Origin of the sequence: Brucella rhizosphaerae (assembly GCF_002252475.1) — a bacterium.
Classification (GTDB): Bacteria; Pseudomonadota; Alphaproteobacteria; order Rhizobiales; family Rhizobiaceae; genus Brucella; species Brucella rhizosphaerae.
In genome coordinates, this window is sequence record NZ_NNRK01000026.1 from 226,742 (window position 1) to 457,427 (window position 230,686).

The following is a 230,686-nucleotide window of genomic DNA, read 5'->3' on the forward strand; positions in this document are numbered from 1 at the left end:
AAGTTGGATCGTATCTATTCGGTTTATTATGCAGATCCAGCATGGAAATTCCGGGTTCACTCGGAGGTGACGGGCGGCGAGAAGAGCGCCGATAATCATTATCCGACCATGACTACGGACGACATCGTGACGGAAATGGTCGAGCTGATAGGCGGCAAAAATCCTGCTGTATTGTTTCTATGGGCTACTAATCCGATGCTTCCTGATGCCCTGCACGTGATGGAAGCATGCGGCTTCAAATACGTTCATCACTGGATTTGGGACAAAGTTGACATTGGCAATGGTTACTGGGGGCGCGATCAGCACGAATTGTTGTTGATTGGTCGCCGGGGCGATATTGCGTGCCCGTTGCCGGAAATGTTGCCCCCGACCGTTCATCGCGAGAAAAAGGGCAAGCACTCTGCAAAGCCTGCTTATTTCGCGGAACAGATCGAGAAATTTTATCCCGAAGTTGCGAAACTCGAGCTTAACGCTCGCGGCCCGCGAAAGGGCTGGGATGTATGGGGGCATGAGGCGAATGGGCGGGTTGTGCCATGACCGACACGATGCTCCCCATTCTTCGCGCAATGAACGATGCCGGGACCGACGCAGAGCGCGCCGTTGTGCTGCTGACGTGTCCGATTTCAATCATGTTGAAGTATCGGCAGGTGCTGGAAAGCGCCTGCGCTCGACACAAGTTCGATGCTGGTAGCGAGTATCTCGTTTGCTTTTATGCTGCCATGCATCAGACGCGTTTTCGTGGAAACGTTCGCGGTGCTGCATTGAAGCATGCCGAAGGACGACTGCTGCTATTATCCGAGCAGGTGCCGTCATGAGTGCTGACGCTTCTGATCTGCGCCGCATACGCGCGAAACTGGCGGCGCTGGAAGGCGCTGACTGGCAGCTGTGCTGCGAGGGTGATGTTTCGTTCGTTGAGGCGAAGACGCGACATGGCGAGCTTAATAAGGTCGCCACGTTCCATCCCGGCGCGACATTTGACGAGATTGATTTCATCGTAAGTGCGCCGCGCATGGTGACAACTATGCTCGAATTGGTTGATCGGGCAATTGTTGCGATGCGACAGCGTGGGCCAAAGCAAGGCGGACAGCGCCAGTTGCAGAACTATGCAGCTGAGGCTGCAATGAAGTGCGACGACGACGCGTTCAAGGCTTTTCTTGAGCAACGGCACGGCCTTGAGTGGCCTTTAACAAAGGAACGGGCAGCGGAAAAGCTGCGCACGATCCTGAAAATACAATCCAGAAAAGAACTGAACGAAAACAGCGCTGCGGCTGATCGCTGGCGGGATCTGCGCGCTGCTTTCGAAGCATGGCTAAGGGTGGGACAATGAGTATTGCCGTCATGTCACGGATATTCAAAAAACAGTTAGGCTCATCAAGCCGGAAGATGCTTGCGGTTCGTCTGGCTGACTTTGCGGACGACAACGGGCGCGGCATTTGGCCGTCTGTAGGCAAATTGGCGCGTGAAACCGACATGTCGGAACGCACAGTGCAGCGTTTGTTGCGCGATTTTGTGGATGAAAATCTGCTTATTGTTGTCTCTACAGCAAGCGGGCGTCCGGGTGAAACGACCCGATACAACTTCAACATGAAGGTGCTTTACGGTCTGCCGGACACTGATATTGCTGTCGACGGGTGTCATGGTGTCACCGGTGACACGGTGTCACCCGTGACAACGGCGGCTGAGACGGGTGACATTGACGACGCCGACGGGTGTCATGGTGTCACCCGAACCGTCATAGAACCATCAGATAAACCATCATCTGAGAGAGAGCGCGAGAGCGATCAGGAAAGCAGGGAAAACCGGAAGGCCATCGAGCGTGCATTCAAAAAGGCTTTCCACGTTTGGCCGACTGCGGTCACGGACAGCGAGCCTGACGCGTTACGGGTCTGGAATACGCTCTCGCCGGAAGATCGCTTGGCGGCTTCGGATGGTGCGGCTCGTTACGTCGAGGCCGCAAAGGCCATTGGCCGCAAGGTTGTATGCTCCTATGCGGTCTATCTTCGAGAAAAGCGTTGGGAAAAGCTGCCAGCGAAAGCGCCGGTCGAACAATCGGGTTCGGTGCCAGCGCCGCAACTTGGCAAGATTTGGGGCGCACGCGTCTATGAGCTTTTGCTGAATGGTCCAACGCAGGCTGTCTCACTGAATGCATTCGAGCGGGACCTCGCAGATAGCGGACGCTTTACGGCTGAGGCCCTTCTTCGCGAAAAGCAGGCACGGCAAGGTTTCCCGGCTGTGAATGAATTGTTCGAACGAGCTGCAAACCGTCGCGGTGCGCTTGTTCCTGCACGATTGCAGGCAATCAAGGACTTGCTTGTTCAGGTTCGTATTGGTGGTGACGAATGGACCTCTTGGGAAGCTTTTCACCTTGAGCGCGGTTGGCCTTGGTTGCCTGATACGGGCAATGCCGAATGGGCTTATTTCCCGGCAGGTGGGCCGGAAGGTTTGAACGGGTTCGAGATTGCTTTGAGGGGATTGGGTGAAAATGATGGCAATTGATCAACGTCATATTGATATCGCATTAGCATCTGCTCTCAGTGAGGCACATTGCCGGGCGATTGATAAGGTGATCACAGAGCGTCGTCGTATCGCTCGTTTGAGGCTGCATGCAGCGAATCGCATGAGTGATGATTCTCCTTGGATGGTGTTGCAGGTGGTATCGAGCAGAGAATTAGCCGTGCGTGATGCTCTTCTTAGTGAGAATATTGAGGTGCTTGTCCCCATGAAAATGGGGCCGAAAATTCGCAGGCAGCACCGTGAACTGCCTCCGAGAATGCAGCCTGTAATGAACGGGTATGTACTGGTTCGCTGTGCAGTTACCAATGAATGCATTGCCGGCTTGTTGAGTTTTGATGGGGTGGTTTCGGTTCTCGGTGGCTATGAAACTCCGTTTCTGGTGAGCGCGGAAAAGGTTATTCTTTTCAAGGTGAAAGCCGAAGGCGGTGAGTATGATTATGAACATTTTCACCGCAAATTCATTGGCGTTAAATGGGCGCGTGTGTCCGATGGTCCGTTCGCTGGATGCCGTGCTGAATTGGTTTCAGGCGGCTCTAAGGGCAATGGTCTGGTCGTGGTAGAGGTGTCCATCATGGGCAGGTCAGTTGCTATGACAGTACCTATTGCAATTCTCGAACCGTTGTGAGCTTAATCCGCTCACGGGATGATCCGGTATGAATAGTGAGCCTCGATACACGGTAAAACGTGGGGACTAGTTCCTGAGGTGGTCGCGCTCGGACCCCGCCTTGACCGTCTCAAACAAGAGACACCGATTCAGGGCCAGTGCGTAAGCTATGTCTGAAATTCACCAATCACTTTGAGCGCCCTTCGAGGCGCTCTTTCTATGTGAGGTTAGTTTGGCTTCAAAGCCCAGAACCTTCAGGCCTGCTCACCTCGGCACAGTCAAGCAAGAGCGAGCAGCTTATGAGGTTAGACGCGGCAGCGCTCGTGATCGTGGCTATACGTCCCGATGGGACAAGGCGGCGGTCACATATAAGCGCGACAATCCGCTCTGCATTGGATGCGAGGCTGTTGATCGCGTCGAGGTTGCCAAGGTCGTTGATCACATCATCCCACATAAGGGCGACCAGTCGCTGTTCTGGGATAAGGCCAATTGGCAGGCATGCTGCGCCATGCACCACGATATCGTCAAACAGTACCTTGAACGTCAGTTCGAACAAGGCCTCTTGAGTGCAGGCGACCTCAGGTTGACCAGCTCCATCGCGAAGGCTGCGACCCTGAGGTTGATGCCAAGGTAGGGGGGCGGTCGAAAGTTCGGGGGCCGGAGGGCCGGGACCGGTGGGTGATAGCTAAAAACCCGGCGCGATATTTTCGGCGATAACTTTTTTTTCTGCACCTTCGGGGTGCCAAACAGGCGGTTCGAAGTATGGGACGGCGTAAAGACGATCCACAATTGCAACAGGCCAAGGGTTTTCCCGGTCGGCGCAAGCGTAAAGTAGAGCAGGAGCTGGAAGCCATCGCGGTTGCAGCGGAGAAATCCGGCACCGATGTTGATCCGTTTCCGGTTCCTGCTGAGTTCGCCAAAGCGCCTGCATACTGGTCTTATGCAATACGGCTCTGGAAAGAGCTTTCCGACATCATGTTCAAACAAGGGCGCAGGCGTCCAGCTTATCGTGGTGCGCTCGCTCGTTACTGCTGGTGGATGCAGCAATTCTTTAGCTGCGCAGAGCAGCTGCGCAAGGATCTGCCGAAGGGCGGCGTAACCATCATGGTTAAAAAGGGTGACGGGGAATACGTACCTCGCACCCATCCCAATATCGATTTTATAGCCAAGGCGGAAACAGCACTTCGCCTTTTAGATGCCGAGTTCGGTTTCACGCCAATGCGCGATCAGGATCTTATCCGGACCGAGTCCTTCAATGCTGGTCAGGGTCGATTGCCGCTTGGCGGCACGCATCCGCAATCGGGCGTGCAGCGTCCGGCATCTGATGACGATTCTGACGCCGATCCGATGGGGTTGATGAATGGGGCAGACAGCCCACCACCGGGAGCGAGACCAAACTGACGGCTGGGCCGCTTACAATCTGCCATCGTGGTTGGCAGATGTTGCGACAGATCCAGCTTATGAATGGGCGCTTTCAGGTTGGAAACGGGCTGCCAGCGTTCCGGGTGCTTGGTTCGATCACGGCAAAGCCGACAAAGTTGTCGCTGCATGGCCGAAGATCTTCCGCCTCACCAATGACCGTTTCAAAGGCGTATCGTTTCGTCTGGTCAAGTGGCAGGAAATTACGGTTCGCTTGCTGGTCGGCTGGAAAAAGCCGATTGAAGTCATCGACCCGGCAACGCACAAACCCTGCATTGAGCATATCCGGATCCTCAAGCGGCTGGATCTCTGGATTCCGCGTAAGAACGGTAAATCGGAATTTCTGGCAGCGCTCGGCGTCCTTTTCTTCGTATTGGAGAAGGTCAACGGTGCCGAGGCCTATGTTTTCGGGCGCAATGAAGATCAGGGCCGCGTACCGTTCGGCAAGATGCAGGATATTATCCGGGAGGCCAACGGCCTTCTGGAAGATGCGCAGGGCAATGAGCGCATTTCGCTGCATGATAAATCGTTCTTCCTGCGCGAGACATCATCGCTCTGTCAGCTGCTCACTGGTTCGCCGGACGGTAAACACGGACGTTCTCCAACCGTCATCGTTGGCGACGAGATCCACGAATGGAAAACCCGCGAACTTGCCGACACGCTCCGACAGGGAACGGGTGCTAGACTTCAGCCTATCGAGCTTTATGCGTCTACGGCTGGCCGGAAGCAAAACCGCACCGGCTTTGAGTGGTTCGAAGAGTCTCTCGCCATCATGCGCGGCGAGATGGACGATCAAACGACACTCGTTGTCTATTTCGGCATAGGCGAAGATGACGATTGGACAGACGAGGAAGTCTGGCGCAAGGCTAATCCCAGCCTTGGTTTGACACCAACGCTTGATTATCTGCGGACTGAGTTCAAGAAAGCGAAGGGCAGACCGGCTCTCGAAGCTGTATTCCAGTGTTACCACCTTAATCGCTGGGTTGATCAGCTTTCCGGCTGGATCCCTCGAGCGAAGTGGAATGCCTGCACGGTTGATGCCAAATCTTGGTCGCAGCTTTGGGAGCGGAATAAGGGCCGCAAGGCCTATTTGGCCTGCGACGTATCATCGACCCGCGATATCACGGCACTTGTCGTGGTTTTCCCACCTGACGATGACAATGACAAGTGGGTGATAATCCCGCTCTTCTGGGTGCCGGAAGCCACGCTCGACGAACGTGCAGAGCAGGATCGGCGTGTTGATTGGCAGAAGTGGGTGCGGGATGGCGCATTGCTGACAACACCGGGCGATTTTGTTGATCAGTCCTTTGTCCAGCAAGCCATTCTCGATGCATTTGCCCAGTTCGATATTCTGGCCTTTGGCTACGATCCTTGGAATGCCAGCAAGCTTGCGGGTGATTTGCAGCATGAAGGGATGGACCCTGAGTTGCAGATCCAAATGCGGCAAGGTCATCAGACACTGTCTGAGCCAACCAAGGAAATCGAACGGCTCATCTTTGCGCGAAAGATCGAACATGGTGGCCATCCGGTCCTTGCGTGGATGTTCGGACACTCAACTGTGCGGTTTGACGCAAACCTTAATTACGTGCCGGACAAGAAAAACTCGCTCGATAAGATTGATGGCGTCGTCGCTACCGTCATGGCCGTTGGATTAGCCGCTGGCGAAGTTGATGACGGAACGTCTGTCTATGAAGAGCGCGGCATCGTGGAGATTGAAATCTGATGACATTGTTAGGTCGTTTCAGAGCTGCGGCTGCCGCCTTTGGTGCAACGCAAAGTGTCAGCGATTCAGGCGGATGGCTTGTCCGGCATATGCAAGGAAAAACTAAGGCAGGCGTGGCAGTGAATGAACACGGCGCGATGTATCTGCCAGTTGTTTATGCTTGCGTGAACCGCATCTGCAATCCTATGGCGATGTTTCCGCTTCGTATGTATCGACCCGGCAAGGGCGGTAACAATGAATTGGTGCCAGCGGATGCGCACCCGCTGGCTGGCCTGATCAATGTACGGCCTAATCCGGGCATGTCGTCGCGCACTTTGCGCAAAACAGTCCAGGCGCATGCGCTGCTGTGGGGCAACGGGTACTTGGAGATTGAGCGCAACCGGCGCGGTCAATCAACCGGGCTTTATCCGCTGTTGCCGTATCGCACCCAGCCTGTACGTCAGGACGGTCGGCATTTCTTTCGCACTACGATTGACGGCAGGCAGTTTGAGATCGAGCAAGACGATGTGATCCACATCATGGATCAATCGCATGACGGATATGTCGGTCTTTCTCAGGTCGCGCATGCCCGGCAGACCCTTGGTTGGGGTCTCGCAATGGAAGAGTTCGGCTCCAAATTCTTTGCCAATGATGCGAAGTCGGGTGGCTTCCTGATGCATCCCGGCAAACTATCATCTGGCGCGAAAGACAATCTTCGTGGTGGAAAGAAGCCGGGTGAAGCATCGCCAGCAAATCCGGCTGCTGATCTTGAGAAGCAAGGCGGCTTAGATAATGCCCACCGGGTAAAGGTTCTCGAAGAGGGAATGAAGTGGATCACAACCACGATCCCTCCGGAAGATGCGCAGTTCCTCGGCAGTCGAGAATTTCAGATAGCTGATATTTGCCGGATCTACGATGTGCCGCTGATTTTGGTGCAGAGCCACGAAAAGAGCACGGCATGGGGAACCGGCATCGAACAGCTGATGATCGGATTTGTTCGCCAGACGATCGCGCCATGGTGTGGCGGATGGGAACAGGAATTGAACTGGAAGCTCTTCACCCCGCAGGAACGTGAGCAGGGCTATTACGTCAAATTCAACATGAATGCTTTCCTTCGCGGCGATTCCGCAGCCCGTGCTGCATTCTACAAGAACATGTTTGAAGTGGGCGCATTCTCGCCAAACATGATCCTTGAGCTGGAAGAGGAAGACAGCATCGGGACGGTTGGCGATCATCACTTTGTCCCGGCCAATTTCACGACATTGCAGAACGCAGTTAGCGCGCCTCCGAAAGAGAGCGGCGTGGTTGTCGATCAGACAGGCGGAGAAGACGAATGAAATATGCAATGATCATGCAGGCCCTTATGGAAGAGCGCTGGGCCATGGCCGAAGGCAAGCTGCAAGCGATCCTAGATCTAATGGCCGATCAGTCTTCTGGTATCAAATATTCTGCTGATGAGATTGAGGCTCGTATTGGTAGACAGACTGAACAGGATGTCGCCCGGCAAGATGGTGACGTACAGATCCTGCCGTTGCGCGGGGTTATCGCCAATCGTATGAACATGATGTCGAGCATTTCGGGCGGTACCAGCAATGAAGGTTTCGCGCAGCTCTTTCAGCGTGCGGTGCGGAACGATGCGACCAAGGCCATTATCATTGATACAGATTCGCCGGGTGGCGCAGTCAGTGGCACCCCGGAACTGTCGTCTATGATCTTCAATGCTCGCGGCATCAAGCCGATCATTGCTCACGTCAACTCTACCGCTGCCAGTGCTGCTTATTGGATTGCGACTGCAGCCGATGAAATCGTCGTTACACCTTCGGGATCTGTCGGTTCTATCGGAGTATTCGGTATTCACGATGATCTGAGTGGGGCGCTCGAAAAGGCTGGCGTCAAGAAAACGATCATTAAGGCTGGGCGCTACAAGGCTTCTGGCCATCCCTTCGGCCCGCTTGATGACGAAACAATGGCACGTAAGCAAAAGCAGATTGATGCTGCCTACGATATGTTTGTCACCGACATCGCCCGCAATCGTGGCGTTGATGTCGATAAGGTGCGCGGCAGCTTTGGCGAAGGTGACATGGTTGACGCGTCCGAAGCGGTTTCGCTCGGTATGGCCGATAAGGTCGCAACGCTTGAAGATACTTTGAAGCGCTTCGGTGTTTCTCAATATGGCGGCGTACAGCGCCGTAAGTCTTTCGCACCTGCACGTGAGCGGCGCGCTCTCGAAATCTAATCATCCAGCCCAGCGCGGTTGAGTGTGACGTTCGCGAACCGGCGCGAGCGGACGAATAGCTATTGTCCGGTATCTCCATGGAGAATGAAAATGAAGCGTTTTACGCCAACTGCGCTGTTCTGCGGCGCATTACTTGTTGCCGCCATTGCGACGGTTGCGTTCTTTGGCATTTATTCGCCTGCCGACACAGTTGCGGCGCTGCATATTCCGCACGGTGACCATGGCGTCATGGTTGCACAGGGGCTGGTCGCCTTACGTGCCTCGCGTGTGGATCTGATCGGCAAGATGCAGGCCCTCATCAATGCGGCTGAAACTGAGGATCGGGATCTATCAGCTGAAGAGCAGACTGAGTTTGATGGCCTAAAGTCACAGAAAACGTCACTTGATACCCGCATTGCACGGCTGGAAGATATGGAAGCCAGCACAGCAGCACTCAACACTGTTGTTCCCGCCCGTTCTAGCACGGCGAGCATCCAGCGTCCGGGAGGCCCTGAAGCCCGCAAAGAATTCGACAATATGGGCGAGTTCATGCATGCAGTCCGGTTCAACCCGAACGATCAGCGCCTCAACTATGTCGAAAACGCCGCTGCAAGTGGCGATCTCAACGCTGAGCAACGCATGGATGACGGTGCTTCGGGTGGCTTCATGGTGCCAACTCAGCTGCGTCAAACGCTGCTCACGGTGCCTGTGCAGGGTGCAATTATCCGCCCGCGCGCAACCGTCATTGAGGCCGGTTCACCTCCTGATGCTGCCGTGACCATGCCTGCGCTCGATCAGACAGGTGAAGCCCCTGCAAACATGTTTGGCGGTGTGCAAGTCGAATGGATCGGTGAGGGAGCTGAGAAGCCGGAAACGGAACTCAAGCTGCGTGAAATCACTCTGACGCCACATGAAGTTGCAGGCGTTCTCACAGTCACTGACAAGTTGCTTCGCAACTGGCAGGCTGCGGGTTCACTGCTTGAAACGCAGCTTCGTGGCGCTGTCTGGCAGGCGGAAGATTATAAGTTCCTGCACGGCAATGGCATTAAATCGCCGCTTGGTATTCTGAAGGCTGGCGCCACATACCGCGTTAAGCGCGCAACCGCCAATCGCATCACCTATGACGATATCGCTGAAATGGTCGGTCGCGGTTACGGCAACGGTGTCTTTGTTTATTCCCGATCTGCGATGGTTGATCTTATCAAACTCAAGGATCTGGAAGGGCGTCCGATCTGGATTCCGTCGCTCCGTGAAGGTGAGCCGGGTATTCTTCTGGGTCGCCCGGCGATCCTCAACGATCGCAATCCCGGTCTCGGACGCCTTGGCGATATCTGGTACGGCGATCTTAGCCAGTATCTCATCAAGGATGGCTCCGGTCCGTTTGTGGCGACTTCTGAGCATGTCCACTTCACCAAGAACAAGACAGTCATCAAGATCTTCTGGAACGTTGATGGCTCGCCTTGGTGGACCGCTCCAATGAAGATTGAAGATGGCTACGAAGTGTCTCCGTTCGTCGCACTCGATGTGCCTGGCGTCTGATCTCCCTCGCAACTGAAACAATGATGGGCCGCAGTTGCGGCTCACTTTGATCTGTCGAAAACCAGAAAGGTACACACAAATGGTATCGACCCTTTTGCAGCGAAACCGCGTTAAGCCGGGTGTCGCTCCGCAGGATATCGCAGCTGGTGTTACCGGCCCTTATGTCAACGTTGCTGGCTCTGGCCGTGTTCTTGCCGCTGTTTCAACGGCAAACCTCGCAGCGGGCAAGAAAGTAACCGTCCAGTTCAAACAGGCCACGAGTGCAGCCGGTGCCGGTTCAAAGAATCTTGGCGTACCTGTCGAGGCTGTTGCTCCAGCGGGCGGTGCTCCATTGGCGTTCGGCGCGGAATTGGCCGTGGAAACAATCGATGACAACTTTGAGTTCGTCGCGATCACGCTCACGACTGATGCAGGTGCCGCACTCGTTGCCTCCGCCACGCTGTTGCTGAGCGACAATCGTTTCAACCCTTAACCAGTGTCGGCCTGCCTGAGTGCAGGCCGCTTCCTCAAGGAAAAATTCAATGAGCAAGAAAGTCATTGAGCGTGTGGCGCTGGCATCGTTCACGCTGGCTGATACGCCGGTAGTGCAGGGGCAGGTTGTCCAGCTGGATGATAACCAGTTTGGCCGCGCTGTTGCTGCGGGTTGTGTCTACAAGGATGAAACTGCTGATCAGGCGGCACGCAATTCATTCGCGACCGGCGTAAGTGCTGTGGCCGTCACTGCTGCTATCAGTGAAACACCGCAGGCTGTCCGGATCTCGGAAGCTCAAGCTTCTGCTGATGCACAGATCAGCCGCTTTGATCAACTGGTCGCAGAAAAGCGAGATGAGGCGAGCGCTGCAATTGCTGAAATCGATAAGCAGCTCGCAGACAAGCGCCAACAGGCTGATCTGGATCTGGAAGCAATTGCCAAGGAAGTTCAGACGGCTCGCACTGATGCTGATTCTGAGCGCACGGTGATTGCAAAAGAGATCTCCGATGCACGCGAACTGGCCAATGAGGCTCTGGAAGCGATTGCGGATGAGGTCGAAAAGGCCAAGAAATCCGGCAAGGACAAGTAATCATGGCGACCGTCGTTATCGAGCGGCCACAGGCTATTGTCACACCGGCTGATGTGGCAGGCGATCATCTATCTGATGATGCATCCGTTGCGGCAGTGATTGAGGCTGTGACCGAAGAAATCGACGGTCCCTCCGGTTGGTTGGGCCGTTGCCTCGGCCCGCAGGTTCTTGAACAGCAACAGTGTGATTTTCGCGATCTGCGCCTTCGCTATGTGCCGGTTGTAGAGGTTGTCTCGGTTGAGTTCACCGATCGGAAGGGTGTGGTCTGGTTTATTCCGCCTGAAAACTATCGTGTCATTCGAACCGATATGTTTGCTGAGTTGCGCGGGGTGAGAGATTTCAACTGGCCGACTGATCTAGCGCCAGAACCTGACGCTGTCCGCATTCAGTACAAGGCTGGTTATGACGGCAGTGATCGCATTGGGCCAGTTCCTCAGCGTGCTCGACAAGCAATCATACTTGCGGCGCAACAGATGCTCGCCGTTTCCGGCCCAGCTGGACACGTGCGATCAGAAGATGTCGAGGGTGTTGGATCCACACAGTATCTTGACGGCGACAAAGTCTCGGAAATCGTCAGGTCAGCAACCGACCGGCTGCTTTCAACGCTGAGGATCTATGCATGACACCTGAGCACGCCATTGCGAAACTGCAACGTCAGCTCGCCCGCCACGGTCAGAACGTGGATTTGCGCAAGATCGTCAATGGTCAGATTCAATCTGAAGCATTGGCGCAGCGGGCTTTCGTTCGTGGCTATAAGCCTGACGAGCTGGTCGGGCCGATCCAGCAAGGCGACCGCATTGTTGTCTTACTGCCTGACGCGCTCGCTATCAGCTTCAAAAAGGGTGATGCGGTCGTTATCGCGGGTGCCAAGACGAACGTGGAGGCGGCTGAAATCGTACGCATGGACGATGTGCCTGTGCGGGTAAACGTGAGGGTTCGAGGATAATGGCAACTGCTACCAAGTTCGAATTCTTTGACCGGGCGATTGCGGTTGCGACAGAAGGCTTGTCGCAGGAATCCATATCGGCGGCACTTGCCAAGTTTGCCAAGGAAGAGCTGGCAAAGGCTATTCAGTCGGGTGAGGGCAGTCGCTTTTATGAGCGCTACGTCAACCGGGTGAAAGATGCGCCTGAAGAAAGCGTATCGGCTCCCGGTCCGATTGTCTATGAGTTCGTCTGGTGGCAGGCCGTTATCAATGAAGCTTTATCGGGGTTGCGGGAATATAGCCCGCGCAAGTCTGGCCTCTATCAAGATTCCTTCATTGTGTTGGCCGATCAGCGTCCGGTGATGAACTTTGATGAGATCTCGGCTGACGCTGAGATTATCATCACCAACGTGCAGCCCTATACGCGCAAGATCCAAGTGGGTGCCATGAAAATGTCAGTCCCGCCACGCCTGTTCGAACGTGCGCGACAGCGCATGTTCCGCCGTTTCGGTCAATCCTTCATCAGCGTGCAGGTCAAGTTCCTCAATCTGCCGTCAGGTTTGCATCGCTTGGTTCCGTATGTCCTGACCGGACATCAGCGATCGATTGCTACAAAGGCCGTTGCCAGATCAAGCGCGCATCGGGCCGGACGCACCACGCTTGCGCGCCGTAAGGACACTGAGGCTGGAAAGCCTCTCACCTATCCATCACTGGTTATCAATCTGGTCCGCTGATCATGGCAACACCACAAACATTTGAGCCGATTGAGGATTTCCTCAAATCGCAATGGACCGACACGCCTCTGGTTTTCGAGAATGAAGACTGGCCGACGCCCGACGAGCCTGAACCGTTCGTCTTTGTCGAGATCTTCGGTGATCTTATGGACCAAGCCTCAATCGGTGCCGAAACACAGGCGGCAAACCGCTGGCGTGAAAATGGTCAGCTGAGTCTGCACGTGCTGGTTCCGCGAGGTGGCGGAACGCGCAAAGCACGCCAATTATCCCGCCAGCTGTATGATCTGTTTCGCGGGCAGGAAATCGGAGCAATCCGGTTCGGAATGGCTTCTATCGGGGCAGGTGAACCCGGTGAAATGGACGGCAATTACTACCGCATGACCGTGACCATCGATGTGGAACGGGATGAAGGCTAAGGCCTCATAGCATCGCCAGCGCCGTTCGGCGTTGGGCATTTCTCAACAATCAAACATTATGGAGATGAGGCCATGGACAGCAATCGGCTGCGCATGACTTGGACTGACGAACTCACGCCCGGTGTAGTTCCGGCAAACCCGCGCATGCGTGTTGTTCGTCTGACTGGTGAATCTTTGCAATATAAGCCGGTCTTCATCAACTCGGAAGAAATCCGCTCCGATCGCATGAACTCTGATCCGATCATGGTCAATGTGCAGTCGCAGGGGGCGGTCAATGGCGAGTTGTCCTATCCGCCTGAAGGCAGCCCGTTCTCCAGCTGGCTTCGTTCGCTCATGTCTGCGCCGTGGTCGCTTCGACCTTTCCGCGACAATGATGGTGCTGCCGCAAGCGTCATAACCGGCGTAGCAGCTGCGACCGGCGTTGTAACAGTGACTGCAGGTGCAGTCTTTGGCGTCGGCCACCTTGTTCGCCTGACTGGCTTTGGCGAAGCCGATAACAACGGCTTGTTTCGCGTCACCACTGGATCCGGCACGGTTCCTGCGGTTGGGGCTGACAAGCTGGAAGATGAGGCGGCACCACCTGCGACCGCTCGCATTGCTGTAGTCGGCTTTGAAGGTGCGGCGGCGGATCTGAAAACGGTTGCAGATGGCCTGACCTCGGCAGCGCTCAATTTCACATCACTCGGCTTGAAGGTCGGGCAGTGGATCAAGATTGGTGGCACGGGTGCTGCTTATCGGTTCGACGCTGAAGCCCTCAACACCTTTGTTCGCGTTACGGCTATTGCTGCCAATAAGCTCACGCTTGATAATCTGCCGGTTGCATGGGTTGTCAACGCTGGCGCAGGCAAGACAGTCCGCGTGTTCTTTGGCGATACAATCCGCAACGGGGTGGATCTCTTCACCGGTACGCTCGAACGTGGCTTCATGAGCCAATCCCAGCCAACCTACATCGCGCAAAACTCCATGGCGGTAGCACAAGGTGAGTTCACCTTTGAGGCTGAACAGATCGCCAAGTGGGTGATGACATTTAACGGAACGACTGGTTCTGAATCCATCGTGTCGCTCGATGACACGCCGGATCCCGAAACCAGTAATCCTGTCATGGCGGCGGCGGTCAATGTTGGTCGCATTGCCGAAAATGGCGTGGCGGTAGGTGGTCCGAACTTCGTCCGCAGCTTCAAAGTGTCAGTGAACAACAATCTGCGCATGATCAATGCGATCCGCAGCGATGACAAGGTCGGGCCAGTCGCCATCGGGCAGGGCAGCTTTGACGTGCAGGTTGAGGTGGAAACCTATTTCGGCTCCGATGCGCTGTTGTCGAAGCTCTTTGCAGGAGCACCTACGAACATCAGTACCCGCATTGAGAAAAACCAGCAGGCGCTGATTTTTGCGGTGCCTCGCTACGTTTACACCGATGGCGCGGTGTCAGCGGGTGGTAAAAATCAGGATCTGATGCTGCCGCTCACCGGGCAGGCCAGCAAGGATACGCTGACTTCGGCGCATCTGATCATTGATCGTCTCGAATATTACGAAAAGTAATCAAAGTTCCCGCCGATACGGGTTTCGCGCGAAAACAGCGCGGGTTGCGGTGTCGGACGCTTCCCGCGCTACCTTCCGACAAAGGTCATTAAATGAAAAAAGTTATCAAACTTGCCAGCCTGAAGGCTGACGTAACTCTCGAAGCGGATGGCGAATGGATCCCAGTCAAAAACTGGCCAGGCATTGGCGATCTTCCGGGGTTGGGCTTTAAGGTGCGCTCGACCAATTATCCAGAATATCTGACGGCGAAGAATAACCTTCAGATACAGATTGCCCAGAAGCACGGCAATGATCATGCTCCCCATGATGAGCTGAACGCCGCAGATGGTGAACTCGCCACGGATCACCTGCTTTTGGATTGGCGCGGACTCGATGAGAAATACTCTCGCGAAACTGCACTCGCTTTACTGACCTCGCCTGAAGGCCGCATATTCCGCAATATGGTCTATTGGTGTGCGGGGCAAGTAGGCAAGCGACAGGTCGAGTTTCTGGAAACCGCAGAAAAAAACTAAGAAGCGCCTTCCGCTATCAGCTCACGCGGAAGGGGCACGACGACTGGTTGACCAAACTGCGCGCAGTTGAGCCGGAAGCTTTTGCGGCTGTTCCGGCTCCTGCGCCGCCATCTGAAGCTGATGGGCCGGAATGGTATGCCTATTATATTCGGGCGTGGCAGTTCCTGCGGTATGATCGGCAGTATGGAGCGTTCGGTGGCGAAAGCCCGATCAGTTTTCAGGCAATCGACATATATGCACGGCGTTATTCAATTGAAGGCATCGCGTTTGATGTTTTCAGAGCGCTCGTATCAGCGGTCGATGCGGAATGGCTCAATCATGTAGCTGAAATTCAGAACTCGAAATCCTGATCATCACGGGAAATCCGGCCAGTACTGTGGGTTGTAAGGCTTGCGTATAGGGGAGTCTGGCGACCTCTCGTCGTACAAATCTTTGAATGCGCGAAATTCTGGAAGTTTTTCTGCGCATTCAAGTCCTGTCTTGACGCTTTTGTTGGTGAGTACGAGAGAGCTGCCTCGCACATTTTTCATTACTTGCGAGCAGATCGCGAACTCTATCTCGCGATTGGCTTTGGCCCTCGATGCTTCTCTCTCCATTTTTTCAACATAGAGAAAACTGCCTAATCCTAACGCAACCATGCCTATCAGGCAAAAGGCGACCGTTACCCTTTGAGTGTCATCCATCGAAATTCCCCCGCTGACTTAGCGCTTCTAAAGCCGATCGGCAGAAGCTTAGGCGATTCTCAAATCGAGGGCTAAATCTCATGACAATTCAATTGAGTTCGCTTCGTGTTGCGGCTGACTTTGATCCTACCAGCTATACGCGTGGTATGGATCAGAAGATCGCGGCAGATAAGGCTGGTGCGGAATCCAGTAAGTCCGTTGGTGCTGCTCTGGCGCAAGCAGATGCCGCGATGGAAAAGACTTCGAATGGGTCTGTAAGACTGAGCCGTGCTCTGGTCGATGGTTATGCAAATGCAGCCAAATTCGAAAGCACGATGCGTTCCCTTGGTCGTAGCGTTGATCGTGGGATGGGGCTAGATCGGGCGAGTATTCTGCTTGATGCCGCTTACAAGAAATATGGGCTAGTAGCCGATTCAATGAGCCTTGTTAAACAAGGTCATGTGCAGTTGGTGCCATTGGTTTCATCGCTCAATCAGCGTTTGGAAATTCAGGCGGCTGTAGCGCAACGTGCAAGTGAAGCTGCAAAAAAGTTAGCTTCTGCTCAGGCATCCCAGCTATCCATAAATAGCCGACTTGGTGTTGTTGATATTGGAGCATCAAGCGGACGTGGTGACGACGTTGCCGCATATGGTCGCGAACTGGACGGCTTGCGAGCAAAGTTCAACCCGCTGTTCGCAGCAAGTCAACAGTATAATCAGGTCGTTGAAGAGATACAGCGAGCCCATGCTGTCGGTGCGATATCTGCGGATGAAATGGCTGCGGCCCTTCAGCGGGAAACATTGGCAGCCCAGAACAGTGTAACTGCAATTCGCCAGCGTAATGCATCTATGGCTCAGGCATCCCAGATGGCTTTTAACAAGCAGCTTGGGGTCATGGATCGGGGTGATAATGGCGCCCGTGAAAGCGATATTGTAGCTTATGGCCGTCAACTCGACGACTTGAGAGCAAAATATAATCCGCTCTATGCTGCCATCCAGCAGTATAAGATCGCGCAAGCTGACATCCGCGAAGCTCATGCAGTTGGTGCGATATCCGTTGATGAGATGACGTCTGCGCTTAACCGGGAACGCAAGGCGGCTTTGGAAAGTGTCGCGGCGCTCAAGCAGCGCGGAAATGCTTCATCTGGCGGACCGCGAAGCTATCAGACATCGAACATTGCTGCTCAGTTTCAGGATATTGCCGTCACATCGGCGATGGGAATGTCGCCTATCCAGATTGCATTGCAGCAAGGAACGCAGCTCTCAGCAGTATTTAATGAAATGGGACGTGGCAGAGATGTAATTACCGGCATTGGTCAGGCGTTTTTGTCGATCATTAGTCCTGTATCATTGGTGACCATTGGAACGATCGCTGCCGGTGCTGCACTGCTGCAATATGTATCTTCATCGATCCAAGTGAAGTCCGTTGACGAAATATTGGAGAAGCACGAACAGAATATCAAACGACTTGGTCCGGCATATGAAGAGGCCCTTGAAAAGCAGAAGAAATACACTGTTGAAAGCCCGCTTGTTGTAAATATCGACCTGAAGGAAGATCAGCGGCAGGCCATCGAGCGGCGAGCTAAAGAGGCTCGTGTTGCCATGGACAGAATCATCGCTGGAACATGGCAGGATGTGGGTGGCGACCAGAATGTTCTTTCCAGAGCATTCCAGCCTGCGGAACAGGCAATAAATGAATTCATTCGTAGCGTTCGAGCTGGCGAGCCACAAGTTGCCCGCTTCCGGGAAGAAATAGGTCGGCTTGCTCAAAGCAGTCAGCTTACAAGCTCGGGTGCTAAATCTCTGATTGAGTACTCCCAGAGTGCTTATGAGGCGGAAAGCAAGCTTGCGGACGTAGCGGGTACGGTTGATAAATATGCAGCATCTATTCAGAATGTGGAAACTGCACTCCATCGACTGCAACCTAATCGCGCAAATGGCGAAATTCAGGCTTTGTGGGAGAAGTTTAAAGGCGGTGAGATCAGCGCGAAAGCACTTTTCACTGCAATCAATAATCTATCCTTTGCCAGCCCAGATTTACGCGTAGCACGCGGAGAAATCCTCTCGCTTGTCGAGGCAATGCAGCTTGCCAAGGAAACGGCAACCGGCTTTGCAAACAGCACACCAAAAAGCGATCTTGGTTACGATCCTTCTGGATCTGAACGCCCTCTGTCATCAGGGGCATTTAACCGTCGCTTCGGTGCGGAAAACGATGCTCTTAGCAAGCTCCAAAGCCAAAAGAGGGAATTGGAAAAACAGCCTAAGAAATCCGCTTCCGAACGTCAGACCGAACGTGATGCCAATGCTTATCGAGATTTGGTGAAATCCGCACAGGATCGCATTGATCAGATGGGTCTGGAAGAACAGCTCGTTGGCAAGACCGGCGTGGCTGCTGATGCGTATCGTATGAAACTTGAGCTGATCCAGAAAGCAACTGACAAAGGCAGGACGCTATCGGAGGATCATCGCATAGAGCTGGAAAACCTTGCATCCTCGTATGGGAAGGTTGCCGAACGTGTTGCGGCGCTATCTCTCGCGGAAGAACTTCGGTTCGAACGCGAGCAGCTTTTCCGCAGTCCCACTGAACAGCGGGTGTCTTCAACGCTTCGCAGCTCTGGCATAGATCCGCTTTCCAGTCAGGGGCAATTGCTCGCTGGACAGATCCGATTGAACGAGCAGCTCGCAGAAAACAGGGATATGGCGCTGAGCTTCGGCCAATCTCTGGTTAGTGCGTTCGATGATGGCAAGATCACTCTGGAAGAACTTGGAAAAGCCGGTTTAGGCGTTCTCGACCGCCTGATTGATAAGATGCTGAATGACTTAATCAACGCCATTATGCAGGTCGGACAAGCTGGAGCGGGTCTCGGCGGTGGCGGTGGTGGCATTCTTGGCGGCTTGCTGGGTGGCCTGTTCGGTGGTGGCGGCAGCGGTTCCGGACTTGGATATTTCCCGCCTGCACCATCGATGGGCGTCGGCCTTTATGCCAAGGGCGGTGTTTTTCCGGGTGGTTTGAAGTCATTCAGCGGCAATTTCACCAATCAGGTTGTTTCCAAGCCTACCACTTTTGCGTTTGCGAAAGGGGTTGGCCTGATGGGTGAGGCTGGCGCTGAAGCAATTATGCCATTGACCCGTGGCAGCGATGGCAGCCTTGGGGTTCGAAACTTTGGCAGATCCTCCGGATCTGGAACGTCAGGCGAGGCTGGTGAAAGCCGAACCGTCATTTTGGTGGAAATGGCCCCGGATCTGGTCGCCAGCATCCTTGAAAAGAGTGGCAAGCAGACCGTGACCATCATGCAGTCAAACGAAGATGCTCGGCAGAACCGGCAACAAAACGGTGATTCATGGTAGATGTTGTCAATCTTCCGTTGGTGCCTTTTGCGCAGTGCGAATTTGATCCAATCCGTCCTTCCAATACTGAGCGTATGGAGGGGCGGCGGGTCGAAAGCCAGTCAACAGGAACGCCATACTGGACTGCGAAATACCGGACTGGCTTTCTCACACGAGAGCAGTCTGGGCTTATGTCGGCGTTTCGGACGCTCTGTGCAGACAATGGCGGGGTATTCCTCGCTTATGACATTGATCGACAGAAGCCGCTGAGGTATCTCGGAGGCTTTCCAGCCGGGTTTAACGGGCAGGGCAATGTCCGATCCTTCATAAACTCGCGTTCTGTTGATGTTGACGGCCTGCCTGCTAACTTTGAGTTGGTTCCGGGCGATTATCTTGAGATCTGGCGCACATTGCTTGTGCGTTCTCTCCATCTGGTGACGCAACCTGTTATCGCCAGTGCAGCCGGACGGGCCACGGTGAACTTCAACTATCCGATTGATTTGCAGCACTTCAAGGTGCCGTGTTCGGTTCATTTCGAGCGGGCGTCTTGCCTGATGCAGATTGATCCCGGCAGCTGGTCTGCATCGAAATCTATGCAGGATCGGCCTGTCAGCTTCTCTGCAACGGAGATGTTCTTCTATGAGTAACAGTGTCGATCCGCAGGTGAAGACGCTAGTCGACAGGGGTGACTTGGTCCGTTTGGATCTGATCCGCTTCGATTTACCGGGACGTTCGGTCGGATATCACCGGGGCGGGCGTCCTTACACCTATAATGGTCTCAAGTACTTGCCGAACCGCTTTCTGGAATCGGGAGGTGCCACAAGTGCGGTAGGCGTAGGCGTCACCACGCGTACGATTAAGTTCTCTAATATCCCCACGCAGGATCCTGACGATCTGATCGCAAAGATTGAGCAATTTGATTACCTCAATGCGCCTGTCATCATCAGTCATGTTGCGGGGATCCGTGGAACGGATGAGGTCGTCGGAATTCTGATCTCCAACATCTATGAAATCGACAAGGTCACTTATCCGAAGGGTGCGCAGCAAAGTGACGGCACGCGCAGCCTCACCATCAAGATTGACTTGCAGCCTCCGGGGCGCTCTGCGCGCGGGGCAACTCTTGCCAAGCGCTCTCAGGCCGAACAGCAGTTCGATAATGATGCGAACGATACTTGCCTTGAATATGCATCGGTCACCGCGACTGATGTGGAAGAGTGGGGGCAGCGATGAGCCGCTTTGAAACCATGATGCCGGTTTTGCAGGCTGAACTCGAAAAGCCGTATGTGTTCGGTGAATCGGATTGTTTCTTTTTGGGTTGCCAGATGGCTGATGCCTTCGAGCCGTCACGCGAGATGACATTCTCTTATTGGCAATCATACAAGACGCTGCCTGGTGCGCAGCGCGCTTTGCGCAAGCGGGGCCACAAAAGCCTCACATCTTTCTTTGAGCAGCATCTGGAGCGCGTTTCACCTGCTCAAGCGCAAGTTGGCGATATCGTCGTCATTCTTATTGAGAATGGCGAGCATGTTGGCATTTGTCTTGGCGCATCAGGCCGCTTCGTTACCAAGACTGCTGACGGCCCCAGCTATCACCGCATGGCGGATTGCATCGCAGCCTTTCGGACCTGATCTGAACAACAGGTAAAATCCTATGATTTTCACGGCTATAGGCACGCTTGTCGCGGGCGCGCTTTTTGGCGGCTCGCTTCTGGCTGCATCTTTGATTGCTGGCGGTTTGGCGATGGCTGCCAAGCTCGGCATCAACGCGTACATGAACCGTCGTAAGTCGCGGAAATATTCAGCGGTCCAAGGCGAGATCCAGTATGGCGGTGATGTTCCGGTTCAAACGCTGTTTGGCATCGGCAAGACACGTGGTCACCGGGTTTTCTACGGCAAGTGGGGATCTGGCAATAAGGTCAACGGTGACGTGTTTCTGCTTGCGAACGGCTGGTGCGACGGCTTGGAGCCGTATGTCTATTTTTACGGCAGCAAACAGACACTCGTCGAGCGTCCAAAGATCGGCAACGAAATCGCGCATTATGGCGTGGCGGGTTACGACGATCTGATTTCCATCCGCTTTTATGACGGTAGACCGGGGCAGGGCATTGATCAGAAGTTGGTCAACGATACGCGCGGTCTGGGTCGCAGGTGGAAAGAGAGTAGCGTTGGTGCTGGTTACACATATGTCGTCTTCGAACGTGAATTTAATGTCGACAAGTTCGACAAGGGCCGTCTCGAAGTTGAATGGGTGTTGCGTGGCCTGCGCTGCTATGATGTGCGCAAGGACAGTTCGGTTGCTGGCGGATCCGGTCCGCACCGGCTCGGCAATGCTGCGACGTATGAATTCAGCAAAAACCCGGCTATCCAGCGTTTCAATTATCAGATCGGCTTGCGCGGCCTGATCTCTGACCGCTCGCTGATTGGCGAGGGCAAATCAATCGGGCAGCTCGATCTCTCAACCTATGTCGCATCGATGAACGTTTGCGACGAGCTGCGGGCCGGAAAGCCCAGATACACCTGCAATTTATGGGTGACTGGCGACGACGATCATACGGAAGTCCTGAGAGAGTTCGAAGACGCCATGGCTGGCTTTGCGCTTAACAGGCGCGGACTGTCAGGCGTGCTTGCGGGCGCGCCGCAGGTTCCTGTGATGAACATCGGCCCGGACGATATTCCAGCTGGCCGCGAAGGTGAAATCTCTCGGCGCAAATCTGCCTTTGATCTCTTCAATATGATGTCGGGGCAGTTTACATCGCCCGATAGCAACTGGGGTGCGGAAAGCCTCAAGCCAATTGTCGTGAATGCGGATGTTTCCGCTGACGGCAGGCGGCGACAAACTTCTTACGACTTCCTACAAGTCACCGATGCCGACACGGCGCAATATCTGCTCAACATCCGCTATCGTCAGCAGCGCAAAGGCGGCAAAGCAAAGATCCCTGTCAGTTGGCGTGTCGGTACATTTGTCCAGGAGGGTGACTGGATCACATATGACGGCCTCACATGGTCAGTCGATGAATGGCAAGTGAGCGAAGATTTCCGCTTTTCTCTTGTTTTGACCGAAACCGGCGCTGATATTTATTCGGAAGCCGGGATTGAGCCGGGACCGATTGTTATCCCGCCAACCGATCCGTTCAATCCGTCGCTTCTTGCGACCGTGCAAAACTTCAACATTGAAGTTGGCATGATCAAGGGGGCCGAAGGGTTTGAGCAGCCGGTTGTGCGTTTCAGCTGGGATCCTCCTGACGATCCGACAATCAAGGAAGTTCGGTTTCAGTATCGCATTGCAGATGAGTTCGAAATCTTCGAGGATCTGTGCACCGAACCTGAAGCTGGTGAATACGTTACCGGAAAGAACGTGCTTTCAGGCCGCTTCTATCAAGGGCGGGCGACGATCACAACTGTTCCGGATCGCTTCAAGTCTTGGACGCCTTGGAAAACCACTGTTGCTCCAACTGGCATGCAGAGTGTCATCGTGCAGCTGGAACAGATGAAGGGCGCTGTCAAAGACGTGCTCAAAAACCTGACCAGCACTTATGATCGAATGGATGACTTGGTTGAACAGCTCGCCGCTGCGACTGCAGTCGGTACCGGGCAGAATATTCTGACCAGTGCTGCTGTTGTAAAAACCACAAATGCTTTGGCAGCTTCGTTTCTTGAGCAATCAGCCAAGATCGAGGAAGTCGAGGGGCAGATCGTGGCAACGGCTGGACTTCTGGCTGGTGTGCAGGCGCAGGTTGATGATGTGTCCGCGAGTGGGCTTCTGTCTATGACCGGCATCACGAACCCTGCCAACGGTGTTTTCTCCGAAGTCAGTATTTCAGCAAAAGCGTCAAAGGGCGGGCAAACGGCAAGAGCCGCGCAGGTTTATCGCGTTATTCAACAAGGCGGGCAGCTTGTGGCTGAAAACTACCTGTTTGCCAACCGCACATACTTCGTCAGTGAAACAGGGGATGTGGTCGAGATCCCGCTCGCAATCGTCAATGGCGAAGTGCTGTTGAAGGTTGGACGTATCGCAACCGCCTATTTCGACCAGCTCATGTCCACCAACGGCAAATGGGTGCAACGCGGCTACGGCAACTTTGCAGATTTGAGGATATTCGTCTGATGGTCAGCTTGTTTATGGGTTGGAAACCGGGCTTCGGCCCGGTTGTCAAAGTCTTGCGCTATGATCAGGATGATCCGCTCACGCTGGCAAATGATGCCTATGATCGGTATTTCTTCAATTCGGAAACTCAGGACTTGTCGTATATATTCGACAAGTTCCATTTCTCGAATGGATTTAATCCAAGCATCTATCCCGCCACAGCTCCGAATACGTCAAACTATGTTCTGGATGGTGCAACGCTGCCAGCTGCGAGACGCGCGCTGAGTTCGAGATGGGCATCGAGCACGTCTTACTATTTCAAGTATTACGAGATATTCAATCGCTTCCCTGACATGGCAGGGATGGTGCCGATCTTCGAAGCCAAGCTCATCGATCCAAATGACCGGGTAAAGCTTTTTGATTTCAACGGTGCGGATGGAAACAAGCAACTGTTCTCGATTGGTACGCTCTACAATGCCATGAGCGTCTATGCTGACGTACCTGTGAGCAACCAAGATGCGACAATCGTCCAGTATGATCGGATTGCTACGGATCTGAATTTCACCGGCTGGTGTGGCCAGATCAGCAATTATACAGGCCCCACCTATACCTACATGATTATTGGCGGAAATGTTCCGGTTATGCGGGCTTTGACCTGTCAGTGGGATCTGCCAGCGAATAATGCTCCATTGCCATTTCCTGACAGTGCTCCATTACCGGGGCAAGAAGTCGTCAGGTTATCGGGCTCAGAATTCAAGATTGCCAGACGCGGGCAAACGGTCGATTCCTTAAATCCGCGTGGCTTCCTGATTAATTCGAACAAGGCTCCCAATATGTGCGTCATGATGGGGGAGACGCCTATCATCCCGGCAGGCGGTTCCTATTATTTCTGGAAAACTACACCGATTGATTTGCATCCGTTGATGTTTCTCGACGGTATCATGCGTTTTGACGGCATGGCTTATTCAATTCCGCCAGTGGATCCGACTGTAAGCAGATCGGGCCGTGAGGCTCGGTTCTATTACAAGATCGACCCGAACGGCATCATGTTCACCAATGAGGGCAACTATGCCATCGGCTGCAAGTTTATGGTTTATGCAACCAGCATCGAGCAGCTGACCAATGGTGGCTCACTGGTGATGCGGACGCTGCCGGATGGCAATATCCAGATAAAGCGTCCGGGTTCCAGCGACATCGCACCGAATAGCAATGATATCCTGCTCGATACGCGGTTTCCGTCCGTTCGCATCATCAAGCAAGGCTGGCTGCCTATCAGCCAGTTCTCAACGGCAAGCTCGCTAAATCCGCTGTTTGGTACGCATGCAGCGGTAGTTCCGTTCCAAAGCTCCGGCTTGTTCATTTTTCCAAAGGTCATAGGCAATTGGCCGAAGATGATGGCGCAAGGGTATTATCGTTCGTTGCGTCCGCCGAATGTGGTGAGCTGGTTCACGTCGAATTACTGCATGACCACCGTCGTGCGCGACAATGACATGGTTGTCCATCTAAGCCCCGGACGGCCTACGGATATGCGTGCAGATACAGGCGAAGATTATTCGATGCCGGATCCGACTGGCGCTCGATACTACGTTCTGGGGGCTGCGCGCCTCTACTAACCTCATTGAAAATTTATGTTCTGCAATCTGCCTGTGACAGGCGGAGGGGAAATTCTATGGCCTATCAGGACCGATTTTACACCATTGGCGATGTGACCGTTCAAAACGGCTCTGCTGTTGTGACTGGCACTGGCACCGGCTGGGAAACGGCATTGATCGATGGCGGGGTGATTTTCGTCGGCGGCGGATGCTATCCGGTCTATTCCGTCGAAAGCGAAACCTCTTTGACGCTAGCGTACCCATTTACTGATGCGAGTGGCGCGGATCTGCCTTATGCGATTGATCGCCAACGTGCAGCCGCAACATCCAATATTCAGATGAATGATCGTCTTGCGCAAATCATTCGCGAAATCAGCATCGGTAATATTGAGCAGTTCAATGCGCTGACACTGGCCCCTGACAAGTTGCTCCATACAAATAGCAATAAAGCGCTGACACAGTCAGATATTACAGCGGCAGCTATCGCACTGCTCAATCTCAGCGGGGCAGCGGCAGCGGACCGGCTGCCTTACTTTAACAGCGCTGCGGGAGCTGCACTTACACCTCTGACGCCATTGGCTAGAAACCTTCTAGACGATACGACAACCGCTTCAATGAGAGCCACTATTTCTCCGGGAAAGCCAGCATTCAAAGCTCACCTTGCTGCTAATCAGTTAGTCTATAATGGAACAACAAATCTCTCATACACAGCATCGCCTATAAATATAGGTAATGCGTGGAATGGATCGATTTTCACAGCGCCGGAAGCGGGAAATTATTTCTTCTCGATGGGAAACACGCTTATCGACGGGAATAACGGGCAGTTTATATTGCAAGTATTTGTGAACGGAACCGTTTCTACTGAAATTGTGTGGGGTTGGAACTCTTCCGGAGTCCAATATTACCGAGCTGGAACTCTATCGCACGTTGTTAACTTGGCAGTTGGTTCAACGGTGCAGTTTAAACTTGTTCTCGATGGATTAAGTGGAAACCCGGCAATGCAGGCGTTTAGAAATTTTGCTATGGGCTTTATGATTTAAGGATTTATTCAGATGCAATATAAACTCATAAAATTCGGCCCCGAAGGCTATCCGCTTTTCTATTACTGCGAGATGACTTATCCGCCTGTTACAAATGAAGAAGGCGAGGCGATTACTGTAAATCCAGATATCCCAGCTGACGCGCACGCTGTGACCGATCAGCAATGGCAGGATGCGCAGTCGATGAAGCTCTGGTTGTCGCCAGACGGAGAGATCACTGTCCCGCCAGAACCGGAACCCATCGAGATGCCTGATCCCGTGGTCATTTTGCCTGCGGTCACTCTGTGGGAACGTACTTCTAAGAAAGAGGCTGCTGATATTGAAGCGGCTATGGAAACTCAGGACGCGCGTTCTCGCAATATCTTCCGAACGGCGACGACTTTCCGATCAGATCACGAGCTTTGGCCGCTTCTTGAGCAGATGGCGACTGAATTGTTTGGTGAAGCGAGAGCTGCGGAGCTACTGGCAGCTTAGCTCCAAAACCCTTTGTACCACCAACCTGATGGTAAGACGTGAGACGCCATCGAGAATAGTACCAACAATATTAACAGCAATATCCATCGAATAAAGCGTAACTCACCGAGAAGCGCTTCGGTATTCCTGCTTTGCACGTATCCTATGTATACGTGGGGTTCGGCATTATCCAACAGCCTGTCTTTTGCTGCTTGCTTATCGAGGTCCCGAATCTCTCGGTTCTCCATCCACTTTCCCAATCCCATAATTTCATCCCTCTCGCGATTCTAAACAAATATCGCTGATCCGCTGCCATCCAGCAATCGAGGCAGTTTTTTATTCCGGTTGAAATCATGAAACTTGTCACCGATTGGAGGCGGGTGCTTCGTTATGCATGGAGCATCCGCCTGTTGCTGGCCGCTGCAATTCTGTCCGGCCTTGAAGTTGTGTTGCCCTATCTGGGTGACGCTTTCCCCATCCCAACAGGCGCATTTGCAGCTCTCACCTTCTTCGTGACGGTGCTGGCCTTTGTCATGCGCATCAAATCACAGAAGGATTTCCGCGATGAGTAAACGTGCAAAGGCGGCTTTGGCGTCCACACTTGGTCTGGTTGTATTGACCGCAACGTATCTGACTGCGCCGTGGGAGGGCATGGAAAACCATGCCTATTACGACAAGCTCGGCAAGGTATGGACAGTGTGCCTGGGGGAAACCAAAGGCGTCAAAAAAGGCGACAGCTACACCGATAAACAGTGTCAGGATATGTTGATCAAGCGGCTGGAAACAGATTTCCGACAGCCGCTCCGTAAATGCATCCGGACCTTTGATCAGGCTCCTATCAGCGTGCAAGCGTCGATGCTCGATCTCTCATACAATATCGGCACCGGCGCTGCCTGCAAATCGACTGCCGCTAGGCGCATGACGGAAAAGCAATGGCGCATGGCCTGCAACGCCATGACGGCATTCAATCGTGCTGGCGGCAAGGTCGTAGAAGGTTTGCGTAAGCGGCGCGAGCTGGGCGATGCGCAACGCATCGGTGAGCTTGAACTTTGTCTGGCTGGTCTGAAATGAGCCAGATCCTCGACGCCATTAAGGTGACTGCAGGTGTTGCCATCGGGATCGTGCTTGCATCCATCTATTACAACGGCGTCCCGGTGCTCAAGGATATTCCTTATATCGGGGCAGCGTTCGAGGGGCAGGCGAAAAAAGGGCTGGTGCCTGAGTTTCAGGCGCTGGCATTAAAGGCTGAACTCGATCAGCTCAAATCGATCAAGCGCGCAAATGCTCTCGTTATCGAGGCCTATCAAGTGCAGCTGCGCAACGCCCGCGCAGCTGAGGCCGCCCGCATTGAACAAACGGAACAGGAGATTGCCGACTATGAACAGCGGCTTGCTGATGCGGGGCGGGTTTGCCTGCTTGATCGCGATGACATTGAGTTCCTGCGCAAGTAACAGGCTTTGGCAGGAAGCTGCGATACAGGCGGGGCGGGCGCAGGCAGAACGGCAACTGCCTGCCTATCCCGATGACTGCCGCAAAAAAGAAGATCACGCCCCGTTGATGGATGGGGCGGAAGCTCGATCCGTGCTGAAGCGCGAACGGCAGGCGCTTGACCGACAGAATGCGCGCACAGATCGATGTGCTGATTTTTATGATGGCTTGGCGGGGGAATGAGGTGATGCCAATGGATACTGAGGCTCCGGTTGTAGACCGAATGATTGAGTTGAAGGAAGAAACCCGCGAGTTTCTCTCCCAGCTTCGCGAGGAAGATATCGATCTGATGAAGCATGGTCTTGATCTGATACGCTCGCTACGAACCATTGGCCGCTTTATGCGGTGGGTGATTTTAGGTGTGCTGGCGATCCTGATCGGCGTTGTGTCGCTTTATGAAAACACAGTGAAGCTGATTGCCTATTTCCAGAAATGAGAAAAGCCCCGCTTCGGCGGGGCTTTTGCATTCGTCATTCGTCTGGATCCGTGCCGGTGAACCCGCGATACATTCCAGCGGAAACAATTTTGATCGCATTGGCCGCTTCTTCTTCCGACCATCCTGCCGCCACTGCATCGTCAATTAGATTCCGTATACCGGGGATGCCAGTGTCAGCAATGGCTGCGGCAGCTTCTTGCTCTGAGCTACCCGATAGGGTTGCTTGCTCGATTAGGTCCGCTATGCCCTGTGCAACGGATTCCTGACAATCAATGTCACGGTCTGGATAATCGCCCGGTTGTTTCGGTCCCAGCATGTCGTCCTCCTGTTTTCAAAGGAGGTAGAGCGGAATTTACCGGCGTCCAGCCAGTGCGTCTTCGCCTTCTTGTTTATGGGCACGGCAAAACCAGAGCTGTCCATACTTGGTTTTATATCCAAAGGATCCCCATGCCTTGCAGCCTTCGGCATCGCACCAATGCTCAAACAGCTTTCCCGGCTTGGAAACGCGACCGTTATCACCGCCGTATCCGCTCATGCTAAACCACCGACAAAACCGCTCATCTCTTTCAGGCGCACCATAGACAGACGCATGGGGCCATTGCAGCCGCGTCCCTTGCATCGTGCCTTCTTCTCAATTTCATCGAGATAGAGTTGCGAGCGGTCTTTTCCTTGGCAGAGCATGGTTCGATCCGTATAGGCGAGGCGGTTACACTTGCGGCATATCAATTCGAGCTTCTGATCGTCTGCCAGATCGCCAACTTTGACCGTTGTTTTCCAGTTGCCCATTACCAGAAATCCTCGGCGCTAGGGATGCGGGTGTAACTGATCTTGCCACCGACATGCCCGCCTGCCGGTGGTTTCCATTCGCCCATGCTGACAATCGTGCCGGAATATTTGGAATTGAGCTTATCGACTGCGCCGTTTGCGCGTTCCCATTTCTGTCGCAGCTCGTCGTCATTATCGAGCAAATCGATCTGCCGTTCGTCGGCAGGTGACAGGTCGTAAAGCGTGACGCCAACCCTGAATATCTCAACGCCTTTCGGAAAGTCCTTCCTCACGTTCTGCCAGAGCGCGTGTAGGCCGTTTAAAATAGCCTGATCATCATTGACGACAGAAAGGTGATGTTTGCCGAACCATGAACCATCACGGATCGACAGCCACAACCATAAACCTCCGGCATAGTAGTTCTCTCTGCGCAGGCGACGGGCAGCTTTCGTGAGCAATAGGCGCGATATCTCGTATGCGCCGTCAATCTTGCGAGCTTCGGGCGGTAACACTCGACCGTGGCCGAACATGCCGCGCTGCTGCTCTGGCGCTTGGATGTCATATCCGTGCAACGCATACCAAAGCCGCTCGCCATTCACGCTGTTCCAGATTTTGCGCATGTGTTTCGGTTGAAGCGCATAGAGCTGCTCGGTGCTGTAAACCCGATTCCGATAAAGCCGCTTTGCCATGCTCGACCCGATGCCGGGAATATCCTCCAGCTCGACCTTAAGCAGCGGCGCAGGCATCGAGGCGGGCCACCATATCGCAAGGCCGTTGCCATAGCTTCCATGTCGCTTGCTTTCCTCTTTGCCAGCCTTGCAGGCGATCTTCGCCAGCTGGCGGTTGGCGGCAAAGCCGATTGAACTGGTGATGTATGGGCCGATGTTGTCAGCAATCGCAGCCTTGATCCTTGCTGCGAGCAATTCAGGATCTCGCTTTCCGCTGTCATCGAGAACGCATGTCAGTTCATCGATGCTCTTTGCGGTGTCGATGGCGATCACCGTTTCGATCTCACAGAGCAGGGCGTTATGTGCTCGACGGTAGAGGTCTGGCTTCTGAGGAACGAGTACAAGATCCGGACAGACCCGCAATGCGTCCTTGATCGGCATCACGTTCTTGACGCCCTGCGCCTTGGCCTCTTTCGAGCATGCGATGACTGCCGTTCGGTTTGTGCCTTCAAATGGCACCACACCTATCGGTCTGCCGCGCAGGCGCTTGTCGCACTGCTGTTCGACTGAAGCGAAAAAGCCGTCGAAGTCGAGGTATAGCCGTTCAATCGTCTCCGGCAGACGCATTACAAACTCCAGAAAACAGGTCGAACGAAACCTGCCCCGCGCACAGTGGTGCACAGGAACATATTCCGCTCAATGTGGATATGTTCCTAAAATGTTCTCATTTTGAAGAAGAGTCAATCTGCATTCTCCGAAGCTGTGCAAAACGTCAATTGTTGATAGAATTGTCTATCTTAAACAATGCGTTGAGCCATTGTTATGGCCGCGCTATAGGATTGGGGAATGCAAGTGTCGCATAAAAGAATATTGTTAAATGCTGCATTTTGTAAGCATCTAAAGAATAAACCGGTATCCGACAATGGCTCCGAAAAAAATTATAATTTTGTATTAAGAAGAGATACTTTGCCAGAGCCATTTACATCTGGTTCTGGGCCAATGATTAGTAATTTAATATTAGATGGTGGAGGGAGGGCCACGGGCGGTATAAGAATTAATAAAGATATTGTTTGTCCAGTTGTTGATATAGATACTTATAAGGGGCTTAGCTGTATTAATATAGATACGGTTACCAAGCATCTGGATCGTCAGGGTTACGAAGGTTCTTTAAATGGAAGTTTTCTTTTCAAGTGCCTGTCAATATTCCGAAGTGCTGAGGAAAAATCGACTGTTATCGACAGATTTTCAGACGAGCAGGAGGGAAGAAACAAAAAAACTATAAACTCTAAGACTAATGTATTCGAGAATATCGATATAGGAGGATTAAATGTAAACGGCGTCAAAATGATTGGTTTAAACGAGCAAATATCACAGTACCTTTATGCAGATGCTTATTGCGCATGTCTTTCACGGAATGAGTTTAAGCAGCATCGCTTGGACACTTTTCGTCAAAACGGAAACAAAGATCTGGAATACTTTGTGACTTATGATCTGCACAAGCTCCTCATTGCTCTCGACGCCGTAGTTCAGGAAAGTGGGTTATGGCAATCACATTTGGCGTTGTCTCGCCCCGTAGTGTATTCGGTCAAAGACAGCATACAAATGGTCGAAAGTAGTGCAAAATACTTCGATAGCGAGAATGCCATTTCTGCGTTTCTAAAAATTGCCTTTGTTAAGGATACAAAATTTTCCCACGAGGATGAGTATCGGATACTCATGGCGTCGCCTTCGTCTCTAGGTAAATTAGCGGGGCAAACCCAAAGCCACATTTTTCGAGATCAAAGGATCGCTGATGCCATTGTAAGTCATGGTAGGGGGGCGACATCGGATCAGTTTTCTTTCTAATCGGTCGCGATAGTGGGGCAGACGAATGAAAAAACATAACGTTTATAATGCATGTTTTTCTGTCCACTTTATTGCAAGCCCCTGAAAATGCCCGAAATCCGTAGAACCTCCGAGCCTTCTGCTCAATGAGCTAAATAAGGCCCGTCAAATTACACTGCTTTGTTAGGGCGAACCATTAGTAGATTTCGGCATCCAAGATTATAGTTTTAATGAAAGGTCGTAAATCTAGATCCTTAACGAACCCGTTAGACGTAAGGATTTTGAACTTCAGTTTGTGTGGCTTGCTGTTGTCGACAATGCGCACCTCGTGCTTCTGATTTGCTAAAGCTATTTCGATTCTTGGCGCGCATCGCATTTCTACAGCAAAATAGAGTGTATAGACTCCCTCTCCGTTAGGGCCATGTACTATCATTTCGTGGATGCTGCCTTCTCCTTGAATGTAGGCGAGTTCGGCCGCAAATCTTCCGATCAACTGCCCGTCGTGCATGCTACGGGGCTTCACATAGACGAAATGATCCGCAGTTGGCGCTACTGGGTTTTGTGATGGAAAAAGGCGAATATCGTAGCTTATATTTCCTTTGAAGTTCAGAATGACTACGTTAGTTTCGGGCATTGAGTTACTTGGCGCTATTGAGATGCCCAATGTAAAACGATCAAAATCTTCATCTTTAAGAGATATTATTGTCGTTTCTTCGAAGTCGCCCTGATATTTATCAAACCTAATTATGTTGGGTATGGATATTGCTGATATAAAATTTTCTTTGGTGATATCAACAAGAGGCTCAAAAAAACTTGGGCGATCATCAGTAAAAAGACCGTGGTAGTTTACTCGTCCTGTTGTGTGATAAGAAATTTTTCTGGGCTTACCGGAGCTATCGACGTCTTTCCATATATCGTTATCAAATGATTTCATGCTTTTATTATCGATTATTTTTCGGTCAACTGAAATATAAAGAGATCCATCATCACTGAAAACGATGTTCAAAAATTTATAGATTTTGTTTTTGTATTCTAACAATATTTTCATGCTGCATAGCCTTTGGAAATTTGGATGAATTGTTGTAGCTTATTTATACTGAAGATGTGTAATCGTAGAGGGCCCAAGTGCTAAGATCTTTTATTCTGTTCTCCAGACCTCTCGAAAAGACCGGAAATCCGTAGAACCTCCCGGACTCGAAAGTGCAATCAAAGATTTGAGTCCGGAGTTTGATTGCTGTTTCGCACTACAATGAAAATTTCGCTATTTTACGAGATACAATCCACGTTTGCCCTCAGCCTCAGCAAGCGCGCCGGGGTCTGCAGGAACGAACCTGATGATACTAGGAACATGCGTTGAATACGAAAGGAAAGTTACTACCTTCTAAGCCGGTGCTGCGAATATTTCTTGAACGAAAATTGATGTCTACGCATTAAAATCAGGTCGGGTTAGACTAAATAACGCATAAAAAGCGTCACATATCGGGTTACTGTATGTGATACAAAGCTTCGATAAAGCCTGCCTATCTAATTGAAATATATAGCTTGGTTTTTGGTGCGGTTGCACGCCGACCGCATCCGCTGATTTAAATGGAGTTTATTGCGTTTACCGACATGCGCGAGTTTGTCCCTGCGGTCTGCGCAGACTATCGGCTGCATTTGATAGGATGAGTGTTGAGGCCAAGCCTTGTTTATTGGACGAACAATAGTGATCCAGCATCGATATGAAGACTCAATAATTGCACTGTACAAGGGGCTGAGTTTTCATGCTATTGCTCGATTCAATATTTTGTCGGGGGCATTATGGTAACAGTAGTTAGAATTAAAACTGAGGATGATGCTTGGCGGGTTCTTAGCCAATTACTCAATGATAAAATCAATGCCGACGAAGTGTCGCTTGATTTCGGTGAAGCCGCGTGGGCAAAGGTTCACCTCAATTTCAAAGGAAAGATTTTCCACCAGACAGTTACCGCCTCAATGATGCGCGGAATGGTGGAGTATCAGTCTGCCTTCTATCGTACAGCTGCTCTGCTCATTAAGAATGATGCGAGAACCAATCGACTGACAGACCAAGAGAAGGACGATTTTGAGCTTGTCTTCAAGGTCGAAGAAGGTAGTTCAGAACTTAATGCCGATGCCGCCAACCAATTGATAGGTGTTTTGGGAAAGTGCGTTGACAAAATGAACGGGAAAGAAGTCCTCACTGCCGTAATAGTCGTTGCCCTGCTGTTTTTCGGTAGCCCACTGGTGGCGAACTACCTGAACAACGATGTTGAGAAAACGCGAATCGAGTCAGCCCTTAAAGAAGAAACTGCCCGGATAGAAGCGGAGACAAAGCGTCAGGAAACGGCTAGCACAGAGCGACGTGATACTCTCAAAGTCATCCAGGATTTAGTCAATGAGAACAAGCGAAAAACGGATATTCTTGAGAAGGCATACCGTGAATCGGAGGCTGCTAAACGAGTTGGCGAATTGAGTCGTGACGCAGTAGACGAGATTTTGCGGAATAGTTCCAAAGCGGATGAAGTCACAATACAAGGCGTAACACTTAAGCAAAATCTTATTCGTGAAATTACGCGCTCTCAACGATCTAGTTCGAAGGATGTGACTATCAAAGACCAGTTTTTAGTGGTCGGCGTAGAATCAGAGGATGATTACAGCTTTGTAGTGCGTCTGGAGCGTGTGACCACTGGGGAAGTCATCGTAGCTACGCTTGAAGACCCTTTGTTGAGTGCAAAGCATCATAAAGCTATCCAACAGGCGGAGTGGAAGCGTCATGCAGTCATGGTCCATATCTCTGCACGTAAGGTTGGCGACAGCTATAAAGACGCAAAAATCCTGCGAGCGTTCAAGCCACGCCCCCGGTCATAATTTGACTTAACCAAACTCATCTAACCGTTAATGGGATTGGAATTTGATAAAGGGGAATCTAAGTGGCTATTGGGCCTTCAATTAAGCGCCTGATGTGTAAACTGGTAATGCCCAACTCGGCGGGTCATATGTTTTTGATCGTTTTATTGCACCTTTGAAGCCGGTCGCGGATTGAATCTCCGCCTTGTCCGCCATCCAATGGGACGGGTCTCTATTCGGATCGCCCATAATCTGCGTAACCATAGCGTGTGGGTCGACTGCATAGCGATAGAGACCCTTTTCGTCGCAATCTTTCGCGTTTCCAAAGTACAACAGCCGCACTTCGCTCTCGTGCTTAAAGGCGCTTCGCTTCAGGAGAAGATTGCGTGCAAATCCTACGGCCGATATCGATAATCGTCCTCGTGCACTTACGTATGCTTTGAGTTCCGCCTCTGTGTGGTATGCCACCTTACCGAGAAAGCACGTGTCCTGCGGCATTACTGCGTGAGCATCAGCCAACGCCGCAAGAAGCTTGCGTGGGGTGGATCGGATACGGAGGAATCGCTGATTGCGATCATTGGCGTATATACCCCACATGGCTTCAGATAGATAATCCCGTGTCCAGCATTGACCTACGAAGTCGTTTTTGAAGCTGAACTCAAACCTCTTACCATCCAGAACGCCGCCTAACGCCAATTGAAAATTCTCAAACTTATCTTTCCAGTTGTGCACTTGGCTGAGCACGTTTTTTTTATCTTTAAACAGGCTAATTACATGCTCCTGCTTCATTATGCGATATATCGGCCTGTCTAGTTCACTGTCGGTCAAATTCAGAAAGTTTAATTTTGTCACATCGGCCCCCATGCCTGGTGAACTATTTGTTTTCAGAATTTGAATAATTGTCAATGCTAGGTAGGTTAGGAATTCAAACCTGTGCGGTCATACTTCTGTCGTTGCTGCCGTCCCTGACCTAAGACCTATGATCCATTTCCACCCCTCGTATTTATCACCTGTTTGGCGGATATGAGTGTATCGCTTAAGTGAATTCCACGAACGGTGGCCTGAAACCATCGCTACGTGCGGTATATTCCAGCCCATTTCAAACAGGCGTGAAATTCCTTCATGTCTGAGATCATGAAAATGAAGGTCTTCAATTTCGAGAAACTGACACGCTTTGGTAAACCGCGCGCTTACCGTCTTCGAATTGAAGGGAAAAATGGTGTCTTTCTTCTTTGGCATCGCTTCAATGACGGCTACAGCCTCATCAGTCAGATCGCACCAAACGTCATTCCCTAGCTTCTCGCCGGGGTTTTTCATGTCTCTTACAAGCACCCGCTTGTGGTCTCTCTCATAATCTTCCCATTTGATTCGGCATATTTCTTCCTGTCGTCGGGTCGAGAAGAGGGCGAATAGGATTGTTTTGCACATCGGCATGTGTTGCCGCACGCGGGTCTCGCGGTCTGTGAAATAGGTCAGGATCTTATCAAGTTCCGCCAGTGTAGGGCGGCGGCTGCGTTGTTTTGATCGTGTAATCAAGCCTAAGCGCTTCATTACAAGCTGAGCGTCCACCATTGCCTGTTGATCCAGTGGCAAACCCCATGCGGGGCGTGCCAACGCAAAGACGGATGCAAGGTGTGAAATCCAGTTGCCTACCGTTTGTGGTTCACGACCGTCATTCAAATCTTCTGCAAATTTTACGATGTCTTGGCTGGATATGGATGAGCATTCTTTGTCAGCGATAGGAAATGCTTTGATAGCATTCAGGACTTGGCCCTTGGTGCGACCTATCTCTTTAATGCTCGTCTCAACGTACTTATCTATAGCGTCAGATAGCTTGCTCGAAGGGCGGCGAGGTCGCCCCATCTGGGTGGCATCCTTTTTCAGTTCCGCCTCTCGCTTTTTGATCCAAGCAGTGGCGGAAGCTTTTCTGTCGAACGTACGCGATTCTCGATGCACAACTTTGCCATCACTTTTCAGGAGGATTTGTGCTAGGTACGCAATTGATCCGTTCGCTCGCGGGCGTTCAATAATGGTCCCCATCGGTACAACATCCTCCATAAGTACAACAACCGTGTTGTACTCTACGTCAAAACGGGCGTAAAGAGGCTTAAATGAGATGAAATAAGCAGGCAAGAAATGGCGCTAAGTTACGGAAAAGAAACGAACTCATTGATTTCTAATAATCCGAAATTTGCCGTGGCGCCTATGCTCGACTGGTCGGATCGCCATTGTCGCTATTTTCACCGCCTGTTTTCAAAGCGTGCTTTGCTCTACACAGAGATGGTTGTCGCAGACGCCGCGATCCACGGTACACGTGACCGTCTCATGGGGTTTGATGCGATGGAACATCCCATTGCCCTTCAGCTTGGTGGCTCTGATCCGGTTAAATTACGGGAAGCGGCACGAATTGGCGCTGGCTTTGGCTATGATGAAATTAATCTCAATGTCGGCTGCCCGTCTGACCGTGTTCAGTCCGGCACATTCGGCGCTTGTCTGATGCAGACGCCGGAAGTTGTTGCGCGTTGCGTCGCTGCCATGAAGGAAGTTGTTTCGGTGCCTGTTACGGTCAAATGCCGGATCGGCGTTGATGATCAGGACCCGGAAGTGGCACTGGATGCGGTTGCAGATCAGGTGCTGGAAGCAGGAGCAGATGCGCTTTGGGTTCATGCCCGCAAAGCATGGCTGAAAGGTCTGTCTCCAAAGGAAAATCGCGATATTCCGCCGCTTGATTATGATCGTGTTTATCGTCTCAAACAGCGTCTTGATGCGCCATTTGTTGGTATCAATGGCGGTATAAGCACTCTGGAAGATGCGGTATCGCATCTTGATCATCTGGATGGCATCATGCTGGGGCGTGCTGCCTATCATAACCCGGCATTGCTCTCGGGCGTCGATCATCTCATTTATGGAGATGATGAAAAGCCAACGGATATGGCCGAGATCATTGAAGCAATGTGCGAATATGTTGAACGGCACATTGCCGATGGCGGCAGGCTTTCACATATAAGCCGCCATATGGTCGGCTTGTTCATGGGGCAACCCGGTGCGCGCCGCTGGCGTCAAATTCTATCGACGGATGCTGCCAAGCCCGGCGCGAATAGCGATGTGCTGCGTCAAGCCTATGCGTCTATCATGGAAGCTAGCGCAGAGGCTGCTTAGAGCGATTTGAGTTAAGACTGAATCGTTGAAATCGCTCTAACTATTTGTTTTTGCACACTATCCTACGCGAACCGTTTTGCACTTTTGGCTCAACAGCTTTAATCCATCATAATGAGCTGATCACCGCGAACGCTGAACCCACCCAGCGTTTGCAGGAAGTTCATACCGAGCAGGCTGCCGGTCATCAATCCCTCTTGGGTGACCATAGCGCGAATATTGTGCCGCTGAATATCGCCGATCTGCAATGTCGCAATGGTTATGCTGGCGGCAGTTGCTCTGCCGTTTGCCGTGTTGATCGGCACGGAATAGCTGAGCGATGACGTGTCGATGCCTGCGCGCTCGGCGTCTTCCTTTGAAAGCACGACAGAAGAAGCGCCTGTATCGACAAGGAAATGCACGCGCGCATCATTGACGCGGCCATTGACCTCGAAATGTCCGTTCGCAGATTTAGCGAGTGTCACGGTAAGTGAACCATCGGCGGCACGGCCTGAAATAGGGCTGCCAGGAATGAGCCCGGCTGTAATGCGGCTGCCCACGTCCTGAAGCTCATAGCGGTACTGATAGGCTGCGACGAGGCCGAGGATAATGACCGCCCACACGGCCATATTACGGGCAAAGTCGCTCAGTTTGATACCGGAGCCGAGTAAACCTGCTGCAAGAACGACACCCCATATGCCCATATAGGCAGCCTGACCAAACGCATCATTGGCAATGCCAAGCGTGGTTCCGCTGTCATCGTTCGCCATCAGCAACAATATGACAACTGCAATTGCGGCAATCACGATCCAGAACAAACGCCCCATCAGCCTTCTTTCTTTTCCAATCTTTCATGACGCGCTGGTAGAAGCGCCATGATTGCTCGCCGCTGATCATTTTCCATAGAGGACCATGCGGCAATTTCATCGAGTGTGCGGGCGCAGCCGAGACATAGTCCGGTTTGAATGTCCATCACGCATACCAGAATGCATGGCGATTCGATTATTGCCGCGTTCATAAGGTCAATGTGGTCACATCAAAGCGTTGTGACAAGGCTGAGCAACACTGTTACGGCACAGATCTGTTGCGCAGCACCGAGGGTATCACCGGTTTGTCCGCCAATTTTGGCCATGCAGAGTTTCGCAAAGCCAAATAACAGCACAGCGCTGAAAATGAGCACTTTGATGAAAGCCATTAATCCGCCAGCCGGGATGATGGTTACAACCAGTATCGCCAGTGCGATTGCAAATGCGCAAACGAGCGTCTCCCATTTGGGTGCGCCCAGATTATCAGCAAGTCCACCGGGACGAGCGGACGGCAATCCATGCCAGAGGGCGAGGATTGCTGCGCGACTTGCTGCTTCTGCTCCAACCAGTGCAAGAGCCGCATAACATGCGCCAGCACGATCAATAATGGCGGCAAGTAGCGAAACCTTGATGCCGGTCCAGATGATGAGTGTGAGCGCCGCAAAAGTGCCTATGCGGGAATCTTTCATGATCTCGAGACGACGATCCGGCGTAGAGGCACCAAAAAAGCCATCCGCCGTGTCTCCAAGGCCATCTTCATGCAAAGCGCCGGTCATGGCTGCCAACATGCCAACGGCGATCAAACTCGAAACAATCGCAGGAAGGTTCAGATAATCCGAAATCAGAAGAGCGAGACCAGCCAGAAGCCCGAGGACAGCACCTGCCAAAGGGAACGCGCGCATACTTGTTTTCAGCGAATCGCCCAAATCTTCTTCCGCCTCTGCCAGCCAGCTGTGGGGCAAAGGAAGACGGCTCAGAAAGCCCAGAGAACGAATTGTATCTCCTATGAAGCTGTTTCGCTGCAACTGCTTGCTCCGCTTTAAGAACTATAATGCTGCCGACCGTAATATTTGCCGCCAATATGGTGTGGCGCAAAGAGGTGATTTGAAAATTTGACTAAGTGCTTATAGGACGAGCACAACAGTTTTGTATCCTCCATTGATTGATTGGACTAGACGATATGAGCGCCAGTGGCCTTCCATTTGACGATTTCCGTGAACTCATCCGTAATCTGCCAGGACCTGATCTTGATGCGGAAGCGGCTGTACGTGCGCGAGAAGTGACACTGACCAAGCCAGCAGGCTCGCTCGGACAGCTTGAAGAGATTGTTGCATGGCTGGCTGCATGGACTGGCAAGCCGGTTCCGCAGATCAATCGCCCGCTGGTCGCGGTCTTTGCAGGCAATCATGGCGTTACCGCCAAGAACATCACACCCTTCCCACCAAGTGTGACCGCACAGATGGTCGAGAATTTTGCGGCAGGCGGAGCGGCAATCAACCAGATATGCATTGCACACGATCTTGGCCTCAAGGTCTTTGATCTTGCACTGGAGCACCCGACTGCCGACATCACCGAAGAAGCAGCAATGGACGAGCGTACGTGTGCGGCGACCATGGCATTTGGTATGGAAGGCATTGCGGGCGGCACTGATCTTCTTTGCATCGGTGAAATGGGCATCGGTAACACGACAATAGCGGCAGCTATTGCATTGGCACTCTTCGGAGGTGCTGCAGAAGATTGGGTCGGACCCGGTACTGGTTCGACAGGTGATCTTTTGGAGCGCAAGCTCGCTGCCGTTCGTGCAGCTATCGCGCTTCATCAGGCGCATCTTAAAGATCCGCTGGAAGTTTTGCGTCGCCTTGGCGGGCGTGAGATTGCTGCCATGGCAGGTGCTATTCTTGCTGCGCGTATGGAGAAAATTCCGGTTATCATTGATGGCTTTGTGGCCAGCGCAGCTGCAGCCGTACTTTATGCAGCAAATCCAGCCGCGCTGGACCACTGCCTGTTTGGCCATGTTTCCGCTGAGCCTGGTCATCGTTTGCTCCTCGAGAAAATGGGCAAGAAGCCGCTTCTCGATCTCGGTATGCGGTTGGGTGAGGGCACAGGTGCTGCACTTGCCGCCGGCATCGTCAAAGCTGCCGCCCTTTGCCATAGCGGCATGGCAACATTCGAACAGGCAGGCGTTACATCTACCAAGTAAAACAAAAAAGCCCGGAGAACTCTCCGGGCTTTTTCGTAAGCGGCTTAAACGCTTAGTTGTTTTCTTTGTCGAGCAACATGTAATCGAGCGGTAATTCGGTCGTGTATTTGATCTGCTCCATGGCAAAGGAGGACGACACGTCACGAATTTCGATCTTGCTGATGAGGCGCTTATAGAATGCGTCATAAGCCGCAATATCTGGCACTGCTATACGCAGCAGATAATCGACATCGCCGCTCATGCGGTAGAATTCGATGACCTCAGGGAACTCCTGCACCACTTCCGAGAAGCGCTTCAGCCATTCATTGCTGTGCGAGCTGGTACGTACTGATACGAATACGGTCACGCGTGTATTGACGCGGACCGGATCGAGGATTGCAACGCGACGCTTGATGACGCCGTCTTCCTCGAGTTTCTGGATGCGGCGCCAGCAAGGTGTCGTGGAGAGGCCAACCTTCTTGGCGACATCTGCTACCGCCAGCGTTGCGTCTTCCTGCAGTAAGCGCAGTATTTTTCTGTCGAGCCTGTCCATACGTTTTTTATCCCGGTATTAGAAATCGTTTCCCGAACTTTCCGGATCAATGAAACTTCATACCTTATGGTTCGCATTCATCCTAAATTACAGGAAATTTATTCTAATGAGAATAAAGGAACTAAAATTTATTTTCTATCGCCCAGCAGGTGGCGGACTTTTTGATGAAGGAGAGGAACAACTTCTGCATCAAACCAGGGATTTCGCTTCAGCCAGCCACTGTTCCGCCAGGATGGGTGCGGCAGGGGTAAAACTGTGCGTCCCGCAGAGTTTGGCGTTTCCATAAAGCTGCGCCAGTTCTGAACCGTTTCTGTGAGGCTGGTTTTGCGCCATTCCGGCAAATGATAGGCGAGTGCATATTGCCCGACGACGAGAATGAACTCGAGCTGCGGCATGGCCGCAAAGACGCGGTCATGCCAGGTCTGACGACATTCGCGACGTGGGGGGAGATCGCCGCCATGTTTGTCGTAGCCCGGGAAACAAAATCCCATCGGGACAATCGCAAAATGTGCTGGATCGTAGAATTCCTCGCGGGTCGTCCCAAGCCATTGCCGGAGACGATCACCTGAAGGGTCATTAAAGGGCAGGGAGCTGTTATGGACGCGAATGCCCGGAGCCTGCCCACAGATTGCGATGCGCGCAGTATCCGAGATTATGCAAACCGGATTGGGTTCGTGTGGCAGAGGCGGTAGAAATTGAGGCGTGTCGCGACAGATGCGGCAGGCCCGGATCGAGTGCCTGAGCTCGTCCATATTTTCCATCGTTCTATCAGGCTCCAGATCAGAGAGAGTTTAGCAGGGTTGAGACATAGCCTCTGATATAGTTGATCGCATTGCTGATTACATCGGATGACGGTGCCTCATGGCCTGTTTCCGGCTCTACATTCGGCTTCAGGTGTTCTTTGCGCCATTGATAGGGCACATCAAAGCTACCGGCCCATATCCCTCGCTTTTCGCGGCGGGCGATTGCTTCATCGCTGCGATAGTCGCCGTAGGAAACAGCCCAGCCTTGCTGGATCATCCATTGATTGAGGTCGATCTCGCCGAGGTAGCATCTGCCAAGATCACGACGGTATTTATCGACACCCTCTTTCTCGCAGCGAATCGCCGATCCGTTAATTCTGCCGCGTAGCGCATTGCGCGCTTCCCTACCGCAGAGGTAAGTACGGCCACCGGTCTGACAGCTTTGCTCCATCTCCGGCGCGTCGATACCCAGAAGTCGAATGTGGACCTTGTTGAGAATGACGGTGTCGCCATCAATTACATAAACCGTACCAGCCAATGATTCTTTAGGCTGACGGTTGATCGGCAGGGACACGATAATTGCAATAAGAGCGAAAAAGATGAGCAAAGTGAAGAGGATGCTGCGTAAAGCTCCACCGTTTCTTCGTTGTCCCGGCTGATATGGGCGCCTGTAATAGCGCCGTCTGTTGGTCATTGTCTGATGCCCCCGACCTTTGTCAGATCATACTCCATCCGGGAGTTTTGCGAAATTCTGCCGCTTTTGCACCGATGTACCACCACAATTTAGTGGGGCTCACAACATTTGATTTTGTGTTGATTCAGCAACAGTCTTTACCATTGCTTTAGGCTAGAAAGATGGGAGACACATTTTGCCCATTTCCCGCCACAAAGACGCGTCACCGGATAGGAAAGGCAGAGGCTATTAACAACTCCGGGAAACTTAGGTTCCCTTAGGACAGGAAGAAATGAAGAAAGACGCATTGTTTCACAACGATCCGTTTTCGAGCAGCGAAAAGACTGCTCTGTTTTCATTTGACGTGTCTGGCAATAGCCGAGCTTTATTCCGTCAAAATCGGGTCGCAGTGTTGACGAAAAGACAATGTAGTCTGTCACTTATGTCATCGACTTCTACCCAGTGTGAAAGACCAGCGTTGTGATGCGTATTCGCAGTTTTTCATATCCCCTTATCGCTGCGGCACTTGGCTTGGCCATTGTATGCAACAGCGCTTCGGCTTTTGATCTGAACGACGACTCCGAAAAATCGCGGAGCCCGTTCGAGCTCTTCAAGTTTGGCTTCTCTGCCTATAAGAGCGGCCACAAGGATGAAGCCATCAAGGCGCTGCGCTATGCTGCGGAACGTGGTCATCAGGGTGCCAAGTGGAAGCTCGCTCGCATGTATGCCGATGGCGACGGTGTGGCTGAGAATGACTATGAAGCCTACCAGATTTTTGAAAAAATCGTCCGTGACGGTGCAGAGCCGGGTTCTGAAAATGAACCCTATGTCGCTGATGCGCTGGTTGCACTCGCGGGTTATGTAAAGCGCGGTATTCCGGGGTCGCCGGTTAACTCCGATCCTAAGTTCGCACGCAACCTTTATGTGCAGGCTGCATCCAATTTTGGTGATCCTGCTGCACAGTACGAACTCGGCAAGATGCTGCTGGACGGTGAGGGCGGTGAACGCAATTCAATGCAAGCCGCTCGTTGGTTCCAGCTGGCCGCCAAGAAGGGTAATGCAAGTGCGCAGGCCATGCTTGGCAATATGCTGTTTCAGGCAGGCAAGACCGTCCGCGGCCTTGCTATGCTCACAGCAGCGTTCGAGCGTTGTCCGACAGAAGATTGCATCTGGATCCGCGACATGCAGGAGCAGGCTTTCTCAATCGCCGGTGAAGCTGATCGCCGCAATGCCATAGCGCTTTCCAGCAACTACGTTGCCAAAGGCGACTTCTGATAGTGAACAGATGAGCTTTGCATTTGCCAAAGCTCTCAATAGTCCGATCAGACGGCCAATGTGACCGTTACAGGTACGTGATCTGACGGCTTTTCCCATGCTCTGACATGCTTTTCGATGTCTGTCGAAACGAAATGGTTCGCCGCTTCCGGTGACAGCATCAGATGATCGATGCGAATACCATTGTTCTTCTGCCAGGCTCCCGCCTGATAATCCCAGAATGTATAGACACCGTCTTCATCGGTCGCCGCACGAACGGCTTCGGTAAAGCCCAGATTTTCCAGTCGGCGGAATGCCTGACGTGATTGCGGCTGAAACAACGCATCGCCGAGCCATTGCTGCGGGTTCTTCGCGTCGTCAGGCTCAGGGATTACGTTATAGTCGCCAGCGAGAACGAGAGGCTCTTCCAGTTCAAGTCTGCCCTTCGCCCAGCTCTCCAGACGCTGCATCCAGGAAAGCTTGTACGGGAATTTCTCTGTGTCGATCGGATTGCCGTTGGGCAAATACAGTGACACGACGCGGAGAACGCCCTTATCCGTCGAGAAAACAGCTTCAATGAAGCGCGCTTGTTCATCGCTGTCATCGCCGGGCAAACCGCGATTGACCTCGTCAGGTGTTTTTTTGGACAAAATCGCGACGCCGTTAAAACCTTTCTGACCATGCGTTTCGACATGATAGCCGAGCGCTTCGATCTCCAGTCGTGGGAACAGATCATCCACCGACTTGATTTCCTGAAGGCAGGCAATGTCAGGCGACGATTCCTTCAGCCAGTGCTGTAGGTTTTCGATACGCGCCTTGACGCCATTAATGTTCCATGTCGCGATTTTCATGATGAAATGATTAGGCGGAAGACGAGGCGAGGGCAAGCACTGCCCTCTGTCCATCACAGAATTTCCGCGAAAGCAGCGCATCCCGAAAAGTGTGAAGCGGTTTTCGGACAAGATGTGCGTCAGGAGGAATATTTGTTCAATTCAGTTGTTCAAATCATTTGTATTGGTGCTTTTGCATTCCTATCTCCCAACAACAGTAGCCAAACAGGAGATTTGAATGTTCGATGCCAAAAAGCTTCTCGACCAGTTTCTGGGATCACAAATTCCCGGCATGTCCGGAAGCGTTCGCGATAAGGCAGGGCAGGCCACAGATATGGCCAAGAAAAATCCTTTGGCTACTGGTGCAATCGCAGCCGCGATTCTCGGCACAAAGACCGGTCGCAAACTCGCAGGCAATGTTGCAACCGCAGGCGGTATAGCAGCGATCGCGGGTCTGGGTTATCTCGCTTACAAGAATTATAAATCTGGCCAGTCGCCGCAGGCCGCAGAAACGTCGCCGCAGGCCAACGAGCAGCCCGCGGCTAATGAGCCGGTATTGCTTCCTCCGCCACCGGTTGATTCCCCGTTTCATCCGCAGTCGCCGACAATGAGCAACAGTTTTGCATTGACGCTTGTGCAGGCAATGATTGCCGCCGCTAAGGCAGACGGTCATATTGATGGTGCGGAACGCGCGCGCATTATGGAAAAGGTTCAGATTTCAGGTCTCGATGATGAAGCGGAAGCTTTTTTCGAGAAGGAACTCGCTGATCCGATCGATATTGATGCGCTGGTGGCTGCTGCTCAGACTGAAGAGCAGAAAGTCGAACTTTATACCGCATCGCGCCTTACAATTGATCCTGACAGCCGCGCTGAACGCGGATATCTCGATATGCTGGCCGGACGCCTTGGTTTGCCGGATGCGCTGGTCGATCATATCGATGCAACGGTTTCATCGGTTAAAGCTCAATAAAACAAAACCGGCTGCACAATGCAGCCGGTTTCTTTTTTTCACATTGGAATCGATCAGATCGCGAAGCTTGTGCCGCAGCCACATGACGCCGTGGCGTTCGGGTTACGGATCTGGAACGACTGTCCCATCAAATCATCAACGAAATCGATCTGGGAGCCGTCCATATAGGGCACTGAGATCGAGTCGATCAGCACTTTGGCACCAAGCTTTTCGATAACAATATCATCATCGGACTGATCATCGACCAGATCATACTTGTAAGAGAATCCAGAGCAGCCGCCACCTTCGACAGAAACGCGAAGTGCCGTTTTGCCGGGTTCAGAACTGATTATTTTTGCAATCCGCTTGGCTGCGGATTCAGAAACGGTAATGTCTGTCATCTGCCTTGTTCCGCTTGCAATGGCGTGTGCAGGATTGGACTAAACGAGAATTGTCCGGAATTTCCAACAAACGCGTACTTGCCTTCATGTTTACCTGATAGCTATGAACGCAACGTGTGGAAGTCAATGTCCACCTGAGTTTGGCGTAATCATATTACAGTGAGGAATGCATCGCAATGTCCCGGGAAGCAATTGGGTCGCTGGAAGGAATTGGCTTCGGTTATCGCGAACGCGCGCCCTATGCCTGCAATCCGGCCTTGACCCGCGGACGGCTGGTGCCTGAGCCTGAAAGTGCAACGCGAACGCCTTTCCAGCGCGATCGCGACCGAATCATTCATTCGACGGCCTTTCGTCGCCTCAAGCATAAGACACAGGTTTTCATTGCCCATGAAGGCGATCACTATCGAACTCGCCTGACCCATACCATCGAAGTGGCCCAGATTGCCCGTGCCTTGGCACGCGCTTTGCGACTGGATGAAGATCTCGCGGAAGCCGTGGCCCTTGTGCATGATTTTGGTCATACGCCGTTCGGTCATACGGGCGAAGAAGCGCTCAATGAACGGATGAATCATTATGGAGGCTTTGATCACAACGCGCAGTCCCTGCGCATCGTGACGAAGCTGGAGCACCGCTATGCGGATTTTGACGGCTTGAACCTTTCGTGGGAAACCCTCGAAGGACTGGTGAAACATAATGGTCCGCTGATCGGTCCCTTTGCTGCACATTCAGATGAGCCGGTTCCACTGCCGATCCTCGATTTTAACGAACGCTATGATCTTGAATTGTCGCGCTTTGCGAGCCTTGAAGCGCAATGCGCGGCCATTGCAGATGACATTGCTTATAACGCCCATGATATCGACGATGGCCTCCGGTCCGGCCTGCTGAAGCTGGAAGGTCTCAATGAGGTGCCGCTGACAAAGCGCCTGCTCGATCTTGTAAGTGCGCGCTATCCGTCGCTCGATCCCGTGCGTACTGGTCATGAGCTTGTCCGCCGGCAGATTACCATCATGGTTGAGGATGTGATTGCTGAATCACAACGCCGCATTGCCTCCGCTAATCCTCAGACCATTGAGGATGTGCACGCACAGCCCCGCGCGCTTGTGGGCTTCTCAGATACAATGCGAGATGAAGAAAAAGTCCTGAAGCGGTTTTTGTTCAAGAACCTCTATTTTCATGACAGCGTAGTGGTTCGCAGGCATGCGGCCGACAAAATCGTGCAGGACCTTTTCGATATTTGTTTTGATGATCCAACCATCATGCCAGCGGAATGGCAATCCGGCTGCGAAACGCTTGATAAGGCGGGTCGTGCTCGCCGCGTTGCCGACTATCTGGCCGGTATGACTGACAATTATGCGGTGCGAGAACACCGACGATTGTTTGACCATACACCCGATTTAGCTTAATCGGGTCGGGACGAAGCGGGTCCTGGAGCTTAAATGCATCGGGATCTTAGCTATTTTTATGACGAGCCCACGCCGGAAATCACTATTAAAACCGGACGGAAGCCTGACAGGACGAACCATGAATATCTTTGCAGATTTCGACGCGCGTATCAAAAAAACGTTGCAAGATATTGATCTAAAAGCGCAAGATGGCTGCGAACTTGATTTGTCGCGTATCAGTGTGGAACCACCGCGCGACGCCTCTCACGGTGATATCGCCACCAATGCCGCCATGGTGCTTTCCAAAGCTGTGGGCCAGAACCCGCGTGAGCTTGCCGCTGCAATAGCCGATGCGCTGAAGTCCGATGTGGATGTCGCGACCGTCGATGTTGCAGGGCCAGGCTTTATCAACCTGCGCTTGAAAGACACTTATTGGCAGCGCGAGCTGGCCGCCATGCTGAACGAAGGCACCGATTTCGGACGTTCAAAGCTTGGTGCAGGCACGAAGGTCAATGTTGAATATGTTTCGGCCAACCCGACAGGTCCTATGCATGTCGGCCATTGCCGCGGCGCGGTCGTTGGTGACGTATTGGCAAATCTTTTGAAATTTGCCGGTTTCGACGTGATCAAAGAATATTATATCAACGATGCTGGTGCACAGATCAATGTGCTGGCACGATCGGTCATTCTGCGTTATCGCGAAGCACTCGGCGAAGAGATTGGCGAGATTCCAGCAGGCCTTTATCCTGGCGATTATCTTGTTCCTGTCGGACAAGAGCTTGCAAAGGAATTTGGCAACAGTCTTCTCGAAATGCCGGAAGACGAAGCACTGTCGATCGTAAAGGAACGCACGATCGTCGCCATGATGGCTATGATCCGCGCTGATTTGGAGGCGCTCAATGTTCATCATGACGTCTTCTATTCCGAGCGCACGCTTCACGCCGATCATGCACGTGTTATTCGCGCTGCGATCAATGATCTGACGCTCAAGGGTCATGTCTACAAGGGTAAGCTGCCCCCCCCGAAGGGCCAGCTGCCTGACGAATGGGAAGATCGTGAACAGACGCTGTTCCGTTCGACCGAAGTGGGTGATGATATCGATCGTCCGCTGATGAAATCTGACGGTACATTCACTTATTTTGCTGCGGACGTCGCTTACTTCAAAGATAAGTATGATCGCGGTTTCAACGAGATGATCTATGTGCTGGGCGCCGACCACGGCGGCTATGTCAAGCGCCTCGAAGCTGTTGCGCGTGCTGTATCTGACGGCAAAGCCAAGCTTACCGTATTGCTTTGCCAGCTGGTGAGGCTGTTCCGCGACGGCGAACCGGTCCGTATGTCGAAGCGTTCGGGCGAATTCATCACATTGCGTGAAGTGGTGGACGAAGTTGGCCGCGATCCTGTTCGTTTCATGATGCTTTATCGGAAGAACGATGCACCGCTCGACTTTGATTTTGCGAAAGTGACTGAGCAGTCCAAGGACAACCCGATCTTTTACGTGCAATATGCTTCTGCACGTTGTCATTCGGTATTCCGTCAGGCAGTCGATCAGCTTGGGTTGAGCGATCTTGACCGCGTATCGATGGCCGGACAGTTCGATAAGCTGACCGATGAGAGCGAAATCGCACTCGTTCGCAAGCTCGCAGAATACCCGCGCCTGATCGAAGCTGCGGCCACGCATCAGGAGCCGCATCGCCTTGCGTTTTACCTTTATGACCTAGCCAGCGCCTTCCATTCTCAGTGGAATAAAGGCACCGAGAACACAGACTTACGTTTTATTAAGGTTAACGATCCAGAATTGTCTCTAGCAAGGCTAGGGCTAGTACAGGTCGTTTCCGATGTGCTGACGTCCGGTTTAACAATAATCGGTGCGGATGCTCCAACGGAAATGCGCTAGGACGGTTTCGTCACCCGCAAGTTCAACCAAGGTGTTGTGCGGGTGTCGGCAAGTCAAAACGATGGAAGATCAACGAGGGTGCAAGTCGTCGATCTTCCTTCAGGCGCAGGAAACTTCCGTCAACTTTTGCCCACATTGCCTCGCTACAACGTAATGTATCGAGACGTCTTGCGGCGTCCAGGGTTTGAGTTAGGAACACACCATGACGGACAGCAGTGCTAACCCCCGTAATTACGGCGAGCGCCCGCTGCATGAAGACGATCCGCTGATGGAACTTTCGCGGATCATGGACTTCGGCGCGTCTGCTGATAATAACGTTGCGCGAACTGAGTTTCGGCCAGAGCCGAATTTTGATTCTGGTGACGACGCGCTCTCTTTTGATCTTGAACGTGAGCTTCTTGGTGATTTTGGCGATTTTGCAGAGCCGGAACAACAGTCCGCTCCATTCGCGCCAACGCCTTATCAAGATGCACATTCCTATCAAAATGCAGAACCTCAGCTTCAGGAAGACGATCTCGCGTCTGCGCTGGAAGAGGAGTTTGATCTTCATCTGGATGTGAATGAGCCGGTTGCCCCAACCGAATCGTTTGAGTTCGTCGAAACAGATCGTTCCGAACCTGTGCCGCAGTTCGACTACAATGATTATTCCGAAGCGCGTACGGCTTATGAAGAAAGTCATGCCGAACCTGGTTATTCAGAGCCTCACGCTGTCAGTACGGCGTCTGAGCCTTTGGATCAGGGCTATGTCAATTACAGCCCAGTCGCTGCCTATCAGCCATCGGAAGAGCCGTATGTTGATCCATATACGAGCGAACCAGCAGTGAACGCAGCTGCAGGCAATGATTGGGAAGTCCAGTCTGCCGAGCCGTTCGAAACCAGCTATGCCGCAGCACCTGCTCATCAGGCGCTCTCGCTGGAAGACGAGCTGGAAAGCCTGCTTTTTGGAGATGAGCCTCAGGCAACGTCTGCGCCCGAGCCTATCTATGAGGATGAACCCTCGCAGTTTGCAGCATATACGCCTCGTTACGAGGAGCCTGTTGAAGAAGCGCCATTTTATGCTGAGCCGGCTCAACATGTCGAAGCCGATCCGGTTTTCGACGACTTCCAGCTCGATGACCCGCAAGCCTACGAGCCAGTAGAAACCGCTGCGAGCTTTACGCCTGAGCCATATGATGCGCTTGAAGCTGTTCCGCAGACACAGGCACCAATTTATCCTCATTATACGCTGAGCAATTTTGCGGCAGGTGCAGCACCGACGGGCGTTCTTGCATCTGAGCCCGTTCTGGCAGAACCCGCCGGTTACGAAACGGAACAGGCTGTACTGGACGACGACTTCTCGTTCGATGATGATTTTTCGATTGAGAATGAACCGTCTTTCGCCCCTGTAGCTGCTGAGGCAACAGAAGATGATTTGTCCGGCATCGATGAAATTTCGTTGAGTGAAGATGATTTCGGATTTGAACCATCAGGCGATGTTCCTTCGTCTGTGGCTGCAAGTGATTCGAACTTCTTTAGCGAAGAAGATTTCTTCAATGCAGATGATCTCGATCTGACATCAGAAGCTGAAGACGAACAGGTCGATGAACCTGCCTATGCGCATGCGACCTACCATGAAGAAGAGCAGCATCCAGCAGCGCCATCTTTCACCAATTACGCGGACCCACGTTCGGCCTTCGTTGCGCCTGCACCGGAGATCGAAACACTGAGCGTTGCTGACAGCAAGGTTGAGCAAACGTATTCGCTGGATTTGCCGGAAGTTAGTTACGGTGAAGAAGAAGCCAATGCCGGACTGACCGATCTGGAAACCGAATTTGCGGAAGTGTTCAATACAATCGGTGTTGATGAAACAGCCACGAAGACGGATGCACAGAGTGAAGCCGACAAGGCTTTTGAAGATATCTTCCGTGAAAGCGCTTCATCCTACATGCCAAACGCTGGCATGGCAGCAGGCGCAGCTCTCGGTCTCGGTGCGGCAACGGCTGCTGCAGCGACTTCTTATGGACGTGCAAATCCAACAGCGCAGCCTGCGGCCCCTCAGGCCAATGCAACTGACGCGGGCGGCAATAGCGATGATTTCTACAATCATTGGGCCGCACAGGGTGCACAGACTATCGAGAGCGGCGAGTTTGGCACACGTGCAGCCATGCAGCCTGAAGATGATCTGGGCAGCGCCGCTGAGGCTTATCGCAATCGTCCGGTTCGTGGTCGTCGCGGTCTGATTCTTGCAAGTGTTGCAGGCATTGCAGTGCTTATTGGTGGCATCGGCTACCATTTCCTCGGTGGAAGCGGTTCAGGCGAACCGGTTGTGATTCGCGCTGATAATCAGCCAATCAAAGTTCAGCCGGAAAATCCGGGTGGGGCCACTGTCCCGAACCAGGACAAGGCGGTTTATGATCGCGTTGCCGGAACACTGCCTAACAATCCGGAACAGAAAGCATTGATCTCTTCCGGTGAAGAACCGGTTGATCTCGGTGCACAGGATAATGATGCGGGTGCGAATGATTTCCCTGAGCCAAACCAGACGGCTGAGGCACCTTCGAACTCCGGTCAGGATGCTCCACTGATCCAGCCGCGTGAAGTTGAAACGATGATCGTTCGTCCGGATGGTACAATCGTTCAGGCACAGCAACCGGCACCAGCTCCGCAACCGACAGTGCCAGCAAATCCAACAAATCTGGCAAATAATGACGCGCCAATTGCGCCGCCTGCTGACACCGATGAAATTGCAGCACTCGCGGCTGGCAATGCACCACAGGAACCAGCAGTAAATACGCCAGCTGTACCGCCTGTCGCTGCTGCTCAGACGCCAGCAGCGCCAGTTCGCGCGCCAGTCGTACCGTCACGTCCGGCTGAGCAGCCAACCAACATTGTTGGCAACGTGCCGCAACGTACACAAGCTCAGGCTCCTGCCACAGCGCCTGTGGCTCCTCAGGTTGCCTCTGCTGCGGGTGGTGGCTATTTCATCCAGATCGCTTCGCAGCCATCTGCTGAACTGGCACAGAAATCCTATGCCAATATGGCGCAGCGTTATGGCAGCGTGATTGGTGGCCGTGCGGTTGATATCAAGCGTGCGGATATTCCGAACAAGGGCACTTATTATCGTGTTCGTGTTCAGGCGGGTTCAAAGGATGATGCAAACGCACTCTGCGGTCGTTTCAAAACTGCAGGCGGCAGCTGCTTTGTAACGCAATAAAATTTATCATACGAAAAATGAGAAGGGCGGCATTGGCCGCCCTTTTTCGTATGGCTACCATGACGGTGATTTTTCGGCTAAACCGCTATCACTGGTTTGAGCATAAACAGATCAAAGGAATGCTGCATGAAAGAGTGCAAGGCGTGGATTGCTGGCGTAGCAGGAACAAAGCTGACGCCGGATGAGGTGGCCTTTTTCCGGGATGAAAAGCCTTGGGGCTTTATTCTCTTTGCACGCAATGTGGAAAGTCTGGAGCAGGTTGCAGACCTGACCGCGCAGCTTCACGATGTGACCGACCGACCACAGGCTCCTGTTTTCATCGATCAGGAAGGTGGCCGGGTTCAGCGCCTTCGTCCGCCACTTGTTCCGAATTATCCTGCTGCGGCCGAAATTGGTGCGATTTATGATCGCGACAATGAAGCTGGTCTTCGTGCCGCGTGGCTTCATACACGTCTTCACGCTTTTGATCTTCTGAAGGTTGGCGTCAATGCCGATTGTCTGCCGGTTCTCGATGTTCCGATTGAAGGCGCGCATGATGTGATCGGAGCGCGCGCTTATTCCAAGAATCCCTACAATGTTGCTGCGATGGGGCGCGCTGCTGCTGAAGGCCTTCTTGCCGGTGGTGTACTGCCCGTCGTTAAGCATATGCCGGGCCATGGTCGCGCTTTCAGTGACACACACAAAGAATTAGCTCGTGTTGGTGTGCCGCTTAGCGAGTTGGTCGCGCATGATTTTGTACCGTTCAAGGCGTTGAATGATCTTCCAATGGCCATGACGGCGCATGTGATCTTTGATTGCATTGATCCTGCACGGCCATCAACTTTGTCACCAACCGTAATCGATACGATCATTCGCGATGTAATCCAGTTCGACGGTCTGGTCATCAGTGATGATATTTCTATGAAAGCACTGTCGGGTGATCTCGGCGATATTGCAGAAGGCATTACGAATGCAGGCTGCGATATTGTTCTGTATTGCGCGGGCGTGATGGAAGAACTGGTGAAGGTTGCCGCACGGGTTCCAGTTCTTGAAGGTAAGGCGCGCAAGCGCGCCGATCTGGCGGAAGTCTACGCCGGTGAACCGGATCTTTCCGATGAAACGGAATTGCGCGAAGAGTTTGGACAAATGTTCGAATTGATGGCGTAACCGACAAAACTTGGTACACTAAAATGGATCGGTGGGATTTTCTCACCGATCAAAAAGTAAGCAGGACAAGCGGTTGGCTGGATCGGAAACGAACACAAATGGCAAAGACGGCACCAACGTGCCGATGGATGCATTGTGGGAGAGCGAGGCTGATCGCACTGAAAGCGAACCGTCACTGCTGATCGACGTTCAGGGGTTTGAAGGCCCACTCGATCTTTTGTTGCATCTTGCGCGAAACCAGCGTGTTGATTTATCCCGAATTTCGGTTCTGGCGCTTGCTGAACAATATCTGGGTTTTGTGGAGCAGGCGCAGGCCGTCCGTCTTGAACTGGCGGCTGATTATCTGGTCATGGCCGCATGGCTTGCTTACCTCAAATCAAAACTGCTTATCCCAAAGCAACAGGATGAAGACGGCGCTACGGGCGAAGATCTGATCGCTTCGCTGCAGTTCCGGTTGAAGCGGCTCGAAGCTATGCGCGATGCAGCAGCAAAGCTTGTAAACCGTAACCGGCTGGGCCGTGATGTTTTTGCGCGCGGTATGCCAGAACTGGTGGTGGTCGATCGTTCCAGCCAGTTTTCGGCTTCGCTTTATGAATTGCTGACAGCCTATGCGTCGCAGCGTCAGCGACAGGCCGTATCCCATGTGCAGATTGAAAAACGTGCCGTCTGGTCGTTGAAAGAGGCGCGGGTGGCACTGGTAAGGCTCATGGGATCGAGCGGGGACTGGATCGCACTGGACCGCTTTCTGATTAATTATGCACTGACTCCGCAAGAGAGAGCCTCCGCTTTGGCCAGTTCATTTGCTGCAAGTCTTGAACTGGTGCGAGAAGGTAAGCTGGAAGTAAGGCAGAATGCACCTTTCGAGCCGATCTATATGCGTGTTGCTGGCGGATTGAACGAACTTGATGAGGACGAAAATGTCTGAAGCGGAAGTGGCAATGGATGATTTTGACGATGATGCTCAGCATCCGGCTCCGCCCGTGGCTCTGGCGGAACCTGCTCGGATGGTTGAAGCGATAATCTTTGCATCGTCGGAACCGGTTTCTGAGCGCGCTCTGGTCGAACGCTTGCCGGTGAATACTGATCTTGCGGCTATATTGCGTCATCTGCAAAAGGTTTATGAAGGGCGTGGTGTCCATCTGGTCCAGGTTGGTACAGCCTGGGCTTTTCGTACGGCACCCGATCTTGGCTTTCTCCTGAGCCGGGAAACAGTTCAGCAGCGCAAACTGTCACGCGCAGCAATGGAAGTCCTTGCAATCATTGCATATCATCAACCGGTCACACGAGCTGAGCTTGAAGATATTCGGGGTGTGGAAACCTCCAAAGGTACGCTTGATGTGCTGATGGAGACAGGCTGGATCAAACTTCGCGGGCGTCGTCGCACACCTGGTCGTCCCGTGACTTATGGAACGACAGATACGTTTCTGGACCATTTTGGTTTGCCGGAAATCCGTGATCTGCCGGGTCTGGAAGAACTGCGCGGGGCAGGGCTTTTGTCTGCGCGCATACCGTCCAGTTTTTCGGTTCCGGTTCCGAACGTCGATCCGGATGAGCTCACAGACGATGAAGAGCCGCTTGAAGATATCGATCTTGAAGGTTTGGGACTGCTGGCGCCACGCGGAGATTGACGGAAAAAGAGAACCACAACAAATAAAATCGCTGTAACTTGGTTCACTGTCACACTTCTGTTTGAAAGATTTGGTGAAAGCGCTTAAATCGTATTCAGCATTATAGGAATAAGCCGTGTCGCAACGGCGATGAGAGGAATGAAATGGGTAGCTTTTCTATCTGGCACTGGCTGATCGTTCTCGCAGTTGTGCTGCTTCTGTTTGGCCGTGGCAAAATTCCTGAACTGATGGGCGACGTTGCCAAGGGCATCAAGAACTTCAAGCAAGGCATGTCTGAAGAAGATGCTGCTAAGGAAGACGCCAAGGCGGATGCACGTACAATTGATGCCAAGGCGGATGAAACCGTCAATGACGTCAAGAAGACGACAAAATCCTGATCTGATGTAACAGATGCTGCGTGCAACATGGTGCGCAGCATGTTTTGTCATGAAGGCATGAGCTTGAAAATTGGGAACGATTTCCCGGCAGGATCATGTGAAATAACAACAGGTTGATTGCGACCACACCTTGTTTGAAGGTGTATTTGCAATCTGGATTGCGGTTTTCCGCCGAAAGACGGGACGCGCGCGTCATAAGCGCGGAGTATCAAATTATGCTCGATATCGGTTGGTCTGAACTGCTGATAATCGCGATTGTGATGATCGTGGTGGTTGGCCCCAAGGATTTGCCGAAGATGCTCAGAGCTTTTGGCAAGGCGACCGCGCGTATGCGTAGCACTGCTAATGAGTTCCGGCATCAGTTCAACGAAGCCTTGAAGGAAGCTGAACTCGAAGACGTCAAGAATATCGTCGACGAGGCTCGCAAGCTTGATCCGCGCTCGAAGCTGACACAGGTCTTTGATCCGATTCGCAGCGTTGGTGATGACATTCGTTCCGGTCTTCAGTCCTCGACATCGATGTCGCCTGCTGAACCTGCGAAAGGGGCTGAGGTCACAACGCCTGTTGAGGCGAGCGGTGCGACAGTTCCGATTGAAGCGCCAGCTGAAAAGCCAGTTACCAAGCCAAAGGCGACGCGCAAGAAGGCTGCACCTGCTGTCGCAGTAGAGCCGCCGGTTGCGTCTAAGCCCGTTAAGCCAAAAGCTGCAACTGCCAAGCCAAAAGCAAGCGTCAAAGTCGAACCTGTTGCAAAGCCTGTTGCGCCAAAGAAGGCAGCTCCAGCAAAGTCTGCAACGGTGAAGGCGGATGCTCCCGCCAGGAAAACCACGAAAAAGACGACTGAAAAGACAGGAAGCAAAGCGTGAAACGGGACGAGGACGAAATTGAACAGAGCGCTGCTCCTCTGCTCGAACACCTTATCGAATTGCGCCGCCGCCTGATCTGGGCGATTGTGGCGTTCTTCCTTGCTTTCATTCTTTGCTTTGCCTTTGCAAAGCATCTCTTCAATTTGCTTGTCGTTCCCTATCAGTGGGCTCTGGACTGGGCAGGGATGGATCGCTCGAAAGCCGAGCTGATTTATACTGCACCACAGGAATTCTTCTTCACGCAGGTTAAGGTCGCTATGTTCGGCGGCGTTGTGCTGGCCTTCCCGGTCATTGCAGCACAGATTTACAAATTTGTGGCACCCGGTTTGTACAAGCATGAACGTATGGCGTTTTTGCCGTTCCTCATCGCTTCACCGATATTGTTCCTCACCGGCGGTGCACTCGTATACTTCTTCTTCACGCCGATGGTGATGTGGTTCTTCCTTGCTATGCAGCAGACGGGCGGCAATGGCGAAGTGCAGATTTCACTTCTGCCGAAGGTTTCTGAGTATCTGAGCCTCATCATGACGCTCATTTTTGCCTTCGGTCTCGTTTTCCAGTTGCCCGTTGTCACTAGCCTTATGGCCCGCGTTGGGTTGGTTACGTCTGCGGGTCTGAAAGACAAGCGCAAATATGCGATTGTTATTGCCTTTGTGGTGGCTGCCGTTCTGACGCCACCCGATCCGGCGAGCCAGATCGGTCTTGCCTTGCCGACGATCCTTCTCTACGAGATTTCCATCATATTGGCCCGGATGATCGAGAAGAAGAGGGACGAGGCTAAGGATGAAGCCGAGGGTGATACCGAGGCAGATACTGGGGCTGAAGACAACGCTCCCACTTCCTGATCCGGACATATGTTAAACAGAGGCTGCATCATCGCAGCCTCTCTTTCTGTTAAATTTCATGAAACGGCTTTTCCCATGCTCGACATCAAATGGATTCGCGAAAACCCTGAAGCTCTCGACAATGCGCTTGCTAAGCGCGGGGCAGGGCCGTTGTCGTCCGAACTCATCGCGCTTGATGAACGGCGCCGCGAGCACGTCGGTAAGGTTCAGGCGGCGCAGGAGCGTCGCAATGCGGCTTCCAAGGAAATCGGCAAAGCAATGGCCGAAAAGGATGCAGCTACCGCTGACAAGCTCAAGGCTGAAGTGGGTGAGTTGAAGGCTTTCCTTGCTGATGCTGAGGGAGAAGAACGCCGTCTGGTCAAGGAATTGAATGACGCGCTTTCGAGCCTTCCAAATGTTCCCGCTGACGATGTACCGCTCGGCAAGGATGAGGCGGACAATGTTGAAATTCGCCGTGTTGGCAATCGGCGTAATTTCTCGTTCAAGCCCAAAGAGCATTATGAACTCGGCGAGGCGCTTGGTTACATGGACTTTGAGCGCGCCGCGAAGATCGCCGGTGCCCGTTTCACCGTTCTGAAGGGCCCGCTGGCACGACTTGAACGTGCGCTTGGCCAGTTTATGCTTGATCTGCACACCACCGAGCACGGTTATATGGAAACCATGCCGCCGCTGATGGTTCGTGACGAAGCCGTTTATGGTACAGGTCAGCTTCCGAAATTCTCTGAAGATCTGTTCCGCACGACTGATGGTCGTTGGCTTATTCCAACTGCCGAAGTGCCTTTGACCAATCTTGTTGCTGACGAAATTGTCGATCTGAAGTCCCTGCCGCAGCGTTATACCGCGCTCACGCCTTGCTTCCGTTCAGAAGCTGGTTCTGCTGGTCGCGATACGCGCGGCATGCTGCGCCAGCATCAGTTCCTCAAGGTCGAGATGGTAACGATATCTGATGCGGATAGCTCGACTGCCGAACATGAGCGCATGACGGCCTGTGCCGAAGAAGTGTTAACGCGTCTCGGTCTGCCGTTCCGCACTGTGGTTCTGTGTACTGGTGACATGGGCTTTGGCGCGCAGAAGACATACGACATCGAAGTATGGATGCCTGGCCAGAACTCTTATCGCGAAATCTCAAGCTGCTCGGTTTGTGGTGATTTCCAGGGTCGTCGTATGAATGCGCGCTATCGTCCGGAAGGCGAAAAATCTACGCGTTTTGTTCATACACTCAATGGTTCAGGCGTCGCTGTGGGGCGCGCTTTGATTGCTGTCATGGAAAATTATCAGCAGGAAGATGGTAGCATTCATATTCCTGAAGCATTGCAGCCATACATGGGCGGCCTCACGCGCATTGAGAAAGTCGCGTAAAGCATAACATTTAATGACCTGAATGAAGGAGTGACGACGTGCGAATTCTGCTAACGAACGATGACGGTATCCATGCTGAAGGCCTCGCAGTTCTGGAGCGCATCGCACGCCAAATCTCGGATGATGTTTGGGTTGTCGCCCCTGAAACAGATCAGAGTGGCCTTGCGCATTCACTGACGCTGTCCGAGCCGCTTCGTTTACGCCAGATCGATGCACGTCATTTTGCACTGCGCGGTACGCCGACCGATTGCGTAATCATGGGCGTCCGTCATGTTCTGCCGGGGGCACCTGACCTTGTCTTGTCTGGCGTTAATTCCGGTGCGAACATGGCCGATGATGTGACCTATTCGGGTACAGTTGCCGGCGCGATGGAAGGTACACTTCTCGGCGTCAAGGCAATCGCTTTGTCGCAGGAATATGAGTATGAAGGCGACCGCCGCATTGTTCCATGGGAGACTGTTGAAGCACATGCGCCTGAGCTGATCAGGAAACTGATCGAAGCCGGTTGGCCCGAAGGCATTCTGCTTAACCTGAACTTCCCGAACTGCGCTCCAGATGAAGTCGAGGGCACACGCGTAACGGCACAAGGCAAACTCAGCCATGATGCACGTCTCGATGAGCGTCGTGATGGTCGCGGTTTCCCATATTTCTGGCTACAGTTTGGCCGCACGAAAGCAGAAGTTGCAAGCGATAGCGATATCGCTGCCATCCGCGCCGATTATATCTCTGTAACGCCGCTGCATCTTGATCTGACCGCACACAAGGTGCGGGCTGAACTCAGCAAGGCACTTGGGGTTGAAGCATGAATCAGGCTGTGTCTGAACGCCAGCAGCTTTCGGACAGGGAAGGATTTGCATCCTTCGTTATGCGCATGCGAGCGCGGGGCATCAATGATGCCCGGCTCTTTGCGGCAATCGAATCGACGCCACGTCAAAGCTTCATGGGTTCGTCGTGGGCGCATCTTGCGTTCAGCCAGCGTACCGCGCCGCTCGATTGTGGTGAATATATCGAAGGCATCGACGATCAGGCGCGCGTGATTGCGGCACTTCAGTTGGAACCGGGTCATCGCGTATTGGAAATTGGCACAGGCTCTGGCTTTACAGCTGCAGTCATGTCGATGCTTTCAGGCCGTGTAACAACGGTAGATCGTTATCGCAAATTATGCGACCGCGCCTTGCAGCAGTTTGTGACGCTAAAGCGTGAAAACATCATGGTAAAACACGCCGACGGCCGCCATGGTATGCCGGGTGGACCGTTTGATCGCATCGTGATCTGGCTTGCTTGTGAAGACATTCCACGTCATTTCGTGGAGCTTCTGGCAACTCATGGTGTGCTTATCGCACCAATCGGCTCGGGCGATGGGCAGCAAATGGTGACGCGTATCGCAAAAGTTGGTAGCCGTTTCGAGCAGGAAAATATCATGGCTGTCCGCTATCAGCCATTTATCGAAGGCATGTCTTCGGTTCTGTGAAGAACTAGCTGCTTCCTCGTATCTGAATGTACAACCGCCGTTGCATAACCCGATGCAGCGGCGGTTTTGCTTTCGTTCGAGAGAACAGAGCAGTTCAACCGGTTTGGTTCCACCAGAAACAGCTTTTGTTCGCTTATGGTATTTAATTGGTGAATAATTTTTCGAATAAATCTCGATTCTTAACCAGCGAGTAACATTAACGCGTTTTAATGAGTCCAAGTGAGTTCTAGAGTATGGGCGAGTTGAACATGCGTTTTCCAATATTGCAGCATACGTCCGAACGTCTCCTGCGGAATGCAGCGATCGTTCTGGTTGCCGGTTTTGGTGCAGGGTGCAGCGCCGATACAATGCGCTTCACGGATGGTCTTTACACCGGTTCCACGTCTAATCAGCGTGTTGTACAACAGCAGCCTGCCGGCGATGTTTATGCATCTGCGCCGGTGGCAGCCGCTCAGCCGGTTTCGAGCGGGTCGGTTCAGCGCAATAGTCTGCCGCCAGTGTCTTCTGCGCCTGTCGCAGCCGCTGCAACGCACGCACAGAATCAAGTTAATCAGGCTCAAGACATGGTCGCCAATCGTGTGAATGGCGCCGTGAACAATGCTGGAACTCAGGTGGCAAGTGCTGCCGGTGCAGCAAACAATGCAGCCGCTAATGCGAAGTCCAATGTTCTCGGGCAGTTGCCGGCTACAGCAAACGGCGTTCCGTTGCCCGCTGCAAATCATGCCGCTGCACCGCAAGGGCAAGCTCCTGTTGGAGCTCCGCAAGCGGCCTCAGCAGGTGGCGCCTACACAGTCAAGTCGGGTGATTCGCTTTTCTCAATCGCACAGAAGCACAGCGTCCCGGTGGAACAGCTCAAGCAGGCTAACGGACTTACCAATGGGGCAATCCGCGTCGGTCAGGCTTTGGTCATACCGTCAGCAGCAGGCGGCACAACGCAGGTTGCAGCTCCAGTAAAGCCAGCCGCAGCGGCTCCTGTGCAAACGGCTTCGATTGCGCCTGATGCAGCATCGAACGTGAAGCCTTATACGCCACCTCAGGCGAGTAACAAGGTGATCGAAGATGCCGAAAAAGATCAGTCGGCGGCTCCATCTTCGACCGGCATTTCGCAGATGCGCTGGCCAGTTCGTGGCCGTGTGCTTGCAAGCTTCGGCCAGCGTGATGGAACTTCCGTCAATGACGGTATCGACATCATGGTTCCGGAAGGAACCGCTGTTAAGGCCGCAGAAAATGGCGTTGTCATCTATGCAGGCGATGGCTTGAAGGAATTCGGTCAGACCGTTCTTATCCGTCACGACAATGGACTGGTTACAGTCTACGGACATAACAGCCAGATTCTCGTGCAGCGCGGCCAGAAGGTTCGCCGTGGCGAGGACATTGCAAAGTCCGGTATGAGCGGTAACGCAAAATCACCTAAGCTGCACTTTGAAGTGCGTAAGAACTCTTCTCCGGTCAATCCTTCCAAGTATCTGGAATCTTGATCGAAAACAGTTCTATGGAATCAGAAAGGCGGGTCTTGGACCCGCCTTTTTCTTTACATCGCTTTGCCCATACGGCCAGCAAGATCCTGAATATATTGCCATGCTACGCGGCCCGAACGATTGCCGCGTGTGGTCGACCAGGTCAGCGCTTCTGCGTGCATTGTCTTTGGATCATAGTCCAGCTTGTAATGTGCTGCATAACCATCGACCATTGCGAGATAGTCTTCCTGATTGCATTTATGGAAGCCGAGCCATAGGCCGAAGCGATCGGACAAAGACACTTTTTCCTCAATCGCTTCAGACGGATTGACTGCGGTCGAACGCTCATTGTCGATCATATCACGCGGCATAAGATGGCGGCGATTGGACGTCGCATAGAAAATCACATTGTCGGGGCGGCCTTCAACGCCACCTTCGAGTGCTGCCTTCAGCGATTTGTAGGACGTGTCATCGTGATCAAAAGAAAGATCGTCGCAAAACAGGATGAAGCGATACGCTGTTTCCTTGATGATGTTCATCAAAGCAGGGAGGCTGTCGATGTCCTCGCGATGAATTTCAACGAGTTTGAGCGGCAGCTTGTCGGTCTGTTCTGCATTGACGCTGGCTTGCGCTGCTTTGACGAGCGATGATTTGCCCATGCCGCGCGCGCCCCAAAGCAGGACATTGTTTGCAGGATAGCCTTTTGCGAAGCGGCGGGTATTGTCGACCAGCTGGTCACGCACCAGATCAACGCCCCGAATGAGCCCGATATCGACGCGATTAACGCGGCTGACCGGGTCAAGCGTTAGTCGTTCGGGCGCCCAGACGAAGCAATCGGCTGCTTCCAGGTCGGGTATAGTTGGTTGTGGCGGTGCGATACGCTCCAATGCAGCGATCAGGCGATCCAGTTTCTGGCTGAGTATATTTTCGGTCGTCATTCCAAGCCCTCAAATAGTGAGGATCAGGGCTTAACATGCCACAGCAGACGGGAAAAGTGTGCGACCTTGGCGCAGGGAGAGCCTTCGCCGGTTGCAATTGACGCGCTAACCATTGTAATGCCGTAAAGAATTTGTCTTCGAGACTTCAGAGGAGTTCCTAATGTTCGTAACACCGGCTTTTGCACAAGCCTCCGGCGGCGGCGCCGGGCCAGACATGCTCATGAGCATTCTGCCTTTCGTCCTGATCTTCGTAATCATGTACTTCCTCATCATCCGCCCACAGCGGACCCAGATGAAGAAGCGTCAGGAAATGCTGTCAGCAGTTCGTCGCGGCGATACGGTTGTGACCGGTGGCGGCATTGTAGGTAAGGTCCAGAAGGTCCACGACGACGGCGAACTCGACGTCGAAATTGCTGAAGGCGTCCGCATCCGCGTTCTGCGCAGTGCTCTTTCGGAAGTGCGCGTCAAGGGCGAACCTGTCGCCGACAACAAGAACAAGTAAATTTTATCAGACTGAGCGAGCCCCGGTAAAGTTTTCATAACCGGGGCTCGCTCATTAAAGCATTTCCAGTAAAGCGCGAAGCTGTTTCGCGTGGGACAATGCTCAAGAACAAAAAAGTTGGAGCGGTTCTAACAATTCAATCTTAACCGGAACCGCTTTATCGTGCGTGGGCGACACTTTGAGTGTCGTGCATTCACCCAAGCTGGAGAGCAGTTTGCACTAAGTGCGCTCCGGCACGCTCTATCCAAGCCGAAACGGAATTGCTGCTAGATGCTTTATTTTTCACGTTGGAAATCGGCTCTGATTTGGTTGGCAATTATTGCCAGCTTTATCATTGCATCGCCTAATTTTTTCTCGCGTGAAACACTGGCAAATCTGCCCGGATTTTTGCCGACAAAGCAGGTCGCGCTTGGACTTGATCTCTCCGGTGGTTCCCGCCTTGTCCTTCAGGTGCAGAACGCAGGCAGAGGTGATATCGATCGCACCAAAGAAGTCATGCGCCAACGTCTTGAAGAGCTCGGCTATGGTAATCCCATTGTCGAAGAAGAGGGACGAAATCGCATTCGCGTTGAAGTTCCGGGCCTTTATGACGCTCAGCTTCTAAAAGATATTCTCAGCATTCGCGGCAATCTTTCCTTCCGCGCGGTCGATGACAGCGTGTCGCCCGACGATGCTATCCGCGGAACGCCGCCTGCCGACAGCACGATTGTTTATTCCTATGATGACCCGCCGGTCGGTTATGTTGTGAAAAACGAGCCTGTGTTTACAGGTGCCGACGTTACGGATGCCAAAGCTACACTTTCTGAAGACGACAATGAGCCGATTATTACGCTGACGCTCGATGAGAAGGGGCGCAGCAGTCTTGCTGCAGCGACCGCTCAGGCTATCGGTAAGAGTTTTGCAATTGTTGTCGACAATCAGGTGGTTTCAGCGCCCGTTGTGAGCGAACCGCTCGATACAGATGAATTGCAGATTTCAGGAGCCTTCGATCTGCAGTCCGCCAATAATATGTCGGTGGTTCTGCGTTCCGGTGCACTGCCCCAGGCAGTTTCTGTTCTGGAAGAACGCACAATTGCTTCGGCACTCGGTGACGATTATGCAAGCGCTGCTGTTTCCGCAGCCCTGCTGGCCGCTCTTCTGGTCGGCCTTTTCATGGTACTGTCCTACGGTATCCTCGGCGTCATCGCTATGGTGGCGCTCGTCGTCAACATGATCATCCTGATCGCGATCATATCGCTGATCGGCGCATCTATTACGCTTGCAAGTGTTGCCGGTCTGGTGCTGATCATTGGCATGGCTGTCGATGCCAATATTCTGATTTACGAACGCGTTCGGGAAGATCGCCGCAAAGGTTATTCCGTTGTTCAGGCAATGGAATCCGGCTTCTATCGCGCACTTTCGACCATCGTTGATGCCAATCTCACGACAATGATCGCAGCCTTGGTGCTGTTCCTGCTTGGCTCAGGCCCGGTTCATGGTTTTGCACTGACCGTCACAATCGGCATTGGTACGACGCTTTTCACAACTCTGACCTTCACACGTTTGCTGATCGCCCAATGGGTGCGCACGGCGAAGCCAAAGGAAATCCCCAAGCGTCGTCTGAAGCTGGTTCCGACAGTTACGCATATTCCGTTCATGCGCCTTCAGTTCGTGACGCTCGGTATATCGGTTCTGGCGAGTGCGATCGTTGTGGCGCTTTTCGTCAATATTGGCTTCAATTACGGTATCGATTTCCGTGGCGGTTCGATGGTTGAATTGCAGGCACGCAGTGGTGATGCCAATCTGCCGGATATTGAAGAACGCATGAGCGAGCTCAATATCGAGAGCGCCCGTGTTTTGCCTGCCAAGTCGCCACGCTCAGCGCTTGTGATCATTGGCAGTCAGGAAGTGGGCGACGATGCAGAGCAGACGGTTGCCGTCAAACTGCGTGGTGAGTTTGAACAGGATTATTCGTTCCAGCGCGTCGAGGTTGTCGGCCCGACAGTCTCTGAGCAGCTGTCCCAGGCAGGGCTTCTGGCGTTGTTTCTTTCACTGGCAGGTATCTTCATCTATGTCTGGATAAGATTCCGCTGGCAGCTCGCACTTGGCGCTGTTTTATCAACTCTGCACGACGTTATCATTCTGGCCGGGGTGTTCATTGTCTTCCGAATGGAATTCAACCTCTGGAGTGTTGCCGCTGTTCTGACGATCATCGGCTACTCGCTCAACGATACCATCGTCATCTATGACCGTGTGCGTGAAAATCTGCGTCGTTATAGCAGCGCGCCACTGCCGGCGATTATCGATGCCTCCATCAACCAGACATTGTCGCGTACATTGCCAACCGCCTTTGTGACGTTTATTGCGCATATTCCGCTCTATATGTTTGGTGGAGCGGATATTCGCATGTTCGCACTGGCACTGAGCGTCGGCATTATCGTGGCGACTTATTCATCGATCTTTATTGCAGCACCTCTGCTTGTGCAGTTTGGCCTTAAGCCTCGTGCAGCCGATGGAGATGAAGCGATGGGCGACGATCTCGCACAATCGCTCAATCTGGACAGTTAGAAATGGCAAAAGGCATAGAAATTCGCGAAGCCCATTTTCCGGGCCGTGCACCCATTGATGCATATGGTAATGGCGGTTTTCGCTTTGCCGATATGTCGCATAAGGGATCTATTCTTTGTTTGCCCTCCGGTATTCATGGCTGGGACCCACAGACGCCGCCAGTCATATCGCCCCACGATCTGGGCGCGATTATCGAGCAGGCAAGCGATATTGAGATTCTGCTGGTTGGTACGGGTATGGATTTACGCCGTATTCCGGAAGAAGTGCGCGCTATCCTTCGCGAATATCGTATTTCATCTGATCCGATGAGCACGGGTGCTGCAGTCCGCACTTATAATGTTCTGCTCGCTGAAGATCGTGCAGTTGCCGCTGCTCTGATTGCTGTAGACTGAATTTCATGAACCAGAATGAGGCACATTGCCTGGCTCTTCTGAGGGAAGCCGACCGGGATCGCTATCTTTCGGTGCTCTATGCGCCGGAGGACAAGCGCGGTGCGCTCGCAGCTCTCTATGCATTTAACGCGGAAATCGCCCGTATTCGGGATCTCGTTCATGAACCGTTGCCCGGTGAAGTTCGCCTGCAATGGTGGCGCGATCTCATTGACGGTGAGGCAAGGGGAAGTGCAGATGCGCATCCGGTTGCCGCAGCTCTGATTGAGACAATCACGAAATATGATCTGCCGCGTTCTGCTTTCGACAATTATTGCGAAGCGCGAATTTTCGATCTCTATGACGATCCGATGCCAAGCCGGAATGATCTTGAAGGCTACTGTGGTGAAACCGCTTCCGCCCTCATTCAACTGGCAGGTTTCATTCTCGACCGCGATGCAGCTCAGTCTCATACTGAGACCGCGGGACACGCTGGCGTGGCCCAAGCGGTGACTGGTCTTTTGCGTCTGATACCGATTCATCGCCGTCGCGGGCAGCTCTATGTGCCTGCTGATATGTTGCAGGCAGTCGGTGTTACGCGTGAAGCTTTTCTCGGAAATGATGACAAATCGGCCCATGAGCGTGTGATCAGTGTGATGACGGCTCTTGCACGTGAGCATCTGGCAATTTTTGAGAAAGCCAGAAAAGAACTGCCCAAAAGCCTCGCTCCGGCATTCTTACCGTTGGCGCTTGTTCCAGCCTATCTCACGGCGATAGAACGACTGGGTGATAAAGCTGCGGATCAGGTCGCAGACCTTTCAGCTCTGCGCAAACAATGGCTGATGTTCAGAGCTGGATTCTAAAAGATAAGGCGGCTTTCTTTTTTAAGAAAACCGCCTTAAGTCTTTGATTTATAATTTCTTTCAAAACTATGCGTTATTACTCAACCACTCTTGGAAATCAGCGAGTGCGCGAGCAGACAATGCCCGTTTTTTAGCAATAGTCTTTTCTTTGCCGCGCAGGCGCTTGCCTTCTGGCTTTGGAACGTCAATTGGCGGAAATAACCCGAAATTCACATTCATTGGCTGGAATGACCGCTTGCCCGGTTCATCGTCAGCAACGATGTGACCGCCAGTGATGTGGCCCAGAAGCGCACCAAAAGCTGAGGTCACTGGAGGCGCAACAGGAGTTTTGCCGAGCTTTTCAGCGGCAGTGAATCGGCCTGCAAGCAAACCAATGGCCGATGATTCGACGTAGCCTTCGCAACCCGTGATCTGACCAGCGAAGCGCAGGGACTGGCGCGACTTCAAGCGCAGCACGTTATCCAGAAGTACCGGCGAATTGAGGTAAGTATTGCGATGCAGTCCGCCGAGACGTGCAAATTCTGCATTCTCAAGACCGGGAATCATTTTGAAGATGCCGGTTTGCGAGCCGTATTTCAGCTTCGTCTGGAAGCCGACCATATTGTAGAGTGTGCCAAGCGCATTGTCCTGACGCAATTGCACGACCGCATAGGCCTTCACCGTTGGGTTGTGCTCATTGGTGAGGCCCATTGGCTTCATCGGTCCATGGCGCAAGGTCTCAGCTCCGCGTTCCGCCATGACTTCAATAGGCAGGCAGCCGTCGAAATAGGGCGTACCTTCCCATTCCTTGAACTCGGTCGTATCGCCCTCGATCAGTGCTGCAACAAAAGCCTCATACTGCTCCTTATCCATGGGGCAGTTGATGTAATCCTTGCCGGTGCCGCCCGGACCGACCTTGTCGTAGCGTGACTGGAACCAGCAGACGTCCATATTGATCGAATCAAAATGCACAATCGGTGCAATTGCATCAAAAAATGCCAGCGCGTCGGCGCCGGTCTGTGCCTGAATGGCTTCAGCCAGAGAGGGCGCTGTCAGTGGGCCGGTCGCGACAATTGCTGTGCCCCATTCTTCCGGTGGCAGGCCAATGATTTCTTCGCGCTCAATAGTGATGAGCGGGTGCGCTTCAAGTTTCGCGGTTACTGCCTGCGAAAAGCCTTCGCGATCTACTGCCAAAGCGCCGCCTGCCGGAACCTGATTTGCATCGGCACATGCCATGATCAGCGAGCCTGCAAGGCGCATCTCGGCATGGAGCACACCGACTGCATTGGTCTCTGCATCGTCGGAGCGGAAAGAATTCGAGCATACCAGCTCAGCAAGCTGCTCTGTCTTGTGTGCGTCCGTTCCGCGAACCGGACGCATTTCATGCAGAACAACTGGAACGCCAGCCTGCGCGATTTGCCACGCGGCTTCAGAGCCGGCAAGGCCGCCACCTACAACATGAACGGGGGAGATATTGGTATCGTTTGACATGGCACCCCAATACCGTTTTTGCATGATGCCTTCAATGGGAGAAAGCATGGACGGATTGGGAAAGAGAAGGCCAGAACGGTTCTGGTTCAAACGGTATCGTTAAAACCACTCTATCGCTCGGCTTTGACCCGTTATCCAACACAAAACGGCTGTGCGCTTTTGTGTGAAGTATCCTGAAAAGACAAATGGCATCCGACGCGGGAGGAGGTGCGACGGATGCCATTATTGTCAGACCGGAATTGGGAGGAGGAGAGACCGGTCTTGGTATCGCAAAGCATGGGAGGAGGAGTGCTTTGCGACGAACCGAGCCTGATGGGAGGAGGATTCAGGCTCAGGAAACTGAAATCTGATTAGCGTGCCTTGGACTGACGCGCTACATAAGGAATGTCTGCGCGGGAAATGCCAAGGTCGTTCAGTTCGCGAGTCGAGAGCTGGTTCAGCTCATTGACAGTATCGCGATAACGGCGCCAGTTGTTGTAAGAGCGGAAAAGGTTCATGGTGTTATTCCTTCATCGTTGAGGAATTGGTGTTCAATTCATCTTGTTTGCTGCCCAGTATATAACTCATTGTTTTCGCTACTTGCAGACCCGAGTTTGCATAGCTGCCTTGCGGGTTCTGCACGACGCGCTAAATCGATTAGACTGGTCAGGCACACAATTGCCTCAAACTGATTTGCGCTAACTATTTGCCGGCTGGCGAGTTTCCTATATGTTCTCAGTCACTTGTATTAGGCTTTGCATCAACAGATAGATTCTTCGGGAGTTGTTTTGTCGTTTTCAGTTTCTGTAGAGCGCCTGATTGAGCGCTGGCAGCATGACGGACTTATCGATGCCGAAACGGCGTCGCGCCTGAATGTTGATCTCGAAAAACGTGGTCCCCGCTTCAGCCTTGGCTCGGTCCTGGCGACACTTGGCGGATTGTTGCTGGGAGCTGCGGTCATCATGCTGATCGCCGCCAACTGGCAGGACATGCCGCGCATTATGCGTATCGGGCTGATCTTTGTATTGATCTGGGCCTGCTATCTGGGTGGCGCATGGCGACAATCACGCGGCGACAGGATATTGCCGCCAGCGCTTTACATAATCGCTGCATCGTCCTTTGGTGCTGGCATAGCACTGGTCGGTCAGATGTATCATCTGTCGGGCGATGTGCATTCGGCAGCACTCGTCTGGGCAGGTGGTGTTCTGGCATCCGCTTTCCTGTTGCGATCGCCGGTGCTGACAGCTTTTGGTGCGGGCGTGGCGTGCTTCTATCTGTCTACATACGCTTTCAACAATAACTATGGTGATTTCAGCTATCGCTGGATAGGACCACTGCTTGTTCTTGTAGGCGCTGGCGCTGCACGTTTTACGCGCTCCCGGCACGCCGCGCATCTATGGTGCCTGTTTGTTTTAGGCTGGGCTGCTCTTCTTTATTCTGAGCATGAAAGCCGTGAGATTCTCGGCATGATGTTGATCGTCGGCATTGCCTTGATGCTGGCGGACGCTTTTGCGCACGAAGCTTTGCAGAAACTGACGCGATTTGCGCACCCTTTGGCTTCCTATGGATTGTTGCTTGCATTGATGGCCCTTGGCATTCTGCAAATTGACCGAATGGTCTCGTCCATCTTCGATCAGGACATCGCACATGATGTCATTTATGGCATTCTGATATTGGCACTTTCCATCGGTGCGCTCGCATTGTGTGGACGAGATAATGGCAGCTTGCGTTCGATTGCCTATGCGGCCTTCTCCTTTGAAGTGCTTTATCTTGCCTTCTCGACCGTTGGATCGATGATCGGCACTTCCGGCTTCTTCCTCACTGCGGGCGTTCTGGTGCTGCTGCTTGCTGCCTTTGTGCGTCGTATGGAGAACAGGTTTGGGCGAAAGCGCGGGCTGGAGGTGCAGTCATGAGCATCTTTAAAAATAAATGGCTCTATGCCGGCGCAGTTGCGGCGGCGTTGCTTCAAACAGGCGTTCTTTATGCGAGCATTGAAAAGCGTGCGTCGGTATTGCGTTCCGGGCATGAGATTGTGTTGCAGGCGCGACCGGTTGACCCCCGCGATCTGATGCGTGGCGATTATGTGATCCTTGGCTACGAGATCACATCGGTTGACCGAAAGATTATTCAGGGAACACCTGCCGATGGCGCTCGCGATGTCTATGTGGCACTGAAGCCTGATGCTGGCGGCATCTGGAAAATCTCGCGGGCATCATTCATACCGCTCACGGATTTGGCTTCTGATGAAGTCCAGATTCTGGGGCAATCAACCTATGGTATTTCGGATTATCCCGATGCGGTAATCAGTCTGAACTATGGCATAGAGCGCTATTACGTACCTGAAGGTGAGGGCCGTGCAATCGAAGACAGCCAGCGTGATTTGCAAATCACCGCTGTGGTCGTTGTCGATGATGCGGGCACTGCTGTCATGAAAGCCTTACGCGATAACGGCAAGCAACTTTATCAGGAGCCGCTCTATTAAAGCGCATCTCTAAAGGCGTGCAAAGGCTGTGGGACAAGGTGCGCGCAACAACGGAATATTGGAGCGCGATCTGATTTAATTGGATTGAAAAGTGCTCTAATGTCGTTCCGATTGAAAAGGGGCTTGGCTAAGGCGACAAGATCGCTATATAGGGGCGGACAGAACGAAAGCGCTTCGGCTTGAAAGAGCTGGCAAATCAATGCCGGTAAAACGGCTTTTTTCCTTTGAACCGGGAAAATTGAATGATATAGAGACGCGCGCTTTCGAGAGGCGGTTCAATAACTGAGGCGAATTTAGTGCATTCGGTGGAATGTACTTCGGTTCAGAGGCGGATATGGCGAAATTGGTAGACGCACCAGATTTAGGTTCTGGCGGGAGACCGTGGGGGTTCGAGTCCCTCTATCCGCACCAACTGCTATGAGGCAAAAGAATTTCTCTCCCGCGACAAGGCAATATACGCCAGTAACGGCGGGACAATGACAAGAAGTGAAGGTTTGAACATGCAGGTTACCGAAACGCTCAATGAAGGGCTGAAGCGCGAGATTAAAGTCGTGGTTCCGGCCGGAGATCTCGAAGCCAAGCTCTCTGAGCGGCTCGAAACTGCGCGTGGTCGCGCCAAGATCAACGGCTTCCGTCCAGGCAAAGTGCCAACAGCACATCTGCGCAAGACCTATGGCAAGTCCTTCATGGCTGAGATCGTGAACGAAATCCTCAACGATTCGTCGCGTTCGATCCTTGCTGACCGCAACGAAAAGTCGGCAACGCAGCCTGTAGTTTCGATGCCGGAAGACGAAAAAGAAGCCGAACAGATTCTTGACGGCAAGGCCGATTTCGTTTTCTCGCTGACTTACGAAGTTCTGCCAGCAATCGAAGTCAAGGATTTCTCCAAGATCGCTGTTACCCGTGAAGTCGTCGACATCGCTGATGAAGAAGTAGACGAACAGGTTAAGCGCATCGCTTCTTCGACTCGCACTTTTGAGACCAAAAAGGGCAAAGCCGAAAACGAAGATCGCGTAACGATCGACTATCTCGGCAAGCTTGATGGCGAGCCATTTGAAGGCGGCGCAGACACTGATGCGCAGCTCATTCTCGGTTCGGGCCAGTTCATTCCTGGCTTTGAAGAGCAGCTCGTTGGCGTTAAGGCTGGCGATGAGAAGGTCATCAACGTAACCTTCCCAGCTGAGTATGGCGCAGCCCATCTCGCAGGTAAGGAAGCTACCTTCGACATCACCGTCAAGGAAGTTGCCAAGCCAAACGAACTCGTTCTCGACGATGAAACTGCAAAGAAGCTCGGCATCGAATCGCTTGAGCGTCTGCGTCAGGTTGTTCGTGAGCAGATCGAAAGCCAGTACGGCCAGATCACTCGCCAGAAGGTTAAGCGTCAGATTCTCGATGCTCTCGATGGCGATTACCAGTTCGAAACTCCAGAGAAGCTTGTTGATGCAGAGTTCAACAACATCTGGCAGCAGATCAATTTTGACCTGCAAGAGGCTGGCCGCACGTTCGAAGATGAAGAAACCACTGAAGAAGCTGCTCGCGAAGAATACCGCAAGCTTGCTGAACGCCGCGTTCGTCTCGGTCTGGTTCTCTCCGAAATCGGTGAAAAGGCTGGCGTAGAAGTTTCTGAAGAAGAACTGCAGCGCGCTGTTTATGATCAGGTACGTCGCTACCCAGGTCAGGAAAAGGAAATCTACGAATTCCTGCGCAAGACGCCGGATGCAGTTGCTAACCTTCGTGCGCCTATCTTTGAAGAGAAGGTCGTTGACCATCTGCTCGCAAACATCAACGTGACCGACAAGAAGGTTTCGAAGGAAGAGCTGACTGCAGACGACGAAGATGCAACTTCGGAAGCAAAGCCAGCCAAGAAGGCTGCTGCGAAGAAGAAAGCTGCTCCTAAGAAGAAGGCAGAAGAAAAGTCTGAAGAGGCTTAATTCTTCTCTCCTGAAATTTATTGAAAAGGCCGCGCACAGCGCGGCCTTTTTATTTGTTCAAAGTGAATTTGGTCAGCCATTAAAAGGAGCTATGACATGAATGATCTGCCATATCTCCAATTAGCGGTGACGATGCTGGACGAGCCTCATGAACCTGTCTGGCCACGAGATACTATGATAGGGCGATTTTCTGAGGAAACGGCACGGCGCGCACATGCATTGCTGGTTACTTCCTATGCCAATGGTGGTGGCTCTGTCGAAGATTTTGACAGCTGGTATCGTGGACTGATCGCCGATAGCGAGTATGATCCGGACCTGACCATACCGGTTCTGGATCTGTCCGGTCGGATCGTGGCTTTTGCGCAATGCTGGAACAGCGGCTTTGTCAAGGATCTGGTTGTTGATCCGGACAGGCGACGAGAAGGACTGGGAGAGGCGCTTCTGCTTCACATCCTCAGGCTTTTCTTCTATCGCGGACAGCATACAGTCAGTTTGAAAGTTGAGTTGAACAATCCCTCTGGTGCCGAAAGGCTTTACCGGCGAATTGGGTTTGAAAACGTTCTTTCGGCCAAAGCGGCCACGAATCCCTGAGCAAATTGCCGTGAAAGGCAGAGAAGGCTTGCCAGTCTGCGCCGTTTGTTTTAGCCAAAGTCAGACAAAATTTTTGCTGCGCATTGCGTCGCACAGGAAAAGATAGACGAGTTACTATGACCCTTATCGATACGCGTACGCCTGAACCAAAACGCTTCATCTCTGGCGCCACCGGCGACTGGGAAGTCGTCATTGGCATGGAAGTCCACGCTCAGGTCACGTCCGAGTCGAAGCTGTTCTCCGGCGCTTCCACGTCGTTTGGTGCAGAACCGAATGCCAATGTGTCTCTGGTGGATGCCGCGATGCCGGGTATGCTGCCGGTCATCAATGTGGAATGCGTTAAACAGGCTGTACGTACTGGTATTGGCCTTAATGCACAGATCAATCTGAAATCGGTTTTTGACCGCAAAAACTATTTCTATCCAGATCTGCCGCAGGGCTATCAGATTTCGCAGTTCAAGCAGCCGATTGTTGGCGAAGGCAAGATCATGATTTCGGTCGGCCCTGACAATAAGGGCCAGTTCGAAGATGTCGAGATTGGTATTGAACGTCTGCATCTTGAACAGGATGCCGGCAAGTCGATCCACGATCAGCATCCAACCATGTCTTATGTCGATCTGAACCGTTCTGGCGTGGCACTGATGGAAATCGTGTCCAAGCCGGATTTGCGTTCGTCTGACGAAGCGCGCGCTTACCTGACCAAGTTACGCACGATTGTTCGCTACCTTGGCACTTGTGACGGCAACATGGACGAAGGCTCGATGCGTGCTGACGTGAACGTTTCCGTGCGTCGTCCGGGTGGTGAATTCGGTACGCGTTGCGAAATCAAGAACGTAAATTCCATTCGCTTTGTTGGTCAGTCGATCGAGTATGAAGCGCGCCGCCAGATTGCAATTCTGGAAGATGGTGGCTCGATTGATCAGGAAACCCGTCTGTTTGATCCAGTCAAAGGCGAGACGCGCTCGATGCGTTCGAAGGAAGAAGCGCACGATTATCGCTATTTCCCGGATCCTGATCTTCTGCCGCTTGAGTTCGATCAGGCTTTTGTTGACGCGCTGGCTGCTGAATTGCCTGAACTGCCAGACGTCAAAAAAGACCGTCTTGTCGAAAAGCTTGGCATTTCTGTTTATGATGCGTCAATTCTGGTCTCGGAAAAGGCAATTGCCGACTATTATGAAGCGGTTTGTGATGGCCGTGACGGCAAGGCCGCCGCAAACTGGGTCATCAATGATCTCCTTGGCGCGCTGAACAAGGCCAGCAAGGATATCGAAGAATCGCCTGTTTCTCCGGCCCAGCTTGGCGCTATCATCGATCTGATTAAAGACGGAACCATTTCCGGCAAGATCGCCAAGGAGCTGTTCGAGATTGTCTGGAATGAAGGTGGTGATCCAAAGCAGCTCGTTGAAGATCGTGGCATGAAGCAGGTTACTGACACTGGTGCCATCGAAAAGGCCGTTGACGATATCATCGCTGCCAACCCGGACAAGGTTGAGCAGGCCAAGGCCAAGCCAACCATGGCTGGCTGGTTCGTTGGTCAGGTCATGAAGGCAACGGGTGGCAAAGCCAACCCGCAGGCCGTGAACGATCTGGTCAAATCCAAGCTTGGGATTGAAGAATAATGTGGGTTCGCAGCGCCAGTGAAGCCGATCTGAAGGCCGTGCATGAACTGCTGGTTTCGACCTGGCATGCAACCTTTGACGATATTATTGGCCGGGAGATGGTGAATACCGTCACCGGTCAATGGCACTCGGTTGCAGCTTTGAAAGCCAATCTGAAGAAGCCTTATTCGGAATTCATTGTCGCGGATAATGGTGCAGGTGGTATTGATGGAATGGCTTTCGCAAGCCAGACCGGCGACGGTAAAGCCTCGCTTCACCAGCTTTATGTTCGTCCTGATGCGCAGGTGCAGGGCATTGGCACTATGCTCCTTGCGGAAGTCGAAATGGCTTTTCCGGGCGTGAACACGATGCGGCTTGAAGTGATCGAGCGGAATGCAAAGTCTGTTCGCTTTTATGAACGCAAAGGCTACGCGCAGGTTGGTCGCAGTGAAGATTGGGGTGATCCCAATTGCAAGGAACCTGTATTGATTATGGAAAAGTCTCTCGAAGGCTGGTCTATGTAAACATTCTTGCCGCTGCATCATACTCTTGTGACAGCGGCAACTTGCCCCTTGCCTTGGGCCTTTGATAGGGCCATAAGCGTTGAAAACCCGGTAGTTCTTCTGCCTGTGGCAATAACGGATCTGGATAGGTCATGAAGAAATTTCTTACACAAGTCTTCACCTGGTGGAACGGCCAGACGCTCGGCACCCGCCTTCACACATGGCGTAAGGGCGAGCGCGTAGGCGAAGACGAGTTCGGCAATGTCTACTATCAGGGTGGCAAAGACTCTGAAGGTCGTACACGTCGTTGGGTCATTTTTAATGGCTATGCAGAAGCAAGTGCTATTCCTCCGGGCTGGCATGGCTGGATGCATCACCGCGTTGATACACCGCCAAGCAAAGAAGATTACAAGCCGCGCGACTGGCAGAAGCCACATTTGCAGAACCTCACCGGTTCGCCACTGGCGTATCGTCCAAAAGGTTCGATTGCTATTCCGGGCACTCAGCAAGCTGAACGGCCGCGCGTAACCGGCGAATATGATGCCTGGACACCTGGCAACTAGTTAACTGAATTACTATCCGGCATGACATTTCACGCCGGATTTTTCATCTCCGATCGCCATCCGGTGAAAGGTTTTGAGGATAGAGGCGCTGGCCAAGTGCTGTGGGTTCATTGTTGCTTGCAGCAGGGCAACGAATCGTCACATTTCATGCTTAGGAATTATTCCGGCTTTTTAATTCACCATTTTGATGCGGATATCCGTTTTGACGAAGCATTCTCCCTGCAAGGCTGGTAATGGAAAGAACTGGATCAGCAAGGCGGTACAAGTCGCTTTGATTGCGCTCTTTTCAAGCACAAGCGGCATTCACATTGCTCAGGCTGAACGGATATCGAACCCAGTAGCCGAATTCTCGGGACTGGATAAAATTACAGGTCGCATCACAAGTTTTGACGTTTACATCAACGAGACCGTACAATTCGGTGCGCTGCAGGTGACGCCGAAAGTATGCTATTCCCGCACGGAAAATGAAGCGCCACGTACGGATGGTTTTGTCGAAGTCGAAGAAATCACACTGGACCGCAAGATTCGTCGCATTTTTACGGGCTGGATGTTTGCCGATAGTCCAGGTCTCAATGCTGTCGAGCATCCGATTTATGACGTGTGGTTGAAGGACTGCAAGCAGAAGTCAGATGTTCCGCCGCCAGATCAGCGAAAATAATTCAGAGAAAAGTGCAGAGCCGTTCTGACGACGCGGCTTTAACCGCGACTGCGCGCCACGACATCAAAATGTAGCGTGGCCTTGAAGCGCTTGCTCAAGCAGCACTTCGTATTTTTTCCGCTTCACCTCGATTGCACCGAATCGCTCGAGATGTGCGGTGGTGAACTGCGTATCCAGCAGGACAAATCCTTTCCGGTTCAAATGCTCGACCAGATAGGCGAGGCAGACTTTCGAGGCATCGCGCTTGCGTGTAAACATGCTTTCGCCAAAGAATGCGCGACCAAGCGTGACGCCATAAAGCCCACCGACGAGTTGTCCGTCGTGCCATGCTTCGACGGTGTGGCAATGTCCGGCTTCAAACAGCTTGCCATATGCCTCGCGGATTGGACCATTGATCCATGTGCGGGCACGTTCGCCTGAACCGCTTGCGCAGCCGTCGACAACGCCCTCGAAATCACTATCGAGCCTGATCTCAAAAATAGCTTGTCGGATTGTTTTCTGGAGGCTTTTCGGGATGTGAAAGCCATTAAGCGGGATGATACCGCGCTTTTCAGGACGCACCCAGAAAATCTCCGGATCATCCGCTTCTTCGGCCATCGGGAAAACCCCGGTGGCATAGGCCCGCAGGAGCAGCTCCGGCTCGATCGAATAGTCGTCCGGGGAGGCTCCTGCGGTCACTTTACTTATGCACCTGGTGTTTCTGACTGCTTGGCCAGATATTTTTCCAGCCAATGAATGTCATAGTCGCCATTGGCGATGTCCTGATTGGAAATCAGGTCCTGGAACAGGGGCAGGGTCGTTTTGACGCCATCGACCACGAACTCATCAAGTGCACGACGCAGACGCATCATGCATTCAACGCGATTGCGACCGTGTACGATGAGCTTGCCGATAAGGCTGTCATAGTAAGGTGGGATGCGGTAGCCGGAATAGACGCCCGAATCCACGCGAATGCCGAGGCCGCCCGGAGTGTGGTAATGCGTGATAAGACCTGGCGATGGAGTAAAGTTACGCGGATCTTCAGCATTGATGCGGCATTCGATAGCGTGACCCGAAAAACGGACTTCGTCCTGCTTGACCGAAAGGCCGAGACCAGCCGCAACACGGATCTGCTCGTGAACAAGATCGATGCCGGTGATGGCTTCGGTAACCGGATGCTCCACCTGCAAACGGGTGTTCATTTCAATGAAATAGAACTCGCCGTTTTCATAAAGGAACTCGATCGTGCCCGCACCGCGATAGCCGAGATCAGCAACAGCGTTGGCGCAGATCATGCCGATTTTGTGGCGTGCTTCTGCGTTGAGCGCTGGCGAATTGGCTTCTTCCCAGACCTTCTGGTGACGGCGCTGCAAGGAGCAGTCACGTTCACCAAGATGGATTGCATTACCAGCACCGTCGCCCATGACCTGAACTTCGATGTGACGTGGCTTTTCGAGATACTTCTCGATATAGACTGCGTCGTCACCGAATGCTGCACCAGCCTCGGTACGAGCGGTCGAAAGCGCTATCGAGAGGTCTTCCTCGGTTTTCGCGACCTTCATACCGCGTCCACCACCGCCGGCAGACGCCTTGATGATGACGGGATAGCCGATTTCTTTGGCAACGCGCGCGGCTTCAACATCGTCGGTTACGCCGCCGTCCGAACCCGGAACGACCGGAATACCAAGGCGCTTTGCAGTGCGCTTGGCCTCGATCTTGTCGCCCATAATGCGGATATGCGATGAGGTTGGTCCGATAAAGGTAATGCCGTGTGCTTCAAGAATTTCAGCAAACTTGGCATTTTCCGAAAGGAAGCCGTAACCCGGATGGATCGCATCCGCGCCCGTGATTTCGCAAGCGGCAACGATTTGATGAATATTCAGATAGCTGTCGCGTGATGGAGGTGGTCCAATGCACACGCTTTCATCCGCAAGGCGAACATGCATCGCATCGGCATCTGCCGTTGAGTGAACAGCGACCGTCTTGATGCCCAGTTCTTTACAAGCCCTGAGCACACGAAGAGCGATTTCGCCACGATTGGCTATGAGTATCTTTTGAAACATTGCGCTTTGCTGCCCGTTCATTGAATAAGCCGAAGTTCTTCTGACCAGATGATCGTCTTATTCGATGATGACGAGCGGCTCGCCGAATTCGACGGGCTGTGCGTCTTCAATCAGAATAGCCTTGACCGTACCGGCGCGCGGGGCAGCGATCTGGTTCATGGTCTTCATAGCTTCGATGATGAGGAGCGTCTGGCCTTCCTTAACCTGCGTACCAACTTCAATGAAGTTGCGTGCGCCGGGGGCAGGGGCAAGATAAACAGTGCCGACCATAGGCGAAGGAACGGCGTTTTTGGCCAATTCTGCCTTGGTTGGTTCTGCGGCAACAGCAGCGACAGGTGCAGCAGCTACTGGTGCGGCCTGCATTACGGTGGCAGCAGCCTGAACCGTTACCTTGCGCGAAACGCGAATACGCAGATCGCCATGCTCGACTTCGATGTCGGTCAGGTCGGTTTCATTGAGGATGTCCGCGAGATCGCGGATAGTTTCCTTGTCGATGACGGAAGTTTTGCTGGACATATTAGGCCCCTTTTACGCTTTGCCCGTTGTTTTCTTCTTCTTTGGCAATTGCCGCGAGTGCGCGCAGGCCGAGCAGGTATCCTTCCGCGCCAAAGCCGCAGATGACGCCTTTGGCGACTGCGGAGACATAGGAGTGATGCCGGAAAGCTTCACGCGCATGAATGTTCGACAGATGCACTTCTACGACCGTAACCTTGGCCGAGCGGATTGCATCATGAATAGCAACCGAAGTGTGGCTGTAGGCAGCAGGATTAATCAGGACATAGGCATTCTTATCGCCTGCTTCCTGAATCCAGCTAACCAGATCACCTTCGTAATTGGTCTGACGAAAATCGACCGTAAGGCCCAGTTGTTCAGCCTCACGCTTGCAGCCCGCTTCGATGTCATCGAGCGTTGCCACACCGTATATGCCTGGCTCACGCTTCCCAAGAAGATTGAGATTGGGGCCATTCAGAACAAAAACTGTTTTCACTATATTCGTCCGTGATCGATAACGGGCCTGTTACGAAATTTCGATTACACTTCGCATTCCATATAGAGGGCTTGGACGCAAGCCGAAACCCTCTAATTCAATGCTAATGTTTCACTACAGCGTTTTTCCCGCTATTCTTTGTGGAATGGACGCAATATGTGGCAAAAATAGTAATTTAGAAGACGTGATTTATTGATCGTGTCTCGTGTGTTCTATGCAAGTACCCACGAGACACAGTCTTAATCAAATCAGCTTTTGCCAGCAGCACGAGCAGCGGCGATTCTTTCAATCAGGCCTTCCGCACCAATAGCGCCCGGAACAAGATCATTTCCAATGATATAGGATGGCGTACCGGTGATGTTGAGCTTGCTGGCAAGTTGATAAGTGCTCTGGAAAGAGCCCGTGATAGCAGGGTCTTTCATTTTCTCACGAAGCTTCGTTTCGTCTGCACCAAGCTTGACTGCGTCAGCAATGGCTGAATCTTCGGTGGCGCGCTCTTGTGCTCCGAGCAGCACTTCATGATATTGAGCATATTTTTCTGGCATCAATGCCCTGAATGCCTGCGCTACAATATGCGCGCGCATGGAATCCGGACCAAGGATCGGGAATTCTTTCATCACAAAGCGAACATTGGGGTCGTTCTTGAGGATTGCTTCCATATCTGGCAGCGCGCGCTTGCAGTAACCGCAATTATAATCGAAGAACTCGACAACAGTCACATCACCGTTCGGATTTCCAAAAACGGCATCGTGAGGCGAATTGTAAAGTTCGTCCTTGCTCGTAGCCAAAACGTCCTTGATCTGTGCCTGAGCAGTTTCGGCCTGCTTTTTTTCAAGTGCAGTCTGCACTTCGATCATGATCTCAGGGTTCTTCAACAAATAGTTGCGAACGATGTTTTCGACTGCTTGCTGCGACATGTCAGTTGAAGCAGGGGCTGCAACGGATGCTACCGGTGCTGACTGATGGGATGTTCCCGCAAAAAGACCTGCGGCGAGCGCCGCTGCGCCAACAACGGCACCTGCAATCGAGCCCAAAATTATTTTCTTCATACCAATCACTTTCATACGTTCTTAAAACTAGCTTGGGATATCGCCAAGGCGGTATCCGTGCATATCACTTGTTAGCTTTGGCGTTGATGATGTCCTGTGCACGCATCCAGTCTGGTGTTCCGGACTTCATCTGTTTCTGTGCGCGGATCGCAAAGATCTGAGCCTGCTGTAGTTTGCCGGAATAATAGTTCATATCCGCTGTGGCAAGGTCTGCACGCGCCATATCTCCAGACTGGCCATATGCTTGCGCCAGATAGCCATATCCGCCTGGAAACTCAGGGTCTGCCGCAATACCTGCTTTAAGCTCCCTGATTGCGGTAGGCATATTAGCTTTTGTTCCGGTAAGCATCGAAGCACGACCATAGCTCATACGAAGGAGCGGGGATTTGCGCGTGTCGAGTGAAACGGCGCGCTGGAAAGCCTTGGCTGCGGCTTGAGGATTGTTTGCTTTGATAAGAACTTCGCCCATCATTTCCTGGAAGTATGGGTTCTTTGGCTGTTCTTTGATGAGTGCATCGAACTTGGGCATCGCAGCGCGTGCTGAGCCATTCAGAAAAGTTGTGATCGCACTACCGTAACGGGCTGGCAAACCACCGGGGTTGCCACGGAACATGCGCTGCAATGCACCCATATTGTTGGAATAGGCTGCAATTTTTGCACGCGCCATATCATGTCTCAGCTGAAGAGCAGCCGAATCCGTTTTGTTGTAATTGGGGCTCTTTTTGGCAAGTTCTTCAAGATTGGAAATGCGTTCGCGCGGCAGCGGATGGCTGATGCGATATTGGTCGATCTGTGTACCAGACAGCGAAAGAGCGGAGGCGAAACGCTGAAACGTATCCAGCATGCCTTTTGTGGATTGACCGGTGGCATTGAGATAGTTCACGGCCAGCCGGTCGGCCGTCATCTCTTCGGTACGCTGATAGCTGAGCAGGGTTCGCATTGCCATTTCAGTACTGCCCATAGCGATGCCACCGCCAGCACCCGCAGCGGCGCCACTGCCAGTTGCAGCACCAGCAACGCCAGCACCAACACCGAGAAGCATGCCGATAACGGCCATTGTTCGTGCACGACTTAACTGCTCACGCAAGCGATCCTGATGGCCGCCTGCAATGTGCCCGGCTTCATGTGCGATAACACCGATAATTTCGTTGGGCGTTTCCGCCTGCATGATTGCGCCGGTATTGATGAAAATACGGCGACCGTCGACGAAAGCATTGAAACTTTGGGAATTGACGAGAATAACGCGGACACCGCGTCCGCCCAACCCGGCAACTTTAAGGATAGGGGCTGCATAATCGGCAACAAGCGCTTCAATTTCGGCATCGCGCACGATGGGAACGCCACCACCACGTGATTGCGCCTGGGCAGGCAATACCCCCGTTATAGCAACAGCAAGTGCTGCAAAGGCAGCGACTGAACGGCGTATCACGCTTTGAAAAGAAAACGCTTTGGTCGGGAAAGTTGCAGTCATGCTCCCCATAGTGCTCCTCATCCTGCTCAAGCCAAACGAATACGAATCTTATAGCCCGGGCTTCAATTCATCGATAGAGCACATCGCCTGAATGCATTTATATCAATGCTGGCCATTGTTTTTGCTGTTGTCGCTGTTGCTTTACTATTCCGGCGATTATAGGGCGGGTGAGTTGCATTGCATTCCCTACTATTTGGAGGCCAAGTTGAATACTCTTTCCAACCGTAGCGCAGTCGAACCGTTTCACGCCATGGATGTTCTGGCGGAGGCCAATCGTCGTCGTGCTGCGGGCCATCCGATCATCTCGATGGCAGTCGGACAACCGGCAGATCCGGCACCGCAAATCGTGCGACTGGCTGCGGAGCGAGCTTTGAAAGATGGTCGTATCGGATACACTGACGCGCTGGGACTGATTGAGCTTCGCGAAGCTATTGCAGCGCATTATGCCGAAAACTATGGCGTAACAGTTTCGCCTGAGCGCATCGCGATTACCACAGGTTCATCGGCCGGATTCAATCTGGCATTTCTTGTTTATTTCGATCCTGGTGATCGTGTTGCGATTACGCGTCCGGGATATCCGGCTTATCGTAACATTCTGACAGCCCTTGGCCTCGAAGTGGTAGAGATCGCCAATGAGGGCGGTGCTTCGGGCGCGCTGACTGCCAAAGCGCTTGCGGCTGCTCATGCGGAAAAGCCGCTCAAAGGCGTGCTGTTTGCAAGCCCTGCCAATCCGACAGGTGCGGTGATCGACAAGCCGCAGCTAAAGGCGATCATCGAAACCGCCCGTGATCTTGGCATTCGCGTGATTTCAGACGAAATCTATCACCGGCTTTCTTATGAAACGGAAGACGTGACGGCACTACAGATCGCTGATGATGTGACCATCATCAATTCGTTCTCGAAATATTATTGCATGACCGGTTGGCGCATTGGCTGGATGGTTCTGCCAAGCGGTGACGTCCGCGCGATAGAACGTCTCGGGCAGAGCCTCTATATTTCGGCACCTGAATTATCTCAACGCGCTGCGATTGAAGCGTTTCATGCGACTGCGGAGCTTGAGCGCGTGAAGGACCGCTACCGGCAGAATCGTCAGATTCTGCTCGAACACCTTCCACGTATGGGGCTAAACCTTGCAGCACCGATGGATGGTGCATTTTACGCCTATTGCGATGTTTCGCGTTTCACCAATGACAGCATGGAGTTTGCACGTCGCATGATCGCTGAAACCAATATTGCGGCCACACCCGGTCGCGATTTTGATCCGATTGATGGTCATCGTACCATGCGCTTTTCTTATGCTGGCAAGGTCGAGGAAATGCTGGAAGTGGTGCGCCGCCTCGAAGAATGGCTTCCACAACAAAAAGCTTAAGCAAATATCGGCTAAAATAAAAAGAAAACCGGCGTTTCCGCCGGTTTTCTTTTGTTCTGTATTAAGTGGCCAGAGCTTAGAAGAAGCTCTTTTTCTGCCACCAACCGCCACGCTTTGGCTTCTGCTCTTCGGTCTCGCTCGATGTTACGACCGGCTCTGAAACCTTCTGTGGTTCTGTTACGGTAGCAACTTCGGCTTCTACAACAGCATCTTCCACTTCCGGCTTTGCAGCAGCCTTGCGGGTGCGGCGCTTCGGCTTTGAAGCTTCCGCGTCTTCAACCGGTGCGACTGCTTCTACAGGAGCTTCTTCCTCAGCAAGCTTCTTGCGCGAACGTGTCTTGCGTGCTGGCTTCGCAGGCTCTTCTGCCGTTTCAACTGCAACAACATCGTCAGAAGCAACATCTTCGCTTTTCGCAGGCTTGCGACCGCGTGGCTTACGAGCTGGCTTTGCAGGCTTTCCGTCAGCTTCCGCTGCAACTGCTTCCACAGGTGCAACCACATCAACCGTGACGGCTTCTACAGTTACGGTTTCGCTGACGGCGGCTTCTGTAACTTCCGCCTTTGGTGGGAAGACCGGCGTGTAGCCTACTGGCTCGGCATCAGGCACTTGCTTGACCTGAATTTCGTCTTCGCGACGGTTCTTGCGGCCACCACGGCGACCACGACGACGCTTTTTGCGACGATCTTCTTCGCTCTGCGAAGCGTTGCTCTGAGGGCTGGTGTCCTCATCTTCATCGCCATCTTCGTCCGAAGCTTCTGCGCCGGCTTCAGTCTGGTCCGTCTGTTCGCGATCACGACCGCCGCGACGACGGCGACGACGGCGACGCTTGCGATCGCCTTCTTCGCTGCTTTCTTCGCGAGGTTGTGGTTCAGCCTTGATTTCATCTTCGGCTTCATCGTCCTCAAGCGGAATCTCAGGATCTTCGATGTCATCCTCATAAACCATCGGCTGCACAGGCTGGACAGTAATAGGACGTGTCGAAGGCGCACCTTTGTCGATGACAAAGTGCTGATGGCCAACGCTTTCATCTGCATCGATGCTGATGTTGGCGCCAAAGCGGCCTTCCAGATCAGCAAGCAGCTGGCGCTTGTGGTTCAAAACATAAAGAGCCGATGCGGCAGGGGTGCGAACGACGATGTCGTAACCCGAATGACGCAGGAGATAATCTTCAATGCCGCGGATGATATGCAGAGCCATTGAGGAGTCAGAACGAATATGTCCTGTACCACCGCAATGCTGGCAAACCTGCATCGTGCTTTCAAGAACCGATGCGCGGATGCGCTGGCGCGACATTTCCAGAAGACCGAAATGCGATATACGGCCGACCTGAATGCGGGCGCGGTCGTCCTTGAGGCAATCCTTCATCTTCTTTTCGACAGCGCGGTTGTTGCGCTTTTCTTCCATGTCGATGAAGTCGACAACGATCAGACCGGCAAGGTCGCGCAGGCGCAGCTGGCGCGCGACTTCTTCGGCGGCTTCCAGATTGGTCTGGAGAGCAGTGTCTTCGATCGAGTGCTCGCGGGTCGAACGGCCCGAGTTTACGTCGATCGCAACCAGCGCTTCGGTCTGGTTGATAATGAGATAGCCGCCGGATTTCAGCGTTACCTGTGGCAGAAGCATACGATCAAGCTGTGCTTCAAGCCCGTAGCGCGTGAAGACAGGAACCGGTTCGCGGTAAGGCTGAACGACCTTGGCATGGCTCGGCATGAGCATGCGCATGAAGTCTTTTGCTTCGCGATAGCCATTCTCACCAGCGACCAGAATCTCGGTGATGTCCTTATTATAAAGATCACGGATCGAGCGCTTGATCAGACTGCCTTCTTCATAGACGAGGGCAGGCGCGGTTGATTGCAGCGTCAGCGAACGCACGTTCTCCCACATGCGCATCAGATATTCGTAATCGCGCTTTACTTCGGCCTTGGTGCGGTTTGCACCTGCCGTGCGTAGGATCACACCCATGCCCTGTGGCACTTCGAGTTCCTTGACGATTTCCTTAAGGCGCTTACGATCCTGTGGATTGATGATCTTACGCGAAATACCACCACCGCGTGCGGTGTTTGGCATCAACACGGAATAGCGACCAGCGAGTGACAGATAGGTCGTCAGAGCAGCGCCTTTATTGCCGCGCTCTTCCTTGACCACCTGCACCAGAATGATCTGGCGGCGCTTGATGACTTCCTGAATGTTGTATTGACGGCGATTGGTACGGCTGTGCGAAGGAAGTTCTTCCATCGCATCCTCGGAACCAACCGATTCAACCATGTCTTCTTCGTTCTCGACGTCCGAATCGTCATCATCGTCGCTGTTGTCAGTGTCGATGGCTTCGGAAATCACATGACCAGCCTGCTTCATCAGCGCAATGGCTGGTGTGCCAGGCACATAGTTTTCAAAAGCAGGGCCAACAGGTTCTGCCGCAGGCACGCCGTTGCGGGCTACGTTTGATTGCGAATCACCATTCTGACCATCACGACGTCCACGACGGCGATTGCGGCGCGAACGATCATTGTTCTTTGCCTTCGGTTCGTCTTCGTCGTCCTCACTGCGGGCTGCTTTGGCTTCCGCTTCGAGTAGCGCCAAACGGTCGGCAACCGGGATCTGATAATAATCCGGATGGATTTCAGAGAATGCGAGGAAGCCATGGCGATTGCCGCCATATTCCACGAATGCAGCCTGAAGAGATGGTTCGACGCGTGTAACGCGTGCGAGATAAATATTACCCTTTAGCTGCTTCTTGTGCTCTGACTCGAAGTCGAATTCTTCAATCTTGTTGCCACGCGTTACGATAACGCGGGTCTCCTCCGGGTGGGAGGCATCTATAAGCATTTTGTTGGACATTAGTGTCTTTCCTGCCGGCGCTAGGACGCAAGCCGCGTGCGCCGGACGAAACCCTGAAGGCTGTCGTCCTGGCTGGGATGCATCTGCCGAATGATATTGGGTTCGTCGGAATAAAAGCTGCTGTCCTTACGCGCGATGGCCTCGTGGCGATCACGGTCTTCAGGCTTGCAATGGTCAGTCTTGCTTGACCCATAGCTGTTCCGAACGAAACGACCTCATATATGACCCGAAAAAGCCGGGCCGACCTCTTTGCTCTTTCAGAGCGCTGGCGACAGCGCGTATCATTGCGCAGTCGGCCGATTAAAAAACGGAGGCGGCAGGGGAGCCGTATTCCGTTGAATTCTGTGCGGGTTATTGGGTGGTGAACTTAATACACCACTGTTTTTGCTATCTTTCCTCGCGCTCCGTTTTGAAAACCGGCAAACGATTCTGACAGCTACTCCATAACCTACCTTAGCTTTTATGGTGTCGTTTGAACTATGACAAGTATGAATATCAGTTGACACCTTCATCGTAATTTTGCCGAAAGGTGATTATAGAGCTCAAATAGGCCTGATGAGGCCAAGAAATGCGGGCGTAAAAGCCTTCGTTAACCATAATTTTGTACGGATAGATTTATGAAGTGCGCGCAATCACAGGCTATGGCGTAAATGTCCGGCCCAAGATTATTCCATACTGTTTAGATCGCGATTACGGATGCATTCTCTGAGCAATAGAAACGGAAGCCAAATAATGTCAGCTGTGCGATCGGTATCCGTGCTGCTGGTGATGATGTGCGCCGCTTTTTTTCACATTGGCTCGGCCATGGCCGCCGAGACTGGCAAAGCTCCGCTCTCAGCGCTCACCTATCGTATGGCCGGTGACGATTTGCGCATGCGTGTTGTCGTCATGTTTGATCGGGAGCCCGAATTCTCGACGCTGATGTTCGATAACCCACATCGGCTGGTTTTTGATCTTCCGGACACGCGTTTCGGTTTCGATGAAAAAAGCCTGGCGGCGAGGGGGATTGTCTCCCATGTTCGTTATGGGCTGGTTGGAAATAACCGTTCGCGTCTCATTCTTACGTTGCGTGGCCCGTTTAACGTCGAAAATATTCAGGTGATCAAGAACGAAACCGCTCCGGGCTATCGCCTTGTTGCAGATATCGTCGCGTCATCTGATCGTGAGTTTGCTGCCAGGCTTGCGGCTCAGCACGATGTCACCGGGTCGACCGAACGGAAACAGGGAACAGGGAACGCAGTTCTCTCGTCGCAGACCAGCGGCGCGCGTCCGTTCATTGTGATGGTTGACCCTGGTCATGGCGGTATCGATAGCGGCGCAGAAAGTCTGAGTGGCATCAAGGAGAAGGATCTGACACTCGCTTTCGGGCAGGAGTTGCGTGATCGCCTGGCGAAGGAAAAGAACATCAAAGTTTTGATGACCCGGGATGATGACACATTTCTTCGTCTATCGGAGCGTGTGCGTCTGGCACGCCAGCACGAGGCTGATCTTTTCATTTCGATTCATGCAGATACGATCAATCAGACCGATATTCGCGGCGCGACGGTTTATACTATCTCCGATAAGGCATCTGACTCTGTCGCACGTGCGATGGCTGAGCGTGAAAACAAATCTGACAGTATTGGCGGAGCGGTTCAGGAAGAATTGCCGGAAGTCGCCGACATTCTGCTAGACCTCACCAGACGTGAGACGCACACATTCTCTTTGAGCTTTGCTGAAAAGGTTATCAATGCCCTTCAAGGGGAAGTGAACCTGATCAACAACCCGCATCGCTTTGCTGGATTTCAGGTTCTGCGAGCGCCTGATGTGCCGTCGGTGCTGATTGAGATTGGTTATCTTTCCAATGCCGAGGATGAGAAGTTGATCAGCAATCCGGAGTGGCGTCGCAAACTGGCTGATCGCATAGCCCGGGCAATAAAAGCGTTTGAAGCGCAAAAGCATCCGGACACTTTGTCAAAAGGCTAGAATTATGTAATGTTTAGCGGGGCTTCATATTTACCCCTGCTTATAAGATGCATGGTTGCAACAGTTTTGTGTATTTTTGTCGTTGCCCTGCATTTGCATGCGTTTAATTGGTAAAAACACGGAAACGATCTTGCCTTTGACGCATTTGATGGTCACTAAACCATCTGTTGCCAATACGGCATTGATCGACGGGCACTTGATTTGACTGCTCCCTTATTTTTGCGACTGATCTGAAGGCAGGATTCCGGATTTATGGTAAGGCTTATCGGATATTTCTTCGGGATTGGAACCGTTCTGGCGCTTCTGGTGGCCGGCGGTGTTGCCATCTATATCGGAAGCCTCACAAAGGAACTGCCCGATTACGAAGTGCTCGCTAAGTACGAGCCGCCTGTCATGACGCGTGTGCATGCGTCGGACGGTAGCCTTATGGCGGAATATGCGCGTGAACGCCGCATGTATCTGCCGATCCAGGCTGTACCTAACCGCGTCAAAGCCGCCTTTATTTCAGCCGAAGATAAGAGCTTCTATGAGCATCACGGCCTCGATTTTGGTGGTCTTGCCCGTGCGATTCTGACCAATGTGAAGAACCTTGGATCAGGTCGTCGTCCTGTTGGCGCGTCCACGATTACGCAGCAGGTCGCAAAGAACTTCCTTCTGAGCTCGAACCAGACCTATGACCGCAAGATTAAAGAAGCGATTCTTGCGATGCGCATTGAGCAGGCTTATTCCAAGGATCGCATTCTTGAGCTCTATCTCAACGAGATTTTCTTTGGTCTGGGCTCTTATGGTATCGCCAGTGCTGCGCTGACTTATTTTGATAAATCGGTTGGTGAGCTGAGCATCGCTGAAACGGCTTATCTGGCAGCGTTGCCAAAAGGTCCGAATAACTACCATCCGTTCCGTTTCCCTGAACGCGCGATTGAACGCCGCAACTGGGTTATCGATCGTATGGCTGAAAACGGCTACATCACGACACAGGAAGCCGAAGAATCCAAGAAAGAGCCGCTGGGCGTAAAGACCCGCACAGCGACGCATTACCTGTTCGCTTCTGAATATTTCAGTGAAGAAGTGCGCCGCCAGATCATCCAGAAATATGGCGTCGATGCACTTTATGAGGGCGGTCTTTCGGTTCGTACCACGCTAAACCCAACCATGCAGGTTGAAGCGCGCAAGTCGCTGCAGGCTGCATTGCTTCGTTACGACGAAGCACGTGGCTGGCGTGGACCTTTGAAGCACGCTGAGCTTGGCAGTGACTGGGCTGGTGCTTTTGGTGACCTTCAAGCCTATCCTGACGTGCCTGAATGGCAGTTGGCTGTTGTCTTGAACGTTTCGGCAGCTGGTGCCGATATCGGTCTGCAGCCAGCTATTGAGGGTTCGGGATCGCGCAGTAAAGAGCGTACACGCGCGTTTATCGCTGCTGACGACATGAAGTGGGCGATGCGCGTTACCAATATTGGTGGCAAGCGTGGCAGCGCGAAATCGCCTGAAGGTGTTCTGAACGCTGGCGACGTTGTTTATGTTTCGAAAATCGGTGAAGGTGAATCCCGCTTCCGCCTCCAGCAACCGCCAAAGCTTCAGGGTGCACTGGTCGCTATGGACCCGCATACCGGTCGTGTTCTGTCGATGGTGGGCGGCTTCTCCTTCGGTGAATCCGAATTCAACCGTGCAACGCAGGCCTATCGTCAGCCGGGATCGTCGTTCAAGCCGTTCGTCTATGCTGCTGCTCTTGATAATGGCTACACACCAGCATCCGTTGTTCTGGATGGTCCACTTGAAGTCAATCAGGGTGGAGCGCTTGGTGTTTGGGCTCCGAAAAATTATTCCGGCAAATTCTCTGGTCCTTCGACCCTTCGTTACGGTATCGAACAATCACGTAACGTTATGACTGTGCGTCTTGCACAGGACATGGGTATGAAGACTGTCGCAGAATATGCGGAACGCTTCGGTATTTACGACAAGATGCTGCCGGTCCTGTCCATGGCGCTTGGTGCAGGCGAAACCACGGTTCTTCGCATGGTCACGGCTTATTCCGTTATCGCGAATGGCGGGCAGAGCATTACACCTTCAATGATCGACCGCATTCAGGACCGTTACGGCAAGACCGTCTTTAAGCACGACGCGCGCCAGTGCGAAGGCTGTAACGCTCAGCAATGGTCAAATCAGGAAGAGCCGACACTGATCGATAATCGCGATCAGGTACTCGATCCTATGACTGCGTATCAGATTACTTCGATGATGGAAGGCGTTGTGCAGCGTGGTACTGCACAGCTGTTGAAGAGCCTTGATCGTCCGCTTGCTGGTAAGACCGGCACAACGAATGACGAAAAAGACGCCTGGTTTGTCGGTTTTACACCTGATCTGGTTGTGGGTGTTTTCATGGGCTACGACACGCCAACTCCACTTGGACGTGGCGGCACGGGTGGTGGCTTGGCTGCACCTGTCTTTAAAGAGTTCATGAGCCAGGCATTGGTCAATACACCCAAAGTCGATTTCCGTGTTCCGGAAGGCATGACGCTGATTGCGATCAACCGTAAGACAGGCATGCGCACCAATCAGGGTGATCCAAACCTCATTATGGAAGCGTTCAAGCCTGGCACTGGCCCTTCTGACAGCTATTCAGTTATCGGGATGGATCAATTCCGTGAGGGATCACCGGTCCAGCCGCAATCGCCACAGGCGACCCGTGCGATCAATTCGGGTTCTGGCGGACTTTACTGACCTATCCCCCTTTACACTGCGTCGCGTGCTAATTATGGTCCGCGGCGCTTGAATGGCTTTCATGTCTTAGCCTTCTTGCGTTGAGGCAGAGCGCTTTTCTTTATGTGATGCGCTTCGGAACAATATGGATCGCTATGCGAACCTCTGTTCTCTCTCTCCACCTATGACTGACTTATTGAAGGAACGATTTGCCCATGCGCGCGGAAATCGAGACGCTGGTTGACGAAATCCAGCAGGCCATAAGCCTGCTGAGGAGGCATCTTTGACTGGGATCAGGCAATTAAACGTCTGGGCTATCTGAATCAGAGAGCTGAAGACCCCACCCTTTGGAATGATGCCCAGGAAGCCCAGAAGCTGATGCGCGAGCGCCAGCAGCTGGAAGATAGCATCAACGGCATTAACACGCTGAAACAGACGCTTAATGACAGTGTCGAACTCATCGCCATGGGCGAAGAGGAAGGCGACAAGTCGATTATTGCTGATGCGGAAAACACAATCCGCGAATTGAAGCAGGAAGTCGACAGGCGGCAGATTGACATGCTGCTTTCTGGTGAAGCGGATGCGAACGACACCTATCTTGAAGTACATGCCGGTGCAGGTGGTACGGAAAGCCAGGATTGGGCATCCATGCTTCTGCGCATGTATACACGTTGGGCTGAGCGCAGTGGACGCAAGGTCGAAGTGATGGAAGTGCATTACGGCGAAGAAGCCGGCATCAAATCAGCATCGCTCCTGATCAAAGGCCACAATTCCTACGGGATGGCAAAGACGGAATCAGGCGTTCATCGTCTGGTGCGTATTTCGCCTTACGATTCGAATGCACGTCGCCATACTTCGTTTGCGAGTATCTGGGTTTATCCGGTTATCGATGACAATATCGATGTGCAGGTGACTGAAGCCGATGTTCGTATCGATACCTATCGCGCTTCGGGCGCGGGCGGTCAGCACGTCAATACAACGGATTCGGCCGTGCGTATTACGCATATTGCCACCGGTATTGTTGTGCAGTGTCAGGCTGAACGGTCGCAGCACAAGAACCGCGAAAAAGCATGGTCGATGTTGCGCGCTCGTCTTTACGAAAATGAGCTGAAAAAGCGTGAAGAAGCGACTGATGCTGCCAATGCCAGCAAGACTGAGATCGGTTGGGGACATCAGATTCGTTCTTACGTTTTGCAGCCATACCAGTTGGTCAAAGACCTGCGTACGGGTGTTGAAAGCACCAATCCGCAGGAAGTGCTCGATGGTGCCGTTACGCCGTTCATGGAAGCCGCACTTGCTCACCGCATTCATGGCGGTGCTGAACTCATCGAAGATATCGATTGATACTTTGAGAGAGCCATATTCTGAAAAACCCGGCCTTGTGCCGGGTTTTTTGTTGCTGATTATAGATCGGTTTCAAACAGAGTTCCGTTCAGGAATCCTTTGAAGCAGTGCGCCCCACATCAGCACGAGGTTTGTATGCGCGCGGACCGGTTATGATCGGATCTATACTCTGAACGTTGATTGCATCTCCAGGAACCAAAAGTTCCTGTTGAGCCGAAATACCGGGCATCGATTCTGATGGCATTTCGGGTAAGGGCTGCATGACAGCAGGCTTCTTTAACACTGATGCAAGTTTGCCCACGGGTTCATTTAAGTTTGGCTGATTTTCTGGAGCGTCGTGCGCATTTATATAGATGCTAACACCAAGACCGGCCACGAAGACGGTGACGCCCATTACCGCCAATTTCGTATGGATCGAGAAGAAACTGGAACGACTAACAGGAACAGACTTCGCAACGGCATCATTCGGATGCTTATCGCGTTTCGACTTCTTTGGTCCATTCCACTTCTGCACCATACCGGCAGTCTTCACATTCCAGATGATTGATTCGACTGCATGTTATCATGGTTAACAAAGCTTTTCCGAAGCTTTCGCATTTGGGAAAATTTCAGATATGGATTGGTGCTCGGTCGAGAGAATTGAATAAGGGGAGCGTAAAGGAAACCACTGCGCGGTGGTTTCCAGTGTCAAGCAGACCTATCGATCAAAACTGATGGCGGAAACAGCTTTGATGGCATTGCTACGCAGGAATAGATCAAGTGTCAGAGTGCGCGGGCTGCCTCAAGGACGGCCTCGGCATGGCCTGCCACTTTTACTTTTTCCCAGATGTGCGCGATACGGCCGTCGGCATCGATCAAGAAGGTAGCGCGCTCAACGCCCATATACTTGCGGCCATACATACTCTTTTCGACCCAAACGCCATAAGCTTCGAGGGCAGTTCTGTCTTCATCTGCTGCCAGATCGACAGTCAGTTCGTGTTTTTTACGAAACCTGGCATGTTTTTCTGCGTTGTCGGGCGATAGGCCGATAATGCGAGCACCGATTTTGTCGAATTCCGGCTTTAATTGGGAGAAGGCTATGGCTTCTTTGGTACAGCCTGACGTGTCATCCTTGGGATAGAAATAAAGAACGACTGGTTTGCCTTTGAGCGACGACAAGGTGATCGTACCGCTATCTGATGGCAAAGTGAAGTCGGGTGCCAGATCTCCAACTTGGGGACGAGCCATATCTAGGCCTTTCTTTTATGGATAAACGGGGAAACTGCCTGTTACACTTCGAGCTATCGCATTCGGACCGGGCTTGTGCAACCGTTCAAGCTCATCCCGTCTGTTGATCCTGACGCGTTACCCAAACTCGAATAGACGACCACTTGCTCGGATGAAATGCAGAATTAGAATGAAAAACATTAAGTTATCGAATTCTTATAATCTGCTTTGTGAGAGGTTCCACTTGCGGAAACTAGACGTTCGGCTGGAATATTGACAGATAAACCGCGCAAAATCCGCTTTAGCAAGCGTGAGATGAAGAGAATCGAACGCCTCGCAGCTGAAGGCGCGGACGAGGTTGTGCTTCCTTCAATGCGGTCCCGGCGCTCGTTTATGTCCTGGTGTTCGCACGCGTTTCTTTCCTTGTGCATCGTTCTTGTTCTGACTGGTGGTGTGGGCTTCGTCATTTTGCGCGGCGGCGTTAACAGCGACCTCTTGCGTGACGAAGCTCAAAAGAGCCTGAGCGGAATTCTTGGCAAAGATGCTTCGGCCACGATCGGGAGTGCCGGATTATCGCTGGATCAGAATAGTCTGGTTGCGATGGAGGCACGAGATGTTTCGATTGTCGACCCGAAGCAGGGATTAGAAATCAGGAATATCAAGTCAGTGCGCCTTGGATTGGCGCCTTTGCCTTTGCTGACGGGAAAGGTGCGTGTTGCTGAGCTGGAGGTGGACGGCGCTTCTTTCGATCTGCCTGAAAAAGAAGGTGCTGGCTTCTGGAAGTCCCTGCCATATGACAACCGTGGCTACATCGATTTTGATGCTGTTTCTGAAGAGCTGTTCTCAACCATGCGGCGCAATCTTGAACTGTTGCGTGATCAGAACACCCAAGCCATCGGGCTGATGAACACAACAATTCGCTTCAAGACCGGCGATACGCAGCAAAGTATAGAAGTGCAGAAGCTTCGGTTGGTTGAAAACGCGGGAAAAATATCGGTTAAGGGCAGCGTCGTTTGGCAAAACAAGACGATCTCTGTCGACGGCAGTATTGATCGTAAGGGACATGAAGACGATCTGGATGCGTTCCAGATCAAGGTTAGTAACTTACCGATCGATCTGGGATCGCCAGAAGAGGTGGCACCGGTCATTGACGGTAATCACGTTAACCCAGCGCATTTTGACCTGAATGGCAAAGCGAGCCTTGCTCTTTCCGGCAAGGCTGCCAGCGGGGATGATCCTGAGCGGGTCATGGCCGAATTGACTGTCGACGGCATCGATATGGAGATTGGGCGCGTTACTGACGTTCGCGGAAGTGCAGTGCTGCGCATTGAACACGCAAGCGGTAGCGGGAAGATCGAAATCAAACCATCGCGCATTCAATTAGGCGGGATGAACGCGGAGTTCAACGGTGCTTTCGGACCGGAACCAGACGCGGACAATAATACGGGTAGTCCAAGCTATCGCTTTGAAGTGCTGACAAGTTCTGCCTCCAGCATGCCCGCGGAATCCACCGATCCAGAGCTGGCCTTTGGGGTAAAAATCGCCGGTCGCTTCTTAGCCAATCAACAGCGTCTTCAGTTCTCCAATCTTGATATCCAGACGAATACGGGCGAACTATACGGACAGGGAAGCATGGGCTTCGGTAGTGGCTCGCCCGAGATGATTTTCATGCTTCGCATTCCAAAGATGGCAGTCGCAGATGCAAAGCACCTTTGGCCTATCGATGTCGCGGATGGTGCGCGCGAATGGGTTCTGAAAAATCTCTTTGGTGGTACCCTCAAGGATAGCCACATTGATGTTTCCCTCGCGGGTGGACGATTCAATGGTCCCGGTCTGCCGCCGCCATTGACGGGTGAGGAGATCAAGGCCGATTTCAATGTATCTGACACGCGATTTGATGTGATCGGGGAGCTGCCTCCTGTTCGAGATGTTGCGGGAAGTATCTCGGTACGTGGCGCCCACACGACAATCAAACTGGCAAGCGGCGTTGCCTATACTCCGGATAATCGCAAGGCGTCTGTTTCAGATGGAACGCTGATCATTCCCTGGGGGCCGCAGCGGCCAGTTATTGCTAATCTTGATTTGCTCGTTTCGGGCGATGCTGCAGCGATTGCGGAAATCGCCGGCAAGAAGCCGATTGATGTATTGAAGAACGTGCCTTTTAAGCCTGAAGACGCGACAGGTGATGTTAAGGCACGGGTAAAAGTAGGCTTCGCAGTTTCCAAAGACGCACCTCCCGGCACCCTGACATGGGATGCTGATATCGGGTTCACCAACCTGGCCATTTCAAAGCCGGTCGGTGGTTCCATGGTTAGCGATGCGAATGGCAATATTGAAGTCGATCAGACGGCTGCTCTCATTACCGCAGATGCAAAGCTAGACGGTGTTCCCGCAAAGATATCTATGACCGAGCCTGTTGATCGCTCGGGACCTGCGAAACGTGAACAGAAGATCAAGCTTGAGCTTGATGACAGCTCTCGTAATAAATTGTTGCCGGGCTTGAAAGACTTGTTCTCTGGTCCGATTTCCGTCGATCTTGGCATGGAAGAGAATGGCAAACGGCACGTAACAGCAGATTTGGACAAGACCCAGATAGACTTGCCGTGGCTGAGCTGGCGCAAGGGCGGCGGTGTGCCTGCCAAGGCGACATTCGATCTGATTAAAAGCGGCGGCAATGACGGCAAGCTCGATATCCGCAATCTGGTTCTGACTGGCGATGCATTTGGCGCTAAAGGCAATATTTCGATTGCCGGGGGCGATTTCCAGTCGGCAGATTTCAGCGACATACGTCTCACTCGGTCTGATCGACTGAGCGTTAAAGCGACCAAAAGCTCCGGCGGCTATCGCGTAACAGTACGCGGATCTCAATTTGATGCCCGCTCTATTATCAAACAGATTGCAGACATCCAGAAAAAGAGCGAAGGCTCCGGCGGAAAAAGCCCGCGCGTGGTTGTCAGTGCGCAGATTGATGAAGTGAGCGGTTTCAACGACGAGAAACTGCGCAATGTCGCGGTTTCATATGAGAATGCAGGAAGCAAGATTTCTGGCGTGTCAGTGAATGCTGTCACCACGTCCGGCCAGGCATTCGCTGCAACCAACAACGATCAGGGTGATGCGCGGTCGATTTCACTGCAATCCAATGATGCCGGCGCTGTTCTGCGTTTCTTCGATTTCTACGACAAGATGCGTGGCGGCAAGATTACTGTGGGTCTTGCCGGGCAGGGCAATGGTCCACTGAGTGGTCAGATTGACGCCCGGAACTTTGCAATCGTCAATGAGCCGCGACTGGCAAAGATTGTGTCGAGCCCGCCGAGCAGCGGTGGCACCAGTCTTAATCAGGCAGTCAAACGCGATATTGACGTGTCGCGGGTCGATATTGAACGCGGATTTTCGCTGATCGAAAAGGGTGAGGGCTATCTGAAGCTTTCCAAAGGGGTCGTGCGCGGACCGTCTGTCGGGACCACTTTTCAGGGCACGCTGTATGATCCGCGTGGCAATATGTCGATCACTGGTACGTTCATGCCAGCCTATGGCGTGAATCGTATTTTCGGTGAAGTGCCGATCTTTGGCGCGCTGCTGGGCAATGGACGCGATCGCGGTTTGCTGGGTATTACCTTCAAGCTTGAAGGCAGCGCAAAGCAACCGCAGGTTATCGTCAACCCGATTTCAATTATCGCACCAGGTATCTTCCGTTCGATCTTCGAGTTTTGAGGCGGGCAAATCAGTTCAATAAAAAAGCCGGGCTAAACCCGGCTTTTTCTGTGTTGATGTGTTCTATCAGGCAGGACGGATGAGCACGTGGCGCTTCTTGCCAAGTGATACCTTGATAACGCCCTGCTCGTTGAGAGAAGACGCATTGATAACCATACGTGGATCGGTAGCCGGTTCATCATTGATGCGAACCGCACCGCCTTCAATATGGCGACGTGCTTCACCATTGGTGGCACAGAGTTCTGCAAGCACCATCAGCGCCAGCACGCCAATGCCGTCATTAAGCGTTGCCTTGTGTACGCCGACGGTTGGCAGGTTCTGCGATAGTTCACCTTCTTCAAAGGTTTTGCGCGCAGTTTCCGCAGCTTCTTCCGCAGCATTACGACCATGGAGGATAGCGGTAATCTCGGTTGCGAGGATTTTCTTCGCTTCGTTGATCTCCGAACCGCCAAGTTCAGCCAGCTTCGCAATTTCGTCCATTGGCAGCGTTGTGTAGAGCTTGAGGAAACGTTCTACGTCCGCATCTTCTGTGTTGCGCCAGTACTGCCAGAAATCGTAAGCGCTCAACATATCGGCATTCAGCCAGATCGCGCCGCCCAGCGACTTACCCATCTTCTGACCGGAAGACGTTGTAAGCAATGGCGAAGTGAGGGCATAAAGCTGTGGCGTTCCCATACGGTGACCGAGATCGATACCGTTGATGATATTGCCCCACTGGTCCGAACCGCCCATCTGCAAGCGAATGTCGTGACGCTTGTTCAGCTCCACAAAATCATAGGCCTGAAGAATCATGTAGTTGAATTCGAGGAACGAAAGCGACTGCTCGCGATCAAGACGCGTCTTGACCGAATCAAACGACAGCATGCGGTTGACCGAAAAGTGGCGGCCCACGTCACGCAGGAATTCGAGATAATTGATATTACGCAGCCAGTCGGCGTTATTGACCATCAGCGCGTCGGTTGGGCCTTCACCGAAGGTCAGGTAATTCGCGAAAACGCGTTTAATACCGGCAATGTTTTCGGCAATGGTATCTTCGGTCATCAGCTTGCGCGCTTCATCCTTGAAGGATGGGTCGCCAACCATGCCTGTACCGCCACCCATAAGAGCTACAGCCTTGTGTCCTGTCTGTTGCAGCCAATGCAGCATCATGATCTGGATCAGGCCGCCAGCGTGAAGGCTTGGCGCTGTTGGATCGAAGCCAATATAAGCCGTCACCGTTTCCTTGACCAACAATTCGTCGAGGCCGGTTTCATCAGACATTTGATGAACGAAGCCCCGCTCAGAAAGCGTGCGAAGAAAATCGGATTTGAAACCGGACATGTCCTTTTCCTGACTGATAAGGCGTGATTGATGTGAGCAGTAATAAGTGCTTACCGCATTATGGTATTTTGCCTTGTTATATTTTGCCTTTAACATCATTCAATCGGGAATAACAAGGAAACTCCGGCATGGCCGATTTGAAACGCGCTATAGGATTGATGAGTGGCACTTCGATGGATGGTATCGATATTGCTCTCATAACGACCGATGGTGAAAACTGGGTCGAGCGCGGCCCCTCAAGTGCGGTGTCTTATTCGGATGGCTTTCGCGCGCGGTTGAAGGCGGCACTCATTGATGCGCGCAGCATCACCGACCGAAATGAACGTCCCGGCATTCTCAAACAGCTCGAACATGACCAGACATTGCTCCATGCTGTCGCGGTTCAGGATTTTCTGCACGAATATGCTTTGCAGCCGGAAGAGATCGACGTTATCGGCTTTCATGGACAAACTGTACTGCATCGCCCGCGAGAAGCTCTCACAGTGCAGATAGGCGATGGGCCGCTTTTGGCTGCTGAGACAGGTATTCCGGTGATCTACGATATGCGCGCTGAGGATATGCGCCATGGCGGTGAGGGCGCGCCGCTGATTCCCGCTTATCACGCAGCACTTGCGTCCAATCTTCCGTTTGGCCTTGAAGGACCTGTGGTCTTCGTCAATATAGGTGGAATTTCCAATCTGACTTATGTCGACGAAGGCGGTACGCTGATCGCCTACGATAGTGGACCGGGTAATATGCTGATTGATCAATGGATGGAGTTGCACGGACAGGGCAGCTTTGACCCGGGCGGCATTACAGCGATGAGCGGCAGCGTCGATGATGTTCTGGCTGCGCGTTTTCTCGAACATGAGTTTTTCAAAGGAAACCGTCGCCGCTCGCTGGATCGCGGTGATTTTGTCGTTCCTGCAAAAGATGAGGCTTCAGTGGAGACAGGGGCACGTACGCTTGCCTATGTCAGCGCTGCTGCAATTTTGCGTTCAGCCTCTCATTTGCCGTCGAAGCCGCGTACTTATGTCGTGAGCGGTGGAGGACGCAAGAACGGAGCAATCATGACAGAGTTGAGCGCACTTGCTGAACGTGAAGGTGCAAGGGTGCTTGATGCTGACAATGCGGGTTTTGACGGGGATGCAATGGAAGCAGAAGCCTGGGGCTATCTTGCTGTGCGTTCGCTACGTGGGTTGCCACTGACTTATCCCACAACAACCGGCAGCGATAAGCCTGTTTCAGGTGGCGTTCTGGCTACCGTTTGATTGTCGCGCACTCAATCTGATGCACAACGGTGGCTTTAACAGCTCAGTAGTGAATAAAAAAAATCCGGCGAGTAGTCTCGCCGGATTTTGTTTTCGCTATCTTTAGCGAAGACGCTTAGGACGAACTTCCACCAGTTCGCCAGCAAGACGACGATCCAGATATTCGGAGCATTCTTCAATAAGAAGATCGCTTTGGCCTGCGAAGAAGTGGTTCGCACCCGGAAGCGTGTTCTGGGTAATAGTGATACCCTTCTGCGTCTTGAGCTTATCCACCAGACCCTGAACATCCTTGGGCGGCGCAACCTTGTCCTGATCACCATGGATGATCAGACCTGAGGATGGGCAAGGTGCCAGAAACGAGAAGTCGTAGGTGTTTGGCTGTGGTGCGACCGAGATAAATCCTTCGATTTCTGGACGGCGCATCAGAAGCTGCATACCAATCCATGAACCGAATGAATAACCGGCAACCCAGCAATTCTTTGAATCGGGGTGCAGCGCCTGCACCCAGTCGAGTGCACTTGCTGCATCCGACAACTCACCTGCACCATGATCGAACTCGCCCTGGCTGCGTCCGATTCCGCGGAAGTTGAAGCGAAGTGTCGTAAAGCCGCGCTGCTGGAACATGTAGAACAGATCATAGACGATCTTGTTGTTCATGGTTCCGCCGAACTGCGGATGCGGATGCAGGATCAGGGCGATTGGCGCGTTCTTTTCCCGGGAAGGCTGATAGCGGCCTTCGAGGCGTCCGGCAGGGCCGTTGAAAATGACTTCAGGCATGTGTACTCCGCTTGTGATCGGAAGATCGGCTTCAGAGTGGCGAACTTGACGTGGGGGTGCGCCGCTTCTAGAACCGATTTGAAATTTCGTTAGTCTGAACCGGAGTTCAGTACCTAATGTGGCTTAATAGGCTTTTCCTGATTGAAAATTCAAGAAAATTGCGCGCGAACTGCGTGCGAATAGCGTGCTGAGCCACTTTAAGATGTTGCTTAGGAGATAGTATCGGTGATCGGAACCGGCAAGAGGCTATATCTGGACTATAATGCCAGTGCGCCTTTGCTTGATGAGGCGCGCAATGCGATCATCGAGGCATTGGGCATTCCTGGCAATCCGTCATCGGTGCATCGTGAAGGCCGGGCCGCACGTGGGCTTGTTGAAGCTGCCCGTCGCAGTGTTGCGGCGCTGGTCAATGCCAAATCTGATCATGTTTTCTTCACGTCAGGCGCCACAGAAGCCGCATCAACACTGCTGACGCCCAATTACATGATGGGACGTGCGCCCGTGCGCATGTCGCATCTTTATGTCAGTGCGACCGAACATCCATGCATGCTGGCTGGCGGACAGTTTGCACCGGAAAATATCACCATACTGGCCGTTGATGAAAATGGTGTTCTCAAGCTGGATGTACTGCAACAGGCACTGGATGCGCATGACAAAAGCACAGGCTTGCCGCTTATTGCTGTTCAAGCCGCCAATAACGAGACCGGTGTCGTTCAGCCTATTCGTGAAATTGCGGCGCTGGTCAAATCCGCAGGCGGCATTTTAGTCGTTGACGCGGTGCAGGGTGCCGGGCGCATTAAATTAGATATTACGGATAATTGCGGGGACTATCTGATAATCTCGTCACACAAGATCGGCGGCCCCAAAGGCGTTGGCGCTGTGATTGCAATTTCTGATCTCATGATGCCGAAAGCGCTCGTTCGCGGCGGTGGTCAGGAAAAGGGACATCGTGCAGGCACTGAGGCATTGCCTCTGATTGCAGGTTTCGGCGCGGCAGCTGATGTTGCAGCAGCCCGTTTGAATGGCAGCGGTTGGTCGGCGCAAGCGCGAGACAGGCTCGAAGCCGGGCTTTTGGAAATTGCACCCAACGCAACAATTCATGGCGCAGCGGTTGAGCGACTGTCGAATACGACGTTCTTCTCACTTGAAGGTCAAAAGGCTGAAACGGTCCAGATCGCTTTTGATCTTGGCGGAATAGCACTTTCAGCTGGCTCAGCATGTTCTTCTGGCAAGGTTGGTCCGAGTCACGTTCTGGCCGCGATGGGGCAAGAGGATGGCCCAGGTGCGATCCGTGTTTCACTTGAGCCGGACGTTACCACAGAATCTGTTGACCAATTTCTTGAGGTGCTCGGCAAAATAGTTGCGCGTTACGAGCGTTCCAAGGCTGGATAATGCCGGTATCGGACGTAACCTTGTAAATTATTCTTGAATTTTACCGGCAAATTTAAAGCTGGGCTTGAAATTTAGTTTAGAGAGGTTTTAAAGAAGCGTCACGCACACTATATTGTGGCGACGATAGCGATTATCATCGCCCTGACGTTTGCAACTGTCGGACCTTGAATCTGACGAGGATGGAGAACGCCAATGCCTGCAGTGCAGGAGACCATTGATCAGGTTCGCGGCTTGGACGTGGACCAGTACAAGTACGGCTTCGAAACAACAATCGAAACCGAGAAGGCCCCAAAGGGTCTTAATGAAGATATCATTCGCTTCATTTCCGCCAAGAAAGACGAGCCGGAATGGATGCTTGAGTGGCGTCTGAAAGCCTATGAACGCTGGCTCACTATGGAAGAGCCAACATGGGCACGCGTCGAGTATCCCAAGATCGACTTCCAGGACGTCTATTATTATGCGGCGCCGAAGAATCAATCTGGCCCAAAGTCGCTTGATGAAGTCGACCCTGAATTGCTTCGTACATATGAAAAGCTTGGTATTCCTCTGCGCGAGCAGGAAATCCTTGCTGGCGTGCGCAAACAGGGCGATCCGAGCGAAATCGACGGAAACCCATCGGATAGCGTCTATGCATCGGGCCGCGTGGCTGTTGATGCTGTGTTCGACAGTGTTTCAGTTGTCACGACCTTCAAGGCAGAACTTGCTAAAGCGGGCGTGATCTTCTGTTCGATCTCGGAAGCCATTCGTGAGCATCCAGAACTGGTTCAGAAGTATCTTGCTTCGGTTGTTCCTGTTTCGGACAACTACTATGCGACGCTCAATTCGGCTGTCTTTACTGACGGTTCGTTCGTCTACGTGCCAAAGGGCGTTCGCTGCCCGATGGAGCTTTCGACCTATTTCCGTATCAATGAAAAAAATACGGGTCAGTTCGAACGCACGCTCATCATCGCGGAAGAAGGCGCTTACGTCTCCTATCTCGAAGGCTGCACCGCACCACAGCGCGATGAAAACCAGCTTCATGCAGCAGTCGTTGAATTGATCGCGCTTGATGATGCCGAGATCAAGTATTCGACCGTTCAGAACTGGTATCCGGGCGATAGCAGCGGCAAGGGCGGCATCTATAACTTCGTTACCAAGCGTGGCGATTGCCGTGGGAACAACTCCAAGATTTCTTGGACACAGGTTGAAACCGGCTCCGCAATCACCTGGAAATACCCATCCTGCATTCTGCGTGGCGATAATTCGCGCGGAGAGTTCTACTCGATTGCCGTATCGAACGGCTATCAGCAGATCGATAGCGGCACCAAGATGATCCATCTCGGCAAGAACACGTCGAGCCGCATCATCTCGAAGGGTATTTCGGCAGGCAATTCCAACAATACCTATCGCGGTCAGGTTTCAGCGCATCGCAAAGCTGAAAACGCCCGCAACTTCACCCAGTGCGACTCGCTCCTGATCGGCAACGATTGCGGTGCGCATACTGTGCCCTATATCGAGGCAAAAAACGCCACGGCACAGTTTGAGCACGAGGCAACCACCTCCAAGATTTCCGAAGACCAGCTGTTCTACGTCATGCAGCGCGGAATTCCGCAAGAGGAGGCAATCGCCCTCATCGTCAATGGTTTTGTGAAGGAAGTTATTCAGGAACTGCCAATGGAATTCGCCGTTGAGGCGCAGAAGTTGATTGGCATTTCGCTTGAGGGCAGCGTCGGTTAATTCGGCCCCCTGAATAGCTAACTGCCTTCCTGCATCCGATTTTCTGGCCAGCCCTTTAACTGGCATAAGCAGTCCTTCTGAAAGGCTGCGTTGAGAGACAAGGTTTATACCCATGCTTGAGATCAAGAACCTTCATGCAAAGATCGCCGATACAGACACCGAAATCATCCGTGGTCTGAATCTCACCGTGAACAAGGGCGAAGTTGCTGCCATCATGGGCCCGAACGGCTCTGGCAAGTCGACACTGTCCTATATTCTCGCGGGTCGTGATGACTATGAAGTCACCGAAGGCGATATTCTTTACAACGGCGAGTCGATCCTTGAACTGGATCCAGCTGAACGCGCTGCCAAGGGCATCTTCCTTGCGTTCCAGTACCCGATGGAAATTCCAGGCGTTGCAACGATGGAATTCCTCAAGGTTGCTATGAACAGCCAGCGCAAGGCTCGTGGCGAAGCTGAATTGAAAATCCCGGAGTTCATCAAGCGCGTTAAAGACGTTGCCGGTGGTCTTAATATCGATATGGCTATGTTGAAGCGTCCGCTGAATGTCGGATTCTCGGGCGGTGAAAAGAAGCGCGCAGAAATCCTGCAGATGCAGCTTCTTGAGCCAAGCCTCTGTGTACTCGATGAAACCGATTCCGGCCTCGATATCGATGCTCTGAAGATCGTTTCAGACGGTGTGAATGCACTCCGTTCGCCTGACCGTGCAGTCATCGTGATCACGCACTATCAGCGCCTGCTCGAATATATTGTGCCGGATAGCGTTCACGTTCTTTACAAGGGACAGGTCATCAAGTCGGGTGACAAGACACTTGCTCTTCATCTTGAAGAAAACGGTTATGCTGACGTAATCGGCGAAGCTGCTTGAGGAGGGATGGATCATGAATATCCAGACCGCTCCCACTGCAAAGCCGAGAACGTCGGCTGAAAGCGCGCTGATCGACAACTTTGCCACCCGCATGGGCGAATTGCCCGGTAATGGCGATGTTGTCATTGCGCGTGACAATGCACTGGAAACGCTAAAAGTTCACGGCCTTCCATCGCGTCGTATCGAAAGCTGGCATTACACAGATTTCCGCACGCTGCTTAAAGGTGTTGCGGATTTCAGCTCTGCGGCGGGTACGAATACGTTGCCTGCACTTCTCGCAGGCTCGTTCGTCATTCCTGTCAGCAATGGCGTGGCTCTCGAAGCCAAAGCGCCTGAAGGTGTATCGCTTACACGTATAAGCGATGCGCTTGCTGATGGATCACTGGCCTCCGAAATGAATGTGCGTGGCACTGACGATACGATTGGTCAGATCAATGCTGCCTATATCAGCGATGGATGGGCAATTTCGATCGCCGATGGCACGGAACTCGAAGCGCCGCTGGAACTGCAGAACATCCAGAAAACCGGGCAGGGACATACTCGCTTCCCGATGCAGATTGGTGCCGACGTCAAGGCGACGGTTGTCGAACGTCAGTCCGGTGGCGAGGGCGATGCGTTCTCTACGTCTGTAAGTCACGTCACCGTTGGTGATGGTGCTGAGATCGTATGGGTTATCCTGCGCGATTTTGGTCAGGCTACTCAGCTTGCCCAGTTCAATGCCACGATTGGCAAAGGCTCGAAGCTTACGCTTTACATCGTGAATGCTGGTGGCAAGCTGGTACGTCAGGAAGTGCACCTGAACGTCACGGGCGAAGACTCTGACTTCGAGCTTCGTGCGCTCAATCTTCTGGCAGATGATACCCATACCGACATCACGATGACGGTTGGGCATCTGGTTGAAAATACGCGTTCGACCCAGATCATTCGCAATGTCGTCAAGGATCGCGCACGTGGCGTATTCCAGGGCATGATCCGCGTCGCGAAGATTGCTCAGAAGACCGATGCTCGTATGGCCTGCAACACGCTTCTGCTGTCTGATGACGGTGAGTTTGATGCGAAGCCAGAGCTGGAAATCTTTGCTGATGACGTCGCTTGTGGTCACGGCGCAACGGTTACGGAACTTTCCAAGGACTATCTCTTCTACCTGATGGCTCGCGGTGTTCCGGAAAACGAAGCACGTGGCCTGTTGATCAAGGCGTTCATTGCCGAGATCATCGAGGAGCTGGAAAATGAAGCTCTGGTTGAAGCACTTGAAGATGTGCTTTCGACCTGGCTTGCAGCCCACGCTTGATTGAGCAGGGCGAAGTGAGTTGTTCACTTCGCCTTTTCTGCCTGACTTAGCGGTCAAGCGGTAGAAGGAACGACCATGGACCAGAAGAACCCGCTCGTTGCGGCTTATGATGTCGATGCGATACGCAGGGACTTTCCGATCCTGTCACGACAGGTTCATGGCAAGCCGCTTGTTTATCTGGATAATGGTGCTTCTGCGCAAAAGCCGCAAAGCGTCATAGATGCTGTTACTCATGCATATGCAAACGAATATGCAAATGTGCATCGCGGTCTGCACTTTCTTTCGAATGCCGCGACAGACGCTTACGAAAAGTCGCGCGAAACAGTTCGACGTTTTCTGAATGCAGGTTCGGTCGACGAAATCGTCTTCACCAAGAATGCCACTGAAGCGATCAATACGGTCGCTTATGGTTATGGTATGCCCAATATCGGCGAGGGCGATGAAATCCTCTTGTCGATCATGGAACATCACTCCAATATCGTCCCATGGCATTTTATCCGTGAACGGCAGGGTGCAAAGCTCGTCTTCACGCCAGTGGATGACGATGGCGTTTTCCATATCGAGGAATTCGAAAAGCGTCTGACTGAACGCACCAAGCTTGTCGCAATCACGCATATGTCCAATGCTCTTGGCACAGTGACGCCGATCAAGCAGATCGTTGAGCTGGCGCATGCACGTGGTATTCCTGTGTTGGTTGATGGCAGTCAGGGCGCGGTTCATCTGCCTGTCGATGTGCAGGATCTTGGCTGTGACTGGTATGTCTTTACCGGCCACAAGGTCTACGGCCCATCGGGCATTGGCGTTCTTTATGGCCGTGCAGAAATGCTTGAAAAGATGCGCCCATTCCAGGGCGGCGGCGAAATGATCGAGGAAGTGACGGAAGAAAACGTCACTTACAATCATCCGCCACACCGCTTTGAAGCAGGCACGCCTCCAATCGTTCAGGCGATAGGGCTGGGTGCGGCTCTCGAATATATGGAAAAGATCGGCCGTCATGCGATCCTCGCGCATGAAGAAGACTTGCGTGACTACGCGCATGAACAGTTGGGAAAAATCAATTCTCTGCGGATCTATGGCAATGCACCGGATAAGGGCGCAATCATTTCTTTTGCCCTTGAAGGCATCCATGCGCATGATGTCTCAATGGTCATTGACCGGGCAGGGGTTGCTGTGCGTGCGGGTACGCATTGCGCACAGCCGCTCTTGAAACGCTTTGGTGTCACCTCTACATGCCGTGCATCGTTCGGGATGTATAATACCCGAGCTGAAGTCGACGCTCTGGCAGAAGCCTTGGAAAAGGCAAGGAAGTTTTTCGGATGACCGAGATCGAACAAAAAGTTCAGGAACAGACTGAAGCAACAATCGACGATGCAGCTGCATCGGAGGAAGGGAAGTCTGTATTCTCTGCTTCTGCGCTACCGCAAGAAGAACTGCTTCGCTTGACGGACGACATCATTGCTGCGTTGAAGACAGTTTATGACCCCGAAATCCCCGCTGATATCTATGAGCTCGGTCTCATCTACAAGATCGATATTGAAGATGATCGCACGGTCAAAATCGAAATGACGCTGACCGCACCCGGATGCCCGGTTGCCGGCGAAATGCCGGGCTGGGTCGAGAACGCGGTTAGTGCAGTAGAAGGCGTGTCCATGGTCGAAGTCGCAATGACTTTCGATCCGCCATGGAGTGCTGATCGTATGTCGGAAGAAGCGCAGGTCGCTGTCGGCTGGTACTAAAATTGACAAAAAAGCCCCGCAATGCGGGGCTTTTTTGTATCTTGGATCAGTATCCTGTCGTATTCGCGTAATGCATCGAGTTTTTTCCGAAACAGCCCTGCAACAGACCAACCAATCCGCCAAGAGCCGTTGCCGATGAAACAAGTCCCTGACCGCCTCTGAACGGTATGGACAGCACTGTGCCCAAAAACTTGAATGCGCGGCCGGCAACCTTCAGCGGTAGCCTTTTCAGTGTCTTGCCCGGATTCTCGCGATAGCGCGCACCAAATTCCGTGATGTTATGATCGCGATTGCGGCGATAATGATAGCTCAGTGTCAAACGGGACGAGGGTACTGTCTCATAGACGATAGCGTCACAGGCCCAACCTGTTCTCGCTCCAAGTGACTTTGATTTTGCCCAAAGATTCCAATCTTCGCCGCCTGTCAGGCCAAAGTGAGAATCAAAGCGCAATCCTGTGCTGCGGAAAAAATCCAGCTTTCCCATCCAACTGCCTGTTGCGACTTTGATCGAATCCCCGCGGCCTGTTTCACATTTGCGACGGCATTTTTTTTCAGACTTGTAGCCGCTACGTTCAATGCCAGACCAAACCAATTTTTGCAGAAATGAAAGCTTCTCATCAAAAGGTTTTGGCCTGACGGGCGAGCCGATGATGTCGAGATCAAGACGATCCCGTTCAGCGAGCAGGGTGATGAGCCATTCAGGCTCCACAAACTCGTCATCGTCTACATAGACGAGAAAATCGAAACCTTGCTCAATAGCATGATTGAGTGCGCGATTTCGCGCCGAAGAAATGCCCAAAACGCCTTCGATAATGTAGTCGATCTGATCCTCAGGCATCAGCGCGCGGAAACCTTCAACAGTTTCATCGAGCGTTGGAGAAAAATTATTCTCGACAATAAGAAATGTAATAGAAGCATTATCCGGCTTCTTTATTAAAGCAAGTGATGAAAAAAGATTGCAGAGCATTTTCGGTCTGCTGCGAGTGACGACGGAAACACATATGCGCCGCTGTTGCATGATATATTAAACCAAAAAAGTTTATTTGCGATATTATGTATGCTTATTATATATTTTGCATAAGTGCAATAGTTGCAGAAAAGTAACGTTGCAACTTTGAACAACAGAAAAGTTCTCTTATTCTTGAAGGTATATCAATGTCACAGGGAAATAAAGTAAAGCGCTTGGTGTAGTGCGCTAGTGGTGCCCCCAGAGAGACTCGAACTCCCGACCCCCTGATTACAAATCAGGTGCTCTACCAACTGAGCTATAAGGGCACTGGCGTCGAATTAGCATAATTCCAGCGCGTGTAAAGCGAAAATTCACATTCAGGGGGTGATGGTAAGCAGGTTTTGCATATGATAGCCATCTAGCCTGTGGAAACTGCACCGGCTGGCGCATTGGAACGGATAATATGGACGATAAATCCCTGGCGATTCACTTTCTCTCATCGGGAACACAAGAATCACTTGCAGCTCAGAAAGAGCTGGTGAAACGTTACGGGCATGTTGCAGCCGAAGACGCAGATGCGGTTGTGGCCCTTGGTGGCGACGGCACGATGTTGCAGGCTTTGCGCGACTTTATGAACAGCGGCATACCAGTATATGGCATGAACCGTGGCTCGGTCGGGTTCCTTATGAATGAGTTCAGCGTGGATGATCTGCCCGCGCGCATTCATGCAGCGCAGAAAGAAATGATCCGTCCGCTGGAGATGATTGCTGAAACGCAGCATGCCCCACCGTTCAAGGCGCTTGCAATCAACGAAGTTTCGCTTTTCAGGCAATCTTATCAGGCAGCAAAGGTGCGCATCACCATAGACGGCAAGGTGCGGCTTGAGGAGCTGGTTTGTGATGGCGTCATGGTTGCGACCCCTGCAGGCTCCACGGCCTACAATCTTTCTGCACAGGGTCCAATTTTGCCACTTGAAGCTCCGCTTCTGGCTTTGACACCCGTAAGTCCCTTTCGGCCAAGGCGTTGGGGTGGGGCGCTTCTGCCAAAGCATGTAACCGTACGAATGGATTTGCTGGAAACAGAAAAGCGGCCGGTTAATGCGGTCGCTGATAATAACGAAGTGAAGTCGGTAAGGTCAGTCACAGTCCGTGAAGACCCAGACAGCCAGGTTGCTATTTTATTTGATCAAAATCATTCTTGGGATGAGCGGATTTTAACAGAACAATTTAGACATTAGTTGGCTATGATTTTAGTAAAATCACGCATTAGTGTGGAGTGAAACACAATAAAATACAAATAAATAAGCATTTTTATATTCTTGGGCTGTATTTTAGTTGACTTTTGCACGCTGTGGACGTAGGCGATGCTGCAAGAAAACGCTTATTGCGTTGCAGACGCCTTTTCTGCCTTGGTTCCTGCGCCGGTTGACGCGGCTGCAATGACAGGATGGGTGGAATTCATTTCCAAACAGAGAGCTGCGCCTCCATTGACGACATTTGCCGAACTCGGTCTTTCCCCGAAAGTGCTCGCTGCTGTTGAAGCTGCGGGATACACCGCGCCTACACCAATTCAGGCTGGTGCCATTCCACCTGCACTGGAGCGTCGAGATGTTCTTGGCATCGCTCAGACAGGCACGGGTAAGACAGCGTCTTTCGTGTTGCCAATGCTCCATCTTCTGGAAAAAGGTCGGGCACGCGCTCGTATGCCTCGTACGCTTATTCTTGAGCCAACGCGCGAACTCGCTGCGCAGGTTGAAGAAAATTTCGTAAAGTATGGCGTCAATCAGCGTCTGAACGTGGCTTTGCTGATCGGTGGCGTTTCGTTCGATGAACAGGAACGCAAGCTGGAACGCGGCGCAGATGTGCTCATCGCGACGCCTGGCCGTCTTCTCGATCATTTCGAGCGCGGTAAGCTGCTTCTGACCGGCGTTGAAATTCTGGTTATTGACGAAGCTGATCGCATGCTCGACATGGGGTTCATTCCTGACATCGAGCGCATTTGCAAGCTGATCCCGTTCACCCGTCAGACACTGTTTTTCTCGGCGACAATGCCGCCGGAAATCACCAAGCTGACCGAACAGTTCCTGCATTCGCCGACACGTATTGAAGTCGCGAAAGCATCTTCGACGGCTAAGACGGTTACACAGCGTCTGGTAAAGTCGGGCAAGAAGGATTGGGACAAGCGCGCAGTGTTGCGTGATCTGATCCGTGCTGAAGGTGATACGCTCAAGAACGCCATCATTTTCTGCAATCGTAAGAAGGACGTATCTGAGCTTTTCCGCTCATTGGTTCGTCATGAGTTTGATGCTGGCGCCTTGCATGGCGATATGGATCAACGTGCGCGCATGTCGATGCTTGCCAACTTTAAGGAAGGCAAGTTGCGCCTTCTGGTTGCTTCCGATGTTGCAGCTCGTGGCCTCGATATTCCTGATGTCAGCCATGTGTTCAACTACGACATTCCTATTCATTCGGAAGATTATGTGCACCGTATCGGTCGCACAGGTCGCGCGGGCCGTTCTGGTAAGGCGTTCACGCTCGTTACCCCTACGGACACAAAATATCTGACGGCGATCGAATCCATGATCGGTGAAAAGATCGAATGGCGTGATGGTGATCTTTCAACCTTGCCAGCGTCGGACGAATCTGAAGATACGTCACGCAAGGGCAAGAGCGTTCGTGGCAAAGGTAAAGATGCCAAGGGCAGATCGAAAGATAAGCAGAAGGTCGAGACACCTGTGATTGTTCAGGCAGATGAGCCGCAGCCAATAATCAACGAAATCAAAGAGCGTCGTGATACGATCCGCACGTCAAATGACGAGCGTCGTGGCAAGCCGCAGCATGACAACCATAAGCGTCGTCGCGATCGCGATGATGATGATGGTCCGGTGCCAGTTGGTTTCGGTAACGATATTCCAGCCTTCATGCTGATCCCGACCGGGGTTTGAAATTTAGGTTGATAGAAATTAAAAAGCGCCCGTCTGTTTCAATCAGACGGGCGCTTTGTATTTTGGTATGATGTTTCGGAGAAACAAATAGTTAGAGCGGCTTTTATGATTTCGCTTTAACAGGGGCACTTCTGAGACTTGCTGCGAATGCCAGCCGTGCCCAATCAGTCATGATTTCGGGATCGTCATAAGCGTCGTCTGGCACGCTCCAATAAGGCATGGCGACAGGCTTGCCACTCTTGCGACTATCATAAGCCCATTGTGTCGATCCTGCTTCGATGAAGGCAGGCGCCGTCTGTGCATCAGCTTTCAGCAGCAGCTCGTCTTGAACAACGAGCGCTATAATCAATCCCTGATGATAAATACCTTTGCCGCCGAACATGCGGCGAATGCTGATCGCTCCCAAGCCTTCAAACAGATCACGTAAGGATTGGTCATCCATTTTAGAAACGCCGAGCGGTTAGAGTGCATCCCGAAAACTGCGAAATGGCTTTCTGATAAGATGCAGCAGAAAACAAAATGCTGAGATGTATCGATATGATTAAGTCGCGTCGCCTTAAGCTGCGCCCTGCATTTGACGCAGGCTTTCAGCGGAGGCTGGCTGAAGTTCAACAGACTCACCACAACCACAGGCCGATGTCTGGTTTGGGTTGTTGAAGACAAATCCGGTGCGCAAGGTCGTCACTTCAAAGTCCATCTGTGTGCCCAGAAGAAAGAGAACAGCCTCAGGGGCGATATAGACTTTCGCGCCATCCTTTTCGACGGAATCATCACCAGCTTTGGGCTCAGTGACGAGATCGATGGTATATTCCATGCCAGCGCAACCACCCTTTTTTACGCCGACGCGAATACCAAGAGCGCCGTCACGCGACGCCATGATTTCACTAACGCGAGCTGCTGCTCCATCGGTAAGCGTCAAGACTGAGAAACGACCCATTTTCATCTCTTCCGGTGTTATGCTGGTCTGTAACTGGAGAATCATCCAGTCTGTTCGGAGCAATCTGCTTTTCTGCGCGATTGCCACGTTTTCACTATAGTTAGTGTTGTAACATCATTACTGCAAGACACCAAATCGGGAGCATAGCCACAATGGATGTGCACATTTGGATGCGCTGCAACCAAAGAATTGCTGGAAGAGGAAAAGCGAATGTCGATTGAGCGCGTAAAGCCTTTGATACTTGCTGGGGTTGCTGGCATTTTCAGCACCGTTGTCTTTATGTCCGGCGCACAAGCCCAGGAAGCGCCCAAGAAAGCTGCTCCGGCCCAGGCGCAGGCTCAGAAACAGGAAAAACCCGTCGAAGAAACCAAGCCATCCGAACAGACGCAGGATGTTGGTGATGGCATAACGGTCCCTGATTATCGTGATGACCGCTCGACGCCTCAGGCGCTGATGGAATCCTATTACAATGCGATCAATCGCAAGGAATACGCGCGCGCCTACAGTTATTACTCTGAGGAGGGGCGTGAGCCGGATTTCAAGACCTTTGCAAAGGGTTATGAAGGAACCAAGAGCGTGAAAGTCGCTGTCCGGAAGACAGATCCGGATCCTGGTGCGGGACAAATCTACTGGAGCCTTCCAATTGCTATCGAATCTGAAGGCGATGATGGCAAAAAAGAAGTGTTTACGGGCTGTTATACGATCCGCTTAACCAATCCTGGCATGCAGGAAGAACCGCCTTACAAACCGATGCAGATCATGACCGGTTCGTTGACTAAGTCGCCGTTGGAAATCGAAAAAAGTGTGCCGGAGAGCTGTGAAGCGCCTTAATGAAAATTCATGCTTGACCTTACCACGATGGGAGGCTGCACAGTGGTGTCAGTTAAGGCATTGGAACCAGAAACGCGAAGCAGTTTTTCGTGAGGTTAATGCTTGAAACGACCAGTCAGACCGGCATCCGCGATACTGTCATCACGGAACGGTTCTCAAGCAAGGAGTGATCTGCATGGTAACTTTTTCTGTACCGAGGATGAAATGCGGTGGTTGCGCCGATAGTGTCACAAGCGTTTTGCGTAAGCTCGACGGAAAGGCGACCATCGATATCGATCTCGATAAGAAAAAGGTCGAGTTTGATGGCGACGTATCAAAAGATGACGCTCTCAATGCTCTTTCGGCTGCCGGTTATCCGGCAACGATTGCGCAATAATGTGATCGTCATCACGCGCATTGCTGTGACGTGCCGCTTGTAAAATATTTATCCAATGCATAATTGCCGGGCAAAGCTGTCCGGCATTTTTCAATCAGGTGTATTAGAATGCTGATGTGGGTGACCGTGTGTTGCAATCAGGCCTGCAATTCTTGTGTCCGGCAAATTTTGTGATTGATTGACTGGGAGGCCGTTTTTTGCCACATCAACGGCAAATCTCGTTTATGGTGCCCATAACGACAGCGAACTGCGATTGTCACGGATTTGCCGTATGATCTGGGTTCTGTTTGCAAAGGGTGCCAGAAGGCATAATCATCGCGTGATCGCGATAAAGAAGGATGTAGGGCATGGCTATGGCAGCCGATTTCCAGGATCTTCGCACGAAGATGGTCGATAATCAGATCCGTACTACGGATGTAACAGACCTTAGGGTTATTGATGCTTTTCTGACCGTTCCACGTGAGGCTTTTGTTCCGGCAAACCGTCAGGTGCTTGCTTATATCGACGAAGATCAGCTGCTCGAGAGCGAGGGCACTGCGCCGCGCTATCTGATGGAACCATCACCTTTCGCTAAGCTTGTACAACTTGCAAAAGTCAACAAGGACGACGTCGTTCTCGATGTAGGTTGCGGCACCGGTTACTCTTCGGCAATCTTTTCTGAGTTGGCTGGATCGGTCATTGGCCTCGAAAGTGATTCCGCATTATCGGCTGTCGCGGCGGCTCGTTTGCAGGGACTTGGCCATGACAATGTTGTGATCGTTTCAGGCGATTTGAATGCAGGTTACCCTTCCGAAGCGCCTTACGATGTGATTTTCATTGAGGGTGCAGTTGATTTTGTGCCGGAAGTACTTTTCAATCAGCTTAAAGAAGGTGGCCGTCTGGTTGCCGTCGAAGGGCGTGGAAATGCCGGAATTGCGCGACTTTACGTGAAAGAAAACGGCGTTGCTTCGGGACGCAGCGTTTTCAATACAGCTGTTCGTCCGCTTCCGGGTTTTGAGCGCATTGAGCAGTTTGAGTTTTAATCCAGCGCGTGGGGCAATTCTGCAACGATGCGGAAATTGTTTGTGAAAGCACTGGCGGGAAAGATGGAAATAGCGGAATTTACACGTTATTAAGTCTTCCCGAACCGATCGGTTCGATTATAGATTCGTTTGTTCTGATATGAGGTATACGGTGTTCAAAGCGTGCAAAGGACTTATGGCGGCGGCAATACTCCTGTCTGGCACCGTTTTATCGGGACAGGCCGCTTTGTCAGAGACGCTGAATGGCGCTCTCATGAAAGCCTATAAGAACAACGCGACCCTGAACTCTTCCAGAGCAGGCGTGCGTATTGAGGACGAGAATGTCGCGATTGCAAAATCCGGCTTCCGTCCGCAGGTGACGGGTTCTTATAATATCGGTCGTGGCAAGACGCCGACAGCTGGCACGCGCACGACAGGCACATACGGTATTGAACTGAACCAGATGCTGTTTGATGGTTTTCAGACCAAGAACAACGTTGCCGCAGCTGAAACCAGTGTATTTGCTCAGCGCGAAAACCTCCGCAACGACGAACAGAACACGCTTCTGGAAGCCGTTCAGGCTTATATGAATGTCTACCAGCTTCGCCAGATTGCAGCTCTTCGCGAAAAGAATCTTGCCGCAATGAACGAACAGGTCCGCGCTTCACGCGCACGGCTTGACGTTGGTGAAGGCACACGTACTGACGTTGCTCAATCGGAATCGCAGCGCTCCACGGCGATTGCGGCGCTCAATTCGGCTCGTGCCGATGTGAAGACTGCCGAAGCAACTTATGTTCAAGTCGTTGGCGCACAGCCGGATCGTCTTGCCGTGGCATCTGCTGCCAAGAACCTTCCGCGCTCTCCAGATGTTGCCTATGCAAACGCTGTTACTGTGCATCCGGGCATTCTGGCTACCCAGTATGCAGTTAACGCGCAAGGCTACAACGTCAAGGCCAAGGAAGGCGCTTTGCTGCCGACCGTTGGATTGACTGCCAGCGCGAGCCACCTCGACACCTATGCTGGCACCAATGCTGGTGACGGCAATTCGGCATCGGTTGGCGTTGGTGTGAGCATTCCGATCTATACGGGTGGCCGCACCTCAGCACAGATTCGTCAGGCCAAGGAACAGCTCGGCCAGGCACGTATCGAAGTTGATATCATTCAGGACAGAGTTCGCCAGGCAATCAGCTCGGCCTGGTCGCAGTTGGAAGCAGCTCGTGCATCCGTCAAGGCCAACCGCGATGGTATTGCCGCAGCTCAGCTCGCTCTTGATGGTGTCATTGAGGAACGTAAAGTTGGTCAGCGTACAACGCTCGATGTTTTGACTGCACAGAACAGTCTGGTTGATGTGCAGATTGCGCTTGTGCAGGCCGAGCATGACTCAATCGTTGCAAGCTATGCGCTGCTCAATGCAAGCGGTCGTATGACTGCTCAGGATATGCAGTTGCAGGTGGCCCAGTATAAGCCTGAAGAGCATTATAATGCTGTAAAGGACAAGTGGTTCGGTCTGCGCACGCCAGATGGCCGCTAAACCTTAAGCTTTTAGAGATAACAAACGGCGCCATTGGCGCCGTTTTTGTTTGATTCGTTTTTCCGGCGGAAATTCTTAATAAAATGATAAAGCTGTGGGTTCGGATTGCATGTGCCTGTGGAGGGATTCTCAAACCGACCAAGGTCCGGTACCCTTAATCCATTGATTCTCTGCCTGTGTGAGTAATTGGCAATAAGGGAAAGACGGATAGCTATGGCACAAACATCCAGCGCAGCACGCGAACCGTCAATGGAAGAGATTCTTGCTTCCATTCGCCGGATTATCGAAGATAGCGATGTTTCGCGTCATCCGATGCCTGCCGCGTCCGCTTTTCCAGCGCGTAGCGAAGTCGCGAAATTTCGCAAGCCTGTTACGATTCAGGAACCAAAGCCTGAGGTTGAAGCGAAACCAGCTCTGAAGGCCGATATTTTCTCGGATGAGCCCGTACTGCGTGGCCCCATTTCAGAAACAGCTCCTGCTGCAACCGTTGAAGATGAAATTCCTGATGCGGATGAAGAAGACGCCGACGCTGATTTCGTTCTCGACGCACAGAATGATGATCATCGCAGTGCTGTTGTCGAGCCGATGGCTGATGCTGATGTTACTCCGCCTTTGGAAACACAGATTGCCGCTGAGCTGAATGCTTCACAGTCCGATGATACTTCTGATGTGGAAGTTGAAGCAGCACCTGTTGCCCAAGTGCCGCCTGCTCACTTGAAAGTGCAGGGTGCAGAACATATTTTGTCAGAGGGTACCGAACGGAAAGTGGCCGCCGCGTTTCAGGATTTGAACCATGCTGTTCACTCCGAACCGCGTCGTTCTTTCGATGAAATCGCTTCTGACCTTTTGCGCCCGATGTTGCAGGACTGGCTTGATAACAATTTGCCACCTCTTGTTGAGCGGCTTGTTCGTGAAGAAATCGAACGTGTGGTGCGAGGCGAACGCTGAGCATGTCTCCCAAAGGTGAGAACCGTTTTTGGGATAGAGACATGCGCAAGAAAACCAACCTGAAGCGCTCCGCGCAATAGGTTGTTTCGCGCCAGATTGGACAATTCGACCCGTCTGTCTCACAGGCGGGTTTTCACTTTTAGGGTGATTTGTCGGCTGTTAATTGCTATTGAGCCGTCAATCAATTCATTCCGCATAAAGACCGGACGTTTCCATGCTTGAGAAGACTTATGACGCCGCGGCTGTAGAGCCGAAAATCGCTGAACGCTGGGAAGAAGCCGGCGCATTTAAGGCGGGTGCGGGTGCGAAGCCTGGCGCTGATCCTTTTGCTGTCGTCATTCCTCCACCGAATGTGACGGGTTCGTTGCATATGGGGCATGCGCTTAATAATACGATTCAGGATATCATGGTCCGTTTCGAGCGCATGCGCGGCAAGAATGTTCTCTGGCAGCCTGGCATGGACCATGCAGGTATTGCTACGCAGATGGTTGTCGAACGGCAGCTGGCGGAGCGACAGGAACCCACACGTCATGTCATGGGCCGCGAGAAATTCATCGAACGCATCTGGCAGTGGAAGTCTGAATCTGGCGGCATGATCTCCAATCAGCTTCGTCGGCTCGGTGCGTCATGCGATTGGTCGCGTGAACGTTTCACGATGGACGAAGGTCTGTCGCGCGCAGTTCTTGAGGTCTTTGTCTCGCTTTACAAGCAGGGACTCATGTATCGCGACAAGCGCCTTGTGAACTGGGATCCGAAGCTGTTGACGGCGATTTCCGACATCGAGGTCGAATCCCGTGAAATCAAGGGGCATCTCTGGCACTTGCGCTATCCGCTGGAGAACATTCCGTTCGATCCAGAAAACCCGCATACCTTCATTGTTGTTGCAACGACACGTCCTGAAACCATGCTTGGTGACTCCGGCGTTGCGGTGAACCCCAATGATGAACGTTATCATGCGTCGGTTGGCAACAACATCGTTCTGCCTCTCGTTGGCCGCCACATTCCGATTGTTGCGGATGACTATGCTGATCCGGAAGCAGGTTCTGGTGCCGTCAAGATTACGCCTGCACACGACTTCAATGACTTTGAAGTTGGCAAGCGCAACGATCTTCGCGCGATCAATATTCTGACACCGTCAGCAGCAATTACGCTCAAGGATAATGTCGACTTCCTGGAAGGTCTGGAACTGACGCCGGATCTCAACGCTCTTATCAAAGAGTTTGAGGGGCTGGATCGTTTTGCTGCACGCAAGCGGCTTGTCGAAATGCTCGACGAACAGGGCTATCTGGAAAAGATCGAGGATCACACGCATGCGGTTCCACATGGTGATCGTGGTGGCGTGCCAATCGAGCCTTATCTGACCGACCAATGGTATGTGAACGCCGCTGAACTCGCGAAGCCAGCCATGGCTGCGGTTCGTGATGGACGCACACAGATTGTACCGAAGAACTGGGAAAAGACCTATTTCGACTGGATGGAAAACATCCAGCCGTGGTGCGTTTCCCGTCAGCTTTGGTGGGGTCATCAAATTCCTGCATGGTACGGACCGGATGGCCAGTGCTTTGTCGAGAAGAGCGAAGAGGAGGCGAAAGCCGCCGCCCGCGCTCATTATGGCGAAGAGGTTGCTCTCGAACGCGATACCGACGTTCTGGATACATGGTTCTCGTCGGGCCTGTGGCCGTTCTCCACGCTCGGCTGGCCAGACAAGACGCCGGAACTGGCAGCCTATTATCCAACCAGCGTGTTGGTAACTGGTTTCGATATTCTGTTTTTCTGGGTCGCCCGCATGATGATGATGGGCATGCATTTCATGGAAGAGATTCCGTTCCATACGGTTTATCTCCATGCGCTCGTGCGCGATAAGCACGGTGCGAAGATGTCAAAGTCCAAGGGTAACGTCATTGATCCGCTTGAGCTGATGGATGAGTATGGTGCAGATGCTCTGCGCTTCACGCTTGCCATTATGGCTGCACAGGGCCGTGACGTTAAGCTTGATCCGTCTCGCATTGCTGGCTATCGCAATTTTGGAACCAAGCTTTGGAACGCGACGCGATTTGCTCAGATGAACGGCGTGAAGCTTGATCCGAATTTCAAGCCGGACAATGCCAAGCTGGCAGTCAATCGCTGGATTCTGACGGAACTCACCAAGGCCACACGTTCCGTAACGGATGGTATTGCCAATTATCGCTTCAATGAAGCAGCGGGTGCTGCCTATCGTTTTGTCTGGAACCAGTTCTGCGATTGGTATCTGGAACTGCTCAAGCCGATATTCATGGGCGACGACGAAGCGGCAAAGGCCGAAGCACAGGCAACAGCTGCTTATTGTCTGGATGAAATCTACAAGATCTTGCATCCATTCATGCCGTTCATGACAGAAGAGCTGTGGACTCTGACCGCAGGCGAGGGTGCAAAGCGTGAAACGGTTCTCGCTCTGGCAGAATGGCCTGAATTGTCTTTTGAGGATGAGGAATCAGCTGCTGACGTCAACTGGCTGGTTGATCTTGTCATGGGCATTCGTTCCGTTCGTGCAGAGATGAATGTTCCAGCGGGTGCTGTGGCTCCAATCGTTGTTCTAGAGGCAAACACTGCAACGATAGACCGCTTTGCGCGTCACGATGCAGCAATCAAGCGTCTGGCACGTGTCGAAGCGATCTCCTTTGCACAGGAAGCGCCAAAGGGTTCAGCACAGCTGGTGCATGGCGAAGCCACGATCTGTCTTCCTTTGGGCAGCCTGATCGACCTGAAAGCAGAAGCCGCCCGTATGGCCAAGGAAGCAGGCAAGATTGCCGCTGAAAGGGAAAAAATCGAGAAGAAGCTCTCGAATGAGAAGTTTGTGGCTAACGCAAAGGAAGAGGTCGTTCAGGCCGAACGTGAGCGTTTGACCGAGCTGAAAGATGCGGCTGCACGCGTTGCGACCGCTGAGGCTCGTATTCGCGAAGCGGGCTGATTTCGCCCGTTAGATCCCATCGCATCTCGAATCATCAGCCCGGCAGCTCCAAGCTGCCGGGCTTTTGCATTCAAAACGGCCAGAAATTTATCATTTCAAGGTGTTCTAAAGTTCATCGAACCGCCGTTTCGATTGTTTTTCAATGCTGTTGCGCTTTAGCAACAAGGCGCGAATTAGACCAAAAAATGGCGAAATTTGGTGGTTTTTAGGCCCATTAGCATTGGGAAACTTAGAAGAATTTGTAATTGGGACCCCTATTTTGGGGTTTTCGTCAAAACACTTCTTCGCTACCCGCCATTCATTCAATTTATGCATCTTGCAGGCTGAATCCTTCCTGATTTACGTTTGCGTCAAAGTAAATTGCTGAAGTTCATTGCATTCTGTTTGGGAGGACATTTTATGAAGCTGCAGCGCATCAAAGCTGTTGGAATCGCAGCCGGCCTGTTGGGGAGTGCGATAAGTGCACATGCAGGCGGTCTCGAGCGTAGCTCACAGGATTTTGATATCCTGTTCGAGCAGGGCACTGTGATTGACACAACCGGGACTTTTGTTTCGCCACAGCGTAAGCTGAAGAATATTCGGGGACCAATCGGTGCTGCTACAGGCGGTATCAATCCGCTCAGTGGTCGCCCGTATTCCACCGATGTGGATGAAGCAAAGAGCTATTGGGTTCCAAAGTTCTCGGCCAAGGTCGATCTTACGGATGATCTGGCCTGTGCCGCACAGTACCGTCAGCCTTGGGGCATTCATACGGATGTCGGCACTGACAACATCCGTATGTTCACGGCTATTGAACAGAAAATTTCGTCCAACGATTACGGTTTGAACTGTTCCTACCGTTTCAATGCGGGTGAAAAAGGTTACTTCCGTCTTCTCGGCGGTGTCAGCTATCAGGAACTCAAGGGCGAACAGACCCGTATGATTCCTCCGGGCTCAGCTTTCGGCGGTTCATTCCGTGTGGCTTCGCTTGACGTCGAAGACAAGGCATTTGGCTGGCGTCTCGGTGCTGCCTATGAGCTTCCTGAATACGCGATCCGCGCAAGCGTCGTGTACCAGTCTGAGGTCAAGTACAACCTTGAAGGGACCATTGATAATCTGGCTCTGAGCCCGATCAACGGTCGTGCACTGCCGATTAGCGTTGCCGGTGACGTCGCAACACCTCAGTCGGTTGAATTCAAATTCCAGACCGGTATTGCACCAGATTGGCTTGCATTCGGTTCGGTCAAGTGGACTGATTGGTCGAGCGTTGAAATGGTAGCATTCAACTCATCGTCGAATCTTCAGCTCGCTCCAGGCGTGATTGTTCCTAAGGGAACCAACATTACCAACCTGAACCTTTACTATCAGGATGGCTGGACTGTCAGCGGTGGCGTTGGACACAAGTTCAATGATCAGTGGTCAGCAGCCGCGACCGTTACGTGGGACCGTGGAACAACGACAGGCCTGACGTCTCAGACTGACATCTGGCTCTTCGGCCTCGGCACTAATTACAAGGCGACAGATAACTTTGAAATTCGTCTTGCAGGTGCTGCTGGTTGGCTGACGTCTGGCGATATGGACGATACTGTTATCAACGGTAAGCCAAATCCAACAGGTTCTAAGGGTGAATTCGGTAACGACTTCGTTGGCGCTTTGTCGCTGACGGCCAAGGTCAAGTTCTGATCACCTGACGGAGACAGTAAAAAGCCCGGCTCTCAAGCCGGGCTTTTTTGTTTTGAGAGCGATGATTTTATTGTTCAAGGCGGGCAAGCAGGGAAGATGTATCCCAGCGGCCACCGCCGATTTTCTGTACTTCCTTGTAAAACTGATCGACCAATGCGGTTACAGGCAACAGCGCTCCGTTGCGATTGGCTTCTTCAAGGCAGATGCCCAGATCTTTGCGCATCCAGTCCACAGCAAAACCGAATTCATATTTGCCGTCATTCATCGTGCCGTGGCGATTTTCCATTTGCCACGAACCAGCTGCACCCTTCGAGATGACACCGATCAGCTTTTCAATATCAAGACCGGCTTTCTTGCCGAAATGAATACCTTCTGCGAGGCCTTGTACAAGACCGGCAATGCAAATCTGGTTGACCATCTTGGCGAGCTGACCAGATCCTACAGGCCCCATAAGACCAACTGAACGGGCATAGGCGTCGATGATCGGCTTGGCCTTGTCAAAAACTGCTTCTGGCGCGCCAACCATTACGGTCAATATGCCGTTCTCCGCTCCAGCTTGACCGCCAGACACGGGCGCATCAACGAAATGAAAACCACGCTTCCGCGCTTCAGCATCGAGCTCACGCGCGACTTCTGCCGATGCTGTGGTGTTGTCGATGAAAATGGCGTCCTTTTTCATCGTTGAGAACGCGCCATTTGTGCCGGTTGTTACTTCGCGCAGATCATCATCATTGCCGACGCAGCAAAAAATGAAATCAGCATCGCGGGCGGCTTCGGCAGGAGTGGCTGCATGCTTGCCACCGAACTGTTCAGCCCATTTGGCAGCCTTTGCGGCCGTGCGATTATAAACTGTAACGTCGTGGCCACCTTTGGTCTTCAGATGGCCAGCCATTGGATAGCCCATCACGCCGAGGCCGAGAAAGGCCACTTTAACTGCTGTCATTGTCGGAAACCTCCAGAGGAAATGCGTCGAAATATAGGTTAGGTAAGGGGCGTCATGACCGCCTTGTGATAGGCGGGGCGCTGCGTAAGACGGCTATACCAGTCTTCGAGATGAGGCATGGGCTCACGCTCAATTGGAAACTCAAACCAGGCATATGCATAGCAACCAAGCGGGATATCGCCGACGCCGAAATTGCTACCCGATAACCATGGTTGAGCGGCAAGTGCGTTATTCGCAATTTTGAACGAACGCGTCATGCCATCAATCCCACGCTGTGCGATGGCTTTGTCACGCTTGTCTTCGGGCAGCCGGATCAAATTGGTGATTACATCACGAAAGTCGGCACCAAACGTCGAGGGTGCCCAATCCATCCATTTTTCGGCCTGCGCACGCTCGGCAGGGTCTTTGATCCAAAGTCCGCTCTCTGTATGCGTCGCAGCGAGATAGCGAACGATCACATTGGATTCCCAAAGTGTTGTGTCGCCATCTTCAAGAAGAGGGATCAGGCCATTGGGGTTACGCGCAAGATAATCTGCATCCTGTAAGCCACCAAACTGTCCGCCGATATTAATCTGCTCATATTCAACCGCGAGCTCTTCAGCTATCCAAAGCACCTTTTTTACATTGGTAGAATTGGTTCGACCCCAGATTTTCAACATGATTGAGCCTATCGCATTGCAGTGAGAATGCGCGGGATGCGCATATGGATAAGTATGCATTTAAAGCAGATCGCCCCCGGTAGCTGCAAGGCTAACGGGGGCGATAAAGTTTCTTTTATTCATTCGTTCAGCGGATCAAATGTCTTGTCAGTCGCCGTTCAAGGAAGTCCCAGACATGCCGCAGGCATTCGACAATCAACAGATAGATAACTGCTGCCCAGATATAGGTCTGGAAATCAAACGTCCTTGAATAGGCACGGCGGGTTTCACCCATCAGATCGAGAACCGTGATGATTGCGACGATAGCCGATCCCTTGATCATAAGAATGATCTCGTTGCCATAAGGGCGCAGCGCCACGATCAAAGCCTGAGGCAGGATGACTTTCCAGAACGTTACACGTTTGGAAATACCAAGAGCCGCGGCACCTTCCCATTGACCAATAGCAACGCTCTGAATGGCCCCACGCAGGATTTCTGCCTGATAGGCCGCCGTGTTGAGAGAGAAGGCCAGAATAGCGCAGTTCCAGGCATCGCGGAAGAACACCCAAAGGCCGACGCTTTCAAGGAAAGGACGGAATGTGCCGAAACCATAATAAATCAGGAAGGTCTGGGCGAGCAGCGGTGTGCCGCGGAAGAAATAGACATAGGCAAAGGCGATGCCACGCAGCCACCGATTTTTTGACATGCGCGCAGCTGTAATTGGCAGCGAGAGGAGTGCACCGATAACGATCGAAATTGCTACCAGCCGTAAAGTGACCAGCAGTCCGGACCAATAGCGCGGGGCGTAGGTCTCAAACAGATCGATACGCCACACATTATAGAGGTAAAGTGCAAGCCCAAGAAAAAGCAGGCCCCAGAATGCAACGATGAGGTGGCCAGCAATGCGTGCGCCTGTCCAGCTTCTAACGACTGGAGGCGGGGCGAGAACATCTGCTGCGTTGCGAGAGGTGATTTCACTCATAATCATGCTCCCCGCGACGCGTTACTGCCCGCATCGGCCCAACGAGCGATCCGGTTGATGAAATATGATGAGATGATCGCAAGTGCGAGATAAAGCAGACAAGCGACGCCAAAGAAAAGGAATGGCTCTTTCGTGACGCGTGCAGCAATCGACGTCTGGCGCAGAATGTCTGACAGCGTGATAACCGAAACAAGCGATGTATCTTTCAGCAGCACCAGCCAAAGATTGGCAAGGCCCGGAAGGGCAATCTTGATCAATTGCGGCAGAATGATTTTGCGCATGGTCTGCCAATGCGACAGACCAACCGCATATCCGCCTTCATACTGACCGCGCGGGATCGCGCGGAATGCAGACAAAAAGACCTCGCTTGAATAAGAAGAGAACACAAAACCGAGTGCGATCATGCCAGCAGCGAAGGCATTGATCTCGATATTCGCATTGATGTTGAACAGTGTAAGCAGGCGCTGCAAGCCAAGGGACGCGCCAAAGTAAACGAGGAAGAGGGTTAGCAGCTCCGGTAATCCGCGAAAAATGGTCGTGTAGATATTGCTCGCAAGCCGGATCGATGGCTCTTCCGATTGTTTACCCAAGGCTACAATAAAGCCGAGGGCGAGGCCGATGGGTAGGGTCGCGACTGCCAATGCAATAGTGACCATAAGTCCCTTGGCAATGCTGATACCCCAACCTTCAGGGCCGAAACTCAATAAGGTGGCGTAATGTTCCATGCGCCTAATCTCTTCCTGAGGGCTTCAAGTCTGTTATCAAACGAGACTTGATAAATTTTGAATTTTATCTTTATAGCCCAAATAGTTACGCCGGTTTACTTGAGAGTAAACCGGCGTCTGGATGTTAAAATATCTTAGTTCTCTGCACCGTAAGCGTCGAAATCAAAGTACTTGTCGTTGACTTCTTTGTACTTACCATTGGCACGAATTGCCTTGATTGCTTCGTTGAACTTCGCAACCAGTTCAGGGCGACCCTTCTTGAAGGCAACGCCCGCACCAGGACCGTGAATCTCGATAACCGGTGGGAAAGTGCCAACCATCTTGCAGCAGGCGCCATCTGGCGTCTTCAGCCATTCGGCCAGCGTCACGCTGTCGTCATTAACGGCATCAAGACGACCGTTTGCGAGATCGAGACGATATTCTTCCGCAGTCGGATATGCCTTGATCGTGCTGTCGGTGAAGGTCTTTTCGGAATAGTTGGCGTGCGTGGTCGAAACCTGTACGCCAATCGTCTTGCCTGCCAGATCTTCCTTGGTCACACCCTTGATGTCGGTGTCCTTAGGCGCAGCTACGCCGGGAGGCGTGTTGTAATATTTGTTGGAGAAGTCGACCTGCTTCTTGCGTTCGTCTGTGATGGACATGGACGCGATGAAAGCATCGAACTTGCCGGACTGAAGAGCAGGGATGGCACCGTCCCATTCCTGGGTCACGAATTCACATTCGGCTTTCATTTCGTCGCAGAGCGCTCTGGCAATATCAACGTCAAAGCCGGAAAGCGAGCCATCTGGCTTGATGAAGTTGAAAGGAGGGTAGGCACCTTCCGTACCGATTTTGATCTTCAGTGGTTCCTGAGCATTGGCAATACCGGCGCTCATGCTGCCGAGTGTGATTGCAATTACTGCAACTGATGTCGCCGCAGCGATACGCTTAATAACGCGCATTCTTAGTCCTCTCGTTTAGTTGTGGCTGGTTCCCTGATTCTTCTTCTGGTTCAGCCGCTTCAAGAGACGCTGTCGACATAAAACTTTAAGTAGTAAGTCTGACAGTGGATCCCCCGTTCCCTACAAATAGATGCTAGAGCTGACAACGCGCAATATTTTTTCGCACTTATGCCCAATCATCCGCCCAGACTTTGATAATCCCACCATTTTCCATGACATTGCAAGACGGTATGAGTAATTTAATTGTGCATGCAGGAAGGGGATTTAATAGGATTTCCTATAGAATATGACGATGAAGCCGCATTTTTTACCGGAATTATGCTTAATGGCAGGGAAATCCTCAAAGCTTCATCAATTGCACAACGAAGTCGGCAATTTCTTCGACGGCATCAAGATCAAACAACGGCAATTTTTCACGTTGCGTGATGTGATCGCTGGCGATTGCAACAATGCTGGGATCGTCGTCGGAAAGGGGCGGACCGTCGTGCCCGCCAGAGCGCCGAAGCTCGATTTTTTTATGAGATTCGCGCTTGTAGCCTTCAATCAGAACCAGATCGCATGGGGCGAGTTTACCGACAATCGCTTCTAGCGAAGGTTCCGCTTCGCCCAGATTTTCATGCATGATCGCATAGCGCGCTGAGGATACGACAGCGACTTCAGCAGCACCTGCCTTTCGGTGCCGCCACGAATCTTTGCCAACATGGTCGATATCAAAATTGTGGTGCGCGTGTTTCACGGTCGAGATTCGATAGCCGCGTCGGGTCAGTTCCTGAACAAGCCTTTCGGTCAGCGTGGTCTTGCCCGAATTTTTCCAGCCAGTGATTCCGAACAGCTTATGGTTCATTTAGGGCCTCGTTCAGACGGGTCGCTTCAATAAGATCTTCTGGTCTGTTGATGTTGAAGAACGGATCATAGATCTCCCCATCAGCCAGCTGCATAAGAGGAAAATCAACGTCTTCAAAGCCGATGTGGTGTGCAAAGGCAAGGACGCTGGCTTTCTCGGCATGGGAGAGCCATTCGTTGAGTGAGAATAAAAGGCTTGTCTTCCATAGACCGAAAATCGGATGCACTTGTCCATTAGAACTGGCTAACACGATGCGGGCAGCAGTTTTCTTTTGCCGCTCATCAAGCTGGAGTGCGAGATCAGCCGGAAGGAAAGGACTGTCAGCCGCCACACTTACCATCAGGGGGAAATCATGGGCATATTCAAAAGCAGTTTTTAGACCGACAAGCGGCCCACCATGCGAGGAAGGTGAGTCGCTAATCACGGGAATATCCAGCCCGGATAGCCGATGGTGATCGCCATTTGCATTGAGAAAAAGATAATCGACCTGTGGTGAAAGCCGCGCTGCAACATGTTCGATGATTGTTTGTGAACCGAGTTGCTGCAAGAATTTGTCGCCCGCTAAACCACCTGCTTGCATACGGCTGGATTGACCACCGGCAATGATCGCGCCTGCAATGCGGTCGGTCTCTCCCATTATGAAGGCTCCACTCCGGTTGGCATGGCAGCTAATGTGCTCTTGTTTCGCTCTCGTTTTTTGCGGACATTTTCACGATAGACCATATAGATACCACTGCCGACGACGAGAATTGACCCGGCAATTGTATAGGAATCTGGCGCTTCGTTGAATACCACTGTGCTCAACAGGATCGCCCATAAAAGGCTCGAATAGCGGAATGGTGAAACGAACGAGATTTTGCCTTCACGCATAGCCATGATGATAAAGTGATAGCCGATCAGCAGCAGTCCGGCGGCCAAAGCCATGATGAGAACTGGCACGACACCAACGGGTTGCCAGCCACCCATCGGTTGAATGAGGCCGCCGCCTGTCAAAGCGATTGCACCAGCGGTCAACGTGGACAGATAAAGCGTCGGAACGTGTGCCGGTACGCGGCGGGTCGCGATGTCGCGCATGGCTGCAAAACAGACGCTGGACAGAAGGATACCAACAGCGGCAAGACTTGCTGAACTATCTGTGCCGGGACGAATGATGATTATAACCCCGACAAGGCCGAAGGAGATACACATCCAGCGTCGCCAGCCGACTTTCTCGTTGAGGAAAAGCACAGCGCCCAGAGTTACGACCAGTGGCGTTGCCTGAAAAACGGCTGAACAGAATGCCTGCGAAAGATGTCCGAGAGAAAAGATGTAGGTGACCGTCGCCAGTACTTCGCCCAACACGCGCACAACGGTCATCAATTCCATCGAGAGATTGCGCAATGCACCATTGCGCCAAGCCAGCAGGCCAATCGCGATTGTCGCAAATATCCCGCGGATAAACATATACTGACCGCTGTTCATCTGCGTCAGCAGATATTTCGTCATCGTATCGCCAATGGTGAATGTACCCATAGCGAGGAGCATAAATATACTTGCACGAAAGTTAGCTGACTGCGGCACAATATGGAATCCGGTTTAGGATTGTATATCGCTATCGCATCGATTGGATTCGGTCCAATTTATACTTGTTGCAAATGTATTTAAATTATTTATCCGCCGGTGAGGCTCATGTGGCGAGCAACAGCCGGGCGATTATGGTCGCGATCAATGATAAAATCATGACCTTTGGGCTTGCGCGAAATGGCCTCATCAATTGCGTCATTCAGTATAACATCGCTTTCGCTTGCACGCACTGCGACGCGCAAATCTGCATCGTCGTTCTGACCGAGGCACATATAAAGCATACCCGTGCATGTGAGGCGCACGCGGTTACAGCTTTCGCAGAAATTATGGGTGAGTGGCGTGATGAAACCGAGACGCCCACCGGTTTCCGCTATGGTAACATAACGGGCAGGGCCACCTGTGCGGTATGGAATATCGGAGAGAGTGAACTGCTTGCTTAAATCGGTGCGCAGTTGGGAAAGCGGCAGATATTGATCAGTGCGATCGAATTCGATTTCCCCCATGGGCATGGTTTCGATCAAGGTCATGTCCATGTCGCGGCCATGGGCCCAGCGGATCAGTTCCGGGATTTCAAGCTCATTGAAGTTCTTCAGCGCAACCGCATTGATTTTAACGCGAATGCCGGCCTTTTGAGCCGCATCAATACCCTCTATGACGCGATCAAGATCACCCCAACGGGTGATGGTGCGGAATTTATCGGGGTCAAGTGTATCCATGGAAACGTTGATACGACGTACACCGCAATCTGCCAGCTCTTCCGCATAGCGGGCGAGCTGAGACCCGTTGGTGGTGAGCGTTAACTCGTCCAGCGCACCTGTTTCGAGGTGTCGGGATAGTCCACGAATAAGATGCATGATATTCTTGCGGACAAGTGGTTCCCCGCCGGTCAGGCGCAACTTACGAACACCCTTTGCGATGAATGCACTGCAAATCCGTTCGAGTTCCTCGAGCGTCAGCAAGTCTTTCTTTGGCAGGAAAGTCATGTGTTCCGCCATGCAATAGGTGCAACGGAAATCGCAACGGTCGGTGACGGATACGCGCAAATAGGTCACGGCGCGCCCAAACGGATCAATCATTTGTCCGGTTGGAGAAACAACAGGCAGAACTTGAGAACGTTGCATAGAGTAAGCCATTGTTTCCACACGTTGCAGAACCCATTCTGCATCCTGGTTCAAGAGATAAGTATCCTCGAACGCTTTGTCCAGTTTACGCCTTTGCAAAGCACCTTCAAGTGAGAAGGCATTAATCTCGACCGTTCGGTCTTTTATCTCTTCTCATCGCGGGTGAAGATCAATATCTCTTTGATTTGGCACCATTCAGGGCGGCGAGAGCATAATTTACATGTTTGCGCTCCTGGAATGAACAGCCGCTGGAATGACGGAGAACAATTATGAGTGATGTCTGGCCCACTGAATTGCGTGTCTCGAAAGACCGTAAGCTTCTGACGGTGGCGTTTGAAAGCGGTGCGAGGTTCGAGCTGACGGCCGAGCTTCTGCGTGTGTTGTCGCCGTCGGCAGAAGTGCAGGGGCATTCACCGGAGCAACGTGTGACCGTAGGCGGTAAACGCAATGTCGAAATCATGCGCATGGACCCGATTGGCAATTACGCGGTCCGCATAACCTTCGATGATATGCACGATACGGGCTTGTTCTCATGGACTTATCTCCACAAGCTGGGCACTGAGAAAGACACGCTTTGGCAGACTTATCTGGATGAGCTTTCGGCAAAAGGCCTGAAACGCGATCCGAAATAAGAAATTCAGATGAAACAAAGGGCGGTCGTAACCGCCCTTTGTTTTTTAACCGAGATTGAGTTCCTTGAAGAAGTCGTTGCCTTTGTCGTCGATAACGATAAAGGCCGGGAAATCGACCACTTCAATGCGCCAGATGGCTTCCATGCCAAGTTCCGGATACTCGACCACTTCAACCTTCCTGATGCAGTCCTGTGCAAGGCGAGCGGCCGGGCCACCGATAGAGCCGAGATAGAAACCGCCGTGGGTGCCGCAGGCTTCACGAACCTGGCGGGAACGGTTGCCCTTGGCCAGCATGACCATTGATCCGCCAAACGATTGAAACTGATCGACATAGGAATCCATGCGACCAGCCGTCGTCGGTCCGAAAGAGCCCGAGGCATAGCCAGTCGGTGTCTTTGCCGGACCAGCGTAATAGATCGGATGATTCTTGAAATAATCGGGCATGGCTTCGCCATTTTCCAGGCGCTCACGAATTTTCGCATGTGCCAGATCGCGTGCGACGATAATCGATCCTGTCAGCGAAAGTTGCGTCTTTACCGGATGCTTCGACAGCTCTTTCAGAATTTGTTCCATTGGCTGATTGAGGTCGATCTTGACCACGTGCGATGACAGCTTTTCCTCATCAATCTCAGGCATATATTTCGCCGGATTGGTTTCAAGCTGCTCAAGGAAGATGCCGTCCTTAGTGATTTTTCCTTTGGCCTGACGATCGGCAGAGCAGGAAACGCCAAGCCCGATAGGCAGCGATGCACCGTGGCGTGGAAGGCGGATGACGCGAACATCATGGCAAAAATATTTGCCGCCAAACTGTGCACCGACGCCGAGCGACTGTGTGAGTTTGTGAATCTCTGCTTCCATCTCAAGATCGCGGAAAGCGTGGCCTGTTTCGGACCCTTGCGTTGGCAGGTTGTCGAGATAACGTGTTGACGCAAGTTTCACGGTCTTTAGATTCATTTCGGCAGAGGTGCCACCAATGACGATTGCCAGATGGTAAGGCGGGCAGGCAGCTGTGCCAAGGCTGAGGATCTTGTCCTTCAGGAAATCGATCATGCGATCATGCGTCAGTAATGAAGGCGTACCCTGGAACAGGAAGGTCTTGTTTGCAGAACCGCCACCTTTGGCTACAAACAGAAACTTGTAAGCGTCTTCGCCTTCTTCATAAATGTCGATCTGAGCTGGCAGATTGTTTTTGGTGTTCTTTTCCTCGAACATCGAAAGGGGAGCAAGCTGCGAATAACGCAGGTTCTTCTTGTTATAGGCATCCAGAACGCCGGCACCAAGCGCATCGGCGTCGCCGCCTTCAGTCCAGATGCGACGGCCCTTTTTACCCATGATGATCGCGGTGCCAGTGTCCTGACACATTGGCAGAACCCCACCGGCAGCAATGTTGGCATTTTTCAGAAGATCGTAAGCAACGAAGCGGTCATTGTCGGTGGCTTCGGGGTCTTCCATGATATTTGCAAGCTGCTGCAAATGTCCCGGACGCAACAGGTGATTGATGTCAGCGAATGCCGCTTCCGAAAGGATACGCAGGCCTTCAGCTTCAACGCTCAGGATTTCCTGTCCCTTGAAGGTGTCCAGAGACACATGGTCCGAAGTCAGTTTGCGATAAGGGGTGTTATCTTCACCAAGTGGGAAAAGATCGGCGGCGCTTGCTTCTGCCATTGTGGTACCTCGCTTGCTTGCCTGCTGTATCTGAGGTGATGCGCTCCACGATTGAGCTCAAAACCAAAGTCGGGACATATTCTGTCGGGCTTTTATCGTGATGAAGAGCGGAATCCACTGCGGCACATTGTTCAGCCGGGCACTTTGAAGCCGGGTCGTGTGTCCGCCAAAGCACTTTTCAAAAAAAATTGATGAAATTGGGCCCAAAATAATAGGGGAAGGCATTAACGTTAAAAGATTCTATACGACATTCATCAATTCTACGGGCAAAGATTGAAGCGGATTCGCTTGTTAGCGATTGCATTGAATTGGCGGTTGGAATGCAGTTCTCCAGATATTTTAAGCAGGACGTAAAAAATAGTCGCAAGCGCGGTCCTTATGTCCGCAATGCACTTGCTTTCGCCCTGGCAGCGTCGACACTTTTCTCGACAGTACCGGCGCAGGCTGCAAATTCGTTGTTGGAACTGTTTCAACAGCGTCGACAGCAGCAAGCTCAACCTCCTGTGCAAGTTGCGCCTGTGGCTCCCGAACAGCGTACCGCTAAACCTGTTTCGGTGCCGAGGGCTGCTGTGCCTCCAGCGCAGCGTGTCACAGTCAAGGGACCGCAGATTTACAATTATAAGCCAGATGCGCTTGTAAAAGTGGACTTCTCAGCGCTTGATATGCAGGTAACGGCCGCGGTTGATTCCGCCCAAGCCGGCCCTTTGACATCTGGTATGTCGCCAATCGGTCCATCAAAGAAAACGGATGAAACTCAAGGCGAACGTGCATTTGATGCAGCGACGGACTATCTGAAGACTGTCGACGTCAAAGCCGAAAAGCAAATTGCCGAAGCTGTTGTCAGTTTCTATTCGGAAAAGCGCGCTTTCCTCTGGTCATCTGATAATAAGGCGCTGGATAAAGCCCGGAATGTTGCGGCTTTCTTTGCTGAGGCCGATGGAGACGGACTGAACCCCGAAGAATATGCAGTCGCTATCCCGGGTGATCATTTTGATGAGGCACAGCTCGCAGAGCGTCAGCAGAAACTTGCGGATTTTGAAATTCGCATGTCTGCGCGTGCCTTGCGCTATGCGATGGATGCAGGCGAGGGTCGGGTTATCGCCGATAGGCTGAGCGGCTTCCATGATTTGCCGCGCGGTCGCGTCGATCTCAAGGCTGTGCTTGCACGTCTTTCATCAGAAAGCGATCCGGTCGCTTATCTCAAAACTTTCCAGCCCAACAATGAGACTTACGCTTCCCTGAAGCGCGAGCTGGCAAATACCGAAGCGCCGGCCGGTGAACCTATTCGTATCTCGCTCGATAAGGCGATCCGTCCCGGCGATACAAACGATCAGCTTGGCAAAGTCGTCGCACTTATTACCAGACATGCGCCCGCGACATATCTCGAGCAGCACCGCGACGTATTGCAGGCCCACGCGGATGCCAGCATCTATGATCCAGAGCTGGCAACAGCCATCAAGGATTATCAGAAGCTTTCCGGCAGTGCGCCAGATGGCATTATCGGCAAGAACACGATTGCGGCTCTTCAAGGCGAACAGGATTCGGTCAAGCGTGATCGAATTATTTATTCCATGGAGCGCCTGCGTTGGCTGCCGCATGATTTTGGCTCGCGTTATGTGATGGTTAATCAGCCGTCCTATCGCGCTGAGTATTTTGAAGATGGCAAAGAAAAGCTGGCTATGAATGTGGTCATCGGCTCACCAACCCATCAGACTTATTTCTTCTATAACAAGGTTCAGACCGTTGTTTTCAACCCATCTTGGGGCGTGCCGCGTTCGATCATTCTGAACGAGATGCTGCCTAAGGTGATGCGCGATACCAGCTATCTCGACCGCAATGGCTACGAAGTCTATGTCGGCGGCAAAAAGGTTTCGGCGAGTGCAGTAAACTGGAGTGCGGTTGCTGCAGGCAAGGCCCATGTCGGTATTCGTCAGAAGCCGAGCCTTGATAATGCTTTGGGTGAGTTGAAGATTCTATTCCCCAATTCCCATGACATCTACATGCATGATACCCCGGCGAAATCCTATTTTGGTCGTGACATGCGCGCTCTGAGCCATGGCTGTATTCGTCTGGAGCGACCGCGCGACATGGCAGCAGCAGTTCTGGGTAAATCTGTCGATGAGCTGGGCAAATATTTTGGCAAGGATGAACGCGGCATCAAGGTGGCCAACCCAGTTCCAGTTTACATTGCTTATTTCACAGCGTGGCCTGATGCGACGGGCAATGTACGTTTCTTCAACGATATTTATGGCCGCGATTCAGGCTTGCAGAAAGCATTCGACAAAACGGCGGAATCCCGATTGGCTGCTCTTTGAGAGGTCAATCCTTATCCGGCTACCAATCGTTGGTGTTTTTGCAAATGGCTGACGCGTTTAGGTGGGTCGCGTCCATCAATTGAATGGGACTGTAAGCCATCCCGAAAAGCATGAAACGGACTTCTGACACGATTTGTATCGAAACAGAAAGATAAAACACCGATCTGATTCAATCAGACCGGTGTTTAAGAAGTTCAATTTTCTATATTAATTCTGAATGTAACAAGCTTTCCCCTGGCCCCGTGCCGGATCGCCGAAACTACGGTTGTCACATTGTACGCCATCGCGGAACATGCGTTCTACGAAACGCCCCTTGGCTCCGTACCGCACAACCTTGCGACCATAAAAATCGCAGAAGCCTTTTTCCTTTGCGCATTGCTGCCAGTCGCCACGGCCGCGATCATCGCGTCTGTTATCACGCCAGTCATTGCGCCTGTCATCACGACGATTGTCGCGCCAATCGTTGCGGCGATCATCACGTCGATCTTCGTAACGATCTCGGACAACGAAAGAGCAGCTTTTCCTTGCGCCGGGTGCCGGGTTACCAAAAACTTGGTTGGAGCAGCGCACATTCGGACCGTCGATGAACTGTGACGTTCCGCGGCCATTCGCGCCGTAGATCACTTCAGTTGGGTACGGAAGCCTGCAGGTTTCATTTTCTCCGGCACAACGCTGCAATTGCGCCGCCTCTGCGGGTGCAGGGGCAATTGCATACATAGATGCAACGAAGGCCGATATGCCTGCAACCAGGCTGATTTTATTGGACAGAAGAGTCGCCAAGGCTAACACCATTGTTTGAATGTCTGATGAGTTCTTATAGATTTCAGTTCTTGAACATAGAATGAACGCCGAGCCGCGTTTCACAGGTCAAAATCTCACGCACGCGCGGTGAGTTGAACGCAAATCGTGTAAAAAATCCAGTTAGATAGTTCCCTTTTCTGGTTAAATCCGCAAGAGTGCAGTTCAATGTTTCTCGTCAGCAAGGTCGTAAGAAAATGCATGGTGAATACAAGGTCCACGGTGGCAAACTGGTTGTTATCGATCTGGAGGTTCAGGACAATAAGCTGAACGAAGTTCAGGTAGCTGGCGACTTTTTTCTCGAACCTGCAGAAGCCCTTGATGATATTCGTGATGCACTGAACGGTTTGCCTGCAACGTCTTCAGCTGAGGACATTGCCGAGGCTGTCAGGAAGGGACTTCGGCCTGATGCTTTCATGATCGGTTTCAGCCCCGAGGCTGTTGCCATCGCTGTTCGGCGAGCGTTAGGTGTCGCCCGAACCTGGCGCGATTATGAATGGCAAATCATCGATATTCCACCGTTAACGCCCACAATGCATTTGGCATTGGACGAGGTTCTGGCACGCGAAGTGGCCGCCGGACGCCGTGCGCCGACTTTGCGTTTCTGGGAATGGGAACGTCCATCGATCATCATTGGCGCGTTTCAATCGTTGCGCAATGAAGTGGATATGGAAGCGACCAGGGAGCTGGGCGTGGAAACTGTACGCCGCGTGACTGGTGGAGGTGCCATGTTTGTAGAGCCGGGCAACTCGATTACCTATTCGCTTTATGCTCCCGGTGATCTGGTTCGCGATATGAGTTTTGCGGATTCCTATGCGTTCCTCGATGAATGGGTGTTGAAATCGCTGAATTCACTTGGAATTGACGCATTTTATAAGCCACTCAACGATATTTCGAGCTCAAAGGGCAAGATCGGCGGAGCAGCGCAAAAACGCTATTCGGGTGGCACGGTTCTTCATCATGTTACCATGGCCTATGACATGGACGCTGAGAAAATGGTGAAAGTTCTGCGTATCGGGCGGGAAAAGCTATCAGACAAAGGCACGGCCAGTGCCGTCAAGCGTGTAGATCCGGTACGCAGTCAGACAGGCTTGCCGCGCCGCGAAGTCATCGATCGTATGACGGAAATGTTTGTCTCGCTGAATGGTGGTGTAAGCGGCACAATTACGCCTGAAGAATTTGCTGCGGCGGAACAACTCGCCGAGGAAAAATTCGCCACAGAAAAATGGCTTCATCATATTCCATAGGCAATCAATTGCCCGAAGCTGAGCCGTGCCGCGTGACACGAGCATCAAGCCATGTCATAGGGAGGCCAATTTATCACAAGGCCTCCCACGCTCATGATCCGCATCGACAATATCAGCAAGTCTAACAGCCACCGCATTCTGTTTATCGAAACTTCCGCCGCCTTGAACCGTGGGGAGAAGATCGGTCTTGTCGGACCTAACGGTGCTGGCAAGACAACGCTTTTCCGTATGATCACCGGAGAAGAACTGCCCGATGAAGGGCAGGTCACTGTCGAAAAAGGTGTAACCGTCGGTTATTTCAATCAGAATGTCGGCGAAATGGGTGGGCGTTCTGCTGTCGCTGAAGTCATGGATGGAGCAGGGCCGGTCAGTATCGTTGCAGCAGAGTTGCGCGAACTTGAAGCGGCAATGTGCGATCCTGATCGTCTCGACGAGATGGATGCAATCATTGAGCGCTATGGCGAGGTTCAGGGCCGCTATGAAGAGCTGGACGGCTACGGCCTCGACGGACGTGCCCGTGAAGTTCTTTCGGGCCTCAGTTTCAGCCAGGAAATGATGGACGGCGATGTCGGCAAATTGTCCGGCGGCTGGAAAATGCGCGTGGCGCTTGCCCGAATTCTCTTGATGCGTCCTGACGTGATGCTGCTCGACGAACCAAGCAACCATCTTGATCTTGAAAGCCTGATTTGGCTTGAGGCTTTCCTCAAGAACTATGACGGCGCATTGCTGATGACCTCGCATGATCGCGAGTTCATGAACCGCATCGTGACAAAAATCATCGAAATTGATGGTGGTTCTCTCAATTCCTACAACGGTGACTATGGTTTCTACGAAAGCCAGCGCGCGTTGAATGAAAAGCAGCAACAGGCCCAGTTTGAGCGTCAGCAGGCAATGCTGGCCAAGGAAATCAAGTTCATTGAACGGTTTAAGGCGCGTGCATCCCATGCATCGCAGGTGCAGAGCCGTGTAAAGAAACTTGAGAAGATCGACAGGGTCGAGCCACCACGCCGCCGCCAGACAGTCGCTTTCGATTTTGCTCCGGCGCCACGTTCCGGTGAAGATGTCGTCAGCCTTAAAGGTGTCAACAAGACCTATGGCAGCCGCACGATCTATGACGGTCTGGACTTCATGGTGCGCCGTCGCGAACGTTGGTGCATCATGGGCGTCAATGGCGCGGGCAAGTCGACATTGCTCAAGCTGGTCACAGGCGCGACCGAGCCGGATCACGGTATCGTAAACTTGGGTGCCAGTGTGAAGCTTGGTTATTTCGCGCAGCACGCCATGGATATTCTGGAAGGCGACAGCACCATTCTCGAATGGCTGGAGCAGCGCTTTCCAAAGGCTGGACAGGCACCTTTGCGCGCATTGGCTGGTTGTTTCGGCTTCTCAGGAGATGACATTGAAAAGAAGTGCCGTGTACTGTCCGGCGGTGAGAAAGCCCGACTGGTCATGGCTGCGATGTTGTTTGATCCGCCGAATTTCCTTGTGCTTGATGAGCCGACGAACCATCTCGATCTGGACACAAAAGAAATGCTGATTAAAGCGCTTTCGGCTTATGAAGGCACAATGCTTTTTGTATCGCATGATCGTCGTTTTCTGGCGGCACTTTCCAATCGTGTGTTGGAACTGACACCTGATGGCATTCAGCAATATGGTGGTGGTTACACCGAATATGTTGAAAGTACCGGGCAGGAAGCGCCGGGTCTGCATGTTGGATAAGGAAAAGGCGGGAAATTCCCGCCTTTTCTTTTATGCCTATGTTTTTTCAGCAGAAGTGTTTAACGGTAAACGATACCGCCATCCGTAAGGATCGCCTGACCCGTGATGTAGTCGGAATCAGGGCTCGAGAGGAATGAAACCAGCGCTGCAACGTCTTCTGGTGTCTGCGCGCGACCGAGGGCGATACCTTCAACAAATTTCTTGTAGGTTTCCCCCTTTGGCGTGCCGGTAATTTCAGAGAAGCGTTCGTCGATTTCGACCCACATGTCTGTGCCAACAATGCCGGGGCAGTAAGCATTTACGGTGATGCCAGCACTTGCATATTCCTTGGCGGCAGCTTGTGTCAGTGCGCGCACGGCAAATTTGGTAGCCGAATAAACACCCAGCATGGCAAAGCCATCATGGCCCGCGATTGACGAGGCATTGATAATCTTGCCTTTGTGTCCGCGTGCCTTGAATTTGGCTGCAGCAGCCTGAATACCCCACAAAACGCCTTCGACGTTGATCTTGAGAATGCGGTCAACTTCTTCTGGCGTCACATCGGAAATAGGCTGAACTTGTGCAATGCCGGCATTATTGACAATGACATCAAATCCGCCGAGCGCCTTCTCGGCATGGTCGATTGCAGCGTAAACATCTTCGCGTTTGCTGACATCAGCGGAAAAGGTTGATGCCTTGCGTCCAAGCGCTTCTACTTCCTTTCTAACGGCTTCAAGCTTGTCTGCCTTCAGGTCGACCAGTGCAATATCAAAGCCATCTTTTGCGAGGCGGAGAGCGATACCGCGTCCGATACCCTGCGCCGCACCTGTTACCAATGCAACTTTAGCTGTGTTCGACATGATGTATCCTTTTCTGCTGTTAAGCTGGGAGGTATTAATTCAGTCATGAGGTGGCTATGAACCGGGAAGTTGTCACTGCCGGGTGACGTTAATAAGACAATTAGAGATAACTAACCTTGGCTTCATTGATCGTGATCAAGTCTGATCCGAATTGGGATATGATGGTCAGGTTCTCCATCTATTGTTCCGAAAGCCGTTCCGAACTGTCCCGGAGCGATTTAAGACATAAGTTTCGCTTCTTAATGCCATCGCCAGTCTATATACTGGATAAAAAATATCAACTTTTAGGCATGTCATGACCATCCCTGCACGATCTTCAAGTCTTAATGTTTCCGGTAAGTTGCATCGCCGTCGCTTTGTGTTTCTCTCCGCGGCCCTGTTTGCAGGGTTGTTGTCGCCGGTTTCTCTTCATGCTGAAGACAAGAAGACGTTGCGAATTGCTCTTGCCACAAGCATCTCCAATCAAGCTGCCGAAGTGGCCGTTGCCGAGGCAAAAGAGCAGGGGTTAAATGTGGAGTTGGTGGAATTCAGCGACTGGAACACGCCAAATACTGCTGTCGCGGATAAGACGGTCGATGCCAATCTCTTCCAGCATATTCCCTATTTGAATTATACTAACTCCAATACAGGCAATGGGTTGGTGCCAGTTGCGCCAGCTTTCAGCACGCCCTTCGGGCTTTACTCCAAAAAATATTCGAAGCTAGCGGATATACCTGATAATGCGCAGATCGCCTTCTCTGGAGATGTAATTAATACAGGGCGTTCTCTGCTTCTTTTGCAACAGGCAGGCTTTCTGGAACTCAAGCCGGGTTCAGGTCAACGCGCCAGCCTGGAGGATGTTGTGACCTGGAAAAAACCGCTTAAGATCGTACAGCTGGATGGACCACAAATTGCTCGATTGTTGGATGATGTGGATGCTGCTGCAACTTATCCAACATTTGCCAAACTGGCCGGTCTGGAGGCATCATCGGGGCTGATTTTTGAAAATGAGCCGATTTATGCGTTTCAGTTCGTGACGCGTCCTGAGTTGCGTGATGATCCCCGCCTGAAGCAGTTTATAGAGATTTATCAGAATTCGCCGGCAGTGAAAGCCAAGCTTCGCGAGCTCTATGGCGATATGGTTTCCTTCCCGCGTTAAGTGTGGGTGGGCGCCCACAACTATTGGATAAGGGAAGAGAACGAGAACGCGCGGATTTTTCATGGCTATTTTGCCAAATAGGCCATTGAAGCAGCGGCGTGGTTCAGCTAGAAACGGCTGGATTGAGGCGTTCAGCCTCCCGGCGATGCACCCGTAGCTCAGCTGGATAGAGTGCTGCCCTCCGAAGGCAGAGGTCACAGGTTCGAATCCTGTCGGGTGCGCCATAAAATCAATGACTTACTACCTATTTCATGGTGATTTCTGGTTCAAATGAACTGGAATGGAAATTTGACGTATCGCGTTGTGCGTTTGTCTCTAAAAGAATCGCACCAGTTCCAGCTAATCATTACTGCAATCTCGATATCCTGCGCTGTTATTCACTGATGGTGAGAGCTCGTGGGTTGTCTCCTTACAAGACTCACGATCTATTACGTTTAGTTAATACAGGAAAAATTGATATGGCTCAAAAAAGTGCAGTAGCGGCTCCAGCTATTATGGCTGTCGCAGGAGTAATACTCTTAATCAGTGGTTTTTATCTTCAGTTTAGCGCCTCGGGCGTTTCTTCGGCTGATCAGTTGCGCTGCGAGCAGAACGTAAAAAATCTCTACAAAGATAGCGTTGAAGCCCAAAAAACACTCATTTCATCATGCAATGAACCCGGCGTTGTTGCCATGATGGATGCGAAGGCAAATGGATCAGGTGCATCCGAAGCCGCAGCAGCAATTGCCTCAGCCAATCAGGCTGACGTTGGTTCAGGTGCGTTGGGTTATGGCCTCATCGGTGTTGGTGCTGCACTTTTGATTTCGGGGCTTTTTGGTTTGTCGCGCGCTAGAAAAAGCGTCTAATACTGTTCAACAAATGCCAGCTGAACATAATGCTGGCATTTGTTGCTGATTTGTCTGGCTATCGCAGGTCTGTCGGCAAGAAGGTTTCCTGCCTTGATTTGAATGGGCTGTAAAATGGCGAAAATTTTATATGGGAGCTAAATGTGCGTTTTTTCAGCAAGGCGACCATGACCAGCGTCATTGCTATTGCAATGATTTCTCCAGCCCTTGCGGATGCGAAAACGGATTCACTTCAACTCAGGAAGTCGATAGTTGAAGGACTATTTACCTATATCGAACTGGGGGAGAACTCTGACGGACGCTCAAAAGCTCTGGGTATTGCGATGGACGAGCAGGTAAAGGTACCTGTTGCCAATGCGCAGTCCGAGTGGCAGGAAATTGCGAAGAACAGTCCCGACCCAGCATCATATCAGACGTACAAGATGTGCGATACAGCAGCCAGTTCGCTTAAGAGTATCGTGGAAACCATCTCTGGTTACATTAACAGCGACAGCACAAAAGAGCCGGAATATGATGCCGCTCTGACCCAATTCGGAGCGGAACTTACCGAGTGCGAAAAGGCACTGGATGTGCAATTGACCTTCTGATCAGTTTATATTGCTTATTGGTGGCGGCACTCAGAATGCGAACGTCGCCATTCAGAGAATTACTTCAAATCAGCAAGAATATCGTCGTAGACCTTACAGGCGCTTTCAGCATCGGTTGTGAGCTGCGATTGCGCTCCAGATAGCTTCTGAGCTACTTTAGACGCCTTCTGAGGGTCCTTGGCTGCGAGTTCCTGCATCTTCGTGGAAAATTCTGTTGCCTTTGCGCTTACTTCTTCAGCAGTGCAAGCAAGTGAAGGCGAAGCAGCGGCCATTCCAACAGTGATTGCAAGAAGATATGCTTTTATTTTTCAATTCTCGTGAATAGTCAAAGTTATATTAGAAAATCCGGTATAACTGTCTGAATATAAGAGAGAAATTACCTGTAAATCACTTAGTGTGTGCAGATTTAATGATACTACCGCGATTATACATTCGAGTGAAATTTTTGCCGCGTTGAGCTTATTTAAGCACCTCAGCATTGCTATTAATTAGAGTAGATCTAAAAATATCAAAATAATTGTCCATACTCGGCTATTCAGGTTTGTTTCGATTTTATTATTTGTCTTTTGCGCTTATTGAGCACCTATTAATTAAGCGTATGAGGAGATGATATGCGTCATATTCCAACGGCTATTGCCGGTTTTATTGGCTTAGCCATTTTGAGTGTCATTCTGGGGTCCTGGTATACTGTTGATGAAGGCGAGCGCGGTGTTATTCTCCGCTACGGCGCAGTTGCCGGTGTCGCACAGCCGGGACTTGGTTTCAAAATCCCATTGATTGATTCAGTAGTCCGGGTTTCGGTGCAGTCAAAGGCTGCAATTTATAATGGTATGGAGGCCTATAGCCGGGATCAACAGCCTGCCACCATGAACCTGTCGGTTAATTACCGTATTCCGCCAGATCGTGTGGAAGAGGTCTATGCCACCTATGGCGGCGAAGATGGGCTTCTGTCGCGTCTGGTCGAACGCCGGGTGTTTGAAGAAAGCAAAACCGTTTTCGGTCGATTTGCTGCGATGACAGCTATTCAGGAACGTGGCCGTCTCAATCAGGAAATTGCAGACGCAATCCAGAAAAGCGTAAGCGGTCCCGTCATTATCGACAGCGTACAGATCGAAAACATTGATTTTTCTGATGCTTATGAAGCAAGCATCGAACAGCGTATGCTGGCCGAAGTGGAAGTTCAGCGACTTCGTCAGAATGCCGAACGGGAAAAAGTACAGGCGGAAATCACCGTTACGCAGGCCAACGCTCAGGCAGATGCGCGCCGTGCCGATGCGCAGGCGCAAGCGGATTCCGTGCGTTTGCAGGCGCAAGCTGATGCAGAAGCCATTCGCCTGAAGGGTGATGCAGAGGCTCAGGCCATCAAGGCGCGTGGTGACGCGTTGCGGGATAATCCGGGGCTGGTCTCGCTTACGCAGGCCGAACGGTGGAATGGCCAGTTACCGACGACCATGCTGCCAAACGGCGCAGTTCCTATGCTGAATATCACGCAGGAATAATTTCGGCTTTTGATATGTTGGCGGGTCATAAGGCCCGCCATATTCCTTGGCAAAGACCAAGGAAAATACGCGAAGCGAAAGCTTCTCGTTAAAAAAAATCAACAAGGTATATGATTGATTATAAACGAAACTTTGTTTCGGAACATTCCTCTTTTGTAGAGAGGAATGGCGCGAGTGACGGGGCTCGAACCCGCGACCTCCGGCGTGACAGGCCGGCACTCTAACCAACTGAGCTACACCCGCGCATTGTTCTGATGTTTTTCAATCAGGAACGCTGCTCATGTATGCGGGAAGTGGAGCAGCGTCAATCGTTTCTATGCGTAAGACCATAAAAAAATTCGGATAATTCTAATTTAGGTCCACATTTGTGGAAAACATCTGAAATCCGACGGTTTTGAACGCAGGTAAATGTCTGTTCGCACATAATTTTGGAGAAAAGCGGCGCCACAAAAATCTGCGCCGCTTGAATTAGATTCGCCGCTACCTGATGGATTCGCCTGTTTTCGGATCGATCTTGATTTCGACCTTTGCACCATTTTTCATGAAATATTCGATTTCATAGTAGCCGCGATCATTCCAGTCGACTTCGTCGATGTATTGAACGTCTGCCGTTTGCTCGATTTTGGCGATAATTTCGGAGAGTTTGGCACCTTCTGGAGCGGCGGCGAACGCGCCAACAGACGTTGCGGTTAAAAGAATGGCTGCGAGCACGGTACGCATGAAGAACTCCCTTTGATTGATACAGTTTCTAGGTAAGGCCGGAAACGCATATATCAAGGCGCTGTTTCGCTAAGGGTCGCTTATTGCCACGCGCCAAAGTGTGTCTGCAAAAAGCAGCCAAACACAAGGAAGGCCAATATGGCCAAGGCGAACAAAAGTATCTTCATTCTATGATCATCGAGATTGTGCAGATCACATACAAGAAAACTGTATGTGATCTGCGTCTGTCAGATCAAAAGGCGTTCTAACGATTACGATTGTCGACGGAAAAGGCTCCGGCGCCGGTCGCTACCAGTGTCAGGAAGACGAAGCAGAAGAGAATGGATGCGTCACCGCCATTGGCGACAGGGAAGAAGCTCTTCGGGAAGTGAGCCATGAAGTAAGCAAAGGCCATATGGCCTGAAAGGATGAAGGCAACCGGACGTGTGAACCAGCCCAGGAAAATCAACGCGCCACCCACGATTTCCAGCAGAGCCGATGCAAGCTGAATAGCAGACAGGCTATCAGGGCCTGCGATTGGGAAGCTGAACGCCTTCTGTGTGCCGTGCTCGAAATAGAGCAGCGCAGTCACGATACGCAGGATGCCAATGGCATAGGGTTGATACTTATTGAGCGAGCTAGGTTCCGCCATCAGTGTCTCCAAATATGAGTTTTCTATTCAACAAACTCATGAAGCCAAAGATGCCGAGAAAATGCAAGCAATTGCTAACTTAAATTGATCGTGATGCGCTCTATCGGCAGCGCGATTGACTGAGCTTTACCTCGAATTGGCGCGGTCCCACCATTCCGCCTTTCATAGGCTTGGAGACAATGGTCGCTCTGAGGGAGCAAGGGCCTGCAATGACCTGATACTGATCTTGCTTTTGGTAGATGACCTTGCTTATGGGGTGCTGAGTTAATGCGGCGGCAGCAGCCTCAATAACGGCGTTGAGCTCTTTCGCGCGTTGGTAGTTCGGCGCAAGCGCTGCATGTGAACTGGTGGCGATGAGAAGCAGGGAGAGGGTGCTGAGAGCCAACGCCTGTCGCGCCATAATGATCTCCGTCTGTGTCGTACTCAAAAACAATGGAGCGGGTAGCGGGAATCGAACCCGCGCATTCAGCTTGGGAAGCTGACAGGCTACCATTACATCATACCCGCCCGGTATTGCTCTATCGTAGCAAGACATGCTGCTTCACGCCAGTGTCGGTTGTGACATGTATTCCGAAAAAATGTGGTGCTGTTTCGGGGCAGGATGAATGCCGGTTTTATGCCCTCCGATCAAAAGCCTTCTTGTCAGAATTACCGGCATTTCGCTCCCAAGTTCATTGACGTCCGGTTCAATCATTAAAGGGCGTAAGAAGATTTCATTACGCTTCCCATTGATATCCGTGAATCCGTCGCCATTTGCGATACTCAATATTTCAAACGAGAATTCCCAGCAGGTACCAATGGCCAAGTCCCCCAAGCGCCGAGCATTGCTGATCGTCAATCCGAATGCCCGCAATGGCAAAGGGTTCAATGCCGACATGCGTGGGATATTGGAGCACGGCGGCATTTCCCTCCTTGAGAAGACGGCGCAGGGGGACGAAACCATTTCTGACGTCATCCGCGCCAACAGTGGCGTAGATCTGGTAATTGTCGGCGGTGGCGATGGTACATTGAATGCGGCCGCACCGGGGCTCGTCGAAACGAAGGTGCCATTGGCAATATTGCCGCTCGGTACGGCAAACGATTTTGCCCGCACAATCGGTATTCCTGCCGATCCGACACAGGCAACGCGGCAGCTGCTGACATATGAGCAGCATCCTATCGATCTGGGTGAAGTGAACGGCCATCTTTATTTTAATGTGGCCAGCATTGGCTTTAGTGCTGAACTCGCACAGAAACTCAGCGCAGAAGCCAAAAAGAAGTGGGGCAAACTGGGCTACGCCATCGCGGCAGGCCGCATTCTGATGCGTTCGGAATTGTTTACAGCCTATCTCGAACATGATGGCATTACGGAACAGATAAAGACACTTCAGGTCTCGGTTGGAAATGGTAAGTTTTACGGTGGCGGTATGGCCGTTGAAAAAGATGCCGCCATCGATGACGGCAAGCTCGATTTTTACAGCCTCGAAGTCGACCATTGGTGGAAACTGTTGCGTTTGCTGCCTAGTCTGCGCCAGGGAACGCAATCGAAATGGGACGATGTTCGTGCATTTCCCACGACAGAAGTTGTTATTCGCACGAAGAAGCCGCGGCCTGTAAATACTGACGGTGAGTTGTCAACCTGGACACCAGCCCATTTTCGCCTCCACCGGGAAGTTATCAGTACTTACCGGCCATCCTCATATTAATATCAGACATAAAAAATGGCCCGCTCTTAAGAGAACGGGCCCAATTCATGACGTTAGGTGACTTGGCTCGGAGGTCATAGGAGCCGTAGATGAAACGGGCGAGGCGCCCAATCGTTCCATCATCAGAAGAAAAAGTACCAGATAAACAGAACAGCGATGAATGGCACACCGAGAAGCCAAAGGATTAGTGCACGGAACATATTGTCTCTCCTTCATGTTGTAATTTCAACGATCTGGCGGGAAATTGGTTCCCATATGAGGTTATGTTTGCAACTGCTTCAGCCGACTCATTTTAGTGGATTTGCGAAAACTTTAATGATCCGTCAATAATTCAGTGACATCAATAATTTCTAAAAGATACGATCGGTCTTACGGTCATAGTCAGTGTATTGCGAGCGTGTGGCGTATGAGTTCAACCGGGTGGCGAAACCGTGCTAAGAATACAGAGCTATCGATGATGCGCGAAAAGCGCGGATCGACTGCAATGTTGACGTTCATGGCGCTGGCCGTGGTTTTGGCAGGTTGCGCAAGCGCCCCACAGCCGAAATCGAAGAAAAAGCACCCGAAAGAATATTTCGCTGAATCCAAGTATGGTGTGAAAGCCAGTCCGCGCGTAACGAACGTTCAGGGCAAGCCTTTGCCACGTGGTGGCGGGCGTGATCAGACCGGCAAGCCTTATCAGGTCAAGGGGCGCTGGTATTATCCCAAAGAAGACAAGAAATATGCGTCGACCGGCCGCGCGTCCTGGTATGGCAGCGCTTTTCATGGGCGCCTGACAGCCAACGGTGAAATTTACGACATGACGCATCTGACGGCAGCGCACCCAACGATGCCGCTTCCAAGTTATGCGCGTGTGACGAACACAGCCAACGGCAGTTCGGTTATCGTTCGTGTAAATGATCGCGGTCCGTTTGAACGTGATCGCGTGATCGATCTTTCTCAAAAGGCAGCGGAAATGCTGGATTATCAGCATCATGGCACCGCTAGTGTGAAAGTTGAATATGTCGGCCGCGCACCGCTGGACGGCCATGACGATGCTTATCTGTTGGCTTCTTATCGTTCGGGCGATAGCGATCCTATCGGTCAACCGGCAACGGGCGTTATGATGGCTATGAACGCGCCCACCCCGACACCAGCGGGGATCGCGGCAATGCCGGTTCCACAGTCATCGCCATTTGAAGTCAATTCTGCTTATGGCGACGGCGAGATGCCTTTGCTTCCTGCTAATGTACCAGTTCCGTCACAGCGTCCGGCTGGGAGCTTTGGTGTTGCCACTGCAACTCGTATTGGTGGTCTTGGCTATGCTTCTGACCGTATGGCAGCGTCTGCTTTCGCAGAAGAACGCACATATGGCAGCATCCTGACCGCAAGTGCAGTTTCCGACGCCTGGAAGCGCAGAAACGCCGAAGACCAGCGCGAATATGTCGAACTCGGTGTGTTCAACTCGCTGGAAGACGTGATCAGCCTCGAGAAATCTCTGCCGCGCTCTGCGCGCGTGACACGCACAAAGATGCCGACAGAGCAGGGCGACGTGTACGAGCTGACGGCTTTTGCCGAAAAGGGCAATAATGACGACCTGCTTCGCGCTGCATGGAAGGCTGGAGCGACCGACGCCTTTGTCGTGCGTGCCGACTGATTTTAGCGGGAAAGCCTGTCTGGGCTCGTCGGAAGTTTAAAGCATTTTCAGCAAAATGTTTTAATACAATGAGATAGAGCAGTTCCAACGATTAAATCTTAACAGGAATTGATCTAAGCGGACGGGTGTATCATGGGGCATTTTTCAAACAGCAGAAAGCTTGCAGCAGCAATTTCTGTTATAGTTTCAATGACCGCACCGGCCTATGCGCAGACTGTGCAGGCGGCGTTCGCTACGAAAGCTCCTCAAGTCCTTTTAATGGACGATAAGAGCGGTACGGTTCTTCTATCGAAAAACCCGGACATGAAAGTTCCGCCAGCATCTCTTGCCAAGCTGATGACGGCTGAAGTCGTTTTTGAAGCACTTGAAAAAGGCGAGACGACACTCGAGACAACATATCCCGTTACTGAATATGCGTGGCGAACAGGTGGCGCTCCTTCCGGTACTTCAACGATGTTTGCCCGGATTAAATCGACACCAACGGTCGCAGATTTGCTGCAAGGTATGATTGTGCAGGCTGCAAACGACGGTGCAATTGTTCTTGCAGAGGGAATGTCTGGCAGCGAGGTGGCTTTTGCGCAAAAGATGAATGAGCGTGCGAGAGAGTTGGGACTTACCGGCTCGAATTTCGTAAATGCAACCGGACTCCCCGCCACAGGGCAAACGGTAACGCTGTCTGATCTCATAAAGCTTGCACGCCATATTCATAGTGCGCATCCTGAACGATACCAATATTACGCTCAGCCAGCCTTCACCTGGAACAAGATCATGCAACGCAATCGCAATCCGCTTTTGCGGCTCGATATTGGTGCGGATGGTATGGGAACTGGCTACACCGAAGCATCCGGTTATGCTCTGGTTGGGTCGGCAGAGCAGAATGGACGCAGACTGTTTCTTGCAATGAGCGGTTTGACGAGCATCAAGGAACGTGAAGAAGAAGCGAAAAAGCTAATCCAGTGGGGCATGACTTCTTTCGATACTGTTAGTATTTATGCGGCTAATGAAGAGATTGGTGCGGCACAGGTTTTCGGCGGCTCGGCCTCAAGTGTTGCGCTGAAAGTCAAAGACGGCGTTGAACTGCTGCTTCCAAAAGAGGGGCGCGACAAGCTTAGGGCCCGCATTTCCTATGAGGGGCCATTGAACGCGCCTATTGAGGCAGAGATGCAAGTGGGAATCCTGCTGTTTGAACTCAACGGCAATGTCGTGCAGCAGATGCCACTCTATACGGCACAATCTGTTCCTGTTGGCAGTCTTTCTCAGCGGGCGATGGGGGCGGCGCTGGAGCTCTCCACGGGCTGGCTGAGGAAATATCTCTAAACCCTCCTCGACCTCACGCGCAAACGCCGATAAACAAGACAGAGCTTGTTTTAAGCTGAACTCAATTTTGCGGAAGCCAGTGTGACCGGATTGTTTATTACATTCGAGGGTGGGGAGGGTGCGGGTAAATCGACCCAGATCGCCTTGCTCGCGGAGCATCTTCGCAGCCTTGGTTTTGATCCATTGATAACACGTGAACCCGGTGGTTCCGCAGGGGCTGAAGCTGTTCGGCATGTGATTCTCAGTGGTAATGCAGAGAGCTATGGTCCGGCGATGGAGGCGTTGCTTTTCGCGGCTGCCCGCGCCGATCACGTAGATCAGCTGATCCGCCCCGCACTGGAAGAAGGCCGGGTTGTTCTTTGCGACCGCTTCATCGATTCGAGCCGTGCCTATCAGGGCGTTACTGGAAATCTTGATGCAACCTATATGGCAGCCATCGAACGTATTGCTATCGATGGTGCCATGCCCGACCTCACGATTATTCTTGATATACCGGCAGAAAAAGGGCTCTCACGCGCCCTCAAGCGTCGAGGTGCGGACGTTGCCGATCGTTTCGAGAAAGAGGCTATTGCTGTGCATGAAGCCCGGCGTCAGGCGTTTCTTGCAATCGCTGGAGCAGAGCCGGATCGTTGCAAGGTGGTGGATGCCGACCGGTCTCAAGACGCGATATCAGCGGATATCGTTGGTATCACAGACGAAATTTTGAAGAAAAGGGGACTTCTGTGATCGAAGAACTCGATGTCCCTAAAGCGCACGATTCCATTGAAGGCATCGCTGAACCTTCAGCAAGTGGTTATGTCACCGGACATGAAGAAATAGCGGCTTTCTTGGCGCAGGCCTATCGTGAAGGCCGTATGCATCATGCGCTGCTTTTTGAAGGTGCTCAGGGTATTGGCAAGGCAACGCTGGCGTTTCATCTGGCCGGTCACATGCTTGCCAATGGTGGTCGAACTCTGGCGCCAGAAACAATCGCTGCTCCGGATTTCAGCAAACCACTTTGGCGACAAATCGCAGGCGGTATGCATCCGGCTGTGCTGCATATCAATCGACCTTTCGACCAGAAGACAGGCAAGTTCAAGACAGGTATTCCTGTCGAGGAAATTCGCCGTGTCACTCATTTTCTGACCCGCACGGCATCGGACGGGGCATGGCGCATTGTGATTGTCGACCCTGCGGACGACATGAACCGCAATGCCGCAAATGCACTTCTTAAGACCCTGGAAGAGCCGCCAGCGCGAGCGATGTTCATTCTGATCTCGCATTCATCGGGACGGCTTTTGCCGACGATCCGTTCGCGCTGCCAGAGCATACAGTTCAAACCGCTCGGAAAGGATGCGCTAATGGATGCATTGGCACATATTGGTCCGAGTGTCGGGCTTGATGCGGACGGCATCACACAATCACTTCTCACGCGTTCGGAAGGCAGTGTACGCAAGGCACTGCTTCTGGTTGCCCATGGCGGCCTCGAAATCTCCAATACTGTAGATGCCATTCTGCAGGGGCAGATTTTTGATCTTCCAAAGGCCCAGACGCTTTCTGGTGTCCTGAATGGTCGCGAGGCGGAAGTTCAGTATGAACTGTTCCGCGACTATCTGTTGAGCCGTATCGCCGATGAAGCTCGTCGCTTTGCAGATTCGGGTCAGTTGCGTGAAGCTGACCAGTGGTCACGCTATTGGAGCGAACTCGTTCGCGAAATTTCTAATGCCGAGACCTACAATCTCGACCGGAAGCAGGCCGTTATGATCCTTTTGGAAAAAACGCATCGCGCTTTTCGATCTGGCATGCCTCCGCTTACGTGACATGCAGACTTAGTTGCGTTATGTCACCGCTAACGTTTTTTAAACATCACACTTGAAGAAGCCGGATTTCTGATGAGCCGCGAAAAATTCTATATCACCACCGCAATCGCTTACCCCAATGGCAAGCCGCATATCGGTCATGCTTATGAATTGATTGCGACTGATGCCATGGCGCGTTTCCAGCGTCTGGATGGCAAGGATGTTCACTTCCTGACCGGCTCGGACGAACACGGCATCAAGATGTTGCAGAGTGCGCGCAAGGAAGGCATTACGCCCCGCGAACTTGCAGATCGCAACACAGCAGCTTTCCAGCGTATGGGCGAGTTTTTGAACAGCTCGCACGACGATTATATCCGCACATCTGAAGAGCGCCACTACAAGGCTAGTCAGGCGATCTGGCAGGCAATGGCTGCCAATGGCGATATTTACAAGGGCGGTTATGCGGGCTGGTACTCTGTTCGTGACGAAGCTTATTATGGCGAAGAGGAAACTGAAGTCCGTGCGGATAATGTTCGCTACGGTCCTCAGGGCACACCTGTCGAATGGGTTGAAGAAGAAAGCTACTTCTTCCGTCTGTCAAACTATCAGGACAGGCTTCTCGAGCTTTATGAGAATAATCCTGGTTTCGTGATGCCGGCGGAACGTCGCAATGAGATCGTGAGCTTTGTGAAATCCGGTCTTAAGGACCTGTCGATTTCCCGCACAACATTTGACTGGGGTATCCCTGTTCCCGGCGATGAAAAGCACGTCATGTATGTCTGGGTTGACGCCCTGACCAACTACATCACAGCAGTCGGATATCCTGATACGACAGATGAAAAGTGGGGCTATTGGCCTGCCGATGCACATATCATCGGCAAGGATATTTCGCGCTTTCATGCGGTTTACTGGCCAGCATTCCTGATGTCAGCAGGTGTTCCGCTGCCAAAACGTGTGTTTGCACATGGTTTCCTGTTCAACCGCGGTGAAAAAATGTCGAAGTCGCTTGGCAACGTCATTGATCCGTTTGAACTGGTTGAGCGCTATGGCCTCGATCAGCTGCGTTACTTCCTGATGCGCGAAGTTCCGTTTGGTCAGGATGGCAGCTACAGCCATGATGCGATTGTCAACCGCACCAATGCTGATCTTGCCAATGACCTTGGCAATCTTGCTCAGCGTTCATTGTCGATGATTGCAAAGAACTGCGAAGGCAAGGTGCCGGTTCCTGGCGCGTTTTCTGATGCGGATAAGGCCATTCTCGATCAGGCCGATGCCGCACTGGAAACTGCACGCAAGGCGGTCGGCGATCAGGCGCTGCATATTGCGCTTGGCGCGATCTTTGCTGTCGTTGCCGAAGCAAACCGTTACTTTGCGGGGCAGGAGCCCTGGGCGTTGCGCAAGACCGATCCTGCACGCATGGGCACAGTGCTTTATGTGACGGCTGAAGTGATCCGTCGCGTTGGCATCATGGTGCAGCCTTTTATTCCGCAGTCGGCGGAAAAGCTGCTCGATATTCTGGCAATCCCAGCAGACAAGCGTCAGTTCTCTGACGTTGCGGCAAGCCCGCTTGTCGGTGGGGCAGAGCTGCCAGCACCGCAGCCGGTATTCCCGCGCTTTGTGGAAGCGGAAGAACAGAACTGAGCTGAATATGCTTGTCGATAGTCACTGTCATCTTGACTTTGCCGATTTTGAGCCCGAGCGCGACGCTGTTGTACAGCGTGCGCTTGATGCTGGCATCGAACGCATGGTCACGATTTGTACGCGCGTGCGCAAGTTCGATACGATCCTCGCACTCGCAGAGAATTACCCATCTGTCTATTGTTCGGTTGGGACTCATCCAAACAATGCGCATGAGGAACTCGACGTTACCGCCGATGACCTCGTGCGACTGGCGGATCATCCAAAGGTCGTCGCCATAGGCGAGGCGGGCTTAGACTATCATTACGACTATGCGCCACCAGAAGCCCAGCGTCAGGGCTTTCTCACGCATATCGAAGCTGCACGCCGCACACAGTTACCGCTCGTGATCCATGCGCGCAGTGCGGATCAGGATATGGCGGATATTCTGACAAGCGAAACCGCGAAGGGTGCATTCCCTTTCATCCTGCATTGCTTCTCGTCTGGCCGTGCATTGGCGGAAAAGGGCGTTGAACTTGGCGGCTATGTGTCCTTTTCCGGCATTCTGACTTTCAAGAACTCTGCTGATATTCGCGAAGTTGCAAGCATTGTTCCGCGTGACCGTTTGCTTGTTGAAACAGACGCGCCTTATCTCGCGCCGATGCCGCATCGCGGCAAACGCAATGAGCCGTCATTTGTGCAGCACACGGCCGCTGTTCTCGCTGAGACGATTGGTGTGAGTAGTGATGAAATCGCTGACATCACAAGCGAAAACGTCTTCCGGCTTTTTTCCAAAATGCCAAAGCCGCTAAAGTCGGCTGAGGAATAATCATCGTGGCAGTTTCCCGCAATTGCTTGCGTTTCACAATTCTGGGGTGCGGATCGTCCCCCGGCGTGCCACGTATCAATGGTGATTGGGGCAATTGCGATCCAGAGAATCCAAAGAACCGGCGTCGCCGCGCGGCCCTTCTTGTGGAGCGGTTCGACGATAATGGAAGAAGTACGGTCGTCGTTATCGATACTGGCCCGGATTTCCGAGCGCAGATGATTGATGCCGATGTGCCGTCGCTGGATGCTGCCGTCTACACCCATCCGCATGCCGATCATATTCATGGCATTGATGATCTGCGCACTTATGTTGTCGAGAACCGGCGCCTGATGGATGTCTATGCCAATCGTCTGACACGTAACCGGCTTTACGACGCCTTTGGCTATTGTTTTGAGACACCAGCCGGGTCGAACTATCCTCCGATCCTCTCCATGCACGATATTGTTGCTGAAACAGCTTTTTCGATTACCGGGGCAGGCGGGCCGATACGTTTTGAGCCATTCACACAGGTTCACGGCGATATTGAATCGCTTGGCTTCCGCATCGGCAACGTCGCTTACTGCACGGATGTTAGTGCTTTTCCGGATGAGAGCCTGAAATATATCCGTCATGCGGATGTGTTGATTATCGGTGCGCTGCAATACCGCCCACATCCCAGCCACTTTTCACTTGAGCAAGCGCTCGAATGGATTGAGTTTTTCGGACCAAAGCGGGCGATCCTGACCCATATGCACGTGCCACTCGATTACGAGACAGTCATGCGGGAAACGCCCGATAATGTCGAACCTGGCTATGACGGGTTACGCTTTGAAGTTCCGCTGTAGACACAGATATAATATTCAAAACAAAAAGCCCGCTGCGATATTTGCAGCGGGCTTTTTTGTTTCAAGCTCTAACGTTCGATCAGGCAGCCGAACCCTTGACCGGGAAAGGCATGACATTGCTGTTTTCGTCTTCAACCTTTTCAGACTTGTCTTCAAGCTGCAGGCCACCTGCACGAAGCAGATCGGAGAAACGGCCACCGCGTGCAGCCAGTTCATCGAAGCTACCACGTTCGACCAGATGTCCCTTATCCATGAACAGAACAATATCAGCAGAGCGAACAGTCGACAGACGGTGTGCAATGATGAATGTCGTGCGGTTATGGCTCAGATCATCGACAGCCTGCTTAACCTTTTCTTCGGTCTCGACATCAAGTGCACTGGTGGCCTCATCAAGTACCAGGATTGGCGAATCCTTGAGGATGGCTCGTGCAATAGCGAGACGTTGACGTTCACCGCCGGAAAGCTGCGAACCACGTTCACCAACAACAGTATCGTAACCGTCACCCTTCGCGAGAATGAAGTCGTGTGCGGCAGCAGCCTTTGCAGCCGCGTGGACCATATCATTCGTTGCATTCTCGTTGCCGACACGGATGTTCTCTTCAACCGAACGGTTAAACAGTCCCGCATCCTGGAACACAGTTGCAATCGCGTGGCGCAGTGAGCGGCGGCTGATAGTGCGTGTATCGGTGCCGTCGATCAGAATACGACCCGCGGCAGGATCAAATACGCGCTGAAGAATATTGATCAGGGTTGTCTTGCCTGCACCTGTAGGGCCGACAATAGCTACAGTCTGTCCCGGATTGACCTCGAAGGAAACGTCATAGACGCCCTGACCAGAATTCGGGAATTCGAAAGTTACATTGTCGAAAACAATGCCACCCTTCACGTTTTCAATGTCGGTTGCACCCTGTGGTTCCTGACGATCAGCGGTCGCGTCTTCCATTTCGAAGAATTCTTCGAGCTTTGCGCGCGCCGTTACAGTCTGGTTGATGAACGCGCTGATCTGATCAAGACGACCGATCATAAGCTGTGCGAAACCGATAAAGGCAATCACGTCGCCAACACGCATCTGACCTTTTGTCACGAAATATGCGCCAAGCAGCAGCACGATAACCATCGAGACCGTCGAAGCCATGCGGTTCAGACCGCTGGCAAGCGCCCACCAGTTGAGAACCGGGAACTGGACGTTTTCGAGATTCTTCGCATAATCGCGCAGCGACTGTGTTTCAGAAGCGATACGGTTATAGCTTTGCACAACCGAAACGTTGCTGATGGTATCGCTGACATGTTCAAACAGCTTGTGGTGGTGCTTTTCGACTGCGGCCTGACCATCTTTAGTCTTGCGCATGACGAGCTGGCCGATCATCACATAGATGACACCAAGCACGATCAGCACCATGGACATACGCATATCCATGCTCATTGCGACTGGAATAAGCGCGACCAGAGCCACAACAGTGGTCAGGTGCTGGCGCATGAATTCAAGCCAGAGTGTGAAGAGGGAGTCGGTTGCACGGATCAGTGTATGCAGCGCGTTCGATGTGCCGCGCTTCTGGTGCCACGAAAGCGGCATGGTGATGATGCGCTCATAGGAGTCGATCATTACGCCAAGACGGCGACGATGGGCGAGGCGATCTGCACCGCGCGCTACGAACACCGCTGCAATAATGTTGAACGCGCCAAGTGCGGCCCACATGGCAAGCTGCGTAACGATATCTCCCTTGTCCGAGATAGCCTGAATGACCCGACCAAAAAGGATCGGTTCGGCCAACATGACAAGGGCAACCAATACGCTTGCAATACACATAGTTATCGTCGCAGCCTTCTCAGCCGCAAGATATTCCATGGCACGCCAGTAGATTTTGAGCAATGACACCTTTGCACTCCCGCTCGTTCTATTTCACTGGACTAAATGGTGCAGTCCCGTTGTTCTATCAATATGCAATGAAGGCAAGAAGTGGCGAATACGTGTTAAGATTGACCATAAATTAAAAATGCATGTAACCGAGCGTGAAGATTCATAGCCGCATTCCTATTCTTTGCGGGTGGTTCTCGCGTTATCAAAACAGCGGCAGATTGTTGTTTTCCCCAATTTAGCCTAGTAATCCGCCCTTGGCGCGTCTATTGACTGATTTAAAGCGCATCTCGAAAGACCGAAAAGAGCTCTCGGATATAAGACGCATAAAAAGTCAGGCACGCAGGTTCGTGCCCAAAAAAGTATTGATCGGGTTTTTCCATGGCAGGCGTTGAACAGAAGAGTGTGGCTGCAGACGAGACGGGTATGCGTCTTGATCGCTGGTTCAAGGTCCACTTTCCCGGACTAGGGTTCGGACACCTGCAAAAATTGCTGCGTTCCGGTCAGATCCGTGTTGATGGCGGTCGCGCCAAGTCTGATACTCGTTTGCAGGGGGGGCAGTCGGTGCGCATTCCTCCGCTGGAGGTCGACGAAAAGGCCGCTGGACCAATGACAGCGAAAACTATCCGCAGTCAGCAGGATGGTGATGTTCTCAAACAGATGCTGATCTATGAAGATCCGAAGGTTTTTGTTTTCAACAAGCCTGCGGGTCTGGCAGTGCAGGGCGGTTCAGGTCTTGTCCGCCATGTTGACGGCATGCTTGAAGCCTGGCGCAACAAGCGCGGTGAGAAGCCGCGTCTGGTGCACCGCATTGATCGTGATACATCTGGTGTTCTGGTGGTGGCACGCACGCGCGGCGCAGCACAGGCGCTGACTGCATCATTCAGAGAACGCGACACCAAGAAAACCTATTGGGCATTGGTGAAAGGCGTTCCGCGCAAGCGTGAAGACAAGATTTCAACCTGGCTCGTAAAAGAGCAGACGCCGGATGGCGACAAGATGCGCGTTTGCCAGCATGGCGAACCTGATTCCGATCATGCAGTTTCCTTTTATCGGATTATCGAAAAGATCGGTAACAATCTGACATGGCTGGAGATGGAGCCTTATACAGGCCGCACCCACCAGCTTCGTGTTCATGCAGCACATATCGGCCATCCGATCATCGGCGACCCGAAATACTTTGAAGCAGATCAGAACTGGGAATTTCCGGGCGGCATTCAGAAGAAGCTGCATCTGCATGCGCGCCGCATTCGCATTCCCAATCCTGCAGGCGGTATCATCGATGTGACGGCACCTTTGCCGCCGCACATGGTGCAGTCGTGGAACTTGCTTGGCTTCGACGAGGCAAACGCGGAAGATTAAAAATGTCGGGTGCGGGCGGAGGGACGGCTCAAGGCCGGGCGTCATTTGATGGACTGGCGATCGCGCTCGTTATGTTCATCATGTTCACATGGGGGCTTAACCAGGTTGCTATCAAAATCGGCAATCGCGGTTTCAACCCCATGCTCATGGCCGCAGGTCGTGCGGCATTGGGTGGCCTGTGTGTTTTTCTATGGTGCTACTGGAAGCGTATTCCGCTTTTTGGACGTGACGGAACGCTGAAGCCCGGAATTCTGGCGGGTCTGCTTTTTGGTGTTGAGTTCGTCCTGATTTTCCTTGCGATGGAGCTGACCAGTGTTGGTCGCGTCACGTTGATGATGAACGTCATGCCTTTCTGGGTGGCTATTGGCAGCCATTTCCTTTTGGGCGAACGCATGTCCATGCGCGCTTTCATTGGAATGTGTGTGGCATTTCTCGGCGTTTTTATTGTCTTCTCTGATCACATCAGTCGCCCCGGTCCCTATGCAGTTTATGGCGATCTGCTTGCCCTTATCTCCGGGATGCTGTGGGGTATGACAACGCTCGTTATCAAGCGGACCAAGCTTGCAAGTGCTGCACCCGAAAAGACACTTCTTTATCAGTTGGCAGTGGCAGCACTGGTACCATTGCCATTCATGTCGTTGAGTGGTCCATTGATCCGTGATCCGGATTTGCTCTCGGTACTGTCATTTCTGTTTCAATCAATGTTTGTGGTAGCTGTGACCTATCCACTTTGGTTCTGGATGGTGCGTCGCTATCCGGCGTCCAAACTGTCTAACTTTGCGTTTCTCACACCTGCTTTCGGTGTGCTGTTGAGTGGTCTCTTGCTCAATGAACATCTGGGTTGGAAAATCTTCGCCGCTCTGGCCCTGATCGGGCTGGGTCTGCTTATCATCAATCGACCCGCTAAAGCCGGAGCTGCCCGATGAAACTCGTTCTCTTTGATTGTGACGGCACGCTTGTCGATAGCGGTGACACGATTCACCATTGTATGGCGGCAAGCTTTGTCGATGCAGGACTGGAGCCGCCTGCAATTGCTCAGACACATTCAATCATTGGTCTTTCGCTGCCGCTTGCCATTGCGCAATTGCTGGGCAAAGACGTTGATGATCAGGTGAGTTGGCTCACGCAGCGCTACAAGGAAAATTTTGTGCGGCTGCGTCAGACGCCAGATTTCTCAGAGCCGCTGTATGATGGTATCTTGCCGCTTCTCACAGAGCTCGGCAGCCGTGATGATCTTCTGCTCGGGATTGTCACTGGCAAATCTCAACGCGGCGTTCGATCAGTGTTTGAACGGCATGGCATTGGACATCATTTTCTGGTCATTCGCACAGCAGATGATTGTCCGTCCAAGCCACATCCTGCCATGGTGCTTGAATCTTGCGCTGAAATGGGGATAGAACCACATCAAACAATCGTAATCGGGGATGCGATTTACGATATGCAGATGGCACGTTCAGCGGGAGCGCGGGCTGCGGGTGTTTCGTGGGGTTATCACGACCGTAACGCGCTCGTAGAAGCCGGTGCTCAACATGTCCTGAACAAGCCCTCAGAACTCCATGCTATCCTGCATGAAATGGATGCGTTGGCTTCGTAGCAGGCCGCGAACGATAGCTGAAAGAACTGGACAATATTATGCGTGACACCCTGAGCGATCCTCAATCTGAAATGCCGATTTCCCAAAAAGACCCAGTGGCTCGCTCGCAAGAACTGATGCGTACGCCGTTGCCAAAGCGCTTTTACGAAAAGGCCGAGGTCGCTGAAGTTGAAGGCGGTTTTACAGTCCATCTCGATGGACGTCCGGTCAAAACTCCGGCGCGTGCTGTTTTGCTTCTGCCAACGGCATCGGCTGCCGAAATCGTGGCAGAAGAATTTCGCGCGCAGGAAAAAGTTATTGATCCATCCAAAATGCCTGCAACGCGCCTTGTAAACACGGCCATTGATGGCATTGCGCAAGACCCGCAGGCCGTTTTTGAAGATATCTTGCGTTTTGCCGGCACTGACATGATCTGCTATCGGGCCGCGACCCCTAAAGAGCTGGTTTCCCGACAGACCGAGCATTGGGACCCGCTGATTGATTGGGCTGAAGGCCTTGGCGCACGCTTCGCACTCGCTGAAGGCGTGATGCATGTGGAGCAATCACGCGAAGCAATCACAGCCTACGGTATTCACCTGTCTAATTTCCAGCATCCGATTGCCTTGGCATCGCTTCATACCATGACCACACTGACTGGCTCGGCGCTCATCGCGCTGGCAGTTGCCAAGGGTGAGATATCCGTCGAAGACGGTTGGACACGCGCGCATATCGATGAAGACTGGACGACTGAGCATTGGGGTGAGGATGCTGAAGCGCAGGCTCGTCGCAAGACGCGCAAAAGTGAAATGATGGTTGCGGCCCGAGTGTTGCAAGCGCTCTGATTCTTATTCAAATAATGAATATAGTATATTGATAATAATAGAAAACCCGGCTTTCGCCGGGTTTTCTTTCGCGTGCTTCAGCACGTCGTTCCCCTCGGTAACTTGCATAACCAGGGTGGATGCCAAACCAGATGGTGGCATCCACAGTTTTGGTTAAACCGAGTAGTACATGTCGAACTCGACTGGATGCGGCGTTGTTTCATAACGCATCACTTCAGCCATTTTGAGTTCGATAAAGCTATCGATCTGATCGTCTTCGAACACGCCGCCAGCCTTGAGGAACTCGCGATCCTTGTCGAGCGACTGCAGGGCTTCACGAAGTGAACCACAGACCGTTGGGATCTTCTTCAGTTCCTTTGCAGGCAGATCGTACAGATCCTTGTCCATAGCCTGACCTGGATGGATCTTGTTCTTGATACCGTCAAGACCAGCCATCAGCAGTGCTGCGAAGCAAAGGTATGGGTTTGCTGCCGGATCTGGGAAGCGAACTTCAAGACGCTTCGACTTCGGCGACGAACCGAATGGAATACGGCAGGAAGCCGAACGGTTGCGAGCCGAGTAAGCCAGCAGAACCGGAGCTTCATAACCTGGGACCAGACGCTTATAGGAGTTGGTCGAAGGGTTGGTGAATGCGTTCACAGCCTTGGCGTGCTTGATAACGCCGCCGATGAAGAACAGGCAGTTTTCCGACAGACCGGCATATTCGTTGCCAGCAAAGGTTGGCTTGCCTTCTTTCCAGATCGAAAAGTGAACGTGCATGCCCGAACCGTTATCGCCGAAAACTGGCTTAGGCATGAAGGTTGCTGTTTTGCCATAAGCATTGGCGACCTGATGCACAACATACTTGTAGATCTGCATCTTGTCAGCGTTGCGAACGAGCGTGTCGAACTTGACGCCGAGTTCGTGCTGAGCCGAAGCTACTTCGTGGTGATGCTTTTCGACGGTTACGCCCATTTCCGTCAGAACGGTGAGCATTTCCGAACGCATATCCTGCGCGCTGTCGATTGGCGGAACAGGGAAGTAACCACCCTTGACACGTGGACGGTGACCGAGGTTGCCCGTTTCATAGTCGGTGTCGTCGTTCGACGGCAGTTCAGTTGAGTCGAGCTTGAAGCCTGTGTTGAACGGATCAACCTTGTACTTCACATCGTCAAAGACGAAAAATTCAGCTTCAGGACCGACGTAAACAGTGTCGCCGATGCCGAGCGACTTCATGTAGGCTTCAGCCTTCTTTGCAGTCGTGCGCGGGTCGCGGCCATAAGCTTCACCCGAAATCGGATCAAGAATGTCGCAGAGAATTACCAGCGTGGACTGAGCGAAGAACGGGTCAATATGAGCCGTATCCGGATCTGGCATGAGAACCATGTCGGATTCATTGATGGCCTTCCAGCCAGCAATCGAAGAGCCGTCAAACATGACGCCATCAACGAACATTTCTTCGTCTACGAGGCCGATATCCATCGTGACGTGCTGCAGCTTGCCCTTTGGGTCTGTGAAGCGGAGGTCAACAAACTTGATGTCGTTGTCTTTGATCTGTTTCAGAATGTCATTGGCAGTCGTCATTTTAGTATCCTGTTTGCACGACGATGGTCGGTAGGCTGGTTTTATCAGATAGCATCCACGCCGGATTCACCGGTACGGATACGGATAACTTCTTCGATATTGGAAACGAAAATCTTACCGTCGCCAATACGACCCGTCTGGGCTGCCTTGCGAATAGCTTCAATGGCGCCATCGACGGTTTCGTCGGCGACGATGACTTCGACTTTCACCTTGGGAAGAAAATCGACGACATATTCCGCACCGCGATAAAGCTCGGTGTGGCCTTTCTGACGGCCGAAGCCCTTGGCTTCAATTACCGTAATTCCCTGCAAACCAACTTCCTGAAGGGCTTCCTTCACTTCATCGAGCTTGAAAGGTTTAATGATGGCTTCGATCTTTTTCATCAGAGAATGGTCTCCGCTCTTGTTCGGAAATGGGCATCGTGCCCGTTTCGCTGATATAGAAGCATGAACTGTGCCAACTTGGTACGTGCTGGCCAATTTTTTTAAGCTCGACGCTTTTTCAAGTAAATTTTCCCGAAATTGCCGTATGGTTCCCATTGAAAAGAGCGCTATTGTCGAGGCTAGCGCATTTTCAATAATTTCAGAAGTCCAACTTTCTTTGTCGCAGAGTGGCATTAATATTGTCATCTAGACAAGGTGATCTGTGTGAAAGATTTTAAACAGGGTTTCGATCTCGTTAGTAGTGACTAAAAAATAGACAGATTGCCAAGAAGTTAATCAATCTTGCATTGATGCAACTGCTGCGAAATTAATCACCTGGTGAATTTGAGGGAAGAGCGTGCCATGTTCGAACTGCTGACACCGGAAGAAATGGCACGTGCGGATAGCCTTACAATTGATGCCGGTAGACATGACGGTTTTTCTCTTATGCTTGCGGCAGGTCGTGCGGTGGCAGATGTGGCTCGACGCATGTTTATCGGTAAGGGGCCGATCGCGGTTCTTTGTGGGCCGGGAAACAATGGAGGCGACGGCTATGTCGCCGCGCAATTTCTGCTCGAAGCTGGACGTGATGTCATTTGCTTCGGTACGGCACAACCTCGTCAGGAAAGCGATGCGATGCGTGCGCTTCTCTTGTACCAAGGCGAAGTCCGCGAATTAAGCGCGTTAGTACCAGCAGACTTTATCGGTGTCATTGATGCAATCTATGGTGCTGGCTTAGTGCGCCCTGTGGAAGGGGCAGAGGCTCGCGTTATAGAAGCGGTCAATACGTCGAATATTCCTGTGCTCGCGGTAGATTTACCCAGCGGCGTGTCTGGCGAAAGCGGGCAGGTTTTTGGAACGGGAATTCAGGCGCGAGCGACTGTAACATTCTTCCGGAAAAAGCCTGGACACCTTTTGCAACCGGGGCGAAGCCATTGCGGCGTACTTCATGTCGCTGATATAGGCATCTCAGACGATGTCCTCGACAAGATAAGCCCCAGGACCTTTGAAAATGCTTCTGAGCTGTGGCGAAACCATTTACCCACACTTTCAACCAACGCTCATAAATATAGCCGCGGCCATGCGGCAGTATTTTCCGGGCCTGCGCATTCAACTGGCGCTGCACGCTTGTCAGCAATAGCAGCGGCGCGAAGTGGCGCCGGGGCGGTAACATTGCTTTCTCCACCCGATGCTCTTTCAATCAATGCAGCGCATTTGACGAGCATCATGGTGCGAGAAACACGCAATATCAAAGATATTGAAGCATTTGTGATTGATCGGAAGGTCGCTGCCTGTGTGCTTGGTCCGGGCTACGGCAGTCCCTCATTCGCACGTGATAACGCTTTGATGTTGTTGGCGGCTGCAGATGGGCGCGCCGAAAATTTAAAAGGACTGGTGCTGGATGCCGACGGCATTACCGCATTTGAAAGCAAACCCGACCAACTCTTCAATGCGAAACGCAGCGCACAGACTGCTCTCGTCCTCACACCACATGAAGGTGAGTTTCGGCGTATTTTTCCAGATATTGCGGCTGAGAATGGCCTGTCCAAGACTGATAAAGCACGGAAAGCGGCGAGCCGCGCACACGCGGTGCTGATTTATAAGGGACCTGACACGGTGATCGCCGCGCCTGATGGACGAGCCCTTATCAACGCGAATGGAACGCCGTTTCTGGCAACCGCCGGATCGGGTGATGTACTATCTGGCATCGTTTGTGGGCTGCTATCTCAGGGAATGCCCGCCTTTGAAGCGTCAAGCGCTGCCGTATGGGTTCATGCCGATGCCGCTCGACGTTTTGGGCATGGGCTTATCGCGGAAGACTTGCCAAATCAGTTGCCCGCAGTCTGGTCAGACCTGGATCGTTCAGCCTTGGATTAGAGCGCCGTTTTGATTCAATCAGATAGAACCGTGCTCTAACGTCGCGAGCTGCGGCTGCCCCCAGTTCCAACGTCTACCGAGATGCTGCCGGAAATGGAAACATCGGTATTACCAACACGAAAATTTTTCCATGTTCCAGCGGGCTGAGAGTTAGGTTCCGGCGCAGGTGGAGGAGCCGAAACGATCGGCTTCTGTGGTTCTACGCCGGGAAGACCCGTAGGAGAGAGGTCGTTTGCAAAAGCGCCTGCTGATAATGCTGTTGAAAAAACAGCAGTAAGTATAAGTAGTCGCTTCATAATCATGCTACCTCACTTCACACTCTATCCGCGACAGCTTCCAAAAGCTGTTCAACCATTTCAAGAGTAAACTCGTCATAATGAGAGATGACGCGGCTCGGTTCATAATGCTGGACCGGTAGGTCAGTATAACCGAAATCGACTGCGACGACAGGAATACCTGCAGCCTTGGCGGTATCTATGTCCGTACGGCTGTCTCCAACCATCACGGCAAGGTCACGGTTTCCGTTGGCTTTCAGGATGGTTTCCGTCAGATGACGCGGATCAGGCTTTCGGAAGGCAAATGTGTCGGCGCCACAAATCGCAGCAAAACGATGCGCTTCACCCATTGAAGTCAGCAGCTTGATCGAAAGAGCTTCAAACTTGTTCGTGCACACGGCAAGCGTGTATCCGTTCGCGCTAAAGCGATCCATAGCTTCCAGAACGCCGGGATAAAACGTCGAATGACCTGGCATATGAGCTGCATAATGTTCACGGAACTCTTCGACCAGATGATCGAGTTTCACATCGTCAACCTGCCTTTGTTGCGCAGCAAAGGCGCGCTCGATCATGACACGGCCACCTTGTCCTACGAACCGGCGCAAGGAATCCTTGTCCGCAGTTTGCAAACCTGAAATCGCAAGACAATGATTTAAGCTATCCAGAAGGTCAGGTGCTGTTTCAACCAGTGTGCCGTCGAGATCGAAAACAATGATAGGCTTGGAACTTGCAGCGGACATATGACTTCCTTCGGGAACGATATTTGCGAGCGCATTGCTAACCGATGTTTCAAATAGGCTAAACTTCGCTCGGAAACGAGGGCATATCGCAAAAATCGCGATATTTTGTATTGAGAGCTTTGTTGCGTTGCTAACGCATGCTAGACGCGTTTCCGGAGCCGGATGAGAATCCGCTGGGAAATCGGGAATTCAGGCATGGATGAAGCACGCAAGCTGAAGATCGCCGCCGCTGCAGAGGCATTGACGCACGTCAGGGACGGAATGCGTCTGGGAATTGGAACCGGTTCTACGGCTGAAGAATTTGTGCGGTTGCTCGCAGAAAAAGTAAGTGACGGGTTTAAGATCATCGGTGTGCCGACTTCTGAACGTACTGCTGTTCTTTGCGCTGAACTCGGTGTTCCTCTGACCACCCTTGAAGAAACTCCACACCTTGATCTGACGATTGATGGTGCGGACGAGTTGGATGCCAATCTTACCCTTATCAAGGGTGGTGGTGGTGCGCTGCTGCGCGAAAAGATCGTTGCGGCTGCTTCCGACTCAGTGATTGTTATCGCGGACGGATCGAAAGTGGTTGAAACGCTTGGCCGTTTTCCTTTGCCAATTGAGGTCAATCGCTTTGGCCTTGGCGCAACTTTGCGCGGTATTGAAATGGCTGCTTCGCAATGCGGCCTTGCAGGTCCACTGGTCCTGCGGTTAAAAGATGGCACGCCGTTTGTAACAGATGGTGGACATTATATCGTGGATGCATCTTTTGGCCGCATTCCCGATCCAAAGATTCTTTCTGACGCTCTATTCGCCATTCCAGGTGTTGTAGAGCATGGACTTTTCATCGGACTGGCGAGTGCCGCGGTTATCGCAGGCGCTGACGGTATCCGAACCATGAACCGGCCTTGATGCGCCGACACGAATTGTTTGAACGGAGTACCGACCATATGATCCCGGCAACTGGCTTCCGCCGTCTGATTGCACCGTTTTCCGCACTCGTCCTGATGTCAGGCGTTCATGCGGCCTCTGCTCAGGAGATTTCCGCATCTCATCTGGAAGCTGCACGTGCAGCGATCTCCTCGATCAATGCCACTGAGCAGTTCGATGAGATTCTGCCGAGTGCTGCGCGCGCCCTCAAGGGCGAGCTCATTCAGAAAGACCCAAACCTTGAAGCACTCATCACCAAGACGGTTGATGACAAGGCGCTGGCTCTCGCTGCTCGCCGTGCAGACCTCGAAACCGAATCTGCCCGCGCTTACGCCAACGCTTTCAGCGAAGACGAACTCAAGGCTATTTCTGCTTTCTACACGTCGGACGCTGGCAAGAAGCTTCTTGCAGAAGGTCCAATCGTGACACGCGAAGTCGTGAAGGCTGCTAACATGTGGCAGAACGGCATTGCACGCGATCTGGCAACCAGCGTTGCTGAAGTTCTCGCAGCCCAGGCTGGTGCAACAGCTGCTCCTGAACAACCAGCTCAGCAGTAATTGTTCGCAGTAAACTAAAATTTAGAAGCCCGGCGACTTGGCCGGGCTTTTTCTTTTGCCTACATATAGTTCAACATTTGACTTTGAACGGAGAACACCATGGCCGACTACGATTATGATCTTTTTGTTATCGGCGGTGGCTCCGGTGGCGTGCGAGCAGGGCGTCTCGCTGGCGCCATGGGCAAAAAGGTCGGATTGGCCGAAGAATATCGCATGGGCGGCACCTGTGTCATTCGCGGCTGCGTTCCAAAAAAGCTCTTTGTTTATGCTTCGCAATTTCCCGAGCATTTTGAAGATGCAGTTGGATATGGCTGGGATGTCGGCAAAAGCAGCTTTGACTGGAAGAAGCTGATCGAAGCCAAGGACAAGGAAATCTCCCGTCTCGAAGGACTTTATCGCAAAGGGCTGGAGAATTCCAAGGTTGAGATTTTCGCCAGCCGTGCCGAACTGATTGATGCACATACAATTGAACTGAAGGCAGACGGACGCCGAGTGACCGCCGACCAGATTCTAATTGCGACAGGTGGTCATCCGAGTGTGCATGACGCTTTGCCAGGCAATGAATATTGCATCAGCTCCAATGAAGCGTTTCACCTTGAAGAATTGCCGAAATCGATCGTCATTGCTGGCGGTGGCTATATTGCAGTCGAATTTGCCAATATTTTCCATGGTCTCGGTGTGGAAACCACGATGGTTTATCGCGGTAAGGAAATTCTCTCCCGTTTTGATCCAGATGTCCGGCATCTGCTTCATGAAACGATGGAAGCAAAGGGCATCCGCATTATTTGCGGCGCAGTTTTTGAGAATGTTGAAAAGCAATCAGACGGCAGTCTCGACGTCTCATTGACGAACGGCGAGACGCTGAATGTCGGTCAGGCTATGATGGCCATTGGGCGCAAGCCGAATACGCAGGGCCTTGGATTAGATAAAGCCGGTGTTAAAACCGATGCACTAGGCGCAATCGAGGTGGACGACTATTCACGCACCAGTGTTTCCAATGTCTGGGCAGTCGGTGATGTCATCAACCGCGTGCAGCTGACACCTGTGGCAATCCACGAGGCCATGTGCTTCCTTGAAACTGCCTTTAAGGATAATCCAACCAAGCCTGATCACGAACTGATTGCAACAGCGGTTTTCTCGCAGCCAGAAATCGGAACCGTAGGGTTGCCGGAAGACGAGGCTGCAAAGAAGTACCCTGAGCTGGAAATCTATCGCGCCTTGTTCCGCCCAATGAAGAATACGCTGTCGGGCCGAAACGAGAAAATGCTGATGAAGCTCATTGTAGATGCCAAGAGCCGCAGGGTTATAGGTGCGCATGTAATGGGTCCGGATGCAGGTGAAATGGCGCAGCTTCTCGGCATTTCGCTTAAGGCCGGTGCAACGAAGGATGACTTCGATCGGACTATGGCAGTTCACCCAACCGCGGCCGAAGAACTGGTCACAATGTACAAGCCTACCTACCGCGTTGTTAACGGCGAAAAAGTCGAAGGCTAGTATTGAATCTGTGCATCGGCCTGAAAATTGATTCCGATTTTAAGTCGATGCGCAGATCTTTAGTCGGTCTCTGATCCTGTTAACGATTCATACTGGTATAAAGCGAGCGTCTGCATTATATCAACGCGGTCACGTGTGCCGGTTTCCGTGTGTGGACATTAATTTGTCTGACTGAAGCGGATGCCGGCTTTCGTGTTAAGGAGGAAGAAATCCGAGAGAAATCGCGCGGATAATCAGACAGGTGTGAAATGACGAAGAATTGGACCCCGAATTCCTGGAGAAACAAACCGATCAGGCAAGTGCCGTTTTATCCAGACGCACAGGCTTTGACCGATGTTGAGGCTCGCCTTCGTACCTATCCACCGCTCGTTTTTGCAGGCGAGGCGCGAAAGCTCAAATCACAGCTTGCAGACGTTGCTGAAGGCAAGGCATTCCTTTTGCAGGGCGGCGATTGTGCAGAAAGCTTCGCAGAACATGGCGCGGATAATATTCGCGACTTCTTCCGCGTCTTCCTGCAGATGGCCGTTGTTCTCACATTCGGTGCGTCGAAGCCTGTTGTTAAGGTTGGCCGTATTGCTGGCCAGTTCGCAAAGCCGCGTTCTTCCGATATGGAAGCGTTGAATGGCATTGAGCTGCCTTCGTACCGTGGCGACATCATCAATGGCATCGATTTCGATGAAGCTTCGCGCATTCCGGATCCGCAGCGTCAGGACATGGCTTACCGCCAGTCTGCTGCAACGCTGAACCTGCTGCGTGCATTCGCACAAGGCGGTTACGCTAACCTTGAGAATGTGCACCAGTGGATGCTTGGCTTTGTTGGCAAAAGCCCGCAGGCAGAGCGTTATGCCGCCCTTGCTCAGCGCATTTCTGAGACGATGAACTTCATGCGTGCGATCGGGATCACTTCCGATAGCAACCACTCGCTGCGTGAAACTGATTTCTACACCAGCCATGAAGCACTGCTGCTTGGCTATGAAGAAGCGCTGACACGCGTCGATTCGACTTCTGGCGACTGGTACGGCACTTCAGGTCACATGATCTGGATTGGTGATCGCACGCGTCAGGCGGATCATGCGCATATCGAATATTGCCGAGGCATCAAGAACCCGCTCGGTCTGAAATGTGGTCCATCGCTGCAGCCGGATGATCTCATTCGTCTGATCGACCTTCTCAATCCTGAAAACGAAGCAGGGCGCCTCACGCTCATCGCACGTTTTGGCTATGACAAGGTTGGCGATCATCTGCCACAGCTCATCCGTGCGGTTGAACGTGAAGGCCGCAAGGTTGTTTGGTCTTGTGATCCGATGCATGGCAATACGATTACCGCTGGCGGTTACAAGACGCGTCCGTTCGACCGTATTCTCAAGGAAGTAGAATCCTTCTTCGCAATCCATCGCGCAGAAGGTTCGCATCCGGGTGGTATTCATGTCGAAATGACTGGCAAGAACGTCACCGAATGCACGGGCGGCGCTCGCGCAATTTCGGCTGAAGACCTGCACGACCGTTACCACACGCATTGCGACCCGCGCCTGAATGCAGATCAGGCGCTTGAGCTGGCCTTCCTTCTGGCAGAGCTGCTCAAGAAGGAACGCGATCTGGGTTCGGAAAAGCAGGCCGTTAACGCCTGATCACGGCAAACCACTTTCAGTTACGCTCAGGGCGGAGGATTCATCCTTCGCCCTGTTGCTTTTAAGCTGAACTCGCTTATTGATTTTCGCGAAAACTTATAGGGGGCATCGATGACGCGAATTTTGCTGGCGTTTCTCAATTCCATGCGTGCTCTCAGGCATCTGGCCAGACACGAAAAGGCAGTTCAGCAGGAGCTGGTGCTGTTTCTGTTGTCGCTGCCTGTTGCTTTTTTCATCGCGCCGAGCTGGCTTGCATTTCTACTGATGACAGGATCGATCCTGTTTCTCATTCTGGTTGAAGTGCTGAACACAGGCATCGAAGCGACCTGCGATGCAGTCTCACGTGATTTTCATAAAGAGATACAGATTGCCAAGGACTGCGGATCGCTCGCGGTGCTGATAGCTATTATCTTTGTAGCGACCACATGGGGCTATATTCTCGTTACAACCTATTTGGTTTGACAAAGAAAAGCAGTTCTTCAACACCATCCGTTGCAATTAATTGCACAAGCGCGTTAAAGCTTGGGCATGATCAGCGCTAGCGAGAATCTCGATATGCTCCGTATTGCCGTTGCACAGCTCAACCCTGTTATGGGCGACATTGCCGGAAATCTTGCCAAGGCTCGGGCGGCACGCGCAGAAGCTGCCAAATTAAACGCCGACCTTGTGATGTTTACCGAACTGTTTATCGCAGGCTATCCGCCTGAGGATCTGGTTCTGAAAACAGCCTTTGTCGCAGCCTGTGAAAAAGCTGTGAGAGAGCTTGCCAAGGACACGGCCGATGGCGGTCCCGGTGTAATTATCGGTACACCATTGCAGCGCAATAGCGGCCTGCATAATTCGATTGCTGTTCTTGATGGCGGCGAAATCATAGCTGAACGCTTCAAGGTTGATTTGCCGAACTATGGTGAGTTTGACGAAAAGCGTGTTTTCCAGCCTGGTCCAATGCCTGGCCCCGTCAATTTCCGTGGTATTCGCATCGGCATTCCGATTTGCGAAGACATCTGGGGTGATTTGGGTGTCGCAGAAACCCTGGCTGAAAGCGGCGCAGAGCTGCTGCTTGTTCCGAATGGTTCACCTTATCATCGTGATAAAATCGAACGCCGTTATCAAGTCGTTCTGAAACAGGTCATCGAAACCGAATTGCCTATGCTCTATGCCAACCAGATTGGCGGACAGGATGAGTTGGTTTTCGATGGTGGTTCGTTTGCATTCAATACCGATAAGAATCTTTGTCTGCAAATGTCGCAATTTGCAGAGCAAATCACACTGACAGTCTGGAAGCGCGAAGGCGACAGCTGGCGCTGTGAAGACAGCGAGAAAGCAATATTGCCAGAAGGGCTTGAAGCGGACTATGCGGCCTGCATGCTCGGCCTGCGCGACTACGTCAACAAGAACGGGTTCAAGGACGTTGTACTTGGACTTTCTGGTGGTATCGATTCTGCTATTTGCGCGGCACTGGGCGTTGATGCGCTTGGCAAGGATCGCGTGCGTTGTGTGATGCTGCCATATCGCTACACCTCGGAAGAGTCGCTTAAAGACGCTGCCGATTGCGCCAATGCGCTCGGTGTGCGCTATGATATTGTGCCAATTGCAGAGCCAGTCGAAGGTTTCCTCTCCGCGCTTAAGCCGTTGTTTGAAGGCACTGAAAGCGGCGTTACCGAAGAAAATCTACAAAGCCGCACGCGCGGCACTATCCTTATGGCTATCTCCAACAAGTTCGGCTCCATGGTCGTGACCACGGGCAATAAGTCGGAAATGTCAGTGGGCTACGCAACGCTATACGGCGATATGAATGGCGGCTTCAACCCCATCAAAGATGTCTACAAGATGCAGGTCTATGCGCTGTCCGAATGGCGCAACAACCATGTTCCGGTCGGTAGCTTCGGCCCCGCTGGCGAAGTGATCCCGCAAAATATCATTGCGAAGGCGCCTTCGGCAGAGCTGCGCGAAAACCAGACGGATCAGGATAGCTTGCCACCGTATCCAGTGCTTGACGATATTCTCGAGTGTCTCGTCGAAAATGAGATGAGCAATGCAGAGATTGTTGCACGTGGGCATGTGCTCGAAACAGTGCAACGCATCGAGCATTTGCTTAATCTGGCCGAGTATAAGCGCCGACAATCTGCACCCGGTGTAAAAATTACCAAGAAGAATTTCGGACGTGATCGTCGTTATCCAATAACGAACCGCTTCCGCGACCGCTGAAAGATTTTGTAATGACCGTAACTGTTCGTTTTGCACCGTCTCCGACGGGCTACATTCATATTGGAAATACGCGTACTGCACTTTCAAACTGGCTTTATGCCAAGAAGAATGGCGGCGCTTTCATTCTGCGTTACGATGATACCGATGTGGAGCGCTCAAAGCAGGAATATGCTGATGCCATCGCGGTTGATCTTGACTGGCTTGGTGTGAAGCCAGACCGCATCGAATATCAGTCCAAGCGGTTTGATGTTTATGCGAAAGCTGTCGAAAAACTGAAGCAGGCGGGCTTGCTCTATGCTTGCTACGAAACAGCTGACGAATTGGAACGCCGTCGCGGGTTGCGGTTGGCCCGACGTCTTCCACCCGTTTATGGTCGCGAAGCGCTGAAGCTTACTGACGAGGAAAAAGCTGCTTTTGAAGCGCAGGGACGCAAGCCTCACTGGCGTTTTCTTCTACCTAATTTTGAAAGCGATCCTTTTGCAACGACGCGTACGGAAGTTCATTGGGTCGATCTGGTTCGCGGTCCACAGACGGTCGATCTCGCGTCAATGTCAGACCCTGTTCTTGTTCGTGAAGACGGCACATATCTCTATACGCTGCCATCAGTCGTTGATGATATTGATCTGGGCGTTACGCATATTATTCGGGGCGACGATCACGTCACCAACACAGGTGTACAAATTGCGATCTTCAAGGCTCTGGGTGCCGAACCGCCCGTTTTTGGACATCATAATCTTCTGACAACTGTTTCAGGAGAGGGCCTTTCCAAGCGCTCCGGCGCGCTGTCCATCGGTTCACTTCGCGATAGCGGATACGAGCCGATGTCAGTGGCATCTCTTGCGGTACTTATCGGAACTTCCGAGTCTGTTTCTGCTGCGACGGATATGGATGCACTTGCAGAACGTTTTGACCTGGCGTCAATTTCAAAGTCATCGGCGAAATTTGACCCGGCTGAACTCGATACGCTCAATCGGGCATTGTTGCATGAAATGCCTTATGAGAAGGCAGCAAGCCGTCTCGAAGCTTTGGGCATTCAAAGTGACAATGCAGAGCAATTCTGGCTGACGGTACGTGGTAATCTTGAGCGGTTTAATGATGCCGCTCATTGGTGGCAGATCATCAATAATGATTTGCCCGAAAAGCCTGAACTATCTGAAGAAGATCAGGCCTTTGTTCGTGATGCATCGACAATGCTCCCCAGTGCTCCTTGGGATAAGCAGACCTGGAAAAGCTGGACGGATGCCGTTAAGGCTGCAACCGGACGCAAGGGAAAAACGCTGTTTATGCCCCTGCGTATTGCCCTTACGGGGCAGGCGCATGGTCCGGAGCTTGCGGACCTACTGGTTTTGATTGGTCCGGATAGAACGAAGAGCCGACTACTCTGACTTTCGAGCTTTCCATATAAACACGCTCCGTTGGCGCTTTGGTCGCCGCCGGGGCAACATAGGCGGTCGGTTGCACTCTCGGTTGCGAGTTGGGTACATAGGCTGCTGCCGGCGTTTCATAGGGCGGCACGACGAAGTCTTCTACTGGCTCGCTCAGTGATTTCGAGACTTTAGCGTGGTCTTGTTTCGGCGCCTTGCTCCTGGACACTTTTTTCGGAGTGGTCTTGTGCGTCTTCCGAGCTGGTATCCAGCTCGCCGAACATGCCTGAACAAATCTGCCAGCATGAGATCTGCCTGCAATTGTCGCATTCAGCTCTGCCAGCTGGCCCTCAAGCGTCGTGATACCTGACTGTAACTTATCGGCTCGCGATTTGAGGTGTGAGCAGGCCGGGGATTTCCCTGACGAAAAACAGTTTTGTTTAGATATCTCAATACGTGTTCGTGAGAGTTCTGCTTTGCTGTGATCGAGCTTGGCTTTCGTAGAGGAAATATTGCTCGATAGCCGCGCCTTTTCTTTAGGCGAACATTGCTGTGTCGGCTGCGTTGTCGTGCAGCCAGTAACAATCACTGCTGTCGCCATTAGTGTGGTAAAAGAAGACATGCGAAAAAAAGTCTTGCAAGAAATCATCATAGAACAAGCCCATTCCGTTGTTCGTATGTTTTGATTGTCATGTATTGCGATTAAAAAAACATAAACGCCAAGTATGATTATTCATACTTGGCGTTTTTTATTTAAACGAACGATTCGTATTAAAGTAAAGGCTTATTTAGACTTATCTTTTTACTTCACTTGAACGCTGAAGGGCTTCAACGACTGCAAGTGCGGTCATGTTGACCACGCCACGCGATGTAACCGACGGTGTAAGGATATGGGCAGGCCGTGCGGCACCAAGCAAGATTGGCCCAACATGAAGTGCATCGGTAACAGTCTTGACCACGTTCAGCGTAATATTGGCTGCATCGAGATTAGGGAAGACCAGAAGATTGGCTTCACCCTTGAGACGAGAGTTCGGGAACACGCGATCACGCAGAGCCTGCGACAATGCTGAGTCGCCGTGCATTTCGCCGTCAGATTCCAGTTCTGGTGCCTTTTCAGCGAGGATTGCCGCCGCACGACGCATTTTTTCAGCGCTTGCTGACTCCTTCGAACCAAAGTTCGAGTGAGAAACCAGCGCAGCTTTTGGCTCAATACCAAAACGCCTGATTTCCTTGGCCGCCAGTATTGCCATTTCGGCAATCTCACTGGCTTCAGGTTCCACGCTGACATAGGTGTCGGTGAGGAACAACGCGCCACGCTGCGAAATAAGCAAGCTCAAAGCAGAATAATCACTGATGCCTGGCAGCTTACCGATAATCTGCTTTACGACGCGTAGGTGACGTTCAAAGCGTCCTTCCAGACCACAGATCATCGCTTCAGCTTCACCACGCATCACAGCAAGTGCGGCAATAGCGGTCGAATTGGTGCGGACGATGGTACGTGCTGCTTCGGGTGTCACGCCCTGGCGGCCTGTATAAGACAGATAAAGATCTACATAGTCGCGATAACGTGGATCATCTTCCGGATTGATCAGTTCAAAATCCTTGCCCTGACGGATTTTAAGACCGTAGCGGCTCAGGCGTGTTTCCACGACTTGCGGACGACCAACGAGAATAGGCGAGGCGATGCCTTCTTCAATGACGACCTGAGCTGCACGCAGTACGCGCTCATCTTCACCGTCGGCATAAATAACGCGCATTGGCTTGCTCTGTGCACGCGCAGCAGCAAAGACCGGCTTCATGATAAGGCCGGAGCGGAAAACAAAGCGGTTCAGCCTATCCATATAGGCTTCCCAGTCTTCAATTGGGCGTGTCGCAACACCACTTTCCATCGCAGCTTTTGCAACCGCAGGTGCGATGCGCAGGATCAGGCGCTGATCGAAGGGAGATGGAATGATGTGATCTGGACCGAATGTCGGCGTGTCGCCTGAATAGGCGCGGGCCGCAACATCTGAAGGCTCTTCGCGTGCAAGTGCTGCAATGGCACGCACTGCTGCGAGCTTCATTTCCTCATTGATCGCAGTCGCACCGACATCAAGCGCGCCCCGGAAAATATATGGGAAACAGAGGACGTTGTTGACCTGGTTCGGATAATCCGAACGTCCGGTACAAATCATGGCATCAGCGCGTGCTTCGCGGGCAGCTTCCGGCATGATTTCAGGATTTGGATTTGCAAGTGCCATAATAAGCGGCTTGTCAGCCATCTGCTTGAGCAATTCTGGCTTCAGGACTCCTGCAGCTGAAAGCCCGAGGAATACATCAGCGCCGCCAATCACATCTGCAAGTACGCGTGCGTCAGTCTTCTGCGCGTAAACTTCCTTCCAGCGATCCATGAGAGTGTTACGGCCATCATAGACAACGCCTTCCAGATCACAGACCCAGATGTTTTCGCGCTTTGCCCCGAGATTGACGAGGAGATTAAGGCAAGCAAGTGCGGCTGCACCGGCACCCGACGTAACAATCTTCGCGTCGTCGATCTTTTTGCCAGCCAGTTCAAGACCATTGAGAACTGCAGCTGCGACGATGATCGCGGTTCCATGCTGATCATCATGGAAAACCGGAATATTCATCTTGGCACGGAGCTGCTCTTCAACCTCAAAGCATTCAGGTGCCTTGATATCTTCGAGATTGATGCCGCCAAAGGTTGGCTCCAGAGCCGACACCACATCCACAATACGTTCGATTTCGTGGGCGTCGATTTCGATGTCGAAAACGTCGATATCTGCGAACTTCTTAAAAAGGACGGCCTTGCCCTCCATTACCGGCTTGGATGCGAGCGCGCCGATATTGCCAAGACCCAGAACTGCTGTGCCATTGGAAACAACTGCAACCAGATTACCACGCGCCGTATATTCGGCAGCAGCGGCGGGATCTTCGTGAATTGCAAGGCAGGGAGCAGCAACGCCCGGTGAATAGGCAAGCGCAAGATCGCGCTGATTGCCGAGCGGCTTCGTGGCCTGAATTTCCAGCTTACCGGGCTTTGGATAGCGGTGGAAAAAAAGCGCCGCTTCATCAAAATCTGAACGTGTGGAAGTAGAGGGGGTCTTTTTGTTGGTCATTATCGCATCGCTTTCCAGTTCATACGCGCAGCCTGGGGAGGAAACCACGCAGTGACGCCAATTTGCGCCTTTTGAGCCATTATCGTTCTTATCTCAAACTATCAAATCACTATAGGCCCGATTTCGAGAAGCAGTTATTCCACAGCTGCAGCAAATTCAAATAACACTGCTTCATCTATGGCGGTAGACATGCCACCAAGCCATCTCCCCAATCAACCGGATTTTGGTTGACGCGCGGAAATGTCCACCTGTTCCGAGCTTTTGTGTTCTCCATGTGATTGCTGGCTTCTGTTTGCGGGAAATATCACTCGTGTCTAAATATCAAAAAAACATGTCAGCGTGAAATCGAATATCAGAATTATTATATAATATTGTACTTTAATAGCTAACTATATTGAACTATTTCGCTGAAATATAAGGAGATTATACTTAGTAAAAATTACTAAACAGCCTAGGATATGTGTTATGAACACCGGTCTTGAAGATGTGGTTGCCGCTGAAACTGTTTTGTCAGATGTTGACGGTCTTTTGGGAAAACTTGTAATTCGTGGAAGATCACTCGATAGTCTTGTACCTCACACACGTGTTGAGGATTGCATTGAACTCTTATGGGATGGCTTTTTTGATGATCTTCCCAAAGGGCAGGAGCTTCAACGCGCGTTAGGCGAAGCACGTGTTCAAATATTCCATCATACCGATGCTATTGATGATGAACTTCTCGATCTCCAGCCAATAGAAGCGGTTCGCGCGTTGATTGCGAGAATCTCGGATGGTGATGATCTGACAGCCGCACTTTATATGGTTGCCGCACCCGCCGTTTTTACACCGGCTATCATGCGTGCAAAGCGGGGCAGGCAGATGGTTTCCCCTGATCCGTCACTTCCTCATAGCGTCGATATCCTGCGTATGGCGAATGTCAGGATGCCAGAGGAACACGATATTCAAGCTTTGGATAACTATCTCGTATCCGTTTCGGACCACGGCTTGAATGCATCAACTTTCGCGGCGCGCGTCGTGGCCTCAACGCAGGCAGGAATGACATCGTCGATCCTTGCTGCAATTGGCGCATTGAAAGGGCCGCAGCATGGTGGTGCGCCGGCGCCGGTTCTCGATATGCTGGACGCCATAGGCAAAGCCGACAATGCCCGGCAATGGTTGGAAGATACGATTTCCAGAGGCGAGAGGCTAATGGGATTTGGTCATCGTGTTTATCAGGTCCGTGATCCCCGTGCAGACGCCATCAAGGCCGCTCTGATGCATGTTCTGGAAAACAAAAATGCAGATAAAAGCCGATTGATGCTTGCTGAATCCGTTGAGGCAGCCGCAATTTCTCTATTGGCCGAACATAAACCAAACCGTTCTCTTGAAACGAATGTAGAGTTCTACACCGCACTTCTGCTCGAGCAGTTGGACTTCCCGCGTGAGGCATTCACCTGTGTATTCGCCATGGGTCGCGCCATGGGGTGGGCCGCGCATTGTCGCGAGCAGATAAAGGAAAATAAGCTTATTCGACCTAAGTCGAATTACATTGGGCCAAAGCTGGAATTGGTGATTTAAAGCAGTTTCTACGTTTCAATCTTAATTCGATCCTCCCTAAGGCGCGGAACCCTCGGTTTCGCGCCTCTTTTTTCGTCGTCATATGTTTGTGACATGAATCGGGTTTTCTGCGCTCAAATCCGGGCTGCCTTATATTGCCCGGGGTTGCCCCAAGGTTGCCAATGGAAGGACAACCAGATGAGCGAAGAACAGATCGAGCCAAAGCAGTTCCGCACTCTGTTTATCTCGGATGTGCATCTCGGCTCTAAAGCGGCTCAGGCCGAGCTTTTGCTGGATTTTCTGCGCTGTCATGAAGCGGAAACGATCTATCTGGTTGGCGATATCGTTGATGGCTGGCGTCTGCGACGTAACTGGCACTGGCCACAAGAGCATAATGATGTTGTTCAGAAGCTCCTGCGCAAAAGCCGCAAAGGCTCGACAATCATCTACATTGCCGGCAATCACGACGAGTTCCTGCGAAATTTCCAGGGTACGCATTTTGGCGGCATTGAAGTCATGAATCGCGCCATCCATGAAACAGCAGATGGTCGAAAGTTTCTTGTCATCCATGGCGATCAGTTTGACGTTGTGGTGCGCAATGCCCGCTTCATCGCCTACCTTGGTGACTGGGCCTACGATACGGCAATCTGGATCAATACGGTGATGAGCCGCGTGCGTGCCATGTTCGGCCTGCGATATTGGTCGTTCTCTGCCTGGGCCAAATTCCGCGTTAAGAAAGCGGTTAACTTCATCGGTAACTTTGAGGATGTGGTTTCAGAAGAAGCGCAGCGCATCGGCGTCGATGGCGTGATTTGCGGCCATATTCATCATGCAACAATCGAGAAAATGAATGGTGTTGAATATATCAACACAGGCGACTGGGTGGAAAGCTGTACGGCAGTCGTCGAACATTTTGACGGACGTATGGAGTTGTTGGAGTGGACAGAGCGCCTTGGTCAGCGGCCAAAGCTTCCTGTGGTGCAAGAGGACAATAACAGCGGCAGAATAATCAGACTTCCGAAAGCTGCCCGTAAAGCTTTGAATGGAAGCCGATGAAGAAACTGGTCATTGTTACAGACGCCTGGCATCCGCAAGTTAATGGCGTGGTGAGGACACTGGCGAAATGCTGTGAACTGATGACCGAGCGTGGCTATGAGGTGACTGTTGTCTCGCCTCAGGATTATCGGTCCGTTCCGTGCCCAACATATCCGGAAATTCGCCTTGCGATGACAACGCCGTCCGCCTTTCGGCGAAAACTGGTGCGTCTAAACCCTGACTATGTGCACATCGCAACAGAAGGTCCTCTGGGATTCATGGCGCGCCGTGCATGTCTCAAGATGGGTTGGAGTTTTACGACGAGTTTTCATACAAGGTTCCCAGAGTATCTTCAGGACCGCTTTCCCATTCCGCCGAAATGGACTTATGCGTTCCTCCGCCGTTTTCATAATGCCGCGTCACACACACTGATCCCAACTCAATCGATTCTGGATGACTTGAAAGGGCGGGGCTTTACCGGACTGGAACTGTGGACGAGGGGAGTTGATCGTACGCTTTTCCATCCTCGCGACAATGTTACAAGAGAGTTGCCGCAGCCTGTCTTCATCTGCGTCGGCCGCGTGGCTACCGAGAAGAACCTGCCTGCATTTCTCGAACTTGATCTGCCGGGAACAAAGCTGATCGTCGGAGATGGTCCTGCTTTCGAGGACCTGAAGTCGCGTTTTCCCAATACCGTCTTTGTCGGCAAGAAAGAAGGCGAAGATCTGGCACGCATTTACGCGTCTGCAGATGTATTCGTATTTCCAAGCAGAACGGATACATTCGGCCTGGTTCTGCTCGAAGCCATTTCATCTGGTCTGCCGGTTGCAGCATTTCCCGTTCCGGGTTCCGCAGATGTTGTCGGCGCGACTGGCGCAGGTATCCTTTCCGAGGATCTGCAAAAAGCTTGTCTGGCCGCACTCCAGATGCCGGCGTTCGATCCTGCGGAAGTGCTTAAGCCTTTTACATGGAAGGCCTGTGCAGACATTCTCGAAAACGTTCTCTCGTCAACAAAGAGTGTCGCACAGCCAATAGGTCGGGCAGATCATCAGCCCCAGACGGTCGCTTCCGGCGGATAAACCAAAGCGCCATCGTAATGAAGGCCGGGTACACGATCCTGCGCCAGAAGCAGCGGACCATCAAGGTCTACAACATTGGCTTTCTGAGCGAGCAATACAGCAGGCGCCATGCCGAGTGATGTACCCACCATACATCCGACCATGATCTGCAATCCAAGCGAAAGCGCTTTTTCTCGCATGATCAATCCTTCGGTAAGACCACCAGCCTTGTCAAGCTTGATATTCACGGCATCGTAGCGTTTCGCCAAATCCTCAAGACCCACCGAGGTATGCACGCTCTCATCGGCACAGATCGTGACTGGACGGGAGATACGGCTCAGAACATCATCTTTCCCGGCGGGCAGGGGCTGTTCGATCAAAACTACGCCCGCCTTCGCAGCAGCAGCCAGGTTTTCTTCGATATTCTCATCGGTCCAGCCTTCATTTGCATCGATAATAATGCGGCTGTTTGGTGCAGCATTCGCGACGGCATGGATGCGCTCTATGTCATTATCACCACCCATCTTGACCTTGATCAGCGGGTAATGAGCGACTTTTGCTGTGGATACCGCCATTTCTTCCGGTGACCCTAGTGACACGGTAATAGCTGTCTCAAGTGCGCGGGTTGGCGTACCCAGCATATCGGCAACGCTTCTGCCAGATAGCTTTGCTTCGAGATCCCACAGAGCACAGTCTACTGCGTTGCGTGCAGCACCCGCGGGCATGATTGTCTGGATGTCATGACGCGTCGCACCATTTTCGATAGCACTGCGAATAGATTCAATCTGTTCACTTACGCTTTCGATCGATTCGCCATATCGAGCATAGGGAACACACTCTCCGCGCCCCAACCGGCCATCGTGTCCGATCTCGCAGACAATCACTAATGCTTCTGTCTTGGAACCACGAGAGATTGTGAATTTCCCGGCGATGGGATAGCGTTCATGAATGATTTTCAAACTATTGTGCATGGATATGCCTTTTAGGACGCAGTATTTCGGTCGTGCAACGACTCGTATAAGAGGTTAGGCCATGTTGACCGACGCTGCCGACAAAGCAAGTGCTGCCGCCAATGTCGCGCCAAAGATTGATTTGGCCGAGCATGATGGCGCACGTCTCATCAGTTTGAGCGGGCGCTGGATTTCGCAGAGCGTCAGTATTGTCGATAAGAAGATGCGCGAACTTGAAAAAGTTGGTGGCTCGCAGGCTGTTATCATCGATGCGACGGATGTGGCGGGGCTTGATACCGCTGGCGCATGGTTGATCGAGCGGCTACGTCAAAGACTGTTATCTCAGGAGATAGATGTTCGTCTGGAAGGCGTTAAGCCAGCTTGGCTTCCTCTGATGGAAGAAGTTGGCAATTCTGTCTTGCGCACTTTGGATGTGCCGCAGACAAAGAAGCCATTTTTCATCATAGCCATGCTGGATGCTCTCGGGCGAGGCGTGACCTCGGTCTACGAAGACTTTCTGATGGCGATGCACATTCTGGGCGCAACAATTCGCGGCGCACAGCTGAAAGCCGGGCGCGGAACCGGTATTCCAATTCCTGCAATCGTTAAGCAAATGGACCGGATGGGTGTTGGAGCGATCCCGATCATTATCCTCATGTCAACGATTGTGGGCGCCATTATTGCGCAGCAGGGCGCATTCCAGCTTCGCTACTTCGGGGCTGAAATCTTTGTCGTTGATCTGGTCGGCATTCTGGTTCTGCGTGAGCTGGGCGTTCTTTTGACGGCTATCATGATTGCAGGCCGATCGGGCAGCGCGATCACCGCTGAAATTGGCTCGATGAAAATGCGCGAAGAGACCGATGCGCTTACGGTTATCGGACTTAATCCGGTCGGTGTTCTTGTCTTTCCGAGGCTTGTCGCTCTGGTTGTGATTCTGCCGCTTTTGACTATTATTGCAGACCTGTCTGCTCTGGTGGGCGCCGCAGCCGTTACTTATTTTTACTCAAACATTTCGCCTGAAGCATTTATCAGCCGTTTGCATGATGCAGTTGCACTCAACACTTATTTTGCGGGCCTTATTAAAGCGCCGTTTATGGCGATGATCATCGGCATTCTTGCTTCAGTTGAAGGCATGAAAGTTGGCGGCAGTGCAGAATCACTGGGTCGCCGGGTAACGGCTTCGGTGGTGAAATCGATCTTCGTTGTGATCGTCGTCGACGGCATGTTTGCCATGTTCTATGCGGCAATTGATTTCTAACCCCGCGTTTCTACATTTTTATGGGGTCTTTCGGACACAGTCTGGAATAAAACTGAAGCAAACTGCTTCTCGCGGTTTAGTCGCATAGTAAGCTCGGATAAAGAATATTGATGGAGACGAGTATCGATAATCAGCCGCAATCGCAGCATGCAGAGACTGATGATCAGCGTGTGCCGATCATCTCAGTGCGTGACGTTACCGTAGGTTTCGGCGGTCGCGAGCCTGTGCTCGATAGTTTGTCGCTGGATATCTATAAGGGTGAAGTCCTTGGCTTCATTGGTCCGTCCGGCGCAGGTAAATCTGTGCTGATGCGGACCATACTGGGCCTTAACAAAAAACAGTCAGGACAGATCGAGATATTGGGTCACAATATCGACAAGACGACTGATGTTGAGAAAATGGCAATCGATATGCGCATGGGTGTGCTGTTTCAGCATGGCGCGCTGTTTTCTGCCCTTAATGTCCTTGAGAATATTCAGGTGCCGATGCGTGAGTATCTGGACCTGTCACCCAAGCTCATGGACGAACTGGCACGACTGAAGATCGATCTGGTGGGACTGAAGCCTGATACGGCCGAAAAATTCCCGTCGGAGCTTTCTGGCGGCATGATCAAACGCGCAGCACTGGCACGCTCGCTGGCACTCGATCCGGACATCGTTTTTCTCGATGAGCCGACATCCGGCCTCGATCCAATCGGTGCTGCAGACTTTGATGAATTGATTGCCAATCTGCGCGATACGATGGGGCTCACCGTTTACATGGTGACGCACGACCTCGACAGTCTTTTTGCGATCTGTGACCGCATTGCTGTCCTGGGAAACAAAAAAGTTTTGGTTAGTGGTTCCATAGAAGACATGCTGACTGTAGACGACCCATGGGTTAAATCCTATTTTCGAGGAAAGCGCGCACGTCAGATCGACACGTCAGCGCCAAGCAGACGGCGGCCCGGCAGCCGCTTGCAGACTGGATAAGATATGGAAACGAAGGCCAATTACGTAGTGGTAGGAGTTTTCACGCTGATCGTCAGCCTGCTGGCTTTCGGTTTCGTGTACTGGATCGCCCGTTTCGGCGAGGCGAGGGATTCTGTTGAGCTCGATGTGCGCATACCGGGATCGGTTACAGGTCTGGGTATTGGTAGTCAGGTCTTGTTTAATGGTATCAAGGTCGGTGATGTTCGCTATCTGCATCTTGACGAAACCAATCCGGGAATGGTGATCGTTAAAACACGCGTTAATGCATCAACGCCGATTACACGTTCAACCGAAGCTACGCTGGGCTTTCAAGGTCTGACGGGTCAAGCCTATGTCGAACTGAAAGGCGGACGCCTCGATGAACCGAACCTCCTTACAGAAGCAGCAAAAGAAGATACCGTCGCGCGAATAGACGCTGACCCTTCTGCGGTGAATAACCTGCTAGCAACCGCACAGGATATCTTCGCCCGGGCAAATTCCGTGCTTGGCGAGTTGGAGGGCTTTGCGAAGGATGCACGCGGCCCGTTGACCGATACGATCAACAACACCAAGACCTTTACAGACGCGCTTGCGAAAAACGCTGATGTGATTGACGAGCTTGGTTCCAATGCTGCGAACATCAACAAGATCGTTGCTGATGCTCAGGAGATGATGTCGCGTTTGAATGCAGCTTCCTCGCGCGTTGAAAGCGTTATTGCAAAAGCGGACCAGTTGCTCTCAAGCGATGATAAGAATGGTGTCGTTGCACAGGCTAAAGCCACACTTGCATCTATTCAACAGCTGTCGAGCAATCTGGATAAGCGTATTACGCCAATTGCCAGCAATCTTGAGCGTTTCTCTGGTCAGGGCTTGAGCGATGTGCAGGCGCTGATTGGTGATAGCCGCCGTGCCGTGCAGCGTGTAGAACAGGCTGTAACTGACCTAGAACGCAACCCTCAGCGTCTGCTGTTTGGTGGCCCCGGTAGTGTTCCGCAGTATAACGGAAGGACGCGTCATTAATGTCCATTACAGGTTCTGTCGTGACAAAATCCCCTCGTAATTTGATCCGAAATGTAACTGCGCCCCTTCTGCTTGCAACCTTGTTGGCAGGATGCGGAACGACAACACCGCTCGATACCTTCAGCCTGTCGGCGCCGCAACAGACGAAATCAGCATCCGCGAGCCGCAAAAGCCTTCAGCTTCTGGTTCCTGCGCCAAGCGCATTAAAAGCGCTGGATAGCGAGAATATTGTCGTCAACACGGCACCTGGTGCAATTGAGTATCTCAAAGGCGCGCAATGGGGTGACAGGCTGCCAAACCTTGTCCAATCGCGTCTCGTGCAGGCTTTTGAAAACACCGGCGTCTTTGGTGGTGTTGGGCGGCCAGGTGATGGCCTTGCTATCAATTACCAGATACTGACGGATCTTCGGGTGTTCAGTATCCAGACCTATGGCGCACAAAGGGCAGCTGTCGTCGAAATAGCCGTCAAGCTTATGAATGACAAGAATGGTGAAGTACGCGCAACACGCGTGTTCCGTTCGGCTGTTCCCGTTTCGGGAACGACCAATCCGGGCTATGTGAAAGCCCTTGATGCAGCGTTTGAACGCACCGCGAGTGACATTGTCAGCTGGACTATATCCTCGCTGTAAGCGTCAAAAATTCAGATAATTAAAGGCAGTTCGGTTCATTCCGAACTGCCTTTTTTGTTGGGCGGTTTTGGCACCACGCTGCCACTATAAAATAGAGATGCAGCCCGTGAAGTGTGAAGCAGATTGTCTGCCCAAGATGATCGTTAAGATAGAACGTTGAGATGCGCCGATCCGTGTTCGATCACACCGGGATTATCCCTGATGGTTCATTCTGTTTATGGCTTCATCAACCGACGCCGTGCGCATCCGAATATGAAACTGTGCAAAATAGCGGACAATAAAAAACGCGGCCCGGGAGCCGCGTTTTTTGTTTGTTTGTTTTATCCCGCTTAGCGAAGGCGTCCGCTTGCGTGAGCGAGCATAGTGTAGACCTTGCCGGTATCCGACGTCAGGTAGGTCTGTGTCACCATATTGTCGCGATCGTTGCGGGCAACATCTTCGAGCAAGCGCTGGAAGTCATCCATGTAACGGTCTACGGCGCGGCGGAATTCACCATCTGTCTGATACTTGCGCTTGATATCGTCAAAGGTCTGCTGACCCTTCAGCGTATAGAGACGACGCGTGAAGACGTTGCGTTCGCCGCGACGATAGCGGTCCCAAAGTTCAACCGATGCTTCGTGATCGATTGCGCGAGCAATGTCGACAGAAAGCGAGTTGAGGGATTCAACCACATGGCTTGGCGAACGCGGAGCGGTCGTTGGCTGCGCCTGTGAAGGTGCAGAAACTTCGTCTTCGCGTGAAGCGCGGGCCAGAAGATCAGAAACCCAACCGCGTGGCTTTTCAGCCGATTGCGCAGGCTGTGCAGCCTTTGGAGCTTCAGCCGGACGGGCACGGGCAGCAACTTCGGCCTGTGCCAGCGTCTGGGGACGTGGTGCCGCTACAGGCGCCTGAACTGGTGCCTGAACTGGTGCCTGAACTGGTGCAGGTGCCGGACGCTGTGCCTGAACAGGACGCGAAACTGGGCGATCCGCACGGCTTTCGCCAACATCGACCAGACGGCCCGACTTATTGACGATTTCAGCAAGCTCCTTGAGAGCGTTGATCTGTTCGCCAACGGCCTTACGCATTGCGCTCGTCGTTTCCTTGGCTTCAGCCGGCATATCAAGGACACCGCGCTTGAGTTCGCCACGGGTGGTGTCGAGTTCGCTACGGATTTCAGTTGCGGTACGGCGAATATCGTCGGTTGCAGCAGAGAACCTCTGCGATGCCTGTTCAACGATTTCAGCAACGCTTTCGCGCATCTTCTCAGCGGAAGAACGTGTCTGACCTTCAGCGCGCTGGAATGCCGAAGCAACGACTGTTTCAAACGACTGCATCAATTTTTCGATGCCTTCAGACTTTTCAACCAGACCGGAAGCCAGCTTGTCGAGTGCCAGATGACGATCTTCAAGTGTACCTGCGAGGCCATTCTGAGCCAAGTTGATCATATCTGAAGCGGTCGAGAGAACCTTGCCATGGTCTTCAAAACGCTCGGCAATATCCGCGATCTGCGACAGCGTACCATCAGACAGTGCACGCAACGTACCGATATTGGTGTCGATCAGGCCAGTTGACGCCTGGAACATCTGTGCTGCACGGTTGGCGTTTTCGACGAAGCTGCTTGTCGTTTCGACCAGGCGACCATCGATATCAGTCAGGTTGCGGGCAGCAGCATCGATAAGCTTACCGAGTTCACCGTTTGAAGCGGCGAGACGATCAATCAAATCGCTGACATTTTCCGAAAGGCCGGACTTTGCCTGCTGCACTGCCGCAATGGTTTCTGCTGTACGGCTGGCCAGTGCGTTGACGAGAGCTGCATTTTCAGCACGCAGACGATCGGTGGCGGCGTGTGTTGCTTCTTCAAGCTGCTCAGCAAGTCCACGACCGCTATCTGCAAGACGCTGCACGAGAGGCTCGGCAGTGTCATTGAGGATCTGCGTGATTTCCTGTGAGCGGGCCGAAAGAACTGCATTGAGTTCGCGTGTGCGCTCTTCAAGCGTAACAGCTGTAGTGTCCGTTACCTGAGCAATACGTGCTTCAACAGAACCAAGTTCCATCGTGATACGCGAACCGATATCACCGAGGCGCGTGGCAATGGCATCTGCGCGTTCAGCAAGGCGGGCTTCGGTGCCCGACAGGTTTTCTGTAACGCTCGACGAGAAGGCTTCGCTGTGGCCAGCCAGTGTTTCACTGGTCTTGGTCGCAGTATCAGCGATACGGGCTTCGATGGCCGAAAGTTCGCCGGTGAGGCGGGCTTCGATGGCTTCAAGACCGCCAGCAATCGCGCTTGCACGTTCATTCAGGCGAGCCTCTGTGCCAGCGAGATTGTCAGCGACGTTCGCCGAGAATGCTTCGCTATGACCTGCCAGCGTTTCGCCTGTTTTGGTTGCAGTGTAGGCGATGCGGGCTTCGATTGCCGAAAGTTCGCCGGTGAGGCGGCTTTCAATGGCCTCAAGGCCACCGGCTATCGTGCTTGCACGTTCGTTCAGGCGAGCCTCTGTACCAGCCAGATTGTCCGCAACGCTTGCAGCGAACGCTTCGCTCTGACCGGCGAGAGTTTCGCTTGTCTTGCTTGCCGTATCTGCAATGCTGCTTTCGATCTGTGCCAGACGAGATGCAATAGCATTGGCACGTTCACTGAGACGCTCTTCTGTAGCTGTAAGATTGGTGGTGAGGTCTGCGCTGAAGCTCTGACCAAAACCGTCGAGCGATTCGCCAGCCTTCGCAGCTTCTGCGGACAGGATGCTTGCAGCTTCTGTGATTTTTTCACGCAGCGAACCTGCAACGACACCTGCACTCTGTTCAAGTGCGCGACGAACGTTGTCGACGCCGATAGTGAGCGCCTTTTCCATTGTCTGTGTGCGTTCTTCGATAATGCCGGTCTGGCCTTCGAATGCGCGGGTAATTACATCGCTGCTGGTTTCAATCGCATTGTGCAGGTTTGCAGTGCGCTGCGAAAGAATATCACCATGATCCTGAAGGGTCTGGCCAAGCGACGCAGTGCTTTCGGTCAGTGTTTCGCGGATCGCAGCCGTGCGACCTTCAATTGTGTGCTCATGTCCATCAAGAATGTGGGCAAGGGCACTATTGTGATCGTTGAGTACTGAGCGAAGGCCGCTTGTACGTTCCTCAACGCGCTGAACATGATCAGTAAAGGTCGCTTCAAATGCGTCACGGCTTGCGCCGATCGTTTCACTGATCGCCTGCGAACGTTCGTCGAACACGCGCGACAGTTCCTGCTGATTGCCAGCGATAAGCGCCTGCAGGGAGCTTACACGTTCATCGAATGTGCGTGCCAGAACTTCACGATTTTCGTTGAAATTATCGCGCAATGCGGTCGTGCGTTCATCCATCAACTGAGCAAGCACTGCCTGATTTCCGGTGATGACGCTATGCAGCGAAGCAGCGCGTTCGTCCAGCGAGCGAGCATGATCAGCAAAGGTGGCATCAAGACGCGAGGCATTGTTGGCCATTTCTTCCTGTAGAACGCTAGTTCTGTCAGCAAGGATGGCTGCATGGTGTTCCGCGGCAGAATTGAGAGCCGAAGAGCTGTTATTGATCGCGTTTTCGATATCACTCGTGCGTGCAGCGAGCGTGTCGGCATGATCGCGGATGACTGCAGAAACGCGTTCTGTTTCCCCTTCAAGCGAAGAAGCCAGAATATTGCGGCTTTCAGCGAGCGTGCCTGCGAAGGACGAAGCCTTCTCATTAAGAATGTTACCCACGCTTTCGCTGATCGAAGTCAGATCATCGCTGATCTTTGTCTTCGTTTCATCGATCATGGTGCTGAAAGCGGTACGGCCACCAGAGAAGGTTTCTGCAATCTCGCGGGTGCGAGCAATAAGGTTTTCATTGATCTGGCGCGAGCGGGTTTCGAGAGCTGCATTGAGCTTTTCAGTGCTGCTGTCGAGTGCATGAGCGCGCGTTTCAAACTCGGTTAGGAGCGAACGGCCACGTTCGTTGAGCGTCGTGTCGAGCTGCGTCAGACGTGCATCGAATTCGCTGACCATGGACTGAGTAGCGCCGCCGAGCAGAGTGGCAATACCAGCGGTACGCTCATCAAGTGCTGAGCTTACGCGCTCTGAAATGTCACGCGATTGCTGATCGAGCGTTGCGATACGGGTGTCGAGTTCAGTTGCGAAAGCTTCACCAGAAGTGGTGATGCGCGTTGCGATATCGCCGGTACGCTTCTCAATAGCTTCGGCAATTGCGCCGCCGCTTTCATTGATGCTGCCGATGAGACGCTCACCAGAATCTCCGAGAAGCGAGCTAAGCTGTTCGGACGCCGAGACAACATTATCACGTATGATATTGGCAGCACTCGACAATTCTTCTTTCAGCTGCTCATGAGCGCCGGTGATGGAAGAACGGACGCGTTCAGCATGGCTGACTACGGCCTCGCGCTCATTGCCAAGATCGCTGACGAGCGAACGGATACGGACTTCGTTGTCGCTATAAGCACGTTCAAGCTGATTAACCTCAGACTGAACAAGAGTCTCAAGTTCAACAGCGCGTGCGAGTGTGCGCTCGATACCTTCGTTCATCGCAGCAACTTCGCGACGAACGGCCTGGCTCAGAGTGGATACACGATCACCAGCGGCGGCTTCAGGCTGCAAGAGCTTGAAAGCTGCTTCCGACATGCTGCGTGCTGCGACATGCATCTCCTGCGCACGGCGGACGAGATGTGCAAAGCCCCAGAACATGACGATAGGCAATACTGTGCCGGCAGTTACGCCGATACCAGCAGGGGACGTGAAGAAATCTTTGGTTGCCTGAAGGCTTGAAAAGACATCAGGGCTGATTGCCTTGCTGATCGCCACACCACCAGCTGCCCAGAGCACGCTCATTGCGGTCGTGGTCCAATAGAGCTTGGAAGAACGTTCTGTTACGCGGCGAGGTGCAGCGGCAACGGCTCTGCCATTGCGAGAATCATCATTGGCAGGCGTAAGAGCGGCGGCAGGCGTGGCAGCTACAACAGCGGATATAGATGCCTGTGATGGAGATGGCGCGGACGTTGCAGGCTTTGGCGCGGCTTCCCTGACTGCAGGCGTGGCTTTGTTGGCGGGCTTCGGCGCAACATTGGCAGCTTGAGGTGCAGCGGACGGGAATGCAGCATTGACGACCGGAGGCACAGGCGGTGCAGCAGGGCTTGCAATAACGGAAACGGTTGCAATCGTTTCGGCCTTCGCCGTTCCTTCCGTCGTAATGTCTATAGGAGAGACTTTCGCAGCATCGACCACTTTCGTGTTCTGCTCTGCAACCAGTTCTTCGGCAGCACGCGAAATCTGCTCTTCCAGGTCATCGACTGAGAATTCCTCGTCAATCGCGCTCAGGTCCATATCGATGTCAAAATCGTCACCGAAATCGATATCGAGTGCATGTTCAAGTGCCTGTTCAACCTCATGGTCGAGCTTTTGCGCCTTGGTTTTAGAAGCCATTGCCTTGCCTACCTCGTACTCATTACTGCGACGGCCGGATCATTATAGAGCCGTTACAAAACTACTCCGCCATTTTTCATCGTATCGGCTCGGGCTTGTTAATGAAATAGGCACCCGCGCCTGATGTCTAAAACTTTAAATACAAGGTTAACAAAAATGGGCGGACTTGCAAAAAATGCCGGTTTTCTGGCGTTTTGTCTTTAACGATCATTCTGTGGAAATCAAACCAATGCGATTATGCACCATAACGCATCTTCGCCAATTCGTTAACAAAAATGCGCGTTAAAGGAGAGCTGTTAATAATATTCTACCGATGGTTTGATTCATGAGGTGAGAATTTACACTGCCTTCAAACTCAATATTCCATTCCCTACAATAATGCTTATTGGTGCCATGCGACAAGGGTATAGCAGTAAATACTTATATTTAGGTGGAATACCCGCTAAAGCTAATCCCGAAGAGCGGGAAACGCTTCATGAAAAACATGCTCGCAAAACAAGCCTGTTGTGCAGATTTGGTCTGTCAGATTGAAATGTGAGCTAAAGCAACGGCATATTGGCGCAGTTATTCGCCGAATATGCTCCAATGGTTGAAACTCCACGCATAAGGCCGTATTTGCGTCTGCGAGATATCAATCGCGCTGCATAGGCGTGTCCAGGAACTTAAAATGACAAAAATTGTATTCGTATCCGCTGATGGCGCTTCACGCATCGAAGTTGAAGCTGACAACGGATCGAGCGTAATGGAAGCTGCAATCCGAAACGGCATTCCAGGCATTGATGCTGAATGCGGTGGTGCTTGTGCCTGTGCAACCTGCCATGTCTATATCGATGACGACTGGACTGAGATCGTGGGCGGTCCGGATGCTATGGAAGAGGATATGCTGGATTTCGCTTACGAACCACAGCCCAATTCGCGCCTTTCTTGCCAAATCCGTGTGACGGATGAGATAGACGGCCTCGTCGTCAAAGTGCCAGAACGACAGAATTAATATTTCAAAGCAGAGTGGCAACATATAAAGGGGCGTCGATGGAAGCCGAAGGTCATTCTGACATCGCAATCATCGGCGCGGGGCCTGTCGCCCTTTTCTCTGTCTTTCAGCTGGGATTGTTCGGTTTCAAATGCCGGTTGTTTGATTCCATGAGCCGGGCAGGTGGACAGTGCACAGCACTTTATGCTGACAAGCCAATCTTTGACATTCCGGCTTTCCCTGAAATTATGGGTGACGAGTTGGTTGATCGTCTGCTGAAGCAAATCGAACCTTATCATCCCGACTTCGAATTCAATCTGCTGATTTCAGGCGTATCTTTCGGTGAGAAGGGCGTTGAGCTCACAACATCGAGTGGCAAAACGTTCACTGCAAAAATCTTGCTGATCGCCTCGGGGCTGGGTGCCCTGACATCTGACGGTCAGATTGTGCGACCCGATCCGCTGGCTTCGATTTACCTTGAACGGTTTGGCAATGCGCTCGTTGTCAGCCCGGAAACGTTCCGTACGTCACAGTCAAAGATTTACGCAATAGGGGATGTCTGCCATTATCCGGGAAAGCTGAAACTTATACTTTCCGGTTTCCACGAGGCTGCCCTGATGACCCAGGCCATCAGGCGCGAATTGCAGCAAGCCAGATAGGCTTTATATTCTACTGAACCATTTTTTCGAGTTTGTAGGTCAGCAGTCTTTCAAAGCGGCGTTCAAAATTGATCGTCTCGACCCGGTCAAACTGTTCTTGCGCTTTATCATGCGCTGCCATCTGGCGTTCCGTCAGCTTATCGATGTTGGTGCGTAAGGTAGCGCAATCTTTCTGGCTACGCAGCGAGCGTATCTGGCGCTCCATTTCGCTCGCATGGCTGCGGGCAATTACGATATGGCTTTCTTCGTGGCGGCGGATATCCTGATACAAAGTATCCCAGATCAGCGCGAGCTCGGGTGAGGCTTTGCGGCGTTGTTTCCAGCGTGGCAACATGACCTTTGCATAAACATTCACATAAACGCCCTGAACCTTGCAGGCGCGATCGCCGGCCGCACGACCATAGCGTACCTTGGCATCGAAACGGATTTCGGCTGCTCCCGGATGGTGCTGCCCGGTCTTCTTGAGAAAGGGCCCACTGCGCGACAATGCCTTATCCAGATCTTCAGCAGTCTTTCCATTGACATTATAATAGCTAAACGTCCGGAAAATTGATGCAGCTTCAGCATGTGGAGCGACAACTGCAAGCGCCAACCCCAAAGCCAGAACCCGTTTTTTCAAAGACATGTTCCGGCACCTCTTCATAAAACCAGAAAGAAACTCGTAAATTCACTGATGAGCAACATGGCATGCAATCGTCAAGAGAACTATAACGCCATTCATAAAACGGCCTTGTGCTCTGATTCCGACATTTGCATCCCTTAATGACGGGCATTGAGCAAATGTCGAAATCTAAATGACCACTAGCAAGCATATGTATCTAGTGGATTTTTCGAATTTGACGTTTGAAACAGTATGTATGTCGGTCGGGATTCAAAGGTTAAATTCAATCCACTAGTGCCTGTTTGGCTGCATTCGGTTCGAAAAAGACAATCGGAAAATTCGTCAATGATGAAACAATGGCAACTTGCCCACGATCGTAACCTTCAATTGGGTGCAAAATCTGTCATTATGGGCATTCTGAACATTACGCCGGATTCTTTTTCCGACGGCGGTCACCACAATGATCTTGATAAGGCCATGGCAGCAGCCGAAACGATGCTTGAGGATGGCGCAGAAATTATCGATGTAGGCGGTGAGTCGACACGCCCAGGCAGTGCTGCTGTTGATGCTGAAACTGAAGCAGCTCGTGTCTTGCCAGTTATTCGCGCTCTTAGTGACCGTTTCGGCTGCATTATTTCAATTGATACCTATCGCGCCTCAACTGCACGGCTTGCGGTGGAGGCTGGCGCTCATATTGTCAATGATGTTTGGGGGCTGCAACGAGAACCCGAGATCGCTGAAGTAGCAAAAGAGACTGGTGCAGGTCTCGTTATCATGCACACCAGCCGCGTTAGAAGTATCAATCCTGATGTCATTGCCGATCAGTTTGCATTTTTAGATGTATCGCTCGACATTGCAGGCAGGGCGGGCATTGAAGCCTCCCGTATCGTTCTTGATCCGGGTTTTGGTTTCGGCAAGGACAAGGACGAAGACGTCGCGCTGATGGCGCGCATGGAGGAACTGCAGCGGTTCGGTTATCCTTTGCTTGTAGGTACGTCGCGCAAACGCTTCGTCGGAGCGATTACCGAACAGGCAGATCCTTTGAAGCGCGATGTTGGAACTGCAGCAACATCGGTGGCGATGCGTTTGGCGGGAGCCGACATCTTCCGTGTTCACAATGTCGCTTTTAATAGGGACGCACTTGCGGTTGCTGATGCTATCCTGCAAAGCAGATTGAATTCAAAATAGGAAATATGGCCGTGTACACCATCCGTATCATGAATTGCGCGTTCTTCGCGCACCACGGCGTCTTTGACGAGGAACATAAACTCGGCCAACGTTTCTATGTTGACGCGATTTTAGATGTCGATCCCGGCGACTCGCTGGACAACGACGATATTGAAGGCACAGTCCATTACGGGATCGCTTTTACCGTCATTCAGGACATCATCACCGGTCGTCAGCGTTATCTCATCGAAACGCTTGCACTCGATGTCGGTAAGGCACTGGTCGCGCGCTTTCCGCAGATCAAGCGCGCTGAAATCACGGTTCGCAAGCCGAATGCGCCGGTTCCGGGCGTTCTGGACCATGTTGAAGTAACAGTGATCTATCCGCGCTGATGAACAATGCCGTTATCTATGACGCTTGGCCCTTTCGCGCTTGGCTTGGCCTGGGCGGTAATATCGACGATCCAGTCGCTTCCATGGCCAAAGCATTGCAGCGGCTTGATGCTCGTGAAGACATAAAGGTTGTCGCTGTTTCAAATGTCTATCGCACTCCACCATGGGGCAAGACGGATCAGGCATGGTTTCAAAATGCTTGCGCCGAAATCGAAACCACGCTTGAACCAATCAAGTTGATTGAGACTTGTCTGGAGATTGAGCGTTCGTTGAAACGTGTTCGGCTGGAGCGTTGGGGACCACGCATCATCGATATCGATATTCTTGCGATGGAGAAATCAGGCGAGGCGGTAGTCATGAATGAACCCGTGCTTGAGCTTCCACATCCGCGCATTCAGGAACGCGCATTCGTCCTCGTTCCGCTCAATGATATTGCGCCAACACTCCTGATTGCAGGCAAAAGTGTGTCTGAATGGGAAAAGGCTTGTATCAGCGATGAAATAGAAAAAGCCCGCAGTGATGCGGGCTGGTGGCTCGAATAAGTGTGCAGACTCTTAGCGACCAGAGCTGAAACGCTCTAGTTTTTAGCGATGCTGCCAACCGCTATATTATCAATGCGCTTGAGGCTCATCCCGATTACAGGAACAAGGTCCTTGTCAACCCGAACCGACACCGTGACGTTCATGGTGTTTTTGTCGGCAACGCGAGCAAGCATGGCACCAGTCAGTTCCTTGCGGTTCAGACCGAGAACTACTTTGTTTCCTGTGACGGAACCCGACGTTACATTCAGGCCTTTGCCTTCTGCGCCATCATTGAATTTGCCGGAATAGCTGGAGCCAACACGTGTGACGGTTGCCTTCATAGGCTGGGAGAAAACACCCACCCGGCAGGAGCCATCAAGTGTCATACCGACAGCATCGTTGGGGGTTGTGCCCGCCAGAGAGCAAATGAATTTCGTGCCTTTATATTTGCCGGCGACGATTTCACCCGGACCAGACCATTGGCCCTCAATTGTCTGGAAAAACTGTTCATCCTTATCTGCGGCCAAAGCTGGCGCAGCAAAAAACGATGCGGGCAGTAGCGTGAGGCATGCAGCGATGTAGTTTTTCATATTCAGCTCTGTCCCGGAATCTCGACCAAAAGGCACTATTCCAATAATTTATCTGTAAGCACTCCGCAACCGCACATCCAACAATCGGGTGACGGTGCGTTTCGGTGGCGCCAGGATCACAGATTCGAGCGCCCTATATATTGTCGATCCCATAATCGTTGCGAATGGTTAATGCTTCGTTGTCGCGACAACTAAAGTCAACGTTATTACCCGAATATGAATGTGCTCTGGTGGCATGATTCCGACATTTGCATCCCCTGGTTACAGGCGTTGGACAAATGTCGGAATCAAAAGGACCATTATCAAGTTCATGAATCTAAGGGATTTTTCGAGTTTGACGTTTGAACTCATTAGCCGCGCTTTGTCGGCTTCGTGCTTTTCTCGCCATTTATGCGCGCAATATCACCGATAAAGTCACCAACGCCGGGGCGCTTCTCCGAATTGAACGGGAAAGGGCGGACAACATCCATTGCTGCAATGCCTATGCGAGCGGTCATCAAGCCATTGACAACACCTTCGCCGAGCTTTGCAGACAGGCGTGATGCCAGTCCATGGCCGATCAGCTGCTGAATGACGCTATCCCCCATCGCCAACGTTCCGGTCACAGCCAGATGTGCCACGACCCGCCGAGCAAGTTTGAGAAAGCCCAATGTGCCCGGACGACCGCCATAAAGCTGCGACAGTCTGCGGATCAGGCGGGCGGATTCAAAAATCACATAGCCAATATCGACGAGCGCACGCGGACTAATCGCGGTGACGATGGAAACACGCTTTGACGCATTGAGGATCAATGCGCGTGCTTCACGATCGAGTGGGCGCAATATTTCTGTTTCGGCAAGACGGATAAGGTTGCGGCCATCAATGATTTCATCGGTCAAGCCATCCAGGGTCTGTCGTCCCCGTGCGGTTTCAGGCAGGCCTGCCGCAATCGTGCGTAACGCATCCACAGCCTTACGTGCTGCGGCCATATCATCACGCTCCGCCGCATCTGCTGCGTCTTTGCGCAGATGCTGCACCGATGCCAATCGCCGCAAAGCCAATAATTCACGCGCGATAATGGCCACAAACGCGGCGAGCGCTATCATTGCTACGCCAAGTGCTGTCCAGCCAAGCCAGTCCGCACGCGTAAAAAGCGCCTGAATGAGGTCTTCTATCCAAATGCCGATGGCAAATGAAGCCAATATGCCCAAAGCGCCCAACAGTATTCTGCTCAAAGACCAGCGCTGGCGAGGCGGAGCTTCAAACGACGGGTCCAAAACTTCCAGTTCAGCAGCTTCTTCATCGCTTAAGGCGAAGACATCGATCTCTGGAACGACCTTTTCAAGGTCCGTAACGGCACGCGGACGACGTGGCGTTTCCTGCGTCGGATCGGAAGCCTCCGTTTCCATTGGCTTCTTAACGGTAAATGCTGCGGGTTTGCGTGGAGGCTGCTCACTCATGCCAAACGATCCCCGATTAGAAACTGGAGTGCGCGGTCCAGCCTGATATGCGGCAATGAAAGCGTTAGACCTTCAGCCGTTCTTTCCAGACGTGGAGGTCGAAAACGTACGAAGCGAATAGCTGCTTCGTCGCTAGACAGTGAAGGCTCGAATATTACATTAGGGTTCTTTGGTAAATCACCAGGAAATATAGCGGTTTCAGTTTCACCATCGAACACTTCTGCATCAATTCGTTCGCCTTTAAGTGGCGTCCCGATGATGACGGGCAGCGTATCCTTGCCTTCTTTCACAGTCGCTTCGCGGGTGGCACGCACTGCGGCCATGGCAAGCACATCAATATCAGCGCCTGAAAAATCAGCGCGCTCAATTGCCCGTTCCACAAGTCGGCGGACAATTGCCTGTAACCGGTCATGGCTTTCGTGATGAAGGTGATCGGCCTTTGTGGCCGCCACCAGAATACGGCCAATGCGGCGTTGGATAAGGCCCGTCAATAGGTTGGCACGACCGGGACGGAAGCAGGATAGAATATCGGTCAGCGCGCGTTCCAGATCAGCGACCACTGCGCCACCGGCATTCATAGCCTGCATGGCATCGATAAGGATTATCTGGCGATCGAGCCGGGCGATATGTTCGCGGAAGAACGGCTTGATTACATGTGTTTTATAAGCCTCGTAACGGCGCTCCATCATCGCAGCCAGACTGCCAGTTTTGAAATCTTCCGGCTTCAGCTCCGGCAAAGGTGCGAATGTAAGGGCTGGCGAACCTTCAAGGTCGCCCGGCATTAGAAAACGTCCCGGCGGCAAAGTCGAAAGTGCGCGCTCGTCTGCTTTGCCAGCACGCAGATAGGCTGTGAAACTTCTGGCCAGTCGCTGCGCAGTCAATTCATCTGCACTATCGGAAGGCGCAACAGTTTGTGCGTCTGCCAGCCATTGCTGTGCCAGATCCTTATGTGTCGGCTCATTGGCAAGAGCAAAGGAATCCGCGCTGAACTCGCTATAGGACTTTCCAAGCAAAGGAAGATCGAGTAGCCACTCACCGGGATAATCAACAATATCGACCGAAAGCCGTCCCGGTGAAAGCCAGCGGCCCCATGCGGATGCGGTTTCATATTCAATCGTGAGACGAAGTTGCGAGATAGCGCGCGTCGAATCCGGCCAGATGCGTTCGTCGAGCAAAGCCGAAAGGTGCTCTTCATATTGAAAACGCGGAACTGCATCGTCCGGCTGTGGCTCGAGCATAGAACGCGAAATACGCCCGGACTTATAAGCCTCGAACAAGGGCAGGCGACCGCCATGCACCATATTGTGCACCAGCGCCGTTATGAAAACCGTTTTGCCAGCACGGGAAAGACCAGTGACACCGAGCCGTAACGAAGGAGACATCAAGCCCGTGGCCCGATCCGTCAGTGTGTCGAATGCGATCCTTGCTTCATCGCCGAAACTGGTCAGTTTTGCCAATTGTTCCCTCGTGAAAATTACATCTTGTCACTGCCATACATAGGAACTCGCAGGCCGTATCAACAAGGAAGCGATGGATTCAATGATTAAGTTCTTAAAGCGGCAGAGGAAAGCTCTGCAGAAAGCCCTTGCCGCGCGCAATATCTGACAATGGACCGTCAAAGGTGATTGTCGCGAGCGATGCGGTTGGGAATCCTGCTTCAAGCCTTGAAACACTTGCAGGATCACCCGCACCGCAAAGGGCCAATGCCAGATCTTCGATGCTAGGATTATGCCCGACCAGCATCAACGGCTCTGCATCTGCATTGTTCTTGATTGCCTGCATATATTCGCCCGCGCCGCCACCATAGATCGTCTCGTCGATGATCATGTTGACGTCTATTCCGAGCCGTTCAATCAAACCAAATGCAGTTTCGCGGGTGCGGCAGGATGCCGAAAGCAAAACCTTTCCCGGCATTTGATTTGATGCCTTCATTGCAATGGCCAGCTCGTTCAACGAGGAAATACCCTCTTCATCCAGCGGCCTGTCAAAGTCTTTCATTGCGGGCTTTGCCCATATGGCCTTGGCATGACGGAGGAGAAAAAGACGACTCATCGCGGGCTCCAAACTGCATTTTGATGCGAATGCAGCGCTTTTCATGCCACATTTTCTGCAAAATTGCTCCCGCTTCACACAGTTTCGGGCAACTTTTTGGTGTGTGACGTGAATATTCACAGATAGTTTTGCTGCATTATTGAGCATAATCTGGAGGATCAATTGTTCTTCATTTGTAATTATGTTTCTTGAGCAGGCTGCTACCTAATATTTTGAAGTGTTTTATAAAAATAAAACCGAATAAATTGTACTTTGAAATTAAACTGCTTATTTTTTCATCTAAATCACACAATTTTGATGAATTAAAAAGTAGCGAGACGTGAGTGTTTGATGTTGTGTCCTTGTTACTATGGACTTATATAACCGCTCGCGTCTCCTAGATGTGGGGTGATTCAGAATGAGTGAATTGATCGACCTTGACTATAGGCCCACTGAAGACGAGCCGTTCATGAATGAACGGCAGAAGTCTTACTTCCGTGCAAAACTTGTTGCATGGAGGAATGATATTCTGCGCGAAGCACGCGAAACACTCGATGCGCTACAGCAGGAAAATGCAAATCACCCGGACCTGGCGGATAGGGCATCCTCCGAAACGGACCGGGCAATTGAACTCCGCGCTCGTGACAGGCAGCGCAAACTGATTTCCAAAATCGATGCAGCTCTCAGCCGTATTGACGAGGGTACCTATGGTTTCTGTGAGGAAACCGGCGATCCAATCAGTTTGAAACGACTTGATGCACGACCAATCGCAACGCTTTCAATTGAAGCACAAGAGCGCCATGAGCGCCGCGAAAAGGTCTATCGCGACGATTGATCTTCATCAAGTCGAGTAGAAAATTCTTTAAAGGCTGCGGTATCCGCAGCCTTTTTTCTTTGCCTTTAGTGAGTAGCCGAAAAGCATGAAGTGGTTTGCGGGAAAGATGCTCGTTAAACGAACAGATAGAGAAGTTTTAATGATTCAATCTTAACCGGGGCCGATCTGATCAGGCAAAAAGAAAGGGTATCAGCCTTTTGGACTGATACCCTGAATTTTACAATTCACATTCAATCAGTACGGCTTACTTAAAAGTTGCGGGTTTCATTTTTGGTTAGCTCGCCAAGAAGCTTTTCCATTTCGTCCTCGATACTGTCATCCGGCTTGCCACCGTTTGGAGAAATATCGAGTGAACCCAGCAGTTCTTCTTCAAAAATATCAACTTCCAGCATTTCTGGTTCTTTATTCTCAGAACCAGTCAGGCTGTCGGTTTCAAGATCAGCCATGATGGCGTCGTGCAATGCACCGCCAAGATCGCCCAGATCGTCATCAGCAGCTTCCGGCTCCGAATTTGAAGAAGCCGTAACTGGCTCTGTTTTAGGAGCAACGGGCGTGAAATCTGGCGCCGATGATGTCGTCACTGTCGGGCTTTGCAGAATATCGCCGATTTCAGACACAGTGGCCTTTGCACTCGTCGTCACCTCACGCTCTGGCGTAACACCACCAAGATCAGAGGCAGCAACCGCTGCGGCAGCGGCACCAAGACCTGATGTTGAGCTGAGAACCCCGCGTGAAACCTGGCTAAGAGGGTAAGCGGGATGCAGGCGTGGCGACTGAGGCTGTTCTGTCGGACGGGCAGCTGGAAGCACAGTCCGTGGCTGCGGTGGGTAGTTGGGAGCAGGACGAGGCGGCTGCGGACGAGCCTGGACGACTGGGGCCTCAGTTGTTTTTGGAGGCTGAGGAGCAACGGGCGAAACAGGCGGGCGCGGTGGCGCACGAAACTGCGGAGCTTCAGGGCTGACCTGCTGCACGGGTGTTTCCCGAACCGGTTCGGGTCTGCGCTGTACAGGCGTCTCGATTGGGGAATTGAGCTGAATGGCTTCGCCCTTTTCCACCGACTGCGATGCATGTTGCGTGAGAGCGGGACGCTCAGCCACCTCGGACGAGATGTTGGCCTCATGCTGACGGAAACGCTCGATATGCTCCGGTTCGATACGCACGGTCTGCGAACGTGAGTTGGCGCGTGATTCCATGACGATATTTTGTTCAACGACAACATCGGTGGGGCCACCGATAAGGAGCAGATGTTCAACATCATCACGGCGGATCAGAACAAGCTTGCGGCGGCTGTCGACGGCTGCTGCATCCATAACCGAAAGTCTTGGCTGACGTCCTGTTCGACCGTTCGTGGCAAAACCTCCACCACTGAAGCGGCGGATAATACTCAGAACAACGAAAATTCCGCCTAAAATGATCGCAAAAATAAGGATGAAGCCGACAATATTTGCCGTGCTTTCTCCAACAAGACCGCTGAGCCATTCCTTCATGCGGGTAACCCTCTCATACTAAAACGAATAATGCCCGGCTGACGGAAACCACAATTCCCCGCGCTTCAAATCACCGAGACAACACATGTCCAAAGAACACTAATTCAATTTGCCCTGCTTGGGAATGATGCATCAATTTGTGAGAAACATATGATCCCCAGCCAAAACGGTGCAAAACAGCATAGTTGATACTGTTTTAAAGTCCGCAAGCTTGTGCTGTCGGGCAATTAACGCATTCTGCGAATCGTATATACCCTGCAATATGCGTCAAAATCTGGCACAAGACATAGAGCTGGAAAACGATGCAGGGAACGTGATTGGTTTTGCTTGATGAATAAGATAGCGCTTGAGCTGGAAGTAACAGCGAACGGACGATTTGTCGTCCATGCAGTTCAGCCAAACAGCATGAAAGGGCAGTGGGCCTGATGTCGCGACAGACGGACAATAATTATCCGAAACCGCTCGTCATGCCGAAGCGTGGCTCAAGCTCAGCTTTGAGGCTCCTGATTATCGGCGTCGTGCTGACAGTTGCAGCCCTTGTCTATTTTGTGTTTCGCGACCGGCTTGGCGATGGTTTCGCAATCGTCTTGATGGGCATCCTGTCCATGATCGGCGTTTTCTATCTTTTCGGAGCTGCCACGGGCCTGATCCAGTTCAGCCAGCGCCACGGCGGGCAGGATCTGGCTCATACCTTCATGGATACACTGCCGGAAGGAACCGTGATTTCGGATTCTCGCGGCCAGATTGTTTATGCCAATAATTCCTATGCCGGGATGACCGGCGTTGCCACTGCCGATGGTGTGCGCTCGCTTGACAATATCCTCACGAACGAACCCGCTGCCTCTGATGCGATCTATCGTCTGACAAACGCTGTCCGCGATGGCTTGTCGGGGCAGGAGGAAGTGCGTATTTCCGGCGGTCTTTCACGCGATGGGCATGGCTCGGCCGCGCCGGTCTGGTATCGCATCAAGGCGCGCGCCGTTGATGGCGGACAGGATTTCAAAGGACAACTCGTCGCTTGGCAGATTGCTGACATTTCCGATGAGCGCGCCGAACAAGAACGCTTCTTTCAGGAACTTCAGGAAGCGATCAACCATCTTGATCATGCACCTGCAGGCTTTTTCTCGGCCGATCCGTCAGGCCGCATTATTTATCTTAATGCCACACTCGCCGAATGGCTTGGTGTCGATCTCACACAATTCACACCGGGCTCGCTCACGCTTAATGATATTGTGGCGGGTAGTGGGATGGCTCTCATCAAGGCCGTCAAGGCGGAGCCGGGCACTAGCCGCAATACAGTCATCGATCTCGATCTGATCAAGCGTAATGGCCAAAGCCTGGCTGTTCGCTTCTATCACCGCGTTCAGGCGGCACGCGATGGAACTCGCGGCACAAGTCGTACAATCGTTCTGGATCGCGCTGAGGGTGAAGATTCATCCGCTGCATTGCGTTCAGCAGAAGTGCGGTTTACGCGGTTCTTCAATTCGGCGCCGATGGCCATTGCGGCTGTGGATGCTGAAGGGCATACTTTGCGTACCAATGCGCGCTTCCTTGATATATTCGCGCCAGTAGTCGATCGCGATGCAATCGACAACCGCATGAAGCTTGAGAATGTCGTTCACGAACGCGACCGCGAAACCTTCAATAAGGCGCTCGCCGCTGCATTTGCAGGACAGGCCAGCATTTCACCGGTCGACACAGTTCTTCCGGGCAATGAAGAGCGCCATATTCGTTTTTATATGAGTGCTGTTACTGATCTGCGTGAAACCAGCGAAGAAGCGGCAATCATTTCTGCTGTTGAGACCACCGAGCAGAAGGCGCTTGAAAATCAGATGGCGCAGAGCCAGAAGATGCAGGCAGTTGGTCAGCTGGCTGGCGGTATCGCCCATGACTTCAATAACGTGTTGACCGCAATCATCATGTCGTCGGATTTGTTGCTGAGCAATTACCGTGCTTCTGATCCGTCTTTCCCGGACATCATGAACATCAAGCAGAATGCAAATCGTGCGGCTTCGCTCGTTCGACAGCTTCTGGCATTCTCGCGCCGTCAGACACTGCGTCCGGAGGTTCTCGACCTTACCGACGTTCTCGCTGATCTGCGCATGCTTCTGGCACGCCTGGTTGGCAAGGATATTGGTCTTAAGATCGAACATGGACGCGATGTCTGGCCTGTTAAGGCCGATCTCGGTCAGTTCGAACAGGTCGCAGTCAACCTGGCCGTAAACGCCCGTGACGCCATGCCTGAAGGTGGCGAGATCACATTGCGCACGCGCAATGTCAAAGCGTCCGAAGCGGCGAAGCTCAACTATCGTGACCTGCCTGAAGCCGATTATGTCGTCTTTGAAGTTGCAGACAGCGGCACGGGCATTCCAGCCGATGTGCTGGAGAAAATCTTCGAACCATTTTTTACCACGAAGGAAGTAGGCAAGGGCACCGGTCTTGGCCTCTCCATGGTCTATGGCATCATCAAGCAGACAGGCGGCTTCATCTATTGCGATTCCGAAGTCGGCAAAGGCACTACCTTCAAGATCTTCCTCCCACGCCATATAGAAGAAAAGGGCGCAGACAATGCGCCGGTAGCGATCAAAGAGAAGAAAGTCGAAAAGGCAACAGACCTTTCGGGCTCCGCGACTGTTCTTCTCGTTGAGGATGAAGACGCGGTTCGTATGGGTGGGGTGCGCGCCTTGCAATCGCGCGGTTATACCGTGCACGAGGCAGCGTCAGGCGTCGAAGCACTTGAGGTTCTCGAAGAGCTGGGCGGTCTGGTTGATATCGTGGTCTCCGACGTTGTCATGCCTGAAATGGACGGTCCAACGCTTCTGCGCGAATTGCGCAAGACTCATCCAGACATCAAGTTCATCTTCGTGTCCGGCTATGCAGAAGATGCTTTCGCCCGTAACCTTCCGGCGGATGCCAAGTTTGGCTTCCTGCCAAAACCCTTCTCTCTCAAACAGTTAGCAACTGCTGTTAAAGAAATGCTGGAGAAAGAAGATTGATGTCTGATCCCACTGAGAAAAACGGTGCGGATAGCGATGCGTGAGCGCTCAGTCGCGATTTTCGGCGGCGGCCCAGCGGGGTTGTTCGCCGCCGAACGCTTGTCGGCACTTGGGTTACCGGTCACAGTCTACGAGCAGATGCCAACGGTCGGGCGCAAGTTTTTGTTGGCCGGAAAGTCCGGCCTCAACATCTCGCATTCCGAAGATTTCGCACAATTCGCCCAACGCTATGGTGCAAGCAACAATCTGCTTCTATCGGCTTTAGCACAATTCACACCGCAGAATTTACGCGACTGGGCGGATGCGCTGGGTGCTGAAACCTTTGTCGGTTCCTCTGGCCGCGTATTCCCAAAAGCGATGAAGGCGTCACCTTTACTGCGTGCATGGTTACGTCAATTGGAAGCGCAGGGTGTCAAGATATTGACCCGCCACAAATGGATTGGCTTCGCGGCGGGCAAGCCTCTGGTTCAAACGCCAAATGGGATTGAAACTGTATCATGTGATGCCGCACTTTTCGCTTTCGGTGGTGGAAGCTGGCCCAAGCTCGGTTCCAATGGCGCATGGTGTGGACTATTCAAGGAGCAGGGCATCGCTATTGCTCCTTTGCGTCCGGCAAATTGTGGTTTCGATGTCAATTGGAGTGATATCTTTGCCGAACGCTTCGCAGGCGAACCGGTCAAGTCTGTGACGATCACCAGCGGTGCAGGCGTGACACAAGGCGAGTTTGTGATTACGCGCGGTGGCGTCGAAGGCAGTCTTGTCTATGCACACTCTTCGGCATTGCGCGATGAACTGGAACAGAACGGGCAGGCCAGTCTGGTTCTTGATCTGGCGCCGGGTCGGACGGTCGAGCGATTGGCACATGATCTGGAACGACAGGATAAGAAGCTAAGCATAAGTAATCTATTGCGAAAAGGTGCCGGGTTTACGGGTGTTAAAACAGCACTGGTGCTTGAATTTCAGCGGGAGAAAAACCCGACGAAACTCGCACGCACCATCAAGTCGCTCGCAGTTCCACTTGTTCGTCCTCGACCAATTGAAGAGGCCATTTCGTCTGCCGGTGGCATAGAATGGAACGAAATCGATGAGCACTATATGCTCAGGAAACTGCCCGGCATGTTCGTTGCCGGCGAAATGATCGACTGGGAAGCGCCAACCGGCGGTTATCTTTTGACCGCATGTTTCGCGATGGGCTTAGCGGCAGCGGACGGACTTTATAACTGGCTTCAGAAAAGCGGTTAGATTTCTCAGTCATCCGCGACATGGGAGGGAATATGAAACGCTTTTTGAAAGTTACCGGTTCCATTGTCCTGTTAGCCACCCTTGGCATCGTTTTATGGCTGGGTTTCAGACCTCCTGAGCTTCTTAAAGTCGGCACCGGCTATGCCGCCAAAATTGTCTGCTCCAATGTCTTTCTGGCAAATCGAGATGCACAGGCAGTGCTTGCCGATGATGTACAGGCACCGGGGCATCCACTGCTGAAATATCTCAACGTTTCAGTGAATGATGCAGATCAGAGTGTTACCGCACATATCTTTGGCTTCTTTGCGCCGAGCAAAGCTGTTTATCGACCGGGGCTGGGCTGCGCCAATGTCCATGATGAAGATTTGCGTCCCAATTTGCAGATACCAGCGGATGCTGTAGCAGCTGTATCGGACATAGCCATCAACCCGGCAATCCAGAACATCGTAGAAAATCTGGCACTAGCGGGACCTGGAATGCGGGCAATCGCTGTTCTCAAGGACGGTAAAATTATTGCAGAAACCTATGGCGAGGGCTTTGATGCCAGCACGCCTTTGCTCGGCTGGTCCATGACGAAATCGGTTATGGCAACGTTGATCGGCATGCGTATCGCCGAAGGCCGCATGGATTTGAAGCGTGACCATTTATTGCCGGAATGGAACAATGACGACCGTGCCAGGATCACGCTCGCAGACCTGATGGCCATGGAAAGTGGTCTTAAGTTCGATGAGGACTATGGCAATGTAACTGACGTTACGCGCATGCTTTTTCTCGAAAACAATATGACAGAATTTGCCGCTTCTCTGCCGCTTGAAGCGCAGCCCGGCGCAAAATTCAACTATTCGAGCGGCACGGCTAACATCTTGTCAAAGCTCTATATGGACAGTTTCGACAGTCGTGACGAGGCATTCTCTTATGCGCAGAAAGCACTCTTCGAGCCGTTGGGCATCGCGAGCGCAACATTGGAGCCCGATGCCAGCGGCATCTTTGTTGGCTCCTCCTATCTCTATGCAAATGCACGTGACTGGCTTTATCTTGCACGATTCCTTCTCGACAATGGAAGAACAGGCGACAAACAGCTTTTGCCAGACGACTTTGTAAATTTCATGCGGCAACCATCCAAAGCTTCACAAGGGCGCTACGGATCGGCGCAAGTATGGCTGCAAAGTGCAGGGGTGCTTGTCGGCACAGAAGGCATCCCGTCTGATGCCTTCTGGATATCTGGGCACGATGGGCAAAGCATTCTTATCGTTCCATCAATGCAGCTGGCCATTGTCCGTCTCGGCCTCACACCTTCACGTACTGGATATAAGGTTCCAGAACTTCAGGCAGCTGTCGCCAAAGCTCTTCAGTGATCTGACTTCAGATCAACCAGATTGAGCTTGCGAAAATCTCCGCCGCTCGGATTCTGGAACGGATTAAGACCGAATTCCGGCATGACCGCATAAAGGTGATCGAAAATATCTGACTGGATTTGCTCGTAAGAAGCCCAAGCTGTCGTATTGGTGAAGCAGTAGATTTCTAGCGGCAAGCCATCCGGCGTTGGGTCCATCTGGCGCACAATCAAAGTCATCCCTTTATGAATGCCGGGATGATTGCGCAGATAGATTTCAACGTAAGCACGGAATGTGCCGATATTGGTAAAGCGGCGGGTGTTAACAGGGTTCTTTGCCTTGTCGCCAAGCTTTGCATTCCAATCGGCGATTTCCTTTTCTTTCTTCGATAGATACTCGGTAAGCTGATTAATCGAAGCTAGACTATGACGCTCATCTTCAGTCAAAAATCGGATTGTAGCCTGATCAATGAACAGTGCACGCTTGATGCGCCGTCCGCCCGACTGCTGCATTCCGCGATAATTTTTCATTGGTTCAGTGATGAGCTTACGGATCGGAATGGTCGTAATGGTCTTGTCGAAATTCTGTACCTTCACCGTATAAAGCGCGATCTCAACCACATCACCATTGGCGTCGAGATTTTTCATCTCGATCCAGTCGCCGACACGCACCATATTGGAGGAGGCGATTTGCATACTGGCTACCAGCGACAACAGCGTATCCTGGAAAACCAGAATAAGTACTGCAGCCATGGCACCCACACCCGAGAGAAGAATGATCGGTGAGCGATCCAACAGCGTGGCGATGATGAGCACAACTGCCACGATATAGATGGCAAGCTTGCTGACCTGAACATAGCCCTTGATCGGGCGATCTTTCGCTTCTTCACGACGACTATAGAGCGTGTCCACGACGCTTAATACCGCACTGACCGTGAATGCGAGGGTCAGAATAATGAATGCCGTTGCAACATTGCTGATTATTGTCAGTGCTGTTTGCGGCAACCCTGGCACAGCGGCAATACCAGACGAAATAATCAATGCCGGAACAATATTTGCCAGATGGCCAACAACACCGTGCTGCTTCAGTTCCTCATCCTGGCCAAATGCAGTTCTTTGCACGACCCGGTCCAGAACTTTCAGTAAAATCGCTTTGATTAGAAAATTGGCGACAAATGCTGCGAGAAAAAGACCGCCAAGTGTTGCAACCGTTTGCGCCCAGGGATGGGCAGTAAAGAATTCCGACAATAGATTTTCCCAATTGGTTTGGCCCCGATGAATGGCCAGAATGATTTGGTGAATGTGCGACAGTGGTACGTGTATGAACTGTTGAAATCAACCGTTGGGCGTTATTTCAAACAAAAGCCCCGGCCGAAAGGCCGGGACTTCTACCCATACAGGAACACAGCGATTTGAAATTACTGCGCAGGAGCGGGTGTTGCCGGAGCAGGATCAGCCGCCGGCGCATCCATCGCAGGAGCGTCTGTCTTGCCCGTTGCAGCTTTGTCCGCCACACCATCAGCAAAGAGTGCAGAGCGATCAAAAGTCGGTGCCTCGGTTAGCTGCTCTTTCGTGGCCTTTATAACCAACCACTTTTTGCCATCGCTTCGCGTTGCGAGCTGCAACTGATCAGGACTAACGGCGACATCTTTCTCGCCCACACCCAGGAAGCCACCAACACCAATTATAGCTGCCTGAATTTCACCTTCAGGACTGGCAATCAGATCATTGAGCTTACCCACGGAAGCAGCATCAGTCGCGTCACTTTCATAGACGGTCTGACCGATAAAGCTCGATACAAGAATCTGTCCATCCATCGCCTCGACAAACCCAACCTTATCGGCATCTTCAGAAGGCGGGCTGCCAAACATGTTCTGGGATGAAACCGGAAGCTCGGCTGCTGGCGCTGCTTCGGTCGGTGCCGGAGTTGCAGTCTGTGCAAAAGCTGATCCACCGATAAACAGTGCACACGTCGTTGTCAGAAGTGTTGTTCTAAGCATAACCATCTCCTTTATACGCTCGGTTGCATTAAATAAACGTAGAGATGTGAATTGCGTTCCAATTTTTTATGGATTTATTGAGAAATAATTTTCATCCTTTAAAATATTACCCAGATAAGTTTTCAGTATAGAAACAAGACATGCCAGAAATATCCTGGCATATTTTTATACTTATAGAAACTATGGATGAATTTATAAGATGGTTTGGATATAGCCGTCACGATGAGAGTAAGACGCCATTATTCGGCGGCAATCGCCAGTCGCGAACCGTCGAAATCCAGAAGAATGCGTTTGAGATCCATTTCATCAACGCGTTCAGCCGCCTCACGCGGGCAAACCCACTCGCAAACACGCTGATCGCGTTCCGGCCAATCCCTGGCACGTTCGATAAAATGCAGCGCGTAGACCGCAACCGTAAACTGGTTGATGCATTCCGGCGGAAGATCATTCTTACAATAGTCGAAGCTTCCAATTGGCTGAGGCGAAATATCGCCACGCACGCCAGCTTCTTCATAAGCCTCACGAGCTGCCGTCTCTGCAAGTGTGCGGCCAACTTGTGGCCAGCCCTTAGGAATCACCCAACGACCGGTTCCGCGGCTGGTAATAACCAGAACCTGCAACTCATGCGCTTCGTAGCGATACACAAGTGCCGCAACTTGTTGCAAGCGACCGGAAGGCGTCAGAATACGCTTCTCCGTTGCAACAAATTTTTTAGCCTGTGTTTTCACTGCGAAAGTCCCACCATTTTCCAAACAGAATGGATTGATTCGCCAAAATGACAATGAATTTGTTCAACAACGCCAAATAATAAAAAGCTGAAAACGCTTTTATTTTTAAGGGCTTGCTGAAATTAACGGTCGCGCAGTTTCAAATCAGTACCTTGCAATCCGCCTCCATCTAGTTTCGGCAGACTTTCAATATAGTGTGATTGCGGCAGTTTTACCACCGCAATCTGCTTTCATTTATTTTCGTTTAGCCGCGTTTTCCGCCAGCAATAGGTTCCTGATAGGTAAAGCCCATATCCCATGGGAAATAAATCCAGGTGTCCTGCGAAACTTCAGTCACAAAAGTATCAACAAGCGGACGGCCCTTTGGCTTCGCGTAAACCGTGGCAAAATGAGCCTTTGGCATCATTTCGCGAACGATAGCGGCCGTTTTGCCTGTGTCGGTCAGATCATCGACAACAATCACGCCTTCGCCGCCGTTTTCGAGAAGCGGCGCACCGATGCCCTTAAGGACTTCCATATCACCTTGCGACGTGTAGTCGTGGTAGGATGCAATGCAGACCGTTTCGATCAGACGAATGCCAAGCTCCCGGCAAACAATAGCAGCTGGGACCAATCCACCGCGTGTGATCGCGACAATGGCACGCCATTCGCGGTCCATATCGGCAATACGCCAGGCGAGGGCGCGGGCATCACGGTGGAACTGATCCCAGGAAACGGGAAAGGCTTTATCGGGCAACGACATTGAAACGCTCCATGGAAAATCCGGGGGTTTCACTCCGGACCTGTCAAACCAAAAATGCGCGATGACAATTGCCAGTCGCGCTGAACTGTCTGGATCTGCAGCTTTCCTTCATGCGCGCACAGCACCCTAAATGCATGCAGCACAGATATAGAAAGGCTTTCCGCCCGGCACATTCAGCGCCGGGAAATGCTGATAACCGCAAATAAGCCTATGTTGCAAGAGCGGCGTGAGACCGCAGCCCCCACATTGCTAACTTTAAACTGAATAATTGCTCAAAACTAAACGCTGACCAGTGAGAACAGGCCAGCGTTCAAAGAGAATGATCTAACGCGAGAACAGCGTCAGGATCGGCAAGTCATTAAGCATGGCGCGAGTCACACCACCAAACACCAGCTCACGAAGTCTGGAATGACTATAGGCCCCCATAACCAAAAGGTCGGCGCGTTGCGCGATGATATGCTCACGCACCACATCCTGTGCATAACGATTATGCGATGCTAGCGGGGTGATGGTGACATCCAGCCCATGCCGTGACAATGCCTCTGCGAGTTCGCTGCCAGCAAGGGCTTCGTCTTCGCCTTCACGTTCTGGCGGATCGACCCAGACAATCTCCGTCCGGTTTGCACGCTTCATCAGAGGCAGAGCATCAAAAGTTGCGCGCGCGGCCTCTCGCTTGCCATTAAACGCAACGACGATGCGATCCAGTGCTTCCATCGTGTGAACTGGCGCATAGGGCACCAACAGAACGGGGCAGCTGGAATTGAACACCAGTGTATCGGCAGTTTCATCATTGGTTGCCGGATCGTCCGGGTCCGGCTGACCGGCAACCAGCAATTCAGCACCAAGACAGGACGTCAGAACGCCGTCAGCTGCAGTGCCTGTTTCAGAGCGCGTAACGCGGAATTCATGATTTGCGCCCTGACGACGCATCTCTTCTTCAAACAGTTGCTGCAGACGCTCGGACATTTCCTTATGCTGCTTGTCGTGCAACTCAAACATGCCGGGATCTATAAATCCGTTTGGATCGGCATACACAACAGGAGAGGGAACAGAGTAAAGTCCGATGACGTGAATGTCAGGCATTCTGTTCATCAGAAGCCCAACTGCAGATAGAACCCGTTTCAACTCGGCTTCACTGCGGGAATAGGCGACCACCGTCTTGTAGGACATATTAGTTCTCCTTCCGGCTATTTTTGTATTTTAGCATATGAGTATTTCCAACAAAACTGTGGCGCAGTGTCTTGTGGAATAATGCTTAGGAACAGATGGTTATAGAGACTTCAGAGATTCCGCATTAATTCACGCAGCCCCTTGAGACTGCAAGTTTGCAATCATGGATTCGATCTCAGCCACAGCGATATCGATTTTGGCGACATCGCTGCCACGCACGACCAGTTCAGTGCTGAACCTGCCATTCTCGAATTTCGGGTAAGAACCGATGATCGTTTCAGGATTTTCTTTCTGGATCGCCGCCAGCGGCGCTCCGATCACGCCTTCTCCAAACGGACACCGAACGGCTTTTGAGAACAGTTTTCGGCCCGTTTTCAATGTCGGCAGAACATTGTCGAGCATGGCTTGGAATACCGAAGGCACGCCTGCCATGACATAGACATTGCCAATATGAAATCCGGGTGCGGTCGATACGGGATTATCGATGTGCTCAGAGCCTTGCGGCATGCGAGCCATGCGCTTTCGCGATTCTGTAAATTCCAGTTCACGCTTGGCGTAATTGGCAGCAAGCATTTCCATTGCCTTTTCATCATAGATGCAAGGCACTTCAAAAGCGCGTGATACAGCGTCTGCGGTTATATCGTCATGGGTGGGACCGATGCCACCTGACGTAAAGACATAATCAAAACCGGGGCGCAGCGCATTAAGAGCAGAAACTATCGCATCTTCATCATCGGGAACGATACGAACTTCTTTGAGATCAATGCCTGCTGCGGTCAGAACATCGGCCAGATGCCCAATATTTTTGTCTTTTGTGCGCCCTGAGAGAAGTTCATCGCCAATGGCAAGCATTGCAGCCGTTACGGCCCGCTGCGCGGTATTCGTCATGCCCAGACTCCATTCTGTGTCTTCACAGTTAATCCCCGGCAGACGAATGCTGCAACTGATTTTCTCTGTGTTTCCAACCGGAATCCTCTTGGAGGGCGAAATGCGCGATTGTTCGTTTCGCAATAACTGATATGCGCCAAATTCGTTGCCAGCGTTTTGTTGAATATTTCTTGAGCGCTCTTTCAAAAAATTACACTGTCAACAAAACCAGTTGTTGCAAATGCTGGAAACGGCTTGAATTTGCTTCACAAATCATGACATAGAAATGCGCATGCTGCGGTCGTGGCGAAATTGGTATACGCAACGGACTTAAAATCCGTCGCCTTTTAGGCTTGCGGGTTCAAGTCCCGCCGACCGCACCATTTTTCAAATGGTCAAATCACATTAAGCCACTGTAATTATTGGGTAATTCAAATTGCCTCACAATCGCTATTTACATTTAACGCCGAAATTGTGATACAAAACGCGCCACGCGATGAGTTTTTTATCGCACTTTTGGGGGTGTTTTATGGCGCGATTTTCTTCTCGGAAAGACCCGGATCGCTTCCTGTTTCTACGCGCGGATAATTACTATTATCGCCGCCGCGTACCGGGTAATTTGGTCCACGCTGATGATCGTGCACCCACTATTCGAACATCTCTCAAGACAGACGATCTGGCACTCGCACGTATCAAGCGCGATCTGATGGAAGAGGCTGACAATATTCTTTGGGCATCGATGGTTCTGGATGAACCGCGAGATCCAGCGCGTGCGCGATATGAGTCCGCAATGAAGCGTGTTGAAGCGCTCGGACTAACATATCGTTCATCGCAGTCATTGGCCGCAAACTCGTCGCTCGATGAGATCCTCACGCGATTGGATATGGTTGTCAGTCAACGCATGCCGCAGGAGCTTTCGCAGTCTGTAACTGGCGGCATTCCTGTACCGGCTGTCACCGTTAGCAAAGCATTTGAGATTTACTGTGATGAGATCGTGCCTGATGAGCTGGTAAACAAAAGTGCGTTGCAAAAAGCACAATGGAAAAAAGTTAAGCTGCGTGCGGTAAATAACTTCATCAGCATTGTCAGCGACAAGGCGATGAATGACATCACCCGCGATGATGCGATGAAGCTCTATAAGCATTGGCTGGAACGAATAGCGCCAAAAGACGGAAAATCCACGCACTCGGCATCATCAGGGAATCGCGACATTGGCAACATGCGTGTGCTCTATGAGGCTTATTTCACCTACATCGGTGAAGAGAGCAGGCAGAACCCTTTCTCGCGTCTCAGCTATGCGTCACGCAAAAAGCGTTCACGTCCGCCGTTCCCGCGCGACTGGTTGATTGATTCGATTATGAAGCCCGGCAACCTTGCCACGTTGAACGATGAGGCGCGCGGTATCGTTTTGGCTCTGATAGAGACGGGTGCAAGGCCAAGTGAATTGGCAAACCTGACACCGTCAGCGATTCGCCTATCGCATAAAATCCCGCATATCGCGATAGAACCTCGTGATGATCCGGATGATCCTCGTGAGATCAAAACCGGCTCATCTGAGCGTATCGTTCCATTGGTAGGCGTAGCGCTGGAAGTATTTAAGAGGCATAAACATGGCTTCCCACGATATCGAAATCGTGAGGATGATCTATCAGCAGCACTTAATAAATACTTCAAGGAAAACAATCTCTTCCCGACAACAGCTCACAAAATATATTCATTCCGGCACTCGTTTGAAGATCGGATGAAAGAGGCTGGTTTGGACGATGAGTTGCGGCGCATATTAATGGGTCATGCAATTGATAGGCCGCGATATGGAATGGGTGGATCTCTGGAATGGCGGCGCGACGAAATGCAAAAAATCGCGCTTCCATTTAATTCGACGATTGTTTGATGTCAGAGATATTTCTCCCTGCTTAATGTTGAGTGGGTGGCTACAATCATTTCGCGTGCAGCCTGAAATATGCTGGCAATCGTTGGAAATACGCGAGTCGGAACAAGGTCTTCGCCGTCGAACTCGCTGAAGTGGTCCCGCACGGCATCTTCTAACGCTGACCACGCGTCCTGCTCTTCCCATTCTGGTTCATAGTATCCAGAAACGCCACATTGTTTTCAGCGAAGGATTTGCGTGTCTCTTCGAGCATTTTCCGCTGCTGATCTGGCGGAAGCGCATTGAATGCGGTTATTGCCTTGTCTAGTAGATCAGTCATGCCGTGCCACCCTTGCCAGCTTCTCGCTGCTGTTTTTTCTTCCGATCTTCCTTGGCTTTCTTCGGATTGACCGGCATCAGAAGATGAAAGCCGTCACCTTCTCCATGGATGATGGCCGCTTCAAAATCGTTAGGAATATTGATCGTGATGGTTTGACCTTGCGTCGAATGCGCAAGGTGGATGAGATAATGAGCGTTGTATCGAGGCTTGCACGAAAGATCTGCGGACCCTGCACCGACCGCTAAAATCTCAGTCGCTTCAAAACCTTCCCTATTCGTGCCGGTAAGCTCAAGTGCATCAGGTTGGCTTGTTAGCCATATGTGAGTGTTATCCTCTGATGTCTTAATCACTGCATTCATGCGAAGCAGTCTTTTCAGGTAAGGCTTTCTCTCGACTGTGACGGCCTTGTGCGCTTCGGTTATGCGGTAGGGCAGGCGCGTCCAGTCTGGATATGACGCATCAATCAATCGCGCATGAATGGTTAGGCCTGAGTAGTAAAAGGCCAGCTTCTTATCTTCCGAAATCTCGACGCGCTGAGGTACTGGAAGGTTGCAAATGCGTCTCGCAATTTCAGTCGGAATGATTGAGCCGAAAAGATTGGTAGCGTCTAAACCGAGTGGATGCGCGGAAAGAATGTGTCCATTTGAGCCGACTGCGAGGAAAGTACCGTCCAGATCCTTGTGAATGCAAACACCTTGAAGATAGAATCGCGCATCGTCGTGGCTGACAGATCCAAGAGCAAATCGTATCGCCTTGGTAAACTGTTTCGGCAAGTTGTCGTAACTGTGTGTTGCCACAAAGGAAAACTCCGGAAATTCTGCCGAATCGCAGTTGGGCAGGATGTACGAGCCGCCATCAATATCGGCCTTGATACCCTTCGTGTGGCTGCTGAGCGTAATGATTGCTTCCGGGCGCAAGTTGTCGGTGAGTGATGAAAGTTCGCTGCGCGGTGCCAGCGCTTTTCCACGCACTTCGAGAACATCAATGTCCGCTTTAACTCGGACATCGCAATCGGTTCCTGTCATCGTCGCTCCGTCAAACTTCACCATATTAAGAATAGGCAAGTAAGACGATGAGCAGGCTACTGTGTTTAAAGCCTTGCGAAGGTTAGCAACCGTGATCTTAAGAAAAAAGTCGCTACCATTAACGTCGCTGTTCAGAACACTCGTTTGGTGCTGGGTTGTCATCCTAATTCCCTTCTTTACTAAGCCGCTTGCGCTCGTGATTTGACGCGATTGAGTGCTTTGGTGACTACGTCTTCTGCATCCCGCAAACGTTCCAATTCGGATTCCAGTCGCTTCCAAAGTGGGACCATGAGGACGGCTTCGCCCTTTGGCGCGCCAGCCATAATGTTCGCGAGCGTATCGAGCGCATTTTCAACGCGCTCCGCTGTGATTGGAGGTTTTTTGCGGGATCTGGCCATTAGTCTGTCTCGACAGGCTGTCCGCTTTTGAGCGTGTAAAATGTGTCGGGCTTGATACCGTCACGGCCTGCGATGCCTGACCAAACGGAAACGATTTCCATTCTCTCGTCCCGCTCGACGAGGAAGAGGGCGCAGCCTTCCTTGCCCCGCACCTTGCCTTCATATCCTGTTGCGGTGGCAGCGCTTCGATCACCCGATGCGGTGGCAGCGCTCCAGTCACCCGATGCGGTGGCAGCGCTCTGGATACCCGTTGCGGTGGCAGCGCTCCGCAGTCCTGTTGCGGTGGCAGCGCTCTGATAACCTGTTGCGGTGGCAGCGCTCTGGTCGCCCGATGCGGTGGCAGCGCTCCGCCATCCTGTTGCGGTGGCAGCGCTCTGATCTCCCGATGCGGTGGCAGCGCTCCGCAGTCCTGTTGCGGTGGCAGCGCTCCGCAGTCCTGTTGCGGTGGCAGCGCTCTGGTCGCCCGATGCGGTGGCAGCGCTTCGATCACCCGATGCGGTGGCAGCGCTTCGATCACCCGATGCGGTGGCAGCGCTCCACTGGCCTGTCACAGTCGCAACAGATCTGTCGCCATGTGCTTTGATCAGTTCACGCTCTCCGGTCGCATGATTGCCGTCCACGCGCTTCGTCCGGTCAATGATGTATCGAACGGCAGCTGCAACAAGCTCCGGGATTTTCAGCTCACACTTGATGGTGATTTCTGCGGCGGCAATCTTGGTGTCGCTACCTTCTTTATTGGTTTCGCCAGAAAGCTCGACCACGCCAAAGCGACTTGTTGCAGGAGCGTAATACTTAAAAATATCAAGAGGATATTCACAGGCGTGAAAGCCTTGCTCGCACGCGATAACTGGACCGTCATGCGTGTAGCTTTTATTCAATTCAAACTGGAAGTTGCGGCACCGAAGTTGAGCGTCAAAGCCCTTGAACGCCAATGTCTTGGTCATCACGGTTTAATTCCCTCTCGCGGGTGGATTTGAATGCCTGGACAAGTCTGTCTGCCGCTATGCGCGGGATCGCTTCGCGCCTATTCGGCGCGGCGGTGTGTGTAATGAGATCGGCTGTGGCTCTCATTAGGCCGTCAATAAGGGCGTCTAATATTTGCTCTGGCTTTAGCTCGACCTCGCGAGCATCACGCCATTGCAGATAAACCGTGTCTAAGATTGCTTGCCTTACATCGTCTGAAACGCCTTGTTTCAGATTGGGCAGAGCCTTCTTTTTCGACACTTGATTTGATCAGCCGAAAATATTGACAGCTAAGATTGCAGCGCATGCGGTGCCAGAAAGCAGAGTGGCAATCGCTAAAATCTGCTTTAGTTGTCCGTCATGTGACTTGTAGGCCGCTGGCAAGTGGAAGCCTCCGTCAACTTCGGTGTGAAAACGGATATCGTTATGCATGGCTGGCGACCTGACGCACAGAAAGGCGGCGGGCGAGTGCGACAGCACGTTCGCCAAACTTCTCCACGATGTCGTGGGTGAAGCCATAATGTGCCAATGTATCGGGGGAGACGTTTTCGCCTGAAAATGCCATTTCGCGCATCGCATCAGCCATTCTGACGACGACGCTATCGCGGCAAGTCTGGGCAGGTTTTGAAATAGACTTTTGTTTAAATTTAATCATGGCTTGCTCTCCATCGCTGTAAACCCGCAAGGGAGAGATCGTGCCGTTACTCGTTACTCAACCGGCACGATCTGCTCGGTGGGGGCGAGTAGAGATATAATGGGGACAAATGTCCCCTGTCAATATCAAAAAGGAAATTTGTCCCTATACTCCAAAAAGCTCATTCATATCGAGGACTTTGTGAACGCTGACAATGTCATCCAGCGAATACGTCAGCGTCATTTCTGGATTTAACTTACCGATGACCAACTGCGTAGCCGTGCGCTTAACGAGATGACCGATCATCGCATCGAAGGAAAGTCTTCCGTCGTTTTTAATCTGGATCACAATGCTGTCGCCGACGCGTGCAGGCTTATGTGGGTTTATAAACCGCAGATCGCCATGTCGGTGTTCAGGGTCCATTGAAGAGCCTTCAACAAAAATGGAATAAATGTCTCGGGAATTCATAAGAGCTGGTGGTCGTCTAACGTAATCGATAACGCCGTCTGTCAACTGAAATGCTCCTTCCATAGAACCTGCGGCGGTTCCGAGTACAGGAACATCATTTGGCATTACTTGCCTTGATGGCGGGTTAATATTGGCGGATTTTACATCAGTATTTGTGTTTTCAATACTCGGCTTTTCCACCACCGAATCATTCGCTGAAATTAGTTGCGAAATGTCCACGTCGAGCGCTTTGGCTAAGGCCTCAAGAGTATTTCCACGTGGTGAAGCCGATGGTCGTTCGAACAATTTGCGCAGATAAGTTTTGTCCAAGCCCGCCTTACGACTTGCTTGTTCTGGTGTCAGATCAAGAGCTTCCAAGCGCTCTCGTATGCGCTTTTGAATAGTGTTTTCCATGCGGGGATTATCGTCCTCAGAGATTTGTCCGTAAGGGGGACAATTATCCGTTGACAATGGGGAAATATGTCCCCTATGTTCCGCCATTATGTAAGGATTAGAAGCGTTGGCGGTGTCATCAGTGAAAAGCAGGCTCATCGGAAATCTCATCTTTGAAGCTGATCGCTATTGCGAATTAGCTGGGGTGTCGCGTTCGTCTGTTTCAAAAGCGCTGTTTGGTCGTGGTGGCCATATTGACGATCTCATCGCTGGAAAGCGTGATCTTTCAACTGGCATCTTTGAACGCGCCATGAACTGGTTGAAGGAACAGTCTTGCGCTGTTTCCGGCAGTAATTCGCCCGATCACCTCCCATCGGGTGAAGCTGGGGCGCGGCATTCTTCGGCTAGCTGCGCGCCAGCGTCTATTACCGGCAATGCGGTGGCTCCATGAGTTCATCGTTTAAAGCCTCTCGTGTGCGTTGGGCCTGCGGTCCGCCCGTTTAGAGTTGATGGCTAAGCTGTAACGGCGCGGCCTGAGAGTTTCACCGAATCCTTTGTCGATATTTTTTCCTTGAAACCTTCAGGGGGTGTTTCGTGCGCACTATTTCCGAGCAAGAACAGCGTTCGCTCAAGTCTGCAACTGATGGCGCATATGCGTTGGCAGGCGGCATCAGCAATATACTTCCATTTACCCGCGTCGGTACTTCCACGCTGTCAAAATACGCATCATTCAATGATGAGCATCACGACAGTTTCATGCCGTTGGATGTGGTGATCGAAGTCGAGCGCAAGGCGAAGTCACCGACAATCATAAAGCAGGCCGCTGAACTTCTCGGATATGAACTTGTGCCGATGGCAGCGCGTGAGGATGGAGGCGACAACCACGCATTGACCGCGATGGATGCTCACCGCGTCATGTCTGAAACCATGGATGTTTCGCAAGCAGTACTAACGGCGCTCGAAGATGGTCGCATTGATGCAGGCGAGCGCAAACTTATCGCAAAAGAAGCGCGGGAAGCGATGCGCGCTTTGGAAGATCTGTTGCGCAAAGTTGAGGCGCGGCGATGAGAAAATTCATCCTTAAACACGACCTCTTTTTCTCACTTCTTCTCGCCGTGGTCTGTGTTCTAGCTGCGGCGTCTCCTTTTGTTGCTGTCGTCTGGCTCGCGGAGGCTCGCTGATATGGACACCTCAAGCTTTAAACTCCCCGTGCGTATGAATGCCAAAGCCTATGCCAGCCTTTCGGCAATGGCTGAGCGCAAGGGCTATAAACCAAGCGTTTTTGCGCAGATGCTTTTTGATGCCGCATTTGCTGCTCGCGTCGGACAAGAGCGTGGTGCACCAACATCAGACCGTGAACTGGATCTGCATGTCCGCTTTGCCACTGCAATTGCGGATGGGGTCGGGCCTGAGACCTTGGAAAGGGCAGTGCTTCTGCTTGAAAGCCATCGCGCCAAGGTTGCTGCATCTGCACGCAAGGTTCGGAAAAGTGAGGCGCGGACATGAGTTATCCTGCGCACCCCCTTGCTGACATGTTCCCTATGATCCCGGAAGTGGAACGTAAGCTGCTTGCGGACGATATTGTCACCTACGGACAACGCGATCCAATCATCCTGCTTGATGGCATGGTGTTGGATGGCCGCAATCGTCAGTGGGCCTGCGGGTTCGCTGAAATTGAGCCGATCTATGAGCAATATGCTGGCAACGATCCTCTTAATTATGTTCTGTCCAAAAACCTGCACCGTCGCCACCTGACGGAAAGCCAGCGCGCACTGATTGCTGCTGCAATTGTCGATTGGGAGCGTGGCGTCAATCAGACGACTGCCGGGCCTGCAAATTTGCAGACCCGCCGCGCCGCCGAAAAGCTATCGATTTCTGAACGCGCCGTTTATTCCGCCAAGCGTATCCATGAAAAGGGAGCACCAGAACTGCTCGACGCTATCCGCGCTGGCAAGGTGACAATCCATACCGGTGAAGCGATTTCTGAACTTCAACATTCGGAACAAGCCAAGGTCATTCGCGAAGAAAAGAAAGCCATTGTCGCTAAGGCCAAGGCAATCCGTTCGGATCAGCAGAAGGTCAAGCATGCGGTTCGCATGACAACCATGAGTTTGATTGCAGATCGTGGCGCGGCGACAGCACCGGCAGAGCTGGGGCGCGTTTATCCGGTCTATTATTTTGATGCGCCATGGCAATTCGGCGTTCATTCGGAAGTGACAGGGCGGGAAAAGAGCGCGGAAAATCATTATCCGACGATGCCAACCGACGACATTGTTACGCTTATGTCGGGGCTAATCGGCGGCACCAATCCTGCGGTTTGTTTCGCATGGGCAACCAATCCGATGCTGCCAGATGCATTGCGCGTTCTGGATGCATGCGGCTTTACCTATGTTCATCACTGGATCTGGGACAAGGAAGTCGCAGGTACCGGATATTGGGGGCGCGACCGGCACGAACTGCTACTGATCGGTCGTCGCGGCGATGTTGCGGCACCTTTGCCCGGCACCCAGCCTGAAACGGTCCATCGCGAGCGCAAAGGCAAGCATTCGGCCAAGCCTGCATTCTTCGCGGAACAAATTGAGCGTCTTTATCCCGATTTACCGAAATTGGAATTGTTCTGTCGTGATCCGCGACCGGGCTGGGAAGCGTGGGGCTTTGAAGCTGCGGGGAGGGCTGCGGTATGACCGACACCATGTTGCCGATCCTTCGCGCTATGCACAACGCAGGCACTGACGCCGAACGCGCTGAAATTCTGCTGTCATGTCCGATTTCGATCATGCTGAAATATCGGCAGGTGCTGGAAGGCTCTTGCGAGCGGCATGGCTTTGACGCGGGCAGCGATTACCTGATCTGCTTTTATGCGGCAATGCATGAAACGCGCCATCGTGGCGCAATCAAAGGTGCGGCGCTCAAACACGCGCAGGGCCATTTGCTATTACTCTGTGGCGCGGTGTCGCCATGAGCTCAGAGGGTATCGAACTTCGCCGCATCCGGGAAAAACTGGCAGCGCTGAACGGCGATGATTGGCAACTATGCTGCGAAGGTGACGTGTCGTTTGTCGAAGCGAAAACGCGCCACGGTGAACTTAACAGGATCTGCACATTTCATCCCGGCGCAACGCCTGATGAGATTGACATGGTCGTCGGCGGGCCGCGCATGGCGGCATTTATGCTTAAGCTGGTGGATCGTGCGATTGTCGCTGTACGGCAGACCGCACCACGACAGAGCGCTTCGCGACAGAGCCGCCAGCGCAAGCATCGTGACTTTGCAGCTGAGGCGGCAATGAAATGCGATGATGCTGCTTTCAAGATGTTTCTCGAAGAACAACATGGCCTTGAGAGGCCGTTAACATCGGATCGCGCAGCGCAACGGCTGCGCTCAATCCTCAACATTAAATCCAGAAAAGAACTGAACGAAAACAGCGCCGCCGCTGAACGCTGGCAGGATTTCCGCGCTGCTTTCGAAGCATGGAAGAGGGTGGGTCGATAATGGCAAATGCTATTGATTTTGCGGGCTCTAATAGGAAGCTCTTACCGCCGCAGGGTGCTGAGAATGTAGAGGCGCTGCACACCTACACAAACGGCATGTGTTCGGTTTCCTGCTGGGAGTTGACGCAAGATGAAATCGCTGAGGTTCTCCGGACTGGCAGAGTGTTTCTGACGGTGCTTTCCGGCACTACGCAGCCACCTGTGTTCGTTGGCAGTGAAGATATCATGCGTTCGTTTGTTGTCGATTACGGCGGTGTATGGGCGCGCGGGAAGGGGGATTCGAGTGAGTAATCCTCGTCTATCGATAATCCCTGCGAGGGCTGCAACAGATCCTGCGTTGAAACCGCGTGACTTGCAGGTGCTTTGCGTCCTTGGGCGTCATACAGACGAATACGGCTGGTGTCGTCGCAGTCAGGTCAAGATGGCCGCTGAGATGAACTGCGGTCGCTCGACGGTGTTTGACGCTATCAGCCGCCTTATCGGTGCGGGGTACTTGGAGCGCCACGAGCAAGAAAGTGAAAGCGGGCGCGATAGTGCGCATGTCTATCGTGTCATTCTCGATCCGAAACATCCTGATGTCTCATCGGTTCAAGATGCTGATACCCCCTGCCGGTATGTCGGCACCCCTGCCGGTATATCGGCACCCCCTGCCGGTCTTGAACCGGCACCCCCTGCCGCCTCTGGACCGGCACCTATTAACGACCCTTATTTAACTTCCCCTTCTAACGAAGAGAAAAAAGAGCGCGCGAGCGAAAATGAGAATGGGAATGAAAATCTGAATTCGACATCGCAGGATGATGATCCGAAAACAGCAGCATTCGAGAAACGGGTGATCCATTTCCTCAATGGCGTCGGTTACCATGCAGGCATTTGGCCAAAATGGGACAACAACACGACGCTGGACTGGATCAAGCGGCAGTTTGCTGGATTGTCAGTTGCAGAGCGCAAAGAAGCTGAGCGCTGGCGCGACGCTTATTTGCTGGATGCTGTTGAGCGAAAAGTGAAGCCGCAGCCAGTGGGTGCGTTTTTCCGGGATCGCCTTTGGAATGCGCTTGATCCCGAAATACTGAAAAAGGCCGAAACTGCAAAGGCACAAGCTGCTCGCGCTGATGAAGCTAAGCCTGATGGCTGGGCGGCTGGTTATGGTCCGGTTGGTATGTCGAGGATGTTTGCGCTGTTGCTGGATGGGCCTGCTGATCAGGAATTGGCAAAGAGTTCATTCTTGCCGCGTTCATTGCTCGCCAAGGCTTGGCCTGCGCTTATGCGGTACCGCGATGTTCAACAGCAGCGATCAGGTGCAGTGCTTCCAAAGCAGTGGCATTTGGCTGGTGAACTGATGGAGCCGGTACCACAGGGAACAATCATACTTGCAGCGTGGAAAGACGAGTTCAAGCGCCGGGCTTGGCCATGGCCCTCTGAATTTGATCGCATGCAAGTTGTGTTCTGTCCGCGTGGTGGACCTTCATCAATTTGTGATTTTGAGACGGCTTTGAGGGGATTGGGTGAATATGATGGCAATTGATCAAAGTCAGATTGACCGCGCTATAGCATCTGCACCCAGTGAGGAGTATTGCCGGGCGATTGATAAGGTGCTTGCAGAGCGTCGGCGTATCGCACGTTTGAGGTCTGCGGCGGCGATTCGCACGTTCGATGATTCCCCTTGGCTCATCATCAGGGTGTCTGGAAATGAATTATCCATACGTGATGCGATGCTGGCAGAAAAAATTGAAGTGAATGTCCCCATGAAAATGGGGAAAGAACGGCGTAGGAGAAACGAGAAAATACCAGCCAGACCTGAGCCTGTTTTGGTTGGTTACATACTGGTTAGATGTAATGTTGTTGCCGATGCATTGGCAGGATTACTCTCGTTTCAAGGCGTGGTTTCGATCCTTGGTGGCTATGAAAAGCCGTTTCTAATGAGTGCTGAAAAAGCAAGTCAGTTCAATGAGAAAGCCGCTAAAGGTGAATTTGATCATGAGCGTCCCATGTCACTGTTCGCAGGTGTTAAAAAGGTTCGGATTATTGAGGGGCCGTTTGCAGGTATGAGCGGCGATGTAGTGGCAGGTATTGGAGGCGGCAAAGGGACAGCTGTGATTGAGGTTGAGCTATTCAAGCAAGCGGTACCGATGATTATGCCACTTGCATTTCTTTCGCCTTTATGACGGTAATCTGTCCACGGATGATCCGGCTAGTATAGCGAACCTCGACACACGGTAGCACGTGGGGACGTAGTCCTGAGGCGACGCGCTCGGACCCCGCCTTGACGGTCTCAATCATGAGACACCGATTCAGGGCCAGTGCGTAAGCTATGTCTGAAATTCATCAAACACTATGAGCGCCCTAAGTGGCGCTCTTTCCATATGTATATGAGGCTGACGTGAGCCAACGTATTGAGCGTGAGCGTGATGCAGCTGCCCCATGGCGCAAGTGGTATAAGACCACGGGATGGCAGAAGTTGCGCGAGGATGTTCTCAAGCGTGACCTGTTCACCTGCCAGCAAACCGGCATCTTGCTTATCGGAAAGTATCCAGCGCCTAACAGCGCGGTTGTCGATCACATCAAAGAGCATCGCGGTAATGCCGAACTCTTCTGGGATCCGAGCAACCTTCAGGCTTTGAGCAAAGCCTATCACGACAGCGAAAAGCAGAAGCAAGAGCAGGCCAGCCTGCATCATCGTGGCGTTTGGGACTGAACGCGGAAGGGCAGAAAATGACCGACAAGCTAAGCATCTCTGTGGACTTCGATAAGTTTGCCCTCAACGAAGCGACTGCCGCACTTGATGCGCTTGCAGCATCAGCAGACCGGGCAAAGGCGGCACTGGACGCTCTGTTTGGTCATCCGACAGTCACGATCAATATCGCGGAACCGCAATCAAATCACGACGATCTGATGCGGAAAGTGTCGCAGCGGATATCGAAGGGCGCACGTCAGACCGATCATCGCTTCCGGCTTTGAAGCGGATTCCGTGAAACATTGCCCGTGAAACATCAGGCAGGGGGGTGGGTCGAAAGTCAAAAAGGGGTTTCGACCCTAGACCCGCGTCCCCCACATGAAGAGATTTTTTTCTCATGACGATTGAATTTGACCTCTTCGGTCAGCCTGTTCGTGAAGGTTTTGGCAAGAAGGGACGGCCACCATATGTGCCCTCTGAAAAAGATCGTAATAAAGTCAAGCTGTTACTGGCTTTAGGGTGGTCAATCTCTCGGATTGGTAACGCGCTTGATGTGTCGGGAAAGACAATTCAGCGGTATTTTAGTCTCGAGCTAAAATCACGAGATGGCATGCGGGATAGGCTTGATGCGCGACGATTCGAGATTGCCATGGACCAAGCCAACGCAGGAAACGTCACGGCACTTCGAGAACTTGGCGCGATGATTGAGCGCAACGACCGCATGGTGATTGAGGCTGCAATGGGTTCCAAGGGTAGCGACGATGAACGGCCCGCAGATCGACCAGGCAAAAAAGCAACCGACGAACAGCGAGCCATGGCCGCAGACGCTGATCTGATGGCGGAGCTCGAGGCCGAGGCTTCGCAGAATGTCATCCAGTAATACGTTGCCACGCTTTGCCTGCCCGGATTGGTGGGATCGGATTCAGGCTGGACAGACGCCGATGGCTGATGTCCCATTAAATCCAGAAAAAGCAGCAAAGGCATTGGCATTCTTCAATCGCTTGCGTCTGCCAGATGTTCCCGGCAACCCGGCTTTGGCAGATGCATGCGGTGATTGGTTTCGGGATATTCTTTGCGCCTTTCTGGCGAGCGAGGATCCGGAAACGCGAAAGCGGCTCGTTTGGGAACTGCTTTGCATGGTCCCTAAGAAGAACTCGAAGACGACTTATGTTGCGGCCTTGGGCCTGACAGCGCTTTTCATGGAGGAAGCACCGAACCGTCAGATGCTGATTGTTGCTCCAAGCCAGAATATATCGGAACGCTGTTTCGATCAGGCACAGGGAATGATCCGAATAGATCCGCGCCTCGATGCGATATTCAAGGTGCAGGATCATCTCAAATGCATCACGCGGCGTAAGACTGGCACGAAGCTGGATGTTAAAACCTTCGATACGTCGATTGTCACCGGCGAAATCCCGATCCTGACGATCATCGATGAGTTGCACGAATTGGGCAAGAAAGCCAAGGCCGCAGCCGTCATGCAACAGATCCGGGGCGGCGGTATAACCATGCAGGGCGGGCAAGTCCTGATGATAACCACGCAATCGGATGAGCAACCGGCTGGTATATGGAAAACCGAACTCGATAAGGCACGCAAGGTTCGTGACGGCGTCGGCGGTCCATCGCCAATCCTTTTGCCGGTACTTTACGAGTTTCCAGCCGATTTGCAGCGCAGTCAGGATTTTTGGCGAAGCCATAGGAACTGGCGCTATGTGCTACCGAATATTGGGCGTTCCATCGACCCGCAGAGGCTTGTTGATGATTACGAGAATAACGGCAAGGTCAATAAGGAAGCCGAGAAGATCTGGCTTAGCCAGCATCTCAACATCGAAATCGGCGTTGGTCTTACCGACGATGCATGGCGTGGTGGTGACTATTGGGAAGATCGCGCAGATCCCACACTCACGCTTGATGAGTTGATGCGGCGCTCGGAAGTTGCCGTGATGGGAACAGATGGCGGCGGTCTGGATGACCTTTTCGGCGTTTGTGTCATTGGTCGTGAGAAGGTAACGCGGCGCTGGCTGGTTTGGTGTCATGCCTATGCGCATCCGAGTGTTCTCGAAACGCGTAAGGAAATTGCGGCCAACCTGCGCGACTTTGAGGCTGAAGGCAGTCTCACTTTCTGTGAGGTCTCAGCTTATATTGATCAGATCGCAGATATAGCGGCGCGACTGCGCAATGCCGGACTGTTTCCCAAAAAGGATGCGGTCGGCTCTGATCCGAACAACATCGCAGCCTTCATTGATGCCTTGGCTGAGCGCAAGATATCAGATGAAATGTTCCGGCGTATCCGACAGGGTCCAGCGCTTTCCCCCGCGATATGGGGGCTGGAGCACAAGCTTAGCAACGACACACTTAGTCATGACGGAAGCACGATGATGAATTGGGTCATCGGCAACGTGAAGATTGAAGTGAACGGCAATGGTAACCTTGCCACTAAACAGGCGGCGGGCCGCGCAAAAATTGATCCGTTCATTGCCATGCTTTGCGCCACAATTCTGATGAGCTGGAATCCGGAAGCTTCGGATGATCGCCTCGATGATTTCCTCTCTAACCCGGTAATGGTCGGAGTCTAATGGCTACTCGCAAAAAGACGCGAAACCGGAAGTCCAGCTTACCGGCGAACATGACGCGTGGTGAGATAATCGCCAAGGATCGGCGATTGTCACTGAAGAATGGTTCTGGCTGGGCCGGTGCTTTTGGTACAAATAACCATGCTGGGAAAAGCGTTAATCTTCACTCTGTCTTGCAGCTTTCAACTGCATGGGCTTGCATCCGACTGACTGCACAAGCCGTTTCATGTCTGCCTCTCGCAATGTACGAAAAACGCGGCAATGATGACCGTGTTCGCGTCTCTGATGATGACCTCGCCGAGGTCATCTGCGACAATCCTAACGAAGATCAGACGGCTCTCGAATATTGGGAATCGATGGTTGCATGGATGGCAGCAACCGGAAACGCCTATTCCGAGAGGGTTGAGACGCGTAATCGTCTCATTTCGCTTCAGCCTCTGGCCAGTACGCATTGTGCTCCGTTTCGCGATAGCGAAGGCGATTTGAAATATCGTGTCAATGATCGTGGCAAAACGGAAATTCTTCCACGGGATAAGGTGTTTCACCTTCGCGGCTTCGGGTTTGGTGGCGATATGGGTTTGTCGCCCATCCAATTCGGCGCGCAGGCTTTCGGATCTGCCATCGCGCTCGATGAAGCGACCGGCAAGCTTTACGGAAATGGGCTGCAAGCCAGTGGTGTTCTCTCGTCTGATAAGACACTTGAGAAAGAACAGCGAGAGCAGCTGCAAACGATCATGGAAAAGTTTGTCGGTTCTCGCAACGCTGGCAAACTGATGGTTCTGGAAGCCGGTCTCAAATATGACCGTCTCGCGCTTTCCCCGGTTGACGCACAGATGCTTGAAAACAAGCGCTTCAGTGTTGAGGAAATCTGCCGTTGGTGGGGTGTTCCGCCGATTATTATCGGCCATGCTGCGCAAGGGCAGACGATGTGGGGATCTGGTGTTGAACAGATCCTGCTTGCATGGCTGACACTCGGCATTGACCCGTTATGTAATCGTATCGAAGCGCGTATCAAAAAGCAGCTTATCCGTCCAAGTGGCAATCGTCGCCGATATGCAGAATTTAACCGTGAGGCGCTGTTGCAGATGGACAGCAAATCGAAGGCTGCATTCCTGTCAACTATGACACAAAACGGCCTCATGACCCGCAATGAGGGCAGGGCGAAGCTCAATCTTCCTCGCAAGGATGGCGGCGACGAACTTACCGCGCAAACTAATCTTGCACCACTGACCCAACTTGGCGCTGCCAGTGACAGCAATGCGGCCCGCGCTGCGATGCGGGCGTGGATTGGTGAATATTCCAAGGAAAGGCAATCCGATGACGATGCGTAAGCTTCCATCTGCCAAGATCAATGTTCGTCCCGGTTTGCGTTCGGAACTCGCGCCAGCTGCACTTGATCGCTGGAATAGTTCGGTCAAGTCCGCAGCCGACGATTCCGATAACACCATTTCCATTCTCGATCCGATTGGAGAAGATTGGTTTGGGGATGGTGTGACAGCCAAGCGCATTTCTGCCGCTCTGCGAAATATTGGCAAGAAAGACATTGTTGTCTCGATCAACTCGCCGGGCGGCGATTACTTCGAAGGGCTGGCGATTTACAACCTTCTGCGCGAGCATCCGGCGAAAGTGACCGTCAAGATTGTCGGAATTGCAGCATCCGCCGCATCCGTCATCGCGATGGCCGCAGATGAAGTGCAGATCGCGCGTGCCGGTTTCATCATGATCCACAATACGTGGGTTGTCGCTGTCGGAGATCGTCATGCATTGCGTGATGTCGCTGACTGGCTTGAACCATTTGATGTGACTGCAACCGACATCTATGCGGCGCGCACTGGTCTTGATGAGAATGAGATTGGTCGCATGCTTGATCGCGAAACTTGGATTGGCGGCGCTGAAGCTGTCGAAAAGGGTTTTGCAGACAGTCTGCTCTCTGCTGATGAAATCGAGAGCAAGGCAAACAACTCGATTGAGAGCCGCCAGCAGGTTGCGGCTCACAAATTCGATACTCTTCTCGCTAGAGCAAACGTACCGCGATCCGAGCGGCGCGAACTGCTCAATGCGCTGAAAGGCGGTATGCCTGGCGCTACCGTAACCGGCATGCAGGACGCTGCCGTACTAGCTGAGGTTTCAAACCTACTCGCATCCATAAAATCTATCTAGGGCAGCCAAGGAGGCAATCATGTCCAAACATTTCATGCCGTCAGTAGCGCTGGCGGCACTCATGGCCGCACGTCCTGCTGGTATCGTCGGTTCCGTTCGCAATGACGCGCAGAACATTGAAAAGCTGCTCGGCGAAGTGAAGAGCGAACTTGCACGCGTTGGCGGCGACGTAAAGCAAACGGCGGAAGATGCTCTTAAGCAGGCAAAAGAGTCCGGCACGCTCACTGCTGAAGTTAAGCAGAAGGCGGATGAACTGCTCATGGCGCAGGGCAAGCTATCAGCTGCGCATGATAAACTGACAGAACGTCTTGAATCACTCGAAACCAAAAGCACCGATATTGAGCAGCGCGTTGCTTCTCGTCGAGGCGGCGGCGGTGAGCAGAGCGTTAAGTCACTTGGCCAGATGGTCGGTGAATCCGAGGATCTGAAGAACTTCGTCAATAAGAGTGGCGCCAAGGGTGCAGTTCGTATTGTCATCCAGAATGCGATCACATCAGCGCCGGGTTCCGCAGGTCCATTAATCACTCCGCAGCGTGATACGGAAATTGTCGGTATTCCACGCCGACAAATGACAATCCGCCAGCTTCTCTCCGTTGGTGAAACAGCAAGTAACTCTATCGAGTTTGCGCGCATGGTAACGCGCGATAACAAGGCTGGTGTTGTTGCAGAAGGTGCGCAGAAACCGGAATCCAATTATATCTGGGAAGTTGCTGATGCGCCTGTTCGCACCATTGCGCACTGGGTGCCGGTATCACGTCAGGCAATGGACGATGTCTCGCAGCTTCAGAGCGAAATCGACGGTGAGCTTCGCTACGGTCTCGATTTTGTGGAGGAGGCAGAACTTCTCAAGGGCGACGGTACCGGGCAGCATATTCATGGTCTTGTTCCGCAGGCCACACCTTATGCTAATCCCGGTGTAACTGTCGTCAACGCGACCAAGATTGATATCTTGCGTCTGGCAATTCTTCAGGCTTCGCTTGCAGAATATCCAGCTGACGGCATTGTTCTCAACCCTACTGACTGGGCAGATATTGAACTGACAAAGGATGGTGAGAACCGTTACATCTTTGCCAACGTCATCCAGCTTGCAGGTCCACAACTCTGGGGCCGTCCAGTCATTGCTACGCAGGCGATGGATATCGATGAATTCCTGACTGGTGCATTCCGGATGGCTGCAAAGATCTGGGATCGCATGGAAACGGAAGTCCTGATTTCGTCCGAGGATCGCGACAACTTCATCAAGAACATGCTGACCGTACGTGCGGAACGCCGTCTGGCTCTTGCAGTCAAGCGTCGTGCTGCGCTTGTGACCGGCGATTTTGCCACTGCGCTCCAGCCGTAATCGCTGTCTTTTGGCTCATTAAGGCGGGCGGTTCTGCCGCCCGCTCTATGAACCAAAGGAGAATAACCATGCATATCAAAGCAACGCGCGGAAGCTTTGGCGACTTTGGTCGCGTCCGCAAGGGCCAGATCCTTACGGACGTTGATAAAAGTCAGGCTGAAAAAATGTTGGCCAGTGGCGCTTATACCGAAGCTTCAGAACAGGATATCAAGAATGCGAAGGGCCGCAAGGAACTCGGTATTCTCGATGCCAAGAAAATTGCGGCGGCTTCGAAAAGCGATACTGCCGATATCAACGCTCTGCTTGCTGAAATTGAAGCCGGTGAAAAGGCTTTGACAGCATCGAAGGCTGAGACGGAAACGGTAGTTCGTGAGCTGGCAGATTTCAAGGCTGACGCTCAAACCAAGCTCGCGGATGCCAATAAAGCAACCGACGATGCCAAAGCGGAATTTGTCACCTACAAGTCTGAAACTGAAGGGCAGCTTAAAGCCGCCGATGATGAAATTGCCGCTCTGAAGGCAGCAATTACTGACCTGCAGAAGCCTGCATCGCAATCGGAAACGACAGAAAGCGACAAGTCCAAGGGCAAGTCGGAAAAATAACGGTTAGGTGCAATGGATAGCCACGTCCGCGTTATAGAGCCTCCCCAGCCAATTGTTACGCTTGAGGAGGCAAAGCGTCATCTGATCGTTGATTTTGATGATGATGACGAACTCATCAAGTCGCTTCTGCTTGCCGCAACATCGTGGATTGATGGCCCGACAGGTTGGCTCGGCTGCGCGCTTGGCGTTCAAACCTTAGAGCTCCGCGTTGCGGATTTCTATTCGCTCGCATGTCAGCAGGATGTCATCCCGCTGCCTTATCCGCCGATAGTCGAAATTGTATCCATTACGTATCGTGATCCATCCGGTGCTTCTGTCGTTATGCCATCTGGTGAATATGAAGCGACTTTGGGCGGGGTCCGGCCACTGCATAACGGGTGGCCTACCGCGGAAGGCACGGCAGATTCCGTGCTTATTCGTTACAAGGTCGGCTGGCAAAGGCCAGATCCTCTTGATTTATCAAAACTGATTTCCGATGTCCCGCAAGCTATCCGGACTGCGATCATGATGCTGGTGGCTCAATGGTATGCGGTTCGCGAGGCTGCGACGACAGAAGGGTCTGTCAATAAAATGCCATTCGCGGTCGAAGCGCTGTTGCAGCCTTATCGCATATATAGGTAACGCATCATGGCTGACAAAAA

At 52.2% G+C, this 230,686-nt stretch carries 224 protein-coding genes and 6 tRNA genes (2 of these 230 cut by a window edge); 151 read left to right on the top strand and 79 right to left on the bottom strand.

The window, feature by feature from the left end:
• The 5 genes in view from CEV32_RS10410 to nusG (CEV32_RS10430) are tightly spaced (each overlapping or abutting the next) and all read left to right on the top strand, a layout consistent with a single transcriptional unit that may run on beyond the window.
• A protein-coding gene (locus CEV32_RS10410) for an MT-A70 family methyltransferase (RefSeq protein WP_094577028.1) crosses the window boundary here: on the top strand, positions 1-537 show its 3' portion. The gene continues 756 nt to the left of window position 1, outside the view; only the last 537 of its 1,293 coding nucleotides appear in the window; its start codon lies beyond the left edge, outside the window; it ends in the stop codon at positions 535-537.
• Positions 534-815 (top strand): hypothetical protein, encoded by a 282-nt coding sequence (locus CEV32_RS10415; RefSeq protein ID WP_094577030.1) that lies wholly within the window; start codon positions 534-536, stop codon positions 813-815. Before CEV32_RS10410 ends, CEV32_RS10415 begins: the two co-directional genes overlap by 4 nt.
• Complete coding sequence (locus CEV32_RS10420) at positions 812-1,327, top strand: hypothetical protein (protein WP_094577032.1); 516 nt, start codon at positions 812-814, stop codon at positions 1,325-1,327. The genes CEV32_RS10415 and CEV32_RS10420 overlap by 4 nt, the downstream gene beginning before the upstream one ends.
• Positions 1,324-2,496: a helix-turn-helix domain-containing protein gene (locus CEV32_RS10425; protein ID WP_143128813.1), complete on the top strand. Its 1,173-nt coding sequence runs from the start codon at positions 1,324-1,326 to the stop codon at positions 2,494-2,496. The genes CEV32_RS10420 and CEV32_RS10425 overlap by 4 nt, the downstream gene beginning before the upstream one ends.
• Positions 2,483-3,139 carry a transcription termination/antitermination protein NusG gene (nusG, locus tag CEV32_RS10430; protein ID WP_094577036.1) on the top strand — a complete coding sequence of 219 codons (657 nt, stop codon included), beginning with the start codon at positions 2,483-2,485 and terminating at the stop codon, positions 3,137-3,139. Before CEV32_RS10425 ends, nusG (CEV32_RS10430) begins: the two co-directional genes overlap by 14 nt.
• Before the next feature lie 217 nt (positions 3,140-3,356).
• On the opposite strand, the gene CEV32_RS23685 is transcribed toward nusG (CEV32_RS10430), so the two are convergent.
• Positions 3,357-3,674 (bottom strand): hypothetical protein, encoded by a 318-nt coding sequence (locus tag CEV32_RS23685; RefSeq protein WP_167382789.1) that lies wholly within the window; start codon positions 3,672-3,674, stop codon positions 3,357-3,359.
• 206 nt (positions 3,675-3,880) lie between these two features.
• Here CEV32_RS23685 and CEV32_RS10440 point away from each other — a divergent pair, with 206 nt between their 5' ends.
• The 14 genes from CEV32_RS10440 to CEV32_RS10505 all read left to right on the top strand — a co-directional run bounded on the left by CEV32_RS10440 (position 3,881) and on the right by CEV32_RS10505 (position 15,530).
• Positions 3,881-4,519 (top strand): P27 family phage terminase small subunit, encoded by a 639-nt coding sequence (locus tag CEV32_RS10440; protein WP_094577040.1) that lies wholly within the window; start codon positions 3,881-3,883, stop codon positions 4,517-4,519.
• Positions 4,479-6,260, top strand: a complete 1,782-nt coding sequence (locus CEV32_RS10445; protein WP_208620841.1) for a terminase large subunit — start codon at positions 4,479-4,481, stop codon at positions 6,258-6,260. Before CEV32_RS10440 ends, CEV32_RS10445 begins: the two co-directional genes overlap by 41 nt.
• Positions 6,260-7,576 (top strand): phage portal protein, encoded by a 1,317-nt coding sequence (locus CEV32_RS10450; protein WP_094577043.1) that lies wholly within the window; start codon positions 6,260-6,262, stop codon positions 7,574-7,576. Before CEV32_RS10445 ends, CEV32_RS10450 begins: the two co-directional genes overlap by 1 nt.
• Positions 7,573-8,475 (top strand): S49 family peptidase, encoded by a 903-nt coding sequence (locus CEV32_RS10455; protein WP_094577045.1) that lies wholly within the window; start codon positions 7,573-7,575, stop codon positions 8,473-8,475. The genes CEV32_RS10450 and CEV32_RS10455 overlap by 4 nt, the downstream gene beginning before the upstream one ends.
• A 90-nt stretch (positions 8,476-8,565) precedes the next feature.
• Positions 8,566-9,993: a phage major capsid protein gene (locus tag CEV32_RS10460; protein WP_235818791.1), complete on the top strand. Its 1,428-nt coding sequence runs from the start codon at positions 8,566-8,568 to the stop codon at positions 9,991-9,993.
• Between the two features lie 79 nt (positions 9,994-10,072).
• The gene (locus tag CEV32_RS10465) at positions 10,073-10,465 is read left to right on the top strand and encodes a hypothetical protein (protein WP_094577048.1); all 393 of its coding nucleotides are present in this window, start codon (positions 10,073-10,075) and stop codon (positions 10,463-10,465) included.
• A gap of 49 nt (positions 10,466-10,514) precedes the next feature.
• Positions 10,515-11,054 (top strand): hypothetical protein, encoded by a 540-nt coding sequence (locus CEV32_RS10470; RefSeq protein WP_094577050.1) that lies wholly within the window; start codon positions 10,515-10,517, stop codon positions 11,052-11,054.
• Between the two features lie 2 nt (positions 11,055-11,056).
• Entirely contained in the window at positions 11,057-11,677 is a 621-nt protein-coding gene (locus CEV32_RS10475; protein WP_094577052.1) for a hypothetical protein, read from the top strand.
• The gene (locus CEV32_RS10480; RefSeq protein ID WP_094577054.1) at positions 11,674-12,000 is read left to right on the top strand and encodes a hypothetical protein; all 327 of its coding nucleotides are present in this window, start codon (positions 11,674-11,676) and stop codon (positions 11,998-12,000) included. Before CEV32_RS10475 ends, CEV32_RS10480 begins: the two co-directional genes overlap by 4 nt.
• Entirely contained in the window at positions 12,000-12,713 is a 714-nt protein-coding gene (locus CEV32_RS10485) for a hypothetical protein (RefSeq protein WP_094577055.1), read from the top strand. The genes CEV32_RS10480 and CEV32_RS10485 overlap by 1 nt, the downstream gene beginning before the upstream one ends.
• 2 nt (positions 12,714-12,715) lie before the next feature.
• A complete protein-coding gene (locus tag CEV32_RS10490) occupies positions 12,716-13,129 on the top strand; it encodes a hypothetical protein (RefSeq protein ID WP_094577057.1) in 414 nt (137 codons plus the stop codon).
• Positions 13,130-13,201: 72 nt separating this feature from the next.
• A complete protein-coding gene (locus tag CEV32_RS10495) occupies positions 13,202-14,668 on the top strand; it encodes a phage tail tube protein (RefSeq protein ID WP_094577059.1) in 1,467 nt (488 codons plus the stop codon).
• Positions 14,669-14,760: 92 nt separating this feature from the next.
• Entirely contained in the window at positions 14,761-15,180 is a 420-nt protein-coding gene (locus CEV32_RS10500; protein WP_094577061.1) for a hypothetical protein, read from the top strand.
• 47 nt (positions 15,181-15,227) lie between these two features.
• Positions 15,228-15,530, top strand: coding sequence for a hypothetical protein (locus CEV32_RS10505; RefSeq protein WP_094577063.1), 303 nt, complete (start codon positions 15,228-15,230; stop codon positions 15,528-15,530).
• Positions 15,531-15,533: 3 nt separating this feature from the next.
• Here the strand turns inward: CEV32_RS10505 and CEV32_RS10510 are convergent, their stop codons facing one another.
• Positions 15,534-15,863, bottom strand: coding sequence for a hypothetical protein (locus CEV32_RS10510; protein ID WP_094577066.1), 330 nt, complete (start codon positions 15,861-15,863; stop codon positions 15,534-15,536).
• Positions 15,864-15,943: 80 nt separating this feature from the next.
• Between CEV32_RS10510 and CEV32_RS23915 the strand changes: the two genes are divergently transcribed.
• The 12 genes from CEV32_RS23915 to CEV32_RS10580 all read left to right on the top strand — a co-directional run bounded on the left by CEV32_RS23915 (position 15,944) and on the right by CEV32_RS10580 (position 28,260).
• Complete coding sequence (locus CEV32_RS23915; RefSeq protein WP_143128814.1) at positions 15,944-19,189, top strand: phage tail length tape measure family protein; 3,246 nt, start codon at positions 15,944-15,946, stop codon at positions 19,187-19,189.
• Positions 19,183-19,815 carry a hypothetical protein gene (locus CEV32_RS10520; RefSeq protein ID WP_094577069.1) on the top strand — a complete coding sequence of 211 codons (633 nt, stop codon included), beginning with the start codon at positions 19,183-19,185 and terminating at the stop codon, positions 19,813-19,815. The genes CEV32_RS23915 and CEV32_RS10520 overlap by 7 nt, the downstream gene beginning before the upstream one ends.
• Entirely contained in the window at positions 19,808-20,398 is a 591-nt protein-coding gene (locus CEV32_RS10525) for a DUF2163 domain-containing protein (RefSeq protein ID WP_094577071.1), read from the top strand. Before CEV32_RS10520 ends, CEV32_RS10525 begins: the two co-directional genes overlap by 8 nt.
• A complete protein-coding gene (locus CEV32_RS10530; RefSeq protein WP_094577073.1) occupies positions 20,395-20,796 on the top strand; it encodes a DUF6950 family protein in 402 nt (133 codons plus the stop codon). Before CEV32_RS10525 ends, CEV32_RS10530 begins: the two co-directional genes overlap by 4 nt.
• 22 nt (positions 20,797-20,818) lie before the next feature.
• Positions 20,819-23,272 (top strand): phage tail protein, encoded by a 2,454-nt coding sequence (locus CEV32_RS10535; protein ID WP_094577075.1) that lies wholly within the window; start codon positions 20,819-20,821, stop codon positions 23,270-23,272.
• Positions 23,272-24,864, top strand: a complete 1,593-nt coding sequence (locus tag CEV32_RS10540) for a hypothetical protein (RefSeq protein WP_094577077.1) — start codon at positions 23,272-23,274, stop codon at positions 24,862-24,864. The genes CEV32_RS10535 and CEV32_RS10540 overlap by 1 nt, the downstream gene beginning before the upstream one ends.
• A 56-nt stretch (positions 24,865-24,920) precedes the next feature.
• Positions 24,921-25,883, top strand: a complete 963-nt coding sequence (locus CEV32_RS10545) for a hypothetical protein (RefSeq protein WP_094577080.1) — start codon at positions 24,921-24,923, stop codon at positions 25,881-25,883.
• Between the two features lie 12 nt (positions 25,884-25,895).
• Positions 25,896-26,357, top strand: a complete 462-nt coding sequence (locus CEV32_RS23830; RefSeq protein WP_208620843.1) for a hypothetical protein — start codon at positions 25,896-25,898, stop codon at positions 26,355-26,357.
• 332 nt (positions 26,358-26,689) lie between these two features.
• On the top strand, positions 26,690-26,908 hold the full coding sequence (locus CEV32_RS10560) for a DUF7940 domain-containing protein (RefSeq protein ID WP_094577083.1): 219 nt from the start codon (positions 26,690-26,692) through the stop codon (positions 26,906-26,908).
• A complete protein-coding gene (locus CEV32_RS10565; protein WP_094577085.1) occupies positions 26,901-27,407 on the top strand; it encodes a lysozyme in 507 nt (168 codons plus the stop codon). The genes CEV32_RS10560 and CEV32_RS10565 overlap by 8 nt, the downstream gene beginning before the upstream one ends.
• Entirely contained in the window at positions 27,404-27,787 is a 384-nt protein-coding gene (locus tag CEV32_RS10570) for a hypothetical protein (RefSeq protein ID WP_094577087.1), read from the top strand. The genes CEV32_RS10565 and CEV32_RS10570 overlap by 4 nt, the downstream gene beginning before the upstream one ends.
• 230 nt (positions 27,788-28,017) lie before the next feature.
• On the top strand, positions 28,018-28,260 hold the full coding sequence (locus tag CEV32_RS10580) for a hypothetical protein (protein WP_094577089.1): 243 nt from the start codon (positions 28,018-28,020) through the stop codon (positions 28,258-28,260).
• 34 nt (positions 28,261-28,294) lie between these two features.
• On the opposite strand, the gene CEV32_RS10585 is transcribed toward CEV32_RS10580, so the two are convergent.
• The 4 genes from CEV32_RS10585 to CEV32_RS10600 are packed head-to-tail and all read right to left on the bottom strand — an operon-like array spanning position 28,295 to position 30,320.
• Positions 28,295-28,576 (bottom strand): hypothetical protein, encoded by a 282-nt coding sequence (locus tag CEV32_RS10585; RefSeq protein WP_094577091.1) that lies wholly within the window; start codon positions 28,574-28,576, stop codon positions 28,295-28,297.
• Between the two features lie 36 nt (positions 28,577-28,612).
• Entirely contained in the window at positions 28,613-28,795 is a 183-nt protein-coding gene (locus CEV32_RS10590) for a hypothetical protein (RefSeq protein ID WP_094577093.1), read from the bottom strand.
• Complete coding sequence (locus CEV32_RS10595; RefSeq protein ID WP_024899542.1) at positions 28,792-29,046, bottom strand: hypothetical protein; 255 nt, start codon at positions 29,044-29,046, stop codon at positions 28,792-28,794. The genes CEV32_RS10590 and CEV32_RS10595 overlap by 4 nt, the downstream gene beginning before the upstream one ends.
• Entirely contained in the window at positions 29,046-30,320 is a 1,275-nt protein-coding gene (locus CEV32_RS10600) for a Y-family DNA polymerase (RefSeq protein ID WP_094577095.1), read from the bottom strand. Before CEV32_RS10600 ends, CEV32_RS10595 begins: the two co-directional genes overlap by 1 nt.
• Before the next feature lie 219 nt (positions 30,321-30,539).
• Here CEV32_RS10600 and CEV32_RS10605 point away from each other — a divergent pair, with 219 nt between their 5' ends.
• Positions 30,540-31,538, top strand: a complete 999-nt coding sequence (locus tag CEV32_RS10605; RefSeq protein WP_143128815.1) for a hypothetical protein — start codon at positions 30,540-30,542, stop codon at positions 31,536-31,538.
• Between the two features lie 175 nt (positions 31,539-31,713).
• Here the strand turns inward: CEV32_RS10605 and CEV32_RS10610 are convergent, their stop codons facing one another.
• Entirely contained in the window at positions 31,714-32,565 is an 852-nt protein-coding gene (locus tag CEV32_RS10610; protein WP_143128816.1) for a hypothetical protein, read from the bottom strand.
• A gap of 752 nt (positions 32,566-33,317) precedes the next feature.
• On the opposite strand from CEV32_RS10610, the gene CEV32_RS10615 reads away from it, so the two are divergent.
• Positions 33,318-34,385: a hypothetical protein gene (locus CEV32_RS10615; RefSeq protein ID WP_094577098.1), complete on the top strand. Its 1,068-nt coding sequence runs from the start codon at positions 33,318-33,320 to the stop codon at positions 34,383-34,385.
• Positions 34,386-34,466: 81 nt separating this feature from the next.
• On the opposite strand, the gene CEV32_RS10620 is transcribed toward CEV32_RS10615, so the two are convergent.
• Together CEV32_RS10620 and CEV32_RS10625 are read right to left on the bottom strand one after the other, a co-directional pair.
• Complete coding sequence (locus CEV32_RS10620; RefSeq protein WP_143128817.1) at positions 34,467-35,216, bottom strand: hypothetical protein; 750 nt, start codon at positions 35,214-35,216, stop codon at positions 34,467-34,469.
• An 87-nt stretch (positions 35,217-35,303) separates the two neighbouring features.
• Positions 35,304-36,404 (bottom strand): site-specific integrase, encoded by a 1,101-nt coding sequence (locus CEV32_RS10625; protein ID WP_094577100.1) that lies wholly within the window; start codon positions 36,402-36,404, stop codon positions 35,304-35,306.
• A 96-nt stretch (positions 36,405-36,500) separates the two neighbouring features.
• Between CEV32_RS10625 and dusA the strand changes: the two genes are divergently transcribed.
• Positions 36,501-37,523 (top strand): tRNA dihydrouridine(20/20a) synthase DusA, encoded by a 1,023-nt coding sequence (gene dusA / locus CEV32_RS10630; RefSeq protein WP_094577101.1) that lies wholly within the window; start codon positions 36,501-36,503, stop codon positions 37,521-37,523.
• 98 nt (positions 37,524-37,621) lie between these two features.
• Here the strand turns inward: dusA and CEV32_RS10635 are convergent, their stop codons facing one another.
• The 3 genes from CEV32_RS10635 to CEV32_RS10645 are packed head-to-tail and all read right to left on the bottom strand — an operon-like array spanning position 37,622 to position 39,330.
• Positions 37,622-38,326, bottom strand: coding sequence for a TIGR02281 family clan AA aspartic protease (locus CEV32_RS10635; RefSeq protein ID WP_094577102.1), 705 nt, complete (start codon positions 38,324-38,326; stop codon positions 37,622-37,624).
• On the bottom strand, positions 38,326-38,517 hold the full coding sequence (locus CEV32_RS10640; RefSeq protein WP_094577103.1) for a DUF1289 domain-containing protein: 192 nt from the start codon (positions 38,515-38,517) through the stop codon (positions 38,326-38,328). Before CEV32_RS10640 ends, CEV32_RS10635 begins: the two co-directional genes overlap by 1 nt.
• Positions 38,518-38,535: 18 nt before the next feature.
• Positions 38,536-39,330, bottom strand: coding sequence for an adenosylcobinamide-GDP ribazoletransferase (locus CEV32_RS10645; protein ID WP_094577104.1), 795 nt, complete (start codon positions 39,328-39,330; stop codon positions 38,536-38,538).
• A gap of 155 nt (positions 39,331-39,485) precedes the next feature.
• On the opposite strand from CEV32_RS10645, the gene cobT reads away from it, so the two are divergent.
• Positions 39,486-40,505 carry a nicotinate-nucleotide--dimethylbenzimidazole phosphoribosyltransferase gene (cobT, locus tag CEV32_RS10650; RefSeq protein ID WP_094577105.1) on the top strand — a complete coding sequence of 340 codons (1,020 nt, stop codon included), beginning with the start codon at positions 39,486-39,488 and terminating at the stop codon, positions 40,503-40,505.
• A 52-nt stretch (positions 40,506-40,557) separates the two neighbouring features.
• Here cobT and CEV32_RS10655 read toward each other — a convergent pair whose 3' ends face one another.
• The 3 genes from CEV32_RS10655 to CEV32_RS10665 all read right to left on the bottom strand — a co-directional run bounded on the left by CEV32_RS10655 (position 40,558) and on the right by CEV32_RS10665 (position 42,474).
• Positions 40,558-41,037, bottom strand: coding sequence for an Lrp/AsnC family transcriptional regulator (locus CEV32_RS10655; RefSeq protein WP_094577106.1), 480 nt, complete (start codon positions 41,035-41,037; stop codon positions 40,558-40,560).
• A gap of 128 nt (positions 41,038-41,165) precedes the next feature.
• Positions 41,166-41,798, bottom strand: coding sequence for a uracil-DNA glycosylase family protein (locus CEV32_RS10660; protein ID WP_094577107.1), 633 nt, complete (start codon positions 41,796-41,798; stop codon positions 41,166-41,168).
• Between the two features lie 19 nt (positions 41,799-41,817).
• Positions 41,818-42,474, bottom strand: a complete 657-nt coding sequence (locus CEV32_RS10665; protein WP_094577108.1) for a thermonuclease family protein — start codon at positions 42,472-42,474, stop codon at positions 41,818-41,820.
• 462 nt (positions 42,475-42,936) lie between these two features.
• Here CEV32_RS10665 and CEV32_RS10670 point away from each other — a divergent pair, with 462 nt between their 5' ends.
• Positions 42,937-43,728 carry a tetratricopeptide repeat protein gene (locus CEV32_RS10670; RefSeq protein WP_094577109.1) on the top strand — a complete coding sequence of 264 codons (792 nt, stop codon included), beginning with the start codon at positions 42,937-42,939 and terminating at the stop codon, positions 43,726-43,728.
• Between the two features lie 47 nt (positions 43,729-43,775).
• On the opposite strand, the gene xth is transcribed toward CEV32_RS10670, so the two are convergent.
• On the bottom strand, positions 43,776-44,558 hold the full coding sequence (gene xth, locus CEV32_RS10675; RefSeq protein WP_094577468.1) for an exodeoxyribonuclease III: 783 nt from the start codon (positions 44,556-44,558) through the stop codon (positions 43,776-43,778).
• Positions 44,559-44,775: 217 nt separating this feature from the next.
• On the opposite strand from xth, the gene CEV32_RS10680 reads away from it, so the two are divergent.
• Positions 44,776-45,507: a tellurite resistance TerB family protein gene (locus CEV32_RS10680; protein ID WP_094577110.1), complete on the top strand. Its 732-nt coding sequence runs from the start codon at positions 44,776-44,778 to the stop codon at positions 45,505-45,507.
• Between the two features lie 53 nt (positions 45,508-45,560).
• Here the strand turns inward: CEV32_RS10680 and erpA are convergent, their stop codons facing one another.
• Entirely contained in the window at positions 45,561-45,887 is a 327-nt protein-coding gene (gene erpA / locus CEV32_RS10685; RefSeq protein ID WP_024896593.1) for an iron-sulfur cluster insertion protein ErpA, read from the bottom strand.
• Positions 45,888-46,063: 176 nt separating this feature from the next.
• Between erpA and CEV32_RS10690 the strand changes: the two genes are divergently transcribed.
• The 13 genes from CEV32_RS10690 to dipM all read left to right on the top strand — a co-directional run bounded on the left by CEV32_RS10690 (position 46,064) and on the right by dipM (position 61,526).
• Entirely contained in the window at positions 46,064-47,290 is a 1,227-nt protein-coding gene (locus CEV32_RS10690) for a deoxyguanosinetriphosphate triphosphohydrolase (RefSeq protein WP_094577111.1), read from the top strand.
• 118 nt (positions 47,291-47,408) lie between these two features.
• Positions 47,409-49,166 (top strand): arginine--tRNA ligase, encoded by a 1,758-nt coding sequence (gene argS, locus CEV32_RS10695; protein ID WP_094577112.1) that lies wholly within the window; start codon positions 47,409-47,411, stop codon positions 49,164-49,166.
• Positions 49,167-49,368: 202 nt separating this feature from the next.
• Complete coding sequence (locus CEV32_RS10700) at positions 49,369-52,359, top strand: SPOR domain-containing protein (RefSeq protein WP_094577113.1); 2,991 nt, start codon at positions 49,369-49,371, stop codon at positions 52,357-52,359.
• A 126-nt stretch (positions 52,360-52,485) separates the two neighbouring features.
• Positions 52,486-53,505 carry a beta-N-acetylhexosaminidase gene (gene nagZ / locus CEV32_RS10705; RefSeq protein ID WP_094577114.1) on the top strand — a complete coding sequence of 340 codons (1,020 nt, stop codon included), beginning with the start codon at positions 52,486-52,488 and terminating at the stop codon, positions 53,503-53,505.
• 124 nt (positions 53,506-53,629) lie between these two features.
• Positions 53,630-54,430: a segregation and condensation protein A gene (locus CEV32_RS10710; RefSeq protein ID WP_374882592.1), complete on the top strand. Its 801-nt coding sequence runs from the start codon at positions 53,630-53,632 to the stop codon at positions 54,428-54,430.
• Positions 54,423-55,133 carry an SMC-Scp complex subunit ScpB gene (gene scpB / locus CEV32_RS10715; RefSeq protein WP_094577116.1) on the top strand — a complete coding sequence of 237 codons (711 nt, stop codon included), beginning with the start codon at positions 54,423-54,425 and terminating at the stop codon, positions 55,131-55,133. Before CEV32_RS10710 ends, scpB begins: the two co-directional genes overlap by 8 nt.
• A gap of 143 nt (positions 55,134-55,276) precedes the next feature.
• Positions 55,277-55,510 carry a twin-arginine translocase TatA/TatE family subunit gene (locus CEV32_RS10720; protein ID WP_024896600.1) on the top strand — a complete coding sequence of 78 codons (234 nt, stop codon included), beginning with the start codon at positions 55,277-55,279 and terminating at the stop codon, positions 55,508-55,510.
• Between the two features lie 215 nt (positions 55,511-55,725).
• Positions 55,726-56,373, top strand: a complete 648-nt coding sequence (gene tatB / locus CEV32_RS10725) for a Sec-independent protein translocase protein TatB (RefSeq protein ID WP_094577117.1) — start codon at positions 55,726-55,728, stop codon at positions 56,371-56,373.
• Positions 56,370-57,218: a twin-arginine translocase subunit TatC gene (gene tatC / locus CEV32_RS10730; protein ID WP_094577118.1), complete on the top strand. Its 849-nt coding sequence runs from the start codon at positions 56,370-56,372 to the stop codon at positions 57,216-57,218. Before tatB ends, tatC begins: the two co-directional genes overlap by 4 nt.
• A 75-nt stretch (positions 57,219-57,293) precedes the next feature.
• The gene (serS, locus tag CEV32_RS10735; protein ID WP_094577469.1) at positions 57,294-58,577 is read left to right on the top strand and encodes a serine--tRNA ligase; all 1,284 of its coding nucleotides are present in this window, start codon (positions 57,294-57,296) and stop codon (positions 58,575-58,577) included.
• A 38-nt stretch (positions 58,578-58,615) separates the two neighbouring features.
• Entirely contained in the window at positions 58,616-59,383 is a 768-nt protein-coding gene (gene surE, locus CEV32_RS10740) for a 5'/3'-nucleotidase SurE (RefSeq protein WP_094577119.1), read from the top strand.
• Positions 59,380-60,048: a protein-L-isoaspartate(D-aspartate) O-methyltransferase gene (locus tag CEV32_RS10745; protein ID WP_094577120.1), complete on the top strand. Its 669-nt coding sequence runs from the start codon at positions 59,380-59,382 to the stop codon at positions 60,046-60,048. Before surE ends, CEV32_RS10745 begins: the two co-directional genes overlap by 4 nt.
• A 233-nt stretch (positions 60,049-60,281) precedes the next feature.
• Positions 60,282-61,526, top strand: coding sequence for a cell division endopeptidase DipM (gene dipM, locus CEV32_RS10750; RefSeq protein ID WP_094577121.1), 1,245 nt, complete (start codon positions 60,282-60,284; stop codon positions 61,524-61,526).
• A gap of 53 nt (positions 61,527-61,579) precedes the next feature.
• On the opposite strand, the gene CEV32_RS10755 is transcribed toward dipM, so the two are convergent.
• On the bottom strand, positions 61,580-62,443 hold the full coding sequence (locus CEV32_RS10755) for an ATP-binding protein (RefSeq protein ID WP_094577122.1): 864 nt from the start codon (positions 62,441-62,443) through the stop codon (positions 61,580-61,582).
• A 160-nt stretch (positions 62,444-62,603) separates the two neighbouring features.
• Between CEV32_RS10755 and yajC the strand changes: the two genes are divergently transcribed.
• The 4 genes from yajC (at position 62,604) to CEV32_RS10775 (ending at position 66,723) form a co-directional block, all read left to right on the top strand.
• Entirely contained in the window at positions 62,604-62,945 is a 342-nt protein-coding gene (yajC, locus tag CEV32_RS10760; protein ID WP_094577123.1) for a preprotein translocase subunit YajC, read from the top strand.
• Between the two features lie 270 nt (positions 62,946-63,215).
• Positions 63,216-65,492 carry a protein translocase subunit SecDF gene (gene secDF / locus CEV32_RS10765; protein ID WP_094577124.1) on the top strand — a complete coding sequence of 759 codons (2,277 nt, stop codon included), beginning with the start codon at positions 63,216-63,218 and terminating at the stop codon, positions 65,490-65,492.
• A 2-nt stretch (positions 65,493-65,494) separates the two neighbouring features.
• On the top strand, positions 65,495-65,884 hold the full coding sequence (locus tag CEV32_RS10770; protein WP_094577125.1) for an Mth938-like domain-containing protein: 390 nt from the start codon (positions 65,495-65,497) through the stop codon (positions 65,882-65,884).
• A gap of 5 nt (positions 65,885-65,889) precedes the next feature.
• The gene (locus CEV32_RS10775) at positions 65,890-66,723 is read left to right on the top strand and encodes a phytoene/squalene synthase family protein (protein WP_094577126.1); all 834 of its coding nucleotides are present in this window, start codon (positions 65,890-65,892) and stop codon (positions 66,721-66,723) included.
• A gap of 66 nt (positions 66,724-66,789) precedes the next feature.
• Here CEV32_RS10775 and trmFO read toward each other — a convergent pair whose 3' ends face one another.
• Together trmFO and CEV32_RS10785 are read right to left on the bottom strand one after the other, a co-directional pair.
• Complete coding sequence (gene trmFO, locus CEV32_RS10780; RefSeq protein WP_094577127.1) at positions 66,790-68,193, bottom strand: methylenetetrahydrofolate--tRNA-(uracil(54)-C(5))-methyltransferase (FADH(2)-oxidizing) TrmFO; 1,404 nt, start codon at positions 68,191-68,193, stop codon at positions 66,790-66,792.
• Positions 68,194-68,543: 350 nt separating this feature from the next.
• The gene (locus CEV32_RS10785) at positions 68,544-68,690 is read right to left on the bottom strand and encodes a DUF1127 domain-containing protein (RefSeq protein ID WP_094577128.1); all 147 of its coding nucleotides are present in this window, start codon (positions 68,688-68,690) and stop codon (positions 68,544-68,546) included.
• Between the two features lie 270 nt (positions 68,691-68,960).
• Here CEV32_RS10785 and CEV32_RS10790 point away from each other — a divergent pair, with 270 nt between their 5' ends.
• From CEV32_RS10790 to CEV32_RS10830, 9 genes are all read left to right on the top strand, one after another.
• Entirely contained in the window at positions 68,961-70,085 is a 1,125-nt protein-coding gene (locus tag CEV32_RS10790; protein ID WP_094577129.1) for a DUF2157 domain-containing protein, read from the top strand.
• A complete protein-coding gene (locus CEV32_RS10795) occupies positions 70,082-70,654 on the top strand; it encodes a GDYXXLXY domain-containing protein (protein WP_094577130.1) in 573 nt (190 codons plus the stop codon). Before CEV32_RS10790 ends, CEV32_RS10795 begins: the two co-directional genes overlap by 4 nt.
• Positions 70,655-70,982: 328 nt before the next feature.
• A tRNA-Leu gene (locus CEV32_RS10800) sits at positions 70,983-71,065 on the top strand.
• Positions 71,066-71,154: 89 nt separating this feature from the next.
• Complete coding sequence (tig, locus tag CEV32_RS10805; protein WP_268876691.1) at positions 71,155-72,585, top strand: trigger factor; 1,431 nt, start codon at positions 71,155-71,157, stop codon at positions 72,583-72,585.
• A 96-nt stretch (positions 72,586-72,681) separates the two neighbouring features.
• Positions 72,682-73,176: a GNAT family N-acetyltransferase gene (locus CEV32_RS10810; RefSeq protein ID WP_235818793.1), complete on the top strand. Its 495-nt coding sequence runs from the start codon at positions 72,682-72,684 to the stop codon at positions 73,174-73,176.
• A 116-nt stretch (positions 73,177-73,292) separates the two neighbouring features.
• Positions 73,293-74,795, top strand: coding sequence for an Asp-tRNA(Asn)/Glu-tRNA(Gln) amidotransferase subunit GatB (gatB, locus tag CEV32_RS10815; RefSeq protein ID WP_094577132.1), 1,503 nt, complete (start codon positions 73,293-73,295; stop codon positions 74,793-74,795).
• Positions 74,795-75,298 (top strand): GNAT family N-acetyltransferase, encoded by a 504-nt coding sequence (locus CEV32_RS10820; protein WP_094577133.1) that lies wholly within the window; start codon positions 74,795-74,797, stop codon positions 75,296-75,298. The genes gatB and CEV32_RS10820 overlap by 1 nt, the downstream gene beginning before the upstream one ends.
• A gap of 131 nt (positions 75,299-75,429) precedes the next feature.
• A complete protein-coding gene (locus tag CEV32_RS10825) occupies positions 75,430-75,840 on the top strand; it encodes an NADH:ubiquinone oxidoreductase subunit NDUFA12 (protein ID WP_094577134.1) in 411 nt (136 codons plus the stop codon).
• A gap of 187 nt (positions 75,841-76,027) precedes the next feature.
• On the top strand, positions 76,028-76,498 hold the full coding sequence (locus tag CEV32_RS10830) for a DUF2155 domain-containing protein (RefSeq protein WP_094577135.1): 471 nt from the start codon (positions 76,028-76,030) through the stop codon (positions 76,496-76,498).
• 63 nt (positions 76,499-76,561) lie between these two features.
• Here the strand turns inward: CEV32_RS10830 and aat are convergent, their stop codons facing one another.
• From aat to CEV32_RS10860, 6 genes are all read right to left on the bottom strand, one after another.
• On the bottom strand, positions 76,562-77,131 hold the full coding sequence (aat, locus tag CEV32_RS10835; protein ID WP_094577471.1) for a leucyl/phenylalanyl-tRNA--protein transferase: 570 nt from the start codon (positions 77,129-77,131) through the stop codon (positions 76,562-76,564).
• A gap of 50 nt (positions 77,132-77,181) precedes the next feature.
• Entirely contained in the window at positions 77,182-78,540 is a 1,359-nt protein-coding gene (gene accC, locus CEV32_RS10840; protein WP_094577136.1) for an acetyl-CoA carboxylase biotin carboxylase subunit, read from the bottom strand.
• Between the two features lie 57 nt (positions 78,541-78,597).
• On the bottom strand, positions 78,598-79,056 hold the full coding sequence (gene accB / locus CEV32_RS10845) for an acetyl-CoA carboxylase biotin carboxyl carrier protein (RefSeq protein WP_094577137.1): 459 nt from the start codon (positions 79,054-79,056) through the stop codon (positions 78,598-78,600).
• 1 nt (position 79,057) lies between these two features.
• Positions 79,058-79,531 (bottom strand): type II 3-dehydroquinate dehydratase, encoded by a 474-nt coding sequence (gene aroQ / locus CEV32_RS10850; RefSeq protein ID WP_094577138.1) that lies wholly within the window; start codon positions 79,529-79,531, stop codon positions 79,058-79,060.
• A gap of 245 nt (positions 79,532-79,776) precedes the next feature.
• Positions 79,777-80,577: a DsbA family protein gene (locus tag CEV32_RS10855; RefSeq protein ID WP_094577139.1), complete on the bottom strand. Its 801-nt coding sequence runs from the start codon at positions 80,575-80,577 to the stop codon at positions 79,777-79,779.
• A 64-nt stretch (positions 80,578-80,641) separates the two neighbouring features.
• Positions 80,642-82,057, bottom strand: coding sequence for a M48 family metalloprotease (locus CEV32_RS10860; RefSeq protein WP_094577140.1), 1,416 nt, complete (start codon positions 82,055-82,057; stop codon positions 80,642-80,644).
• Positions 82,058-82,253: 196 nt separating this feature from the next.
• Between CEV32_RS10860 and CEV32_RS10865 the strand changes: the two genes are divergently transcribed.
• A complete protein-coding gene (locus CEV32_RS10865; protein WP_094577472.1) occupies positions 82,254-83,417 on the top strand; it encodes a pyridoxal phosphate-dependent aminotransferase in 1,164 nt (387 codons plus the stop codon).
• Positions 83,418-83,493: 76 nt separating this feature from the next.
• Here the strand turns inward: CEV32_RS10865 and CEV32_RS10870 are convergent, their stop codons facing one another.
• A complete protein-coding gene (locus tag CEV32_RS10870) occupies positions 83,494-86,253 on the bottom strand; it encodes an Rne/Rng family ribonuclease (protein WP_094577141.1) in 2,760 nt (919 codons plus the stop codon).
• A 2-nt stretch (positions 86,254-86,255) separates the two neighbouring features.
• Here CEV32_RS10870 and CEV32_RS10875 point away from each other — a divergent pair, with 2 nt between their 5' ends.
• The 4 genes from CEV32_RS10875 (at position 86,256) to prfB (ending at position 92,259) form a co-directional block, all read left to right on the top strand.
• Positions 86,256-86,441 (top strand): hypothetical protein, encoded by a 186-nt coding sequence (locus tag CEV32_RS10875; protein WP_094577142.1) that lies wholly within the window; start codon positions 86,256-86,258, stop codon positions 86,439-86,441.
• Between the two features lie 544 nt (positions 86,442-86,985).
• The gene (locus CEV32_RS10880) at positions 86,986-88,218 is read left to right on the top strand and encodes an N-acetylmuramoyl-L-alanine amidase (protein ID WP_235818794.1); all 1,233 of its coding nucleotides are present in this window, start codon (positions 86,986-86,988) and stop codon (positions 88,216-88,218) included.
• A gap of 252 nt (positions 88,219-88,470) precedes the next feature.
• On the top strand, positions 88,471-90,936 hold the full coding sequence (locus CEV32_RS10885) for a penicillin-binding protein 1A (protein WP_094577144.1): 2,466 nt from the start codon (positions 88,471-88,473) through the stop codon (positions 90,934-90,936).
• A 194-nt stretch (positions 90,937-91,130) separates the two neighbouring features.
• Positions 91,131-92,259, top strand: a protein-coding gene (gene prfB / locus CEV32_RS10890; RefSeq protein WP_143128819.1) for a peptide chain release factor 2 whose coding sequence is annotated in 2 segments (ribosomal slippage) — positions 91,131-91,199 and positions 91,201-92,259 — 1,128 coding nt in all. Because the reading frame shifts where the segments join, the coding sequence is not laid out codon by codon here.
• A gap of 88 nt (positions 92,260-92,347) precedes the next feature.
• Here the strand turns inward: prfB and CEV32_RS10895 are convergent.
• Complete coding sequence (locus tag CEV32_RS10895; protein WP_094577146.1) at positions 92,348-92,776, bottom strand: hypothetical protein; 429 nt, start codon at positions 92,774-92,776, stop codon at positions 92,348-92,350.
• Between the two features lie 245 nt (positions 92,777-93,021).
• Positions 93,022-93,486, bottom strand: a complete 465-nt coding sequence (locus tag CEV32_RS10900; RefSeq protein ID WP_094577147.1) for a peroxiredoxin — start codon at positions 93,484-93,486, stop codon at positions 93,022-93,024.
• Positions 93,487-93,780: 294 nt separating this feature from the next.
• Here CEV32_RS10900 and CEV32_RS10905 point away from each other — a divergent pair, with 294 nt between their 5' ends.
• Positions 93,781-97,176: a DUF3971 domain-containing protein gene (locus tag CEV32_RS10905; protein WP_094577473.1), complete on the top strand. Its 3,396-nt coding sequence runs from the start codon at positions 93,781-93,783 to the stop codon at positions 97,174-97,176.
• A 66-nt stretch (positions 97,177-97,242) separates the two neighbouring features.
• On the opposite strand, the gene tyrS is transcribed toward CEV32_RS10905, so the two are convergent.
• Positions 97,243-98,496, bottom strand: coding sequence for a tyrosine--tRNA ligase (tyrS, locus tag CEV32_RS10910; protein ID WP_094577148.1), 1,254 nt, complete (start codon positions 98,494-98,496; stop codon positions 97,243-97,245).
• Positions 98,497-98,624: 128 nt separating this feature from the next.
• On the opposite strand from tyrS, the gene CEV32_RS10915 reads away from it, so the two are divergent.
• Entirely contained in the window at positions 98,625-99,746 is a 1,122-nt protein-coding gene (locus tag CEV32_RS10915) for an anhydro-N-acetylmuramic acid kinase (RefSeq protein WP_094577149.1), read from the top strand.
• 102 nt (positions 99,747-99,848) lie between these two features.
• Here the strand turns inward: CEV32_RS10915 and CEV32_RS10920 are convergent, their stop codons facing one another.
• The gene (locus CEV32_RS10920; protein WP_094577150.1) at positions 99,849-100,523 is read right to left on the bottom strand and encodes an alpha/beta hydrolase; all 675 of its coding nucleotides are present in this window, start codon (positions 100,521-100,523) and stop codon (positions 99,849-99,851) included.
• Between the two features lie 225 nt (positions 100,524-100,748).
• Between CEV32_RS10920 and CEV32_RS10925 the strand changes: the two genes are divergently transcribed.
• From CEV32_RS10925 to CEV32_RS10950, 6 genes are all read left to right on the top strand, one after another.
• Positions 100,749-101,915: a cysteine desulfurase family protein gene (locus CEV32_RS10925; RefSeq protein ID WP_094577151.1), complete on the top strand. Its 1,167-nt coding sequence runs from the start codon at positions 100,749-100,751 to the stop codon at positions 101,913-101,915.
• A 192-nt stretch (positions 101,916-102,107) separates the two neighbouring features.
• On the top strand, positions 102,108-103,631 hold the full coding sequence (sufB, locus tag CEV32_RS10930; protein ID WP_094577152.1) for a Fe-S cluster assembly protein SufB: 1,524 nt from the start codon (positions 102,108-102,110) through the stop codon (positions 103,629-103,631).
• Positions 103,632-103,743: 112 nt separating this feature from the next.
• Positions 103,744-104,499 (top strand): Fe-S cluster assembly ATPase SufC, encoded by a 756-nt coding sequence (gene sufC, locus CEV32_RS10935; RefSeq protein ID WP_094577153.1) that lies wholly within the window; start codon positions 103,744-103,746, stop codon positions 104,497-104,499.
• A 13-nt stretch (positions 104,500-104,512) separates the two neighbouring features.
• Positions 104,513-105,790 carry a Fe-S cluster assembly protein SufD gene (gene sufD, locus CEV32_RS10940; protein WP_094577154.1) on the top strand — a complete coding sequence of 426 codons (1,278 nt, stop codon included), beginning with the start codon at positions 104,513-104,515 and terminating at the stop codon, positions 105,788-105,790.
• 75 nt (positions 105,791-105,865) lie between these two features.
• Positions 105,866-107,110 (top strand): cysteine desulfurase, encoded by a 1,245-nt coding sequence (locus CEV32_RS10945; protein WP_094577155.1) that lies wholly within the window; start codon positions 105,866-105,868, stop codon positions 107,108-107,110.
• The gene (locus CEV32_RS10950; protein WP_094577156.1) at positions 107,107-107,526 is read left to right on the top strand and encodes an SUF system Fe-S cluster assembly protein; all 420 of its coding nucleotides are present in this window, start codon (positions 107,107-107,109) and stop codon (positions 107,524-107,526) included. The genes CEV32_RS10945 and CEV32_RS10950 overlap by 4 nt, the downstream gene beginning before the upstream one ends.
• Before the next feature lie 46 nt (positions 107,527-107,572).
• Here CEV32_RS10950 and CEV32_RS10955 read toward each other — a convergent pair whose 3' ends face one another.
• Together CEV32_RS10955 and CEV32_RS10960 are read right to left on the bottom strand one after the other, a co-directional pair.
• Positions 107,573-108,544: a glycosyltransferase family 2 protein gene (locus CEV32_RS10955; protein ID WP_094577157.1), complete on the bottom strand. Its 972-nt coding sequence runs from the start codon at positions 108,542-108,544 to the stop codon at positions 107,573-107,575.
• A gap of 181 nt (positions 108,545-108,725) precedes the next feature.
• Positions 108,726-108,801, bottom strand: a tRNA-Thr gene (locus CEV32_RS10960).
• Positions 108,802-108,938: 137 nt separating this feature from the next.
• On the opposite strand from CEV32_RS10960, the gene CEV32_RS10965 reads away from it, so the two are divergent.
• Together CEV32_RS10965 and CEV32_RS10970 are read left to right on the top strand one after the other, a co-directional pair.
• On the top strand, positions 108,939-109,712 hold the full coding sequence (locus CEV32_RS10965; protein WP_094577158.1) for an NAD kinase: 774 nt from the start codon (positions 108,939-108,941) through the stop codon (positions 109,710-109,712).
• A gap of 249 nt (positions 109,713-109,961) precedes the next feature.
• Positions 109,962-111,419, top strand: a complete 1,458-nt coding sequence (locus CEV32_RS10970; protein ID WP_094577474.1) for a DEAD/DEAH box helicase — start codon at positions 109,962-109,964, stop codon at positions 111,417-111,419.
• 103 nt (positions 111,420-111,522) lie between these two features.
• Here the strand turns inward: CEV32_RS10970 and CEV32_RS10975 are convergent, their stop codons facing one another.
• The gene (locus CEV32_RS10975) at positions 111,523-111,861 is read right to left on the bottom strand and encodes a TfoX/Sxy family protein (RefSeq protein WP_094577159.1); all 339 of its coding nucleotides are present in this window, start codon (positions 111,859-111,861) and stop codon (positions 111,523-111,525) included.
• A gap of 114 nt (positions 111,862-111,975) precedes the next feature.
• Positions 111,976-112,356, bottom strand: coding sequence for a Fe-S cluster assembly scaffold SufA (gene sufA, locus CEV32_RS10980; protein ID WP_094577160.1), 381 nt, complete (start codon positions 112,354-112,356; stop codon positions 111,976-111,978).
• 210 nt (positions 112,357-112,566) lie between these two features.
• Between sufA and CEV32_RS10985 the strand changes: the two genes are divergently transcribed.
• The 7 genes from CEV32_RS10985 to CEV32_RS11015 all read left to right on the top strand — a co-directional run bounded on the left by CEV32_RS10985 (position 112,567) and on the right by CEV32_RS11015 (position 121,652).
• Positions 112,567-113,187, top strand: coding sequence for a Cif family virulence factor (locus CEV32_RS10985; RefSeq protein WP_094577475.1), 621 nt, complete (start codon positions 112,567-112,569; stop codon positions 113,185-113,187).
• Between the two features lie 175 nt (positions 113,188-113,362).
• On the top strand, positions 113,363-113,563 hold the full coding sequence (locus CEV32_RS10990) for a heavy-metal-associated domain-containing protein (RefSeq protein WP_094577161.1): 201 nt from the start codon (positions 113,363-113,365) through the stop codon (positions 113,561-113,563).
• A gap of 353 nt (positions 113,564-113,916) precedes the next feature.
• The gene (locus tag CEV32_RS10995) at positions 113,917-114,585 is read left to right on the top strand and encodes a protein-L-isoaspartate O-methyltransferase family protein (RefSeq protein ID WP_094577476.1); all 669 of its coding nucleotides are present in this window, start codon (positions 113,917-113,919) and stop codon (positions 114,583-114,585) included.
• 139 nt (positions 114,586-114,724) lie between these two features.
• Positions 114,725-116,095 carry a TolC family outer membrane protein gene (locus CEV32_RS11000; protein WP_094577162.1) on the top strand — a complete coding sequence of 457 codons (1,371 nt, stop codon included), beginning with the start codon at positions 114,725-114,727 and terminating at the stop codon, positions 116,093-116,095.
• Between the two features lie 213 nt (positions 116,096-116,308).
• A complete protein-coding gene (locus CEV32_RS11005; RefSeq protein ID WP_094577163.1) occupies positions 116,309-117,043 on the top strand; it encodes a PopZ family protein in 735 nt (244 codons plus the stop codon).
• Positions 117,044-117,257: 214 nt separating this feature from the next.
• A complete protein-coding gene (locus tag CEV32_RS11010; protein ID WP_094577164.1) occupies positions 117,258-119,990 on the top strand; it encodes a valine--tRNA ligase in 2,733 nt (910 codons plus the stop codon).
• A gap of 399 nt (positions 119,991-120,389) precedes the next feature.
• Positions 120,390-121,652 carry an OmpP1/FadL family transporter gene (locus CEV32_RS11015; protein ID WP_268876687.1) on the top strand — a complete coding sequence of 421 codons (1,263 nt, stop codon included), beginning with the start codon at positions 120,390-120,392 and terminating at the stop codon, positions 121,650-121,652.
• Between the two features lie 67 nt (positions 121,653-121,719).
• Here CEV32_RS11015 and CEV32_RS11020 read toward each other — a convergent pair whose 3' ends face one another.
• The 9 genes from CEV32_RS11020 to moaA all read right to left on the bottom strand — a co-directional run bounded on the left by CEV32_RS11020 (position 121,720) and on the right by moaA (position 129,409).
• Complete coding sequence (locus tag CEV32_RS11020; RefSeq protein ID WP_094577165.1) at positions 121,720-122,595, bottom strand: NAD(P)-dependent oxidoreductase; 876 nt, start codon at positions 122,593-122,595, stop codon at positions 121,720-121,722.
• A gap of 38 nt (positions 122,596-122,633) precedes the next feature.
• On the bottom strand, positions 122,634-123,254 hold the full coding sequence (locus CEV32_RS11025; RefSeq protein WP_094577166.1) for a glutathione S-transferase family protein: 621 nt from the start codon (positions 123,252-123,254) through the stop codon (positions 122,634-122,636).
• Positions 123,255-123,381: 127 nt separating this feature from the next.
• Positions 123,382-124,215, bottom strand: a complete 834-nt coding sequence (locus tag CEV32_RS11030; protein ID WP_094577167.1) for an ABC transporter permease — start codon at positions 124,213-124,215, stop codon at positions 123,382-123,384.
• A 2-nt stretch (positions 124,216-124,217) separates the two neighbouring features.
• Positions 124,218-124,940 (bottom strand): ABC transporter permease, encoded by a 723-nt coding sequence (locus tag CEV32_RS11035; protein WP_094577168.1) that lies wholly within the window; start codon positions 124,938-124,940, stop codon positions 124,218-124,220.
• A 134-nt stretch (positions 124,941-125,074) separates the two neighbouring features.
• Positions 125,075-125,881, bottom strand: coding sequence for an ABC transporter substrate-binding protein (locus CEV32_RS11040; RefSeq protein WP_094577169.1), 807 nt, complete (start codon positions 125,879-125,881; stop codon positions 125,075-125,077).
• 340 nt (positions 125,882-126,221) lie between these two features.
• On the bottom strand, positions 126,222-126,725 hold the full coding sequence (gene mobB / locus CEV32_RS11045) for a molybdopterin-guanine dinucleotide biosynthesis protein B (RefSeq protein WP_094577170.1): 504 nt from the start codon (positions 126,723-126,725) through the stop codon (positions 126,222-126,224).
• Entirely contained in the window at positions 126,715-127,362 is a 648-nt protein-coding gene (mobA, locus tag CEV32_RS11050; protein ID WP_094577171.1) for a molybdenum cofactor guanylyltransferase, read from the bottom strand. The genes mobB and mobA overlap by 11 nt, the downstream gene beginning before the upstream one ends.
• A complete protein-coding gene (locus CEV32_RS11055) occupies positions 127,362-128,249 on the bottom strand; it encodes a DMT family transporter (RefSeq protein WP_094577172.1) in 888 nt (295 codons plus the stop codon). The genes mobA and CEV32_RS11055 overlap by 1 nt, the downstream gene beginning before the upstream one ends.
• A 125-nt stretch (positions 128,250-128,374) precedes the next feature.
• Entirely contained in the window at positions 128,375-129,409 is a 1,035-nt protein-coding gene (gene moaA / locus CEV32_RS11060; protein ID WP_167382798.1) for a GTP 3',8-cyclase MoaA, read from the bottom strand.
• Positions 129,410-129,678: 269 nt separating this feature from the next.
• On the opposite strand from moaA, the gene CEV32_RS11065 reads away from it, so the two are divergent.
• Complete coding sequence (locus CEV32_RS11065) at positions 129,679-130,041, top strand: gamma-butyrobetaine hydroxylase-like domain-containing protein (RefSeq protein ID WP_094577173.1); 363 nt, start codon at positions 129,679-129,681, stop codon at positions 130,039-130,041.
• Positions 130,042-130,086: 45 nt separating this feature from the next.
• Here CEV32_RS11065 and CEV32_RS11070 read toward each other — a convergent pair whose 3' ends face one another.
• A complete protein-coding gene (locus CEV32_RS11070; RefSeq protein WP_094577174.1) occupies positions 130,087-131,706 on the bottom strand; it encodes a fumarate hydratase in 1,620 nt (539 codons plus the stop codon).
• Between the two features lie 320 nt (positions 131,707-132,026).
• On the opposite strand from CEV32_RS11070, the gene CEV32_RS11075 reads away from it, so the two are divergent.
• On the top strand, positions 132,027-134,021 hold the full coding sequence (locus CEV32_RS11075; protein ID WP_094577175.1) for a L,D-transpeptidase family protein: 1,995 nt from the start codon (positions 132,027-132,029) through the stop codon (positions 134,019-134,021).
• Between the two features lie 207 nt (positions 134,022-134,228).
• On the opposite strand, the gene CEV32_RS11080 is transcribed toward CEV32_RS11075, so the two are convergent.
• Positions 134,229-134,810 carry a hypothetical protein gene (locus tag CEV32_RS11080; RefSeq protein ID WP_328587915.1) on the bottom strand — a complete coding sequence of 194 codons (582 nt, stop codon included), beginning with the start codon at positions 134,808-134,810 and terminating at the stop codon, positions 134,229-134,231.
• Between the two features lie 167 nt (positions 134,811-134,977).
• Here CEV32_RS11080 and CEV32_RS11085 point away from each other — a divergent pair, with 167 nt between their 5' ends.
• Entirely contained in the window at positions 134,978-136,066 is a 1,089-nt protein-coding gene (locus CEV32_RS11085; RefSeq protein WP_235818796.1) for a lipoate--protein ligase family protein, read from the top strand.
• 93 nt (positions 136,067-136,159) lie between these two features.
• Positions 136,160-137,785, top strand: coding sequence for an ABC-F family ATP-binding cassette domain-containing protein (locus CEV32_RS11090; RefSeq protein ID WP_094577178.1), 1,626 nt, complete (start codon positions 136,160-136,162; stop codon positions 137,783-137,785).
• Between the two features lie 59 nt (positions 137,786-137,844).
• Here CEV32_RS11090 and CEV32_RS11095 read toward each other — a convergent pair whose 3' ends face one another.
• Positions 137,845-138,624, bottom strand: a complete 780-nt coding sequence (locus CEV32_RS11095) for an acetoin reductase (protein WP_094577179.1) — start codon at positions 138,622-138,624, stop codon at positions 137,845-137,847.
• A 295-nt stretch (positions 138,625-138,919) separates the two neighbouring features.
• Between CEV32_RS11095 and CEV32_RS11100 the strand changes: the two genes are divergently transcribed.
• From CEV32_RS11100 to CEV32_RS11115, 4 genes are all read left to right on the top strand, one after another.
• Positions 138,920-139,762 carry a MetQ/NlpA family ABC transporter substrate-binding protein gene (locus tag CEV32_RS11100; protein ID WP_094577180.1) on the top strand — a complete coding sequence of 281 codons (843 nt, stop codon included), beginning with the start codon at positions 138,920-138,922 and terminating at the stop codon, positions 139,760-139,762.
• Between the two features lie 147 nt (positions 139,763-139,909).
• Positions 139,910-139,986 (top strand) — tRNA-Arg (locus CEV32_RS11105).
• 27 nt (positions 139,987-140,013) lie between these two features.
• Positions 140,014-140,607 (top strand): hypothetical protein, encoded by a 594-nt coding sequence (locus tag CEV32_RS23925; protein ID WP_235818797.1) that lies wholly within the window; start codon positions 140,014-140,016, stop codon positions 140,605-140,607.
• A gap of 143 nt (positions 140,608-140,750) precedes the next feature.
• Positions 140,751-141,194 carry a hypothetical protein gene (locus CEV32_RS11115; protein ID WP_094577181.1) on the top strand — a complete coding sequence of 148 codons (444 nt, stop codon included), beginning with the start codon at positions 140,751-140,753 and terminating at the stop codon, positions 141,192-141,194.
• 59 nt (positions 141,195-141,253) lie between these two features.
• On the opposite strand, the gene CEV32_RS11120 is transcribed toward CEV32_RS11115, so the two are convergent.
• Positions 141,254-141,466, bottom strand: coding sequence for a hypothetical protein (locus tag CEV32_RS11120; RefSeq protein WP_094577182.1), 213 nt, complete (start codon positions 141,464-141,466; stop codon positions 141,254-141,256).
• A gap of 339 nt (positions 141,467-141,805) precedes the next feature.
• Between CEV32_RS11120 and CEV32_RS11125 the strand changes: the two genes are divergently transcribed.
• Positions 141,806-142,693 (top strand): prohibitin family protein, encoded by an 888-nt coding sequence (locus CEV32_RS11125; protein WP_094577183.1) that lies wholly within the window; start codon positions 141,806-141,808, stop codon positions 142,691-142,693.
• 166 nt (positions 142,694-142,859) lie between these two features.
• Here the strand turns inward: CEV32_RS11125 and CEV32_RS11130 are convergent.
• From CEV32_RS11130 to CEV32_RS11155, 6 genes are all read right to left on the bottom strand, one after another.
• Positions 142,860-142,936 (bottom strand) — tRNA-Asp (locus CEV32_RS11130).
• A gap of 237 nt (positions 142,937-143,173) precedes the next feature.
• The gene (locus tag CEV32_RS11135) at positions 143,174-143,413 is read right to left on the bottom strand and encodes a PepSY domain-containing protein (RefSeq protein ID WP_094577184.1); all 240 of its coding nucleotides are present in this window, start codon (positions 143,411-143,413) and stop codon (positions 143,174-143,176) included.
• Between the two features lie 244 nt (positions 143,414-143,657).
• Positions 143,658-144,044: a DoxX family protein gene (locus tag CEV32_RS11140; protein ID WP_094577185.1), complete on the bottom strand. Its 387-nt coding sequence runs from the start codon at positions 144,042-144,044 to the stop codon at positions 143,658-143,660.
• 100 nt (positions 144,045-144,144) lie between these two features.
• On the bottom strand, positions 144,145-144,444 hold the full coding sequence (locus CEV32_RS11145; protein WP_094577186.1) for a hypothetical protein: 300 nt from the start codon (positions 144,442-144,444) through the stop codon (positions 144,145-144,147).
• Positions 144,445-144,477: 33 nt separating this feature from the next.
• Positions 144,478-144,551 (bottom strand) — tRNA-Gly (locus CEV32_RS11150).
• A gap of 34 nt (positions 144,552-144,585) precedes the next feature.
• Positions 144,586-144,849, bottom strand: coding sequence for a hypothetical protein (locus tag CEV32_RS11155; protein ID WP_094577187.1), 264 nt, complete (start codon positions 144,847-144,849; stop codon positions 144,586-144,588).
• Between CEV32_RS11155 and CEV32_RS11160 the strand changes: the two genes are divergently transcribed.
• The 8 genes from CEV32_RS11160 to CEV32_RS11195 all read left to right on the top strand — a co-directional run bounded on the left by CEV32_RS11160 (position 144,842) and on the right by CEV32_RS11195 (position 153,730).
• Complete coding sequence (locus CEV32_RS11160) at positions 144,842-145,729, top strand: lipid kinase (RefSeq protein WP_094577188.1); 888 nt, start codon at positions 144,842-144,844, stop codon at positions 145,727-145,729. The genes CEV32_RS11155 and CEV32_RS11160 overlap by 8 nt on opposite strands.
• Before the next feature lie 406 nt (positions 145,730-146,135).
• Positions 146,136-147,365: a septal ring lytic transglycosylase RlpA family protein gene (locus CEV32_RS11165; protein ID WP_094577189.1), complete on the top strand. Its 1,230-nt coding sequence runs from the start codon at positions 146,136-146,138 to the stop codon at positions 147,363-147,365.
• Between the two features lie 132 nt (positions 147,366-147,497).
• A complete protein-coding gene (locus CEV32_RS11170; protein ID WP_094577190.1) occupies positions 147,498-148,682 on the top strand; it encodes a D-alanyl-D-alanine carboxypeptidase family protein in 1,185 nt (394 codons plus the stop codon).
• A gap of 81 nt (positions 148,683-148,763) precedes the next feature.
• Positions 148,764-149,408 (top strand): dTMP kinase, encoded by a 645-nt coding sequence (gene tmk, locus CEV32_RS11175; protein ID WP_094577191.1) that lies wholly within the window; start codon positions 148,764-148,766, stop codon positions 149,406-149,408.
• Positions 149,405-150,481 (top strand): DNA polymerase III subunit delta', encoded by a 1,077-nt coding sequence (locus tag CEV32_RS11180; RefSeq protein WP_094577192.1) that lies wholly within the window; start codon positions 149,405-149,407, stop codon positions 150,479-150,481. Before tmk ends, CEV32_RS11180 begins: the two co-directional genes overlap by 4 nt.
• 72 nt (positions 150,482-150,553) lie before the next feature.
• Positions 150,554-152,101, top strand: a complete 1,548-nt coding sequence (metG, locus tag CEV32_RS11185) for a methionine--tRNA ligase (protein ID WP_094577193.1) — start codon at positions 150,554-150,556, stop codon at positions 152,099-152,101.
• 7 nt (positions 152,102-152,108) lie between these two features.
• Positions 152,109-152,906, top strand: coding sequence for a TatD family hydrolase (locus tag CEV32_RS11190; RefSeq protein WP_094577194.1), 798 nt, complete (start codon positions 152,109-152,111; stop codon positions 152,904-152,906).
• Positions 152,907-152,911: 5 nt separating this feature from the next.
• Positions 152,912-153,730, top strand: a complete 819-nt coding sequence (locus CEV32_RS11195) for an MBL fold metallo-hydrolase (RefSeq protein ID WP_094577195.1) — start codon at positions 152,912-152,914, stop codon at positions 153,728-153,730.
• A gap of 79 nt (positions 153,731-153,809) precedes the next feature.
• Here CEV32_RS11195 and CEV32_RS11200 read toward each other — a convergent pair whose 3' ends face one another.
• A complete protein-coding gene (locus CEV32_RS11200) occupies positions 153,810-155,606 on the bottom strand; it encodes a glucan ABC transporter ATP-binding protein/ permease (RefSeq protein ID WP_094577196.1) in 1,797 nt (598 codons plus the stop codon).
• Positions 155,607-155,966: 360 nt separating this feature from the next.
• Between CEV32_RS11200 and CEV32_RS11205 the strand changes: the two genes are divergently transcribed.
• Genes CEV32_RS11205 through CEV32_RS11220 form a run of 4 tightly spaced genes read left to right on the top strand, consistent with a single transcriptional unit; the run spans position 155,967 to position 159,362 of the window.
• Positions 155,967-156,947 (top strand): RluA family pseudouridine synthase, encoded by a 981-nt coding sequence (locus CEV32_RS11205; protein WP_094577197.1) that lies wholly within the window; start codon positions 155,967-155,969, stop codon positions 156,945-156,947.
• A 2-nt stretch (positions 156,948-156,949) separates the two neighbouring features.
• Positions 156,950-157,873 (top strand): DMT family transporter, encoded by a 924-nt coding sequence (locus CEV32_RS11210; RefSeq protein WP_094577198.1) that lies wholly within the window; start codon positions 156,950-156,952, stop codon positions 157,871-157,873.
• Positions 157,870-158,541, top strand: a complete 672-nt coding sequence (locus CEV32_RS11215) for an HAD-IA family hydrolase (protein ID WP_094577199.1) — start codon at positions 157,870-157,872, stop codon at positions 158,539-158,541. Before CEV32_RS11210 ends, CEV32_RS11215 begins: the two co-directional genes overlap by 4 nt.
• Positions 158,542-158,579: 38 nt before the next feature.
• Entirely contained in the window at positions 158,580-159,362 is a 783-nt protein-coding gene (locus CEV32_RS11220) for an ATP12 family chaperone protein (protein WP_094577200.1), read from the top strand.
• A gap of 153 nt (positions 159,363-159,515) precedes the next feature.
• Here the strand turns inward: CEV32_RS11220 and glnA are convergent, their stop codons facing one another.
• On the bottom strand, positions 159,516-160,925 hold the full coding sequence (glnA, locus tag CEV32_RS11225; RefSeq protein WP_094577201.1) for a type I glutamate--ammonia ligase: 1,410 nt from the start codon (positions 160,923-160,925) through the stop codon (positions 159,516-159,518).
• 44 nt (positions 160,926-160,969) lie between these two features.
• Positions 160,970-161,308, bottom strand: a complete 339-nt coding sequence (locus CEV32_RS11230; protein ID WP_007874909.1) for a P-II family nitrogen regulator — start codon at positions 161,306-161,308, stop codon at positions 160,970-160,972.
• A 402-nt stretch (positions 161,309-161,710) separates the two neighbouring features.
• Between CEV32_RS11230 and CEV32_RS11235 the strand changes: the two genes are divergently transcribed.
• The gene (locus CEV32_RS11235) at positions 161,711-163,225 is read left to right on the top strand and encodes an NAD(P)H-hydrate dehydratase (RefSeq protein ID WP_094577202.1); all 1,515 of its coding nucleotides are present in this window, start codon (positions 161,711-161,713) and stop codon (positions 163,223-163,225) included.
• Between the two features lie 313 nt (positions 163,226-163,538).
• Here CEV32_RS11235 and CEV32_RS11245 read toward each other — a convergent pair whose 3' ends face one another.
• Positions 163,539-164,240: an HAD family hydrolase gene (locus CEV32_RS11245; RefSeq protein ID WP_094577204.1), complete on the bottom strand. Its 702-nt coding sequence runs from the start codon at positions 164,238-164,240 to the stop codon at positions 163,539-163,541.
• Between the two features lie 195 nt (positions 164,241-164,435).
• Here CEV32_RS11245 and rpiA point away from each other — a divergent pair, with 195 nt between their 5' ends.
• The 7 genes from rpiA to gltX all read left to right on the top strand — a co-directional run bounded on the left by rpiA (position 164,436) and on the right by gltX (position 172,424).
• Complete coding sequence (gene rpiA, locus CEV32_RS11250; protein WP_094577205.1) at positions 164,436-165,134, top strand: ribose-5-phosphate isomerase RpiA; 699 nt, start codon at positions 164,436-164,438, stop codon at positions 165,132-165,134.
• A gap of 38 nt (positions 165,135-165,172) precedes the next feature.
• On the top strand, positions 165,173-165,709 hold the full coding sequence (locus CEV32_RS11255; RefSeq protein ID WP_094577206.1) for a DUF2059 domain-containing protein: 537 nt from the start codon (positions 165,173-165,175) through the stop codon (positions 165,707-165,709).
• A 99-nt stretch (positions 165,710-165,808) separates the two neighbouring features.
• Positions 165,809-167,203 (top strand): glutathione-disulfide reductase, encoded by a 1,395-nt coding sequence (gene gor, locus CEV32_RS11260; protein WP_094577207.1) that lies wholly within the window; start codon positions 165,809-165,811, stop codon positions 167,201-167,203.
• A 248-nt stretch (positions 167,204-167,451) separates the two neighbouring features.
• Positions 167,452-168,831, top strand: a complete 1,380-nt coding sequence (locus CEV32_RS11265; protein ID WP_094577208.1) for a class II 3-deoxy-7-phosphoheptulonate synthase — start codon at positions 167,452-167,454, stop codon at positions 168,829-168,831.
• A gap of 111 nt (positions 168,832-168,942) precedes the next feature.
• Positions 168,943-169,293 (top strand): diacylglycerol kinase, encoded by a 351-nt coding sequence (locus CEV32_RS11270; protein ID WP_094577209.1) that lies wholly within the window; start codon positions 168,943-168,945, stop codon positions 169,291-169,293.
• Between the two features lie 66 nt (positions 169,294-169,359).
• Positions 169,360-171,039 (top strand): NAD+ synthase, encoded by a 1,680-nt coding sequence (locus CEV32_RS11275; protein WP_094577210.1) that lies wholly within the window; start codon positions 169,360-169,362, stop codon positions 171,037-171,039.
• An 11-nt stretch (positions 171,040-171,050) separates the two neighbouring features.
• Positions 171,051-172,424 (top strand): glutamate--tRNA ligase, encoded by a 1,374-nt coding sequence (gltX, locus tag CEV32_RS11280; protein ID WP_094577211.1) that lies wholly within the window; start codon positions 171,051-171,053, stop codon positions 172,422-172,424.
• A gap of 773 nt (positions 172,425-173,197) precedes the next feature.
• On the opposite strand, the gene CEV32_RS11285 is transcribed toward gltX, so the two are convergent.
• Entirely contained in the window at positions 173,198-175,519 is a 2,322-nt protein-coding gene (locus CEV32_RS11285) for an NADP-dependent malic enzyme (protein WP_094577212.1), read from the bottom strand.
• A 465-nt stretch (positions 175,520-175,984) separates the two neighbouring features.
• On the opposite strand from CEV32_RS11285, the gene CEV32_RS11290 reads away from it, so the two are divergent.
• The 3 genes from CEV32_RS11290 to CEV32_RS11300 all read left to right on the top strand — a co-directional run bounded on the left by CEV32_RS11290 (position 175,985) and on the right by CEV32_RS11300 (position 179,169).
• A complete protein-coding gene (locus tag CEV32_RS11290; RefSeq protein WP_094577213.1) occupies positions 175,985-177,076 on the top strand; it encodes a citrate synthase/methylcitrate synthase in 1,092 nt (363 codons plus the stop codon).
• A 177-nt stretch (positions 177,077-177,253) separates the two neighbouring features.
• Complete coding sequence (locus tag CEV32_RS11295) at positions 177,254-178,111, top strand: UDP-2,3-diacylglucosamine diphosphatase (RefSeq protein WP_094577214.1); 858 nt, start codon at positions 177,254-177,256, stop codon at positions 178,109-178,111.
• A complete protein-coding gene (locus CEV32_RS11300; protein WP_094577215.1) occupies positions 178,108-179,169 on the top strand; it encodes a glycosyltransferase family 4 protein in 1,062 nt (353 codons plus the stop codon). The genes CEV32_RS11295 and CEV32_RS11300 overlap by 4 nt, the downstream gene beginning before the upstream one ends.
• On the opposite strand, the gene dgcA is transcribed toward CEV32_RS11300, so the two are convergent.
• Positions 179,139-180,119: an N-acetyl-D-Glu racemase DgcA gene (gene dgcA, locus CEV32_RS11305; RefSeq protein WP_094577216.1), complete on the bottom strand. Its 981-nt coding sequence runs from the start codon at positions 180,117-180,119 to the stop codon at positions 179,139-179,141. The genes CEV32_RS11300 and dgcA overlap by 31 nt on opposite strands.
• Positions 180,120-180,180: 61 nt before the next feature.
• On the opposite strand from dgcA, the gene CEV32_RS11310 reads away from it, so the two are divergent.
• The 4 genes from CEV32_RS11310 to CEV32_RS11325 all read left to right on the top strand — a co-directional run bounded on the left by CEV32_RS11310 (position 180,181) and on the right by CEV32_RS11325 (position 183,955).
• Positions 180,181-181,356, top strand: a complete 1,176-nt coding sequence (locus CEV32_RS11310; protein ID WP_094577217.1) for an ABC transporter permease — start codon at positions 180,181-180,183, stop codon at positions 181,354-181,356.
• A 110-nt stretch (positions 181,357-181,466) separates the two neighbouring features.
• Positions 181,467-182,327 carry an ABC transporter ATP-binding protein gene (locus CEV32_RS11315; protein WP_094577218.1) on the top strand — a complete coding sequence of 287 codons (861 nt, stop codon included), beginning with the start codon at positions 181,467-181,469 and terminating at the stop codon, positions 182,325-182,327.
• Positions 182,328-182,330: 3 nt separating this feature from the next.
• Positions 182,331-183,326 carry an MlaD family protein gene (locus CEV32_RS11320; protein WP_094577219.1) on the top strand — a complete coding sequence of 332 codons (996 nt, stop codon included), beginning with the start codon at positions 182,331-182,333 and terminating at the stop codon, positions 183,324-183,326.
• Positions 183,326-183,955, top strand: coding sequence for an ABC-type transport auxiliary lipoprotein family protein (locus CEV32_RS11325; RefSeq protein ID WP_094577220.1), 630 nt, complete (start codon positions 183,326-183,328; stop codon positions 183,953-183,955). Before CEV32_RS11320 ends, CEV32_RS11325 begins: the two co-directional genes overlap by 1 nt.
• A 329-nt stretch (positions 183,956-184,284) precedes the next feature.
• Here CEV32_RS11325 and CEV32_RS11330 read toward each other — a convergent pair whose 3' ends face one another.
• The gene (locus CEV32_RS11330) at positions 184,285-189,372 is read right to left on the bottom strand and encodes an apolipoprotein A-IV repeat region-like domain-containing protein (RefSeq protein ID WP_094577221.1); all 5,088 of its coding nucleotides are present in this window, start codon (positions 189,370-189,372) and stop codon (positions 184,285-184,287) included.
• A gap of 667 nt (positions 189,373-190,039) precedes the next feature.
• On the opposite strand from CEV32_RS11330, the gene CEV32_RS11335 reads away from it, so the two are divergent.
• Both CEV32_RS11335 and CEV32_RS11340 read left to right on the top strand, forming a co-directional pair.
• Entirely contained in the window at positions 190,040-190,363 is a 324-nt protein-coding gene (locus CEV32_RS11335; protein WP_094577222.1) for a 2Fe-2S iron-sulfur cluster-binding protein, read from the top strand.
• Positions 190,364-190,401: 38 nt separating this feature from the next.
• Complete coding sequence (locus tag CEV32_RS11340) at positions 190,402-191,001, top strand: NAD(P)/FAD-dependent oxidoreductase (protein ID WP_094577223.1); 600 nt, start codon at positions 190,402-190,404, stop codon at positions 190,999-191,001.
• 10 nt (positions 191,002-191,011) lie between these two features.
• Here the strand turns inward: CEV32_RS11340 and CEV32_RS11345 are convergent, their stop codons facing one another.
• A complete protein-coding gene (locus CEV32_RS11345; RefSeq protein ID WP_094577224.1) occupies positions 191,012-191,626 on the bottom strand; it encodes a DUF922 domain-containing Zn-dependent protease in 615 nt (204 codons plus the stop codon).
• 321 nt (positions 191,627-191,947) lie between these two features.
• Between CEV32_RS11345 and folP the strand changes: the two genes are divergently transcribed.
• The 3 genes from folP to folK are packed head-to-tail and all read left to right on the top strand — an operon-like array spanning position 191,948 to position 193,703.
• Entirely contained in the window at positions 191,948-192,790 is an 843-nt protein-coding gene (folP, locus tag CEV32_RS11350) for a dihydropteroate synthase (RefSeq protein WP_094577225.1), read from the top strand.
• An 11-nt stretch (positions 192,791-192,801) separates the two neighbouring features.
• Complete coding sequence (gene folB, locus CEV32_RS11355) at positions 192,802-193,161, top strand: dihydroneopterin aldolase (protein WP_094577480.1); 360 nt, start codon at positions 192,802-192,804, stop codon at positions 193,159-193,161.
• The gene (gene folK, locus CEV32_RS11360) at positions 193,161-193,703 is read left to right on the top strand and encodes a 2-amino-4-hydroxy-6-hydroxymethyldihydropteridine diphosphokinase (RefSeq protein ID WP_094577226.1); all 543 of its coding nucleotides are present in this window, start codon (positions 193,161-193,163) and stop codon (positions 193,701-193,703) included. Before folB ends, folK begins: the two co-directional genes overlap by 1 nt.
• Before the next feature lie 35 nt (positions 193,704-193,738).
• Here the strand turns inward: folK and CEV32_RS11365 are convergent, their stop codons facing one another.
• The 4 genes from CEV32_RS11365 to CEV32_RS11380 all read right to left on the bottom strand — a co-directional run bounded on the left by CEV32_RS11365 (position 193,739) and on the right by CEV32_RS11380 (position 197,763).
• Positions 193,739-194,272, bottom strand: a complete 534-nt coding sequence (locus CEV32_RS11365) for a hypothetical protein (RefSeq protein ID WP_094577227.1) — start codon at positions 194,270-194,272, stop codon at positions 193,739-193,741.
• A gap of 350 nt (positions 194,273-194,622) precedes the next feature.
• A complete protein-coding gene (locus tag CEV32_RS11370) occupies positions 194,623-195,711 on the bottom strand; it encodes a YcjF family protein (RefSeq protein WP_094577228.1) in 1,089 nt (362 codons plus the stop codon).
• Complete coding sequence (locus CEV32_RS11375) at positions 195,708-197,168, bottom strand: YcjX family GTP-binding protein (protein ID WP_094577229.1); 1,461 nt, start codon at positions 197,166-197,168, stop codon at positions 195,708-195,710. Before CEV32_RS11375 ends, CEV32_RS11370 begins: the two co-directional genes overlap by 4 nt.
• Before the next feature lie 94 nt (positions 197,169-197,262).
• Positions 197,263-197,763: a SixA phosphatase family protein gene (locus tag CEV32_RS11380; RefSeq protein ID WP_094577481.1), complete on the bottom strand. Its 501-nt coding sequence runs from the start codon at positions 197,761-197,763 to the stop codon at positions 197,263-197,265.
• A gap of 397 nt (positions 197,764-198,160) precedes the next feature.
• On the opposite strand from CEV32_RS11380, the gene dksA reads away from it, so the two are divergent.
• Positions 198,161-198,577 carry an RNA polymerase-binding protein DksA gene (gene dksA, locus CEV32_RS11385; RefSeq protein WP_094577230.1) on the top strand — a complete coding sequence of 139 codons (417 nt, stop codon included), beginning with the start codon at positions 198,161-198,163 and terminating at the stop codon, positions 198,575-198,577.
• Positions 198,578-198,825: 248 nt separating this feature from the next.
• Here the strand turns inward: dksA and CEV32_RS11390 are convergent, their stop codons facing one another.
• Positions 198,826-200,064: a flagellar biosynthetic protein FliO gene (locus tag CEV32_RS11390; protein WP_094577231.1), complete on the bottom strand. Its 1,239-nt coding sequence runs from the start codon at positions 200,062-200,064 to the stop codon at positions 198,826-198,828.
• Between the two features lie 425 nt (positions 200,065-200,489).
• Between CEV32_RS11390 and cckA the strand changes: the two genes are divergently transcribed.
• From cckA to CEV32_RS11405, 3 genes are read left to right on the top strand one after another with little or no spacing between them, the layout of a single operon-like run.
• Positions 200,490-203,060: a cell cycle histidine kinase CckA gene (gene cckA / locus CEV32_RS11395; protein ID WP_094577232.1), complete on the top strand. Its 2,571-nt coding sequence runs from the start codon at positions 200,490-200,492 to the stop codon at positions 203,058-203,060.
• A 36-nt stretch (positions 203,061-203,096) separates the two neighbouring features.
• Complete coding sequence (locus CEV32_RS11400) at positions 203,097-204,302, top strand: TIGR03862 family flavoprotein (RefSeq protein ID WP_094577233.1); 1,206 nt, start codon at positions 203,097-203,099, stop codon at positions 204,300-204,302.
• A gap of 20 nt (positions 204,303-204,322) precedes the next feature.
• On the top strand, positions 204,323-205,657 hold the full coding sequence (locus CEV32_RS11405; protein ID WP_374882418.1) for a serine hydrolase domain-containing protein: 1,335 nt from the start codon (positions 204,323-204,325) through the stop codon (positions 205,655-205,657).
• On the opposite strand, the gene CEV32_RS11410 is transcribed toward CEV32_RS11405, so the two are convergent.
• The 6 genes from CEV32_RS11410 to CEV32_RS11435 form a co-directional block, all read right to left on the bottom strand.
• Positions 205,651-206,883, bottom strand: coding sequence for a mechanosensitive ion channel family protein (locus CEV32_RS11410; RefSeq protein WP_094577235.1), 1,233 nt, complete (start codon positions 206,881-206,883; stop codon positions 205,651-205,653). The genes CEV32_RS11405 and CEV32_RS11410 overlap by 7 nt on opposite strands.
• A 170-nt stretch (positions 206,884-207,053) precedes the next feature.
• Positions 207,054-207,635: a PRC-barrel domain-containing protein gene (locus tag CEV32_RS11415; RefSeq protein ID WP_094577236.1), complete on the bottom strand. Its 582-nt coding sequence runs from the start codon at positions 207,633-207,635 to the stop codon at positions 207,054-207,056.
• A gap of 239 nt (positions 207,636-207,874) precedes the next feature.
• Entirely contained in the window at positions 207,875-208,363 is a 489-nt protein-coding gene (locus CEV32_RS11420) for an NUDIX hydrolase (RefSeq protein ID WP_094577237.1), read from the bottom strand.
• Between the two features lie 244 nt (positions 208,364-208,607).
• On the bottom strand, positions 208,608-209,105 hold the full coding sequence (gene gpt, locus CEV32_RS11425; protein WP_094577238.1) for a xanthine phosphoribosyltransferase: 498 nt from the start codon (positions 209,103-209,105) through the stop codon (positions 208,608-208,610).
• Positions 209,106-209,429: 324 nt separating this feature from the next.
• Entirely contained in the window at positions 209,430-210,275 is an 846-nt protein-coding gene (locus CEV32_RS11430; RefSeq protein WP_094577239.1) for a universal stress protein, read from the bottom strand.
• A 129-nt stretch (positions 210,276-210,404) separates the two neighbouring features.
• Positions 210,405-211,163 carry a competence/damage-inducible protein A gene (locus CEV32_RS11435; protein WP_094577240.1) on the bottom strand — a complete coding sequence of 253 codons (759 nt, stop codon included), beginning with the start codon at positions 211,161-211,163 and terminating at the stop codon, positions 210,405-210,407.
• Between the two features lie 276 nt (positions 211,164-211,439).
• On the opposite strand from CEV32_RS11435, the gene CEV32_RS11440 reads away from it, so the two are divergent.
• Positions 211,440-211,525: transfer RNA gene (locus CEV32_RS11440), tRNA-Leu, on the top strand.
• A gap of 146 nt (positions 211,526-211,671) precedes the next feature.
• On the top strand, positions 211,672-213,033 hold the full coding sequence (locus CEV32_RS11445; RefSeq protein WP_094577241.1) for a tyrosine-type recombinase/integrase: 1,362 nt from the start codon (positions 211,672-211,674) through the stop codon (positions 213,031-213,033).
• A gap of 151 nt (positions 213,034-213,184) precedes the next feature.
• Here CEV32_RS11445 and CEV32_RS23690 read toward each other — a convergent pair whose 3' ends face one another.
• From CEV32_RS23690 to CEV32_RS11475, 6 genes are all read right to left on the bottom strand, one after another.
• The gene (locus CEV32_RS23690; RefSeq protein WP_167382790.1) at positions 213,185-213,349 is read right to left on the bottom strand and encodes a hypothetical protein; all 165 of its coding nucleotides are present in this window, start codon (positions 213,347-213,349) and stop codon (positions 213,185-213,187) included.
• Positions 213,346-214,374: a DNA polymerase III subunit beta gene (locus CEV32_RS11450; protein ID WP_167382791.1), complete on the bottom strand. Its 1,029-nt coding sequence runs from the start codon at positions 214,372-214,374 to the stop codon at positions 213,346-213,348. Before CEV32_RS11450 ends, CEV32_RS23690 begins: the two co-directional genes overlap by 4 nt.
• Before the next feature lie 179 nt (positions 214,375-214,553).
• Positions 214,554-214,772: a hypothetical protein gene (locus tag CEV32_RS11455; protein WP_094577243.1), complete on the bottom strand. Its 219-nt coding sequence runs from the start codon at positions 214,770-214,772 to the stop codon at positions 214,554-214,556.
• Complete coding sequence (locus CEV32_RS11460) at positions 214,772-215,716, bottom strand: DUF7666 domain-containing protein (protein ID WP_094577244.1); 945 nt, start codon at positions 215,714-215,716, stop codon at positions 214,772-214,774. The genes CEV32_RS11455 and CEV32_RS11460 overlap by 1 nt, the downstream gene beginning before the upstream one ends.
• Positions 215,717-216,159: 443 nt before the next feature.
• On the bottom strand, positions 216,160-216,390 hold the full coding sequence (locus CEV32_RS11470) for a hypothetical protein (protein WP_094577246.1): 231 nt from the start codon (positions 216,388-216,390) through the stop codon (positions 216,160-216,162).
• A gap of 144 nt (positions 216,391-216,534) precedes the next feature.
• A complete protein-coding gene (locus CEV32_RS11475) occupies positions 216,535-217,368 on the bottom strand; it encodes an XRE family transcriptional regulator (RefSeq protein WP_235818799.1) in 834 nt (277 codons plus the stop codon).
• Between CEV32_RS11475 and CEV32_RS11480 the strand changes: the two genes are divergently transcribed.
• The 19 genes from CEV32_RS11480 to CEV32_RS11570 all read left to right on the top strand — a co-directional run.
• On the top strand, positions 217,352-217,660 hold the full coding sequence (locus CEV32_RS11480) for a hypothetical protein (protein WP_143128820.1): 309 nt from the start codon (positions 217,352-217,354) through the stop codon (positions 217,658-217,660). The genes CEV32_RS11475 and CEV32_RS11480 overlap by 17 nt on opposite strands.
• Positions 217,661-217,803: 143 nt before the next feature.
• Entirely contained in the window at positions 217,804-218,277 is a 474-nt protein-coding gene (locus CEV32_RS11485) for a phage regulatory CII family protein (protein ID WP_094577249.1), read from the top strand.
• Between the two features lie 114 nt (positions 218,278-218,391).
• Positions 218,392-218,715: a hypothetical protein gene (locus tag CEV32_RS11490; RefSeq protein WP_094577250.1), complete on the top strand. Its 324-nt coding sequence runs from the start codon at positions 218,392-218,394 to the stop codon at positions 218,713-218,715.
• Positions 218,712-219,893, top strand: coding sequence for an MT-A70 family methyltransferase (locus tag CEV32_RS11495; protein WP_094577251.1), 1,182 nt, complete (start codon positions 218,712-218,714; stop codon positions 219,891-219,893). Before CEV32_RS11490 ends, CEV32_RS11495 begins: the two co-directional genes overlap by 4 nt.
• Complete coding sequence (locus CEV32_RS11500; RefSeq protein WP_094577252.1) at positions 219,890-220,171, top strand: hypothetical protein; 282 nt, start codon at positions 219,890-219,892, stop codon at positions 220,169-220,171. Before CEV32_RS11495 ends, CEV32_RS11500 begins: the two co-directional genes overlap by 4 nt.
• Positions 220,168-220,698 (top strand): hypothetical protein, encoded by a 531-nt coding sequence (locus CEV32_RS11505; RefSeq protein WP_094577253.1) that lies wholly within the window; start codon positions 220,168-220,170, stop codon positions 220,696-220,698. Before CEV32_RS11500 ends, CEV32_RS11505 begins: the two co-directional genes overlap by 4 nt.
• Positions 220,698-220,988 (top strand): hypothetical protein, encoded by a 291-nt coding sequence (locus CEV32_RS11510; RefSeq protein ID WP_094577254.1) that lies wholly within the window; start codon positions 220,698-220,700, stop codon positions 220,986-220,988. The genes CEV32_RS11505 and CEV32_RS11510 overlap by 1 nt, the downstream gene beginning before the upstream one ends.
• The gene (locus tag CEV32_RS23930) at positions 220,981-222,219 is read left to right on the top strand and encodes a helix-turn-helix domain-containing protein (RefSeq protein WP_235818800.1); all 1,239 of its coding nucleotides are present in this window, start codon (positions 220,981-220,983) and stop codon (positions 222,217-222,219) included. Before CEV32_RS11510 ends, CEV32_RS23930 begins: the two co-directional genes overlap by 8 nt.
• Positions 222,206-222,859 (top strand): transcription termination/antitermination protein NusG, encoded by a 654-nt coding sequence (nusG, locus tag CEV32_RS11520; protein ID WP_094577255.1) that lies wholly within the window; start codon positions 222,206-222,208, stop codon positions 222,857-222,859. The genes CEV32_RS23930 and nusG (CEV32_RS11520) overlap by 14 nt, the downstream gene beginning before the upstream one ends.
• Positions 222,860-223,074: 215 nt before the next feature.
• Positions 223,075-223,389, top strand: coding sequence for an HNH endonuclease (locus CEV32_RS11525; protein WP_235818801.1), 315 nt, complete (start codon positions 223,075-223,077; stop codon positions 223,387-223,389).
• Positions 223,390-223,406: 17 nt separating this feature from the next.
• Entirely contained in the window at positions 223,407-223,652 is a 246-nt protein-coding gene (locus CEV32_RS11530; protein ID WP_094577256.1) for a hypothetical protein, read from the top strand.
• Between the two features lie 113 nt (positions 223,653-223,765).
• Entirely contained in the window at positions 223,766-224,248 is a 483-nt protein-coding gene (locus CEV32_RS11535) for a hypothetical protein (protein WP_094577257.1), read from the top strand.
• A complete protein-coding gene (locus CEV32_RS11540; protein WP_094577258.1) occupies positions 224,235-225,944 on the top strand; it encodes a terminase TerL endonuclease subunit in 1,710 nt (569 codons plus the stop codon). The genes CEV32_RS11535 and CEV32_RS11540 overlap by 14 nt, the downstream gene beginning before the upstream one ends.
• On the top strand, positions 225,944-227,272 hold the full coding sequence (locus CEV32_RS11545; RefSeq protein ID WP_235818802.1) for a phage portal protein: 1,329 nt from the start codon (positions 225,944-225,946) through the stop codon (positions 227,270-227,272). The genes CEV32_RS11540 and CEV32_RS11545 overlap by 1 nt, the downstream gene beginning before the upstream one ends.
• Complete coding sequence (locus CEV32_RS11550; protein WP_094577260.1) at positions 227,259-228,101, top strand: head maturation protease, ClpP-related; 843 nt, start codon at positions 227,259-227,261, stop codon at positions 228,099-228,101. Before CEV32_RS11545 ends, CEV32_RS11550 begins: the two co-directional genes overlap by 14 nt.
• 19 nt (positions 228,102-228,120) lie before the next feature.
• Entirely contained in the window at positions 228,121-229,443 is a 1,323-nt protein-coding gene (locus CEV32_RS11555; protein ID WP_094577261.1) for a phage major capsid protein, read from the top strand.
• Between the two features lie 68 nt (positions 229,444-229,511).
• A complete protein-coding gene (locus CEV32_RS11560) occupies positions 229,512-230,045 on the top strand; it encodes a hypothetical protein (protein ID WP_094577262.1) in 534 nt (177 codons plus the stop codon).
• 12 nt (positions 230,046-230,057) lie between these two features.
• The gene (locus CEV32_RS11565; protein ID WP_094577263.1) at positions 230,058-230,666 is read left to right on the top strand and encodes a head-tail connector protein; all 609 of its coding nucleotides are present in this window, start codon (positions 230,058-230,060) and stop codon (positions 230,664-230,666) included.
• Between the two features lie 6 nt (positions 230,667-230,672).
• A protein-coding gene (locus CEV32_RS11570) for a phage head closure protein (protein WP_094577264.1) crosses the window boundary here: on the top strand, positions 230,673-230,686 show its 5' end (the start). The gene runs 337 nt beyond the window's last position; only the first 14 of its 351 coding nucleotides appear in the window; it begins with the start codon at positions 230,673-230,675; its stop codon lies off the right edge, out of view.

Excerpts from the sequence above, each read along its gene's own strand:
- nusG (WP_094577255.1), top strand. The coding sequence starts at position 222,206 with ATGATGGCAATTGATCAAAGTCAGATTGACCGCGCTATAGCATCTGCA.
- dksA (WP_094577230.1), top strand. The coding sequence starts at position 198,161 with ATGAGTGAATTGATCGACCTTGACTATAGGCCCACTGAAGACGAGCCG.
- CEV32_RS11290 (WP_094577213.1), top strand. The coding sequence starts at position 175,985 with ATGAACACCGGTCTTGAAGATGTGGTTGCCGCTGAAACTGTTTTGTCA.
- CEV32_RS10500 (WP_094577061.1), top strand. The coding sequence starts at position 14,761 with ATGAAAAAAGTTATCAAACTTGCCAGCCTGAAGGCTGACGTAACTCTC.
- CEV32_RS11545 (WP_235818802.1), top strand. The coding sequence starts at position 225,944 with ATGGCTACTCGCAAAAAGACGCGAAACCGGAAGTCCAGCTTACCGGCG.
- CEV32_RS11505 (WP_094577253.1), top strand. The coding sequence starts at position 220,168 with ATGAGCTCAGAGGGTATCGAACTTCGCCGCATCCGGGAAAAACTGGCA.
- CEV32_RS11380 (WP_094577481.1), bottom strand. The coding sequence starts at position 197,763 with ATGAGTCGTCTTTTTCTCCTCCGTCATGCCAAGGCCATATGGGCAAAG.
- CEV32_RS11460 (WP_094577244.1), bottom strand. The coding sequence starts at position 215,716 with ATGACCAAGACATTGGCGTTCAAGGGCTTTGACGCTCAACTTCGGTGC.
- CEV32_RS10945 (WP_094577155.1), top strand. The coding sequence starts at position 105,866 with ATGGACCAGAAGAACCCGCTCGTTGCGGCTTATGATGTCGATGCGATA.
- argS (WP_094577112.1), top strand. The coding sequence starts at position 47,409 with ATGAATATCTTTGCAGATTTCGACGCGCGTATCAAAAAAACGTTGCAA.
- CEV32_RS10975 (WP_094577159.1), bottom strand. The coding sequence starts at position 111,861 with ATGGATGACCAATCCTTACGTGATCTGTTTGAAGGCTTGGGAGCGATC.
- CEV32_RS10880 (WP_235818794.1), top strand. The coding sequence starts at position 86,986 with ATGTCAGCTGTGCGATCGGTATCCGTGCTGCTGGTGATGATGTGCGCC.
- cckA (WP_094577232.1), top strand. The coding sequence starts at position 200,490 with ATGTCGCGACAGACGGACAATAATTATCCGAAACCGCTCGTCATGCCG.
- CEV32_RS10950 (WP_094577156.1), top strand. The coding sequence starts at position 107,107 with ATGACCGAGATCGAACAAAAAGTTCAGGAACAGACTGAAGCAACAATC.
- yajC (WP_094577123.1), top strand. The coding sequence starts at position 62,604 with ATGTTCGTAACACCGGCTTTTGCACAAGCCTCCGGCGGCGGCGCCGGG.
- sufC (WP_094577153.1), top strand. The coding sequence starts at position 103,744 with ATGCTTGAGATCAAGAACCTTCATGCAAAGATCGCCGATACAGACACC.
- CEV32_RS11025 (WP_094577166.1), bottom strand. The coding sequence starts at position 123,254 with ATGTTGAAAATCTGGGGTCGAACCAATTCTACCAATGTAAAAAAGGTG.
- CEV32_RS11370 (WP_094577228.1), bottom strand. The coding sequence starts at position 195,711 with ATGAGTGAGCAGCCTCCACGCAAACCCGCAGCATTTACCGTTAAGAAG.
- CEV32_RS10535 (WP_094577075.1), top strand. The coding sequence starts at position 20,819 with ATGATTTTCACGGCTATAGGCACGCTTGTCGCGGGCGCGCTTTTTGGC.
- CEV32_RS11435 (WP_094577240.1), bottom strand. The coding sequence starts at position 211,163 with ATGACGAATACCGCGCAGCGGGCCGTAACGGCTGCAATGCTTGCCATT.
- CEV32_RS11475 (WP_235818799.1), bottom strand. The coding sequence starts at position 217,368 with ATGAGCCTGCTTTTCACTGATGACACCGCCAACGCTTCTAATCCTTAC.
- CEV32_RS11285 (WP_094577212.1), bottom strand. The coding sequence starts at position 175,519 with ATGACCAACAAAAAGACCCCCTCTACTTCCACACGTTCAGATTTTGAT.
- CEV32_RS11170 (WP_094577190.1), top strand. The coding sequence starts at position 147,498 with ATGGGGCATTTTTCAAACAGCAGAAAGCTTGCAGCAGCAATTTCTGTT.
- CEV32_RS10900 (WP_094577147.1), bottom strand. The coding sequence starts at position 93,486 with ATGGCTCGTCCCCAAGTTGGAGATCTGGCACCCGACTTCACTTTGCCA.
- CEV32_RS11215 (WP_094577199.1), top strand. The coding sequence starts at position 157,870 with ATGAAACTCGTTCTCTTTGATTGTGACGGCACGCTTGTCGATAGCGGT.
- CEV32_RS10870 (WP_094577141.1), bottom strand. The coding sequence starts at position 86,253 with ATGTCCAACAAAATGCTTATAGATGCCTCCCACCCGGAGGAGACCCGC.
- tatB (WP_094577117.1), top strand. The coding sequence starts at position 55,726 with ATGCTCGATATCGGTTGGTCTGAACTGCTGATAATCGCGATTGTGATG.
- CEV32_RS10625 (WP_094577100.1), bottom strand. The coding sequence starts at position 36,404 with ATGGGGACCATTATTGAACGCCCGCGAGCGAACGGATCAATTGCGTAC.
- CEV32_RS23925 (WP_235818797.1), top strand. The coding sequence starts at position 140,014 with ATGGTGATTTCTGGTTCAAATGAACTGGAATGGAAATTTGACGTATCG.
- CEV32_RS11365 (WP_094577227.1), bottom strand. The coding sequence starts at position 194,272 with ATGAAAAACTACATCGCTGCATGCCTCACGCTACTGCCCGCATCGTTT.
- CEV32_RS10995 (WP_094577476.1), top strand. The coding sequence starts at position 113,917 with ATGGCAGCCGATTTCCAGGATCTTCGCACGAAGATGGTCGATAATCAG.
- CEV32_RS11160 (WP_094577188.1), top strand. The coding sequence starts at position 144,842 with ATGGCCAAGTCCCCCAAGCGCCGAGCATTGCTGATCGTCAATCCGAAT.
- serS (WP_094577469.1), top strand. The coding sequence starts at position 57,294 with ATGCTCGACATCAAATGGATTCGCGAAAACCCTGAAGCTCTCGACAAT.
- CEV32_RS11220 (WP_094577200.1), top strand. The coding sequence starts at position 158,580 with ATGCGTGACACCCTGAGCGATCCTCAATCTGAAATGCCGATTTCCCAA.
- CEV32_RS10820 (WP_094577133.1), top strand. The coding sequence starts at position 74,795 with ATGTGGGTTCGCAGCGCCAGTGAAGCCGATCTGAAGGCCGTGCATGAA.
- CEV32_RS10610 (WP_143128816.1), bottom strand. The coding sequence starts at position 32,565 with ATGAAAATATTGTTAGAATACAAAAACAAAATCTATAAATTTTTGAAC.
- CEV32_RS23915 (WP_143128814.1), top strand. The coding sequence starts at position 15,944 with ATGACAATTCAATTGAGTTCGCTTCGTGTTGCGGCTGACTTTGATCCT.
- CEV32_RS11330 (WP_094577221.1), bottom strand. The coding sequence starts at position 189,372 with ATGGCTTCTAAAACCAAGGCGCAAAAGCTCGACCATGAGGTTGAACAG.
- CEV32_RS11145 (WP_094577186.1), bottom strand. The coding sequence starts at position 144,444 with ATGGCGCGACAGGCGTTGGCTCTCAGCACCCTCTCCCTGCTTCTCATC.
- CEV32_RS10560 (WP_094577083.1), top strand. The coding sequence starts at position 26,690 with ATGAAACTTGTCACCGATTGGAGGCGGGTGCTTCGTTATGCATGGAGC.
- dusA (WP_094577101.1), top strand. The coding sequence starts at position 36,501 with ATGGCGCTAAGTTACGGAAAAGAAACGAACTCATTGATTTCTAATAAT.
- CEV32_RS10600 (WP_094577095.1), bottom strand. The coding sequence starts at position 30,320 with ATGCGTCTGCCGGAGACGATTGAACGGCTATACCTCGACTTCGACGGC.
- CEV32_RS10460 (WP_235818791.1), top strand. The coding sequence starts at position 8,566 with ATGAAGCGTTTTACGCCAACTGCGCTGTTCTGCGGCGCATTACTTGTT.
- CEV32_RS11540 (WP_094577258.1), top strand. The coding sequence starts at position 224,235 with ATGTCATCCAGTAATACGTTGCCACGCTTTGCCTGCCCGGATTGGTGG.
- CEV32_RS10615 (WP_094577098.1), top strand. The coding sequence starts at position 33,318 with ATGGTAACAGTAGTTAGAATTAAAACTGAGGATGATGCTTGGCGGGTT.
- CEV32_RS10885 (WP_094577144.1), top strand. The coding sequence starts at position 88,471 with ATGGTAAGGCTTATCGGATATTTCTTCGGGATTGGAACCGTTCTGGCG.
- CEV32_RS11565 (WP_094577263.1), top strand. The coding sequence starts at position 230,058 with ATGGATAGCCACGTCCGCGTTATAGAGCCTCCCCAGCCAATTGTTACG.
- CEV32_RS10755 (WP_094577122.1), bottom strand. The coding sequence starts at position 62,443 with ATGACGACCGAAAATATACTCAGCCAGAAACTGGATCGCCTGATCGCT.
- CEV32_RS10775 (WP_094577126.1), top strand. The coding sequence starts at position 65,890 with ATGAACCAGAATGAGGCACATTGCCTGGCTCTTCTGAGGGAAGCCGAC.
- gatB (WP_094577132.1), top strand. The coding sequence starts at position 73,293 with ATGACCCTTATCGATACGCGTACGCCTGAACCAAAACGCTTCATCTCT.
- CEV32_RS10785 (WP_094577128.1), bottom strand. The coding sequence starts at position 68,690 with ATGAACCTTTTCCGCTCTTACAACAACTGGCGCCGTTATCGCGATACT.
- CEV32_RS11560 (WP_094577262.1), top strand. The coding sequence starts at position 229,512 with ATGCATATCAAAGCAACGCGCGGAAGCTTTGGCGACTTTGGTCGCGTC.
- CEV32_RS10770 (WP_094577125.1), top strand. The coding sequence starts at position 65,495 with ATGGCAAAAGGCATAGAAATTCGCGAAGCCCATTTTCCGGGCCGTGCA.
- CEV32_RS11275 (WP_094577210.1), top strand. The coding sequence starts at position 169,360 with ATGATCAGCGCTAGCGAGAATCTCGATATGCTCCGTATTGCCGTTGCA.
- CEV32_RS10830 (WP_094577135.1), top strand. The coding sequence starts at position 76,028 with ATGCGGATATCCGTTTTGACGAAGCATTCTCCCTGCAAGGCTGGTAAT.
- CEV32_RS11075 (WP_094577175.1), top strand. The coding sequence starts at position 132,027 with ATGCAGTTCTCCAGATATTTTAAGCAGGACGTAAAAAATAGTCGCAAG.
- CEV32_RS10510 (WP_094577066.1), bottom strand. The coding sequence starts at position 15,863 with ATGGATGACACTCAAAGGGTAACGGTCGCCTTTTGCCTGATAGGCATG.
- CEV32_RS11490 (WP_094577250.1), top strand. The coding sequence starts at position 218,392 with ATGGACACCTCAAGCTTTAAACTCCCCGTGCGTATGAATGCCAAAGCC.
- CEV32_RS10795 (WP_094577130.1), top strand. The coding sequence starts at position 70,082 with ATGAGCATCTTTAAAAATAAATGGCTCTATGCCGGCGCAGTTGCGGCG.
- CEV32_RS11265 (WP_094577208.1), top strand. The coding sequence starts at position 167,452 with ATGACGAAGAATTGGACCCCGAATTCCTGGAGAAACAAACCGATCAGG.
- accC (WP_094577136.1), bottom strand. The coding sequence starts at position 78,540 with ATGTTTCAAAAGATACTCATAGCCAATCGTGGCGAAATCGCTCTTCGT.
- CEV32_RS10660 (WP_094577107.1), bottom strand. The coding sequence starts at position 41,798 with ATGGAAAATATGGACGAGCTCAGGCACTCGATCCGGGCCTGCCGCATC.
- glnA (WP_094577201.1), bottom strand. The coding sequence starts at position 160,925 with ATGACGACTGCCAATGACATTCTGAAACAGATCAAAGACAACGACATC.
- accB (WP_094577137.1), bottom strand. The coding sequence starts at position 79,056 with ATGTCCAGCAAAACTTCCGTCATCGACAAGGAAACTATCCGCGATCTC.
- CEV32_RS10545 (WP_094577080.1), top strand. The coding sequence starts at position 24,921 with ATGGCCTATCAGGACCGATTTTACACCATTGGCGATGTGACCGTTCAA.
- CEV32_RS10415 (WP_094577030.1), top strand. The coding sequence starts at position 534 with ATGACCGACACGATGCTCCCCATTCTTCGCGCAATGAACGATGCCGGG.
- CEV32_RS11455 (WP_094577243.1), bottom strand. The coding sequence starts at position 214,772 with ATGGCCAGATCCCGCAAAAAACCTCCAATCACAGCGGAGCGCGTTGAA.
- CEV32_RS11300 (WP_094577215.1), top strand. The coding sequence starts at position 178,108 with ATGAAGAAACTGGTCATTGTTACAGACGCCTGGCATCCGCAAGTTAAT.
- CEV32_RS11555 (WP_094577261.1), top strand. The coding sequence starts at position 228,121 with ATGTCCAAACATTTCATGCCGTCAGTAGCGCTGGCGGCACTCATGGCC.
- CEV32_RS11345 (WP_094577224.1), bottom strand. The coding sequence starts at position 191,626 with ATGTCTTTGAAAAAACGGGTTCTGGCTTTGGGGTTGGCGCTTGCAGTT.
- CEV32_RS11055 (WP_094577172.1), bottom strand. The coding sequence starts at position 128,249 with ATGCTCCTCGCTATGGGTACATTCACCATTGGCGATACGATGACGAAA.
- CEV32_RS11040 (WP_094577169.1), bottom strand. The coding sequence starts at position 125,881 with ATGCGCGTTATTAAGCGTATCGCTGCGGCGACATCAGTTGCAGTAATT.
- CEV32_RS10985 (WP_094577475.1), top strand. The coding sequence starts at position 112,567 with ATGTCGATTGAGCGCGTAAAGCCTTTGATACTTGCTGGGGTTGCTGGC.
- CEV32_RS23690 (WP_167382790.1), bottom strand. The coding sequence starts at position 213,349 with ATGACTGATCTACTAGACAAGGCAATAACCGCATTCAATGCGCTTCCG.
- CEV32_RS10565 (WP_094577085.1), top strand. The coding sequence starts at position 26,901 with ATGAGTAAACGTGCAAAGGCGGCTTTGGCGTCCACACTTGGTCTGGTT.
- CEV32_RS10710 (WP_374882592.1), top strand. The coding sequence starts at position 53,630 with ATGGATGCATTGTGGGAGAGCGAGGCTGATCGCACTGAAAGCGAACCG.
- CEV32_RS10855 (WP_094577139.1), bottom strand. The coding sequence starts at position 80,577 with ATGAAGAAAATAATTTTGGGCTCGATTGCAGGTGCCGTTGTTGGCGCA.
- CEV32_RS10640 (WP_094577103.1), bottom strand. The coding sequence starts at position 38,517 with ATGAACGCGGCAATAATCGAATCGCCATGCATTCTGGTATGCGTGATG.
- CEV32_RS11005 (WP_094577163.1), top strand. The coding sequence starts at position 116,309 with ATGGCACAAACATCCAGCGCAGCACGCGAACCGTCAATGGAAGAGATT.
- CEV32_RS11335 (WP_094577222.1), top strand. The coding sequence starts at position 190,040 with ATGACAAAAATTGTATTCGTATCCGCTGATGGCGCTTCACGCATCGAA.
- CEV32_RS11325 (WP_094577220.1), top strand. The coding sequence starts at position 183,326 with ATGTCCATTACAGGTTCTGTCGTGACAAAATCCCCTCGTAATTTGATC.
- metG (WP_094577193.1), top strand. The coding sequence starts at position 150,554 with ATGAGCCGCGAAAAATTCTATATCACCACCGCAATCGCTTACCCCAAT.
- CEV32_RS11165 (WP_094577189.1), top strand. The coding sequence starts at position 146,136 with ATGAGTTCAACCGGGTGGCGAAACCGTGCTAAGAATACAGAGCTATCG.
- CEV32_RS11470 (WP_094577246.1), bottom strand. The coding sequence starts at position 216,390 with ATGATTAAATTTAAACAAAAGTCTATTTCAAAACCTGCCCAGACTTGC.
- dgcA (WP_094577216.1), bottom strand. The coding sequence starts at position 180,119 with ATGCACAATAGTTTGAAAATCATTCATGAACGCTATCCCATCGCCGGG.
- gor (WP_094577207.1), top strand. The coding sequence starts at position 165,809 with ATGGCCGACTACGATTATGATCTTTTTGTTATCGGCGGTGGCTCCGGT.
- CEV32_RS10595 (WP_024899542.1), bottom strand. The coding sequence starts at position 29,046 with ATGGGCAACTGGAAAACAACGGTCAAAGTTGGCGATCTGGCAGACGAT.
- CEV32_RS10915 (WP_094577149.1), top strand. The coding sequence starts at position 98,625 with ATGGCCGATTTGAAACGCGCTATAGGATTGATGAGTGGCACTTCGATG.
- CEV32_RS10445 (WP_208620841.1), top strand. The coding sequence starts at position 4,479 with ATGGGGCAGACAGCCCACCACCGGGAGCGAGACCAAACTGACGGCTGG.
- CEV32_RS10655 (WP_094577106.1), bottom strand. The coding sequence starts at position 41,037 with ATGGACAGGCTCGACAGAAAAATACTGCGCTTACTGCAGGAAGACGCA.
- CEV32_RS11230 (WP_007874909.1), bottom strand. The coding sequence starts at position 161,308 with ATGAAAAAGATCGAAGCCATCATTAAACCTTTCAAGCTCGATGAAGTG.
- CEV32_RS10920 (WP_094577150.1), bottom strand. The coding sequence starts at position 100,523 with ATGCCTGAAGTCATTTTCAACGGCCCTGCCGGACGCCTCGAAGGCCGC.
- CEV32_RS11020 (WP_094577165.1), bottom strand. The coding sequence starts at position 122,595 with ATGACAGCAGTTAAAGTGGCCTTTCTCGGCCTCGGCGTGATGGGCTAT.
- CEV32_RS10810 (WP_235818793.1), top strand. The coding sequence starts at position 72,682 with ATGAATGATCTGCCATATCTCCAATTAGCGGTGACGATGCTGGACGAG.
- tig (WP_268876691.1), top strand. The coding sequence starts at position 71,155 with ATGCAGGTTACCGAAACGCTCAATGAAGGGCTGAAGCGCGAGATTAAA.
- CEV32_RS11030 (WP_094577167.1), bottom strand. The coding sequence starts at position 124,215 with ATGAGTGAAATCACCTCTCGCAACGCAGCAGATGTTCTCGCCCCGCCT.
- CEV32_RS11095 (WP_094577179.1), bottom strand. The coding sequence starts at position 138,624 with ATGTCGAACACAGCTAAAGTTGCATTGGTAACAGGTGCGGCGCAGGGT.
- CEV32_RS10590 (WP_094577093.1), bottom strand. The coding sequence starts at position 28,795 with ATGAGCGGATACGGCGGTGATAACGGTCGCGTTTCCAAGCCGGGAAAG.
- cobT (WP_094577105.1), top strand. The coding sequence starts at position 39,486 with ATGAGCGCCAGTGGCCTTCCATTTGACGATTTCCGTGAACTCATCCGT.
- CEV32_RS11390 (WP_094577231.1), bottom strand. The coding sequence starts at position 200,064 with ATGAAGGAATGGCTCAGCGGTCTTGTTGGAGAAAGCACGGCAAATATT.
- CEV32_RS11500 (WP_094577252.1), top strand. The coding sequence starts at position 219,890 with ATGACCGACACCATGTTGCCGATCCTTCGCGCTATGCACAACGCAGGC.
- CEV32_RS10825 (WP_094577134.1), top strand. The coding sequence starts at position 75,430 with ATGAAGAAATTTCTTACACAAGTCTTCACCTGGTGGAACGGCCAGACG.
- CEV32_RS10720 (WP_024896600.1), top strand. The coding sequence starts at position 55,277 with ATGGGTAGCTTTTCTATCTGGCACTGGCTGATCGTTCTCGCAGTTGTG.
- CEV32_RS10465 (WP_094577048.1), top strand. The coding sequence starts at position 10,073 with ATGGTATCGACCCTTTTGCAGCGAAACCGCGTTAAGCCGGGTGTCGCT.
- CEV32_RS11535 (WP_094577257.1), top strand. The coding sequence starts at position 223,766 with ATGACGATTGAATTTGACCTCTTCGGTCAGCCTGTTCGTGAAGGTTTT.
- CEV32_RS10605 (WP_143128815.1), top strand. The coding sequence starts at position 30,540 with ATGCAAGTGTCGCATAAAAGAATATTGTTAAATGCTGCATTTTGTAAG.
- CEV32_RS11235 (WP_094577202.1), top strand. The coding sequence starts at position 161,711 with ATGTTCGAACTGCTGACACCGGAAGAAATGGCACGTGCGGATAGCCTT.
- CEV32_RS11510 (WP_094577254.1), top strand. The coding sequence starts at position 220,698 with ATGGCAAATGCTATTGATTTTGCGGGCTCTAATAGGAAGCTCTTACCG.
- CEV32_RS11010 (WP_094577164.1), top strand. The coding sequence starts at position 117,258 with ATGCTTGAGAAGACTTATGACGCCGCGGCTGTAGAGCCGAAAATCGCT.
- CEV32_RS11190 (WP_094577194.1), top strand. The coding sequence starts at position 152,109 with ATGCTTGTCGATAGTCACTGTCATCTTGACTTTGCCGATTTTGAGCCC.
- CEV32_RS11400 (WP_094577233.1), top strand. The coding sequence starts at position 203,097 with ATGCGTGAGCGCTCAGTCGCGATTTTCGGCGGCGGCCCAGCGGGGTTG.
- CEV32_RS11100 (WP_094577180.1), top strand. The coding sequence starts at position 138,920 with ATGACCATCCCTGCACGATCTTCAAGTCTTAATGTTTCCGGTAAGTTG.
- CEV32_RS10745 (WP_094577120.1), top strand. The coding sequence starts at position 59,380 with ATGAATCAGGCTGTGTCTGAACGCCAGCAGCTTTCGGACAGGGAAGGA.
- dipM (WP_094577121.1), top strand. The coding sequence starts at position 60,282 with ATGGGCGAGTTGAACATGCGTTTTCCAATATTGCAGCATACGTCCGAA.
- CEV32_RS11315 (WP_094577218.1), top strand. The coding sequence starts at position 181,467 with ATGGAGACGAGTATCGATAATCAGCCGCAATCGCAGCATGCAGAGACT.
- CEV32_RS10680 (WP_094577110.1), top strand. The coding sequence starts at position 44,776 with ATGTTCGATGCCAAAAAGCTTCTCGACCAGTTTCTGGGATCACAAATT.
- CEV32_RS11310 (WP_094577217.1), top strand. The coding sequence starts at position 180,181 with ATGTTGACCGACGCTGCCGACAAAGCAAGTGCTGCCGCCAATGTCGCG.
- CEV32_RS11035 (WP_094577168.1), bottom strand. The coding sequence starts at position 124,940 with ATGGAACATTACGCCACCTTATTGAGTTTCGGCCCTGAAGGTTGGGGT.
- folP (WP_094577225.1), top strand. The coding sequence starts at position 191,948 with ATGATGAAACAATGGCAACTTGCCCACGATCGTAACCTTCAATTGGGT.
- CEV32_RS11015 (WP_268876687.1), top strand. The coding sequence starts at position 120,390 with ATGAAGCTGCAGCGCATCAAAGCTGTTGGAATCGCAGCCGGCCTGTTG.
- CEV32_RS11255 (WP_094577206.1), top strand. The coding sequence starts at position 165,173 with ATGATCCCGGCAACTGGCTTCCGCCGTCTGATTGCACCGTTTTCCGCA.
- CEV32_RS10670 (WP_094577109.1), top strand. The coding sequence starts at position 42,937 with ATGCGTATTCGCAGTTTTTCATATCCCCTTATCGCTGCGGCACTTGGC.
- CEV32_RS10485 (WP_094577055.1), top strand. The coding sequence starts at position 12,000 with ATGGCAACTGCTACCAAGTTCGAATTCTTTGACCGGGCGATTGCGGTT.
- CEV32_RS11070 (WP_094577174.1), bottom strand. The coding sequence starts at position 131,706 with ATGGCAGAAGCAAGCGCCGCCGATCTTTTCCCACTTGGTGAAGATAAC.
- CEV32_RS10965 (WP_094577158.1), top strand. The coding sequence starts at position 108,939 with ATGGACGATAAATCCCTGGCGATTCACTTTCTCTCATCGGGAACACAA.
- CEV32_RS10495 (WP_094577059.1), top strand. The coding sequence starts at position 13,202 with ATGGACAGCAATCGGCTGCGCATGACTTGGACTGACGAACTCACGCCC.
- CEV32_RS11340 (WP_094577223.1), top strand. The coding sequence starts at position 190,402 with ATGGAAGCCGAAGGTCATTCTGACATCGCAATCATCGGCGCGGGGCCT.
- CEV32_RS11140 (WP_094577185.1), bottom strand. The coding sequence starts at position 144,044 with ATGGCGGAACCTAGCTCGCTCAATAAGTATCAACCCTATGCCATTGGC.
- CEV32_RS11245 (WP_094577204.1), bottom strand. The coding sequence starts at position 164,240 with ATGTCCGCTGCAAGTTCCAAGCCTATCATTGTTTTCGATCTCGACGGC.
- tyrS (WP_094577148.1), bottom strand. The coding sequence starts at position 98,496 with ATGTCCGGTTTCAAATCCGATTTTCTTCGCACGCTTTCTGAGCGGGGC.
- CEV32_RS11125 (WP_094577183.1), top strand. The coding sequence starts at position 141,806 with ATGCGTCATATTCCAACGGCTATTGCCGGTTTTATTGGCTTAGCCATT.
- CEV32_RS11450 (WP_167382791.1), bottom strand. The coding sequence starts at position 214,374 with ATGACAGGAACCGATTGCGATGTCCGAGTTAAAGCGGACATTGATGTT.
- CEV32_RS10585 (WP_094577091.1), bottom strand. The coding sequence starts at position 28,576 with ATGCTGGGACCGAAACAACCGGGCGATTATCCAGACCGTGACATTGAT.
- CEV32_RS10690 (WP_094577111.1), top strand. The coding sequence starts at position 46,064 with ATGTCCCGGGAAGCAATTGGGTCGCTGGAAGGAATTGGCTTCGGTTAT.
- CEV32_RS11000 (WP_094577162.1), top strand. The coding sequence starts at position 114,725 with ATGAGGTATACGGTGTTCAAAGCGTGCAAAGGACTTATGGCGGCGGCA.
- CEV32_RS23830 (WP_208620843.1), top strand. The coding sequence starts at position 25,896 with ATGCAATATAAACTCATAAAATTCGGCCCCGAAGGCTATCCGCTTTTC.
- CEV32_RS10440 (WP_094577040.1), top strand. The coding sequence starts at position 3,881 with ATGGGACGGCGTAAAGACGATCCACAATTGCAACAGGCCAAGGGTTTT.
- CEV32_RS10425 (WP_143128813.1), top strand. The coding sequence starts at position 1,324 with ATGAGTATTGCCGTCATGTCACGGATATTCAAAAAACAGTTAGGCTCA.
- scpB (WP_094577116.1), top strand. The coding sequence starts at position 54,423 with ATGTCTGAAGCGGAAGTGGCAATGGATGATTTTGACGATGATGCTCAG.
- CEV32_RS10990 (WP_094577161.1), top strand. The coding sequence starts at position 113,363 with ATGGTAACTTTTTCTGTACCGAGGATGAAATGCGGTGGTTGCGCCGAT.
- CEV32_RS10580 (WP_094577089.1), top strand. The coding sequence starts at position 28,018 with ATGGATACTGAGGCTCCGGTTGTAGACCGAATGATTGAGTTGAAGGAA.
- CEV32_RS10860 (WP_094577140.1), bottom strand. The coding sequence starts at position 82,057 with ATGGGGAGCATGACTGCAACTTTCCCGACCAAAGCGTTTTCTTTTCAA.
- CEV32_RS10570 (WP_094577087.1), top strand. The coding sequence starts at position 27,404 with ATGAGCCAGATCCTCGACGCCATTAAGGTGACTGCAGGTGTTGCCATC.
- CEV32_RS10665 (WP_094577108.1), bottom strand. The coding sequence starts at position 42,474 with ATGACCAACAGACGGCGCTATTACAGGCGCCCATATCAGCCGGGACAA.
- CEV32_RS11415 (WP_094577236.1), bottom strand. The coding sequence starts at position 207,635 with ATGCTTAGAACAACACTTCTGACAACGACGTGTGCACTGTTTATCGGT.
- sufA (WP_094577160.1), bottom strand. The coding sequence starts at position 112,356 with ATGGGTCGTTTCTCAGTCTTGACGCTTACCGATGGAGCAGCAGCTCGC.
- CEV32_RS10475 (WP_094577052.1), top strand. The coding sequence starts at position 11,057 with ATGGCGACCGTCGTTATCGAGCGGCCACAGGCTATTGTCACACCGGCT.
- gltX (WP_094577211.1), top strand. The coding sequence starts at position 171,051 with ATGACCGTAACTGTTCGTTTTGCACCGTCTCCGACGGGCTACATTCAT.
- CEV32_RS11065 (WP_094577173.1), top strand. The coding sequence starts at position 129,679 with ATGAGTGATGTCTGGCCCACTGAATTGCGTGTCTCGAAAGACCGTAAG.
- CEV32_RS10470 (WP_094577050.1), top strand. The coding sequence starts at position 10,515 with ATGAGCAAGAAAGTCATTGAGCGTGTGGCGCTGGCATCGTTCACGCTG.
- CEV32_RS10520 (WP_094577069.1), top strand. The coding sequence starts at position 19,183 with ATGGTAGATGTTGTCAATCTTCCGTTGGTGCCTTTTGCGCAGTGCGAA.
- erpA (WP_024896593.1), bottom strand. The coding sequence starts at position 45,887 with ATGACAGACATTACCGTTTCTGAATCCGCAGCCAAGCGGATTGCAAAA.
- CEV32_RS10700 (WP_094577113.1), top strand. The coding sequence starts at position 49,369 with ATGACGGACAGCAGTGCTAACCCCCGTAATTACGGCGAGCGCCCGCTG.
- CEV32_RS11430 (WP_094577239.1), bottom strand. The coding sequence starts at position 210,275 with ATGTCCTACAAGACGGTGGTCGCCTATTCCCGCAGTGAAGCCGAGTTG.
- CEV32_RS10955 (WP_094577157.1), bottom strand. The coding sequence starts at position 108,544 with ATGCAACAGCGGCGCATATGTGTTTCCGTCGTCACTCGCAGCAGACCG.
- nagZ (WP_094577114.1), top strand. The coding sequence starts at position 52,486 with ATGAAAGAGTGCAAGGCGTGGATTGCTGGCGTAGCAGGAACAAAGCTG.
- CEV32_RS11270 (WP_094577209.1), top strand. The coding sequence starts at position 168,943 with ATGACGCGAATTTTGCTGGCGTTTCTCAATTCCATGCGTGCTCTCAGG.
- secDF (WP_094577124.1), top strand. The coding sequence starts at position 63,216 with ATGCTTTATTTTTCACGTTGGAAATCGGCTCTGATTTGGTTGGCAATT.
- CEV32_RS11120 (WP_094577182.1), bottom strand. The coding sequence starts at position 141,466 with ATGGCCGCTGCTTCGCCTTCACTTGCTTGCACTGCTGAAGAAGTAAGC.
- nusG (WP_094577036.1), top strand. The coding sequence starts at position 2,483 with ATGATGGCAATTGATCAACGTCATATTGATATCGCATTAGCATCTGCT.
- CEV32_RS11495 (WP_094577251.1), top strand. The coding sequence starts at position 218,712 with ATGAGTTATCCTGCGCACCCCCTTGCTGACATGTTCCCTATGATCCCG.
- CEV32_RS10455 (WP_094577045.1), top strand. The coding sequence starts at position 7,573 with ATGAAATATGCAATGATCATGCAGGCCCTTATGGAAGAGCGCTGGGCC.
- CEV32_RS10530 (WP_094577073.1), top strand. The coding sequence starts at position 20,395 with ATGAGCCGCTTTGAAACCATGATGCCGGTTTTGCAGGCTGAACTCGAA.
- CEV32_RS11295 (WP_094577214.1), top strand. The coding sequence starts at position 177,254 with ATGAGCGAAGAACAGATCGAGCCAAAGCAGTTCCGCACTCTGTTTATC.
- CEV32_RS11530 (WP_094577256.1), top strand. The coding sequence starts at position 223,407 with ATGACCGACAAGCTAAGCATCTCTGTGGACTTCGATAAGTTTGCCCTC.
- CEV32_RS11210 (WP_094577198.1), top strand. The coding sequence starts at position 156,950 with ATGTCGGGTGCGGGCGGAGGGACGGCTCAAGGCCGGGCGTCATTTGAT.
- CEV32_RS11445 (WP_094577241.1), top strand. The coding sequence starts at position 211,672 with ATGGCGCGATTTTCTTCTCGGAAAGACCCGGATCGCTTCCTGTTTCTA.
- CEV32_RS10490 (WP_094577057.1), top strand. The coding sequence starts at position 12,716 with ATGGCAACACCACAAACATTTGAGCCGATTGAGGATTTCCTCAAATCG.
- mobB (WP_094577170.1), bottom strand. The coding sequence starts at position 126,725 with ATGAACCATAAGCTGTTCGGAATCACTGGCTGGAAAAATTCGGGCAAG.
- CEV32_RS10450 (WP_094577043.1), top strand. The coding sequence starts at position 6,260 with ATGACATTGTTAGGTCGTTTCAGAGCTGCGGCTGCCGCCTTTGGTGCA.
- CEV32_RS10525 (WP_094577071.1), top strand. The coding sequence starts at position 19,808 with ATGAGTAACAGTGTCGATCCGCAGGTGAAGACGCTAGTCGACAGGGGT.
- gpt (WP_094577238.1), bottom strand. The coding sequence starts at position 209,105 with ATGTCGTTGCCCGATAAAGCCTTTCCCGTTTCCTGGGATCAGTTCCAC.
- CEV32_RS11135 (WP_094577184.1), bottom strand. The coding sequence starts at position 143,413 with ATGCGTACCGTGCTCGCAGCCATTCTTTTAACCGCAACGTCTGTTGGC.
- CEV32_RS10895 (WP_094577146.1), bottom strand. The coding sequence starts at position 92,776 with ATGGTGCAGAAGTGGAATGGACCAAAGAAGTCGAAACGCGATAAGCAT.
- sufB (WP_094577152.1), top strand. The coding sequence starts at position 102,108 with ATGCCTGCAGTGCAGGAGACCATTGATCAGGTTCGCGGCTTGGACGTG.
- CEV32_RS11205 (WP_094577197.1), top strand. The coding sequence starts at position 155,967 with ATGGCAGGCGTTGAACAGAAGAGTGTGGCTGCAGACGAGACGGGTATG.
- folK (WP_094577226.1), top strand. The coding sequence starts at position 193,161 with ATGAACAATGCCGTTATCTATGACGCTTGGCCCTTTCGCGCTTGGCTT.
- CEV32_RS11550 (WP_094577260.1), top strand. The coding sequence starts at position 227,259 with ATGACGATGCGTAAGCTTCCATCTGCCAAGATCAATGTTCGTCCCGGT.
- rpiA (WP_094577205.1), top strand. The coding sequence starts at position 164,436 with ATGGATGAAGCACGCAAGCTGAAGATCGCCGCCGCTGCAGAGGCATTG.
- CEV32_RS10480 (WP_094577054.1), top strand. The coding sequence starts at position 11,674 with ATGACACCTGAGCACGCCATTGCGAAACTGCAACGTCAGCTCGCCCGC.
- CEV32_RS11405 (WP_374882418.1), top strand. The coding sequence starts at position 204,323 with ATGGGAGGGAATATGAAACGCTTTTTGAAAGTTACCGGTTCCATTGTC.
- CEV32_RS10635 (WP_094577102.1), bottom strand. The coding sequence starts at position 38,326 with ATGGGGCGTTTGTTCTGGATCGTGATTGCCGCAATTGCAGTTGTCATA.
- trmFO (WP_094577127.1), bottom strand. The coding sequence starts at position 68,193 with ATGTCAAACGATACCAATATCTCCCCCGTTCATGTTGTAGGTGGCGGC.
- xth (WP_094577468.1), bottom strand. The coding sequence starts at position 44,558 with ATGAAAATCGCGACATGGAACATTAATGGCGTCAAGGCGCGTATCGAA.
- CEV32_RS11090 (WP_094577178.1), top strand. The coding sequence starts at position 136,160 with ATGATCCGCATCGACAATATCAGCAAGTCTAACAGCCACCGCATTCTG.
- mobA (WP_094577171.1), bottom strand. The coding sequence starts at position 127,362 with ATGGGAGAGACCGACCGCATTGCAGGCGCGATCATTGCCGGTGGTCAA.
- CEV32_RS10420 (WP_094577032.1), top strand. The coding sequence starts at position 812 with ATGAGTGCTGACGCTTCTGATCTGCGCCGCATACGCGCGAAACTGGCG.
- moaA (WP_167382798.1), bottom strand. The coding sequence starts at position 129,409 with ATGCAACGTTCTCAAGTTCTGCCTGTTGTTTCTCCAACCGGACAAATG.
- CEV32_RS11320 (WP_094577219.1), top strand. The coding sequence starts at position 182,331 with ATGGAAACGAAGGCCAATTACGTAGTGGTAGGAGTTTTCACGCTGATC.
- CEV32_RS10905 (WP_094577473.1), top strand. The coding sequence starts at position 93,781 with ATGAAGAGAATCGAACGCCTCGCAGCTGAAGGCGCGGACGAGGTTGTG.
- sufD (WP_094577154.1), top strand. The coding sequence starts at position 104,513 with ATGAATATCCAGACCGCTCCCACTGCAAAGCCGAGAACGTCGGCTGAA.
- CEV32_RS10540 (WP_094577077.1), top strand. The coding sequence starts at position 23,272 with ATGGTCAGCTTGTTTATGGGTTGGAAACCGGGCTTCGGCCCGGTTGTC.